This is a genomic window from Streptomyces vulcanius (assembly GCF_042653945.1).
GTDB lineage: Bacteria > Actinomycetota > Actinomycetes > Streptomycetales > Streptomycetaceae > Streptomyces > Streptomyces mangrovi.
Map to the genome: position 1 here is coordinate 1 of NZ_JBHSFK010000010.1, position 227,919 is coordinate 227,919.

Consider the following 227,919-nt stretch of genomic DNA (forward strand, 5'->3'; position numbering starts at 1 on the left):
CAGGAGCGCCGACCTGGAACTGGGCCGGTTCCTGCGCGCGCGCCGCACCCAGACCAGCCCCTCCCCGCCGAGGCCGCGGTGTCGCCCCTGGATCCGAACTCGACCCAGGGCCGGGCGATCAGCGTGCGGACGCTGGGCCAGGGCGTGCCCTTCACCCGGCAGGCCGCGCAGGTGCAGCAGGCGCAGTCCGCGGCGCAGGCCACGGCAACGCCCGTCCCGCACTCACCCGGCGGTTCCGGACGGCGCCGCAAGCTGGGCACCCCGCCGGACCCGGCCGCGCGCGCCGAGCCGACGGCCCGCCCGGAGCAGACGGCGCGTCCGCATCCGCCGGCCGAGCAGCCCGTCGTATCCCCGGTTCCCGCCGTTCCCCAGCCTCAGGCGCAGGTCCCGCAGCCCTCCCTCGCCGGACAGGCGCGGCTGGCGCCCGGGACCACCGACGGCGCCGGGCGGTCGTACGCCATAGGAGCACCGGACGAGAACGCCGCCGAGGGGCCCGAGCCGCTGGACGGTCCCGGTGGGGCCGTCGAGGTGGCGGATCCGCCGCGGCAGGTGCCGATGGACGACGAGCTGCCGCCGGAGCCGCTGGACAATCCGCGTCGGCTGCTGGTGTGGCCGGCGCCGGACGTCTCCACCCAGCAGGCGCTCAGCGATCGCGGCTACCGGCCCGTCATCGTGCATTCGCGCGAGGAGGTCGACGCGCAGATCGCGGCGTTCCCCGCGGCGCTGTTCGTGGATCCGCTGACCGGGCCGATCACGCGTACCGCACTGCAGTCGCTGCGGCAGGCCGCGGTGGCCGCCGAGGTTCCGGTCCTGGTCACGGCCGGGCTCGGGCAGGCGACGCGCGAGGCGGCGTACGGCGCCGACCCCGCCGTACTGCTGAAGGCGCTGGCGCCGCGGGACAGCGAGCAGCATCCGCCGCGGGTGCTTCTCGTCGAGGAGCACGCGGAGATCGCGCTGGCGCTGACGGCGACGCTGGAGCGGCGCGGGATGCAGGTGGCGCGGGCGGCGAGTGACGCGGACGCCGTGACGCTCGCCGGGCAGCTGCGGCCGAACCTGGTGGTGATGGACCTGATGCAGGTGCACCGGCGGCAGACCGGGTACGCCGGGATCATCGACTGGCTGCGGGCGAACGGCCAGCTCAACCGCACCCCGCTGGTCGTCTACACGGCCGCCGTCGACCAGGCGGACCTGCCGCGGCTGGCGTCTGGGGAGACGGTGCTGTTCCTCGCCGAGCGGTCGACCAGCCCCGAGGTGCAGAGCCGGATCGTGGAACTGCTGGCGAGCATCGGCACCAACTGAGCCGACACCAAGGGAGCCGGCACCCACCGAGCCCGCACCCACCGAGCCGCCACCGGCGAACCCACTGCCGGCCGGCTCAGGCCGTGACGATCCTGCGCACCGCCTCCTTGACGGAGTCGCGCAGGCGTTCGCTGTCGTCGGTCGCGGCGCCCACCACGATGCGGCGCAGCTGCGGGACGGCGGCGGCCCAGTTGGCCAGGGAGATGAGCAGGAAGAACAGGTCGCCGGCCGGGATCGCGTCGCTGACGACGCCCCGCTCCTGGCCCTCCCGGATGACCGCGATCTTCTCGCGGTAGTGCTCCTGGCGCTCCGCCTCGTCGGGGAGTTCGGCGGTGCCGTACTCCAGTCCCTCCCAGAAGAGCAGGCGCAGCACCTCGGGGTGGGTGGCGTGGTAGTCCATCACGCTGTCGACCCAGCCCTCGATGTCGTCCGCGTCGACGGGGACGGCGACCGCGAGGTCGAGCATGGTCCGCTCCAGGACCCGGGTGAACAGCTCCGCCTTGTTGCCGAAGTAGGCGTAGATGAGCTGCTTGTTGGCCTTGGCCTCGGCGGCGATGCGGTCGATGCGGGCGCCCGCGACGCCGTGGCGGGCGAACTCGGCGACGGCGGCGTCGAAGATCCGCGCCCTGGTGGCCTCGGGGTCCCGGGTGGTTGCCATGGGGGCATGGTAGTCGGATCCGACTCGTAACCAACTAGTTGGTTGACGGGGAATGGGGCGCCGCCTCAGACTGTTGGTGCCTACCGATCCAACCAACTGGTTGGTTACAGCCACCTCCACCGGAGCCGGCTCAAAGGAGCATCACGCCATGCCGTCCGCAGTCACCGCCCGGGGCACGCAGCGCGCCACGCGGCCCGAACGACCCGCCGCCACGCGCCGGAGCGGGGACCTCCTCCTCGTCCTCATCGCCCTCTGCACGGCCGTCACCGCCGCCAACATCTACCTCGCGGCTCCCCTGCTCCCGCTCATCGCCCGCGACTTCGGGTCCACGGCCTCGGGCGTGGCCTGGATCGCCTCGGTGGCGCAGTTCGGCTACGCGGCCGGTCTGCTCTTCTTCGCCCCGCTCGGCGACCGGGTGAACCGTCGCCCGCTGGTCGCCGCCCTCTCCCTGGTCACCACGGCGGCGCTGGTCGCCGGCGCGGCGGCGCCCGGGATCGTCACGCTCGCCGCCGCCGTACTGGTCGCCTCCGCCGCGACCGTCGTACCGCAACTGCTCGTCCCGCTGGTCGCCGAACGCGCCCCCGCCCACCACCGGGCGCGGCATGTCGCCGCCGTGATCTCCGGGCTGTTCGCCGGCGTCGTCGCGGCCCGTGTCCTCGGCGGACTAGCCGGTCAGGCCTTCGGCTGGCGGCCGGTGTTCGTCGGCGCGGCCGTCCTGACCGCCGTCCTGGGCCTGCTGACCGCCGCCGCGCTCCCCTCCGAACGCCACCGCCCGCGCCCCGAGGGCGGCCTCTTCGCCGGGCTGCGCGCCATGCCCGGGCTGGTCCGCCGCTCCCCCGACCTGTGGCGGGCGTGCGTACGGCAGGCCGGCATGTACGGCGCCTGGAGCGCCCTGTGGACCTCGCTGGCCCTGCTGCTGACGGGCGAGCCGTACCACCTGTCCACCGCGACCGCGGGTCTCTTCGGCCTCTTCGGTCTCACGGCGAGCCTGGTCGCTCCGCTGGCGGGCGGCCTGGTGGACCGTTTCGGCGCCGCGAAGGTCGTACGCGGCGCGTATGCCCTCGCCGCCGTCTCCGTGCCCCTGTTCTGGCTGGGCGGGCAGGCCGTCGTGGCGCTCTTCGTGGCCGCGATCGTGATCCACGCGGCCCTGGTCGCCTCCCAGGTCGCCAACCAGACCCTCGCCCTCACCACCACCTCCGCCCCGGCCACCGCCAACAGCGCCTACATCGTCGCGGGTTTCGCCGGCGGCGCCACCGCCTCCGCCCTGGCGGGCCTCGCCTTCACCCACTTCGGCTGGGGCGGGGTGATCGCGGTGGCGGCCACGTGGCTGGTGGCGGGGTGGAGCGCCACCGCCGTACGGCGGTGAGACGGACGACGATCCAGCCGTACGCGGCCCTTGCCGTACGACGGCTTGGCCGTACGACGATCCAGCCGTACGACGAGGGCCGTACGACGGTGAGAACGCCGCCGTACGGCCAGATCGTCGTACCGGTGCCTGAGTCGACGCCGGTGCCGGAGCCGCAGCCCTGTTTGCTGAGCCTGAGCCGGCGTACGAGCCCGAAGCCGGACCCCTGTTGCCGGACCCGGTGTGTACGTCAGAGCTGTGTGACGTCCAGCTCCCCCTCCGCGTACCGCCTGCGCAGCACCTTCTTGTCGAACTTGCCCACGCTCGTCTTCGGGACGGAGTCGATGATCGTCCAGCGCTCCGGGAGCTGCCACTTGGCGATCCGGCCCTCGCCGGCGAGGAAGGTGCGCAGGGTGGTGAAGTCGGCGGTGGCGCCCTCCCTGAGGACGACCGTGGCCAGCGGGCGCTCGCCCCACCTGTCGTCGGGGACGGCGACCACGGCCGCCTCGGCGACGTCCGGGTGGGACATCAGCGCGTTCTCCAGGTCGACGGACGATATCCACTCGCCGCCGGACTTGATGACGTCCTTGGCGCGGTCGGTGAGGGTGAGGAAGCCGTCGGGGGAGATGGTGCCGACGTCGCCCGTCTTGAGCCAGCCGTCCTCGCTGAACTTGTCGGCGGGGCGGAGGGGGTCGGCGTCGGGGCCGTTGTAGTAGGCGCCGGCGATCCAGGGGCCGCGGACCTCGAGTTCGCCGGCCGACTCGCCGTCCCAGGGGAGGCGTTCGCCGCCGGGACCGGTGAGGCGGGCCTCGACGCCGGCCGGGAAGCGGCCCTGGGTGAGGCGGTAGGCGAGCTCCTCGTCGGTGCCGACGGCCTGCGCCGGCGGGCGGGCGATGGTGCCGAGCGGGGAGGTCTCCGTCATGCCCCAGGCGTGGCAGACCCGCATGCCGAGGTCGTCGAAGGCCTTCATGAGGGAGGGCGGACAGGCCGAGCCGCCGATGGTGACCTGGGTGAGGGAGGAGACGTCACGGGGCTTGGCGGTCAGCTCGGCGAGCAGGCCCTGCCAGATGGTGGGGACGGCCGCGGCGTGGGTGGGCTTCTCGGTCTCGATCATCTCGGCGAGCGGGGCCGGCTGGAGGAAACGGTCCGGCATCAGCAGGTTCACGCCGGTCATGAAGGTGGCGTGCGGCAGGCCCCAGGCATTCACGTGGAACTGGGGTACTACGACCAGCGAGGTGTCCTGGTCGGTCAGGCCCATCGACTGGGCCATGTTGACCTGCATGGAGTGCAGATAGATGGAGCGGTGGCTGTAGACCACGCCCTTGGGATCGCCGGTGGTGCCGGAGGTGTAGCACATCGCGGCGGCCGTGCGTTCGTCCAGCTCCGGCCAGTCGTAGTCGGTGGGCTTCCCGGCGATCAGGTCCTCGTACTCGTGGACCTGCGGGCGGGCGCCGGCCAGGAGGGAGCGGTCGCCCGGGCCGGAGACGACCACGTGTTCGACCGTCGGCAGATGCGGGAGCAGCGGGGCGAGCAGGGGAAGCAGGGAGCCGTTGGCTATGACGACGCGGTCCGCCGCGTGGCCCACGATCCAGACCAGCTGCTCGGCGGGGAGACGGAGGTTGAGGGTGTGGAGCACCGCACCCATGGAGGGAATCGCGAAGTACGCCTCGACGTGGTCCGAGTTGTTCCACATCAGAGTCGCTATTCGCTCGTCGCCCTCGACGGCCAGGTCCTCGCGCAGGGCGTGCGCCAGCTGGGCCGCACGGGCGCCGATCTCGGCGTAGGAGCGGCGCTGCGGCTCGCTCTCACCCGTCCAGGTGGTCACCAGTGACGAGCCATGGATCTTCGCCCCGTGGGTCAGGATCCTCGAGATCAACAGCGGTACGTCCTGCATGGTGCTCAGCACGGCGTCCTCCCAGGGCGGCGACATTGCCTACGCGGTGGTAACGGTTGGCATGATTCTGCGCACATACCGCGCGGTATGTCACTAGGGAGGGACGAACGATCGGGTCACGTTAAAGCCCCGGTCAAAACGTGACGTCACACGTGACGTCACGGGAGATCGCGCCGTCAGCGGGCGAGGCCCAGCTCAGGGTCCTCCCGCAGCTTGCCGAGGGCCCGGGAGACCGCCGACTTCACCGTGCCGACGGAGACGCCGAGCACTTCGGCCGTCTGGGCCTCGCTGAGGTCCTCGTAGTACCTGAGGACGACCATCGCCCGCTGCCGGTCGGGCAGCTTCATGATCGCCCGCCACATCGCGTCGCGCAGCGCCTGCCGCTCGGCCTGGTCGTCCTCGCCGAGTGTGGGCTCCGGTTCCGGCAGTTCGTCGCAGACGTACTCGTCGACCTTGCGCTTGCGCCACTGCGAGGTGCGCGTGTTCACCAGGGCCCGGCGGACATAGCCGTCGAGCGCCCGGTGGTCCTCGATCCGCTCCCACGCGACATACGTCTTGGTGAGCGCGGTCTGCAGCAGGTCCTCCGCGTCGCTCGGGTTCGCGGTCAGCGACCGTGCGGTGCGCAGCAGCACCGGCTGACGGGCTCTGACGTACGACGCGAACGACGGGTACGGAACAGGTCGAACAGGTCGCCTCATGCCGTTCGAAGCGCTCCGCATGCCGTTCGAAGCACTGGTGCAGACGGGTGTGGTCATGGCTCCACGCTAGGTTCGCACCCCGCTCCGGGGGATCGGCCGTAGGTGCCGAAGACGACTCCGCCTCAGGTCGTAGGGGTGGTGCGGGCTGCACCTCCTGTAGGTGGACGAGAAGGGCCGCTGTACTACGGGTTTACCCCTCGGGGCTCATCCCTCAGGGATCAGCCGTCGGGGCTCATCGGGGCTCATCCGTCGGCGGTCAGTACCAGGCCCGACGTCGGCACGCCGGTGCCCGCCGTCACCAGGGTGCGCGCCGCGCCGGGCACCTGGTTCGGGGACGTGCCGCGCAGTTGTCGTACGGCCTCGGCGACGCCGTTCATCCCGTGCAGGTAGGCCTCGCCGAGCTGGCCGCCGTGGGTGTTGAGCGGAAGCCGGTCCTCGGTGACGTAGGCCGCCGCCTCGCCGGGGGCGCAGAAGCCGAACTCCTCCAGCTGCATCAGCACGAACGGCGTGAAGTGGTCGTACACGATGCCCACGTCGATGTCGGCGGGCGCGAGCCCCGAGGTGCGCCAGAGCTGGCGCGCGACCACGGCCATCTCCGGCAGGCCGGTCAGGCCGTCGCGGTAGAAGCTGGTCATCTGCTCCTGTGCCCGCCCGGCGCCCTGCGCGGCGGCGGCGACCACGGCGGGCGGTCGCGGCAGGTCACGGGCCCGCTCCACCGAGGTGACGACCAGCGCCTGGCCGCCGTCCGTCTCCTGGCAGCAGTCCAGCAGCCGCAGCGGCTCGGCGATCCAGCGGGAGGACGCGTGGTCGTCGAGGGTGATCGGCCGGTTGTGGAAGTACGCCGCCGGGTTCGCCGCCGCGTGCCGGCGGGCCGTGACGGCGACCGGCCCGAACGCCTCCTCCGGGGTCAGCCCGTGGACGTGCAGATAGCGCTGCGCCGCCATCGCCACCCAGGAGGCCGGGGTGAGCAGCCCGAAGGGGAGGCTCCAGCCGAGTGCCACGCCCTCCGCCGAGGGTTCGCGGTGCTTCACGCCGGAGCCGAAACGGCGTCCGGAGCGTTCGTTGAAGGCCCGGTAGCAGACCACCACCTCGGCCACCCCCGCGGCGATGGCCAGCGCCGCCTGCTGCACGGTCGCGCAGGCCGCCCCGCCGCCGTAGTGGACGCGGGAGAAGAAGGACAGCTCACCGATCCCGCAGGCCTGCGCGACGGTGATCTCCGGGCTGGTGTCCATCGTGAACGTCACCATGCCGTCCACGTCGGCGGGGGTGAGCCCCGCGTCGTCGAGCGCCGCCCGCACCGCCTCCGCCGCCAGCCGCAGCTCGCTGCGCCCCGAGTCCTTGGAGAACTCCGTCGCCCCGATCCCGACGATCGCCGCGCGCCCGCCGAGGGCGTCCCGCGTCCGTACGCTCATCCCGCACCGCCCTCCTGGAGGGTGACCGTCACACTGCCGATGCCGTGCCGCGGGTTCCCCAGGTCGCCCCCGGGCACGGTCACCGTCACCGTCCCGCTGACGTGTCTGCCGATGCCGTTGTCGCCGACGACGCGGATCACGGCCGTGTCCTCGCCACGGATCTCCTCGACCGTGCCCCGCAACACCAGCGTGTCTCCGGGGTAGTTGGGCACCCCCAGCCGAATGGCCACCTTGCGGAGCACGGCCGTCGGACCGAAGGTGTCGGTGATGTAGCGGCCGACCAGGCCGTTGGTGGTGAGGATGTTCATGAAGACGTCCGGGGAGCCCTTCGCCCGGGCGGCCTCGGGGTCGTGGTGGACGTCCTGGTAGTCCCGCGAGGCGAGCGCGCCGGCGACGATCAGGGTGCGGGTGACCTCGATCTCCAGCGGCGGCAGCACGTCACCCACGTTCACACCGTCACCCCCTTGAACACCGGGAGCGTCAACTCGTCGTCGTAGCGCCGGAATTCGAGCCGCACCGGCATCCCGATCCGCACCTTGTCGTACGGCACCCCGACCACGTTGCTGATCATCCGCACCCCTTCGGCGAGTTCGACGAGCCCGACCGCGTAGGGACCCGCCGCGTCAGCGGCATGAGCGGATTCCGTGAAGGCCGGGAACGGCGGATGGTGCATGACGACGTACGAGTACACGGTCCCCTCGCCGCTCGCCTCGACGGTGTCCCAGTCCGGGCAGCCGCAGGACTGGCAGCCGGGCAGCCACGGGAAGCGCAGGGCCGCGCAGGCGGTACAGCGCTGGAGGAGGAGCCGGTGGTCGCGCACACCCTCCCAGAAACCGGCGTTGTCCCGGTTGACGACGGGGCGCGGCCGTAGCTCGCGCGGTTTCCGTGAACGGCCGTGGGCGGGCGCGTACTTGAGGATGCGGAAGCGGTGCGTGCCGACGAGGTCGGGGCCGACCCTGACGTCGGTCCGGGTCGTGACGAAGTGACCGGTGCCGAGTTTCGTCGTCTTCCGTTCGGACACCGACTCGATCACCGTGTCGAAGGTGACCTCGTCGCCGGGGCGCAGGGGGCGCAGGTACTCCTGCTCGCAGTCGGTGGCGACGACCGAGGTGCAGCCCGCCTCGTCCAGGAGGGCGAGCAGCTCCTCGTAGGGCCGGGAGCGGGCGGCGTGGCCACCGAGGCCGCCCATGATCCACGCCTGGAGCATGGTGGGCGGGGCGACCGCGTCGGGACCGGCGTAGGCGGGGTTGCCGTCGCCCATGGCCTCGCACCAGTGCCGGATCATGGGCGCGTTGACGGGGTCACGGCCGGTGCCGGCCACGGCGGCGGGGCGGCCTTCGTAGGTCCTCAGGCGTACGTGCAGGCCGGCGTCGTCCACCGTTGGGCTCCCTTCGCGACCGCTGCCGAACGGTTTCTGACTGTCCGTCAGATATGACGTGCTGTCAAGAATGCTCAAGGACATTCCGTCCGCCCGGGAACACACCCGCGCGGCGGTGCCGACGGCCCCGCCGGAACACACCGCGTGGCGGCGCCAATGGCTCCGCCGGAACACACCCGCGCGGCGGCGCCATTGGCACCGCCGGAACACACCCCCGCGGCGGTGCCAATGGCACCGCCGCGCAGACGCGTCACACCCCACGGAACTCACCCGGTAGGAACCCTGGGGGCCGGGTCGCCGCCGGCCCCCTCAGATCACCCCCACAGCGGGCCGAAGGCGAGGCCCACGGTGTTGTTGCCCTGGTTGACCGCCGTGAACGCGGAGCCGTCCACCTGCGCAGTGTTGCTCTGGTTCGAGGCGCCCGAACCGACGGCGTTCTGCTGTGTGGTGGACGAGTTGCCGTTGTTGTTGCCGCCGACACCGCTGCCCACGATGCTCGCGACACCCGCGTTCGATCCGTCGCTCGCGAATCCGCCGTTGTCGGCCACCGCGACACCGCCGAACAGGGCGGCGGCCAGCGGAAGGGCGGCGACGGCGGCGATGACGCGGGCGGTACGGATGCTTGCCATGCTGTTCCTCCAGAACATGAAGTACGGGTTTCACCAGGGCAGTTGGCCAACCGCTCCGGTGTGGTGACGACGTCGCGAGACCAGAGTTGCCCACCGAATCCCCGGCGAACCACCCCGGAAGCCGTGATTCGCACGCAAGCGTGATGACAAGTAGATAAACCCCCAGCACCACTTTTCTTGATCACTCTCTCGCAAGCAGTGCCCGTCCGGACCCTCGGACCCCAGCCCCCGCAAGGGGCGAAGCGTTCCGTCACATTCCGCCGCACACCCGACCATTCCCCGCCACCTCGGCGCGTCGCACCCGTCACCCCTTCCTTTTTTCGAACACTAGTACGACTATGGAGGCATGGCCACCATCGACCGGCACCCCGCCCGGCACCCCCGGCAGGCCAGCACGCTGGCCCTCGCCCACGCCCTGTCGGCCGCCGAACGCGGCCTGGCCGTCATCCCCCTGTCCCGGACGAAACTCCCTGCCCTGCGCTCCCCCCACAGCCCCGACGACCCCCCGTGCCACGGCACGTGCGGCCGCTTCGGCCACGGCGTGTACGACGCCTCGGCCGACCCCGCGCGCGTCCGTGCGCTCTTCGCCGCCGCCCCCTGGGCCACCGGCTACGGCATAGCGTGCGGCCTGCCGCCGTACCACCTGATCGGCGTCGACCTGGACACGAAGTCGGGCACGGACTCCACCGCCGCCCTGCGTGAACTGGCCCTGCGCCATCTCTTCACGATCCCGCCGACCGTCGTCGTCCTCACCCCGTCCGGCGGCCGGCACCTCTGGCTCACCGGTCCGCCGGACGTCGTCGTCCCCAACTCGGCCGGCCGGCTCGCCCCCGGCATCGACATCCGGGGCGCCGGCGGCTACCTGGTCGGCCCCGGCTCCCGCACCACCCACGGCACCTACACGGCCGCCCCCGGCACGGCCGGCTTCACCCCGGCGCCCTGCCCGCACGCCCTCCTGCGCCTCCTGCTGCCCCCGCCGCGCACGACGGGACCGTCTGGATCAGCGACGGGATCAGCGGCGGGCACGGCACACGGCAGGGGCCTGGTCCAGTTCGTCCTCGCCGCCCACGAGGGCCAGCGCAACACCCGCCTGTTCTGGGCGGCCTGCCGGGCGTACGAGAACGGCATCGGGCCCGCCCTGACGGACGAACTGACCGCCGCGGCCGTACACACCGGCCTCACGGAACACGAGGCCCGCTCCACGATCGCCTCGGCGGCACGAATGACCCGGCCCCTGGGGTGACGAGGCGCACGGAAGAGGCGCCCCATTCCAGCTACTGAAGTGCGACTTTGCCGAATAAGGCCGAAAAACGCCCTGTTTGAATGATGTACCGGGCACTCACACTCAAAAAATGGCGGTTCTCCACAGTGTCAGCCGACCTGAGTGCCTGTTGTGCTCCTCGAACGGGCCCGATGTTCGTGAGCGTGGACGGATCATTCCCCTGTTGGCCGAATTCTGCGACAGGTGCTGGAACAAGGTCGCCAACGATCTTGCCCTGAAGGAGGGCGCCACGGCGGCACCGGAGCCCGAGTTCGACCCGGACGACGTGGAATGGGTCGAGCCCCGTAACTGCCGGCATTGCGACGCGCCGGTGCGTTGCTACCCGACCAACTACGACCGCTGGGTCGAACTGGCCACGTTCGAGCTGCCGGCGAAGAAGGTCCCTCCGCGCCACCGTTGGCGTCTGATGCGCCCGAGGGCAGCGAACACCCCCATCCCCGTGGCAACCGTGGCCATCAGGATCGGCGCCATCGATCCCACCCCCGGAGAGCCCGTCTTCCCCGCTCACGAGTTCGTGTGCCCGATGCATGAGGCATGACCCTGCCCCAGGCCGGACACCCGAGAGCCCCCGACCGTTTCCGCTGGTCAGGGGCTCTCACACTGCGGTGGGTGTGGGATTTGAACCCACGGTGACATCGCTGCCACGACGGTTTTCAAGACCGTTCCCTTAGGCCGCTCGGGCAACCCACCTACGCCCCGGCCCACCTGGGGTGGAGCGGGTACAGCGTACCGGCACCGCGTGGTGCGCGCGGGCGGGGTGGGCGGTCTGGGGCACGAACGAACCGCTCGGGAGGCGGGCGGCGGGTAGGGCGGGTAACGCGCGAACCCGCGGTGACGCATGGTGTGCGTCGCCGCGGGTTCGGGACGGGACCCCGGCCGGGTCGGGCCGGGCCGGTCTCGGGTCAGCTGTCGCCGTTGCGGGAGCCCAGGGTGAGTTCGACGGTGCTGGACTTGCCGTCGCGCTCGTAGGTGATGGTCACCTTGTCGCCGGGCTTGTGGGTCCAGATCTCGCCGATGAGGGTGGGGCCGGAGTCGATCACCGTGCCGTCGAGCTTGGTGATGACGTCGCCGGGCTTGAGGCCGGCCTTGTCGGCGGGGCCGCCCGACTCGACGGGGGCGGCGCCGCCCGAACCCTGGTCGGTGATCTTCGCGCCGCCCGAGGAGTCCTCCAGGGAGACGGACGCGCCGATCTTGGCGTACACCGGCTCACCGGTCTTGATCAGCTGCTGGGCGACGTACTTGGCCTGGTTGATCGGGATGGCGAAGCCGAGGCCGATCGAGCCGGACTGTGAGGTGCCGCCCAGGCCGCCGCTGCCGGTGGACTGGATCGCGGAGTTGATGCCGATCACATTGCCCTGGGCGTCGAGAAGCGGACCGCCGGAGTTGCCCGGGTTGATCGACGCGTCGGTCTGCAGGGCGCTCATGTAGGACGAGCTGCTGCCGGTGCCGTCCGAGGACGCGACCGGGCGGTTCTTCGCGCTGATGATGCCCGTCGTGACCGTGTTGGACAGTCCGAAGGGCGCGCCGATGGCGATCGTCGAGTCGCCCACCGCGACCTTGTCCGAGTCGCCCAGGGTGAGCGGCTTGAGGTCCGACGGGGCGTTCTTCAGCTTGATGACGGCGACGTCGTAGCCCTGCGCGTGGCCGACGACCTCGGCGTCGTACTTCTTGCCGTCCGGGAAGGTGGCCGTCAGCTTGCCGTTGTCGACCGCGTCCGCGACGACGTGGTTGTTGGTGACGATGTGGCCCTGGGTGTCGAAGACGAAGCCGGTGCCGGTGCCGCCCTCGCCGTTGCTGGACTCGGCCTCGATGGTGACCGTGCTCGGCAGGGCGGTGGCGGCCACGCCCGCGACCGTGCCGGCCGCGCGCTTGACGTCGCCGCCGCTGGTGGAGGCGGAGACGGTGGTCGAGCCGGTGTTGTCGTCGTTCTTGGCGAGGGTGTAGCCGAGGCCGCCGCCCAGGCCGCCCGCGACCAGCGCGGCGACGATGACCGCGGCGATGAGTCCGCCGCGACCGCGGCCCGCCTTCGGCGCGGGCTGCTGGTAGGAGGCACCCCAGGCCCCGCCTGCGGCCCCACCGCCGTAGCCGGCGTCGCCGTACGCGGGCGTGCCCGTGCCGCCGTCGGCGTACAGGGGCGTGGTGGGCGAGTTCTGCCAGCCGTCGGCGGAGGCCGGAGCGGCGGGAGCGGTGTCCGGAGCCGCGTGGGGCGCGGCCGGCGGGGGCCAGTCACCCTCGGCCGCCGGGTGGGACGTCTGCGGCGGGGTCGGCGGGGGCCACTCGCCCTCGGCGGCCGGCGGCGCGGGCTGAGGCGCCTGGGGCAGGCTCGGAGGCGGCCAGTCACCCACCGGGGCGGCCGGGGCCGCCGCCGGTGTCTGCGGAAGCGGGGTGGTGCGCGCGCCGGAGTCGGAGGCCGGTGTGTGCGGGGCGGCCGAGGGAGACTCCACCGGCACGGGGGGTGCGGACGGGGCCGGGGGAACCGCGGTGCCCTCGTTGGTGCCCTCGTTCTCGGTGCTCACAGCTCTTCTCCTCGGTTCACGGCTGTTCTCTCGTCGGTCGCACTGGGTCACGCCCGTTCATGCTTGTTCGCGCTTGTCGTCGACCCGGCGCGCTGCAGCTGTGCGTGTGCTTTTGTATGGCTCAGCTTTTCCCACAGGCCGTCAGAGCACCATAAGCGGTGTCTGTGGGTCTCCGAAGAATCTTTATAAGGGACTTTCAGTGCAATAAGTGCGCATCCTCGAAACATCTCAGACGCTTCTCAGATGGCACCATGTCGCGGTGACCCACGCACGACAGCAGCACACGCGGCACCCCGTTCAAGTAGTCGCCCACCGCGGGGCCTCCGAAGAGGCCCCCGAGCACACTCTGGCCGCGTACAAGAAAGCGATCGAGGACGGTGCGGACGCCCTCGAGTGCGATGTACGGCTGACCGCGGACGGGCATCTCGTCTGTGTGCACGACCGACGTGTCAACCGTACGTCCAACGGCCGCGGCGCGGTCTCCGCACTGGAACTCTCCGATCTGGCGGGGCTGGACTTCGGCTCCTGGAAGACCCGCGAGGCACGCGAGGCATGGCACGCGCGCGACGAGGAGCCCGACTGGGAGTTCCGCCCCGAGGACCGCGAGGAGACCTCCGTACTGACCCTGGAGCGGCTGCTGGAGCTGGTCGCCGACGCCGGGCGCCGGGTGGAGCTGGCGGTCGAGACCAAGCATCCGACGCGCTGGGCGGGGCAGGTCGAGGAGCGGCTGCTGCTGCTCCTGAAGCGGTTCGGGCTGGACGCGCCGGCCTCGGCGGCCGAGTCGCCGGTGCGGATCATGAGCTTCTCGGCGCGTTCGCTGCATCGCGTGCGTGCCGCCTCGCCCCTGCTGCCGACCGTCTATCTGATGCAGTTCGTCTCGCCCCGGCTGCGCGACGGACGGCTGCCCGCGGGGGTACGGATCGCGGGCCCCTCGATGCGGATCGTGCGCAACCACCCGTCGTACGTCGAGCGCCTGAAGCGGGCGGGCCACCAGGTGCACGTGTGGACGGTGAACGAGCCCGAGGACGTGGCCCTCTGCGTCGAGCTGGGCGTCGACGCGATCATCACCAACCGCCCGCGCGCGGTGCTGCGCCAACTGGGCCGCTGAGACGGACGCTCACCAGCACGCTCCAGGCGCACTCCAAGCACACTCCCAAGCACACTCCAAATACCTCCCAATTAATCCCCAATTGCCCCTATAGGAAGTCACAGAAGTAACAGAAGCCCCATCCGCACCTCTTGACCACACAGTTCGGCATGAACCATCCTCCAATCTCAGCCAGACCGCAGAAATCCAGCCATACGCTGACAGGCCCCTCACAGGGAGTGCTCCGGCGCGTTCGGTCCGTATTCGATCGGGGCGAATGCGTCTGAGGACATGGATTGGCCGGTTTCCGGTACAGGCCAATGGGGCATCCACACCGTGGCGTGGGGCGAAGGAGGTCTCGGGGGTGGCGTTGGTGGTGGCACAGGAGGTGCCCACGTCCTCAAGCATGGCCGTACCCCATGGCCCTGCGGGAGTGGGGAAGGCGAGACACCGCATGCGTGATCAGCTGCGCAGCGGCGGGGTGTCGGAATCGGTCATCGAAGATGCCGTACTGATCCTTTCCGAACTTTTGAGCAACGCCTGCAAACACGGCAGGCCCCTGGGCGACGCCCTCGCCGGGGACGGCGACGTACGCGCCGCGTGGCGGATGGAGACCGGCGGCCGGCTGGTCGTCGAGGTGACCGACGGCGGCGGCCCGACCCGTCCGGCACCGGGCACCCCCTCCGTCACCGCGCACGGCGGCCGTGGGCTGAACATCATCACGGCGCTGGCCGACGACTGGGGCGTCCGCGACGACGCCCGCGGCGAGGTCACGGTCTGGGTGCTGGTCCACGCGGACGTCCACGATCCCGACGCCGGCCGTCGGCGCGACGACTTCGCCTCCCGGGTCGCGGCCCCCTCGGTGGCGTCGATGCCGGGCCTGGACTTCACGGACGCGTTCGACGACATGGACTGACGGCACCGTCTGACTGCACGGACTGTCGGCACGGACTGACGGCACGGATTGACGGCACGGACCAGGGCCGGGACCAGGACCGGGAAACCCGAGGCCGGCGGCCGAAGACCGGAGACCAGGACCTGCCCGGCCCCGGCCCCGGACACGCGGGATGCCCCCGGACGCACGGGCCACCTGGCCTCGGCCCGGACCAGCGCCCCCCCAGACGTACGACACACCCGCCCGCGGCCCCGGCAGGCGCTCCCATCCCTGCGGCCACCCGCGGCAAGCGGCCCTCCCGGCCCTGCGGCCAACCGCGGCCAACCGCCCCCGCGCGCCCGGCATCCCGTTTTCCACAGGCGCCCCGTTGTCCACAGGTTCCCGTGGTCGCGCGTATGAGCGGCTAGGCTCCCGCCCGTACCAGACGAGCCGTACCCGGGAGACACCCAGATGGCCAAGAAGCGACCCCAGACGAAGGCCGGCCGGCCGCAGCTCACGGACGGGGAGATCCCGGTCGTCGGCGCCCGGGAACCCTGCCCCTGTGGCAGTGGCCGCCGCTACAAGGCCTGTCACGGCCGGGCCGCCGCGCATGCCGCGACCGAACTGGTGCAGCGCCCCTTCGAGGGTCTGCCGGGCGAGTGCGACTGGGTGGCGCTGCGCGAGCTGGTGCCGGCGGCCACGGTCGAGCTGAATCTGAAGGACGGCCTGCCCGAGGGCGTTCCCTCGGTCACGCTCGCAACGGTCCTGCCGATGGCCTGGCCGGCGCTGCGCCGCGACGACGGCTCCATCCTGCTCGGCCTGCAGAACGACACGCCGTCCGGCGACATCAGCCGTGACCTCGCGGACACCCTGCGGCGGGCCCTGGAGGCGGAGCCGGGTACTCCGGTGCAGGCCAGGCGTGCCCCGGCGGACGGTCCGCGGATGCAGGATCTCCTCGACCCCGCAGGCGTGTTCGAGCCAGTTGTACACAGCGGTTTCGAGTTCTGGGTGCCGGATCCGGAAAACGCCGCTCCGGACGTGGCCGCCTCCCTGGAGCGGGCCAACGCGGCGGCGATCCCGACTGTGAAGCTGTCCGGTGTGGACGCCGCGTACTGGTGCGAGACCCCCGACAAGAACCACCTGCGCTGGGTCATGCCGCACCCGGAGGAGCGGCTTCTGGACGCTCTCGCGCGGCTGCACGCGGCGGGCGGCGCCGGCCTCGGCGAGGGCACCCGTCTGGTGGGTTCCTTCCGGGCCCACGGCCTGACGGTGCCCGTCTGGGACCTGCCGAGCGGGGTCTCGGCGGACGACGTGGAGAAGCCGGCCGCCGAGTTCGCCGAGCGGCTCGCCACCGCGCTGGCCTCGGACGCACCGCTCACCGCGGAGGAGCGTCGCGCGCGCGGCGGACTGACCAACCGACAGGTCACGCTCAGCTGAGGCACAAGGGGTGGAGCGGGGCGCATGTGACGTGACTCCGCTCACAACTCCCGCCTGCACAAGGCGAGTCGGCGCCAGAAACCGCCGATCAACAGGTGTCCGAAAGCCCGATGAAAACAAGAGATCGAATTTGCTTGGAGCCGATCTCTTGTTACCGTTCCAATAGCCCGGTTGCTGGTGCATCCCCCGTCGCCAGCAACCGGGTTTTTTCCTGCGCGGCCCACCTCGACGGATCTCTGTCGGGCGTCAACTGCCGCCGTCGGACGCGGAGTTGCTGCCGGAGCGCAGCAACAGCGGCCCGGTCCCCCCGTCATTCGAGAACTCGGTGACCGCCGTGTACGCGTCCAGCCCGCCCCGGGTGCGCTCACGGGGCGTCTCACAGGCCCCCGGCTCGTCCTCGGCGCCCACGGCGCACCGCATCTGTACCGTGCGCCCCTCGGGCGCCATGAGGCTCAGGACGGCCTCCAGGACGCGGCCGGTGACGTTGCGGTAGTAGGTGCGCGCCCAGGTGTCCTCGCCCTGGGTCAGCACACAGGTCTGCGCCTCGACGCCCTCGGGTGAGGTGAGTTCGGGACCGCAGCGGACGGCGGTGGCCAGGCCGAGGCCGAGCCGCAGCGGAGAGCGCGAAGGCGCGGCCGACGACGCCCTGGGATTCGTAGCGCCGTCGCGGCCGTCACCACCGTCGTCCGCCGTGTCCCTCTCGTCGGAGGACGTGAGGGACCCCACGACGGAGCGCGCGGCGGACCGTACGTCCGACCGCCCCTCGTCCCCGGTCTGCCCCGCGGACGCCATGGCCAGAGGCAGTGCGAGCGCGCAGGCCACGACGCCGCCGAGGGCAACGAGACGAAGGTTCATACGCGGAAGATAAGGGGCGCACCCGGTCGTACCGCCCGGCGCGCGCCCGACACCCCTACAACTCGGGAGCGCTCACACCCGTACGAGTGAGGGCGTCGACGACCGCGTCGACCACGGCCTCGACGTCGGGCACCCAGGGGGAGGACGAGCCGGGCAGCGGCGCGCGCTCCCAGCGGATGTCGCCGCGGCCCGTCTCGGACGGCGGCAGGGCGAGGTAACCGCCCTCACTGTGGAAGCGGAGGGAGCCGGGGACGAAGTCCTTGGCGTACAGGAGTTCGCCCAGCTGCTCCATGGAGTAGGGCCGGACGAGGATCGCCCAGCGGGTGGGCGCGGCGACGACCGGGCCCAGCCGCATGCCCTGCCGGTCCAGCGCCACGAGCGCGCGGGAGGCGGCGAGAGCGGGCAGGCTGACCGCGCAGGGGGCCGTGCCCCCCGTGGCCAGGATGATCGGCGCGGCCGGCCGGTTCTTCCACCACCAGCGCACCATGCGGGCGTCGGTGGTGGCCGCGAGGAGGCCGGGGTCGAAGGGGTGAGCGCCGGGCATCGCGCACTCGGGGTCGGGGCATCCGCAGCGGGAGGTACTCCGCCGGTCCGCCGTCACACCCGGGAGGACGGGCCACTGCCATTCCGTCGCGATGGTCAGGGCCGAGTCGAGCAACTCGAGCTCCTTACCGCTGCGCTGGGACAGGAGCCTGCGTCGCCTTCCGAGGATCTCGCGCATGTGCGCTCGTTCCTTTCCGTTGCACCGCTGGCAACACCGTGGGCCACATCACACCATGTGTCGATCACTTCACTGTGCATACCTGTTGGCGCATCACACCCCTGTCCGCGACCGTCCGCGACAAGGGGACCCCTGCGGGCCGAGTACTGGCTGCTTCCGCGGCCACTCCGCCGACTTGCTTCCGTCAAAAGCCTGGGCATGGCGTGGGGTGGCGAAGTCTGGCGTTTTGCCGTCCGGTGTATTTCTCTTCGCCTCCGCCACGGGAGGATGGGTCACGGTCGTCGGTGGATAGGACGCCCGGGTCGGTCACCAGGTTCCGGGTGGCTCCCAACGACCCCTGGCCCTTACCGAGTACGTACCCATCACGACCGCTGTGACGCTCCGTGGAGCAAACCCAGTCGACCGCAAACACCCGTTACCCGAGTCAGTTTTAAGCCAACTTTGCTTTTACACAAGGGGGCCGGAAGAACTGTGCCGTATTCCCCCCATAGGCCCCACGGACACCAGCGATCCCTACAGGACAATGCTGGACATCCCCTTACGAGTGCGTGTACATGTGGAGACACTGCTAGCGGCGCAGAATGACATGGGGGTTTGCGATGCTTTTGAGCAGAACGCTCCGGTCCGAGAGCCGGACGCCATGAACGCCCCTCACGCTCCGAAAGTGGCCGGAATCGATTCAACGGTTCCCTCGCCCGCACACACTGTCGCGCCCGCGCCCGCAGCCCCGGGCACCTCATCGGTCGCCACAGCCTCCTCCGGCCCGGGCGCCCTGCTGACGGACCGGCTCGCCGGCTGGGTGTCGGACCTCACGACCCTGCACGAACTGACCGAACGCCTGGCCCGGACGGACACCCTGGCCGAGGCCCAGATCGAACTGCTGCGCGCCGGAGCCGCCCTCGTGGGCGCCCGGCGCGGTCTCGTCGTGCTGGAACCCGCGGACGGGCTCGGCCCGGACTCCACGATCGGCCTGGGCCTCGGCCGCGCAGATCTGGGCCACATCGAGACCGTGCCGCGCACCGCCCTGTCCCACGGGCGCATCCTCGACGGGCTGCCCGGCGGCGACGGCGAGATCGCCGAACCCGACCTGTTCGCCGAGGACGGCCTGGACCCCCGCCACCGCGAGGTCGCCGCCCGCCTCGGCTACGCCGCCAGCTACGCCCTGCCCCTGGTCCCGGAAGGCGCCGGGGGACGGCTGGGAGCGGCCGTCTGGCTCTACGACGAGCCCGCCGAACCGGACGAACGCCGACGCCACCTGGTCGGCCTGTACGTCCGCTACGCCGCCGAGCACCTCGCCCGGCTGCTGGAGACCGAGCGCACACGCGCGTGCATGGCGACGATGGCCGAGGAACTGCTGCCGTCCCGGCTGCCCCGGGTGCCCGGCGTCCAGCTCGCGGCCCGGCACCGTACCGGCCCGCGCGGGGGCGGCGACTGGTACGACGCGCTGCCCCTGCCGGACGCGGCCCTGGGCCTCGCGGTCGGCTCGGTCACCGGATCCGGGCCGAGCGCCGTCGCCGCGATGGGCCGGCTGCGCGCCAGCCTGCGGGCGTACGCCGTGATGGAGGGCGAGGACCCGGTCGCCGTCCTGTCCGACCTGGAGCTGCTGCTGCGGCTGACCGAGCCCGCCCGCTCGGCGACCGCCCTGTTCGCCTACTGCGAACCCGCCCTGCGCAAGATCACCCTGGCCGGTGCGGGCCACTGTCCGCCGCTGCTGGTCGGCGAGCGGCGCACCGCGTTCGCGGAGACCTCCGTCTCCGCGCCGCTGGGCATGCTGGCCTGCTGGGAGGCGCCCAGCGTGGAGCTGGAGCCCGAGCCGGGCGAGACGGTTCTGCTTTACACCGACGGTCTGCTGCACCGCACCGGCGACCCCGTCGACCGCGCCTTCGCCCGCCTCCACGCGGCCGCCTCCGGTGTGCCGAAGGCGCTGCGCCACGACCCGGGCGCGATCGCCGACCATGTGCTGCGCACGGTCCTGCCGGACGGGCTCGCCGAGCGGCAGAGCGAGGAGGACGTGGTGCTGCTGGCGGCGCGGTTCGAGTGACCGGCCGGGAACGGTTCCGCTCGGAACGAACCCCCCTGGGCTCCCTTACGTACGACCGTACGATGGAGGGGGTTCAGTGCCGTATCGAGGAGGAAGACCGTGGCCGAAGAGCTCACCCCGGAGACCCCGGAAGAGAGCGCGGAAGAGCCCGTCAAGCAGCGCAAGAACAGCCTGTACCTGGGCGTCTCCGACGAACTGGCCGAGAACATGAAGTCCGGCTGGGCCGACACCGAGCTGCGGGACCTGGAGCCGATCCCCCAGGCCGCCGAGACCGCCGCCCGGCGCGCCGCGCTCTCCGCGCGCTTCCCCGGCGAGCGTCTGGTGGTCCCCGCGGGCAATCTGAAGACCCGTTCGAACGACACGGACTACCCGTTCCGCGCGTCGGTCGAGTACGCCTATCTGACCGGAAACCAGACCGAGGACGGTGTCCTGGTCCTGGAGCCCGTCGCCGACGGCCACAGGGCGACCGTCTACCTCCTGCCGCGCTCCGACCGCGAGAACGGCGAGTTCTGGCTCTCCGGCCAGGGCGAGCTGTGGGTCGGCCGGCGGCACTCGTTGAACGAGGCCGAGAAGCGGTGCGGCATCCCCGCCGCCGACGTCCGCGAGCTGGCCGGCACGCTGCGCGAGGCCACCGGCCCGGTACGCGTCGTACGCGGCTACGACGCCGGCATCGAGGCGGCCCTCACCGACAAGGTCACCGGCGAGCGCGACGAGGAACTGCGCGTCTTCCTCTCCGAGGCCCGTCTGGTCAAGGACGACTTCGAGGTCGGCGAGCTGCAGAAGGCGGTCGACTCCACGGTCCGCGGCTTCGAGGACGTCGTACGCGTGCTCGACAAGGCGGAGGCCACCTCCGAGCGCTACATCGAGGGAACGTTCTTCCTCCGGGCGCGCGTGGAGGGCAACGACATCGGTTACGGCACCATCGCCGCCGCCGGGCCGCACGCCTGCACGCTGCACTGGGTACGCAACGACGGGCCGGTGCGCTCGGGCGACCTGCTCCTGCTGGACGCGGGCGTCGAGACGCACACGTACTACACCGCCGACGTCACCCGCACGCTGCCGGTGAACGGCCGCTACACCGAGGTCCAGAAGAAGGTCTACGACGCGGTGTACGAGGCCCAGGAGGCCGGTATCGCGGCCGTCAAGCCGGGTGGCAAGTACCGCGACTTCCACGACGCGGCGCAGCGCGTGCTGGCCGAGAAGCTGGTCGAGTGGGGGCTGGTCGAGGGCCCGGTGGAGCAGGTGCTGGAGCTCGGCCTCCAGCGCCGCTGGACGCTGCACGGCACCGGGCACATGCTCGGCATGGACGTCCACGACTGCGCCGCCGCGCGCGTGGAGTCGTACGTCGACGGCACGCTGGAGCCGGGGATGGTGCTGACCGTCGAGCCCGGGCTGTACTTCCAGGCCGACGATCTGACCGTGCCCGAGGAGTACCGGGGGATCGGCGTGCGGATCGAGGACGACATCCTCGTCACGGCGGACGGCAACCGGAACCTGTCGGACGGGCTCCCGCGCCGGTCCGACGAGGTCGAGGCGTGGATGGCCGGCCTGAAGGGCTGACATCCGGCATCGCCGGTCGGTGGCTCTGTGTGTGTCACTCCCACCGACCGGCGGCTGTCAGACGACCGGCAGCGCGTCCACGAACAGCGCGCCCGCCAGGAGGCCCGCGCTGCCGCGTGGGCTCCACGCGCGCGTGTGGAGATCGGCGTCGAGGGCGGCGAGCGCGTCGCGGCCCGCCTCCGTCGCCGTACCGCCCGCTTCCAGGACGCCGCGGGCGCCCGCCTGGACATGGCGCAGGCCCAGGGGGCCGGCGGTGTGCAGGAGTTCGGTGTCCTGGAGCGTGGACATCACGGTGAGCAGCGCGTCGAGGCGCGCCTCCGGCTCGCCCGCACCGGCCCGGCGGGCCTTGGCGAGGGCGTCCAGGGCACGCCGTACATGCGGGAATCCGGCGCGCGCCTCGCCCCGGGCGCCCGCGGCGCCGTACTTCGCGGACACCGACGAGCCGCGGGACGGCCGCCGTGGCGCGCCCTTGTCGGGATGGGCGGCGATCCGCTTGGCGGTCGCGGTGATCTCGGCCCCACGCGCGCGTGGGTCGAGCGCGGCGGCCGAGACCAGCAGGCCCAGCGTCCACAGGGCGCCCCGGTGGCCGCCGCCGGCCAGGCCCACCGAATGCTCGGTGCAGCGGCCTATCGCGCCCAGTTCCGCGCGGAGCCGGGGCGTCGCCTCGCCGGTGCGGCGGGCGGCGGCGGCCATCGCCGCGAGGCCGGGTGAGAGCGCCTTGGCCGACCAGCGCAGCCCGCAGTGGTCCCGGCGGGTGACACGGGCGTCCAGGTCACGGGGGTCGGGCAGGCCCGGCTTGGGGGCCAGGGCGAGCTGACCGGTCAGCGCGGCCACGGCGGCCTGCGCGAGCACGTCGTCCTCACGGCGGGTCATGGGGCCCTGCCTCAGGAGGATGCCGAGGCGGAGGGGGCGTCGCTCGGCGGGGTGCCCGTCGGCGCGTCGCTCGGGGGAGTTCCTCCGCCGCCGCCGCTGCCGGCGCCGGTGTTCTCCGCGTCGGGGTCGACGCCGAGGGTGAGGAAGCCCTTGTAGCCCTTGGAGGGGTCCTTCTTGTGGACGGCCTTGAGGGTCAGCAGTCCGCTGGAGGCGCCGCCGCCGTCGTAGACCATGTCGTTGTCGAGGGTGGTGTAGCTGCCGGAGTGCTTCGAGTACGGCTCCAGGGTGAAGATCTCCTCGGCGATGGCGTCGTCGAAGAAGAACTGGCCGGTGTAGTTGACCTTGCCGCCCTCGTAGGTGCCGTCCTCCTTCTCGCCGCCGGTGTGCACCTTGACGTGGATGTGGCAGGTGCGGGGCGTGTACCAGCCGGGGAAGATCGTCTCGAACTTGACGACCCCGTTGGCGTTGGCGACCTGGTAGCCGCGCAGATAGGTGCTGTCGTTGGCGGTGGAGCCGTCCTCGCTCTCGGCGGGGGCCGAGCCGCCGGGGTTGGCGGTGGTGTAGCCCGAGTAGTACCCCCAGGCGTCGCAGTGCCAGATCTCGACCGCGGCGCCCTTGACCGGCGTGCAGCCGTCGGTGGCGTCGACCACGGTGAGGCGCAGGGTGAGCGGTACGCCGCTCTTGCCCTCGGTGATGTCCTTCCGCACCAGGGCGCCGTCGAGGTAGTAGGGCCCTTCCGTGACGCTGCTCATCAGCGTCATGCACGCGCTGCTGGTGGAGGTGGCGTCCGCGGTCGCCTCGGCGCCTGTCCCGGTGTCGGCGAACGCCGACTGGTAGCCCGCGACGGCGAGTCCGCCGGCCGCGACCGTACCGCCCGTCACCACGAGCGCGCGGCGCCGGGTGATGCTGGTGTCCTTGTGGTTTCCCGTCATGACCAGGAAGTTAGGAACGCAGGCAATCAGCGGGCTGAAAGAACGCTGAGAGGAACCTGTGAGTGCTGAGGAAGCTGAAGTCCCCCGTACGTCAGGTGAACTGACGCGCCGTCATACGGCCATCAAGGGTGCGTCCTCGCGCCACTTGAGCAGCTTGTCGAAGCTGACGACGGCTCCGTTGTGCCCGGGCATGTTGCCGATGTGGACGTGATCGGCGAGTTCCTGGATGAGGTGGAGTCCGCGGCCCTGTTCGGCGTACCCGGGCGCGACGGCGGGGCGGACGGCCTTCTCCGCTCTCTCGCCGGTGAAGCCCGGGCCCGAGTCGGCGACCTCGATACGACACTTCTCGCCGTCCAGATAGGCGGTCACCCGGTACGCCTCCGAACGGCCGCCGCGCGCGCCGTCCCCACCGTGCTCGACGGCGTTGGCACAGGCCTCGCTCAGGGCGACGGAGAGGTCGTAACTGACGTCGGGATCCACGCCCGCCGTCTCCATGGTGCCGATCAGCAGCCGGCGGGCGAGCGGGACGCTCGCGGCTTCACGCCGCAGATGGAGTGACCACCAGATGCTCATGCTCCAGCCTCCTGGCCGCGGCTCGACATACCGATACGTATTGCCGCCCACGCGCCTGTATAAGCGCGATTTCCGCGTGACGCCGCCCATACGGCGGATGCGACCAGAGCCGGAATCGGTGTATGTGCACCCCAGAGGGCATCGGTCGTACCAGTCACATCAGAATATGATCTTCCAATTTTTACCATGACGTACCGCACCGTACGGAACCTTGTGGACCTGCCGTATGGCGTCCGTAAGGCCAGTGCGATGATGAGCCCGCCATGAGTGCCCCCCACCCGCGCCCGGTGCGTTCCGGACGCGACGTCGACGTCCGCCTGCTGCGGGCCGCGGTGTTCGCCGCGGTCTGCGTCGTGCTGGCCGCCGCAGGGCACGCACTGGCCTCCTGCGCCACGGTTCCGCTGTGGACGCTGACCGTCGGCTTCCTGGGCGTCCTCGCGGCCGTGGTGCCGCTTGCCGGGCGCGAGCGCTCGCTGCCGGGCATCGCGGCGCTGCTCGCGGTCGGACAGACCGTGCTGCACACGCTGTTCGGGGTCGGGCAACTCGCGCACAGCGGTACGACGACCGTGGCGTCCTCCGCCGCGGCCTCCGACGCGACGCTGGTGGCACGCGCGGCCCGGCTGGTCTGTGGGGCCACGGCGGCGCCGATCAGCCCCGCGCGGGCCCGCAGCATGCTCATCGAGGCCCGGCTCTACACCGGCGATCACGGCACCGGGTCGCAGACGGACCCGATGGCCGGCATGAGCGGCATGGGCGGAATGGGTGGTGCCATGCACCATCCGGCCGACGCCCTGTCCACCGCCGCCGGCTCGTCGATGTCCCTGCTGCCGTCCCTGCCCATGCTGCTCGCCCACGTCCTCGCCGCCCTGGCCACCGGCTGGCTGCTGCGGCGCGGCGACGCGGCACTGCGGCGGCTGATCCAACTGTCGGCGCACGGCATCGCCGAGGGAGCCCTCGTACGGTCCCTGCGCGGGGCGCTCGCGCTGGTGCGCGCCCTGCTCGGGGGACTGCCCGCCACACCCGGTACGGAACCGCACGCCGCGCGTACGGCGTTCCGCGCGCCGCCGAAGCCCCGGACCAGCGCACTCCAGCACACGGTGATCAGACGCGGCCCGCCGGACGTATCCCTTTTCGTCCTCGCTGCCTGACGCGACACGACCAGCACTCCGTGGGAGGGGTGGCCGCTGTCGTACGGCACGCGCGCGTGCGTGTGTTTCGTCCCCGCGCGCCCCCCAACACCGCCGGACCTCACCCAGAGTGGAGTGCTCCTGTCATGCAGGTCTCTCGTAGCGTCTCTCGTACCACCGCTCGTCTCGCCGCCGCGGCGGCCGTCGCCGGTTCCGCCGTACTCGTGCTGTCCTCGCCCGCGTTCGCGCACGTCAGCGTGCAGCCGGACGGCACCGCCGCCAAGGGCGGCTACGCCCTGGTCAACTTCCGTGTCCCCAACGAGCGGGACAACGCCACGACCACCAAGCTCGAGGTCACCTTCCCGGCCGACCACCCGCTCGCCTCGGTGATGCCGGAGCAGATCGACGGCTGGAAGATCGCCGTCACCAAGAGCAAGCTCGCCAAGCCGCTGGAGATGCACGGGCGGCAGATCACCGAGGCCGTCACCAAGGTGACCTGGACCGCCGAGGACAAGGGCATCGCGACCGGCTTCGTCCAGCGCTTCCCGGTCTCCATGGGCGCCCTGCCCGACGACGCCGACGAACTGGTCTTCAAGGCGATCCAGACGTACTCCAACAAGGAAGTCGTCCGCTGGATCGAGGTGCAGGAGAACGGCGCCGAGGAGCCGGAGAACCCGGCGCCCGTGCTCGCCCTCTCCGACGCCGCCGAGGACGAGCACGCCCACGGCGCGACCGCGGAGAAGGCTTCGGACGAGGCCGAAGACGCCGAAGCCGCGGCCGCGACGACCGAGGCCGCCGACTCCTCCGGCGGCACCGACACCACCGCCCGCGTCCTCGGCGTGGTCGGCATCGTCGTCGGCGCCGCGGGAGTGGCGTACGGCGTGCTGGCCGGACGCCGCCGGACGCCCGCGGAGTCCTGAGTCCCGGGCCCGGCCCACCTGCCCGACCCACCCTGCTCGACCGCCTGCGCACCGGGGCACCAGGGCTCGTGCCCAAGACCCCGGTGCGCGACGCAGTACACATATCTGGGACATTTTTCTATGCGTAAGAAGACGCTCGCCGTGGCCGCGCTGCTCGCCGCCGCCACCTTCACCCTCTCCGCCTGCGGCAACGGGGACAGCGACACCGGCTCGGTCGCCTCAGTGGCCTCCGTCGACGAGGAGGGCGGCTCGCAGCAGGCCGCCACGGTGCTCGACCAGCCCTTCGCCAAGCCCGACCTGGTCCTCACCGACACCCAGGGCAAGTCGTACGACCTCCGCAAGGAGACCAAGGGCCACCCCACCCTGATCTACTTCGGCTACACCAACTGCCCGGACGTCTGCCCGCTGACGATGAGCAACATCGCCGTCGCCAAGAAGCAGCTGTCCAAGGCCGACCAGGACGACCTGCGCGTGGTGTTCGTCACCACCGACCCGGACCGGGACACCCCGGCCGCACTCGGCAAGTGGCTCAAGGGCATCGACCCCCAGGACGTCGGCCTGACCGGCAAGTTCGCCACCATCCAGGCCGCCGCGCGCAGCCTGGGCATCTCCGTCGAGCCGCCGCACAAAGACAAGAACGGCAAGATGGTCTCCACCCACGGCACCCAGGTCGTCGCCTTCTCCCCGAAGACGGACGGCGGGTACCTGCTGTACGGCGAGGACGCCACGGTCGACGACTACACCAAGGACCTGCCCAAGATCGTCAAGGGGCAGAACCCGTGAGGTACCTCGCCGGGAGCAGCGCCGTCTTCGCCGCGGCGCTCCTTCTGACGGGCTGCGGTTCGGACTCCGACGGCAAGGCGGAACTGTCCGTCGAGTCCGCCTACATACCGCAGCCGGTCTCCGACACCATGGCCGCCGGTTTCCTCACCGTCGTCAACAAGGGCGGCGCGAAGGACGAGCTGACCTCCGTCACCAGCGCCGTCGCGGGCAGCGTGACCCTCCACGAGACCGTCGGGTCGTCGATGGAGGAGGTCGGCTCCCTGGATGTGCCCGCGCACGGTCAACTCGTGTTCAAGAGCGGTGGAAACCACCTGATGTTCGAGAAGCTGAAGCGCAAGCCGGTGCGGGGCGAGACGGTCGACGTCGAACTGCACTTCGCCGGATCCGGCCCCCTGAAGGTCGAGATCCCGGTGGAGTCAGCCGTGTACAACCCCAAGACCGGCCACTGAGGGAGGGACCACCGTGAGGCAGACCATCGCCCCCCGCGTCCGGATGATCGTGCTGCTGTTCCTGGCGGTCACCGGTGCGCTCCTGGCCGGCGCGGGACCGGCCGCCGCGCACGCCGCGCTGACCGGCAGCGACCCCCAGCAGGGGGTGGTGGTCGACAAGGCTCCCACCCAAGTGACGCTGACCTTCTCCGAGACCGTCTCCCTGAACGACGACTCGCTGCGCGTCCTGGACCCCAAGGGCGCCCGGGTCGACGAGGGCAAGCCGTCCAACGTCAGCGGCACGTCGTACGCCGTCCAGCTGCACTCGGGGCTGCCCGACGGCACGTACACCGTGACCTACCAGGTGGTGTCCGCCGACAGCCACCCGGTCGCCGGCGCCTACACCTTCTCCATCGGCTCCGCCTCCAAGACCAGCGTCTCGGTGTCCGACCAGACCGCGGGCGGCGGGGTCGTCGGCTGGCTCTACGGCTTCGGGCGGTACATGTCGTACGCCGGGTTCATCGTGCTGGCCGGCGGGGCCGCCTTCGTCCTGGCCTGCTGGCAGCGCGGCACCGGAGTGCGGGCGATGCAGCGGTTCGTGGTCTCCGGCTGGCTCGCGATGACCGCCGCCACGCTGTTCCTGCTGCTCCTGCGCGGCTCGTACACCACCTCCGGGAAGTTCGGGGACATCTTCGACCTGGAGCTGCTCGGCCAGGTCCTGCAGACCAAGACGGGCGCGGCGCTCGTCTCCCGGCTGCTGCTGCTCGCCGCGGCGGCGCTCTTCATCGCCGTGCTCTTCGGCGCGTACGACAAGCGGGAGGACGAGGAGAAGCGGGACCTGACCTTCGGGCTCGCGGTCGGCGGAACCGTGGTGGCCGCGGGGCTCGCGGCGAGCTGGGCGATGGCCGAGCACGCCTCGACCGGCCTCCAGCCGGGCATCGCGATGCCGGTCGACGTCCTGCATCTGCTGGCCGTCGCCACCTGGCTGGGCGGACTCACCGCGCTCCTCGTCGCCCTGTACCGGGCGCCCGCGGACCGGCCCGTCGAGGCCACCGCCGTCCACCGCTTCTCCCAGGTCGCCTTCGGCAGCGTGATCACCCTCGTGGCGACCGGCGTCTACCAGTCCTGGCGCCAGCTCGGCTCCTGGTCCGCCTTCACCGACACCCGCTACGGCCAGCTGCTCCTCGTCAAGATCTGCCTGGTGGCCCTGCTCGTCGGCGTCGCGTGGATCTCCCGACGGTGGACCGCGCGACTGGCCGACACGGCTGGTACCGCCGCCGGTACGGCCGGTACGACGGTCAAGGCGGCGGTACGGAAGTCCGCGCCCGAGAAGGAGCACGTCACGGCCCCGGCCGGGGCCGGGGACAGCGCTGTGAAGGCGGGCGCGGGCGCCACGGCAGGCGGGAAGGGGGCTGCCAAGGCCGGCGACAGGACCGGTGGCAAGTCCGGCGGCGGGTCCGGCGGCAAGGCAGCCGGACCCGGTGCCGAGGACACCGAGCGGAGCGCCCAGCTCGCCCGGCAGCAGGCCGCCGTGGACGCGACGCGCGAGAAGCGGCTGCGGGACGCCGACCCGAACCGCTTCGGACTGCGCCGCTCGGTGCTCGCCGAGACCGGTGTCGCCGTCGTCCTCCTCGCCGTCACCACCGTGCTGACCTCCACCGAGCCCGGCCGTACGGAGCTGGACGCGGCCAAGGCGAACGCGACCTCCTCGTCGTCCTCGTCGTCTTCGGACTCCGGGGACTCCACCTCCGCCGCCGTGACCCTGGACATGTCCTTCGACACCGGTGGCACCGACGGCAAGGGGGTCGTCAGCGTCGAACTCAACCCCGCGCGCACCGGTGCCAATGAGATGCATGTCTATGTGACCCGGCCCAACGGCCGCGCTTTCGACATCCCCGAGGTCAAGGTCGCCTTCACCCTGGAGGCCAAGAAGATCGGCCCGCTGCCCGTCACGCCCGACCACATCGCCACCGGTCACTGGGCGGCGACCGGAGTGCAGATCCCCGTGGCGGGCGAGTGGAAGGTCGCCGTGACCGTACGGACCTCCGACATCGACCAGGTGACCGTCTCCAAGAACGCGCAGATCGGCTGAACCGCACCATGTCCGACCAGACCATCCCTCAGGCCGCCGCCCCGGAAGTCGGGCCGGAGGGCCCGCCGGCTCCCGACGGCCCGACCCGGCGCAGGCTGCTCGGCACCGCGGGTGCCACCGGGCTCGTGCTCGGCGCGGCGGGCGCGGCCGTGGGCTATGTGTCCGCGCCCGCGCAGGCGACCCCGCTGTCCTCGATCGGCGCCGGGCAGGTGCCGTTTCACGTGAAACATCAGCCCGGCATCACCGAGGGCCTCCAGGCCCGCGGCCATCTCGTCGCCTTCGACCTCGCGGCCGGCGCCGGCCGCAAGGAGGCCGTCGCGCTGCTGCGCCGCTGGTCGGAGACGGCCCGGCGGCTGATGGCGGGCGAGGCGGCGCCGAACGACGACACGGACGTCGCCCGGGACGCCGGCCCCTCCTCGCTGACGATCACCTTCGGCTTCGGCAACAGCTTCTTCGCCCGCACCGGCCTGGAGAAGCAGCGCCCGGTCGCTCTGGACCCGCTGCCGGACTTCTCCTCCGACCATCTCGACAAGGCCCGCAGCAACGGTGACCTGTGGGTGCAGATCGGCGCGAACGACGCCCTGGTCGCCTTCCACGGCCTGCGCGCGATCCAGAAGGACGCGGGCAGTGCGGCGAAGGTCCGCTGGCAGATGAACGGCTTCAACCGCACCCCGGGGGCGACCGCCCATCCCATGACGGCCCGCAATCTGATGGGCCAGATGGACGGCACCCGCAATCCCAAGCCGACCGAGTCCGACTTCGACCAGCGCATCTTCGTCCCGGCGTCGAGCAAGAAGGACCCGGCGTGGATGGCCAACGGCTCCTACGCCGTCGTACGCCGGATCAGGATGCTCCTCGACGATTGGGAGAAGCTGTCGCTCACGGCGCAGGAGCAGGTCGTCGGGCGCCGCAAGGCCAACGGGGCGCCGCTGTCGGGCGGCGACGAGACGACCGCGATGGACCTGGAGAAGACGGACGCGAACGGCGATCTGGTCGTCCCGCTCAACGCCCATGCCCGCATCACCCGCCCCGACCAGAACGGCGGCGCGGCCATGCTGCGGCGGCCCTTCTCCTACCACGACGGCATCGACGTGGACGGCACCCCGGACGCGGGCCTGCTGTTCGTCTGCTGGCAGGCGGACCCACTGCGCGGCTTCGTCACCGTGCAGCGCAAGCTGGACCGAGGCGACGCCCTGTCGAAGTACATCCGCCACGAGGCGAGCGGCCTGTTCGCGGTCCCGGGCGGGGCGGCGCAGGGCGAGTACGTCGGCCAGGCCTTGCTGGAGGCCTGAGGCTCCGCGGATTCATTCCTGCGAGGGGCGCCGACGAGACACGCCCGTCTGCTTCCACAAGGGCCATTAGGGTGAGGTCATGCCAGCCAGCTATGCGTATCTCGGTCCTGAGGGCACCTTCACGGAGGTCGCCCTCCGCACGCTTCCGGAGACCGCCACCCGGCAGCTGATCCCCTATGTGTCCGTGCAGTCGGCGCTCGACGCCGTGCGCGGCGGGGAGGCCGAGGCCGCCTTCGTGCCGATCGAGAACTCCGTCGAGGGCGGGATCACCACCACGCTCGACGAACTCGTCGCGGGCACACCGCTGATGATCTACCGCGAGGTGCTGCTGTCGATCACCTTCGCGCTGCTGGTCCGGCCCGGCACCGAGTTGTCGGCCATCAAGACGGTCTCGGCGCATCCGGCGGCCCAGCCGCAGGTGCGCAACTGGCTGAAGGCGAACCTCCCGGAGGCCCTGTGGGAGTCGGCGGCCTCGAACGCGGACGCCGCCCGGCTGGTCCAGGAAGGCCGCTACGACGCCGCCTTCGCCGGTGAGTTCGCCGCGGCCCGGTACGGCCTCACGGCCCTGGAGACCGGGATCCACGACGCGGAGAACGCCCAGACCCGGTTCGTGCTGGTGGGCCGACCGGCCCGGCCCGCGGCACCGACCGGCGCGGACAAGACGTCGGTGGTGCTGTGGCAGCGCGACGACCACCCCGGCGGCCTGCGTGACCTGCTGGGTGAGTTCGCGACCCGGGGCATCAACCTCATGCTGCTCCAGTCCCGGCCGACCGGCGCCGGCATCGGCAACTACTGCTTCTGCATCGACGCCGAGGGCCATATCTCCGACCGCCGGGTGGCGGACACGCTGACCGGGCTGAAGCGGATCTGCCGCGATGTCCGTTTCCTCGGCTCGTACCCGAGGGCGGACGTGGTGAGCGCGGCGGACGTACCGGCTCCGCTGCCCGGGACCTCGGACGAGGCGTTCATGTCGGCGGCGGACTGGGTGGCGCGCTGCCAGGACGGCCGTTTCTGACAGTCGTACGTTCGGCTCTGCGTTATCCACAGAAGTTATCCACAGGCCTCCTTCTCGACCTGGGGACAAGTCGACACCGCAGCACTGCACAGTCGACAAATCGCCCTGTGACGCACAGGTGTCGACCGCGCTCGACACCTCACCCTTCGTCCACTTGTTTCCTTTGATCAATCCTTTGGGGCGACCCATTTCCACCCGAAAGTGGGTGCGAGAGGGGTTTGAGCACAGGATTCGCCACCCCTCGGCACGCCCCCGCAATGATCGAATCCAATGTCCACAGACCTTTCGCACACCCTGTGGATAACTCGCTCGGGGTGTGGATTCCTGTGGACAACTCCGCCTCCAAGTACCGCTCCCCACAGGGAAATCGAGTCAACGCGGCGCCCGCCGCATGCCCCGTCCCAGTTAGTGAGACACTTTTTCTTGACACACTCGGCAATTTCCGCATAACAGAACGTAAGGGACAATTCATTACACACTGCACGTGCGCGGCACAGGCCGTCACACGCTCATCACACGCTTCGGAATAGTGAGTCGTGAGCCGCAACCCCGCACCGGTAGCCTTGACCGCGTGATTGACCTTCGCCTGCTCCGTGAGGACCCCGACCGTGTGCGCGCGTCCCAGCGCGCCCGTGGAGAGGACGTCGCGCTCGTCGACTCCCTCCTGTCCGCCGACGAGCGGCGCAGGTCGTCCGGCGTCCGCTTCGACGAGCTGCGCGCCGAGCAGAAGTCGCTCGGCAAGCTCATCCCCAAGGCCGCCGGAGACGAGAAGGCCGAGCTGCTGAAGCAGGCGAGCCAGCTCGCCGCGGACGTCAAGACCGCCGACGCCGAGCGCGACGCGGCCGACGCCGAGACCCATGAGCTTCTGCTCCGGCTCGGCAACCTCGTCCACCCGGACGTGCCCGTGGGCGGCGAGGAGGACTTCGTCACCCTGGAGACGCAGGGCACGATCCGCGACTTCGGCGCCGAGGGCTTCGAGCCCAAGGACCACCTGGAGCTCGGCCAGCTGCTCGGCGCGATCGACGTGGAGCGCGGCGCGAAGGTCTCCGGCTCCCGCTTCTACTTCCTGACCGGCGTCGGCGCCCTGCTGGAGCTGGCCCTGGTCAACGCGGCGATCGCCCAGGCCACGGCGGCCGGCTTCACGCCGATGCTCACCCCGGCGCTGGTCCGCCCGCAGTCCATGGCCGGCACCGGCTTCCTCGGCCAGGCGGCCCAGGACGTCTACCACCTCGACAAGGACGACCTCTACCTGGTCGGCACCTCCGAGGTCCCGCTCGCCGCGTACCACATGGACGAGATCATCGACGCGGACAAGCTCCCGCTGCGCTACGCGGGCTTCTCCCCGTGCTTCCGCCGCGAGGCCGGCTCGCACGGCAAGGACACCAAGGGCATCTTCCGCGTCCACCAGTTCGACAAGGTGGAGATGTTCTCCTACGTCTCCCCCGGCGACTCGGAGGCCGAGCACCAGCGCCTGCTGGAGTGGGAGAAGCAGTGGCTGACCTCGCTGGAGCTGCCGTTCCGCGTGATCGACGTCGCCACCGGAGACCTCGGCGCCTCGGCCGCCCGCAAGTTCGACTGCGAGGCGTGGATCCCGACGCAGGGCAAGTACCGCGAGCTGACCTCGACCTCGGACTGCACCGAGTTCCAGTCCCGCAGGCTGTCGATCCGGGTCCGCGAGGGCAAACAGGTCCGCCCGCTGGCCACGCTCAACGGCACGCTGTGCGCCGTCCCGCGCACCATCGTCGCCATCCTGGAGAACCACCAGCAGGCCGACGGCTCGGTGCGCGTGCCCGAGGTGCTGCGCCCCTACCTCGGCGGCCGTGAGGTCCTGGAACCGGTCACCAAGTGAGCGCCGAGTCTCCCTCCGGAGGGTTCCCGTACCAGCTGATCGCGACCGACCTCGACGGGACGCTCCTGCGCTCCGACGAGTCCATCTCGCAGCGCACCCGTGAGGCACTCGCCGCCACCACCGCGGCGGGTGCCGCGCACATCGTCGTCACGGGCCGCTCGGTCCCGTGGACCCGACACATCCTCGACGACCTCGGCTACCAGGGCCTCGCCGTCTGCGGTCAGGGCGCCCAGGTCTACGACGTCGGCGAGCACCGCCTGCTGACATCCGTCACCCTGGACCGCCAGCTGGGCGGGGTCGCCCTCGCGAAGATCGAGGCGGAGGTCGGCCCGCTGCATCTCGCGGCGAGCCGGGACGGCCTGGACGGCGAGGTACTGGTCAGCCCCGGCTACGCGGTCTCCGGCGTCCTTCCCTCGATCCCCCTCACGGACGCGTCCGACCTCTGGGCCGCCCCGCTGAACAAGATCTACATACAGCACCCGGCTCTCTCCGACGACGAACTCGCCGAGGCGGCCCGCCGTGCCGCGGGCGGCTTCGTCAGCGTCGCCATGGCCGGCGAGGGCATCGTGGAACTGCTCCCCCTGGGGTTGTCGAAGGCCACGGGCCTCTCCCTGGCGGCCCGGCGCCTGGGCCTCAAGGCAGCCGACACGATCGCCTTCGGCGACATGCCCAACGACATCCCGATGTTCGCCTGGTCCTCCCACGGCGTAGCCATGGCCAACGCCCACCAGGAACTGAAGGCGGTCGCCGACGAGGTGACCTCCTCGAACGAGGAGGACGGCATCGCGACGGTCCTGGAACGCCTGCTGGGTTAAGAGCGCCCGTTCGCCACAGACGATCAGGGGCGCGGGGCTGTATGAACATGCGGCTCCGCCGCGTGGGCGCGACCAGCAGTGACAACGTCTGTCCTCCGGGAGGGCGGCCCACGCGAGAGCGACATCGCGTGCTCGAAGCGGCCGCCCCGGGCAGCTCTCCGTGCGAACCGGGCTTTATGGAGGGGTAACTACTCCGAAGCCCGCCGCCGGCTGCCCTGTCGGGAGCTGGACGTACTGCCGTGCATGGACATCGCCCCGCTCCTCTCCCGGCATGTGGTGGACGACAACAACTCTGCCCGGGGGACGAGTTGGGCGCCACCGAATAAATCGGCCGCTACCGGCGACGCCACCTGCGGCGGCGGGACTTGCTGAAGAACCATCCGGCGGGCGGCTCGTCGGAGCGCCACGGCTGCGGCTCGGGTTCCTGCGACTTCCAGCGTGCGGCGAGCATCCGGGCCCGGGCGGACGGCTCGGACGTCCCGGCGGACCGTATGAACTCCTCGTCCAGGACGAGGTCATCCCAGACCTCGTCCCCGGACTGTCCGCGACCGCCGCTGACCGATGTGTCGTCCGCCATCCCCGTCCTCCTGGTCTCATCCGCTCTGTCCAGTGTGCGCGGAGGGGCGTGAAGCCCCCGTCAAGGCGGGCCCGCCCGCCCCGTTGCGTGGCCCCGCGGTCCCGTCAGGGAACCCACGCCCCGTCAGGGACCACGCCGGTCTCCGGACCGCCTCCTACTCCTCGCCCGCCAGCGTCAGCGCCCGCAGCTTCTGTCCCGCGTACCAGGTGGCCAGGACGGTCACGACGACCAGGAACACCGTCGCCGTCGTCAGTCCGACCTCGGAGGTGACCAGGTCCCCGCCGGCCACCTTCTGGGCGACGGCCAGCGACCACTGCTGGACGCTGAGCGTGCGCGCACCCGGCACCAGTGAGCCGAACAGGGCTTCCCAGACGAGGGCGTAGACCAGTCCGAAGACCACCGCGTGCCGGGACACCGTGCCCAGCAGCAGGAAGAGTGCCGCGTAGGCGATCGAGGCGACCAGCGCGGCCACCGTGTAGGCCACGGCGACCTGCTGGCCGTTGCCGTTGAGGATGAAGCCGGCGATCAGCGTCGGCAGGGCCGAGAAGACCATCGTGACGGCTACCGCCACGATCAGCTTGGTGAAGATGATCGTCGGCCGCTTCAACGGCTTGGACAGCAGATACACCACGGAGCCGTCGTCGATCTCCGGGCCGATCGCGCCGGTGCCGGCGATGACGCCGATGATCGGCACCATGGTGGCGAGCGCGAGCCCGCCCAGCAGGTCGGCGGCCGTCTGGTCGTCGGCGCCCGCGAGGCCGCGCACGACCACGGAGATCGCGATCAGCAGCAGGGGCAGGGCGCCCAGGATGAGGGCCCGGCGGCGGCCGAGCAGTGCCCGGTACGTGAGCCGGGCGACTGTGGGGTCGTACATTCTTGGGCCTCCTACGCCGCGACCAGGTACGAGAAGACGGACTCGAGGGACTCGTCGGACGGCGAGACCGTGAGCAGCCTGATGCCGTGGTCCCTGGCGACCTTGGGCAGCAGGGCCGTGAAGCGGCCGAAGTCGACGGCCTGGATACGCAGCGCGCCCTCCGCCAGGTCGACCTCGATGCCGGAGGTCGACGGGTCGGCGATCAGCGCGGCGGCGAGGGCGCGGTCGTCGCTGGAGCGCACCAGGTAGCGGTGCGGCCGGTCGGTCATCAGCCGGCGGATCTTGCGGAAGTCGCCGCTTGCCGCGTGCCGTCCGGCGACCACGACCTCGATGTGCCAGGCGAGCTGCTCGACCTCTTCGAGGATGTGGGAGGAGAACAGCACGGTGCGGCCCTCGTCGCCCATGCGCCGCAGCAGGTCCATCAGCTGCATCCGCTGACGCGGGTCCATGCCGTTGAAGGGCTCGTCGAGCAGGAGCAGCGACGGCTCGTGGACGAGCGCGCTGGCCATCTTCACGCGCTGCCGCATGCCCTTGGAGTAGGTGGAGATCTTGCGGTCCTGCGCGTACTCCATCTCGACCGTGGCCAGCGCCTTCTGTGCGGCCTTGTCCCCCAGGCCGTGCAACTCGGCGTTGGCGACGACGAATTCGCGGCCGGTGAGGAAGTCGTACATCGCCTCGCGCTCGGGGACGATGCCGATGTGCTTGTAGATCGCCTCGTTGCGCCAGACGGGCTGTCCGTCGAGGGTGACCGTGCCGGTGGAGGGGGCGAGGAAGCCGCCCATCATGTTGATCAGGGTGGACTTTCCGGCGCCGTTGGGGCCGAGCAGTCCGGTGACGCCGGGGCCGATGTTCATGGTGATGTCGTTGACGGCGACCACGTTGCCGAACCAGCGGGAGACGTGGTCGATGCTGAGCGTGGTCACAGGCCCACCTTCCGGTAGCGGCGGATCAGGAGGCCGTAGCTGGCGGCGATCAGGCCGAGGACGGCGAGGACGTACACCGCGCCCTCGCCCTTGGAGGGTCCTATGCCGCCCGGGAAGGCCGAGCTGGCGCCCAGGAAGGCGGACTGCACTCCGTCGATGAGCGTGACCGGCGAGAACAGGCCGATCCACGGGACCGCACTGGTGCTGTTCTGGGCGTCGGCGATGGCCTGGAGGGTGGAGACCGCGCCGTAGGAGATGGTCAGGACGGCGATGACGGCCGCGATGCCGAAGCCGCGGCGCGGGGTCACCGAGGCGATGACCAGGCCGATGCCGGCGAAGAGCAGGGAGAGCAGTGCCACGGAGACGAGTCCCTGTGCGAATCCCTCGGTCTGGTCGGCGAAGTCGAGCTTGGCGAGCAGCGCGCCGACGTAGAGCACGAGCAGTGGGGCGGCGGTGAGGACGAAGAGCGCCGAGGCCAGTGCGGCGAACTTGGCGCGCACGTAGTCGGCGGTCTCGATGGGCCGCGAGAAGTACAGCGGCACGGTCTTGAAGCGCAGGTCGCGCGAGACGGACTGGGGTGCCTGCGAGGCGATGTACAGGCTGATGACGGCCTGCATGACGATCGCGTAGCGCGTGTAGTCCACGGGGAGTTCTTTGGCCTTCGTGGCGACCGCGACGGCGACCATGATGGCCGCGGGCACGCACATCACCACGAACAGCAGCATCGGCAGCACCTTGGACTTCACCGAGCGGCCGAGGCCGTAGGAGCCGCGCAGGGACTGCGAGTACAGGGAGCGGCGGGCGTAGGCGCGGCCGAGACGGGGGCCGTCGTAGCTGCGGTAGCCGATGTTGTGGATACGGGTCTGGTCGCCCGGGGGCGCGGTGACCGGGTGCTCAACCGCCATGGCCGACGGCCTCCTTCCGCTGCTCGTCGCTGTCGTTGCCGTCGGTGTTCTTCTCGTCGGCGTCCGTGAAGACCTCGGAGATGTGGTGCCGGCGCTGTTCCATGCGGACCAGGCCGAGGCCGAGGTCGGCCACCACGTCCCGGACGACGTCGTACGTCTCCTCGCCGCGTGCGGTCAGCAGCAGGATGTGGCCGGCGCCCGGCAGGCCGGTGCCGGATTCGAGGACGTCCACCCCACGCGCGTGGAGCGCCTCGCGCACCGCGCGGGTGCCGTCCGGGTGGTCGTCGGTGTCGGTGACCTCGATCGCGAGGGTGGTCGTGGTCTGGGTGAAGTCGGTGGTGGAACTGGAGCGCAGGAGCTTGCCGCCGTCGACGACCACGACGTGGTCGCAGGTGCGCTCCAGTTCGCCCAGCAGGTGGGAGGTGACGAGGACCGAGATGCCGAAGTCGGTGTGGATGCGGCGGATCAGGCCGAGCATCTCGTCGCGTCCGACCGGGTCGAGGCCGTTGGTCGGCTCGTCGAGGAAGACCAGTTGCGGGTCGTGCACCAGCGCCTGGGCCAGCTTGACCCGCTGTTTCATGCCCGTGGAGTAGCCGCCTATCGGGCGGTAGCGCTCCTCGTACAGCCCCACATGGCGCAGGGTGTCGGCGGTGCGCTCGCGGGCGGCGGTGGGCGGCAGGCCGGACATGCGGGCCATGTGCACGACGAACTCGGTGGCCGAGACGTCGGGCGGCAGGCAGTCGTGCTCCGGCATGTAGCCGACGCGCTCGCGGATGGTGGCGCCCTTGGTGGCGACGTCGAGGCCGAGCACCTCGGCGCGGCCCTCCGTGGCGGGGGACAGACCCAGCAGGATCTTGATCAATGTGGACTTGCCGGCTCCGTTGGCGCCGACGAGTCCGGTCACACCGGGGCCGACGTCCACGGAGAGCCGGTCAAGAGCGGTCACCCGGGGGAACCGCTTGCTCAGGCTTTCGGTCGCGATCACAGTCACGTTCTCGAATTTAGTGATGTTCGCCACGGATTTCGTCAGACTTCAGAGCCGTCTTCACGTCAGACCTCAGATGTACGGGCCCGTAGGGGATCCCCTGCTTGAGAGTTACGGCCGCCGGCTCTCAGCCCTTACCCGCCCTATTGACGATTTATCTAGCAAGTGTCAGATTCGGCCGCGGATCCCGAGGAGAGTGCCTTCTTGCTGGACGACGATCTGCCGCACGTGCGGCGCTGGGCGGAGGACGAGTGACGGTGCTGAAGGGCGCGCGGGAGCGCCGGGTGCGGACGGGCGGCATCGAGCTGTGCGTCGCCGAGCTGGGGGATCCCGGGCGGCCGACGGTCGTACTGGTGCACGGCTACCCGGACAGCAAGGAGGTGTGGTCCGAGGTGGCCGCGCGGCTGGCCGAGCGCTTCCATGTCGTCCTGTACGACGTCCGGGGGCACGGCTGTTCGACGGCGCCGCTTCCCCTGCGCGGAGGTTTCACCCTGGAGAAGCTCACGGACGACTTCCTCGCGGTGGTCGACGCGGTGAGCCCGGACCGGCCGGTGCACCTGGTGGGGCACGACTGGGGCTCGGTGCAGTCCTGGGAGTTCGTCACGGTCGAGCGCACCAGGGGCCGCATCGCGTCCTTCACCTCGATGTCCGGGCCGTCCCTCGACCACTTCGGCCACTGGATCAACCAGCGCCTGACCAGGCCGACTCCGCGCCGGGTCGGCCAACTCCTCGGCCAGGGAGCCAAGTCCTGGTACGTGTACCTGCTGCACACCCCCGCCCTGCCCGAACTCGCCTGGCGCGGCCCGCTCGGCAAGCGCTGGCCGGGCCTTCTGCGGCGCCTCGAGAAGGTGTCCGGCGACGACTACCCGACGCCGTCGCTGCCGTCGGACGCCGCCAACGGCGCCTGGCTGTACCGGGACAACGTGCGGACCCGGCTGCGCCGCCCCCGTCCCGACGCGCACGCCCACGCGCCCGTGCAGCTCGTCACACCCTTGGGCGATGTGTTCCTGTCGGAGCGGCTGTACGACGAACTGGAGCGGTGGGTGCCGTCGTTGACCCGGCGCACGCTCCCGGCGAAGCACTGGATTCCGCGCACGCGCCCCGACCAGGTCGCCTCCTGGATCGCAGGGTTCGTCGCGTCCGTCGAGGACGGGCAGCCGGAGCGGCGCGCCACAGGACGCCACGCAGACCGATTCGGCGGGCAGTTGGTGCTGGTCACGGGTGCGGGCAGTGGGATCGGGCGGGCCACGGCGTTCGCGTTCGCCGAGGCCGGCGCGCGCGTGATCGCCGTAGACCGGGACGCCGAGAGCGCGGCCCGTACCGCGGAGCGGTCCCGGCTGATCGGCGCGCCGGAGGCCTGGGCGGAGACCGTGGACGTCTCCGACGAACAGGAGATGGAGAAACTCGCCGACAAGGTCCATACCGAGTACGGGGTGTTGGACGTGCTGGTGAACAACGCCGGGATCGGGCTGTCGGGTTCCTTCTTCGACACGACGCCCGACGACTGGCGCCGGGTTCTCGACGTCAACCTGTGGGGTGTCATCCACGGGTGCCGGCTCTTCGGCCGGCGGATGGCGGAGCGCGGGCAGGGCGGGCATATCGTCAACACCGCCTCCGCGGCGGCCTTTCTGCCGTCCAGGGCGCTGCCCGCCTACAGCACCTCCAAGGCGGCCGTCCTGATGCTGAGCGAGTGTCTGCGAGCCGAACTCGCCGGTCAGGGCATCGGCGTTACGGCGATCTGTCCTGGACTGGTCAACACGGGCATCACGTCCACGGCCACCTTCGTCGGCGTCGACGCGGCCGAGGAGAAGCGCCGCCGGGAACGCTCCACGCGCGCGTACGGGCTGCGCAACTACCCGCCGGAGAAGGTCGCGGACGCGATCCTGCGTGCGGTGGTCCGCAACGAGGCGGTGGTCCCGGTGACGCCGGAGGCACGCGGAGCGCATGCGCTGTCGCGTTTCGCACCCGGGATGTTGAGAGCTGTGGCACGGCTGCGGCCACCCCTGTGAGGGGACTTGGGGTGTCCTGCTCCAAGTCACGGGCCGTCAGTTGAGGTTGGCGAAAGGTCCGAAAACGGCCGCCAGTTGTCCACAGAAACTCCAACTTGCCTGTGGATAACTACTGTTGGTTGTGGATCAAACCTGGAGCGCGAAATTGGATAGGTGATCCACGTCTCTCCCGTCATGCTGGGAGCGTGAACGAAAAGGACATGGACGAGAGACGCACCGTGAAGGTGTCGAAGTACCTCTCGAAGCATCTGCGCCACCAGCCCGAGCGCATCGGCCTCACCCTCGACGAGGCCGGCTGGGTCGAGATCGACGAACTCATCGCGGCCTGCGCCGCGCACGGCTTCCGCTTCACCCGGGCCGAGCTGGACCACGTGGTCGCGGCCAACGACAAGAAGCGCTTCGCCGTCGAGGGCACCCGGATCCGCGCCAGCCAGGGCCACAGCATCGAGGTCGAGCTCGGCCTGCCCCCGGCGACCCCGCCGCCGTACCTGTACCACGGGACCGTGGCCCGCTACCTGGACGCGATCCGGGACGAGGGGCTGCGGCCCATGAACCGGCACGACGTGCATCTCTCGGCGGACCGCGAGACCGCCACCCGCGTCGGTGCCCGCCGGGGCCGCCCCGTCGTCCTCTCGGTGGACGCGGGAGCCATGCACAGCGACGGCCATGTGTTCCACGTCAGCGCCAACGGGGTGTGGCTGACCAAGACCGTACCGCCGCGGTATCTGAGGTTTCCCGAACAGCACTGACGCTGCATTATCACTGGTATGGACCACCTCCCCACCACGGAAGCCGCCGTCACCGCCCTCCGGGAAATCGCCGACGCGTACGCGCTCGAGATCGAGGTCACCCATGACATCGGCGCCGACCAGACCTCCCGCCGCACCACCGCGGGCATCGGCGTCACCACCGACCCGGACGGCTCCCTGCCCCACGAGGCCTACGTCGAGCTCGGCGGCCGGCCGAGCGTGAGCGTGCGGCTCTACCCGGACGGCGACGCCCTGATCACCGTCGATGGGGTGGAGTGTCCCGATGTCGACCGGGACGACGTCCCCGCCTTCGTCCGGGCCGTCCACGAGGGCCATGCCTGGGTCACGTCCCGTCGCTTCCCACCGGGAAGCTTCCTGGTGGTGCCGCTGCCGGGCGACCGCGTGCACAAGGAGTTCATCTCGCTGGGGCTGAGCGGCTGGCTGGCGAGCCGGGTGCGATGACTGTTTCACGTGAAACAGCGCCGAGAGCAGAGAGCGGGGACGCGTAGGGTCGAGGGCATGCAGTTGAGCACGGTGATCCTCCCCATCCACCGGTGGAGCGAGGGACAGAAGAACTGGCGGCTGGCCGAGGACCTCGGATTCCATACCGCGTACACGTACGACCACCTGTCATGGCGGACCTTCCGGGACGGACCGTGGTTCGGGGCGATCCCCACCCTCACGGCCGCAGCGTCGGTGACCCGGACCCTGCGCCTGGGCACCCTCGTGACCTCGCCGAACTTCCGCCACCCGGTGACCCTCGCCAAGGAACTGATCTCCCTGGACGACGTCTCCGACGGCCGGGTGACCCTGGGCATAGGCGCGGGCGGCAACGGATTCGACGCCACCGTGCTCGGCAGGGAGCCGTGGACCCCACGCGAGCGCGCCGACCGGTTCGCCGAGTTCGTGGCGCTGCTCGACCGGCTGCTCACCGAGGACTCGGTGTCCTGCGACGGCACCCACTACTCGGCCCACGAGGCCCGCAACATCCCCGGCTGTGTCCAGCGCCCCCGGCTGCCCTTCGCCGTCGCGGCGACCGGACCGCGCGGGCTGCGGCTCGCCGCCCGCCACGGGCAGGCGTGGGTGACGACCGGGGATCCCAAGCTGTACGAGCACGGCACCCCGGAGCAGTCGCTTCAGGCCATTCGCGGCCAGGTCGAGAAGCTCACCGCCGCGTGTGCCGCAGAGGGCCGGGACGTGGCCGAGCTGGGCCGGATCCTGCTCACCGGGTTCACCCCGGACCGCACCCGTCCGCTGGAGTCCCTGGACGCCTTCGTCGACTTCGCGGGCCGACACAAGGAACTCGGCTTCACGGAACTCGTGATCCACTGGCCGATCCCCGACTCCGACTTCGCCGTGGACGAGAAGGTCTTCGAGCAGATCGCCCTGGAGGCACCGGACCAGCTCCGCTGACCTCCGGCCGTCCACGCCCGGTCCGGATCCTCATGTGGGCGGACTCTCGCACGGTCGTGCGGGCATATGCGCGAGAATGGCCCGGTGACCTCAGCGACTCGACAGCCCGAAACCCCGGCCGCCGCCCTTCCGCCCCGACTGATCGCCACCGATCTCGACGGCACTCTGCTGCGCGACGACAAGTCGGTCTCCCCACGCACGGTCGCCGCCCTCGCCGCCGCCGAGGAGGCGGGCATCGAGGTCTTCTTCGTCACCGGCCGCCCGGCCCGCTGGATGGACGTCGTCAGCGACCACGTCCACGGGCACGGCCTGGCGATCTGCGGCAACGGCGCCGCCGTGGTCGACCTGCACGGCGGCCCCGGCGCGCACCGGTTCGTGAAGGTGCGCGAACTGGCGCTGGAGAACGCGCTGGACGCCGTACGGCTGCTGCGGGACGCGGCGCCCGGCACGCTGTACGCGATCGAGCAGACGTACGGCTTCTACCAGGAGCCGGAGTACCCGAAGATGCACATGGAGACCCCCGACAACCTGGCGGCCGCCGAGGAACTGCTGGCGGAGGGCGGCGCCGCGTCCACCGAGCCGGTCCTCAAGATCCTCGCCTACCACCCCACGATCGACCCGGACGCCTTCCTCACCCTCGCCCGGCTCGCCATCGGCGACCGCGCCAACGTCACCCGCTCCAGCCCCAGCGCCCTGCTGGAGATCAGCGGTCCCGGCGTCTCCAAGGCCAGCACGCTCGCCCTGTGCTGCGCGGAACGCGGTATCTCGCACGAGGAGGTCGTCGCGTTCGGGGACATGCCCAACGACGTGGAGATGCTGACCTGGGCCGGCCGGTCGTACGCGATGGGCAACGCGCACCCGGACGTGCTCGCGGCGGCCTCGGGGCGGACGGTCGCCAACAACGAGGACGGTGTCGCGGTCGTCATCGAGCAGCTCCTCGCGGAACACGCCTGACTACCCCACGGGCGCCCCGCGTTCCGCCAGCCACGGCACCGGGTCCACCGACGATCCCAGTTCCGGCGTGACCCGGACCTCGAAGTGCAGATGCGGGCCCGTGGAGTTGCCGGAGGTGCCCGACTGGCCGATCCACTGCCCGGGACTCACACCGTCGCCCTGGTCGACGGTGACGGCGGCGAGATGGGCGTACTGCGTGTAGTAGCCGTCGGCGTGCCGGAGCACGACCTGGATGCCGAACGCGCCTCCGCACGACACCCGCACCACCCGCCCCGCCCCGGCCGCCCGCACCGGCGTTCCGATCGGCACCGCGAAGTCCTGCCCGGTGTGCCGGTTCACCCAGCGGTCGCCGCCGCTGCCGAAGCCCGCGGACAACGTGTACGTCTCCACGGGAGCGACCCACGCGCGCGTGAAGTGCAGCCGCGGCTGGTCGAGCCGTACGGCACCACGGCACGAGCCCGCGGCGACCGAGACGTCCGCCTGCCCCTGCAACTGCCGGCGCGCCTGTTCGAGCTTGTCCTCGATGCCCTTCTTCAACGCGGCGAGTTCGCCCCTGCGCAGCTCCACCGCCCGCCATGCCTCCGTGGCCCGCGCCTCGTCGGCGGCCAGCTTCGCCTCGGCCCGCCGACTCCTGCCGATCGCGTTGTCGACAGCCAGACTCGCCCGGGCGAACACATGCTGACCGCGCATCAGCTCATCCGGGCTGCCCGCCAGCACCATCTGCGCGGCGATCGGCAGCCCGCCCCCGCTCCGGTACTGGGCCCGCGCGATCCGGCCCAGATCGTCGCGCAGGGCGCCGATCTCCCGACGTTCACGGCCCAGGAGCGCCTCCAGCCGCCGGACCTCGCCCAGTTGTGCCTCCGCCGCGTGCCGTCCCTCCTCGTACCGCCGGGTGGCCGCCGCCGCGTCCTCGTACAGCCGGGCCACCTGGGTGCTGAGCCCGGAGTCCGGTGCGGGGGCGTCACCGGACTCGCTGTCGGCCGCCGTGGGCCGTGCCGCGAGCACGGCGGCAGCGCACAGCAGGACCGGGACGAGAAGAGGGCGACGGCGAGATGAGCGCATGTCAGCGATCTTCACCCGGTTCCGCGGTACCGGTCCTGTTGGAGTCGTACGCCTGGGGGACGGCTCACCCCTGATGGCTCAGTACGCCCCCGCCATGAGCTCGGTGGTCGCCTCCCGCTCAGCCATGTTGCGCAAGGGCCCCGGCACGGCCGCCAGTTCCGCGTAGGTGCCGCGTTGTACGACCCGGCCGGCGTCCAGCACCAGCACCTCGTCCACCGACTCCAGACCGGCCAGCCGGTGGGTGATGAGTACCGTCGTACGGTCCTCGGTGGCGGCCAGCAGGTCGGCGGTGAGGGCGTCGGCGGTCGGCAGGTCGAGGTGCTCGGCAGGTTCGTCGAGCACCAGCACCGGGAAGTCGGCGAGCAGCGCCCGGGCCAGTGCCAGCCGCTGCCGCTGCCCGCCGGAGAGCCGCGCGCCGTGCTCGCCGACGAGCGTGTCGAGTCCGTCGGGCAGACCGTCCGCCCACTCCAGCAGCCGGGCCCGCGCCAGCGCGTCGCGCAGTTCGTCCTCGCTCGCGCCCTTCCTCGCCAGCAGCAGGTTCTCGCGCACCGAGCTGTCGAAGAGATGCGCGTCCTGCGCGCACAGCCCCACCAGCCGCCGTACGTCGTCCCCGTCCAGCTCGTAGGCGTCCACCCCGCCGAGCGTGTACGAACCCGCGCCCGCGTCCAGGAACCGCAGAAGCACCTGCGCGAGGGTCGTCTTTCCGGAGCCGGAAGGCCCTACGACCGCGATCCTGCGCCCCTCGGCCAGGGTGAGGTCGACCTCCGCGAGCGCGTCCCGGCCCTGCCCGGCGTGCCGCGCGGTGAGCCCGTGGACGACGAGCGGGAACGGCGACGCGGGCGCCGTACGCGGCCGTTCCGGCTCGCGCACCGGCTCGGGGGAGTCCAGGACCTCGAACACCCGCTCCGCGCTCCTGCGCACCCGCTGCCGGTACTGGACGGCCAGGGGAAGCCCCAGGACGGCCTCGAAGGCGGCCAGCGGGGTCAGGACGACCACCGCCATGGTCACGCCGTCCAACCGTCCGGCGACGACCGCCTGGGCGCCCACGAGCCCCGCCGCGGCGAAGGTCAGCCCGGACACGAGCGCGGTCAGCCCGGCACCGAGCGCGGTCGCCGTGGCGGCCCGCGAGGCGATCCGGGTGAGCACGCCGTCCGCCGCCCGCACCTCGGCGGTACGGGCGGACAGGGCGCCCGCGACGGTCAGTTCGGCGGTGCCGGTGAGCAGGTCGGCCGTGCGGGTGCCCAGTACGCCCCGAGCGGGGGCCAGCCGCCGCTCGGCGCGACGGGCCACCGCACCGGTGACCAGCGGCACCCCCACCCCCGCCGCCAGCAGCCCGGCCGCCAGCACCGCCCCCGCCTCGGGCAGCAGCCACGCCGTGAACGCGACCGACCCGGCCGACACGACGACGGCGCCGCCGGCGGGCAGCAGCCAGCGCAGCCAGTAGTCCTGGAGCGCGTCCACATCGGCGACCAGCCGCGTCAGCAGATCGCCCCGGCGGGTGCTCCGCAGCCCGGCGGGCGCCAGCCGCTCCAGCCGCCGGAAGACCGCCACCCGGGTGTCGGCGAGCATCCGCAGCACCGCGTCGTGCGACACGAGCCGCTCCGCGTAGCGGAACACCGCCCGGCCGATGCCGAAGGCGCGGGTCGCCGTCACGGCCACCATCAGGTACAGCACCGGCGGCTGCTGCGAGGCCCGCGAGATGAGCCAGCCGGAGGTGGCCATGAGCCCCACGGCACTGCCGAGGGCCAGGCTGCCGAGCAGCAGCGCGAGGGCGAGCCTGCCCCGGCGGGGGCCCGCCATGGCCCGCACTCGCGTGAGGACGCGTGCGCGGGAGGGGGTGCTGGGGGTCTCGGGGTCGTCCGAGGCAAGGGCCGCCGTCTCCAGCGGCGTGGGAGAGACCGCCGCCGTGGCCTCCACCGGCCGGTGCGACTCCACCGCGTCCACACCAGTCACCGCGTCCGCAGCGGCCACCGCGTCCAGCCGCTCCACCCGGTCCGCCACGCCCAGCAGCGCCGGCCGGTGCACGACCAGCAGGACCGTCCGCCCCGCCGCCAGCCGCCGTACCGCCGCCACGACCTCCGCCTCGGTCTCCCCGTCGAGCGCTGCCGTCGGTTCGTCCAGCAGAAGCACGGGCCGGTCCGCGAGGAACGCCCTGGCCAGCGCGAGCCGCTGCCGCTGCCCCGCGGAGAGCCCGGCACCGTCCTCGCCCAGGACGGTGCCGAGCCCGTCCGGGAGCGCGTCCACGAAGTCCAGAGCCCCCGCGTCCGCCAACGCCCGGCGTACGGCCGCCTCGTCGGCGTCGGGACGCGCCAGCCGTACGTTCTCGGCGACCGTCCCGGCGTACAGGTGCGGGCGCTGCGGAACCCAGGCGATCCGCGACCGCCACTGCTCCAGGTCGGCGTCGGCGAGATCGACTCCCCCGACCCGCACCCGGCCCTCGTCAGGCCGTACGAAGCCCAGCAGCGTGTGCAGCAGGGTCGACTTGCCCACGCCGCTCGGGCCCACGAGCGCGACGGTCTCCCCCGGCTCGACGACGAAGGACACGTCCGAGACGGCGTCCGCCGAACGCCCGGGATAACGGACCGTCACGCCCTCGAAGGCCAGCCGGCCCGCCGGGACGACCGTCGTGCCGGACGCCGGCACAGGCGTCTCCAGCACGGCGAAGATCTCCTCGGCCGCCGCGAGCCCCTCGGCCGCCGCGTGGTACTGCGCCCCGACCTGCCGCAGCGGCAGATACGCCTCCGGCGCGAGCACGAGGATGACCAGGCCGATGTACAGGTCCATCTCGCCGTGCACCAGCCGCATACCGATCGTGACGGCGACCAGCGCCACCGAGAGCGTCGACAGCAGCTCCAGCGCGAACGACGAGATGAAGGCGATCCGCAGCGTCCGCATGGTCGCCTGCCGGTACTCGCCGGTGATCCGCCGGATCGACTCGGCCTGTGCCTTGGCCCGTCCGAACACCTTCAGTGTGGGCAGCCCGGCGACGACGTCCAGGAAGTGGCCGGAGAGCCGGGACAGCAGCCGCCACTGACGATCCATCCGGGACTGCGTGGCCCAGCCGATCAGCACCATGAAGACCGGGATGAGGGGGAGGGTGCCGACGATGATGGCCGCGGAGACCCAGTCCTCGGTGACGATCCGCGCCAGCACCGCGACCGGCACGACCACCGCCAGTCCCAATTGCGGGAGATAGCGCGAGAAGTAGTCGTCCAGGGCGTCCACGCCCCGGGTGGCGAGAGCGACCAGAGAGCCGGTGCGCTGCCCGCTCAGCCACCCGGGCCCCAGGGCGGTGGCCCGCTCCAGGAGCCGTCCCCGCAGCTCCGACTTCACCGCGGCGCCCGCGCGGTGCGCGGCGAGTTCGGTGAGCCAGGAGACCAGCGCACGGCCGACCGCCACGGCCACCAACAGCAGCAGGGGGGTGCGGAGTTCGGCGACCGAGAGACCGTGCAGGAAGGCACCGACCACCACTTCGGCGATGAGCATCGCCTGGGCAATCACCAGGAGAGCCCCGACAGCGCCCAGGCCGATCACGGCCATCAGGAAGAACCGGGTGGCGCGGGCGTACCGGAGGAGGCGCGGATCGATTGGTTTCACGTGAAACATGCCCTTCGGCCCAGTGGGGTGTGTTTCATGTGAAACACACCCCTGTCGGACTCAGTGCGCGGCGTCGGCGAGGTGCTGGGTACCGATCCGCTTGCGGAACACCCAGTACGTCCACCCCTGGTAGAGCAGCACGAGCGGCGTGGCGATCACCGCCAGCCAGGTCATGATCTTCAGGGTGTACGGGCTCGACGAGGCGTTGGTCACCGTGAGGCTCCAGTCCTCGTTGAGCGTGGACGGCATGACGTTCGGGAAGAGCGTCAGGAAGAGCATGGCCATGGCGGCCACGATGGTGAGGCCGGAAAGGGCGAACGACCAGCCCTCGCGCCCCGCCTGGTTGGCCACGAGCGCCGTGACCAGGGCGGCGACCGCCACGACGAGCGCGACCAGGCTCTTGGCGTCACCGCTGTCGATCTGGGTCCACAGCAGGAAGACCAGTGCGAGAACGGCGGTCACCAGCCCGACCTTCATGGCCAGCTGCCGCGCCCGCTCCCGGATGTCGCCGACGGTCTTGAGGGCCGTGAACACCGCACCGTGGAAGGTGAACAGGGTCAGGGTCACCAGGCCGCCGAGGAGGGCGTACGGGTGGAGCAGGTCGCCGAGGGTGCCGACGTACTCGAAGTTCCGGTCGATCTTCACGCCGTGCACGATGTTGCCGAAGGCCACGCCCCACAGGAACGCGGGGAGGAGCGAGGTCCAGAAGATCGCGGTCTCCCAGTTGCGCTGCCAGTTCTCCTCGGGCCGCTTCGCCCGGTACTCGAAGGCGACGCCCCGGACGATCAGGCAGACCAGGATGACCAGCAGAGGCAGGTAGAAGCCGGAGAAGAGGGTGGCGTACCACTCGGGGAAGGCGGCGAAGGTCGCACCGCCCGCTGTGAGCAGCCACACCTCGTTGCCGTCCCAGACGGGCCCGATGGTGTTGATCAGCACCCGCTTCTCGGGCCGGTCGCGGGCGAGCAGCTTGGTGAGGATGCCGACCCCGAAGTCGAAGCCCTCCAGGAAGAAGTAGCCGGTCCACAGGACGGCGATGAGGACGAACCAGACGTCGTGCAGTTCCATGACTGTGCAGCTCCCTCGGCCTAGTACGAGAAGGCCATCGGCTTGTCGGCGTCACGGGAGTCGCCGCCGATCTTCGTGGGCGGGTTGAGGTCGGCCTCGGTCAGCTCGGGCGGGCCGGCCTTCACGTACTTCACCAGCAGCTTGACCTCGATGACGGCGAGGACCGCGTACAGGGCCGTGAAGACGATCATCGAGGTGAGGATCTCGGCCTGGGAGACACCGGGGGAGACGGCGTCGCGGGTCTGCAGAACGCCGTAGACGACCCACGGCTGGCGGCCCATCTCGGTGAAGATCCAGCCCCAGGAGTTGGCGATCAGCGGGAAGCCGAGAGTCCAGATCGCCACCAGCCAGTACAGCTTGGAGAGCTTGGGGCTGAGGGCCTTGTTCCGGAAGAGGACCAGGTGGGGCACCTCGTCGTCGCCGACCCTCAGGTGCTGCGGCAGCAGGAACCTCTTGCGGGTGAGCCAGAGTCCGGCCAGCCCGATAGCGAAGGACGACATGCCGAAGCCGATCATCCAGCGAAAGCCCCAGTAGGCGACGGGGATGTTGGGCCGGTAGTCGCCGGGCCCGTACTTCTCCTGCTCGGCCTTGTTGACGTCGTTGATGCCGGGGACGTGCGAGGTGAAGTCGTCGTTCGCGAGGAAGGACAGCAGGCCGGGGATCTCAATGGCGACCTTGTTGTGCCCCTTCTCGACGTCGCCGTAGGCGAAGACCGAGAAGGGCGCGGGCGCCTCGCCGTCCCACAGCGCCTCGGCGGCGGCCATCTTCATCGGCTGCTGCTTGAACATCACCTTGCCGAGGGTGTCGCCGCTGATGGCGGTGAACATGCCGGCGATGACGACGGTGACCAGGCCGAGCCGCAGCGAGGTCTTCATCACGGTGATGTGCTTCTTGCGGAACAGGTGGAAGGCGGCGATGCCCACCATGAACGCGCCGCCGGTGAGGAAGGCCGCCGACATGGTGTGGAAGACCTGGGCGAGCGCGGTGTTCTGGGTCAGCACGGCCCAGAAGTCGGTGAGCTCGGCGCGGCCCTTCTCCTTGTTGATCCGGTAGCCGACCGGGTGCTGCATCCAGGAGTTGGCCGCGAGGATGAAGTAGGCCGACAGGATCGTGCCGATCGAGACCATCCAGATGCAGGCCAGATGGATCTTCTTCGGCAGCTTGTCCCAGCCGAAGATCCACAGGCCGATGAAGGTGGACTCGAAGAAGAAGGCGATCAGGGCCTCGAAGGCCAGCGGGGCGCCGAAGATGTCGCCGACGAAGCGCGAGTAGTCGGACCAGTTCATGCCGAACTGGAACTCCTGCACGATGCCGGTGACGACGCCCATCGCGATGTTGATCAGGAAGAGCTTGCCCCAGAACTTGGTCGCCCTGAGGTACCTCTCGTTCTCCGTCCGCACCCAGGCGGTCTGGAGGCCTGCGGTGAGGGCCGCGAGGGAGATCGTCAGGGGGACGAAGAGGAAGTGGTAGACGGTGGTGATACCGAACTGCCAGCGCGCCAGGGTCTCCGGCGCCAGAGCCAAATCCACGTCGTCTGTCTCCTTACATGCCGTGGTAAAGCGGCAATTTGCCCCTTATGTCACACACATCAGCGGAGCAATCGGGACGCGCTTGTGAACGCGTTCACATTCACAAGCCCATAGTACGCACCGATTTTCGACACGTAAAAGGGGGGTCCCCGCCGTCGGGACCCCCCTCGGCCGCGGTGCGGTCACAGCTCCTTGCGGAACCCTTCCGTCACCTTCAGGAAGATGTCGTTCGCCTCGGTCTCCCCGACCGTCACCCGCACGCCCTCGCCCGGGAACGGCCTGACCACGACCCCGTGCTCCTCGCACGCAGCCGCGAACGGGAGCGTGTGCTCACCCAGCCGCAGCCACACGAAGTTGGCCTGGGTCTCGGGCACCGTCCAGCCCTGGGCGCGCAGCCCCTCGACCACCCGGGTGCGCTCGCCCACCAGGGAGCCGACCCGGCCGAACAGCTCGTCCTCGGCGCGCAGCGAGGCGATCGCGGCCTCCTGTGCGAGTTGGCTCACACCGAAGGGCACGGCCGTCTTGCGCAGCGCCGTCGCGACCGGCTCGTGCGCGATCGCGAAGCCGACCCGCAGACCGGCGAGGCCGTACGCCTTCGAGAAGGTCCGCAGGACGCAGACGTTCGGACGGCTGCGGTACAGCTCGACGCCGTCCGGGACCTCGGCGTCACGGATGAACTCCCGGTAGGCCTCGTCCAGCACGACCAGTACATCGCCCGGCACCCGGTCGAGGAATCGTTCCAGCTCTGTCCTGCGTACGACGGTGCCGGTCGGGTTGTTGGGGTTGCAGACGAAGATCAGCCGGGTCCGGTCGGTGATCGCGTCGGCCATGGCGTCAAGGTCGTGCACGTCCCCCGCCGTCAGCGGCACCTGCACGGACGTGGCACCGCTGATCTGCGTGATGATCGGATAAGCCTCGAAGGACCGCCAGGCGTAGATCACCTCGTCGCCGGGGCCCGCCGTCGACTGCACCAGCTGCTGGGCGACACCGACCGAACCCGTACCGGTGGCCAGGTGCTCGGCGGGCACCCCGAAGCACGCGGAGAGCTCGTTCACCAGGGCCGTGCACGCGAGGTCCGGGTAGCGGTTGAAGGAGCCGGCGGCGGCCGTCACGGCCTCCATCACGCCGGGCAGCGGCGGATAGGGGTTCTCGTTGGAGGACAGCTTGTAGGCCACCGGACCGCCGGCCGCGGCAGGCTTGCCCGGCTTGTAGGTGGGAATCCCCTCCAGCTCGGCGCGCAGTTTGGGGCTCGTCTCGCTCACCGCAGTCCTCCTCGTGACCACATCACCGGCTCCCGGCTTCAATGCTGCTCACCTTATGAGGATTCGGGGCGGGTGCGTAGCGGTGCGGGCGGGCCGCCGTCGGACTCGGGCGGGCCGCCGTCCGGCTCCCGAGGGGCCGCCGAGCGAACTGTCGTGATCTCTCATGATCTCTACGGACGAAGGCGTACGAATCGGGGGGCGCGCCATACATATATCTATGCGCCGGTAGCTCGCGCCGTGGCGCGCATCCCTCGTGCAGGTGAGTTGAGACCTCTTCGAAACATCGGTGCCTTGGCAGGCTCATACGTGCCAACACGCCACGTCTTGCCATGCAAGCGGTTAACTGCCTTGGTTTCTAAGCCAATTGAGCCCTTGTGACCTTGCAGAAACGTGCCTGTCAACGCGTGCATATGCGTCCGCCCTACCCCACCGGATGAGCCCTACTATCGGCTCGCCATGACAGCAGCAGGGAAGCACCAGGTGAGCCGCGCGGAAACCTCACGCCGAGGCAACCGGCCGGGCCGGGCGGGCATCAGGGACGTGGCCGCCGCCGCCGGAGTGTCCATTACGACCGTCTCCGACGCCCTCAACGGCAAGGGCAGGCTCCCCGATGCCACCCGACGCCATGTCCGCGAGGTCGCCGACCGACTGGGCTACCGCCCTTCGGCGGCGGCCCGAACCCTCCGTACCGGCAAGTCGGGCCTCATCGGCCTGACCGTGACGACGTACGGGGATGAACCTTTCACCTTCACCGAGTTCGCGTACTTCGCGGAGATGGCACGTGCCGCCACCTCGGCCGCGCTCGCCCGCGGCTACGCGCTCGTCATCCTCCCCGCGACCTCGCGCCACGACGTGTGGTCGAACGTCGCCCTGGACGGCACGGTCGTCATCGACCCGTCCGACCAGGATCCGGTGGTCAGCGAGCTCGTACGCCAGGGTTTACCCGTCGTCTCCGACGGCCGCCCGGCCGGCACCCTGCCGGTCACGGCGTGGGTCGACAACGACCACGAGGCCGCCGTCCTCGACATCCTCGACCACCTGGCCGACGCCGGCGCCCGCCGCATCGGCCTGCTGACGGGGACGACCACGGACACGTACACCCACCTCTCCACCACCGCCTACCTGCGCTGGTGCGAGCGGGTCGGGCAGGATCCGGTCTACGAGGCCTACCCCGCCCACGACCCGTGCGCGGGCGCCGTCGCCGCGGACCGTCTGCTCGCCCGCCCCGACCGTCCCGACGCGGTCTACGGCCTGTTCGATCCCAACGGCACGGATCTGCTCGCCGCCGCCCGCCGCTACGGGCTGCGGGTGCCGGAGGATCTCCTGCTGGTGTGCTGCAGCGAGTCCACGGTGTACGCCGCCACCGAGCCGCCGATCACCACGCTCTCGCTGAAACCGCGCCGAATCGGTACGGCGGTGGTGCAGCTCCTCATCGACGCGATCGAGGGCGTGGAGTCGGACTCGCCGGTCGAACAGGTGATACCGACCGAACTGATCGTGCGTACCTCTTCTCAGCGACGCCCACCACGCACGACGGTGAGCCCGCCTCGGACGCCGGAGAAGGGGTAGGGGCAGGGGCTCGTCGCCTAGGGGGCCGTCGCCTAGGGGGGCGTCCCCGAGGGGGCGTCCCCGAGGGGGCGTCGCCGCGAGGGGCCGTGGGGCGCGAGGGGCGCGCTCCACGGGAGGGGCAGAGGGTTGCTGGGCGGCGAATCGCCCTGGGGGATGGATGGAAGCCCGTCCAGAAGTGGTTCTCGGAGGCGGACGGCTTTCGGGATGCGGGCTCCTCGACGGTGGTGGAGCGGTGGTGGGCTCCTGTGGGAGGGCGCGGTATCGGCGACGAGGGGTTGTCCTCCCCCGGCTCTCAGGGCTCCCAGGGCTCCCAGCGCGCCTATGGCGGCCACAGGTCCGGCTCCGGTGCTGGGCAGCCCCTAGGGGAGCGAGTTTCCCGCCGTGGCGGGGAGGTCGGTCCTCTCGGCCGGTCCGGCAGTCGGGAGGAGCGCCCCTGGGAGGCCGCCCGAGCCGCCGCAGTCGGCACGGTGGCACCCTGCCGACACCCCGACCCACAGGCGCCGCCCGAGGCGCTCTGACGGCCACTCAGGCGGTTTCACCGGCCGCCCTCAGCCCCGGCGCTCAGCGGTCTCCTCGGGCGCCCTCCTCGCCATCTTCACGCCCCCCAGGCCATCTTCATGACCCCTCCCAGTCCCGCCCTGGAACGGGCGGCTGTCGCGGGCGGCGTGCGCAGGCTCCCCGGTGGGCTTGGCGGTGTGCGCCTCCGTCACCGAGGTCGGCCGCTCCCCCTGCCCCGTCGGCTCGGCCGTCCGCATCCGCCGCCCGTCACCGTCCCTCGCCCGGCCGACCGACCGAGGGGGGCGACAGCTCTTCCCCCGGCCCTCTCGGCCCCTCGGGCACCCGCATGCGCGCCCCGGGGTCGTAGGGTGAGGGTGTGTGCGGGGTGTGCACCAGGTGAGCGCGTGCTGCCGAAGCCCGGCCCAATCGGGGCGAAAGCCGCGACGATCTGAAGCCTTGCTCCGATTCACCACCCCTGGGTCGTCACACGGCGCGATCCGCATTCCTATGATGGGCCCACGGCACCGCGGGCCGCTGCGACCAGGCGGCCCGAAGAGTGCAGATGCGGCGCGATGGTGGAGGGGTCTGATGACTCAGGGGGCCGGTCAGGGACCCGAGGTGGAGCGCACGGCGACGGTGCGCGACTTCCGGGTACCCGCATACGTCCATGAGACCGGTTCGTACGACCACAGCGCGCATCCCGGCAACGTCGCGCCGCCCCTCGACGACCCCCTGGAGCACCCGGAGGGCTACACGCCCACGCAGCGCGACCTGCCCGTCATCAACCGGGGCGACACGCTCCAGGTGGCCGTCGAGCCGGCGCCCGCCACGGACCCGCAGCCCGTGACCGGCCCCGGCCCGCTGTTCGTCGTCGGCGACGTGCACGGCTATCTCGACGAGCTGACGGCCGCGCTGCAGGAGAAGGGCCTGATCGACACGGCCGGGCAGTGGTGCGCGGGCACCTCCCGGCTGTGGTTCCTCGGCGACTTCACCGACCGCGGCCCGGACGGCATCGGTGTCATCGACCTCGTGATGCGGCTGTCCGCCGAAGCCGCCGCGGCCGGCGGCTACTGCAAGGCCCTCATGGGCAACCACGAGCTGCTCCTGCTCGGCGCCAAGCGGTTCGGCGACACCCCCGTCAACTCCGGCGCGGGCACCGCCACCTTCCAGGCGGCCTGGCTGCTCAACGGCGGCCAGAAGCACGACATGGACCGCCTCCAGGACCACCACCTGCAGTGGATGGCACGCCTCGACGCCGTCGAGGAGGTCGACGGTCATCTGCTCGTCCACTCGGACACCACTGCCTACCTCGACTACGGCGACTCGATCGAGGCGGTCAACGACACCGTCCGGGAGACGATCACCCGCAACGACGCGGACGAGGTGTGGGATCTGTTCCGCAAGTTCACCAAGCGCTTCTCCTTCCGGGACGAGGGGGGAGCCGACGCCGTCCGTTCCCTGCTCGATACGTACGGAGGCACCCGCATCGTTCACGGACACAGCCCGATTCCCTATCTGCTGGGCGAAGTCGGCTCCGAGGAGGACGAGGACGAGGGCGGCCCGCACGTCGAAGGACCGCACGTCTACGCCGACGGACTGGCCATCGCGATGGACGGCGGCGTGACCATGGCCGGAAAACTGCTGGTCCAGCAACTGCCGCTGGACGCCTGAGCATTCGCGGCCGCGGAGTCCGGGCGGCTCCGACGGCGTGCCGGGACCGCCCCCGGCCCGGCCCCGGCCCGCTTCCTGCCTCGCCCCGGCCCGCCTCCTGCCCGCCGCTCGACCGGCCGACGACCTGGCAGGCCAGGGGCCAATTTCCGTAAACCCCCTGTCACCGCATGCCGTCGCCGCTCTACCATCGCCTTATCCGTAGCAGGCTCCCCTCCGTTTCTGCCCGACGGCTCGTTGGCATGCGAGCCCCAAGCCCTACGGAGCATCGGGGGATGCACATGAACAGCGTTCCGCAGCACCTGCTCAGTGAGGACCGCCAGGAATACGAGCGGATCCTCGACGAGGCGCTGCGCTCCGCACCACACCACCCGGAGCTCGCCGCTGTCGGACAGCGGCTCAACTCCGAACAACTGCGCACCATGGCGCTCAACGCCTCCGCCCTCATCACGGCGGCTGCGGCGGCCGAGTACCAGCACTACGTGAAGGTCCGCGAGGAACTGCGCCACCCGGCGCCGTCCACCCCGTCGTCCGCGCGCGCAACCGGCTTGAGCGAGCCGGGCGGGGGCACGATGGGGCTCGCCACCACCGTGGGGGAGGCGGCCCAGGTCGCCGAGGCCGCCGGCGCGGGCGCCATCGCCATCGCCGCCGTCCTCACCCCCGTCCTCGCCGGAACCGCCGCGGTGATCTTCCTGCTCGTCGGGTACCTCCTCAGGGCGGTCGAACCCGATCAGGCGGTCGCCCAGGCCATGCTCAACGTCGGATGGGCGTTCGGGGCCATCGCCGCTGCCGCGATCCTGGTCGCCACCGTCGGCCTGCTGCTCACCGCCCTGCGCAACCGTCCCTCCCTGGAGGGCGGACCGTACGGCGAACTGAGCGAGGAGGTGGTCCGGGCCAGGGACACCTGGCGAGAAGCCCTGCTGGAGCGCGGCATACTGCCGTTTCTGCGCGAGGCCCTCGCCGACCACGGTGCCGCGGCGACGCTGCGCCCGGAATCCGTCCCGCCGGCCTCGCCGGCCCCGACCGGCCGCCTTCCGAAGATCGGATACGACCGTCCGGGCTTCACCAGCCCCGACGGCGGCCCCCCTGCGGGCCCCCGCCCGAGCTACAGCAGCCCGGACTACTCCAGCCCGGACTTCGGCGGCCCGGACCACCAGCCGGAATAGGCCCTCGGCTTGCGCCCCCGGCCCCCGGACGCCTCCGGCGGCCCCTGAGCCTCCAGGACGCACCTGGAAGACCCAGGAACACTCCCGGGACACCCCGGGACGAAGGGAGCGCAAGCCGACCGCCGGTGGGACGGCCGAGCTGTGCCGTGCCGCCATGTTTCAGAGGATTCCGGCTCGGCCGGCCGCGGTGATCCAGGCCGGGAACTCCGAGAGCAGCCGGTCGTAGAGCTCCGGGTCCGGGACGGTGGCGATGTCGTCCACGGCGAAGAAGCCGACGTTGTCGACGCGGCGCCCGGGGAGTGTGTCGAACCTTTCCAGGACGCCGTAGTTGGCGCGGCCCAGCCCGACGAACTGCCAGAAGACCGGCTCCTCGACCGCCTCCCGCAGCTCCCGTTCGATCGCCGCGTCGCGGTAGACCCCTCCGTCGGAGAAGAACAGCACCAGAGTGGGCACGGCAGCGGGATTCTCCCGCACGTACGCGCGCACCTCGGCGATCGCCTTCTGCTCCTCGTTCTGGATACCGACCGTCCGCATGTCGACCTGCCCGGGCTCCATTCCCTTCCGTGGCTTCCTGCTCCGCCGGAACAGGCTGATCTCACCCCCGCGCACATGCAGCCGCAGCCACTCGGGGAGTTCACCCAGGCGAAGGTCGGGGAGTCGGGCGGCGTTGCTGGCGAAGGTCCAGGCCTGCATCTCGCCGTCGTCGTCCAACTGCGCCACCACGGCGGCCATACGCTCCACCACGTCCGCCACCACACCGCGCGAGTACAGGAACGCCATGGATCCGGAGGCGTCCAGCACGAGGACGACCCGGGCCCGGAGTCCTACGGCCCCGCGCTTGCTCAGACTGACGGCGACCTGCTCCTTGCGCAGGGAGAGCCGCTTCCGCATGTCCACGGGAAGCCGCTCCTCGCCCTTGGCCAGACGGGGACCGGACGGCGGAGCATCTGCGGACCCGACAGACCGACCGACCGCTTCGGGGCTCAACGGAACCTTCGCCGCACCGGCCGTCCCCACCGCCCCAGTCGTCCCTGCCGCCCCAGTCGTCCCCACCGCCTCCTCCAGATCCGCTGCCGCCGCAGCACCGGCCGTCCCCACCGTCCCCACCGCCTCCGCCGCATCCGTCGGCTCCGTCACCTCCTCGTCGACCGTGATACCGAAGTCCGTCGCCAGCCCGGCGAGACCGGCGGCATACCCCTGCCCGACCGCGCGGAACTTCCACCGCCCCTCGCGCAGGTACAACTCGCCGCCGATCAGCGCCGTCTCCGTCTCCGCCTGCATCTCGAAGCGGGCGATCTCGGAGTGCCCGTCCGCGTCGAGCAGCCTGAGTGTCAGGTCGGCCACCTGCCCGAAGGTGCCGCCGTCGGCCGACGCGCACACCACCACGCGTACGACGGCGCTCTCCAGCGAGCGAAGGTCCACCTGAACGGTGTCGGTCGGTCCGTGGGCGGTCGTCCGCCTGCCGAGGTGGGTCACGGCACCGGAGGCGTGACGCGGCTGGTTGTAGAAGACGAGGTCGCCGTCGTCACGCACCCGTCCCGCGGTGGTCAGCAGCAGCGCCGAGGCATCGACGTCGGGGCCGCCGCCCGCCTCGGACCAGCTGAGTTCGAGGCGGACGACAGGCAAGTCGACCGGCAGATTGGCACCCTTGCTCATGGTTCGCGCTGTCATGGGACCAGTCTGCCGAGTCGCACCGGATGTCGGTCCCCGGATGTCAGTCCCGGATGTCGGTCCCGGATGTCAGTCCGCCAGCGGCAGATACACCCGGTTCCCGCTTGCCGCGAACTCCTTCGACTTCTGGAGCATGCCCTCCGCGATCTCCTCCTGCGACGCTCCTTCGTCCGCCGCACCGCCGAACCGCTCGGTGATGGTCTGGCTGATCTTCATCGAACAGAACTTCGGCCCGCACATCGAGCAGAAGTGAGCCGTCTTGGCGGGCTCGGCCGGCAGCGTCTCGTCGTGGAAACGCCGTGCCGTGTCCGGATCGAGGGCCAGGTTGAACTGGTCCTCCCACCGGAACTCGAAGCGGGCGTCGGACAGCGCGTCGTCCCAGTCCTGCGCGCCGGGGTGCCCCTTGGCGACGTCGGCCGCATGCGCGGCGATCTTGTAGGTGATGACACCGGTCTTGACGTCGTCGCGGTTGGGCAGGCCCAGATGTTCCTTGGGCGTGACGTAGCAGAGCATCGCCGTGCCCCACCAGGCGATCATCGCGGCACCGATGCCGGAGGTGATGTGGTCGTAGGCCGGCGCGACGTCCGTCGTCAGCGGGCCGAGCGTATAGAACGGAGCTTCATCGCAGATCTCCTGCTGAAGGTCGATGTTCTCCTTGATCTTGTGCATCGGGACATGTCCCGGGCCCTCGATCATGGTCTGTACGTTGAAACGCTTGGCGATCGTGTTGAGTTCCCCGAGCGTGCGCAACTCCGCGAACTGCGCCTCGTCGTTGGCGTCGGCGATCGAGCCCGGCCGCAGGCCGTCGCCCAGCGAGTACGTGACGTCGTAGGCGGCGAGGATCTCGCAGAGTTCCTCGAAGTTCTCGTACAGGAACGACTCCTTGTGGTGTGCCAGGCACCAGGCCGCCATGATCGAGCCGCCACGCGAGACGATGCCGGTCTTGCGGTTCGCCGTCAGCGGCACATACGGCAGACGCACACCCGCGTGGACCGTCACGTAGTCCACGCCCTGCTCGGCCTGCTCGATCACCGTGTCCTTGTAGATCTCCCAGGTCAGTTCCTCGGCCTTGCCGTCGACCTTCTCCAGCGCCTGGTACAGCGGCACCGTCCCGATCGGCACGGGGGAGTTGCGCAGCACCCACTCGCGGGTGGTGTGGATATTGCGGCCGGTGGACAGGTCCATGACCGTGTCGGCGCCCCAGCGGGTCGCCCAGGTCATCTTCTCGACCTCCTCCTCGATGGAGGACGTCACCGCCGAGTTGCCGATGTTGGCGTTGACCTTCACCAGGAACCGCTTGCCGATGATCATCGGCTCGATCTCCGGGTGGTTGACGTTCGCCGGCAGCACCGCCCGTCCCGCGGCGATCTCCTCCCGCACGACCTCGGGGGAAACGTTCTCCCTGACGGCCACGTACTCCATCTCGGGTGTGACCTCCCCACGGCGCGCGTACGCGAGCTGTGTGACCGCCTGCCCGTCCCTGCTGCGGCGTGGCTGCCGGGGTCGTCCCGGGAAGACCGCGTCGAGGTTGCGGAGCCCTCCGCGCGGCGAGGTGTGCTTGATGCCGTCGTCCTCGGGACGGACGGGGCGGCCCGCGTACTCCTCGGTGTCACCGCGGGCGATGATCCAGTTCTCGCGCAACGGCGCCAGGCCCCTGCGTACGTCAGTGTCGACGAGCGGATCGGTGTACGGGCCGGAGGTGTCGTACAGCGTGACCGACCGTCCGTTGGTGAGATGCACCTGACGGACCGGCACACGCAGATCGGCGCGGGTGCCCTCGATGTATCCCTTGTGCCAGCCGATGGACTCCCCGGGATCCCCGGACACTCCGACCTCTTGGGACTTTTCGTCCTGAATGGAGGCAGGCGTGCGTGCGTCCTTGTTGGTCATGAGACCTACTCCCTACGCCGGCATTACCCGGTAACAGGTTCGGCGGTCGACGCAGCGGCTACCGCCTGCCGGTGTTTCATGTGAAACATCACTCACTCAATGACGTTCCACGTGAAACATCGCGAAGACGGAGGTCAGCGCCCTCTCAGCCCGGTGCTCCGAGCTCCCGCGTGTGCAAAGGTGGCTCCACGCTAGCGTCAATTCGGGCGCGGTGAACAGAGGGCCCCAAGCGTTCTTGCGATGATCGGGCGGTGACCACGACGAACCGTCCCCCGTACCCACCACCCGAGCCGCCCCGCAGACCGGGCGCCGGAAGCGGCCCCGGCAACCAGCCCGGCAACGGCCTGGGGAGCGCCCCCGGGAACCGACCTGGCCAGGGCCGCGGGGACAACCGCGACTTCGGTGGCGGGCACGACCACGAACAGGGTCCCGGATACGGCCGCGTTCCGTCGGAGCAGGGTTACGGCAGGACGCCGGGTGGTTCAGGGCAGGGCCGGGGTCAAGGACAGCCTCCGGAGCAACAGGGGCAGGGGCAGCGACCCGGGCCGGGGCCAGGCACCGGCCAGCGGCCCGGACAGCAGAGGTATCCCTTCGGGCCCGGTGCCGGCCCCGGTGACAAGCGGGGCCCGCAGACCGGGAGCGGTCATGGCGGCGGCTATGGGGACGGCTTCGGGAACGGCTTCGGTGAAGGCCACGATCACGGTCACGGTCGTGGCGGAGGCCAGGGTCACGGCGAAGGCCACGGTCCCGAGGATGATCAAGGTCGCGGTCACGGTGGCGGTCATGGGCAGGGTCACGGTCATGACAGCGGCGATGGTCACGGTGGAGGCCAGAGTCCGGGCTCCGGCCCCGATGGGGGCCACAACCCGGATGCCGGTGGAGGGCACGACTCCGGTGCCGGCGGAGGGCATGGCCACGGTCACAGCCACAGTCATGGTCCGGCCGCGCCGGTCTCGAAGCACCTGCGCAAGGTCATCGCGGCCATCCTCATCCCGTTCGGCGTTGCCGTGCTGGCCGGACTCGTGGTGCTGTGGCCGGGCGGCGCGCCGGCGCACGAACGCACCGGAGTCGGCTTCGACCGGCAGACCCAGCAGGCCACGGTCACCAAGGTCGTGAGCGTGAGCTGCTCGTCGGTGAACGCCTCGGGCGGCACGCCGACCGGCGACACCTCCACGGCCGAGGGCTCATCAGCCGAGCAGCAGGCGAACGGCACCTGCAAGAAGGCCACGATCCGCGTGGACACCGGCGACGACAAGGGCCGTACGTTCACCGAGATCGTCCAGCCGGACCAGTCACGGCAGTTGTACCAGGGCGAGAAGGTCGTGGTCGCCTACGAGCCCTCGGCGCCGAAGGACCTGCAGTACTCGGTCACCGACGTGAACCGCCGTGTCCCGATGACGGTGCTGGCCCTCATCTTCGCCGTCGCCGTCGTGGTCGTCGGGCGGCTGCGAGGTGTCATGGCCCTGGTGGCGCTGGCCATCAGCTTCATGATCCTGAACTTCTTCATCCTGCCCGCGATCCTGCAGGGCTCCAACCCGCTGCTCGTGGCCGTGGTGGGGGCGAGCGCCATCATGCTGATCGCGCTGTACCTGTGTCACGGCCTCTCGGCCAGAACGTCCGTCGCGGTGCTGGGCACCCTCATCTCTCTGATGCTGATCGGCTTTCTCGGATCCTGGTTCATCGACTGGGCCGCGCTGACCGGCAACACGGACGACAACACCGGCCTGATCCACGGCCTGTACCCGTCGATCGACATGAGCGGTCTGCTGCTGGCCGGCATCATCATCGGCTCGCTCGGTGTCCTCGACGACGTGACGGTCACCCAGACCTCAGCGGTCTGGGAACTGCACGAGGCCAACCCGGCGATGGGCTGGCGCGGGCTGTACCGGGCCGGCATCCGCATCGGCCGCGACCACATCGCGTCCGTCGTGAACACGCTCGTCCTCGCCTACGCCGGTGCCGCGCTGCCGCTGCTGCTGCTCTTCTCGATCGCGCAGAGCAGCGTCGGCGCGGTCGCCAACAGCGAGCTGGTCGCCGAGGAGATCGTGCGCACCCTGGTGGGCTCGATCGGCCTGGTGGCCTCGGTGCCGGTCACCACGGCCCTCGCCGCCCTCGTGGTCGCGGCCGACCGGCCGGACCCCGCGGCGGCGTCGGTGCCGGCCCCCGAGGCAGCTCCGGCGGGAGCCGCGGGAGTGGGCGCCGCTCCCCAGCCCCGGGGCGGCAAGGGCCGACGCCGCAAGCACTGAGGCGTACGGGTGTGCGGGCGCCCGTACGAGTTCCCACGACCGGAGCCCGCCCGTCACCCGCAGCGCCGCACCACCGCGTTGCCGCACCACCGCAGTGCTGACCACCGCAGTGCTGACCACCGCAGTGCTGACCACGGCGCCGTTGCATCAGCGCACCCCGCGCCGTCGCGCCGCAGGTATCACCCGAACCACTCCTTCGCCCGTATCACCCGCATCACATGCACCGCCCCGCCCGAGAAGAAGCGTTCCTGCTCAGGCCCACCCCGCGGCGAAGCCGGCCGCCGCCCTCGCCGCCGTCACCTCAGCCGGCGCTCTGCTCCTCCGCGAGGATCCGGTCCAGCGCCTCATCGAGGTGCGCGTCGAAGTCTGCGAGCGCACCCTCCTGGCCCAGCGGGACCAGCTTGTCGGTCCGGTCGAGGAACGCCACCAACGGGGCCGTCGAGGATCGGAACACCGCCTGGTCGCCGCCCACCTGAAGCCTGATCAGCACTTCCCCGAACGCGTCGGGATCCACGGGCGAGACCCGCACATCCCCCTCACCACACGGCCTGCCCACCCCGTCGATGAGCAGCTCGCGCCCGAAGGCCCAGGTCACCGGGGCATCACCGGGCAGATGAAAGGTGAGCCGTACGGCATAGGGATCGCACGACTCATAGCCCAGCTCCACCGGGATGCGGAACGAGAGCTCCTCGGACACGAGGAAGCTCATCATGACCTCTGCCTGCACTGCCTGCACGGACTCGCGCATCGCCTACCCCGTCACTTGCCGTTGATGGCCGGGAATCAACCCCTGATACTGCAGGCATCTTGCTGAACGTACATGGCAGATCACAAGGAGTAAGTTTTCAGATACTGATAGAGAGTGCGAGGGCCCCCAGCATCCGTCCGATCTCGCTCTGCAGCTCGCGCGCCGCCGGGAGCAGCCGGTCGACCTGATGGGCGGGCAGGGAGATGGCCATCGTCGCGACCGTGGCGCCCACGGTGATCGGGATCGCGGCGCAGACCGTGCCCAGTGCGTATTCCTGCCGCTCCACGAGCGGTTCCATGCGCCGCGTCCGCTCCAGGCGTCGCAGCAGGAGGCTGTCGTCACGCACGGTGTAGGGGGTGATCGCCTCCACCGGGTAGCGGTCCAGGTGGTCGCGGCGGGTCTCCTCGTCCAGCTGGGAGAGCAGGCACTGGCCGATGGCGTGCGCGTGCCCGGTCTCACGGAAGTCCGCCCATTCCTCGACCGCCGGATTGCCCGGGGTGTCGGAGACGCACATGATCTCGATCTCGCCCTCGCGGTACCGGGCGTAGTACACGGGGGCACCGATCGAATCCCGCCATTCGGCGAGGATGTCGGCGACCGTGCTGCGACGTTTCTGCGCCGCGCCGCTGCTCCCCAGCCGCTCGGCCGCCTCACCAAGGAAGAACAGGCCTTTGTCCCGGCGCAGATAGCCCTCGTGTACCAGGGTGCGCAGCAGGTGGTAGGCCGTGGGGAGGGCGAGTCCGGTCTCGCGGGCCAGTTGCTTGGCCGGAGACCCGTTCTCGTGCCCGGCGACGGTCTCCAGCAGACGCATCGCGCGCTGGACGGAGCCGATGAGCGTCGCCGCGGGGTGCGGGGGTTCGGGAGGGGCCGTGCCCGGCGGGCGCTGGAGCGGAGGCGCCGGGGAACGCGGCCGACCGGGCGGTGCTTGGGATTCCAGGGCGGCGGTGTCAACCAGGGGCAAGGGGGCACTCCCGGGGCGCGAGGGGGCGGTCCGTGCGGGGGAACACGGGAGGGGGTGTACGCCGCTCGCGGGATCGTCCCCGCGTCGGGTTCCGGACTCTAACCGTCCGCGACCGCCCGCGACCGGGCGCTCCGGAAAACTTCCCCCGGCCGAGGGAACCGGCGCTTCCTGTTACCGGTCATCGGCCCCCGCACCGCTCACCAGTCGCTGCGCGAGGAGGATCCCGCCATGAACTTCCGTACGACGTAGATCAGTCCGCCGACCAGTGCCACGAAGATCAGCACCTTGAACAGCAGCCAGATCACGAAGCCGACCACACTGGCTATCAGGCTGCCGAACACGACCAGAGCGATGACCGGCACCGCCACCCACTTCACCCACCACGGCAGTCCCGCGAAGATCTCTCGCATCGTTCTCGTCCTTGTCCTCGTCCGTCCGGAACTCCTGAAGGTCCGGATGCTTTTGGTGTCCTGCCGTCGATGCTAGGTCCACAAGGGGTGCCGGCGGGGGCCCCGCACCCCTTGTCCTCCCCTGACCGATCCCCTAGGGAACCCGGGGTGGCGGGGTCACGCCTCGGGTGGAGAGAAGATCACCATCACCCGGAGGTCCTCGCTGATGTGATGGAACTTGTGGGCGACCCCGGCCGGGACGTACACCACGCTGCCGCGCGCCACCTGAGTGGTCTCCATGCCGACGGTGATGGAGGCGCGTCCGCTCACGACGAAGTAGACCTCGTCCTGGTTGTGCGGATTCTGTGGATCATGTTCTCCGGCATCGAGCGCGTACAGTCCGACCGACATGTTCCGCTCCCGTAGGAACTGCAGGTAGGCGCCGTCATTGGCGGCTCGCTCCGCCTCCAGTTCGTCCAACCGGAATGCCTTCATCTTCTTGGTCCGCCTTCGCCCTGTTCTCGTTGCCGATCTCTCTGCCACGATCTGACACATGAAGAATTTCGTAGTCAAGACGATCGCCAACGCAGGTGCCCTGGCGGTCGCCGTCTGGCTGCTCGACAAGATCACTCTGACCGGTGACAGCACGGGCAAGAAGGTCGGCACCCTCATAGTCGTCGCGTTGCTCTTCGGCCTGGTGAACTTCCTGGTCAAGCCGATCGTGAAGGTACTGACCTTCCCGTTGTTCATCCTCACGCTCGGTCTGATCACCCTGGTGGTCAACGCCCTGATGCTCATGCTCACCTCGTGGCTGGCCGACAAGTTCGATGTGAGCTTCCACGTCGAAGGCTTCTGGACCGCGGTCCTGGGCGGCCTGATCATCTCCGTCGTCTCCTGGGCGCTCAACGTCGTCCTGCCCGACGGGGACTGAGTCCGCCATGACCTACCGCGTCTGCTTCGTCTGCACCGGCAACATCTGCCGCTCGCCGATGGCCGAGTCGGTCTTCCGCGCGCGCGTGGAGGAGGCCGGACTCGAGGGACGGGTCGAGGTCGACAGCGCCGGCACGGGCGACTGGCACGCGGGCGAGGGCGCCGATCCGCGCACCCTCTCCGTGCTCGAGGAGAACGGTTACTCCCTCGACCACACGGCCCGGGTGTTCGAGCCGTCGTGGTTCGCCCGGCTCGACCTCGTGATCGCCCTGGACAGCGGGCATCTCAAGGCCCTGCGCCGCCTCGCACCCACCAAGGAGGACGCCCGCAAGGTGCGCCTGCTGCGTTCGTACGCCCACCCTTCGACGAGTGCTTCGCACTCCCCTTCCGATCCGGCCCAGGACGACCTGGACGTCCCGGACCCCTATTACGGGGGCCGCAGCGGCTTCACGGAGTGCCTGGAGATGGTCGAGGAGGCGAGCACCGGCCTGCTCGCCGCGGTCCGCGAGGACCTGGAAGGACGGGTGACATGAGCGACCCCGCGACTGCCGGACGGCCCCATGGCGACTCCGGTGAGGGCACGCGCGCGGTGCGCGCCGGACTGCCCGAGCCGGTGAAGTACGAACCGACCCTCCCGGGCCCGGTGTTCGCCGCCCACTACCACCTGCCGGGCGAGCCCACGGGTCCGTACACCTACGGCCGCGACGACAACCCGACCTGGACCCTCCTGGAGCGCGCCATCGGCGAGCTGGAGGCACCGGGGCAGGACGGCGTCGAGACACTCGCGTTCGCCTCCGGCATGGCCGCGATCTCGTCCGTGCTCTTCTCCCAGCTGCGCAGCGGTGACATCGCCGTCCTGCCCGACGACGGCTATCAGGCGCTGCCCCTGGTCCGTGCGCAGTTGGAGGCGTACGGCATCGAGGTGCGGACCGCGCCGACCGGCGGCGACGCCCAACTCGGCGTCCTGGACGGCGCCCGGCTGCTGTGGATCGAGTCGCCGTCGAACCCCGGGCTCGACGTGTGCGACATCCGGCGGCTCGTCGAGGCGGCACACGCGCGTGGCGCTCTGGTGGCCGTCGACAACACCCTCGCGACCCCGCTGGGACAGCGACCGCTGGAGCTCGGCGCCGACTTCTCGGTGGCCAGCGGTACCAAGCAGCTCACCGGACACGGCGACGTCCTCCTGGGCTACGTCACCGGACGGGCCGGCGAGGCGATGACCGCCGTACGGCGCTGGCGGAAGATCGCCGGGGCGATTCCCGGGCCCATGGAGGCCTGGCTGGCCCATCGCTCGATCGCCACGCTGCACCTGCGCGTCGACCGGCAGGCCGCCAGTGCCCTGGCCGTCGCCCAGGCGCTGCGGGGGAGGCCCGAGGTGACCGGGCTGCGGTATCCGGGGCTGCCCGACGACCCGTCCCACAAGGTCGCCGAGCGGCAGATGCGGCGCTACGGCTGCGTGGTCTCCTTCGTGCTGCCCACGCGTGCGCGTGCCGAGCGTTTCCTCGGCGCCCTGCGGCTCGTGGACGACGCGACGAGCTTCGGCGGGGTGCGCTCCACCGCCGAGCGCCGGGGACGCTGGGGCGGTGACGCCGTCCCCGAGGGCTTCATCCGGCTGTCGGTCGGTGCCGAGGACCCCGAGGACCTGGTGGCCGATGTGCTGCGTGCGCTGCGGGAGTCGGCGCGGTGACCGCCTTACGGACGCCCGGACGGCGTCCCACCACGCATGACGGACGGTCCGAGCCTCCCCCCTCGTGGCTCGGACCGTCCTCGGTTCCGTGCACGAAGAACCGCGCGAACAAGGCTAGTTGACTCTGTGTCAGTGTCCAATCACAGTAGCGACAGGGACCTATCGACATATTTATGGTTGGGCCTGCCCCACAGCCGGGAGAGAGGCCGGGGAAAGGGGAGAACGCTTCATGGATCTGGCCTTGCTGCGCACGTTCGTGACCGTGCACCGGTCCGGCTCCTTCACTCGCGCCGCCGCCCTGCTGGGTCTGTCCCAGCCGGCCGTCACCTCCCAGATCCGCACGCTGGAACGGCAGCTGGGCCGCCCCCTGTTCCTGCGCCAGGCCCGCGGAGTCACCCCGACGACCATCGGGGACGAACTCGCGCACAAGGCCGCACCACATCTCGACGCCCTGGTCGAGATCGCCGAGACCGGTGTCGACGACGAGGCCGCGCTGGGGTCCCTGCACCTCGCCGGTCCCCCCGAGTTCACCGCCGAACGCGCCCTTCCCGCCCTCACCGGGCTGACCGGGGACGAAGGTCAGGGGCTCGCCCTGCGCGTCTCCTTCGGCAACACCGACGAAGTCCTGGAGGGGCTGGCGGCCGGCCACCACGACCTCGCCATCAGCACGGCCCGCCCACGCGGCGCCCTGCTCACGGCCACCCCACTGTGCGACGAGGAGCACGTCCTGGTCGCCGCCCCGCAGTGGGCGGAGCGGATCGACGCCGGGAAGCTGCGCCGCCGGGGCGCATCCGCGCTGGAGAAGCTCCCGGTCGTCGAGGTGCACGAGTCACTGCCCCTCGTCTCCCGCTACTGGGCGTCCGTCTTCGACTCCCGCCCCGCCGCCTCCGGCACGGTCATCGTCCCCGATCTGCGCGCGGTCCTCGCCTGTGCGATAGCGGGTGCCGGGCTCGCGGTCCTGCCCCGCTATCTGTGTGCGGCCGCCCTGGAGCAGGGGGACGTCGTCGCGCCGCACGAGCCGACCGTGCCACCGCTGCGGACATACGTCCTGGTGGTGCGGACCGGCACGCTGGCGATGCCGCATGTCGCGCGCGCCCACGAATGGCTGCTGGGGGCAGCCGCCGAGTGGTGCTGAACGGGCGCGGCGCATTGTTCACGGGGTGGACTCGGCCGGTGACGTTTCGCGATGTTTCACGTGGAACATGCGGGGCCACATTTCTCCCATGACCGTTCGACCCGTGGTCAAGCGCACCGCCCGTGCCGTCCTGCTGGACGGCGACTACCTGATCCTGATCAAACGCACCAAGCCCGGTGTGGATCCCTACTGGGTCACGCCCGGTGGCGGGGTCGAGCCGGATGACGCGACCGTCGTGCACGCCCTGCACCGCGAGGTGCACGAAGAACTCGGCGCGAAGATCACCGACGTGGTCCCCTGCTTCGTCGACACCGTCGAGCACATCGGCGACGACGGCGGTGCGACCGGCGTGAAGGTGCAGCATTTCTTCGTGTGCCAGTTGGAGTCCATGGACCCGGCCCTGCGGCACGGCCCCGAGATCGACGAGCCCGCCGGCGAGTACGAGATCGTCAGAGTGCCCTTCACACGGGTCGGCATCGCCTCGGTCCATCTCGTGCCGCTGTCCCTGCGGCACTACCTCGACGGCAACATCGAGGGCGTACGGGCCCTGCACGCGCCCGATCTGGAATGAGTTCGCCCGATATCAGCCGAGTCCCGCGAGGCCCCGGCCCGGGGTGAGCCGCCGACCGCCGGGGCGGCTTCCGCTCAGCTTCCGGCGGCGACGAGTTCCTCGACCGAGTCATGGCGTATCCGCTCGGCGGGGATGCCTACGCCACGCAGGGCGTCCACTCCCTTGCGGATCATGCCGGGCGGGCCGGAGACATAGGCGTCGTACTCGGTCCAGGGGCCGAAGGTCCGTATGGCATCGGGCAGCTGGAGCAGGCCGTTGCGGTCGACCACCGGGTGGACGTCCAGCCACGCGTGCGCCTGCTTGAGCCGGAGCATGGTGTCGATGTCATACAGGTCCCGGTCGCTGCGGGCGCCGTAGAACACCTCGACCTGGCGGCGCATGCCGTGCTCGGCGACGTCCTCGACCAGAGCCTTGATGGGGGCTATGCCGGTGCCGCCGCCCAGGCACAACAGCCCGCTGTTCCGGGTGTGGTCGACCGTCATCGTGCCGGCGGGCGGTCCGAGCCGTACGACGTCACCGGGACGGGCGCGGTGCACCAGGGCGTTGGAGACCCAGCCCGCCGGAATGGCCTTCACATGGAACGTCAGCAGCCCGTCGGAGCGCGGTGCCGAGGCGAAGGAGTAGTGCCGCCAGATCCTCGGCCACCACGGCGTCTCGAGGCTCGCGTACTGCCCGGCGAGGAACGGGTAGGGCTGGTCGGGGCGGAGCGTGAGGACGGCGACATCCGGAGTGCGCAGGTCGTGGGCGACGACCTCCGCGTGCCACCAGGCGGGGGCACGCAGTTCGTCGGCGGCGGCTGCGTCGATCATGACCTGGGAGATCGTGGTGTACGCCCGGACCCAGGCGGCCTCCGTCTCGCTGTCCCACACGGCGTCGGCGTACTTGCTCAACGCGCCGATGAGGCACTCCCCGACGGCCGGGTAGTGCTCGGCCCGGGTTCCGTACTTGCGGTGCCCGCGGCCGAGGTTCTGCAGGTACTCGACGAGAACCGGGGTGTTGTCGATGTGCTCGGCGGCGGTGAGCAGCGCCTTGAGCAGCCGGTCCCGCTGCGCGTCCATCGCGGGCGGGAAGAGCGGGCGCAGGTGCGGGTGGCGCACGAAGAGCATGGCGTAGAAGTACGACGTGACCTTGTCGGCCACCGACGCCACCTCGGCCATGGTCCGACGGATGAGAACAGCGTCCGGAGAAGCGTCCTGGGCGGGGGCGGGGGCAGGGCGCTGGGCGGGGACGACGGGATCGGCGGGCGGGTGCTGCGGTTCCCGGGCCGTGGGGCGGTCGGCGGGTCCAGGGGTCTGCGCGGACCCGCGCACCGCGGTGGCCGCATGCCGCTGCGCAGGCTGGTGGGCCTCGCCTGCCGTGGGCGGCTGCATGGGCCGTTGGAGTCCGGTGGCCGTGGGCTGCTGCATGGACGCGGCCGAGGCGCTCGTTCCGGAGGCGGGCGGGACGTTCGTCCGAGACATCGCGGGCGCTTGAGCCCGGAGGGGTATTCGGGGCTCGGCGGGGTGCTGGGGCTCGTCCGGCACGGGAGGCTGTCCGGTTGCCGGTTCGGCCGTCGCAGGCGCTGTCATCGGGCTGTACGGGCTCGCAGGGGCCTCTTCCGTGCCCTGTCCCGGCGCCGCGGCACTGCTCGGGCGGGAAGCTCCGCCGGCCGCAGCCGTGCCCCTTCCCACCGGGCGCAACGCGGCCAGGCGGCGGCCGTCCGATGTTCCCTGCTCGCCCCCGGCAGCCGGCTCCGGCTGTTTGCGCGGCGTGAACCAGCCGTCCCCTCCGCCGGACGTGCCGTTGTCGGCCGACTTGGTGGTCGGAGCGTCCATGGTGTGCCTCGCCTCGAACATCTTTCGGTCGGTCTGCGCACTTCCCGGCTCGGAAGGTGCCTGCTACCCCGCAGACGGCTTGCTTTTTGGTTCGGTTCCGCGCCGCCGATCCCCCGGCCACGCAACCGGAAATGCGGGTCTTCGGTCCCTCCGTCCCGTCGGGCTGCGTCGCCCTGTTCCCGGTCCGCACCGATTGTCTACGCCCCGGAGCGAACCGGAGTCGACCATACCGGCCGCCGCTGACCGCACAAGTCCCGGCTTCCCCTATCGCGACGCGGCCGAGGTCCGAAGCGCGGAATAGCCTCAACTACTGCGGTTGGCACACCAATTCGTAGGCATCCCATAGATCCTTCCCCGTGTAGGAATGGGTCGCGACGCTCACCAGCCGATGGTCCGCGTTGACCGCCACGGAGACCGGAACGGCTCCGAACAGGTCTTTGTCGGAGCCCGAATCGCCGTAGGCCACGCAATCGTCCCGGGTCAGACCGAACTCCGCGCACAGCCTGTCGGCGATCACCACCTTCGCCGCGGCATTGAGAACTCCCCCCGGATCCACGGGCTCGGTGAAAGGGATCGCGGGAAAACGGGACCCATGAGCCGCGTGAGCGCCCCAGCCCGTGAGCTTCTCCACGAAGAAGGAGGGTGACAGCGAGACAACCGCGCAGTACTCCCCCCTGCTTCTGATCTCCGCCCAGACCTCACGAATACGTGCCAGCCAGGGAGCGGCCTCGAACGCCGCAGCCACATGCTCCTCGGTGAGCCGGGTCCACAGCGCATGCACCTGTGCCGCGTACTCCGGCGGCCCGATCAGCCCCGAGGAGACCGCCCTCTCGAGCGCCATTGTCTCGGACACCAGGCCGAGTTGGCGTGAGATCTCCAACGGCGCGGTCGTCCCGTGCAGCAGCGTGCCGTCGAGGTCGAAGAGATGAAGTCTCGCCATAGGGCCGAGGCTAACGGGAAGTCCTGTCAGCTCCCTGACGGGACTTCCCGGCGCTCTCCGTGCGCCGCTGTTTCACGTGAAACAGCGGCCCTGTCATTGGTCATGACATGGCCAAAAGCACGCGCGTCCCCTGGGAAACCGGTGGACGTCGAGGACACCGGTCGGTCAGCCTGACCCGCGTGCCGACTCCTTCCCCCGCAGCTCTCCCCATCCGTCGTCTGACGCACCGCGATCTCGTCGCCTGTGCGGACTTGTCCGAGGACCGGGGGTGGCCACGCGAGGAACACAAGTGGAGCCTCCTCCTCTCCGCCGGCAAGGGATACGGCATCGACGCCCCCGAGGGAGGTCTGGTCAGCGCCTGTGTCGCCACCGAATACGGCCCCCACGACCGCCCGGCGCTCGGCGCCATCGGGATGATGCTGGTCGCCGAGCGCTACGCCCGGCAGGGCATCGGCCGTCGGCTGATGCGCCACGTCGTCTCCGTGATGGGCCCGACTCCGCTGACGCTGCACGCGACTCCGAACGGCAGGCCGCTGTACGAGGAGCTCGGCTTCAAGGCGACGGGACGGGCCGAGATGGTCCGCGGACGCTTCGACCCGGGTGCTGTCCGCGCCGGGGGGCTGTCTTCGGGGATCGTCACCCGGGCGGCCACGGCCGAGGACCTCACCGCGATCCTCCGGCTCGACGAGGAGGTGTTCGGCGTCGACCGTACCCATGTCATCACCCGGCTGCCCGCCTTCGCCGACCAGCTGCGGATCGCCGAGGACAACGGCCGGATCGTCGGATTCGCCGCTGCCTGGCCCAACATGGACACCCAGGTCGTGGGCCCGCTGATCGCCCGGGACACGGAGACCGCGAAGGAACTGCTGGCCTCCCTCGCCGCCCGCACCGACCGGCCGCTGCGGACCGACATCGACGTACGGCACGAGGAACTGCTGGCGTGGGTGAAGGAGCGGGGCCTGGCGCCCATCGCCTTCAATACCGTCATGACGTACGGGATCGCGGACCTGCCGGGCGACTGGAGCCGCCGCTTCGCACCGCTGACGGTGGCGGCCGGCTGAACCTGCCGCCGGCCGGCCCGCCTGCACGACCCGGATCACTCAGTGGCGGACCACCGGCATGCGCTCAGCGGGAGTTCCACCCGCGACAGTGGAGCCGGTGACGGTGGAGCCAGTGACAGTGGAGCCGGAGACGGTGGCGACACCGGCACGGCGTTCCATCGCAGCCGAGACGAGCGCGAGGACCAGGGCAGCCGCGGCGAGTGCGGCTCCGACCCAGTTCGGGGCGGTGTAGCCGAAGCCGGCGGCGATGACGAGCCCGCCGAGCCAGGCGGACAGCGCGTTGCCGAGGTTGAAGGCACCGATGTTCACCGCCGAGGCCAGCGTCGGGGCGTCGTGCGCCTGGTCGAGGACGCGCTTCTGGAGCGGCGGGACGGTGGCGAAGCCCAGGGCGCCGATCAGGGCGATCGTGAGGGCCGCGAGGACCTTGTTGTGGGCGGTGAGCGTGAAGAGCGCCAGAACGACCGCCAGGGCACCCAGGGAGACGTACAGCATCGGCATCAGGGCGCGGTCGGCGTACCTGCCGCCGACCAGGTTGCCGCCGACCATGCCGAGCCCGAACAGGACCAGCAGCCAGGTGACGGAGCCGTCCGCGAAGCCGGTGACGTGGGTCGTCATCGGCGCGATGTACGTGATGGCCGCGAAGACCCCGCCGAAGCCGAGGACGGTCATCGCCATGGCGAGCAGGACCTGGGCGTTCTTGAAGGCGGCCAGTTCGTGGCGCAGGTGCACGCCCTCGGGCCGCGGCATCTCGGGTACCAGCCCGGCGATGCCGGCCAGGCCCACGACACCGAGGGCGGCGACGACGGCGAAGGTGACGCGCCAGCCGAGATGTTGTCCGACGAGGGTGCCCAGGGGGACACCTACGACGTTGGCGACGGTCAGTCCGGTGAACATCATGGAGATGGCGCCGGCCTTGCGGTCCGGGGCGACCAGGTCGGCCGCGACGACCGAGCCGATACCGAAGAACGCGCCGTGCGCGAGCGAGGCGACCACGCGGCCGATCAGCATCACGGCGAAGGCCGGGGCGACGGCCGAGAGCAGATTGCCGACAACGAACAGGCACATCAGCAGCATCAGCATTCGCTTGCGGGAGACCTTGGCGCCGAGGACGGTCATCAGCGGGGCGCCGAGCAGCACTCCGAGCGCGTATCCGGTCACCAGGAGGCCGGCCGTCGGGATGGAGACCCCGAAGTCGCCCGCGACCTCGGGCAGCAGGCCCATGATCACGAATTCGGTCGTTCCGATGCCGAAGGCCCCGATCGCGAGGGCCAGAAGCGCGAGAGGCATGAAGTCGTACCTTCCAGAAGATTGCAGATGCGCTTTACGAGCTCACACAATAGTTGCAGACGCGGGTTATATGCAATCGCAGGCAATTGCGATGCTGCTCTATCCTTGGCGCCAACCGCTCCGGGACCGAGGAGAAGGACCATGACCGCGACGGACCCCGCACTCACCGCGCTCTCTCAGAGCTGGTGCGCCCTCTCCCTGCTGCACGGGCGGATCGAGGCCCATATCGAGCGAGCGCTCCAGAGCCGGCACGACCTGAGCGTGCGCGAGTACTCCCTGCTCGACGTGCTCAGCCGGCAGCACGAGGGTGACGGGGGCCATCTGCAGATGAAGCAGGTGGCGGACGCGGTCGTCCTCAGCCAGAGCGCCACCACCCGGCTGGTAACCCGTCTCGAGGACCGCGGCCTCCTCGAGCGCTACCTCTGCCCCACCGACCGACGAGGCATCTACACCAACGTCACCGACGCCGGCCTCAAGCTGCTCGACGAGGCCCGGCCGACCAACGACACTGCTCTGCGCGAGGCCCTCGACGAGGCCGCCAGGAACCCGGAACTGGCCCCTCTGGTACAGGTCGTGGAGTCATTCAAGGCACCCGCCGCCGCTTAGGGTGCCGCCATGGGAGATCTCGAAATCCGGGCCGCCGTCGCCGAGGACGTCCCCGCGATCGTGGCCATGCTCGCGGATGACCCCCTGGGCGCACAGCGCGAGTCGCCGGGCGACCTCACCCCGTATCTGGCCGCACTGGAGCGTCTCCAGGCCGATCCGAACCAGCGTCTCGTCGTCGCCGTCCGGGAGGGCCGCGTCGTGGGCACACTGCAACTGACGATCGTCCACGGACTGTGCCGTCGCGGGGCGACCCGGTCCATCATCGAGGGCGTCCGTGTGCATGCCGACGAGCGCGGCAGCGGCCTGGGCACACGATTCATCGAGTGGGCGATCGAGGAGTCCCGGCGGGCGGACTGCCAACTGGTACAGCTGACGTCCGACAAGGCCCGGACGGACGCCCACCGCTTCTACGAGCGACTGGGCTTCGAGGCCTCGCACGAGGGCTTCAAGCTCCAGCTCTGAACGCGGGTGCGCTCTGTTTCACGTGAAACAGAGCGCACCTCGAAGCCGTCAACCGATCCCGCGCCATCCCTCCGGGTCGATGCCACCGGGCACAGCAGCCCCCTCCTCGTACGGCTGACGCGTGAACACGAAGGACCCGAGGTCCAGGTGGTCCACGGTTCCGTCCGGCCGTCTTACGGCCTTCAGGAGCTCTCCGGCGAAGTACCCCTCCAGCCCCGTCCAGGTGCCGTCCCCGTTCGCGCGGAACCGTGAGTACCGACCGCCGCCGGCGAGGGACCCCAGAGAGACGAACCCGTCGGTCGTCACCCGCAGGACAGAGGCACTGGTCCCCCAGTACCACGGGCCCGCGAGTTCCACCACGGAAGGATCCGCCTCCCGCAGCGGTCGCCAGGGCTCGGGAATCCGTGGCTCGGCCTCCGCGACGATGCGTACGAGATCGGCGGCCACCCGGAAAGTCGGTGGGCCGGAGGTGCAGTTGGCGAGCACCACGGCGGCGACATCGTCCTCAAGGCCGACGAGAAGGGCCGCCACAAAGCCCGGCACCGATCCGGAGTGGCCCACGAGCAGCCGGCCGCCCTGGTGGAGGATCTGCATACCGAGCCCGTACGTGGCGCCGTCCGCGAGGTCGGCGGCCTCGGCCGGGGACGTCGGTGTCCCCATCTCCCGCAGGGTCTCCGCGCTCAGCACCCGGTCATCGCCTCGCATCAGGAAGGCGGCGAACCGCGCGAGGTCCCCGGTGGTGGACCAGAGCTGGCCGGCGGGGGCCAACCGCCCGTACTCCTCGGTGGGTTCGGGCTGCATGACGTCGGCCCAGGGATGCACCGCCCAGCCACCCGCCGCGGGGGCCTGCGGTCGGACGCTCGTGCGATCCAGCCCCAGAGGTTCGAGTACTTCACGTCGGAGTGCCTCCTCCCAGGACACACCGCGCAGCTCTTCGACGAGTGCGCCCAGAAGGGCGTATCCGGGGTTGGAGTAGTGATGACGGCGGCCTGCCGGATGCGGAACCGCCTGGTCACCGAGGACGTCGGCGAGTTCGGGCCGCAGCGAGCCCGGTGTCCGCTCCCACCAGGGACCGGGTGTCTCGGCCGCCAACCCGCCGGTGTGGGCGAGCAGTTGGGCGATGGTGATCTCCCCCGCGCCGGTGCCGGGCAGGTGCTTCTCCAGCGGATCCCCGAGGTCGAGCGCTCCCTCGTCACGCAGCCGCAGTACGAGAACGGCGGTGAAGGTCTTGGTGATCGACCCGATCCGGTACTGGACGTTCTCGTCCGGCGCGTGCCCGTCGACCGAGGTCCGCGCCCCGTGCCAGACGACCCGCCCGTCCCGCACGACGGCGGCGACCAGCGACGGGGCCCGCCCTTCGGACTGGGCCACGGCGATCCGGTGCAGCAGCGTGCGCCGGGTGCCCGGGAGCAGGTCTTCCTGAGGTGATGTCATGCGCCCAGTCCAGCCGACCACGCAGCCGGCGTCGACTTCATTTCACCGAGGACTGTAGGGTCTCGCCGCTCGTGACCTGTCGATCTTGCGTGACCTGGGCGTTCTTGGCTGTCCGGCGAGCCGAGATCGCGCACCGATGAGTTTTCCGCGCCGCGCTGGTCTATACGCCGGACGCCCACGAACGGAAGGCTGAGCCATGCGGAAACTGATCTACGGCATGAACCTGACCCTGGACGGCTACATCGCCGCGCCGGGCGACGACATCGGCTGGAGCGGACCGCCGAGCGACGAGCTGTTCCAGTGGTGGCTCGACCACGAGCAGGCGAGTGGCCTGTCGCTGTATGGGCGCAAGCTGTGGGAGGCGATGAGCTCCTACTGGCCGACCGGCGACCAGCAGCCCGACGTCACCCCGGCGGAGATCGAGTTCGCGCGGAACTGGCGGGACACGCCGAAGGTGGTGTTCTCCTCGACGATCGACAAGGTCGACTGGAACACCCGCCTGGTCACCGGCGACGCGATCGCCGAGATCACCCGGCTCAAGGCCGAGGACGGCGGCCCAATGAACATCGGCGGCGCAACGCTCGCCGGGGCGGCCATGCGCGCCGGGCTGATCGACGAGTACGCGATCGCCGCCCATCCGGTCCTGGTGGGCAGCGGCACGCCGTTCTTCACCGCGCTGGACAGCTGGGTGAACCTGAACCTGGTGGAGACGCGGACGTTTCCGGGCGGCGTGGTCCTGACCAGGTACGAGACGAGGCGCTGAGCAGCAGCACCCACGCGCTGGTCTCACGGTGATGCCGTATACGACGTCGGTACGACACGGCCCGTGAGATTACGGCATCGGCCGCGAGACCCTGCAGGACGCGGGATCAGGTCTGCGCCATGTCCACGAAGCGGGAGTAGTGGCCCTGGAAGGCGACCGTGATCGTGGCCGTCGGGCCGTTACGGTGCTTGCCGACGATGATGTCGGCCTCGCCGGCCCGCGGCGACTCCTTCTCGTACGCGTCCTCACGGTGCAGCAGGATCACCATGTCGGCGTCCTGCTCGATGGAACCGGACTCACGCAGGTCGGACACCATCGGCTTCTTGTCGGTGCGCTGTTCCGGGCCACGGTTGAGCTGGGAGAGCGCGATCACCGGCACCTCCAGCTCCTTGGCGAGCAGCTTGAGGTTTCGGGACATGTCCGACACCTCCTGCTGGCGACTCTCGGAGCGCTTGGAGCCACCGGCCTGCATCAGCTGCAGATAGTCGATGATGACGAGCTTGATGTCGTTGCGCTGCTTCAGCCGGCGGCACTTCGCGCGGATCTCCATCATCGACAGGTTCGGGGAGTCGTCGATGAAGAGGGGTGCCGAGGACACCTCGGGCATCCGGCGGGCCAGGCGAGTCCAGTCCTCGTCGGTCATGGTGCCGGAACGCATGTGGTGCAGGGCCACGCGGGCCTCGGCGGACAGCAGACGCATCGCGATCTCGTTGCGTCCCATTTCGAGGGAGAAGATGACGCTCGGCAGATTGTGCTTGATCGAAGCGGCCCGGGCGAAGTCCAGCGCGAGGGTGGACTTGCCCATGGCGGGACGGGCCGCGATGACGATCATCTGGCCGGGGTGCAGACCGTTGGTGAGCGAGTCGAGGTCCGTGAAGCCGGTGGGTACGCCCGTCATCTCGCCACTGCGCGAGCCGATCGCCTCGATCTCGTCGAGGGCGCCCTCCATGATGTCGCCGAGCGGGAGGTAGTCCTCACTGGTGCGCTGCTCGGTGACCGCGTAGATCTCCGCCTGGGCGCGGTTGACGATCTCGTCGACGTCGTCGTCGCCCGCGTATCCCATCTGCGTGATCCGTGTACCCGCCTCCACCAGGCGGCGCAGCACCGCCCGCTCGTGCACGATCTCCGCGTAGTACTCGGCGTTGGCCGCCGTGGGGACCGTCTGGACGAGGGTGTGCAGATACGATGCGCCGCCGACCTTGTTGATCTCGCCGCGCTTGGTGAGCTCGGCGGCGATCGTGATGGGGTCGGCCGGCTCACCCTTGGCGTAGATGTCGAGGATCGCCTGGTAGATCGTCTCGTGCGCGGGCTTGTAGAAGTCGTGACCCTTGAGGATCTCGACGACGTCGGCGATGGCGTCCTTGGACAGGAGCATGCCACCGAGGACGGACTGCTCGGCGTCGAGATCCTGCGGCGGTACCCGCTCGAAGGCGGTGCCGCCCTCCCACTCACCGCTTTCCCGGCCCCGGTCGTGCTGCTCGTCGCGGCCACGGCCACCCTCACCGCGCCGGCGGGAAGCGGGCAGACGATCACTGGGACCGCTGTCGGCCCACGGGTCGTCCAAGGGCTCGGAAATGCTCAACCGAGCCACCTCCTCCCGTCCGCCGAGCGGACCTCGCCGTGCCCTCAGTTCTACGGCACGACACTGACAATCGAGAGGCCCAACTCCGGTTGTGGCGCGTCGGTTTTGTAAGGGTTTCACCGGCCGACGAACGGAGCGGGCGCCGGACCACGGTAGGCCCGCTGGCACCGTCAGCCAATCTGGTTATCCACAGGCCATGTGGACGACGGCCCGGATGCTGTGGAGAACTCCCCAAAACCTGTGTACGACCCGGTGGACAGCCCTGTGAACAAGCCCTCTTCTTTTCCCATCGAGCGCCTCTGACCTGCGACTTTCCGATCCACGGGCTGTGCAGAAGAAAAACTTTCCCCGTCAGCCCAAGATCTCCTCGAACACAGCGCCAGCCAAGCCTCGACCGAACGAGAGGTAAGGGTCACTTTTGCTTTACATCTCTTACCTGTGGACGATTAGATTGGTGGTCATGACACAGGCTTCCGCGCCCCCCAGGCCCGCCCGGCGACAGCACGACCGAGAGATCGTCACGCTGGCCGTCCCGGCCTTCGGCGCACTCGTCGCCGAGCCCCTCTTCGTCCTGGCCGACAGTGCGATCGTCGGCCATCTCGGCACGGCCCAGCTCGCCGGTCTCGGCATCGCCTCCGCCCTTCTGACCACGGCCGTCAGCGTCTTCGTCTTTCTCGCCTACGCGACCACGGCCGCCGTCGCCCGCAGAGTGGGAGCCGGTGACCTCCCGGCGGCCATCCGGCAGGGCATGGACGGCATCTGGCTCGCCCTGCTGCTCGGCGGCGCCGTCGTCACGGCCGTCGTACCCACCGCTCCGACCCTCGTGGAAGTCTTCGGAGCCTCGGACACCGTCGCCCCGTACGCGACCACCTATCTGCGTATCTCGGTACTCGGTATCCCAGCCATGCTCGTCGTGCTCGCCGCGACGGGCGTGCTGCGAGGTCTCCAGGACACGAGGACGCCCCTGTACGTCGCCGTCGCGGGCTTCGTCGCCAATGGCGCCCTCAACGCCGGTCTCGTCTACGGTGCGGACCTCGGCATCGCCGGCTCCGCCTGGGGCACGGTGATCGCTCAGTGCGGCATGGCCGCGGTCTACCTCGTCGTGGTGGTCCGGGGAGCCCGGCGCCACGGCGCCTCACTGCGCCCCGACACGGCGGGCATCCGGGCCTCCGCCCAAGCCGGCTTGCCCCTGCTGGTCCGTACGCTCTCCCTGAGGGCGATCCTGATGATCGCCACCGCCGTGGCCGCCCGTCTCGGCGACGCCGATATCGCGGCCCATCAGATCGCCCTGTCCCTGTGGAGTCTGCTCGCCTTCGCCCTGGACGCCATCGCCATCGCGGGACAGGCCATCGTCGGCCGCTTTCTCGGTGCGGGTGACACCCAGGGCGCCCGCGAGGTCTGCCGTCGCATGGTGCAGTGGGGGATCGCCGTCGGGCTGGTGCTCGGCCTCCTGGTCATCGTGACCAGATCCGCCTTTCTGCCGCTGTTCACCGACGACGCCGCGGTGAAGAACGCCGCACTGCCCGCCCTGCTCGTGGTGGCGCTGTCCCAGCCGATCGCCGGCATCGTCTTCGTCCTGGACGGAGTGCTGATGGGAGCGGGAGACGGGCCGTACCTGGCCTGGGCCATGGTGATCACCCTCGCGGTCTTCACCCCTGTCGCCCTGCTCGTCACCGCCCTCGACGGAGGTCTCACCGCGCTCTGGGGAGCACTCACGCTGATGATGGCGATACGCCTGCTGACGCTCTGGCTGCGTGCGCGCTCGGGCCGCTGGATCGTCACCGGCGCGACCCGCTGACTGTTTCACGTGAAACAGGCGCCCTGCGGAAGCAGGTGTTTCACGTGAAACATCGCGCGTTCCGCATGGCCTTGCCCGGCGAAGCGCCGTTCCCAGGCATACGAAGGGGGCCGCACCCTCAGGGATGCGGCCCCCTTCGCCGGCTCAAGCGAGCACAGCGATCACGCGGCGATCAGGCCGCGACGACCTCGATGTTGACCTTGGCGGCAACCTCGGGGTGCAGACGCACGAACGTCTCGTGCGCACCCAGGGTCTTGATCGCCGAGCCGAGCTCGATACGGCGCTTGTCGACCTCGGGGCCACCGGCAGCCTTGATCGCGGAAGCGACGTCGGCGGGGGTGACGGAACCGAAGAGCCGACCGGCGTCGCCGGAGCGGACAGCCAGACGGACCCGGACACCCTCGAGCTGGGCCTTCACGGAGTTGGCCTGCTCGATGGTCTGGATCTCGTGGATCTTGCGAGCGCGACGGATCTGCTCGACGTCCTTCTCGCCGCCCTTGGTCCAGCGGATCGCGAACTTCCGCGGGATCAGGTAGTTGCGAGCGTAGCCGTCCTTGACGTCGACGACATCGCCTGCGGCACCGAGGCCGGAGACCTCGTGGGTGAGGATGATCTTCATGTTTCGGTCACCCTCCCTTAGCGCGCGGTGGCGGTGTAGGGCAGCAGCGCCATCTCACGGCTGTTCTTGACGGCCGTGGCGACGTCACGCTGGTGCTGCGTGCAGTTGCCGGTCACGCGGCGGGCACGGATCTTGCCGCGGTCGGAAATGAACTTCCGCAGCATGTTCGTGTCCTTGTAGTCCACGTACGTGACCTTGTCCTTGCAGAAAGCGCAGACCTTCTTCTTAGGCTTGCGCACAGGCGGCTTCGCCATGGTGTTTCTCCTGTGTGATCAAGAAGTTTGGGTACGACCCGCCCTCGACCCCGGTGTCCTGAAGACCCCGGGCTCTAGAAGGGGGGCTCGTCCGAGTAGCCGCCGCCGCTGCCAGCGCCGCCGCCGCCGGAGTTTCCACCCCAACCGCCGCCGCCCGCGTTCTGATTGCCGCCGGCGGGAGCGCCGGTCGCCCAGGGGTCCTCGGCAGGAGCGCTGCCGCCCTGCTGACCGCCACCGGGGCCGCCGCCCCAGCCGCCGCCACCCTGGGCGCCACCGCCACCGCCGCCGTAACCGCCCTGGCCACCGCGTCCGCCGCCGCCGCTGGTCTTGGTGACCTTGGCGGTGGCGCTGCGCAGGCTGGGGCCGACTTCCTCGACGTCCAGTTCGTAGACCGTGCGCTTGACACCCTCACGGTCCTCGTAGGACCGCTGCTTCAGCCGGCCCTGCACCATGACGCGCATGCCTCGCTGAAGCGACTCGGCGACGTTCTCCGCCGCCTGACGCCAGACCGAGCAGGTGAGGAAGAGGCTCTCGCCGTCCTTCCACTCGTTCGTCTGGCGGTCGAAGGTGCGGGGGGTGGACGCGACACGGAACTTCGCGACCGCCGCACCCGAGGGGGTGAAGCGCAGCTCGGGGTCATCGACAAGGTTGCCGACGACCGTGATGACGGTCTCGCCTGCCATTGGGGGAACCTCTCGGCGGGTTTGCTGCTGCTGGCTGCTTGTGCTGCTACTCAGAATCCCGAGATCGGCTGAGCGAGGCTCAGTGGGTCTCGGGACGGAGGACCTTGGTCCGGAGGACCGACTCGTTCAGGTTCATCTGGCGGTCGAGCTCCTTGACGACCGCAGGCTCGGCCTGCAGGTCGATGACCGAGTAGATGCCCTCGGGCTTCTTCTTGATCTCGTACGAGAGACGACGACGGCCCCAGGTGTCGACCTTCTCGACCTTGCCGTTGCCCTCACGGACGACGGAGAGGAAGTTCTCGATCAGGGGGGCGACAGCGCGCTCCTCCAGATCGGGGTCGAGGATGACCATCACCTCGTAGTGACGCATGTGGAACCCACCTCCTTTGGACTCAACGGCCACGGTCGTTCCGTGGCAGGAGGGTTGTGATGCGTGCGCAACGGTATCCGCCGCCACTGACAATCGGGGGTGGCCTTGCGACTTCCCCGTGCTGACCTGGGCGGAGTTCCTGGCTGTGCCTGGGCAGACACCGGTGCAGAGGGTACAGAGTACCCGCACAGCGGCTTCCGGTTGAAATCCGGCCGCGCGGGCAGCCAATCTGTACACATCGGGTGTGTATGGCGCTACGATGCGCCGCCTTCCGCAGGAGGTGCCACATGGCACAGGCATTGCGACCCAACACCGCCGGATCCCTGTTCGCCACCGACGAAAAGACCCATCCCCTCCAGGACACGCTGCTCGCGGTGACCCTGGTGCTGGGGATCACGTCCTTCGTCACGGCGATGTTCGACAGCCTGCATCTGCTCAGCTCCTGGACCGGCCTGGTGGGGATCCTGACCGGCGCGTACGGACAGTGGATCTCCGAGACCACCCGTGAGCGCTTCGGTCTGATCCTGGGCCTCGGTGCCTCGGGCGTCGGCTTCTTCCTCGGCATGGCGCACGGCGGCCTCTTCGGCGGGCTCTGGTAGACGGCTCGCCGCACCAACGGAACCACCCTCACCGAAGGGCGCGTAGAACACCTACGAACCCTGCCGTACCGCCCCGGCCGGCTGCGGGCCGGGGCGTCGGTTCCCTACGCCCAGTCAGGCCGCGCGCAAGGCGCAGTAGGCTTCGGCGCGAGAGCCAGGAGCCCCTGAACCCATGGGGACACACCAGCCCGAGGAGCGCCCCGAATGAGCCTGACCCTGAGGACCATCAGCCGCGAGCAGCATCTGGCGTACATCCAGAGCCTGCCGGCGGCGAGTCACATGCAGGTTCCGGCCTGGGCGAACGTCAAGGCCGAGTGGCGCTCGGAGAGCCTGGGCTGGTTCGACGAGCGCACGGGCGAACTGGTCGGCGCGGGTCTGGTCCTCTACCGGCAGCTGCCCAAGATCAAGCGCTACCTGGCCTATCTGCCCGAGGGTCCGGTGATCAACTGGTACGCGCCGAACCTGACCGAGTGGCTGGAGCCGATGCTCGCCCATCTCAAGCAGCAGGGCGCGTTCTCCGTGAAGATGGGCCCGCCGGTGATCATCCGCCGGTGGGAGGCCACTTCCATCAAGGCGGGCATCCAGAACCCCGACGTGAAGCGGCTGCGTGACATCGAGGCCGACTTCATCGAGCCGCGCGCCTTCGAGGTCGCCGACAAGCTGCGCCGTATGGGCTGGCAGCAGGGCGAGGACGGCGGCGCCGGCTTCGGCGACGTCCAGCCCCGGTACGTGTACCAGGTGCCGCTGGCGAACCGTTCGCTCGAAGAGGTCCACAGGAACTTCAACCAGCTGTGGCGCCGCAACATCAAGAAGGCCGAGAAGGCCGGCGTCGAGGTCGTCCAGGGCGGTTACCACGACCTCGAGGAGTGGCAGCGGCTCTACGAGATCACCGCCGTGCGCGACCACTTCCGGCCGCGCCCGCTGTCGTACTTCCAGCGCATGTGGACGGCCCTCAACACCGAGGACCCCAACCGCATGCGGCTGTACTTCGCCCGCCACAACGGGGTGAACCTGTCGGCGGCGACGATGCTGATCGTGGGCGGTCACGTCTGGTACTCCTACGGCGCCTCCGACAACATCGGCCGTGAGTTCCGGCCGTCGAACGCCATGCAGTGGCGGATGCTGCGCGACGCGTACGCGCTCGGCGCCACCGTCTACGACCTGCGCGGCATCTCCGACTCGCTGGACGAGACCGACCACCTCTTCGGCCTGATCCAGTTCAAGGTCGGCACCGGCGGACAGGCCGCCGAGTACCTCGGCGAGTGGGACTTCCCGCTGAACAAGCTGCTCCACAAGGCGCTCGACATCTACATGTCGCGTCGCTGACGTCACGTTCAGTGATTCCATACCTCTGACACCTCTGACGCGTTTCCCCACACCGCAGCCACGAGAAAGGTCCCGGGTCCGGCCATGGCGCTCACGCTCTACGTCGACACCGCGCGCTGGCGGGCGCACCACAAGCACGTGCAGGAGCAGTTCCCGGGGCTCGTACCGGTCTGCAAGGGCAACGGCTACGGCTTCGGGCACGAGCGGCTGGCGGAGGAGGCCACCCGGCTGGGCTCGGACATCCTCGCCGTCGGCACGACGTACGAGGCCGCACGCATCAAGGACTTCTTCGGCGGCGACCTGCTGGTGCTGACGCCGTACCGGAGGGGCGAGGAGCCCGTTCCGCTGCCCGACCGGGTGGTGCGCTCGGTGTCCTCGGTGGACGGCGTGTACGGCCTCGTGGGGGCCCGGGTGGTCATCGAGGTGATGTCGTCGATGAAGAGGCACGGCATCAGCGAGCAGGACCTGCCGCAGCTGCACTCCGCGATCGAGAACGTCCGGCTGGAGGGCTTCGCCATCCACCTGCCGCTGGACCGCACCGACGGATCCGACGCCGTCGAGGAGGTCATCGGCTGGATGGACCGGCTGCGCGCGGCCCGGCTGCCGCTGCACACGATGTTCGTCAGCCACCTCAAGTCCGACGAACTCATCCGGCTGCAGCAGCAGTTCCCGCAGACCCGGTTCCGCGCCCGCATCGGAACGCGGCTGTGGCTGGGCGACCACGACGCCACCGAGTACCGCGGCGCCGTCCTGGACGTCACGCGCGTCGCCAAGGGCGACCGCTTCGGTTACCGGCAGCAGAAGACGGCTTCCGACGGCTTCCTGGTGGTCGTGGCGGGCGGTACGTCGCACGGCGTGGGCCTGGAGGCCCCCAAGGCCCTCCACGGCGTCATGCCGCGCGCCAAGGGCGTCGCGCGTGCCGGTCTCGCCACGGTGAACCGCAATCTGTCGCCGTTCGTCTGGGGCGGCAAACAGCGCTGGTTCGCCGAGCCTCCGCATATGCAGGTGTGCATCCTGTTCGTGCCGGCCGACGCCCCGGAGCCCAAGGTCGGCGACGAGCTGGTGGCCCATCTGCGGCACACCACCACGCAGTTCGACCGTCTCGTGGACCGCTGACCGGCACGGAAACGGCAGGAGGCCGTACACGGAATCCCCGTGTACGGCCTCTTCTGCGTCCGGTGCCAGGCCCGCCCTACGCGCTGTTCACTCACTGCGAACCGTCGACGGCCTCCCGGCTGCCCCACTCGACCTCGCCCTGCTGACCCCACTCCACCTGCGGCCCCTCGAAAGAGGTGGCGTGCCGGGGAGGATGGGCCGCGGCACCCAGGACGAAGACGTCCTCCGCCCGGTCGAGCACCCCGCCCGAGGGGTCGTCGTCGCCGGCCTGCCGCACCACGTCCCGCTCCGGCATCAGGATGTCCCGCACCACCACGCCACACAGGTAGAACGTGCCCAGCAGGTGCACTCCGATGGCCCAGTGGTAGCCGTCGGTCGGCAGCCCCTTGTGGGCGTCTCCGCTGGTCGTGTACGCGAGGTACATCCAGATCCCCAGGAAGTACGCGACCTCGCACGCCTGCCAGATCAGGAAGTCCCGCCACTTCGGCCGGGCCAGGACCGCCAGCGGCACCAGCCACAGGACGTACTGCGGCGAGTAGACCTTGTTGGTGAGGATGAAGGCGGCCACCACCAGGAAGGCGAGCTGGGCGAAGCGGGGGCGGCGCGGCGCGGTCAGCGCCAGCCAGGCGATGCCCACGAAGCACAGCACCACCAGGGACGTGGCCAGAGTGTTGACGCTGTCGGTGGTGAGGGGATCGCTGGAGTTCTGGGCCAGGATCAGCCAGAACGAGCCGAAGTCGACGCCCCGCTCCTGGCTGAACCGGTAGAACTTCGACCACCCCTCGAAGGCGAACAGCATCACCGGCAGGTTCACCACCGCCCAGGCGACAGCCGCGCCCCCGACCGCCTTGCCGAGATCCCGCCACTTTCCCGCGCGCCAGCACAGCAGGAACAGCGGTCCGAGCAGGAAGACCGGATAGAGCTTGGCGGCCGTGGCGAGCCCCAGGAGGACGCCGAACGCGAGGGTGCGGCCCCGTGACCACATCATCATCGCGGCGGCTGTCAGAGCGACCGCCAGCAGGTCCCAGTTGATGGTGGCGGTCAGCGCGAAGGCGGGCGCCAGGGCGACCAGCAGTCCGTCCCAGGGGCGCCGGGCATGCGTACGGGTCACGCAGACGGCGATGACGGCCGCGCAGATCATCAGCATCCCGGCGTTGACCATCCAGTACCACTGTTCCTGGTGCTGGATGCTGCCGCTGCCCGGGGTCAGCCAGGCCGCCACCTCCATGAACACACCGGTGAGCACCGGGTATTCGAGGTAGTCCATGTCGCCGGGAAGCTTGTCGAAGTACGGCACGAGTCCGTCGGCGAACCCTCGCCCCTGGTACAGGTGCGGGATGTCCGAGTAGCAGGCGTGGGTGTACTGCGTGCTGGCACCGAAGAACCAGCCGCTGTCGTAGCAGGGCACCTTCTGGATCATTCCGAGGGCGAACATCCCGATCGCCACGAGCGCGACGACCCGTACCGGAGTCCACCAGGACGTTCCGAGCAGGGCCCGGCGTCCGAGGGGACCGCCGATCAGCTCACTGCCGGCCGCGGCCACCTTGTCGTACCTGGTGGGCCGTACCAGGTCCGGCTCGTGCACGCGCGTCGGCGTCGATTCTGCACTGGACATGGGCACATCCTGCCGTACGTCGCTGTGCGGTGCCCTTCCCACGGTCCCAAGATGCCGTGAGCACCGGCGGTCACGGAGGAGGCCCTGGCCATAATGGGGCGGTCCGGTCGACGGAGGGACGGGTGAACGGGTCGGGAATCGCTGGAGAGCGTCTGGTCCCGGGTGGAGGAGTGGCTCGCGGTGATGGCACCGGTGAAATACTTGGTCTGTGCCCCGTGGTCGGGCAGGTGGACGAGAACCTTCGCCCGCCCCGTGACCTGCTGTCCCAGCTTCCAGATCCCCGTGATCTTCAGCCGCTGTCCCTTGGTGTCGTCGGCCCGGGTGTGCCCGAAGTAGAAGTGGCTGCCGAACCCGGCGCCGAGCTGGTGCAGGTCGACCTTGGCCGGGTAGACGGTCTCCACCGCGTTGTTGGCGAAGTCGAAGGTGAAGGTGCCGGAGTTCGTCCAGGAGTTGGTGCAGCCCGGACGCACCACGGGCGTTCCCTGGGGTACGTCATCGACGATCAGGGCGCCCGCCGGCAGGCCTGCGGTGGTGCAGACCGGCGGGTAGGCGGTGCCGTCGGGCTCCTCCGGTGTGGACTCGCCGAAGCGGATGAACTCGTAGCCGCAGGTCTCGGCGCAGTCGCTCTTCCAGGTGACCGGCTTGTTCCACCAGCACTGGAAGTCCGCCCGGCCGCACGGACCGCTCGTCGCGCTGTCGTTGGAGGCGCCGTCGGAGATACGGCCCGGGGCGCAGGAGTTGGAGGCGTCACAGAACGCGTCCTCGGGCGCCTTGAGGTGGGCCCGGTTGTAGAAGGCGCTGCCCTTGACGGTAACGGCCTCGGAGGTGCCGTTCCAGGTGGCCGGCCGGAAGGCGGCGACCATGACGCCCGGCGACTCCAGGAAGGACGGCGGGTGCGCGGCGAAGCCGAGGACCTTCTCCTGGTAGGGCCAGTTCTGCGGGCGGGCGGCGGCACTGGCGTCCTCGCCACCGGCCGCGTTCTCCATGAAGGGCAGACACCCGGCGTCCGATTCCGGGTTGGCCGGGTTGTTGGCCCATCCCAGGCCCCAGGGCGAGCCGTCGGAGGTCTTCGGGTGGAACCCCGAGTTGTACGCCCACAGGGCGAAGTACCAGTTCTCCGGCCGGCCGGTCGTGCCGTGGTTGGCGATCATGCCCGCGGCGCGGGTCTCGTTCCACTTGGAGACCAGCGTCTGCAGACCCGCCGCGATGTTGGCCGTGTAGTCCAGCGCCGCGGCCCGCTACTGCTGGTAGGGCCAGGCCGTACCGCCGTGACCGTCTTCGCGGCCGGCCATCCGCATGTGGTCGGTAATCTGCGTGATGCCGTATCCGCAGTCCGCCTTGGCGAAGTCGACGTCCCAGTCGTTGGTGGGGTCGCCGTCGTACAGGTCGATGCCGTAGTAGTTGCCGATCAAGGGGCTGGCCGTGACGCCGGGCACCGCCGACCGGGCCGCCTGCCACATGTTCGACTCCTGCGTGGTCACACCGAGCATGACCTGGGCCATCAAACGGCCGCCGCCCTCGAGCGCCGGAGGCTGGAAGAGGGACTGCGGCTGATGGGCCGGCATCCCCAGGTTCTTCCAGTCGGCCGGGCGTGAACGACATCGGGGCCCGCCGTCCGGCGGGCCCCGATGCTTGTCATCCCGACGATCCTCTGAAGAGGCCTCCGTTCTGGTTTCCGTTGGAGGTCTCCTCCGTCGACGTGTCGGTGGGTGACGGTGACGAGCTGTCACCCGTGCCGCCGTCCGTGGTGCCGGCGTCCGTGCCGCCCGTGTCCTCGTCGTCACACCCGAAGAAGGTGGTGCAGGTCGAGGTGGCCGAGGGCGAGGGTTGCGTCTGGGTCGCCGTGATGGACGGGCTCGGCGACGGCGTCGTCTCGTCCTCCTCGGTCTCTGTGAAGGTGGGGGTCGGAGTCGGGGTGGGCTCCGCGTTGACGACCTCGCCGATGGGCTCGGGCTCCGGGAAGTCCTCCGTCGGCGTGCCCTTGAGGGCGTCCTCCATGTAGTCGTGCCAGATCTGGGCCGGGAACGAGGCGCCGTGGATCTTCTCCTGGCCACCCGTGCCGAACATCTTCAGGAACGTCCGGTTCTTGTTCTTCTCGTTGTCGTCCAGGCGGAACATGGTGACCGCGGTGGACAGCTGCGGTGTGTAGCCCACGAACCAGGCCGACTTGTTGCCGTCGGTGGTACCGGTCTTGCCGGCCACCTCGCGGCCGGTGAGCTGGGCGTTGGTGCCGGTGCCCTTCTCCACCACGGTCTTCAGGACGTCCGTGACGTTGTCGGCGACCTTCGAGGTGAAGGCCTGCTGCGTCTCCGTCTTGTGCGTGAAGATCTGGCCGTCCTCGCTGGTGACCTTCTCCACGGAGTACGGGTCGCGCTGCTTGCCGCTCGCGGCGAAGGTGGCGTAGGCACCGGCCATACGGATCGCGCTCGGGTCGGAGATACCGATCGAGAACGAGGGGAAGGTGGTGCCGGTGAGGCTGCCCTCCCGCAGGCCCGCGCTGATCGCGGCGTCCTTCACCTTGTCCAGGCCGACGTCCATGCCGAGCTGTACGAAGGCGGAGTTCACCGACTCGCGCATCGCCTCACGCAGGTCGATGTTGAACTTGGGCGCAGTGCCGTACGACTCGTTGCCGTCATTGGTCTGGAGCCACTCCTCGCCCTTCTCGTTCTTCCAGACCGTCTGGTTGTAGTCCTCGATCTTGAGCTTGTTCTTGCCGCTGAACAGGCTCTTCGGGGAGACGATCGTGCGCTCGTCCTGCGCCTGCGACGACCCCAGATCCGGATCGCGCACGCCCCAGGTCATCGCCGCCGCCAGCACGAACGGCTTGAACGTCGAACCGACCTGGGCACCGGTCTGGTCGGCGTTGTCGGTGAAGTGCTTGGTGGCGTCCTCACCGCCGTAGATCGCCCGGATGGCACCGGTGTCCGGTTCCACGGAGGCTCCGCCGAACTGGACGTGCGTGTCGGTGCCGGGGCGTTCCTTCGGCTTGATGTTGGCCTTCTGGACCTTCGTGACCGACGCCTCGAGGTCCTTGACCTTGTTCTTGTCGAAGGTCGTGTAGATCGAGAGCCCGCCCTGCGTCAGCCGGTTCTGGGTGACCCCGGTTTCCTTGCTGTTGGTGACCAGGTAGCCGTTGGCGAGATCGACGAGGTAGCCGATCTGCCCCTTCAGGTCGTTGTTCGTCCGGGGGTTCTTCCACTTCGGGAGCGTCGTGTACTGAGCCCGCTTCGCCGCGTCGAGATGGCCGTACTCGACCATCTTGTCCAGGGTGTCCTGCATCTGGAGCAGCGCACGCTTGCTGTTCTTCTCGGGCGTGGCGTTCACCGGGTCGATGGAGGTCGAGCCCGCCGGGTCGTAGTACGTGGCGCCCTTCAGCGTGGCGGCCAGGAACGCGCACTCGCCCGGGTCGAGCTTGATGGCGTCCTTGTCGAAGTACGCGCGTGCGGCGGCCTGGATGCCGTAGGCGCCACGACCGTAGTAGGCGGAGTTGAGGTACCCCTCAATGATCTCGTCCTTGTCGACATCCGCGCCGACCTTGATCGACACGAAGATCTCCTTGAGCTTTCGGGAGATCGTCTGCGACTGGTCGTTGAGCATCGCGTTCTTGACGTACTGCTGGGTGATGGTCGAACCACCCTGCGTCTGTCCGCCGCGGGCCATGTTGAACACCGCGCGGGCGATGCCCTTGGGGTCGATGCCGTTGTCGTCGTAGAACGTCTTGTTCTCCTGCGAGATCACCGCCCAGCGCATCTCCTCGGGGATCTGCGCGAGGCTGACGTTCTGCCGGTTCGTCTCTCCACCGGAGGCCACCATCTGGGAGCCGTCTTTCCAGTAGTAGACGTTGTTCTGGGCGGTCGCGGTCTTGTCGATGTCCGGGATGCCCACCATGGCGTAGCCGATGCCCGCCGCGGCCACCAGACTGCCGACGAAGCCGATGAACAGACCGGTGACAAGTTTCCAGGACGGCATCCAGCGCTGCCAGCCGTATCTGTCGGCGCGCGGATAGTCGATCAGGCGCTTTCGGCCGGGCGCGGAGCGCCCTCTGCCCCGACCGGGTCCGGTCGGGTCGCCACGGCGGGCTCCCATGGGCTCGGCCGCTCTGCGCCGCCCGCCCGTGCTTCTCTGGACTGCGCGTCGGGTCTCGGGGCGGCCGTTGTACGACTGCTCCTCGCTTTCCGACCCGAGGCCCAGCCCATAGTCGGAAGGAGATCCGGTGGCGCCTCGCGGTGCCGCGCGGCGGCCGGAGGACGGACCGGACTGGCCGCGTCGAGCCGCGGCACGTCCGCCTCCCTGCGGCTGCGGCGGTTTGCGACGGTGCTCGCTCATCGAACGATTACTCCTAGGGCAGGCGCATCCGTGCGCGCCTGAAAACGGCGGCTGGTTTCCTGTCCCCCCGAAGTACGGATGCGGTCGGTCGCTCATTCATCCGTACGGCACCGGAGGACACGACGCCCCCCGGCGTCCCTTGGGTCCCGGTGGTGTGCATGGCGGACAGACTACGCACCGCCAAAACCTGCCTAGGCCCGAGGTTCACCCCAAATCCGGCAACTCGCTTACAACGAATCGGTGATGTGATCCCGTTCACCCTCCCCCCTCTTGTCGCATCCGGAAGGCCGTTCTATCGTCTTGATGTATCGAGTCGATACATCGGATCGAGATAAACGGGCCAGGAGCGAGAGGAGGCGACGATGAGCCGACGTTCCGGCATCCTCGAGTTCGCCGTGCTCGGCCTGCTCCGCGAATCCCCGATGCACGGCTATGAGCTGCGCAAACGACTCAATACGTCACTGGGTGTGTTCCGTGCCTTCAGCTACGGAACGCTGTACCCCTGCCTCAAGACGCTGGTCGCCAACGGCTGGTTGATCGAAGAACCGGGAAGCACCCCCGAGGACGCCCTCGCCGCGCCACTCACAGGGCGTCGCGCCAAGATCGTCTATCGGTTGACGGCGGAAGGTAAGGAACACTTCGAGGACCTGCTCTCGCAGACGGGCCCCGACGCGTACGAGGACGAGCACTTCGCGGCCCGTTTCGCCTTCTTCGGGCAGACGTCGCGTGATGTGCGCATGCGCGTGCTGGAGGGCCGCCGCAGCCGGCTGGAGGAGCGGCTGGAGAAGATGCGCGCCTCGCTGGCGCGCACCCGGGAGCGCCTCGACGACTACACGCTTGAGCTCCAGCGCCACGGGATGGAGTCCGTGGAGCGCGAAGTGCGCTGGCTGAACGAGCTCATCGAGAGCGAGCGGGCCGGACGGGACCTGAAGGGTTCCGCTTCCGAGGAGTCCTCTCAGCAGAACACAACTGGAGCGTCGGGCGTCCTGCCCCGTCCCGGGGACACCCCCGGGACGGATACGCCCGACGACACCACCACGTGAGCGCCCATCCAGGGCCTCACACGTACACACAGGGAGCAACCGGAATGGGTTCGGTTCGCGTAGCCATCGTCGGTGTGGGCAACTGCGCCGCATCGCTGGTGCAGGGCGTCGAGTACTACAAGGACGCCGACCCGGCGTCCAGGGTCCCGGGCCTGATGCACGTCCAGTTCGGCGACTACCACGTAGGTGACGTCGAGTTCGTCGCCGCGTTCGACGTGGACGCCAAGAAGGTCGGCCTCGACCTCTCCGACGCCATCGGCGCCAGCGAGAACAACACCATCAAGATCTGCGACGTCCCGAACAAGGGCGTCACGGTCCAGCGCGGCCACACCCTCGACGGTCTCGGCAAGTACTACCGCATGACCATCGAGGAGTCCGCCGAGGAGCCGGTCGACGTCGTCCAGATCCTCAAGGACAAGCAGGTCGATGTCCTCATCTGCTACCTGCCCGTCGGTTCCGAGGACGCGGCGAAGTTCTACGCCCAGGCCGCCATCGACGCCAAGGTCGCGTTCGTCAACGCCCTCCCGGTCTTCATCGCCGGCACCAAGGAGTGGGCGGACAAGTTCACCGAGGCGGGCGTCCCGATCGTCGGTGACGACATCAAGTCGCAGGTCGGCGCCACCATCACGCACCGAGTGATGGCAAAGCTGTTCGAGGACCGCGGTGTCCGTCTCGAGCGCACCATGCAGCTCAACGTCGGCGGCAACATGGACTTCAAGAACATGCTGGAGCGCGACCGCCTCGAGTCCAAGAAGATCTCGAAGACCCAGGCCGTCACCTCGCAGATCCCCGACCGCGACCTGGGCGAGAAGAACGTCCACATCGGCCCGTCGGACTACGTGCAGTGGCTGGACGACCGCAAGTGGGCGTACGTCCGCCTCGAGGGCCGCGCCTTCGGCGACGTCCCGCTGAACCTGGAGTACAAGCTCGAGGTCTGGGACTCCCCGAACTCGGCCGGCGTCATCATCGACGCGCTGCGCGCCGCGAAGATCGCCAAGGACCGTGGCATCGGCGGCCCGATCCTGTCGGCGTCCTCGTACTTCATGAAGTCCCCGCCCGTGCAGTACTTCGACGACGAGGCCTACGCCAACGTCGAGAAGTTCATCCGCGGCGAAGTCGAGCGCTAGCCCGACCCCCGCTGAAAATTCGCTCCTGCCAGGGCTGACGAAGGCCCCCGGGTCATGTGATCCGGGGGCCTACCCGTATGTGAGGCTGTGCCCCATGGCCGTCGTCCGTGATCTGCGCGTCCTGCTGCGCTTCGGCAACTTCCGGCGCCTGCTCGCCGTACGACTGCTCTCCCAGTGCGCCGATGGCGTCTACCAGGTCGCGCTCGCCACCTACGTCGTCTTCTCCCCGGAGAAACAGACCTCGCCCGGCGCGATCGCCTCCGCGATGGCCGTGCTGCTGCTCCCCTACTCCCTGATCGGCCCCTTCGCAGGAGTGCTCCTGGACCGCTGGCGCCGCCGGCAGGTCTTTCTCTACGGCAACCTGCTGCGCGCACTGCTGGCGTCCGCGACGGCCGTCCTGATGATCAGCTCCGTCCCCGACTGGCTCTTCTACGCGTCCGCCCTGTGCGTCACCGCCGTCAACCGCTTCGTCCTCGCGGGCCTGTCGGCCGCCCTGCCGCGAGTGGTCGACGCCGAGCGCCTGGTGCTGGCCAACTCCCTCTCCCCGACTGCCGGGACACTGGCCGCGGTCGCCGGGGGCGGCCTCGCCTTCGTCGTACGGCTGGTGATCGCCGACTCCGACGCCGCTGTGGTGCTGCTGGGCTGTGCGCTGTACCTCTGCGCCGCGCTCGCCTCGCTGACCATGGCCGCGGATCTGCTGGGGCCGGAGCGCGAACTGGTTCCGACGCGGTTGACGGCGGCCCTCAGGGGCACCGCACACGGACTCGCCTCCGGAGTACGCCATCTGGCCGAGCCGAAGCGCAGAGAGGCCGCCTGGGCGCTCGGCTCGATCACCCTGATGCGGTTCTGCTACGGCGCCCTGACCGTCATGGTGCTGATGCTCTGCCGCTACGCCTGGTCGTCCGACACCGACCAGGGGCTGGCGCTGCTGGGCCTGGCAGTCGGCATCTCCGGTGTCGGATTCTTCGTCGCGGCGGTGGTGACGCCACCGATCGCGGGACGACTGGGTCCGGGACGCTGGATCGTGGTCTGCTCGGCGGCGGCCGGCGTCCTGGAGCTCGCTTTGATGCTCCCCTTCGCCCAGACCACCACGTTCGTCGCGGCGTTCGTCCTCGGTCTGGTCACCCAGGGCGCGAAGATCGCCACCGACACCATCGTCCAGTCCTCGGTGGAGGACGGCTTCCGCGGCCGGACCTTCTCCCTCTACGACGTCCTGTTCAATGTCGCCTTCGTCGGAGCGGCCGGTGTCGCCGCACTGATGCTGCCGCCTGACGGCCGCTCAGCGGCGCTGGTGGTCACGGTCGCCGTCGTCTACGGAGCAATTGCTGCGGCTATGGCCCGCTTTGAGCGCCGGTAAGGGTCACATCAAGGACACAGACTTCCGTTCGGTCGCGGGACTGTCAGTGGTGGCCTGTACTTTACGTTCGTCTTATTTCGAGCCATGCGCACACCCGTTTCCGGCCGTGCGCACCCATGTTCCAGGGGGACCCAGAAGTGACCACCCAGCCTCCACCACAGGGCCAGAACCCGTATGCCCAGACGCCCACCGGCCCTGCGGCGCAGCAGCCGTACGCGCCGCTCCCGAACCAGGGCGCTCCGGTTCCGCCTCCGCCCGCCCCGGCTCGGAGCGGCAACAAGAAGGTGCTGCGGATCGTCGGCGCCATCGTGGTCGGCATACTCGTGCTCGGAGTCAAGTTCGGTATCGGCTGGTGGGCCGACCGTACGGATGCAGAGACCACTTCTGTGGGCGCCTGCATGCACAACGACGGCACGGACAGCAACGCGGACCTCAACGAGGTCGACTGCTCGTCGAGCGGCGCCCAGTTCAAGGTTGTCGAGAAGTTCGACGACACCAGCGACGACAGCAAGTGCGAGGCCGTCACCGAGGCGGAGATCTCTTACGTCCAGTACGGCAGCGGCCATGACGTCGTGCTCTGCCTGAAGGAAGTCAAGTAGCAGCACGACTGTCACGTCGAAGGCCGATGTTTCACGTGAAACATCGGCCTTCGGCAGTCCGGGGGTCATTCTTCGGAGTCCGGGGTCATGTTTCACGTGAAACATGACCCCGTTTCGCGGCTCAGCCCTGCTCGGCCCACCACTCCTTCAGGGCGGCAACGGCGGCGTCGTACTCCATCGGACCGTTCTCCAGGCGAAGCTCCAGCAGGTGCTTGTACGCCTTGCCGATCACCGGTCCGGGGCCGACGCCCAGGATCTCCATGATCTGGTTGCCGTCGAGATCGGGGCGGATCGAGTCGAGCTCCTCCCGCTCCTTCAGCTGCGCGATGCGCTCCTCCAGACCGTCGTACGCACGCGACAGCGCGGCGGCCTTGCGCTTGTTGCGCGTTGTGCAGTCCGAGCGGGTCAGTTGGTGGAGGCGTTCCAGCAGCGGGCCGGCGTCGCGGACATAGCGACGGACGGCGGAGTCGGTCCAGTCGCCGGTGCCGTAGCCATGGAAGCGCAGATGGAGTTCGACGAGGCGCGAGACGTCCTTCACCAGTTCGTTGGAGTACTTCAGCGCCGTCATGCGCTTCTTGGTCATCTTGGCCCCGACCACCTCGTGATGGTGGAACGAGACCCTGCCGTCCTGCTCGAACCGGCGGGTACGCGGCTTGCCGATGTCGTGCAGCAGCGCGGCGAGCCGCAGAGTGAGGTCGGGACCGTTCTCCTCCAGCTCGATCGCCTGTTCCAGGACGATCAGCGTGTGCTCGTAGACGTCCTTGTGCCGGTGGTGCTCGTCGCTCTCCAGCCGCAGGGCGGGCAGCTCCGGCAGGACATGGCCGGCGAGCCCCGTGTCGACCAGAAGGCTCAGGCCCTTGCGCGGGTGCGCGGACAGGATCAGCTTGTTCAGCTCGTCCCGTACGCGTTCCGCGGAGACGATCTCCAGGCGGTCGGCCATCTCCTTCATCGCCGTGACGACCTCGGGGGCGACCTCGAAGTCGAGCTGGGCGGCGAACCGGGCGGCACGCATCATCCGCAGCGGATCGTCGGAGAAGGACTCCTCGGGCGTCCCCGGGGTGCGCAGCGCACGCGCCCCCAGGTCACCGAGGCCGCCATGGGGATCGATGAACTCCTTCTCCGGGAGTGCCACAGCCATCGCGTTCACGGTGAAGTCACGCCGGACGAGATCCTGCTCGATGGAGTCGCCGTAGGACACCTCGGGCTTGCGCGAGGTGCGGTCGTAGGCCTCGGAGCGGTAGGTGGTCACCTCGATCTGAAAGCTTCGATCGACGTCTCCGACGCGGGCCGCCTTCTGCACCCCCACCGTGCCGAAGGCGATCCCGACCTCCCACACCGCGTCCGCCCAGGGACGCACGATCTTCAGGATGTCCTCGGGACGGGCGTCCGTGGTGAAGTCCAGATCATTGCCGAGCCGGCCGAGCAACGCGTCCCGGACCGAGCCGCCGACCAGGGCAAGGGAGAACCCGGCCTCCTGGAAACGGCGCGCGAGGTCATCGGCAACAGGCGCGATCCGCAGCAGCTCGCTCACCGCGCGGTGCTGCACCTGGCTCAGGGCACTGAGGTTCTCTTCGTTGGCGTTCGGCACAACAGAAAAGAGTACGTGGCGCGGGGAGCCGCGGGCGCCCCGATTAAGGCCGGTGGACACCTCACCCGATAGCGGCGGAAGATCGGTGATTGAGGAGGTTCACCGGTACTCCCCTTATACCTGCACATAGGGGACGGCGCGGCTGCCTCGCCTGATCTTGTCGAGCAGTCCGCGGCACTTCCCCTCAGCGCGCATCGTTACGATGCGTGGACGCACATTCCGACGACCACTGACGACGACGAGGGACGGGCGAACGCGTGGCCGAGGCGGCAGACTTCCCGGGGATGAGTCCCTCACCTGCCCGCCGGTGGCTGCGGCGCACCGGAGCACTGCTCGCCGGGGCGCCCCTGCTGGCCGGGCTGTTCCAGCTGCCTGCCGCGCAGGCGGCCGTTCCCGTCTCCGCCAAGGAGGCGTCCGACGCGGGCACGGTCGCCGTGGCCGTCGACTCGCTCATCCCCACCATCCCCACCGGCGGCGACACCCTGACCGTCTCCGGCACGGTGACCAACAACGGCAAGAAGAACGTCACCGACGCGCACGTGGATCTGCGGATGGGATCGGCGCTGGCCACCCGGTCGGCGATCGACGACGCCGCGAAGAACGCGGACAGTCTCTCCGCCGGCTACGGCTCGGAGCTGGGCGGCAAGTACGTCGCGGAGTTCTCCAAGCTCACTCCAGGGGTCGCGCAGCAGTTCAGCATCTCCGTGCCGGTCGACAAGCTCGACCTCGGCGACGACGGCGTCTACTCACTCGGTGTCTCCGTCTCGGGTGAGACGTCGTCGCAGCGGTGGGACCAGATGCTGGGCATCCAGCGGACCTTCCTGCCGTGGCAGCCCGACGGAGCGGACACCGAGACGAAGACGACGGTGCTGTGGCCACTGGTCTCCACCGTCCACGTGACGGCGGAGACGGGTTCGAACGCGCAGCAGACGCCGGTCTTCCTCAACGACGACCTCGCCGAGGAGATCGCCCCCGGTGGCCGCCTCGACCAGCTCCTGTCCCTGGGCAAGGAGCTCGATGTCACCTGGGTGATCGACCCGGACCTGCTGGCGTCCGTCGACGCGATGACCGACAGTTACCGGGTCCGTACGGACGACGACACCACCCGGGCCGGCACCCACCAGGCGCTCGCCAAGCGATGGCTCGCCGAGTTGCAGGAAGCGGTGCTGGACAAGGAGGTCGTCGCCCTGCCCTTCGGCGACCCCGACCTGGCCTCCCTCGCTCACAACGGCACCGGAGTCACCGGCTCGCTGAGCCGGCTCAAGGCGGCCACCGACGTCGCCGCCGACACGGTGCAGACGATCCTCCACGTCACGCCGAGCACCGACTTCGCCTGGCCCGTGGACGGCGCCGTGGACCCGTCGATCGTGAAGGTGGCGACCTCCGCCGGCGCCGACAAGGTGATCGCCCGCAGCGACAGCCTCGGGGAGACCGGCGGCCTGCCCTACACGCCCTCCGCCGCCCGTCCCATCGGCGGCGGCACCACCGCTGTCGTCGCGGACGCACGGCTGTCCAAGGTCTTCCAGGGCGACCTGACGAAGGCTTCCGCGGCCACGCTCGCGGTGCAGCGGTTCCTGGCGCAGAGCCTGACGCTGAACCTCCAGACGGACAAGCAGCGCAGCATCGTGGTCGCCCCGCAGCGCATGCCGACCGCGAGCCAGGCCCAGGCGTTGGCGCAGGCCGTGTCCGCCCTCCAGGGCAGCGGCTGGTCGCAGTCCCAGGAGCTCACGGCCACCGCCGCGGCCAAGCCCGACGGAGAGGCCACCACGAAGGTGCCCTCCGCCTCGGCGTACCCCTCCTCGCTGCGCAGGCAGGAACTGCCCCGGTCGTCCTTCGAGCAGATCGCGGCCACACAGGACAAGCTCGACAACTTCAAGATCATCCTCACCGACGAGTCCCGGGTGGTGACCCCCTTCGGGCTGGCCGTGAACCGCGAGATGTCCACGTCCTGGCGGGGCCGGAGCACTGCGGGCAGTGTCTTCCGCCAGAGCGTGCAGACCTACCTCGACACCCTCACCGACCAGGTCAAACTGATCGACAAGTCGGAGACCAAGCTCTCCGGGCGCAGCGCCACGATCCCCGTGACCGTGCAGAACAACCTGGTCCAGGGCGTCGACCGGCTGACCCTTCGGCTCACGTCGACCAACGAGACCCGGCTGGAGATCGGCGGCCACGACTTCGCCCAGCAGCCCATCGACGTCTCCGGCGGCCACAGCACGACCGTGAAGTTCACCACGTCCGCCAACGTGAACGGCCAGACGACGGTGATCGCCCAGCTGTACACCGAGGACGGCCAGGCGTACGGCACCCCTGTCACCTTCGACGTACGGGTCACCGAGATCACGCCCACCGTGATGCTGGTCATCGGCGGCGGCGTACTGCTGCTCGTACTGGCAGGATTCCGCATGTACACCCAGCGCAAGCGGGCGGCGGCCCGGGCCGCCGCGCAGAGCGGCACCCAGGAGCCGGACGACACCGAAGACGGCCCGGCGCAACCCGAGGGCGGCGAGGACCGTCCGAAGGAGGAGTCGGGCGCCCGCTCCGGGGCAGACGCGCCGGAGCAGCAGAGTGATGGGACGGCGGACACCGCAACGGAAAGCACGGACCCTTCGGCGACGGGTGAGAGAGTGGACCGTTGAGGATGTCGTGGCCGGTCGGCCCGGGACGATGAGGTGGGGTAAGCATGAACGCGCCGTACGAGGGTGACCGCGGCGAGGCCGCGGGCAACTCGGGTCACCCCGAGGGCCCGCCGCCCGAGCACGGCCCAGTGCCGCCGCAGCACCCCGCGGACATGTACCTCCAGGACGCCTACGACCAGGACCCCTACCGGTCCCAGGACCTCACCGCCCAGGACCCGGTCGCCGAGGCGCTCTACGACCGCGCCGCGCACCCCCCGCCGCCCCCGGGCCCGTACCAGCCGCAGCAGCCGCTGTACGGCCGCCCGCCGCAGTCCCCGTACGCGCCCGACCCGCGTGTGTGGGCCCAGCCGCCGGCGCCCGAGCCGGAGGGCCCCACCCAGTACCTCCCGTACGGCGACGACCCGCGCACCACCCAGTTCGTGGGCGTGGACGACCTGGTCTCGCACTCCGCCGACGAGCAGCACCGGCCCGACGCCTTCGCGCACCTCTTCAAGGACCAGCAGCAGGCCGCTCCCCGCCCCTACGCCGAGCACCCGCCGGCCCCCGGCCCGGCCCACGCCCAGGGCGACGCGGGCCCGTACCAGGCGCCCGCGTACCAGGTTCCCCAGCACCAGGCCCAGGCTCCGCGGTACGAGGCTTCGCACTACGAGGCCCCGCCCGCCGAGGCCACCGTCGCGGTCCCGACGCCCGAGCCCGAGCCCGATCCTGATTCCGCCCCCGCCGCCGAGAAGAAGGGCGGCCGGGCCTCCGGCCTGCTGAAGTCCAGCGCCGTGATGGCCGCGGGCACGATGGTCTCCCGCCTCACCGGCTTCGTCCGCTCCGCCCTGATCGTCTCGGCGCTCGGTACGGCCGTCCTGGGCGACACGTTCCAGGTCGCCTACCAGCTGCCCACGATGATCTACATCCTCACTGTCGGCGGAGGCCTCAACTCCGTCTTCGTGCCGCAGCTCGTGCGCGCGATGAAGGAGGACGACGACAGAGGCGAGGCCTACGCCAACCGCCTGCTGACCCTGGTCATGGTGGCGCTCGGTCTGCTCACCGCGCTGGCGATGTTCGCCGCGCCACTCCTGGTCCGGGTGCTGTCGAACCCGGTCGCCAACAATCCCGCGGCCAACGACGTGGCCATCACCTTCACCCGCTACTTCCTGCCCTCCATCTTCTTCATGGGCCTCCACGTGGTGATGGGACAGATCCTCAACGCCCGCGGCAAGTTCGGCGCGATGATGTGGACCCCGGTCCTCAACAACATCGTCATCATCGTGACGCTCGCCATGTTCCTGTGGGTCTACGGCACTGCGGCCGACTCCGGCATGGAGGTCACGACGATCCCGCCGGAGGGCCAGAAGCTCCTCGGCATCGGTATCCTCCTCGGCCTCGTCGTCCAGGCCCTGGCGATGATCCCGTATCTGCGCGAGACCGGTTTCAAGCTGCGACTGCGCTTCGACTGGAAGGGCCATGGCCTCGGCAAGGCGGCGATGCTCGCCAAGTGGACGATCCTCTTCGTCCTCGCCAACCAGGCCGGCGCGCTGGTGGTCACGCAGCTGGCGACCTCGGCGGTCACGGACACCAAGATCCCCGGCACCGGTTTCAGCGCCTACGCCAACGCCCAGCTGATCTGGGGCCTGCCGCAGGCCATCATCACCGTCTCCCTGATGGCCGCCCTCCTGCCGCGCATCTCGCGGTCGGCAGCCGAGGGCGACGCGGGCGCGGTCCGGGACGACATCTCCCAGGGGCTGCGCACCACGGCCGTCGCGATCGTGCCGATCTCCTTCGGCTTCCTCGCACTCGGCATCCCGATGTGCACCCTGATCTTCGGCTCATCCGGCACCGGTGCCGCCACCAACATGGGCTACATGCTGATGGCCTTCGGTCTCGGCCTGATCCCCTACTCGGTGCAGTACGTCGTCCTGCGCGCCTTCTACGCCTACGAGGACACCCGGACGCCCTTCTACAACACGGTGATCGTGGCCGCGGTCAACGCGAGCGCCGCGGTGGTCTGTTACGTGGTGCTCCCGCCCCGCTGGGCCGTGGCCGGTATGGCCGCGGCCTACGGACTCGCCTACGCGATCGGGGTCGGCGTCGCCTGGAACCGGCTGCGCAAGCGCCTCGGCGGCGACCTCGACGGCTCCCATGTGCTGCGCACGTACGCCAGACTGTGCATCGCCTCCGTCCCGGCCGCGCTCATCAGCGGCGCGGCCTGCTACGGCATCGCCGACACGCTCGGCCAGGGTGTCGTCGGCTCCTTCGCCGCGCTGCTGGTCGGCGGGGCGCTGCTGCTGGGCATCTTCTTCGTCGCCGCCCGCCGCATGCGCATCGAGGAGCTCAACTCCCTCGTCGGCATGGTCCGCGGACGGCTGGGCCGCTGAGACAGGAGGCAAGCGCACAACCATCGTTCACCGCTGCGTGTCGTGCATAGCGGCGGACTATGGGCACAATTGGATCCGGCGTCGGACGGCGCGCAACGAGGTCGAACGGCGCGCAACGGATGGGGAGGCAGGAACGACGGTGGCGGAACGGAGCACGGCTGCCGTCGACGTGGCAGACAACAGCGGCGACGAGCCGCTGACCGCACAGGCGGACCAGTCCACGGCCGACGGGGTGGCCAAGAACCGGGAGCGGGACACGGACAGCGACGAGGCACAGGGGAGTGGCGGGAGCGAGGGTCCCGGTAAGACCTCGGCGCCTGAACTGCACAGCGGCCACAAACTCGCCAGACGTTACCGTCTGGAGGAGTGCGTCACCCGTCTGGACGGATTCAGCAGTTGGCGTGCGGTGGACGAGAAACTCCGCCGTGCCGTGGGCGTCCATATCCTGCCGGCGGACCATGCGCGTGCGCGATCGGTGCTGGCTGCGGCCCGCTCCTCGGCGCTGCTCGGCGATCCACGCTTCGTCCAGGTCCTGGACGCCGTGGAGGAGAACGACCTCGTCTACGTCGTCCACGAGTGGCTGCCCGACGCCACCGAGCTGACCGCGCTGCTGGCGTCCGTCCCGCTGGAGCCGCACGACGCGTACCAGATGGTCAGTCAGATCGCCTCGGCGATGGCCGCGGCCCACCGCGAGGGTCTGTCGCATCTGCGTCTGAACCCCAACGCCGTCCTGCGTACGTCGTCGGGCCAGTGGCGCATCCGCGGTCTCGCGGTCAACGCCGCCCTGCGCGGCGTCACGTCGGACAGCCCGCAGCGCACCGACACCGAAGCGATCGGCGCCCTGCTGTACGCGGCACTCACCCAGCGCTGGCCGTACGAGAGCGACGCCTACGGCCTCTCCGGGCTGCCGAAGGACGTCGGTCTGATCGCTCCCGACCAGGTCCGCGCCGGCGTCCACCGAGGTCTGTCCGAGCTCGCCATGCGCGCGCTCGCCAACGACGGGGCGACCGCCTCCCGGCACGAGGCCGCCTGCACGACGCCGGAGGAACTGGTGAAGGCGATCGGCGAGATGCCCCGCATCCGTCCGCCGGAGCCCACGTTCACGGCGCCGCCGGAGTACCAGCGCACGACCTACCAACAGGGCACCTACGGCCGCCCCGCACCGCACCCGGGCATCACCCAGCCGGTGTCGGCCCCGCCGCCCCCGCTGCAGAGCCGTACCGGCCGCGCCCTGAAGTGGGCCGTGTCCGCCCTCCTCATCGCCGCGCTCGGCCTCGGCAGCTGGCAGCTCGCGGAAGCCCTGATGGACCAGGGCAAGTCGTCCGACGACACCAACCAGACCCAGACGACGGAGGACGGCGACAAGAACAGCGCCGCCCCGAAGCCGACCAAGACGCTGAAGATCGCGGGCGCCGAGGAGTACGTCGCGAGCGGAGACGCCCAGGCGCCGGGCGACGTGGCGAACACCTACGACGGCGACAGCTCCACGTACTGGCGCACGAAGCGGTACAACGACGGTCCCTCGCTGGCCCCCTACAAGCCGGGGGTAGGCATCGTCTACGACCTCGGCTCGGCCCAGGAGGTCTCCGCCGCGTCCATAGCGCTCCGGTACGGCGGGGACCACACCACGGTCCATCTGTACGCCACGGACTCCCTGAGCCCCTCCACGGGGGTCGAAGGGATGAAGGAGATCGGCAACGCCACCTCCAGCAGCACCTCGCTCACTGTGAAGGCGTCCAAGTCCGTGAAGACCCGCTATGTGCTCCTCTGGATCACAGCGGTCCCGAACGCACCGACCGACGGCTACAGCGGCGCCGGTTACAAGCAGGCCATCACCGACCTCAAGTTCACGGGCTGACGCCTCACCGGAAGGGAAAGGGGTCGGATGGCGGACGGTGGCGGGTACGACGGCGTGAGCGATCAGGACCTCCTCACCCGGCACGTCGAGGGCGACCCCGATGCGTTCGGGGAGCTGGTGCGGCGGCACCGGGACCGGTTGTGGGCCGTGGCGCTGCGGACGCTGGGGGACCGCGAGGAGGCCGCTGACGCCGTTCAGGACGCCCTTGTGTCCGCCTACCGGGCCGCCGGCACCTTCCGGGGCCAGTCGGCTGTCACAACCTGGCTGCACCGGATCACGGTGAACGCCTGCCTGGACCGTGCCCGCAAGGTCGCCTCCCGCAAGACCTCCCCGGTCGACGACACCGAGCGTCTGGAACAACTGCTGGAGCCGCACGAGTCGGCCGCCGCCCCGGCCGAGCGCAACGACCTGCACCGCCAGCTCATCGCAGCGCTCGGCACCCTCCCGCCGGACCAGCGGGCCGCCCTCGTCCTGGTGGACATGCAGGGTTACCCCGTCGCCGAGGCCGCCCGCATGCTCGATGTCCCGACCGGGACGGTGAAGAGCCGCTGCGCCCGGGGCAGAGCCAGACTCCTCCCGCTGCTCACCCATCTCCGGCCCGAAAACGCCGACGACGAGAAGGAATGCGGCGGGAGGCGGAACCGGGCGCACGGGACATCCGTCCCACCGGCAGCGGACCCTCCCGACGAGGGGCCGGACAGCGCCGGGACAGGCGACTCATCTGCTGTGAAGGGCGGAGGTGGGCGAACGTGACACCGACGACGGACACGACCGGGCACCCGGACGTCGCGGAGATCTCCGACCTCACCGAAGGCCTGCTCGCGCCTTCCCGGAGCGCCGACGTACGCCGGCACCTCGAGAGCTGCGACCTCTGCGCCGACGTCCACGCCTCACTCGAAGAGATCCGCGGCCTGCTGGGCACGCTTCCCGGCCCGCCCCGTATGCCGGACGACGTCGCTCAGCGCATCGATGCCGCACTCGCCGCCGAGGCACTCCTCAGCACCATGGCCGACAGCGACGCAACGCATGTTTCACGTGAAACATCCACGGCCGCAGACCGGCCCTCGGGACATGCCCGCCCCGCCACCACCGGCCCGGGCCGCAAGGGCGACGAGAACGGCAAGAGCGGCCCGAGCGGCAAGGGACGCATGCGAGGCAGGCGTCGCAGGGGCGTTGTCCTGGGTGCCCTCTTCGGTGTCGCGGCCCTGGGGCTCGGCGGTGTCCTGGTGTTCTCGTCCACCGGCGACGACCCCGACACCTCCGCACGCACACAGTCCACGGCGGCCGACACCTTCGCCAAGGGCACGCTGGAGAACAAGGTCACGGATCTCCTCGCCGGCACGCAGAACGCCGGCACTTTGAAGAGCAACGGTGTGGACGGCAGCTCGGGGACCCCCCAGCCCCACATCCTCGAGATGCCCTCTGTCCCCGACTGCGTCCAGAAGGGCATCGGCCGCAGCGACACGGCCCTCGCCACCGAGGAAGGCACATACCAAGGCAAGGACGCCCTGCTCGTCGTGCTGCCCGACACATCGAACAGCACCAAGGTCGACGCGTACCTCATGGACAGGACCTGCGCCACGCAGTCCTCGTCGGGTCCGGCCAAGATCTTTCTGCAGGACTCCTACACGCGTCACTGAGGCCCCAAGCTGCGCCTCTCTCCACAACGGCATCCCGCACGGCGTTGTCCCTCCGTGTGCCCGGACACAGCGGGAATGCGCGCCCCTTAGGATCCGTTGGGTGGGGTGAGAGTTCCCAGAGGCTCCCACCGGTCGAACGATGCAGACCAGAGACGAGGAAACAAGCCGTGAGCGACGTCCGAAACGTGATCATCATCGGCTCCGGGCCCGCCGGCTACACCGCCGCGCTCTACACCGCGCGCGCGTCGCTGAAGCCGCTGGTGTTCGAAGGTGCCGTCACCGCGGGCGGTGCGCTGATGAACACCACCGAGGTCGAGAACTTCCCCGGCTTCCAGGACGGCATCATGGGCCCCGAGCTCATGGACAACATGCGCGCCCAGGCCGAGCGCTTCGGCGCCGAACTCGTCCCGGACGACATCGTCTCCGTCGATCTCACCGGTGAGATCAAGACCGTCACGGACACGGCGGGCACCGTCCACCGCGCCAAGGCCGTCATCGTCACCACCGGCTCCCAGCACCGCAAGCTCGGTCTGCCGAATGAGGACGCCCTCTCCGGCCGCGGTGTCTCCTGGTGCGCCACCTGTGACGGCTTCTTCTTCAAGGACCACGACATCGCCGTGATCGGCGGCGGCGACACCGCGATGGAGGAGGCCACCTTCCTCTCCCGCTTCGCCAAGTCCGTCACGATCGTCCACCGCCGGGACACCCTGCGCGCCTCCAAGACGATGCAGGCGCGTGCCTTCGCCGACCCGAAGATCAAGTTCATCTGGGACAGCGAGGTCGCCGAGATCCAGGGCGACCCGAAGCTCTCCGGCCTGAAGCTGCGCAACCTCAAGACCGGCGAGATCTCGGACCTGGCGGTCACGGGCCTGTTCATCGCGATCGGCCACGACCCGCGCACCGAACTCTTCAAGGGCCAGCTCGACCTGGACGGAGAGGGCTACCTCAAGGTCGCCGCCCCCTCCACCCGGACGAACCTGAGCGGTGTCTTCGCCGCCGGTGACGTGGTCGACCACACCTACCGTCAGGCGATCACCGCGGCCGGCACCGGCTGTTCCTCCGCGCTCGACGCCGAGCACTTCCTCGCCGCCCTCGCGGACGAGGAGCAGGCCGAGCCCGAGAAGACCTCTGTCTGATTCCCCCTCCTCCCTCCCCACCGCACAAAGAGTTAAGGAGCCCCCTGTGGCCGGCACCCTGAAGCATGTGACCGACGCCGACTTCGATGAGGTCGTCCTCAAGAGCGACAAGCCCGTTCTGGTGGACTTCTGGGCCGAGTGGTGCGGCCCGTGCCGTCAGATCGCTCCCTCTCTCGAGGCCATCGCCGCCGAGCACGGCGACAAGATCGAGATCGTCAAGCTGAACATCGACGAGAACCCGACCACGGCCGCCAAGTACGGCGTCATGTCGATCCCGACCCTGAACGTCTACCAGGACGGCGAGGTCGCCAAGACCATCGTCGGCGCCAAGCCGAAGGCCGCGCTCGTCCGCGACCTGGAGACCTTCATCGCCGCCAAGTGACGCACTGTTTCACGTGAAACACTCATGGGCCAGCCCGGAAGGGCTGGCCCATTCTGTTCTCGGGTACCGCCTACAGCGGTCGCAGCGCCGGTTCCTTCTGGACAGCCCCCAGGAGCCGGTCCAGCGCCATCTCCACGTCTTCCTTCCAGGAAAGCGTGGTCCTCAGCTCCAGCCTCAGCCGAGGGCGGGTCGGATGGGGACGCACCGTCTTGAAGCCCACCGCCAGCAGATGGTCGACGGGAAGCATGCAGGACGGCTCCGTCCAACGCGCGTCACCGAACGCCTCGATCGCCTTGAAGCCCCGCCGCAGCAGATCCTTGGCCACCGTCTGCACCATCACCCGGCCAAGTCCCTGTCCCCGGTACCCCGGCATGATGAAAGCGGTCATCAACTGCACGGCGTCCGGTGCAACGGGACTGGTGGGAAAGGCCGTCGAGCGGGGCACATAGGCGGGCGGAGCGTAGAGCACGAAGCCCACGGGGACGTCATCGACATAGACGACCCGTCCGCACGACCCCCAGTCCAGCAGGACCGCCGAGATCCAGGACTCCTTCTCCAGAGCCGCCGTGCCGGACCTTACCGCGGCCTCACCGCGGACGGGATCCAACTCCCAGAAGACACACGAGCGACAACGCTGGGGAAGGTCCTGAAGGTTGTCCAGCGTGAGCGGTACGAGCCGACGGCCCATGAAGGCTGTTCCTCGCTTCCTTCGCCCGCGGCGTCGCGAGCGGCTGCCAGAGCGCTGCGTTCCCTGAGCAGCCCGCCGACGAAGCCGCCGACCGCGCCCAGCCCCAGTCCCGCGCTCACCAGTCCGGTCCGGCTCATCGTTCGCATGGCCCCGCCTCCCAGTCCGAGGTGTTGCCCGGTGGATGCGCCATACCTGATCGCATCGTATCCATGATGTGATTCGCTCGATACCGCCTGAAAGCAAAGAGCGAGCCGTGTTCCGGGCACACCGGACACGGCTCGCTCAGTGGGGTCGCGGGGAGCCTCACGGACGATCCGCGGCTCAGTCCTCCGCCTCCTCGGACACGTCCTCGGAAGCGCCCTCGACGAGGCCCTTCTGCAGTACGGAGCCTTCGCCGGGAGCGAGAGTGCCAAGGATCCGCTCAAGGTCCTCCATGGAGGCGAACTCCACGGTGATCTTGCCCTTCTTCTGTCCCAGGTCGACCTTCACCCGCGTCTCGAAGCGATCCGAGAGCCGGGTGGCGAGGTCGGTCAGCGCCGGGGAGACACGGCCACCGGCACGGGGACCCTTGGACCGCTGAGTGGTCTGCGGCCGGGAACCCATGAGGGTGACGATCTCCTCGACGGCCCGCACCGACAGCCCTTCGGCCACGATCCGGTGAGCCAGGCGGTCCTGCTCCTCGGAGTCGTCCACGGACAGCAGCGCCCGGGCGTGACCGGCGGAGAGAACGCCTGCCGCGACCCGGCGCTGTACCGCCGGCGAGAGCTTCAGCAGCCGCAGCGTGTTGGAGACCTGCGGACGGGACCGACCGATACGGTCCGCCAGCTGGTCGTGCGTGCAGTTGAAGTCCTTCAGCAACTGGTCGTAGGCGGCTGCCTCTTCCAGCGGGTTCAGCTGGGCCCGGTGGAGGTTCTCCAACAGGGCGTCCAGCAGAAGCTTCTCGTCGTCCGTGGCCCGCACGATCGCCGGGATCGCCTCCAGGCCCGCCTCACGGCAGGCCCGCCAGCGCCGCTCACCCATGATGAGTTCGTAGCTGCTGGGACCGCTCTGCCGTACGACAACCGGCTGGAGGAGACCGACCTCCTTGATGGAGGTGATCAGCTCGTGCAGCGCGTCCTCGTCGAAGACCTCACGCGGCTGGCGCGGGTTCGGCACGATCGAGTCGAGGGGGAGCTCCGCGAAGTGCGCACCGATGGGCGGCGGAAGCGTCTCCGCGACGCCGATCGCCGACGGCTCCTCTGTTTCACGTGAAACAGGCGGCAGCGTGGCCACCTTCGCCGCGGCCACTCCACGCTCGGTCGTCAGGACCGGGACCACCGCCGGAGACGGGGAACCTCCGCTCCCCATCGCGGTCTGCGCCGGGGTCTTCTCTGTCGGGGCAGCGGGGATCAATGCCCCAAGACCACGGCCCAGCCCCCTCCGTCGCTCACTCACTGAATCCCCTCCACCATGTTCGGACTGTTCTGGGCACCGATATGGGCGTGGGTGGCGTCGTAGCTGATACCCACACCCCTCAGTGCGATTTCTCGTGCTGCCTCAAGATAGGAGAGGGCACCGCTCGATCCCGGATCGTAGGTCAGCACCGTCTGCCCATAGCTCGGCGCCTCGGAGATACGGACCGAGCGGGGAATGCTCGTCCGCAGCACCTCTTCGCCGAAGTGGGTGCGCACCTCCTCCGCGACCTGAGACGCCAGACGCGTCCGGCCGTCGTACATGGTGAGCAGGATGGTCGACACATGCAGGGTGGGGTTGAGGTGCCCCCGGACGAGGTCGACGTTGCGCAGCAGCTGGCCCAGACCCTCCAGGGCGTAGTACTCGCACTGGATCGGGATGAGGACCTCTGCGCCGGCCACGAGCGCGTTGACCGTCAGCAGGCCGAGCGAGGGCGGGCAGTCGATGAGGACGTAGTCCAGCGGCTGCTCGTACGCCTGGATGGCCCGCTGCAGTCTGCTCTCCCGGGCCACCAGGGACACCAGCTCGATCTCCGCACCCGCGAGATCGATCGTGGCGGGCGCGCAGAACAGACCCTCGACGTCAGGGACCGGCTGGACGACTTCGGAGAGCGGGCGGCTCTCGACCAGGACGTCATAGATGGACGGAACCTCGGCATGGTGGTCGATTCCCAGAGCAGTGGAGGCATTGCCCTGCGGGTCGAGGTCGACCACCAGGACGCGGCCTCCGTGAAGGGCCAGGGAAGCGGCAAGGTTGACGGTCGTCGTCGTCTTGCCTACGCCGCCCTTCTGGTTGGCGACCACGATGATCCGGGTCTGCTCAGGTCGTGGCAGGCCCTCTCCGGCGCGGCCCAGTGCCTCCACCGCCAGTTGGGCAGCACGACCGATCGGGGTGTCGTCCATCGGGGGCGGTGTTTCACGTGAAACATCCTCCCTCAATGACTCGGTACGGGGACCGGGGACCGGATCGGCCATCGGTCCCGCGATGTTGGCGTCGGACCGCAAGGATTCACTCTCCTCGACTTCAAGCTCGCAATGAACAGAGCCTGCCATGCCTTCGGGGTCGCGAACCAGTGAGGCCTGGTGTTCTGTGGAGAAATCCACCTCTGTGGACAACTCCCTTGCCTTATCGAGTGAACCGAGAGGCTTACGGTCACGAGGTTCGGCCGCAGCGCGGCCTCGGCTGATGATGCCGTGGAGCAGTGAGCGACGTTTCACGTGAAACACGATGCACAGCGCTCGCGGCCGAACTGTCGCGACACTCCGTCATGCGCAGGTTTGGCAGCTTGTGTGGAGTACGTCTCGTCGTCAGGACGACGGGCTGGATCTCAACGGCGCCGTCGTACCCGCCCCGTGCGGGCTGCCTTCGCCCGCTTGGCCGCGAACCGTACGCCACCCGGGCTCTCCCCGACCTCGACTCGCACCACCGTGGAGAGCGGATCGACGATGCCCTCACCGACATGCAGGATCTCGGTGTCGACCGCGCCGAGCTTGCTGAGGGCGGTGGCTGCGCTCTTCAGCTCCTCCTCCGCGGTGTCGCCCTTGAGGGCGAGCATCTCGCCGTAGGGACGCAGCAGAGGGATGCCCCAGCCCGCCAGACGGTCCAGGGGGGCCACAGCACGGGCGGTGACCACATGGACGGGCGGGATCGTGCCCATGACCTCCTCGGCGCGTCCACGCACGACGGTCACATGGTCCAGGCCGAGCAGCTCGACGACCTCGGTCAGGAAGTTCGTACGCCGAAGGAGTGGCTCCAGAAGGGTGATCTTCAGATCCTCGCGTACCAGCGCCAGGGGGATGCCGGGCAGGCCGGCGCCCGAGCCGACGTCGCAGACCGTCACACCCTCGGGGACGACCTCGGACAGCACCGCACAGTTCAGGATGTGCCTCTCCCACAGGCGGGGTACCTCGCGCGGGCCGATGAGCCCTCGCTGTACTCCCGCCTCGGCCAGGAGCTCGGCGTACCGGACCGCATCCGTGAAGCGATCACCGAACACCTCGCGTGCCACCTCGGGCGCAGGGGGGAGCTCCGCTGCCTCCGTCACGGGGACCGTCCTTCCGTACCGCATCGGCGTCCGGCACCGACCACCAGAACCACCAGGCTGACAAGGACCGGCCCCGCCTGCGCGACAGACGGGGCCGGGGAGTGATGTGTGTACCGATTCAGTTGGGCAGCACGACGACGAAGCGCTGCGGCTCCTCGCCCTCGGATTCGCTGCGCAGCCCCGCGGCCTTGACCGCGTCGTGGACGACCTTGCGCTCGAAGGGCGTCATCGGATTCAGCTTGACCGGCTCGCCGCTGTTCTTCGCGTCGGCCGCGGCCTTGGCGCCCAGCTCGGAGAGCTCGGTGCGCTTCTTGGCGCGGTAGCCCGCGATATCCAGCATCAGCCGGCTGCGGTCGCCGGTCTCCCGGTGTACGGCCAGGCGCGTCAGCTCCTGCAGCGCCTCCAGTACCTCGCCGTCCCGGCCGACCAGCTTCTGCAGGTCACGGGTGCCCGAGTCGCTGATGATCGACACAGCGGCCCGGTCGGCTTCGACGTCCATGTCGATGTCGCCGTCGAGATCGGCGATGTCCAGCAGACCCTCGAGGTAGTCCGCCGCGATCTCGCCCTCCTGCTCCAGGCGGGTCAGGGTGTCTGCACCCTCGGCGGCGGCGGAGGTGGTGCCTTCCGTCACGGGATGGGCTCCTTCTTACTTCTTGGAGGGGGACTTGGGGCGCTGTGGGCCACCCTTGCGCTGCCCGGACTGGGCCTTGCTGCGGCCACCGCCGGCGGGCTTGGGAGGGGCCTTCCGGGCAGCGCCGGAGGTCTTGGTGTCCTCGGGCTCGGCGTCCTCGGGCTCGTCGGACTTGCTCAGCGAGGTGGTGCCCTCGCCGGCCGCCTTCGCGCTGCCCGACTGGCGCTGGGACTTCGACTGGCGCTTGGGCTGCTGCCGCCTTGGATTGGCCGCGGTGGTGGAGGTGCCGTCCTCGTTCTGGACGACGTCCTGCGTCTCGCCCCGCACCACGGTGCCGTCGGCCTGGGCCGCGAAGCCCGCCTTGTTCAGTCCGTTGATGAACTTGCGCTCGGCCTCGTTACGCTCACGGCCCTTGGCGACGATGGCCTTGATGATGGCCTTCTGCCCGCGGTTGCCGATCTTGCCGGCGTGCGTGACGTGCGTGTACAGGCGCTCCAGATACGCGCCCTGGGCCTTCGAACCCGGGGTCGGGTTGTTGCGGATGACGTACATCTGCTGGCCCATGGTCCACACGTTGGTGGTCAGCCAGTAGACGAGGACACCGACCGGGAAGTTGATGCCGAAGACGGCGAACATGACCGGGAAGATGTACATGAGCATCTTCTGCTGCTGCATGAACGGCGTCTTCACCGTGGTGTCGACGTTCTTCGTCATCAGCTGGCGCTGGGTGAAGAACTGCGAGGCCGACATCATGACGATCATGATGGCGGTGACCACCCGCACATCGGTGAGCGAGGCGCCGAGGGACTCCACCTTCGCCGCGCCGTCGGTGAACTTCGCGGCCAGCGGAGCGCCGATGATGTGCGCCTTCTGGGCGCTCTGCAGCAGGCTCTGGTTGATCACACCGATGGTGTCACCGGAGGCGATGCCGTTGAGCACGTGGTACAGGGCGAAGAAGAACGGGGACTGCGCCAGGATGGGAAGGCACGAGGAGAGCGGGTTGGTGCCCGTCTCCTTGTACAGCTTCATCATCTCTTCGGACTGACGCTGCTTGTCGTTCTTGTAGCGCTCCTGGATCTTCTTCATCTCGGGCTGGAGCGTCTGCATCGCCCTGGTCGCCTTGATCTGCTTCACGAAGAGCGGGATCAGGCAGATGCGGATCAGGATCACCAGGGACACGATCGACAGGCCCCAGGCCCATCCGGTGTCAGGGCCGAAGATCTTGCCGTACACCGTGTGGAACTGAACGATGACCCAGGAGACGGGTGTCGTGATGAAGCTGAACAGGCTGGCAATCGTGTCCACTAATCATGCTCCTTGGGCATGGGACGGGGTGGTCTCTGCGGCCGGGCTCGAGGAGGCATTCTCCTCGGTGGCCGTTTCGGCGGCGGAGTGCCCGCCCCTGCGTGCACGCCAGGCGTCGCGCAGCTTTTCGTGCCACCGCGGGCGTTTCCGCGGCGGGACATGGTCCACACCCCCCAGCGACCACGGGTTGCACCGCAGGATGCGCCAAGCGGTGAGCGCCGTTCCCTTGATCGCGCCGTGCCGGTCGATGGCCGTGTAGCCGTAGTGCGAGCACGACGGGTAGTACTTGCACACCGGCCCCAGCAGCGGACTGATCGTCCACTGGTAGAGCTTGATCAGAGCCAGCAGCGGATACTTCATCGCGCGCCCCCTCCCAGCAGACGTTGAAGGGCGGCATCAAGGTCTTGGGCCAGCTGTGCGTGGTCGGCGTCGCCCGCACCGGGCAGCGCCCGTACGACTACCAGGCTACCGGGGGGCAGCAGGACGACTCGTTCCCGCATCAGATGACGAAGTCGGCGCTTCACCTTGTTGCGTACGACCGCTCCACCCACGGCCTTGCTCACGACGAAACCCGCACGCGTCGGGGGAGCGCTCTCCCCAGGCGCGTGCGGGTCCGTGGCACCGCTTCGAAGATGGACCACGAGGGTCGGGCGGCCAGCCCGACGACCTCGTCGTACCGCGGTCGCGAAGTCCTCGCGCCGCCTCAGCCGATGCTCGGTAGGCAGCACGACGTCATGACCTGATCAGGCTCAGGCGGACAGGTTGGCGCGACCCTTGCTGCGGCGGTTCGCGAGAATCGCGCGACCGGCACGGGTACGCATCCGCAGGCGGAAGCCGTGGGTCTTGGCACGACGACGGTTGTTCGGCTGGAAGGTGCGCTTGCTCACTCGGGGGCTCCAGAAATCAATCGGTGTTGGCGGGTGCCGTCCTGGCTGTCACCGTGCGCCCACGAGTAGCTCTCGTTACGCCCGAGTGCACCGCTTCCCGATCACCTGACGCGATCTGTGCCCATCGGAGGCAGGCGGCAGCAGCCATCGACAACTCGACCTGGTTACGGTACGCGCGGCTGCGCCATCCGGTCAAACCAGGGGTCGCCGGGAGGCACTCGGGAGACACTATCCACAGCCTGGGGACAACAACTTGAACCGCACCCGTCGCCCTGACTACCGTGGCTGAACTCCGATTCGTTCCTTTGTCCCCTTGTTCCCGGCTCCCCCGGGGACTCCCCCCGGTTTCAATCCCGACCCGTCCCACCATCACACGAACGTGGGACCCACGAGAGAGCGTGCCCTGTGGCTGACGTACCTGCCGATCTTGCCGCAGTGTGGCCGCGAGTACTGGAGCAGCTCCTCGAGGGCCGTGGTCAGGGGGTCGAGGCGAAGGACGAGCACTGGATCCGGCGCTGCCAGCCGCTCGCGCTGGTCGCCGACACCGCCCTGCTCGCCGTACCGAACGAATTCGCGAAGGGCGTCCTGGAGGGCCGGCTCGCCCCGATCGTCAGCGACACGCTGAGCCGCGAGTGCGGCCGGCCGATCCGTATCGCGATCACCGTCGACGACTCCGCGGGCGAACCCCCGGCCCCGCCGGCGCCCCCCGTCCAGCGCCAGCCGCAGTCACGCTACGAGGAGCCCGAACTCCCGTCCGGCCCGTCCGGCCCGTACGACGAGCAGAAGGGCCGCTACGACAGCGGGTACGACACCTCGTACAACGCTCCGTACGAAAGTTATGGCAGGCACCGCGCGGAACCGCTGCCCCAGCCGCCCGGCGAACAGCAGCTGCCGACCGCGCGCCCCGCGTACCCGTCGGAGTACCAGCGCCCCGAGCCCGGCGGCTGGCCGCGGCCCCAGCAGGACGAGTACAGCTGGCAGCAGCAGCGGCTCGGTTTCCCCGAGCGCGACCCGTACGCCTCGCCGTCGCAGGAGCCGTATCCCCAGGACAGCTACGGCCAGCCGTCCTCCGACTACCGTCCGCAGCCGATGGAACGGCGCCCGTACGACCCCTCGCCGTACGAGCAGAAGCCACAGGACTACAACCAGCACGACCAGCGCGACGGAGGGCGGCGGGAGCTGCCCGAACCGTCGCCCGGTGCCGGTCCGCCGCAGCGGCCCGGTATGCCCGGCACGCAGCCGGCGAAGCCGAGCGGGCCCGGTGAACCGACCGCGCGGCTGAACCCGAAGTACCTCTTCGACACGTTCGTCATCGGCGCGTCCAACCGCTTCGCGCACGCGGCGGCGGTCGCCGTCGCCGAGGCGCCCGCGAAGGCGTACAACCCCCTGTTCATCTACGGGGAGTCGGGCCTCGGCAAGACGCACCTGCTGCACGCGATCGGACACTACGCGCGGAGCCTCTACCCCGGCACGCGCGTGCGGTACGTGAGCTCCGAGGAGTTCACCAACGAGTTCATCAACTCCATCCGCGACGGCAAGGGCGACAGCTTCCGCAAGCGGTACCGCGAGATGGACATCCTCCTGGTCGACGACATCCAGTTCCTGGCGGACAAGGAGTCGACGCAGGAGGAGTTCTTCCACACCTTCAACACGCTCCACAACGCGAACAAGCAGATCGTGCTGTCCAGCGACCGGCCGCCGAAGCAGCTGGTGACGCTGGAGGACCGGCTGCGGAACCGTTTCGAGTGGGGTCTCATCACCGACGTCCAGCCGCCCGAGCTGGAGACGAGGATCGCGATCCTCCGCAAGAAGGCGGTGCAGGAGCAGCTGAACGCCCCGCCGGAGGTGCTGGAGTTCATCGCGTCCCGGATCTCGCGCAACATCCGCGAGCTGGAGGGCGCGCTGATCCGGGTGACGGCGTTCGCGTCGCTCAACCGGCAGCCGGTGGACCTGGGCCTCACGGAGATCGTCCTCAAGGACCTCATCCCCGGCGGCGAGGACTCGGCCCCCGAGATCACCTCGACGGCCATCATGAGCGCCACCGCCGACTACTTCGGCCTCACCGTCGAGGACCTGTGCGGCACCTCGCGCGGGCGCGCCCTGGTGACGGCCCGGCAGATCGCCATGTACCTGTGCCGTGAGCTGACCGACCTGTCCCTGCCGAAGATCGGCGCGCTGTTCGGCGGCCGTGACCATACGACGGTCATGCACGCCGACCGCAAGATCCGCAATCTCATGGCCGAGCGCCGCTCCATCTACAACCAGGTCACCGAACTCACCAACCGGATCAAGGCCGGCTGAGAAGGCCCTCCATACGCCGTCCAGGGCGCCCCGGGAGCAGTTCCCGGGGCGCCTTCTTCGTGCCACGGCGGCGTGGAGGAGCCGAGCGGGCGCAGGAGCGGGGGAGCCGACTGGTGCTGTGTCTGTCATCCGCTGTTCGATTACTCGCCGGGTTACGGCCACTCTCCACAGATTCGGTGACTTTTTGCCGTCCACACCCTGGGGACCGCGAAGTTGTCCAGACTGTATCCACAGGCAGTCCGGCCGAAGAACCGTCAGGGCAGGTCAACAGGTTGTGGATTCGTGGACAAACTTTATCCACAGGCTGTGGACGGCGAGACGATCCACAAGCTGTGCACAAAGTTGTCCACCGACAACCCACAGGCTGTGGGCGGTTGTCCCCAGCGAACCCCGGCTTCTCCACACCTCTGTCCACTGTTCGGCAACGCGACGCGCCTTCTCACCGGGTCGAGTGAAAGGCGTCACACGAAGTTGCCCGGTTGGCCTGTGGGAAACGTGGGTAAACCTGGGGACGCATCTGGGGAGAACTCCCCTCTGCCTGTGCATGGAGTGTGCAGAACTTTCTGTTCTCCACAGCGGGCCCTGGTTATCCACCGGCTCCGCCCACAGGACCAGTGGATAAAATTTCGCCTCTGAGCTGCGAAAACACAGTTATCCACCGTTTCCACAGGCCCTACTACTACTAACAACTAGAGAGAGCCAGGAAACCGTTTCGAAGTGGGTCCTGTGCACAACTCGCCCTTCGGCGTCCGGCTGCCCCGGATCACGACTTGACCCCGACAGGCACCTACTGTCAGTGCGGTGCGTCAGACTGGTCCCGGTGGTCCTTCCCCTCCCAGGGACCGACCACACACCGAGACAGACGACGAAGGCCAGGCAGAGCGACAAGCGCCGGCAACAGCAGGAGGCGGCAAGAGTGAAGATCCGGGTGGAACGCGACGTACTCGCGGAGGCAGTGGCCTGGGCGGCGCGCAGCCTCCCGGCCCGTCCGCCGGCGCCTGTCCTCGCCGGCCTGCTGCTGAAGGCCGAGGACGGCGCGCTGAGCCTCTCCAGCTTCGACTACGAGGTCTCGGCGCGGGTGTCCGTGGAGGCGGAGATCGAGGAGGAGGGCACGGTCCTCGTCTCCGGCCGTCTGCTGGCCGACATCTGCCGCGCCCTGCCCAACCGCCCGGTGGAGATTTCCACAGACGGTGTACGGGCGACCGTGGTCTGCGGCTCCTCCCGCTTCACCCTCCACACCCTGCCGGTGGAGGAGTACCCCTCGCTGCCCCAGATGCCGAACGCGACGGGCACGGTCCCCGGCGAGGTCTTCGCCTCCGCCGCCGCCCAGGTCGCCATCGCCGCCGGCCGCGACGACACACTGCCCGTCCTCACCGGTGTGCGCATCGAGATCGAGGGCGACACCGTCACGCTGGCCTCCACCGACCGCTACCGCTTCGCGGTCCGCGAGTTCCTGTGGAAGCCGGAGAACCCGGACGCCTCCGCGGTCGCCCTGGTGCCCGCCAAGACGCTCCTGGACACCGCCAAGGCGCTCACCAGCGGCGACAGCGTCATCCTGGCGCTCTCCGGCTCGGGCGCGGGCGAGGGCCTGATCGGCTTCGAGGGCGCCGGCCGGCGCACGACCACCCGCCTCCTCGAAGGCGACCTGCCGAAGTACCGCACGCTGTTCCCGACCGAGTTCAACTCGGTCGCCGTGATCGAGACCGCCCCCTTCGTGGAGGCCGTCAAGCGCGTGGCCCTGGTCGCCGAGCGCAACACCCCGGTGCGGCTGAGCTTCGAGCAGGGCGTGCTCATCCTGGAGGCCGGTTCCAGCGACGACGCACAGGCTGTGGAGAGGGTCGACTCCCAGCTGGAGGGCGACGACATCTCGATCGCCTTCAACCCGACCTTCCTGCTGGACGGCCTGAGCGCGATCGACTCCCCCGTCGCCCAGCTGTCGTTCACCACGTCCACCAAGCCCGCGCTGCTCAGCGGCAAGCCCGCGCTGGACGCCGAGGCGGACGAGGCCTACAAGTACCTGATCATGCCGGTGCGCCTGAGCGGCTGAGGCTGAGGCTCACCCAGGCTTGTCCACAGGCCGTGGAGAAACACCTCCCGGCCTGTGGGTGAAACCGCAGGTGAACGCGTATGTGACGCGTATGTGGGGCGCTACGTCTGAGCGCGTATCCCCACAGGTGTGCGTGAGGGCCCGGGTCTAGGCTCGGACATGGGTACGAAGGTGCCCCACACGCCACACAGCGACCTAAGGAACAACTGATGGAGCTCGGTCTCGTCGGCCTCGGCAAGATGGGCGGCAACATGCGCGAGCGGATCCGCCGCGCGGGCCACACCGTCGTCGGATACGACCGCAACCCGGACCTCGCCGACGTCCACAGCCTGGAAGAGCTTGTGGGCAAGCTCTCGGGCCCGCGCGTGGTCTGGGTGATGGTCCCGGCCGGCGCTGCCACCCAGTCGACGATCGACGAGCTCGCCGAGCTCCTGGAGCCGGGCGATGTCGTCGTGGACGGCGGCAACTCCCGCTGGACGGACGACGAGAAGCACGCCGAGGAGCTGGCGGCCAAGAGCATCGGCTTCGTCGACTGCGGAGTCTCCGGCGGCGTCTGGGGCCTGGCGAACGGCTACGCGCTGATGTACGGCGGTGCCGCCGAGAACATAGCCAAGGTCCAGCCGGTCTTCGACGCCCTCAAGCCCGAGGGCGAGTTCGGCGCCGTGCACGCGGGCAAGGTCGGCGCGGGCCACTTCTCGAAGATGGTCCACAACGGCATCGAGTACGCCATGATGCAGGCCTACGCCGAGGGCTGGGAGCTCCTGGAGAAGGTCGACTCGGTCACGGACGTGCGCGAGGTCTTCCGCTCCTGGCAGGAGGGCACCGTCATCCGTTCCTGGCTCCTCGACCTCGCGGTCAACGCCCTCAGCGAGGACGAGCACCTCGACAAGCTGAAGGGGTACGCCCAGGACTCCGGCGAGGGCCGCTGGACCGTCGAGGCCGCGATAGACCACGCCGTGCCGCTGCCCGCGATCACCGCGTCGCTGTTCGCGCGGTTCTCCTCCCGCCAGGAGGACTCGCCGCAGATGAAGATGATCTCGGCGCTGCGCAACCAGTTCGGCGGCCACGCGGTCGAGACGAAGTAACCAGTCAACGAAGTAACCAGTCACCTACTGAACCCCGGGGGAGGTCGGCGGACCACCATGCACGTCACGCATCTGTCGCTGGCCGACTTCCGCTCGTACGCCCGGGTCGAGGTCCCCCTCGACCCGGGCGTCACCGCCTTCGTGGGCCCCAACGGCCAGGGCAAGACGAACCTCGTCGAGGCCGTGGGCTACCTCGCCACCCTCGGCAGCCACCGGGTCGCCTCCGACGCCCCCCTGGTCCGCATGGGCGCCGACCGCGCGATCGTCCGGGCGCAGGTGCGGCAGGGCGAGCGGCAGCAGCTGGTCGAGCTGGAGATCAACCCCGGCAGGGCCAACCGCGCCCGCGTCAACCGGTCCTCGCAGGTCAGGCCCCGGGATGTGCTGGGCATCGTACGGACTGTGCTGTTCGCGCCCGAGGACCTCGCGCTGGTCAAGGGGGATCCCGGGGAGCGGCGGCGGTTCCTCGACGAGCTGATCACCGCGCGTTCCCCGCGGATGGCCGGCGTACGGTCCGACTACGAGCGGGTGCTGAAGCAGCGCAACACGCTGCTGAAGTCGGCGGCGATGGCGCGGCGGCACGGCGGGCGGTCCATGGATCTGTCCACGCTCGATGTGTGGGACCAGCATCTCGCGCGCGTGGGCGCCGAGTTGCTCGCGCAGCGCCTCGACCTGGTCGCCGCGGTCCAGCCGCTCGCCGACAAGGCGTACGAGCAGCTGGCCCCGGGCGGCGGTCCGCTCGCCCTGGAGTACAAGCCGTCCGCGCCCGGTGAGGCGCACACGCGCGAGGATCTCTACGCGCAGCTGATGGACGCGCTCGCGGACGCCCGTAAGCAGGAGATCGAGCGGGGCGTCACGCTCGTGGGTCCCCATCGGGACGATGTGATTCTCAAACTCGGCTCGCTGCCCGCCAAGGGGTACGCCTCCCACGGCGAGTCCTGGTCCTACGCGCTGGCGTTGCGTCTTGCCTCCTACGACCTGCTGCGCGCCGAGGGGAACGAGCCGGTGCTGGTGCTCGACGACGTCTTCGCCGAGCTGGACGCGCGCCGGCGGGACCGGCTGGCGGAGCTGGTCGCGCCCGGCGAACAGGTGCTGGTGACGGCCGCGGTCGACGACGACGTACCGGAGCTCCTCGCCGGAGCGAGGTACCGCGTGGCGGACGGGACGGTGGAGCGCGTATGAGCGAGCAGCAGCCGGAGAATCCGCCCGCGGAGCCCTCGGGGGTCGACCTCGCGCGCGTGGCGCTCAGGGCCGCGCGTGAGCAGGCACGCGCGCGTGGGGACGCGGCGCAGCAGAAGAAGCAGGCGCGGCGCGGGGGCGGGCTGCGCTCCGGCGCGCGCGCGGACGGCCGTGACCCCATGGCGCTCGGCTCGGCGATCAACCGGCTGCTCAACGAGCGCGGCTGGGAGGCGCCGGCAGCGGTGGGCGGGGTGATGGGCCGCTGGCCGCAGATCGTCGGCGAGGACGTGGCCAAGCACTGCGAGCCGGAGCGCTACGACGAGGACGAGCGGGTGCTGATGGTGCGCTGCGACTCCACGGCCTGGGCGACGAATCTGCGGCTGCTCGCGCCGACCCTGGTGGCCCGGCTGAACGAGGATCTCGGGCATGGCCGGGTGCGGCACATCAAGGTGCAGGGCCCGAGCGGTCCGGTCCGCCGCTACGGTCCGCTGAGGGCCCCGGGGAGCACCGGGCCCGGCGATACGTACGGGTGATCTGCGTCACGTGCGCGACGGTGGGGCCGGTACGTCCGTACCGGCCCCACCGTCTTTTCACGCGCCCGCGCGCGCGTTGCCCACAGGCTGTGGACGGCCTGCCAACGGCCCGCTCGCGGGGGTGAATTCCGACGTGACCCGTCGGTAGCCAAGGGTTGACACCCGGAAGCGCTGAGTGCCTCCGTGAGCCTCTTGTAGCCCCCATCCGCATATCGGGACCCGTCTGGGACCGGTTGAGGGCGGCACATCCGGACTCAGGTACCGGCAAACCCCCATCACTGTCAGTGCTACCGGTAGACTGGAAGCCAATCCCGCCCCGACCGTGGGGACCGCCCGGGAAAAGCTGAGCAACGCTGATCAAGGCTTACCAACGCAACATGCCGCAGCCGCTCCGGCAACCTGCCGAGGAGCCTGGCTCGTGCTGTGCCAGAAAGGGCGCTTCGTGGCCGATTCCGGCAACCCCAACGAGAACAACCCGTCCACAGACGCCGGCCCGCGCGGCGCGGTCGGCACCTCGAACGCCGAGGTCACCGCGTCGTACGACGCCAGCGCCATCACCGTCCTCGAAGGCCTGGACGCGGTCCGCAAGCGCCCTGGTATGTACATCGGCTCCACGGGCGAGCGCGGTCTGCACCACCTCGTGTACGAGGTCGTCGACAACTCCGTCGACGAGGCACTGGCGGGCCACGCGGACACGATCGACGTGACGATCCTGCCCGACGGCGGTGTGCGCGTCGTGGACAACGGCCGCGGCATCCCGGTGGGCATCGTCGCCTCCGAGGGCAAGCCGGCCCTGGAGGTCGTGCTGACCGTGCTGCACGCGGGCGGCAAGTTCGGCGGCGGCGGCTACGCGGTCTCCGGAGGTCTGCACGGCGTGGGTGTCTCCGTCGTGAACGCCCTGTCGTCCAAGGTCGCCGTGGAGGTGCGGACCGACGGCCACCGCTGGACGCAGGACTACAAGATGGGCGTCCCCACGGCGCCGCTGGTCAAGCACGAGGCCATTCGGGAGACCGGTACCTCGGTCACCTTCTGGGCCGACGCCGACATCTTCGAGACCACGGAGTACTCCTTCGAGACGCTCTCGCGGCGCTTCCAGGAGATGGCGTTCCTCAACAAGGGTTTGACGATCAAACTCACCGACGAGCGCGAGTCGGCGAAGGCCACCGCCGGGGCGGACGAGGCGGGTGCGGACGAGAAGGACGAGGTCAAGACCGTCACGTACCACTACGAGGGCGGCATCGTCGACTTCGTGAAGTACCTCAACTCCCGCAAGGGAGACGCGGTGCACCCCACCGTCATCGACCTGGAGGCGGAGGACAAGGACAAGAGCCTGTCCCTCGAGGTCGCCATGCAGTGGAACAGCGGTTACAGCGAGGGCGTGTACTCCTTCGCCAACATCATCCACACGCACGAGGGCGGTACGCACGAGGAGGGCTTCCGCGCGGCGCTGACCAACCTGGTCAACAAGTACGCGCGCGACAAGAAGCATCTGCGCGAGAAGGACGACAACCTCACGGGCGACGACATCCGCGAGGGTCTGACCGCGATCATCTCGGTCAAGCTGAGCGAGCCGCAGTTCGAGGGCCAGACCAAGACCAAGCTGGGCAACACGGAGGCGAAGACCTTCGTCCAGAAGGCGGTCTACGAGCACCTCAACGACTGGCTGGACCGCAACCCGGTCGAGGCGGCGGACATCGTCCGCAAGGGCATCCAGGCGGCCACCGCGCGCGTGGCGGCCCGCAAGGCCCGCGACCTGACCCGCCGTAAGGGCCTGCTGGAGTCGGCGTCCCTGCCGGGCAAGCTCTCCGACTGCCAGTCGAACGACCCCACCAAGTGCGAGATCTTCATCGTCGAGGGTGACTCCGCCGGCGGCTCGGCCAAGTCCGGCCGCAATCCGCAGTACCAGGCGATCCTCCCGATCCGCGGCAAGATCCTCAACGTGGAGAAGGCCAGGATCGACAAGATCCTGCAGAACCAGGAGATCCAGGCGCTGATCTCGGCCTTCGGCACCGGGGTCCACGAGGACTTCGACATCGAGAAGCTCCGCTATCACAAGATCATCCTGATGGCGGACGCCGACGTCGACGGCCAGCACATCAGCACCCTGCTGCTGACCTTCCTGTTCCGCTTCATGCGGCCGCTGGTCGAGGCCGGGCACGTGTACCTCTCCCGTCCCCCGCTCTACAAGATCAAGTGGGGCCGGGACGACATCGAGTACGCGTACTCCGACCGCGAGCGCGACGCGCTGATCGAGATGGGCCGACAGCGCGGCAAGCGGGTGCGCGAGGACTCCATCCAGCGCTTCAAGGGCCTCGGCGAGATGAACGCCGAGGAGCTGCGCGTGACCACCATGGACCAGGAGCACCGCGTCCTCGGCCAGGTCACCCTCGACGACGCCGCCCAGGCCGACGACCTGTTCTCGGTCCTCATGGGCGAGGACGTCGAAGCGCGCCGCGCCTTCATCCAGCGCAACGCCAAGGACGTCCGTTTCCTCGACATCTGAGTCGGTCTCAGCTGACCGCACCAGGAAGGATCCCCACCAGCAATGGCCGACGAGAACACTCCCAGCACACCTGAAGAGGGCGCCATCATCGCCCAGCGCGTCGAGCCCGTCGGGCTCGAGACGGAGATGCAGCGCTCGTATCTCGACTACGCGATGTCCGTCATCGTGTCGCGCGCCCTGCCCGACGTCCGTGACGGCCTCAAGCCCGTCCACCGCCGCGTCCTGTACGCCATGTACGACGGCGGCTACCGCCCCGAGCGCGGCTTCTACAAGTGCGCCCGCGTGGTCGGCGACGTCATGGGCAACTACCACCCGCACGGCGACTCCTCGATCTACGACGCGCTGGTCCGCCTCGCGCAGCCGTGGTCGATGCGTATGCCGCTCGTCGACTCCAACGGCAACTTCGGCTCCCCGGGCAACGACCCGGCGGCCGCCATGCGGTACACCGAGTGCAAGATGGCGCCGCTGTCGATGGAGATGGTCCGTGACATCGACGAGGAGACCGTCGACTTCACGGACAACTACGACGGCCGCTCCCAGGAGCCGACCGTCCTGCCGGCCCGCTTCCCGAACCTGCTGATCAACGGCTCGGCCGGGATCGCGGTCGGCATGGCGACCAACATCCCCTCGCACAACCTGCGCGAGGTCGCGTCCGGCGCCCAGTGGTACCTGGAGAACCCGGAGGCGTCCCACGAGGAGCTGCTCGACGCCCTCATCGAGCGCATCAAGGGCCCCGACTTCCCGACCGGCGCCCTGGTGGTGGGCCGCAAGGGCATCGAGGAGGCGTACCGGACGGGCCGCGGCTCGATCACCATGCGGGCAGTCGTCGAGGTCGAGGAGATCCAGAACCGCCAGTGCCTGGTGGTCACGGAGCTGCCCTACCAGGTCAACCCCGACAACCTCGCGCAGAAGATCGCCGACCTGGTGAAGGACGGCAAGGTCGGCGGCATCGCGGACGTCCGCGACGAGACGTCGTCCCGCACGGGTCAGCGCCTGGTGATCGTCCTCAAGCGTGACGCGGTCGCCAAGGTCGTACTGAACAACCTGTACAAGCACACGGACCTGCAGTCGAACTTCGGCGCCAACATGCTGGCCCTGGTCGACGGCGTCCCGCGCACGCTCTCCCTCGACGCGTTCATCCGCCACTGGGTGACGCACCAGATCGAGGTCATCGTCCGCCGTACGCGCTTCCGGCTGCGCAAGGCCGAGGAGCGCGCCCACATCCTGCGCGGCCTCCTCAAGGCCCTGGACGCCATCGACGACGTCATCGCGCTCATCCGGGGCAGCGACACCGTCGACATCGCGCGCACGGGCCTGATGCGCCTCCTGGAGATCGACGAGATCCAGGCCAACGCCATCCTCGAGATGCAGCTGCGCCGACTGGCCGCCCTGGAGCGCCAGAAGATCATCCAGGAGCACGACGAACTCCAGGCGAAGATCACCGAGTACAACGCGATCCTTGCCTCGGAGGTCCGCCAGCGCGGCATCGTCAGCGCGGAGCTGGCCGCGATCGTCGAGAAGTACGGCGACGACCGCAAGACCATGCTGGTGCCCTACGACGGTGACATGTCCATCGAGGACCTGATCGCCGAAGAGGACATCGTCGTCACCATCTCGCGCGGGGGCTACGTCAAGCGCACGAAGACGGACGACTACCGCTCCCAGAAGCGCGGCGGCAAGGGCGTACGCGGGGCGAAGCTGAAGGAGGACGACATCGTCGACCACTTCTTCGTCTCCACCACGCACCACTGGCTGCTGTTCTTCACCAACAAGGGCCGGGTGTACCGGGCGAAGGCGTACGAGCTTCCCGACGCCGGCCGGGACGCGCGCGGCCAGCACGTCGCCAACCTGCTGGCCTTCCAGCCGGACGAGGCGATCGCCGAGATCCTCGCCATCCGCGACTACGAGGCGGCGCCGTACCTGGTGCTCGCCACGAAGGGCGGATTGGTCAAGAAGACGCCGCTTAAAGATTACGATTCGCCCCGCTCCGGCGGTGTCATCGCCATCAACCTCCGGGAGACGGAGGACGGTTCCGACGACGAGCTGATCGGCGCCGAGCTCGTCTCGGCCGATGACGATCTGCTGCTGATCAGCAAGAAGGCACAGTCGATCCGCTTCACGGCCACGGACGAAACGCTCCGTCCCATGGGGCGCGCCACCTCGGGTGTCAAGGGCATGAGCTTCCGCGAGACGGACCAGCTCCTCTCGATGAATGTTGTTCGACCCGGTACGTTCGTGTTCACTGCCACAGACGGCGGGTACGCGAAGCGGACCGCAGTCGACGAGTACCGCGTCCAGGGTCGCGGTGGCCTCGGCATCAAGGCCGCCAAGATCGTCGAGGACCGCGGTTCGCTGGTCGGCGCGCTGGTGGTCGAGGAGACGGACGAGATCCTCGCCATCACGCTGTCGGGCGGTGTGATTCGTACGCGAGTCAATGAGGTCAGGGAGACGGGCCGTGACACCATGGGCGTCCAACTGATCAACTTGGGCAAGCGCGATGCCGTCGTCGGTATCGCACGTAACGCCGAAGCGGGGCGTGAGGCGGAGGAGGTCGACGGCGAGGACGCCGTGGACGAGACCGCCGAGGGCACCGTGACGACCGGCACGGACGAGGGCGAGTCGCCCTCTTCCGAGTAGCACGAGGAGAGAGACATCGTGAGCGGAGCCACGGGCGCCGGGACGTCTTCCGGGACGGAGAAGGACGGCGGCGGCCGTGGCTCCGCCGCATCGGGGGACGATGCGGGGGCGGGTGGGGGCAGTGCGCGTTCGACCGACGCGCAGCAGCCTGCCGATGGGCGTGCCATGGACACGCACACCACGCAGCTGAAGGCGATCAAGCCGTCCGCGGCCGACGCGTCCTCCTCGCCCGACACGCAAGGATCCAAGGGGTCCCAGGGGGGAACCGTGACGGACACCAGGGCCGCTCAGGCCCAACAGCCGGCCGCTCAGCCGGCCTCTGCCTCACCGCTGCCCGGCGAACGGCAGCCGCAGCCGCAGCAGCCCGCCGGGCCGTACCACCCGCCGCAGGCCTACCCCTCGCAGCCGGCGGCACCGGCCGCGGCGGGGACCGCGGCGGGAACCGCCCAGGGGGCTGCGGTACGGCGGCCCCGGACCGGTGCCGGTACGCGCACCGTGCCGCGGGTGCGCAAGGCGCGGCTGCGGGTGGCGAAGGCCGACCCGTGGTCGGTGATGAAGGTCAGCTTCCTGCTGTCGATAGCGCTGGGTATCTGCACGATCGTCGCGGCGGCGGTGCTGTGGATGGTCATGGACGCGATGGGCGTCTTCTCGTCGGTCGGCGGCACCATCTCCGAGGCCACCGGCTCGAACGAGTCCAACGGCTTCGACCTGCAGGCCTTCCTGTCCCTCCCCCACGTCCTGACGTTCACGGCGATCATCGCGGTCATCGACGTCGTCCTGGCGACGGCGCTGGCCACCCTCGGCGCGTTCATCTACAACCTCAGCGCGGGCTTCGTCGGCGGCATCGAGCTGACGCTGGCCGAGGACGAGTGAACTGCGGCTAAACCTCTGGTGGGCGGTCCCCCTGTTATCGATTTTGGGACTGCCCACGTCGTGCGCTAATCTTCAGGAGTCAGCGCGCGGGACACACCGCAGAGCGCGGCGGGGCTATAGCTCAGTTGGTTAGAGCGCATCCCTGATAAGGATGAGGCCACAGGTTCAAATCCTGTTAGCCCCACCAGCGAGAAGACCCCCGGACCATCGGTCCGGGGGTCTTTTGACACCCATGGTTGACACCAACGAGGGCGAACGACTGCGGTCAGCCGATCAGCGGGTCCTCCAGCAGCTCTGCGAGCATCGTCACAGCTTCCCTCTCACTGTCGCCCACCACGTGCGTGTAGACGTCCATGGTCATGCTGATCTGGCTGTGGCGGAGGATCGCCTGAGCGACCTTGGGGTGCACCTTCAGGAAGGCCAGGAGGGTGCCGCAGGTGTGGCGGGCGAGCCGGACCGTGATCCGGCGGACGCCAGCCCGCTTCACGAGCCGATCGAAGGTCCGGGAGAAGCCGGTGGGGTCGATCATGCCGCCGTGTTCGGAGGAGAAGATCAGGTCGTGGTCTTCGGGCTGTTCCCAGTGGGGCCCGGCGATCTTCTTTTCCAGTTCCTGGAGCTCCCGGCGCTCGTCCAGGGCGCGGGCACAAAACTCCGGGAGCGGGAGCACGGCCTGTGAGGACTCCGTCTTGAGGTCCTTGAGGACCAAGCCCGCGCCCTTCTCCCGCTGCACCTGCTTGACCGGCGTGAAACGGCCGGCCTCGAAGTCGATGTCCTGCCAGCGCAGGCCGAGGACCTCACTTCGGCGGAGGCCGAGGACGAGCACCAGGACGCAGGCCGCGTAGAGGCGGTGCGCGCGGGTCGAGCGGAGGAACGTGATCGCTTCCCGTGCGCTCCACGCGGTGCCCTTGTCCTTGTTGACCTTGGGCATGTCGACCAGGAGCGCGACATTGCGCGTGAGCAGCTCTTCGCGCATGGCCCGGTTGAGAGCGTTCCGGAGGACGCGCAGCACCTCGAAGCGGGTGGCCGCGCCTACTTCCTCCCGCCTCAGCGTGGCCATGAGGGCGCGGAGCTGGGCGGGTGTCAGCTTGGTGAGCGGCTTCTTGCCGAGGTGGGGGAGCAGGTAGAGCCGGACCTTGGACTCGTACTTGGCGTAGGTGTTGTGCTCCCGTTCCGGCTTGACGATGTGCTCCAGCCAGTAGGGCAACCACTCGCCGAGCGTCCACGTGCGCGAGGGCACCGGGATGCCGTTGCGCTCCTGGTCCTGGAGCTTGCCGAGCTTCTCGTTCGTCTCGTCCCACGTGGCGCCGTAGACGGTCTTACGGACGCGGTTGCCGTCGGTGTCGGTCACGTACGCGCGGCCCATATAGCGGCCGTCCTTGCGCTTGGTGATGGTTCCCCCGCCGTTGGGGCGCCTCTTGGCCATCAGGCGGCCTCTCCCATCTCTCGGAGGACGAAGTCGCGTACGGCGTCGTCCGGGATACGGCGGCATCCGTCGACCTTGATGGAGACCAGGCGGCGGGTGCGGATGAGGTCGTACACCTTGGTCCGGCCGACCTTGAGCCGGGTCATGACCTCCGGCACGGTGAGCAGCTCCGGGGCAACGGTGGTCATGCGGCGGCTCCGTTCAGGTCAGGTTCGTCTCTCAGGGCTTCGCGTGCGGTCTCTCGGTTGAGTTGGATGTCTCGTCGGATCGTGGCGGCGAGCCAGGATTCACCGGAGGTGTGGCCGTGGCCGGCGTAGGACCAGTGGGCGAGGGTGAGCGTCGTTGCCTCCGGGGCATCGAGGTCAGGCAGGCCGAGGGCTTCGCGCTGTTGCTGCGCGCGGTAGTCGGCGCGGACCTGGCGGAGGGCGCCGAGGGTGGTGGAGTAGCGGCGGGACTTGGTGGAGAAGTGGCCGCGGAAGCCGAGCATGTGAGCCCAGTCCCGCAACTTGCGCTCCGGGTAGAGCGGGTGCAGGTCGAGGCAGGCCGAGATGAGCCGACGGGGATGCTCGGGCACGTCGAGCAGGACGAGTACTTCCTTGTTGCCGACGCGGCGGTCAACGGTGCCGGTGGTCTCAGCGGCTTTGGTGGCGTACTTGGCCACGTACGAGGCCACCGCTTGTTCGGTGATCTCCTCACCATCGCCAAAGGCACCGATCGGCTGTACGTCGAGTTGGGCGCCCCATCGCAGGACGCGGGCGGGCTGCTCACCGGCCGGAGGCACGTCGACCGCGACGCGAGCGGCAGCAGCCTTGATCGCCTCTGTGAGGAGGTCGAGCGTGGCCCAGGCCGGGGGCGGCGAGTCGGGCCCGTCCGGTCCGTCGAAGCGAATCACAGCGTGGAAGTGCACGGCACCGCGCTTCTGGTACTCGGCGACCTTGCCGAAGGCGACGCGGGACTGTGCGTGGGCTTCCCTCTGCGTGAGACCGGCGCGGCGGGCGATCTCGCGGCGCAGGTAGATCGTGAAGTACCGCCACAGCTCGGAGGCGTGATTGTTCCACAGCACAGCGCCCGCGTAGTCGTAGGTGTCCGGGGCGAGCGGGGTGCCGAGTTCTGGCGCGTCCTCGTCGTGGCGGGTGCCGCAGCGGCAGGGACGGTTGCCGGGGCGGTTGTGGACCGGCCCGAAGGACGGGGCGGTCAGGGTCGCGAACACGCGGGGGTGGTCCCGGATCGTGTCCGGGGTGCCCTTTGCTGGATCGCCGACCAGGCCCGCGCGGATCAGGTGGTACGTGTCGCCCGCGTACGTCCAGGCGCAGGCGGGGCAGCGAGAGGCGCGACGGTTGCCGCACGCGACGCGGAGACGGCCGCCAGGTTCGCTGTCAGTGCTGTAGCTGTGGAGGACCTGACCGGTAGCCCGGTCACGGGTGACGGTGGCGCCCTGGAGGTGGATCGGGTCAGAGCAACCGCCCGTACGGCGAATCTGGTCCTGGATACGGTCGAAGCTGGAGGACCCGGCCAGCCTCAGCACGTCGGCGAGGACGGCCGGGTCCAGGCCCGCCATGGCGGCGGAGTCGGTCACGCCTTGTTCTCCTTGAGGATCGAGCGGACGACGACCGCGCACACGGCGACGGAGGCGGCGGTAATCGCGACGGCGAGGAGCATGGAGACCAGGACCGCGCCCACGACCAGGACCACGGCGCTGCCCCCGGCGACCAGGGCGAGCGTGCTGCCAGCGGTGAGCTGAACGGCCGGCCGATTGCCGGACGGGGCGGGCGGAACCGGGGTGTGGGCAGGGACGTAGGGCACCGGGCTGTAGACGGTCGGAGCCGTCGGAGCGGGAGCCGGGGCGGTGTCCTGCGGCGGGTACTTCGGGGTGAACACGTGAGTGGTCCCTTCGGGCGCGATCAGTCGAGGAGAGTGGCGACGGCGGGGGCGAGGACGCTGTTCGCGACGAGGTAGCCGCCCAGGAGGAGCAGGGCGACCAGCCACCATGGCGGGCGGGCGAGCTGGATGCCGAGGACGGCGACGACGAGCACGGCGAACCAGAGGGGGACGTCCATGGCGGATCTCCTGTCAGGCCTTGCAGCGGTGGGTGCGGGCGGCGAGTTCGGCGGCGGAACGGCTGTCGTACTCGGCGGAGAAGTCGCAGCGCGGAGCCGTGCAGGCGGCGAGGTGGCGGTTACGGCCACGGGCGAGGAACGAGGCGACCTGTACGGGACCGATGCGGCGGACGTTGCGGAACCTGGGGCTGGACATCAGTGGGCGTCCTCTCCGGTGAAGTCGTGGACGTGGTCGGTGAGCCACTGACGGATTTCGGGCTGTTCGTCGTCGGTGGCCTGGTTGATCGCGGCCTCACCGACGGCGAGGGCATCGACGAGCCGGTTACGGCGGGTCAGTTCTGCGGCGTACTCCAGGGCCGAGCGGATGGCGGGGCGCATGGCGTGCGTCTCCCTTCTCACAGGTGGGCGGCGACGGCGGGCGTCATGGACGGAGGCAGACCGAGCCGGACGCGCACGGCGTCGGGGTCGGCGGGGTGGCCGGTGGTGGCTTGGTGCTCTTCTGCGAGGGCGCGGACACGGTCGACAAGGGCGGGCGGAAGGGCGGCCACGGGAGCAGGCGCCGGGACAGTGACCACCTCGGGGACGGTTTCCGGTGGCGACGCAGGGAGGGCGTCACGGCGGGGCTCGTCGACCACAGGCGGGACCGAGGGCCGTTCGGCATCCGGATCCGGCGCCACCGAGGTCGAAGACGTCTCGGAGGTGTGCGGTCCGTGCGCGAGGAGCGTTCCGCCGAAGAAGGCGACGGCAGGCCATCCGGCAACCACGACCCGGAGCGACGCGGGGACGTGGTCCAGGTCGAGAAGGCCGGCCGTGGCGACGTTGGCGCCGAGGGACGCGGCCAGGGCGACCAGGAACCACAGCCGCGCTCCCCCGGCTGGTTGTCCGGCACGCTGCTGGGCACGCATCCGGCGCCAGGCGGCGACCAGCAGCAGGTCAACGCTGACCGGGTAGGCCCACGCCTTCCAGCCGCCCTGTCCGGCCGCTTCCGCAATGTCGTGCAGGTGGGCGAAGGACAGGGCGCCCGCGATGACGGCCTGCACGATCACGGCGTCCACGCGGGCGAGGTGGGCACGCATCGGCTCGTCTCCTTCCGGTTTCGGGCATGGGAGGGGTAGGGACTTGGCGCGAGGCGGTCACGCCGACCGTGGGGAGAGGAGTGCGGCTACTCGGTCACCGGGCGCACGGTCGGCGCGGGGGTGACAGACGGCGTCGATCCGTCGGTGTTGGCAGTGACGACGGGCCGGAAGGCGTCGAGGCGGGGCAGTTCCGGCACGAGGGCGGAGGTGGCGCGGCAGACTGCCGCCGCTTCGTCGAGGGTGAGATGCGGGGAACGGGCGCGGGACCAGCCGCCGGAGGAGTCACCGACGATGGCGACGCCGGGACGCTCGGCGGGAATGGCGGTTGCGGCGAGGGCCGCTTCCGGGGAGATGTCGGCGAGCGCCATGTTCGCCGACGACTCGTCGTTGACACGGTGGCAGATACGGCCGGTGAGCTGGGCGCGGAGCATGGTCGCGCCCTTGCCGAGTTCGGAGCCGAAGCGCTGCCCGCACACTTCGAGGAAGATGCCGGCCGCGCGACCGAGCTGGGCGACGCGGATCAGCTTGGTGACCATGGCATCGCGCCGCTTCTCGTCGTCCCGGCTTGCGGCGAGGAAGAGTTCCGCCACCTCGTCGACGACGACCACGACCGGTACCGGGCGTACCTTCTCCGGCAGCCCCCACAGGTCCGAGGTGAGGACGGCATCCGGCCCGGTGGCGGAGCTGAGACCGATGAGCCGGTAACGGGCCTCCATCTCTTCCAGGAGGACGTCAAGGAGGTCGTTCGCCCGGTCCGGGGTGTCGGCGAGGGCCGACAGGCGGGGCGCGAACGGGGCGAGTTCGACGCCCCATTTGCAGTCGATGCCGACGAGCACGACCGGTTGCCGTGCCAGGCCACAGACCAGGTTGCGCAGGTAGACGGACTTCCCGGACTGCGTGGCGCCGAGGATGAGTTCATGCGGCACGGTACGGAAGTCCCGTACGTGCCAGTGCCCGTCATCCCGAAGCGCCAGCGGCAGGGACAGCGGACCGCCACCCTTACGCCACCGCACGGGAGGCCGTACGTCCGCCAGCACATCCCAGCCGATCAGCCGCAGTTCGAGCCACCCCGGCTTGGTCGGTCGGATGTGGACGGCATGAGCCGCCCAGGCGTGCCGCAACCGGTCGGCCGAGGCGATGAAGTCCTCCGGCGCCTGCCCGGTCGCCATCCGCAGCCGCATCACCAGGCCGGCCCCGGTGGGCCGCGGGAATGTCCGACGAGGCGGTACGGGAGCCGCTTCCCTCCCGACCAGGCGAGCCGTGGCCCGACGGACGGCCGAAGCCGGGACCGTCAGACCACAGGCGTCCATCGTGGCCCGGTACGTGGTGAGCACGCGCAGCGCGACGAGCGGATACCCGACGAGCCACCAGAAGGCGAGCGGGAACCGGCGCCGCAGCACGAGCAGCCCGGCGAGGGTGAGCAAGCAGAGCGTCAGCGTCCAGATGGTGTTGGTCATGGCCGCTCAGCCCTGTACCGGAGCCGGGGCGTTGACCATGACAGCGTCGGCCCGGTACGCGATGCCGTGCCGCATGCGCCCGCCGAACTCGCTTTCCCACGGCCGCGCGACGAGCCCGGACAGGACGACCGGGGCGCCCATGACCAGGCCCTCACCGATGCCCGGCTCCGGCACGGTCACCTTGATCATGTCCGAACCGCCCGCCGCGATGAACACCAGCTCCAGCACCATGAGCCGCTGGTTCGTCGCGGGGTCCACGGCGACCTCACCGGTCTGACGGTCCTTCACCTTGACCTCCGGCAGCTTGGTGACGAGCAGGGTCGCGGCGGAGACGTCTACGGGGATGACACGCATTTCTTGAACCTCACTGTTTCGATCTGGATACCCCCCTAGACAGCAAGGGAGGCGACCCGCCCTAACTGTCTAGGGGGGTTGACGGAAACAGTAAACCGAAGACCCATCAACTGTCTAGGGGGGTATACGTGCGAGTCTCGGCGGGCGGCAGGACCTACGGCAATGTCCAGTGGAGGGCCGTTGCGTCATCGTGTGTTTTGCCTCGCGGCCAGCGTCGCCCCTCCGAGTCGTCGGCCTCTGCATCCCGGACGCGACGGATCAGTTCGGCAGGCCCTGAGGTGCCGAGAACGGCCAACGCCTCTTGCCACGTGGCGAGTTCAAAGCGGTCGACGAGACGAGTCGCGCCGTCGCTCAGCAGCGTCACGGAGGTCAGCGAGTCCAGAGGCGCCGCCCCGTTGAGAGCGTGTTCGGCCGCCCGCGGTTCGGGCCCGGCGATCCAGAAGCCACCCGGCCGGTTCCGGAATCCCGTCAGAGCATCCCGGTACTCGGCCAGCGCGGCGGCATGCTCGGGCGAACCGGTGGGCAACGCGTCGACCGGCCCGCGCAGCCGCTTGCCCACCTCGTTCAGCCGCTGATCGGTAACGACAGTCGGCCCCCTGTCTTTGTCGCCCAGGAGGAGGGACGAGTCACCGAGAACGAGGTGTTCCAGGACGCCGGCGCGGGCACGTACGGCAATCACAGTGCTGGTGGGACTGGCCCGATGGACCAGGTCGCATCGCCCCTCATGCAGGGACCGAACAGCGCGGATCGAGTCGGCCAGGCACACGGCCAGAGGCCGAGCGGGATACGCCGTGATGGCGCTCAGCAGCAGCCCGCCCAGCGTCGACGAGAACCAGGCGACGCCATGCGTACAGCCGGTTTCCGCGTCGGCCACGCCCGCGCCGTCCAGGAGGACAGCCGCTCCGGGAGCGGCGGCGGCGAAGTCCTCGTTCTCCCGGCCCGGTTCGGCGGGCTGTGAGTCGAGGGCGACCCTCACGCCGTCGGCTCCTCGTCGTGCCGGTAGAGGGGGGTGAGCAGTTCGACGGACCGCGGTTCGCTGGTCTCAGGGTCGTACTCGACACCGACGAGGGTGGAGAAGCGATGGTCACCCACCTGGCCCCACAGCGTGTTGAGGTCGGAGGCGAGCAGCTGCACGACGCCGAGGGAACCTTGGGTGTGGATACCGGCGATCGCGAGTACCGAGCCGTTGCCATCGGGCCGGGGCAACCTGCCGACGTATCCCACGTCGTACGGCCGGCCCGGATCGCTGTCCTGTCCGGACCGGTAGACGGTTCCGGTCCGCCGGTCGACGACGGTCCACGGGCCGTCTTCCGCCTGCTCCCAGCTCAGCACCGGATCCTGGGCGTACGTGTCCCACATCTGCTGAGACATGCGCGGACCGCAGACGACGACCAGGCCGTTACGGTCAAGGTCGATCTCACCGCTCACCGGAACGTGCTCGGAGGTGACATCGAGACCGTACGACCGCGCGAGGTCTTCGAGCCGCTTGCCGGAACTGACGTCGTCCACGGCGACGACCGTGCGCCCGCGTTCATCGTCCCGCCGGAGCGGAGTCGCGATGACGACCGCCCCGCGGCCGAGGAAGGCCCCTTCCGGCGCTGGTCCGGTATGCCGGATCTGGTGAATGCGCCCACGGCTCAGACCGGCTTTCGTGGCGATCTGGGCGTACGACAGCCCTTGCGCGTGGAGATCCTGAACCACGCGTCGACGGAGCCGAGCGAGTTCGGTCACCTCTTGCTGTGCGTCGGCCAAACGGGTCGTGACCTCCCGCAGGAGCCGGTAGGGATCATCGATAGCCATGATGCGCTGCAACTCGTCCGACATGACTTCACCTCCTAGCAGTACCCAGGAGTCTAGGGCCCTAGACAGAACGGGCGCGATACGCCGTCCCGATTGAACCCCGATCACGTAGAACGCGGCCCGGCGCCGAGGCACACCTTTGGGGCTCACCTCCCACGGCCCACGAGGCACCAAGCGACCACCGACGCACGCCGCACCATCACGTGCCCACCCGCGCCAGGTCGGCCCAGATGCAGCGCCCACCGGCGGGCCGGTCCTTCACTCCCCAGTTCTTGGAGCAGGCCGAGACGATCATCAGCCCGCGGCCGCCCTGGTCCGCAGGACTGCGCACGCTCCGCACCTGGGGCTCATCGTCGCCGCCCTGGTCGACGACCTGAATGCGGACGATGTCGTCGGTGAAGCCGACGACCACGAGGAACCATCCTCGATACCAGCCGCTCCGGGTGTGACGGACAGCGTTGGCCGCCAGTTCGCCGACGACCAGGACGGCGTCATCCACAAGGCCTGAGGCTTCATCCTCGAGCAAGCCAGCGACGAAGTGGCGGGCTTCGGCCACCTGCCACGCTTGTCCGGGAAAGATGCGGGACCACTCTTTGGGCATGGGAACGCTCCTCTCCGTCTAGGGGGCTAGACGATGCAAGGAGCAGAGTATTCCGACGCTCAACTGATGAGCCAGGCATTCAGAGGAATTATTCCTCTATCGAGTGGTGGAGTCGCCCAGGTCCCGGAAGTCCTTCATCACCTGAAGCAGGAGCTCCCGTACGTCGGCCCCGAAGGTCGCGGCAGCTTCGAAGCGGCTGAACTCGTCCTCGTACGCGGCGAGTTCGGCGGAGCCGTCCAAGATCCGCTCCCCTCGGAAGGTCTCTACGACGACCGCCGAGCGATCACACAACGTGAAACCGTGACGTGGCATGGCGGGTACAGGTTGACGCCACGGGATGACGCCGAGGCGGACCGTACTGAGACTCTCGACAGCCAGCAGCCGGTCAAGCTGGGCGAGCATCAGCGCAGGAGTCCCAGGCCAGGTGCGCAACACGCCCTCCGTCAGCACGAACACCGATTCCCGCCCCGGCTCGTACAAGAGACTCTGCCGCTCGACACGGGCAGCGACCGCACGGCCGACAGCTTCAGGGGTGACGTTCGGCGCGCTGTCGAACACGTACCGGGCGTACTCCGCACTCTGGAGCATGGCCGGCAGGACGACGCATTGGAAGGAACGGATCAGCCGGGCGGACCGCGCCACCTCGTCGAGGGAGGACGCAGCGGGTACGGCTTCACCAGAGGCTTCGATGGCGTTCGGCGCAGCTTCGACGGCGACCAGGAGGTCACGCACCTCCCGAGCGGTCGACTCGTCGAGGTCGAGAGCTCGAGACAAGCGGCCCAACACGTCGACACTGGGGACCATCCGGCCGTTCTCCACCTTGGACACCGTCGGCTGCCCCACACCGGCCAGGTTGGCCAGCACGGCACCAGTCAGGCCAGCCTCAGTGCGAAGCACGCGAAGACGCGCCCCGAGCGCCTTCATCAGCTCTTGCCGCTCACTCCCCATAACCAGGGTTCTACACCACGAGGCAGCAGCACCCAGACGCCAGAACGGCGCTGATCACCAGTTCCCAAGTCCCACCATGATCACCTGTTACAGGTTTCCCTACATCATCAAGTGCGGCTCGCTCCGCTCCCCGCGCGCGGCCCGGCCCCCGGCCGGGCCTGCGCTCCAGTCTCCGCCCCGCTCCAGCCCGGCCGGCGCCCGTGCCGCGCTTATGGCAATCAGTCGCCTGATGCCGGAGAAAGGGCGCGTCGTAGGGCTGAAGATCAGCGCAATACGATCGCATTAGCCCGCGCCCACTGAACAACCGTGACTGCCAGGTGGACAGCAGCTTGCGCCTCTTCCAAACTCGGCTTCCTCTGGCCGCTATTTGCATGCCTGTCGGGATTGGGCCATAGAGCTTCCAAAACACTGAGAACGGGGTCGATGGAATGATCCATCTTCATTCCCGGGAGAACAAACCTCCAGCGCTGCCCCTGGCTCTTCAGCGAGCCCACGACATGCCCCAGCTGCGCTTTATCCTGCTTGGGGACGACGATAGGAATCAGTACCGCCTCAACGGCCTTGATCGCATGGTCCCAGGCATCCGAAGCATCGGAGTCCCGAGAGAAGGCGCGGTCCCAAGCCTGCTTCAGCTCCTCACTGGCGAGGTCGGCAGGAGTTACGGCGACATCAAAGCTCTCTTGAGCCACGGCATCAACTCGCCGCCGCAGACCCTCCCCCTTGACTGCCATCCATGCCGAGCCCCCAAGAGAAAGGGAGTGCTCAAGGTTGTTACAGCGAGAGTTGCCGCTGCTTGTGCTGAGTAGGTAATCGATCAGATCCAGGAAGGTATCCTCATTCCGCTTACAGTGAGAAATGAGGTCACGCATCATGTCAGCAGCCCTCTTGTTACTGAGGGGGGCGCGCACAGCAAGAGCCGCAGAATGTACGAGTCCTCTATTTGTTTGCGGCGCGTTTCGATATCCGAAGACTTCCTCAGCCCAAAACTCCAAGGATGGCGCGAGATGCTGCGGTACACCTTCCGCCATTCCGGCCGGCGGACGTACCCCGCGACGGACGGACAGGGGAACCCAATTCGACATGGCGCAAAGGCTACCGTCTGCCAGTAACGCGCGCGCCTGGTTATCACGATCGAAGATCTACGAGCTAGCTTTCCTGGCTCAAGGCTCGCGCATGATCGTCACCGGCCGGCCGTCGTGGGTTGCTCTGGGCGACACCCCGATAGCGTGGCTGAGGCCGGTGGGGGTACAGCGAGACACACGCGTGCGTAGTCGGTCGGCGCACCCGCCGCCGTGGCTGACTTTCGTCGGCTGAGGTACAGACGCGGCCCCGGATCGACTCTGGGGTGATGACCGTGTCGCAGCCTGAGAGGGCGGGTGGTGAAGCTGTCAAGTCCGTTCATGGCGGTTGACACCACCACCTGACACCAACAGCCCCGGACAGCGGCGGTCAGCGCCGAACCTCGGCGGACGGTCCACCTAGGACCACGGCCGGTTGACCGGGGTACCCGGCCATCCGTCACCGACCTGATAAGGATGAGGCCACAGGTTCAAATCCTGTTAGCCCCACCAGCACGAAGGCCCCCAACCGGTCATGGTTGGGGGCCTTTGACGTGTGTGGCCGGCCTCGGCGGGGCGAGGGTGGGCGGCTCGCAAAAGGCCCGGTCGCTGGCGACGGGGGATGCACCAGCGACCGGGCTTGGGCCAAGGCTAACAAGGGTGGTTGGGCGGTGGGGGCCGACTGGTCGGGGCTGATGGGCTGTTGTGATCGGGATCACTTCGAGGTCAGGGGGTGCACGGGGGGTCGTAGGAGAGGCGGGGGAGGTATTCGTGCCACTTCTGGGAGGGCAGGACGTACTGGGTGCTGGCGCAGATGCGGGTGATGGCCTGGTCGACGTCGGGGTTCCAGAGGCGGACGGTGCCGGCGCCGCTGGAGACGCCCAGCATGCGGCTGTTGGGGCTGAAGGACAGGTAGTTGCCGGTCTTGGCGTTGGGGCTCATCGACTGGCCGATGCGGGAGGCGTCGGAGGGGACGCGGACGTTCCACAGCCGGACGGTGTTGTCGTTGCCACCGCTGACCAGGGTGGCGCCGTCCCGGCTGTAGGTGAGGGAGACGACGGCCTCGGTGTGGCCGGTGAGGGGGCTGCCGAGGGGCGTGGGGCCGGCCGGGTCCGCGATGTCCCACAGGCGGACCGTGTCGTCGTCGCTGCCGCCGGCCAGGGTGTGGCCGTCGGGCGCGCCAAGGCGAGGACGTTGACGGGGCCGAGGTGGCCCTTGAGGGGTGTGCCCACAGGGGTGGGGTGGTCGGGGTCGGTCACATTCCACAGGCGGATCGTGCCGTCCGCGCTGCCGTCGGCCAGAGTGTGCCCGTCGGGGCTGTAGGCGAGGGCGTTGACGCAGCCCCGGTGGCCGGTGAGGGAGCTCCCGAGGGGCTTGGGGCGGGGCCGGGTCCGTCACGTTCCAGAGGCGGATCGTGCGGTCGGCGTAGGCCGTCGCCAGGGCGTGGCCGTCCGGGGAGAAGGCCAGGGCGTCCGGGCCCATGAAACGCGTCCGCAGGGCGAGGGGCGGGCCGTAGGAGAGAGGCTGGGCCGGGTCGGAGACGTTCCCATAGGTAGACCGTGCGGTCGGCCGTCAGGACGGCGAGGGTGCGGCCGTCCGGGGAGAAGGCGAGTAAGCGGTCGCCGCCGTCCGCGGGCATGAAGAGCGTGCTCAGGGGGGCGGGGCGGTCGGGGGTCTGCACGTTCCACAGGCGGACGCGGCCGTCCCCCGCGGCCGTGGCGAGGACCTTGCCGTCCGGATGGAACGCCCCGGTGCGGCCGACCGATCATGTCCGAGTCGGGATCGACCCCAGGCGCACCTTGTTGTCGCCGCTGCCCGTGGCGAGAGTGGTGCCGTCGGGGCTGAAGCCCAGGGCGTACATCTCGCCGCTGCTGCCCGCCAGGGGCTCGCCGACCTGTGACGGGTACGCCGCACGTTCCACAGGATCGCCGTGCTGTCCGCGCTGGCCGCGGCGAGCATCGAGCCGTCCGGGGTGAAGGCGACCGATCGGACCGGGCCGGTGTGGCCGGTGAGGGGGACGCCGAGGGCGCTCGCGCGCGGGGCCCGACACGTTCCACAGCCGGACGGTGTCGTCCGAGCTGCCGCTGGCGAGGGTCTTGCCGTCAAGGCTGAAGACCGCGCTGCTCACCCAGCTGCGGTAGCCGGTGAGCGGCTTGCCCAGGGGCTTGGGGTGGGAGGGGGCCGCCAGGTTCCGCAGGCGGACCGTGCGGTCGTAGCCGGCGGTGGGCAGCACCTTGCCGTCGGGGCTGAAGCTCGTGAGGTAGACGGCGCCGGTGTGGCCCAGCAGCGGGGTGGCGAGCGGGGCGTTGACGATGGATATCAGGCGGTTACGGGCGCCCGCGTCGTCCGGGCGCAGACGGTGTGCCACCAGGTCCAGCTGGGCGGACAGCGAGGGGTCGGTGTACTGGACGCGGCCCGCCTCCGCGACCACCTGCTCGAACACGGCGTCGTTGCGCTGCTGCCATGCCACCACCGCCGCGCCGACGGCCAGCATCGCCAGCACCACCAGGGCCGACACTGCGGCGCGTCCGAGCCGCACGGTCCGCCTGCGCAGCCGTACCGAGGCGGCCAGGGAGTCCACCGCGCTGCGGGTCAGGAAGGTGTCGCCGGCCGACTTCGCCCAGGCGTGGGCCTGTTCGAGCCGGGAGCCCCGGTAGAAGAGGGAGGAGTCGCGGTGGGAGGTCTCCCAGGCCCGGCCGTCCTCCTCCAGGCGCTGGCGCAGCAGATGGTCGCCGCGGTCCTCGTCGATGCACTCGCGCAGCCGCGGCCACGCGGTCAGCAGCGCCTCGTGGGTGATCTCGACGAACTCCGCGTCGAGGGTCACCAGCCGGGCGCGGACCAGCGCTTCGAGGGACTCCTCCGCCTTGTCGGGGTCCGTGGACTCCTCCGACAGCCGACGGCGGATGCCCCGCCTGCGTGTGGCCCGGGTGTCCTCGCCGAGCCGGACCAGCCGCAGGAGGAGCAGCCGCGCGGCCGAGCGGGCGGCCGGGTCAGGTCGGACCAGGCCTGCTCTACGGTCGGGGCCACGGCACCCTGGATGCCACCGGCGGACCGTCGCGTCGGTGCAGAGGGTGAAGGCCTCTTCGAACTGGTCCACGATGATGACGGGCGAGGGGCGTCCCCATCGACCCGATCGACCCGATCGACCCGATCGACCCGATCGACCCGATCGACCCGATCGAGCCCAGCAGTCGTATCGGCGGGTGTTTCACGTGAAACACCCGCCGTGGCCGATGTTTCACGTGAAACATCGGCCACGGCGGTGCCGCCCGGTCCTTGCCGGGCACCTCACGGCGGGTCCAGACTGCCACCGCCTCCCGTGCGGTGCGGGCGAATTCCCGGTTGCCGGGGCGTCGGGAGACCTCGGTGAGGGGGGCGAGTCCGGGGATCCGGCGGGCCAGTTCCGCGAATGGGTCGGCTCCCGGCACCAGTCGCAGTACGTCCAGGTTCGCGCCGCTTGGGTGACCAGGGCGTCGGTGCTGCACTCCCGGCCGAAGAACCAGCGGGCGTCCTGCTGTCGGTAGGAGGCCAGACCCCGGTACGGGCACACCCCGCCGGTGACGGACGGCCTCTCGACCGCCGGCTCCTTCTCCGGTTCCTCGGCAGTCGTGGCGCCACTCGCCCACCGGGTCGGCCAGCGCCCGTTCCCACAGGCGCTGCCACTGGGTCATGTCGTACAGGCCGGGGGAGACCGGGACGGGCCGCGCGTGGCGGGCGTCGGGTATCAGGACGTGCAGTACGGCGGCGAGTGCGGCGAACTGTGCGGGTACGTTCCTGGCTCGGCGCCAGTGTCCGCACGAGGGGAGGGACCGCTGCCGAACGGTGCGGCGCGTGATGTGTGCGCGGGCCTTGGATGCCCGCTGCCCGTGACGATCTTTGGCCGGTGCTGAACCGGGCGGTCTGGGGGGCAGACCTGAGAACCGCACCTGAGAACCGGTACCCACAAGGCGTCGTCCGGATGCTTGATTCGCTCATAGTGAGAATGTAGTTTTCAAAAAACGAGAGTGCGGATCCAGCAGGGCGCGCGGGAGGACCGACATGCAACGGGACGAACTGATCCTGATCAGCGTGGACGACCACATCATCGAGCCGCCGGACATCTTCGTGAACCACCTGCCGAAGCGGTACCGGGACGACGCCCCACGTCTCGTGCACCGCGAGGACGGCAGCGATGTCTGGCAGTTCCGCGACAGCACCGTGGGCAACGCCGCGCTCAACGCGGTCGCCGGGCGGCCCAAGGAGGAGTACGGCCTCGATCCCCAGGGCATGGACGAGATCCGGCCCGGCTGCTACGACGTCCACGAGCGCGTCAAGGACATGAACGCCGGCGGGATCCTCGCCCAGATGAACTTCCCGTCCTTCCCCGGTTTCTCGGCTCGGATGTTCGCCACCGAGGACTCCGAGTTCTCCCTCGCTCTCGTGCGCGCCTACAACGACTGGCACATAGACGAGTGGTGCGGGGCGTATCCGGGGCGCTTCATCCCGATGGCGCTGCCCGCGATCTGGGACGCCGAACTGTGCGCGGCCGAGCTGCGGCGGGTGGCCGCCAAGGGCTGCCACTCGATGACGTTCCCGGAGAACCCGGCGGTGCTGGGCTACCCGAGCTTCCACGACCCCTACTGGAACCCCCTGTGGCAGGCGGCCTGCGACACCGGCACCGTCCTGTCCATCCACATCGGTTCCTCGGGCCGGCTGGCCATCCCTTCCGTCGACTCGCCGCCCGACGTGATGATCACGCTCCAGCCGATCAACCTGGTCTCGGCCGCGTCCGACCTGCTGTGGTCCCGCGTGCTGAAGGAGTACCCCGACCTGAGGATCGCCCTGTCGGAGGGCGGCACCGGCTGGATCCCGTACTTCCTGGAGCGGGTGGACCGCACCTTCGAGATGCACGCGGCGTGGACCCTCCAGGACTTCGGCGGCAAGCTGCCCTCGGAGGTGTTCCGCGAGCACTTCCTGACCTGCTTCATCACCGACAAGCTGGGCATCCGGCTGCGGCACGACATCGGCATCGACAACATCGCGTGGGAGGGCGACTACCCGCACAGCGACTCGCTCTGGCCGGACGCGCCGGAGCAACTGCACGAGGTGCTCGCGGACTGTGCCGTTCCGGACGCCGACATCGTGAAGATGACCCACGAGAACGCGATGCGCTGGTACTCCTTCGACCCCTTCAGCCACGTTCCGCGCGAGCAGGCCACGGTGGGCGCGCTGCGGGCCGCCGCTGCGGGCCACGACGTGAGCATCCGCTCGCGCAGCCGCCAGCTGACGGAGCCGGTGGACAAGCTGGAGGCGTTCCGGGCCCGGGCGCGGGCGGCGGTGGCGGCTGCGTCGCAGTAGGCCGCGGACCTGGTTACCTGACGACCCGTCAGTTATTGTCGCTCCAGCCGTGCCGGTACGGAAACGGAAGGGGTGACCGCCCATGGAGACCCATGACGCTCACAGGGCTCATGAGGTCCGTCCGCAGAGCCCGCAGCCGCCGGGGGAGCCGCGCTGGGTCGCGATGTTCCACGACCCGTCCTCGGCTTCCTGGCGGCTCGCCGCCGAATCGTCCGACCGCCCGCCCGTGCTGTACGCGATGGGCGAGATGACCCAGGTCAAACGGGCGCGGGGCGACGAGGTGACCGTCGCCCTGTGGGGCCCGAGGGACGGGGAGTGGCACCGCTACGACGCGGCCCCGATGCCCACCCCGGAGACCCCGGCCCAGGACTCGGCCCCGTCCACCCCCACCCCGGGCCCGACCAGGCTCGCCGAACGCATGGAGGACCGCAGGCACCAGGTCCTCATGGCGGGCCTGAGCAAGGCCGGCCTCCACGACCTCACGCCCGAGGACGTCACCGCCGTACGCACCCTGGTGGACCAGGTCGACGAGACGACCCTCCGCCGGATCGCCCACTGGATGACGGTCGCCGGGGGGCAGTGAGCCAAGGGGGTGAGCCAAGGGGTGAGCTTGGGCCGAGGGCCGAGGGCCGGGGGCTGAGGGCCGGGGGCTGAGGGCCGGGGACCGGGGACCGGGGGCTGAGGGCTGAGGGCCGGGTGCCAGTGATCAGGTCGGCCGGGGACCCATGAGCCGAGGGTCCGGTGGGTCCGGTCAGTCAGGGAACCGTGAGCAGTGGGAGCGGTCCGCCGGGTACCAGCCAGCCGGGTCAGTCCGTCGGCGGGTAGCCAGCCGGAGGGACGCCACTCGGCGGGTGGTCAGCCTCGGTGTGGTCGATGTGCGAGGCCTGGCCTGTGGCGGGGAGCGCCATCCAGCCGCCGAGGGCGGTCAGCAGACCGCGTCGGACGGAGAGGGACGCCGGGTGCACCGGAGCGCGGAAGTCGTCGGCCTTCCAACGGTCGGGTAACACGCCGCGCTCCACCACCCCGCCCGCCGGGCCGCCGGGTCGCAGGGCCGCCGGGGAAGCCCACCGTGGAGCCGTCCGACAGCAGGTCGAGGACGCGGGAGGTCGCCCACCCGAGGCCCTGGTCGGCCTCCAGGACCTTCACGTACGTGCCCTCCACGTGCGCCAGCGCGAGGGGGCGGGCGAACGCCAGGCCCTCCGGGGCGCCCCTGGCGGAAGGTCACTCTGAAGTCGTCGGGGACGTACGGGAGGACGTCCTCCGTCGTGCCGTCCTCCTGTATCACCCAGTGCCACTCCCAGCCCCCGGGCAGTTCCTGCTCGCGCAGCGACCTCCAGGCATCCGGGAGATGCCGGGCCGCCTGGGCGTGTACCGCGGTGACTGTGACGATGCGCCGGGACAAGGACTCGTCCGGGGCGCGGTGTGGCGTGGGTAAGGCTGAGTCCGCGGGGTGAGGGCGCCGGCGGTCCTGGGGCACGGCCTCAGGGTATGCGGTGACCGTCTCCTACGGCGCAGGGCCCCTGGGTGAAGTCCCTTACGGGAGTGGCCCCTTGTGGCGAAGGCCCGGTCCGCTCCGAAGAGCCGCCGGGCCTGCATCGCGCGCTGATCCGTCGTACTTGATCCGTCGTGCTGGTTCCGTCGTGCTGGTTCCGTCTTACTCGCTGGGTCGTGCTCCCTGCGCGGCGCTCTCAGCGCTGGAGCGGAATGGAGGGCTCCGCGTTTTCCGCGAGGTCCGTGGAGCTGCCGCAGGTGGACGTGGTGTGCTCGGCGGCCTGGTCCGCGTCGTCGAGGGGACGGTGGCGGCAGCTGGGGGACTTGCCGTGGGCCTCGGCGCGGATGCGCTGTTTCATCGTGGGGGGCAGGGACCGGGTGTGGGCCCAGTCCCAGAGCGGCGCCACCGGCGTCGCCGGCACGGTCGTCGACGATGACGATGACGATGACGACGCGGCGGCGGTGTGCTCGCTGCCCGAGCTCTCGCTGCCGGTGTGCGTCGGTCCGCTCTGCGCCGCCGCGGCCGTGCCGGACGAGGCGACGAAACCGAGCGTCGTGCACAGCGCCAGGAAGGCGGTGACGATGGCGGTCCACAGCTTCATGACCCGGTTCTCGGGCATGGGGCCCCTCACTTTCAGGTTGGGCGATTTGCGTACTTTCCTCATGATGTGTATGGGGAACGCGAAGTGGTGGACCGACCCACGCGGCGTGGCGATGTTCGGATGAACACCACTCATATGGGTGCATGGGCGAAGCCGGGTTACGAAGCTGCTGAGGGCGGGAGTTGAGAGGCCGACGCAGGTCACCGATCGATATCGGTCGGTGTGTATAGTCGGGCGCCAGAGGTCCCCTACGTCAAGGAAAGACGAGGTCGCGCGGTGAAGAAGCTTCTCCTGGTCGCACTGGCCGCCATCGGCGGGCTCCTCGTGTACCGCCAGATCCAGGCGGATCGCGCCGAGCAGGATCTGTGGACGGAGGCGACTGACTCCGTGCCCACGGGTTCGTGAGTACCGACACCAGAGACTGAGATCGAAATCAGACCCCGGCCGCCTGAGCGGTCGGGGTTTTGTGTTGCGGTCCGGGTTGCGCGCCGGCCGGCCCAGGGTTAGAGGCGGGACAGAGGCGGGCGTTTCGGACCGCCGTACGGAATGGGCGGGTGCCGGTCGGGGCGGCGGGGCAGGATGGCCCACGTTCGGACGAAGGCGAGGGGGCGGGTTCGATGACCCGGCGGGGGCGTACAGGACGCGCGGGGCGCGCGGGACGCGTGGCGGCGGTGCTCTGCGCCTCGGCCATGGCGGTGGTCACGGTCGTCCGGGCGCCCGTCGCCGTGGCGGCGCCGGACGTCCCGTCGTACGCCTTCGCCGACGGCGTACGGGACGCCCCGGCGGCCACGAGCACCGCCGCCGCCGTACGCCTGCAGCCCGGCGCGACGTACCGGAGCACGCTTCCGGCCGACGGGAAGGCCTACTACCGCCTCGAACTCGACGGTCTGTCGAACGCGTATGTCGCCGTCACCGCGATACCCGGCTCAGACGTCACACCGACCGCCGGCGACGGCATCAGCGTCTCCGTCCAGGACGCCGACGGCATCAGCTGTTTCCATGACTCCGTGACGATCGGGGCCGCGGTGAGCCCGCAGCCGGTGACGGCGTGGGGCGCGCGCGAGATCGAGCCCGGGAAGGGGCTGTGCCAGGAGGGCGGCACGTACTACGTCGTCGTCCAGCGCTCGGACCCGGCGGGAACCGGTGGCTCGGCGGCCGGCTCCTGGCAACTGGAGCTCGCTCCCGTCTCCGAGCCGCCCGTGGCCAAGGCCCCCGCCACCAACGTGCCCGGGACCTGGGACTCCGCCACGCCCGCACCGCCCTCCGGCGAGCCGGTGGCCCGCCCCGGCGGCGCGGGCTTCGGCCGGGCGGTCTCCGTGACGGCCGGCGTCTGGCGCGACGAGGTCGTCCCCGGCGAGACCGTCTTCTACAAGGTGCCCGTCGACTGGGGCGAGCAGATCTACGCCGAGGCGGACCTGGGCAGTGCCGACACCGCCCCGGACAAGAACACGGAGTACGTGTTCGACGCGCTGGAGCTGTCCCTCTACAACCCGGTGCGCGCCAGGGTCGAGGCCCGGGGCACCGGCTACAGCGGTGCGCAGAAGTCGGCCGCGCTGGATCCTGTGCCTCCCGTCCGGTACGCCAACCGGTACGCCCCCACCGATCCGGTGACGAGCCTGCGCTTCGCCGGCTCGTACTACCTGGTCGTACACCTCGCCGCCGAGGTGGCCGAACGGTTCGGCGACGGCCCCTACGAGGTGACGCTCCGTGTCCGGCTCGACGGCAGCGCGCAGTCGGGACCCGGGTACGCGGGATGGTCGTCGCCACGAGGGATCTTCGACGTCGGCACGCAGGACGATCCGGTCGGGGGAAGCGGTACGGCGGGCTCGGCCGGCGGCGATCCCGTGATGACGGCGGTCGCCGCAGGCGGCCTCGGCACCGGGACGGCACTGGTGCTCGTCCTCGGCGTCTGGACTCTGGTGGCCCGGCGCAGGGCCTCCGCCCCGTCGCGTCAGATGCGCGCCAGCGCCCAGAACCCCACGGCGTAGCAGGCCAGCGCGAGCAGCAGCAGCGGTACCGCGACCCGCGCGGGCGGCCCGGCCCGCCGTCGGCTCCTGCGCAGGGCCCGTCGTCCCGGACGCGGGGCACTCTCGGGCTCGGGCTCGGGCTCTGACTCGGGGGAGACCCTCAGCGGGAAGGTGGGGTCGTAGGGGGCCTGGACGGTGGAGGTGACCGTCGGCTGAGGAGGCGGCAGATGGAAACTGCCGGTGTCCGACATCGAGGGCGTGGGGGTGGGCGTCGGGGTCGGGTGGGGGTCGCCCGGCACCGAGTAGGGGTCCGGGTGCGGTCCGGCGGTGCGTTCTCGTACGACTCCCGCACCCGGGTGCGCGGACAGGTGACCGCCACCCGCCGCGGCCGGCGGTACGGAGTGGGTGCCGAGCCCGGTCGGGTAGGGAACCGGGGGCGGTGGAACGACCGGGTGGGCCGGGGCGGTTGCCGGCCGAGCGGGCAGAGAAGGTGTGCCCGAAGGGACCGGGCCGGGCGGCACGTCCGGACGGCCGGGCAGCGGCCGTTCGACCGGGAGGGATGCACTGGGTGGCATGGCCGGAGGCGCGGGCAGGAACGGTTCGCCCGTCGGGGTGGGGGTGGGGGTGTGCGTAGGGGTGGGCGTGGGCGTCGAGTCGGGGGGCGAGGCCGGGCGGGCCGGCACGGAACCCATGGTCCCCATGGCCCCCATGGCCCCCATGGCCCCCATGACCCCCGTGGCCCCCATGGACCCTGTAGGCCCCGCGAGCCCACCGGGACCTATCGTCCCAGCAGTTCCTGTGACCCCTGCGACCCCCGTGGTTCCTGTGCCGCCCGTGGCCCTCGCCGGCCGCAGTGGGCCCTCAGGACCGAACCCCTTCGGCAGGGGCCCGAGTTGGTCGAAGATCTCGATCAGCTCGTCGTCGGGACCGGGCTCGGGGAGCAGCTCGACGGCCGAGGCCAGCGCCTTGCGCGCACCCGTGGCCGTACGGAACCGGGCCTGCGGATCGGGCTGCAGCAGATTGGCCACAACCTGCCACAACGGCTCGGGAATCCCCTTGGGAGCACTGGGAGTTCCGTGCTCGGCGAAGTGCTGGACGAGCGCCTTGGCGTCCGGTTTGGCGCCTTCCAGCAGGTAGAGCGCGACCAGTCCTACGGCGAACAGGTCGGCGGTGAAGTCGGGTTCGGCGCCCATCATCTGTTCGGGGGCGAGGTAACCGGGCGTCCCGACCACGAGGTTGGTCTCGGTCAGCCGCGGCTCGCCCAGCCGCATCGCGATGCCGAAGTCGGACAGCCGCAGCCGGGGACGGGCGGTCCCGGTGGCTTCCAGGAGCAGGTTCGCCGGTTTGATGTCCCGGTGCACCACGCCCTCGGCGTGCACGGCGGAGAGCCCGGACAGCAGTTGGTCGAGCAGGGTGCAGACGAACACCGGCGGCAAGGGGCCGTAGTCGCCGATCAGGTGGACCAGCGAGCCGCCGCCCACCAGGTCCATGGTGAACAGGACCTTGTCGTCGTCGGCGGCCCAGCTGGCCGGTGCGAGCACATGGGGATGGTCGATGCGCAGCGCCTGCTCGCGGACGAACCGCAACAGAGAGTGCGCGTCACGCTGCTGGAGCACCTTGGCGGCCACGTACCGGCGCCGGCGGTGGTCCCAGGCGCGCCAGACGGCACCGACCCCTCCGCGTCCGATCGGGTCGGCCAGTTCGTACCGTCCGGCGAAGACCTCACCCATGGCAGTGCGTCGCTCCTCCCCCTTCGGAGTTCCCCCGTACTACCCGCTGGGTACCCCCGTACCCCCGTTGTCCCCCGTGGATTTCCCCCGTAGAACCCGCGGAACTCCCCCGTAGGTATTCCTCATCGCTTTCCCCACCGGGTCCCCACCCGGTTCCCCGCCCGACCCCGAACCCCCTTCGGCGACCGGACCGAGGGAAGGGTTCAGCTCTGGTGGGACTGGTAGTGCGTGACCGCGTCCGAGGTACGGCCGGCGCCGTACACCCGGAGGAACTCTGCCAGTTCCGGGTGGGTCGGGGCGAGAGTGTCGGCGGCGTCGATGATGTCACCGGCGGCGGCCACCGAGCGCAGCAGCGACTGGATCTCGCGGACCACCCGCTTCACCGTGGGCGCCCCTGAACTGCTCGTCGTCGTGGTGGTGTTGCTGAGCACGGAGCCCCCCTGCGACTGCTTGATCTCGTCCATCCGCTCGGTCGCCTCGGCGGCGCTGACGCTGCCGTCCGCGACCTGCCCCGCCAACTCCTGCAGCAGCTGCACCCGCTGCACCACGGCCGGGTTGCCGATCTTCGCCCGCTGACCGCTCATCAACTGGGACAGCATCGGCGCGGACAGTCCCAGTACCCCCGCGAGACGAGCCTGGTTGAGGCCAAGATCGTCGATGAGCTTACGGAAGAGCGCCCCCAGTGGCTCTCCGTACCAGTTCCGCTGAAGTTCCCGCGCTCTCGCGGTCGCTTCCTGTTGTGCGGCGTCCATTGCGTCTCCCCATCGCTTCCCCAAAATATCCCCGGTTCGCTGTAGCGAACCACGTCGAGCATCTTACGGAGAGTGGTCATCTGCGGGGACCCCCAATCTTTTTGCGAGATACCCCGGGTGACCCGGTACTCTGGTCTGCGATGGCAGCCGGACCTGGTCCGGCCGGACATTCTTTCCGGGGCCTTAGCTCAGTTGGTAGAGCGCTGTCTTTGCATGGCAGATGTCAGGGGTTCGACTCCCCTAGGCTCCACGCGCACAAGCGCCCTCCACCCGCGAGAACACGCGGGTGGAGGGCGCTTTTTGTGTGCGGTGCGCGCCGTGCGTTGTGCTCAGCGGTCCTCGTCGCGGCGTGCGGCCTCCTCCTCGGCCTGCTTGGCCTGTACCTCGGGGTCCAGGACGGAGGTGTCGGGGGAGCTGTCGACGGAGGTCAGACCGTCCGAGGTGGGCATCTCCGTGGCGGCGGGGGGTTCGACCAGCCAGTCGGGGTTGGCCTGCTTGTCCCACCACTTCCAGGCGGCGAAGGCGCCGCCGGCGACCACGCCCACCACCAGCACGGCCTTGCCGAACTTCCCGGCCCGGGCCTGCCGCCGGTGCTTGCGGGCGAGCTTCTCGATCTCCCTGGGCGTCACCTGGCCGCGCAGGGCGGCCAGTGCGGCGGCGCCCCGGGCGGCGGCCTCGTCCTTCATGGGGCCGGCCACGGCCACCGCGTGTTCGATCCTCGGCCGGGAGTACTCGGCGGCCTGCCGGGAGTACTCCGCCGCCTGCCGGGCGGCGACGCGGGTACGGACGGCCGCTTCCTGCGCGGCCAGGTCGACCTTCGGCGGGACATGCGTGCGTGCGTGTTCCAGCCGGGGCACGACATGGGTGCCGTACTGTGCGCGGGCCTGCTCGGCGGCCAGCGACACCTTGGGCGCCAGCCGTACCCGGGCCTCCTGCGCGTACTGCGAGGCCCTCTCCTTGGCGGTGTCGGCGTAGGGCGCCACCACTTCCGCGGCGTGCAGCACGCTGCCCTTGGCCGAGCCGGTCGCGGCGCGCACGCTGTCGATGCGGGTCACGGGTTCCTCCTCCTCGGTGGCGTACGTTATTTCGACTTTCCACCCTTTTAGGGATCATGCCTGCCGACGGCCGTCGTGGCATGTGCGGGCGGGCATACGGGTGCCCGCGAATGCCCGTCGGATGCCGTACAGGGAAGAATCAGTGGTCGTATAGGGGACGAATGAGGGGTAACAGGACCTTGCCGTCGACAATGCCACGGATCCGCGCCGCCCGCCCCTGTCCCGGACGACCCTGATGCTTTTCGGCACGGCCGGTCCGGGGCGTGCGAGCATCTGGGGATCACGCACGACAACGGAAGGCGGGATCGTGGCCGAGCAGCTCTACGCCACCCTGAAGACCAGCCGCGGCGACATCGAGATCCGGCTGTTCCCGGACCATGCCCCGAAGACGGTCAGGAACTTCGTCGACCTCGCGACGGGCGCGCGCGAGTGGGTCCACCCCGCCACCGGCGAGAAGTCCACCGCCCACCTCTACGACGGCACGGTCTTCCACCGCGTGATGAGCGGGTTCATGATCCAGGGCGGCGACCCGCTGGGCAACGGCACCGGCGACCCCGGGTACCAGTTCCCGGACGAGTTCCATCCCGACCTGCGCTTCGACCGGCCGTACCTGCTGGCCATGGCCAACGCGGGGCCGGGCACCAACGGCTCGCAGTTCTTCATCACCGTCTCCCCGACGGCCTGGCTGAACCGCAAGCACACCATCTTCGGCGAGGTCGTCGACAAGGCGGGCCAGAAGGTCGTGGACACGATCGCCGCCACCCCGACCAACCCGCGCACCAACCGCCCGATCGAGGACGTCTTCATCGAGTCGGTGGTCGTGGAGCAGCGCTAGGGCAGGCCCTGGGCCCGAGGGGAACCAAATGCCCCGCTCGTCCGTAAGAATGAGCGGGACATCGTTCCTGCCAGACCACGACCCGGGGGAGCACATGGACCAGGCGCCAGGAAGCCGGCCGGAGGGCATCCACGACGGCCTGCCCACCTGCTACCGGCACCCGGGCGTGGAGACCGGCGTCCGCTGCACCCGCTGCGAGCGGCCGATCTGCCCCGAGTGCATGGTCAACGCCTCCGTGGGCTTCCACTGCCCGGAGTGCGCGCGCGGCGACTCGGGCACCGGGCACCCCCCGGCGGCCTCCCGGCCCCGCACGCTGGCAGGGGGCGCCATCGCGCAGGACCCGCGCCTGGTCACCAAGGTCCTGATCGGCCTCTGTGTCGCCGCCTACCTGGTACAGATGTCGGTCGGCAACAACTTCACCGACAGCTTCGAACTGATCGGCAGGGCCTACTACCCCGACGGACAGCTCGAGGGCATCGCCGAGGGGCAGTGGTACCGGCTGCTGACCCCGATGTTCCTGCACGGCAGCATCATCCACATCCTGTTCAACATGCTCAGCCTCTGGTGGCTCGGCGGCCCCCTCGAACAGGCCCTCGGCCGCGCCCGCTATCTGGCGCTCTACTTCGCCTCCGGCCTGGCGGGCAGCGCGCTGACCTATCTCCTCGCCGAGCCGAACCAGCCCTCCCTCGGCGCCTCCGGCGCGATCTTCGGCCTTTTTGGCGCCACCGCCGTGCTGATGCGCCGGATGCGCTATGACATGCGCCCGATCATCGCCCTGCTGGTGATCAACCTGATCTTCACCTTCGGGTGGAGCAACATCGCCTGGCAGGCCCATATCGGCGGCCTCGTCGCGGGTGTGGTCATCGGGTACGGCATGGTCCACGCCCCGCGCAAGCACCGCGCCCTGATCCAGTACGGGACCTGTGCCCTGGTGCTGGTGGCGGTCGTCGTGCTGACCCTCCTGAGGACCTCCCAGCTCACCTGAGCGGCCTGTTGTCCACAGCGAGTGGCGAATGTTGTGCACAAAGTGCGGGGACGACCGCGCCCCCTGTCACCGATCTGCGTTTCCGCAGGTCAGGCAGGGGGCGAACGGGCTTTCGAGGGGCGGTCACAGCCGGTAGTTAGGTCATACCGGCGTCAACCTCCGATGAGTTATCCACAGATCGTCGTTTCTTTTCCCCATCTGTGGAAAGAAGCCTCAGGCCTGTGGATAACTCAGTGAACAGCCCTGGGCAGAGCTGCCGGGGAACTGCCGGGTACGGCTACTTCCACTGGGTGGAGACGCCGAACCCCGCCGCGATGAACCCGAAGCCGACGACGATGTTCCAGTTGTCCAGGGCGTCGATGGGCAGCGAACCGTCGGTCACATAGAAGACGACGATCCAGGCCAGTCCGATCAGGAACATGGCCAGCATCACCGGTGCGACCCAGGCGCGGCTGTTCAGCTTGATGGCGGTCGCCTGCTTCGCCGGAGGCGGCGTGTAGTCGGCCTTCTTGCGGATACGTGACTTCGGCACGAGGGTCTCTCCTGTCGATGCGCTGCGTGGCCGCGCAGGTGCTGGATCGGGCTCGGGGGCTGTGTAGAGGGGACTGAAGGGCTTCCCCCGGGCGTCCGTTAGCGTAGTGCTTCTACGGCGCCGAAGGAGATAAGGGTACGTTGAGCAATTCTGCCGACTCCCCCGGGACAGGATCAACGCCTCGTTTCCGTCCCGTCCGCGTACTCACCGCGGGAGTCTTCGCCCTGGCCGGTCTCCTCTTCATCACCAGCTTCAACACGGCCAAGGGCACCAACATTCGCACGGACGCCTCCCTGCTGAAGCTCTCCGACCTCATCCAGGAACGCAGCCACAAGAACGGCGAGCTCGACGAGACGAACGCCACCCTCCGGGATGACGTCGAATCGCTCGCCGAGGCCGACGACGGCAGCACGAGCGCCGAGGACGAGAAGCTCGCCGCCCTGGAGAAGAACGCCGGCACCCAGAAGCTCAAGGGCGACGCCCTCACCGTCACCCTCGACGACGCCCCGCCCAACGCCACCGCCAAGCTCCCCGGCTATCCCGAGCCCCAGCCCGACTACCTGGTCATCCACCAGCAGGACCTCCAGGCCGTGGTGAACGCCCTGTGGAAGGGCGGCGCCCAGGGGATCAAGGTCATGGACCAGCGGCTGATCTCCACCAGCGCCGTGCGCTGCGTCGGCAACACCCTGATCCTCCAGGGCCGCGTCTACTCACCGCCGTACAAGATCCAGGCGGTCGGCGACCCGGAGAAGCTCCAGAAGGCGCTCGCGGACTCCCCGTCGATCCAGAACTACATGGTGTACGTCAACGTGTACGGCCTCGGCTGGAAAGTCACCGAGGACGGGACGGTGACTCTGCCGGGCTACTCGGGCACAGTGGATCTGCACTACGCGAAGCCTGTGGAGTAGCCAGCCTTTTCGGAGCCGCCGGTGCGGGTGATCGTCAGGACGTTCAGCGAGCTGTGCATCACCGTCGGCGCCCTTATCGTGCTCTTCGTCGCCTATGTGCTGTTCTGGACCGGCATCCAGGCCGACCGGGTCATGGGCGCCCAGATCGACGACCTGCACGACCAGTGGGCGCGTCAGCAGACCCCGCCGGCGAGTACCCCCGCGCCGCCGGCGCCGTACAAGAGCGGCAGACCGTTCGCCGTGATGTACATCCCGCGTCTTGGTTTCACGTGGAACAAGCCCGTCCTGGAGGGGACCGGCACCGGCACCCTGAAGAAGGGGCTCGGCCACTACTCCGGGACCACGCGGCTCGGGCAGGTCGGCAACTTCTCCGTGGCCGGCCACCGGCGTACGTACGGTGACCCCTTCAAGGACTTTCCCGAGCTCAGAAGGGGGGACGCGGTGGTGCTGACGGACGGGACGACCTGGTTCACGTATCGGATCGACAAAGGGCCTTACAAAACCGTGCCCTCGGACGTCGAGGTGATCGACGCTGTGCCACGTAGATCGGGGTACACACGACCGGGCCGGTATCTGACCCTCACCACGTGCGATCCCGAGTGGGGGCACAGTCACCGGCTGATCGTCTGGGCGCACCTGGACTCCACCCAGCCCGTGGAGGCAGGCCAACCCCGGGCCCTGCGCCGTTAGTCTGGTGGCGTACGGCGTGAGTCAGGTGCCGTGGTGCGACGGAAGGGACAGCATGTACGGCTGGATCTGGCGGCATCTGCCAGGAAACGCCTGGGTGAAGGCGCTGCTCTCGATCATGCTGACCCTGGCTGTCGTCTATGTCCTGTTCCAGTACGTCTTTCCGTGGGCCGAACCGCTGCTTCCCTTCAACGATGTGACGGTGGACAACCAGTGAGCGCGCGCATTCTCGTCGTGGACAACTACGACAGCTTCGTCTTCAACCTGGTCCAGTACCTGTACCAACTGGGCGCCGAGTGCGAGGTCCTGCGCAACGACGAGGTCTCCACCTCCCACGCCCAGGACGGCTTCGACGGCGTCCTGCTCTCCCCCGGCCCGGGGACACCCGAGGAGGCCGGGGTCTGCGTCGACATGGTCCGCCACTGCGCCACGACCGGTGTCCCCGTCTTCGGCGTCTGCCTGGGCATGCAGTCGATGCAGGTGGCGTACGGCGGTGTCGTCGACCGCGCGCCCGAGCTGCTGCACGGCAAGACCTCGCCGGTCGAGCACGAGGGCAGGGGCGTCTTCGCCGGGCTCCCCTCGCCCTTCACGGCGACCCGCTACCACTCCCTCGCCGCCGAGCCGGCCACCGTCCCGGCCGAGCTGGAGGTCACCGCCCGGACCCACGACGGGATCATCATGGGCCTGCGCCACCGCGAACTGCCCGTCGAGGGCGTTCAGTTCCACCCGGAGTCGGTGCTGACCGAGCACGGGCACCGGATGCTGGCCAACTGGCTGGTGGAGTGCGGCGACCAGGGCGCGGTGGCGAGGTCGGCGGGGCTCGCCCCGGTGGTGGGCAGGGCCACGGCGTGACCGCGCTGCGCCCCGAGCGCGAGGACTCGTACGGCACGGCGCCGTACGAGTCCTTCGGCATGGATCCGTACGCCGGGGAGCTCCCGTACGCGGGGGAGCCGTACGGAGGAGAGTCTCGCGCGGACGATGCCCCGCGCGCGGGTGACACTCGCGGAGACGGACCGCGCGGGGAGGGACCGCGGGGAGACGGACTCCGTGGAGGCGGTGCGCACGCGGGCGGGGCACACGGGTCCCACGGGTCACACGCGGCGCATGGATCACACGGATCACATGGAGGCGGATCGCGCGGGAGGGGGCGGCGCGGCAAGGAGCCCCGCGAGGCCACCGCGGCGATGCCCGGTACCCCGGGTGGGGATGTCCCGCGCGGGGGCGAGGTGTATCTGCCGCCCATCGACGAGGAGACGGTCGCGCTGCGGATACCGGATCCGCCGTCCGGGGGGTTCACGGGCGAGGCCATATCCGCCTCTGGCGCCGCAGCAGCCCCACCGGTACCCGGAACTCCGGCGGGCGGCCGCGCGGCCCGCAGAAAGGCGGCCAAGGGCCGTCGTGGGCGTCACGGCGGTACCGCGGCGGAGGCGCTGGACGCCGTCGACCCGTCCATCCCGCCCTCCCAGGACGAACGGCCGCTGTCACGGATGGAGGCCCGCCGCCGGGCGAAGGCCAACAAGCCGGGTGCGGCGGTGGTCGTGAGCCGGGCGGTCGGCGAGGTGTTCATCACCACCGGCGTGCTGATGCTCCTGTTCGTCAGCTACCAGCTGTGGTGGACGAACGTCCGGGCGCACGCGGCGGCCAGCAAGGAGGCGAACAGCCTCCAGGACGACTGGGCCAGCGGCAAGCGCAACCCCGGCACCTTCTCCCCCGGGCAGGGCTTCGCGCTCCTGCACATCCCCAAGCTGGACGTGGTGGTGCCGATCGCCGAGGGCGTCAGCAACAAGAAGGTCCTCGACAAGGGCATGGTCGGCCACTACGGCGAAGGCAGCCTGACGACCGCCATGCCCGAGGCGAAGACCGGCAACTTCGGGCTCGCGGGGCACCGCAACACGCACGGCGAGCCGTTCCGGTACATCAACAGGCTTCAGCCGGGCGACGACATCGTCGTGGAGACGCAGGACGAGTACTTCGTGTACAAGATGGCGTCCTCGCTGCCGGTGACCGCGCCGAGCAACACCAGTGTCCTGGACGCCGTCCCGCCGCAGTCCGGGTTCACCGGGCCGGGCCGCTACATCACGCTGACCACCTGCACGCCGGAGTTCACCAGCAAGTACCGGTTGATCGTCTGGGGCAAGATGGTCGAGGAACGGCCGCGCAGCAAGGGCAAGCCGGATGCGCTCGTCCAGTAGGCCTTGTACGAGGGCGACAAGGGCGACAAGGGCTTCGAGTAGGGACAGATGAACGTGGCAGCGACCACCGGCGACGCCGAGCAGGTACAGGACACCGAGACGGGCGCGCCTTCCGGGCCGCCGCGGCGGGGGCGGATCGCCTTCGCCGTCAGCGTCTTCGGCGAACTCCTCATCACGGCCGGGCTGGTGCTCGGCCTGTTCGTCGTCTACTCGCTCTGGTGGACGAACGTCATCGCCGACCGGCACGCGGACCAGCAGGGCGACAAGGTGCGCCAGCACTGGGCCAAGGAGGACACCGGGCCCGGCGCGCTCGACACCAAGGACGGCATCGGCTTCCTGCGTGTGCCGGCGATGAGGAACGGCGACGTCCTGGTCGAGAAGGGCACCTCCACGGACGTCCTCAACGAGGGCGTCGCCGGCTACTACACCGACCCCGCCAAGGCCACGCTGCCCACCAGCGGCAAGAGCGGCAACTTCACGCTCGCGGCGCACCGGGACGGCCACGGGGCGAAGTTCCACAACATCGACAAGCTGAAGAAGGGCGACCCGATCGTCTTCGAGACGCGGGACGACTGGTACGTCTACAAGGTCTACGCCATCCTCCCGGAGACCTCGAAGTACAACGTCGAGGTCCTGGGCACGGTCCCCAAGGAGTCCGGCAAGAAGAAGGCCGGCCACTACATCACCCTGACCACCTGCACCCCGGTGTACACCTCGCGCTACCGGTACGTGGTCTGGGGCGAGCTGGTCCGCGTGGACAAGGTCGACGCGGACCGGACTCCGCCGAAGGAACTCGGCTGACTGAGTTGCTTGAAGCAACTCAGTCAGCTCTTCAGCCTTCGCAGTCGTGCTCGGTGCTGACGGAGCCTGTTCTCGACGCTCTGTACGTCCGTCCGCAGGGCAATGAGCTCCCTGCGGTGCTCGCCCGACGTCTCGATGAGCGCGTTGAACATCGGGACGACCGTCTTCCCCAGGATGTGGACAAGGCGCTCGTCGATGCGGTTGTCCACAAGCTGGTCGAGCGACTCGATTCCCCTGTGGGCCGAGTTATCCACAGGCTGTGAACGAACCAGATACTCCATGTCGAGCAGGTACTCACGCACCTGACGTGCGGTTTCGCTGTCCTGGAGCAGCATGGCGACGTTGAGGACGGCTCGGCGGGGGAAGAGGGCGAGGGAGCGGGTGTGGGATGCGATCCCGCTGAGTTCCTTGAAGGAACTCAGTTCTGTACCTGCCAAAACCCGATAGCCGCTCGCTTCGAGTTCGGCTCGGTGGTCGAGGACGAGTGAACGGATGGCTGTGATTCCCACCCCGAAGTACGCCGCCACCATCGCCGTAGTCACATGCACCCCGTCCGGCAGCAGCGACAGCGCCTTCACCCGGTCGAGGACCTCTGTCCGGTCCCGCACGCTCTCGCGCAGGGACTTGGATTCCAGCAGCACGGTTTCGTTGATCATGTACTGCAAACGAGTGAGGGGCCCCGCCGGAAACGTCCGGTGGGGCCCCTCAGCGCGTGTCTCCACGGTCGGCTAGCCGCCGTTGCCGCCGTTCAGGAAGCCGCCGTTGTTGCCGCCATTGTTGTTGTTGTTCTGGACGGCGATGAGGTTGACCGTCGTCCCGCTGGCGACCGTGCTGCCGGGGCTGGGGTCGGAGCTGACGACCGTGGCGTCGTCGTCCTGGGAGCCGGCGATGTTGCCGACGTTCAGGCCCGCGTCCTGCAGCGCGTCCTTGGCGTCCTCCAGGCTCAGACCCTGGAGGTTGGACGGCACCTGGACCTGGCTGCTCTTGCCGATCTGGATGGTGACCGTGGAGCCCTTGTCGACCTGGGAGCCGATGGACGGGCTGGTCGAGATGACCTTGCCGACCTGGTTCTGGTCCTGGGTGTCGACCTCGACGCAGTTGCCGGTGAGGTTGTTCTGCTGCATCTGGGCCTTGGCGGCGTCACAGCCCTGGCCGGAGACGTCGGGGACGGTCGCCTTCTCCTCGGCCTTGGCGATGGTCAGGGTGATGGTGGTGCCCTTCTCCACCTCCGCGCCGAGCTTCGGGTCCTGGGCCAGGACGGTGCCGGCCTCCTCCGTGGAGACCTCTTCCTTCGTCTCGACCGTGAACTGGTACTTGTCGTCCTCGAGGATCTTCTTGGCCTCGTCCAGGGTCTTGCCGAGGACACTCTCGACGACCACCTTCGGCGCGCCCGTCGACACCACCAGGTTGACCGTGGAGTCCTTCTTGGCGTCGGTCTTGGCAACGGGGTCCTGGCTGCAGATCTGGCCCTTGGGCTGGGCCTCGCAGGCCTTCTGCGTGACCGTCCCGACCTTGAGGTCGATGTTGGTCAGCTGCTGTCTGGCGTCGGCCTCGGCCAGGCCGACCAGGCTGGGCACGGTCACGGTCTCGTTGTTCACGCCGTCGCCGCCGAACGCCCACTTGCCGATCAGGATCGCTCCGACCAGCACCAGGACCGCGGCCACCACCAGCAGGATCGTCGAGGTGTTCGACTTCTTCTGGCGGCGCCGGTCGGGACGGTCGTCGTAACCGCCGTAGCCGTATCCGCCGTCGTCGGGGTTCATGGGCGGCAGCATCGAGGTCGCACCGGCGCCCGCGGAGCGCATCGCGGTGGTGGCCTGGTCGTCGCCGTAACCGCCGTAGCCGACGGAGCCCATCGCCGCCGTCGCCGCGACCGGCTGGCCGTCGAGGCAGGCCTCGATGTCGATGCGCATCTCGTCGGCGGACTGGTAGCGGTAGTTCGGGTCCTTGACCAGCGCCTTGAGGACGATGGCGTCCATCTCCGGCGTGATCTCGGGGTCGAAGACGCTCGGCGGCTGCGGCTCCTCGCGCACATGCTGGTAGGCGACCGCGACCGGGGAGTCGCCCACGAAGGGCGGCCGTACCGTCAGCAGCTCGTAGAGCAGACATCCCGTCGAGTAGAGGTCCGAGCGCGCGTCGACCTGCTCGCCCTTCGCCTGCTCCGGCGAGAGGTACTGAGCGGTGCCGATGACCGCGGACGTCTGCGTCATCGTCATGCCGGAGTCACCCATGGCGCGGGCGATGCCGAAGTCCATGACCTTGACCTGGCCGTTGCGCGTGAGCATGACGTTGGCCGGCTTGATGTCGCGGTGGACGATGCCGGCTCTGTGCGAGTACTCCAGCGCCTGGAGGATGCCGATGGTCATCTCCAGCGTCCGCTCCGGCAGCAGCTTGCGGCCGGAGTGGAGCAGCTCACGGAGCGTGGAGCCGTCGACGTACTCCATCACGATGTACGGGATCGAGACCCCGTCGATGTAGTCCTCGCCCGTGTCGTAGACCGCGACGATCGCGGGGTGGTTGAGCGAGGCGGCCGACTGGGCCTCCCGGCGGAACCGGGCCTGGAAGGAAGGGTCGCGCGCGAGGTCCACGCGCAGCGTCTTCACCGCCACGGTGCGGCCGAGTCGGGTGTCATGCGCGAGGTAGACCTCCGCCATGCCACCACGACCGAGCACATGGCCCAGCTCGTACCGGCCGCCGAGGCGACGCGGCTCTTCCATTTCTCCTACCAGCCCTCTCCGTCGGTCCCGACCGGCACACACGTGCGGCCGGAGGCTGCCGTCCGGGCATACCGTACCCGGACCGCGCTTCGTGACCTGGCCAAGCCCGTCACCCGATGCAGGACCGGTATCGCAACGTGCACCGATGTGCAGGCAACGTGATGGGGGTCACTTCTTGCTGTCGATGACTGCCTTCATCACGTCCCTTGCGATCGGACCGGCGAGACCACCACCGGTGATGTCGCCGCGGTTGGCCGAGCCGTCCTCGACGACCACGGCGACGGCCACCGGCGCGCTGCCGTCGGACAGCTTCGCGTACGAGATGAACCAGGCGTACGGCTTCTCGCTGTTGTTGAGGCCGTGCTGGGCGGTACCGGTCTTGCCGCCCACCTTGACGCCGGAGATCTTCGCCTTGCCGCCGGTGCCCTGCGGGTCTTCGACGACCGTCTGCATCATCTTCTGCAGCTCCTGCGCGGTGTCGGACGAGACGGCCTGCGACAGCTCCTGCGGCTCGGTCGTCTCGATGGTGTCCAGGTTCGCGGCCTTGAGCTGGTCGACCATGTACGGCTTCATCAGCTTGCCGTCGTTGGCGACCGCCGAGGCGATCATGGCCATCTGCAGCGGGGTGGCGCGGTTGGAGCCCTGGCCGATGCCGTCCAGGGCGTTCTGCGGCGGGTTGTCCTTGGGGTAGACGCTCTCGGCGGCGCGCACCGGGGTGTCCAGCTCGGTCTCGTTGAAGCCGAACTTCTTCGCCTGCTCGATCATCTTCTCGTTGCCGACGTTGTCGGACATCTTCGCGAAGACGGTGTTGCAGGAGACCATCAGCGCGTAGCGCAGGGTGGCGTTCTCGCAGGCGCCGTGCTCGTTGGTGAGCTTGGTGCTGGACTGCGGGAGCTTGAACGGGTCCGGGGTGTCGGTCTTGGAGTCGATGCCGTCGACCTTGCCGTTCTCCAGCGCCGCGGCGGCCGTGACGACCTTGAACGTGGAGCCCGGCGGGTAGGTCTCGCGCAGCGCGCGGTTGAGCATCGGATCGTCCTTGTCCTTGCTCTTCTGGACCTTCGTCCACTCCTCCGAGTCCTTGTCGGAGGCCCCGGCGAACTTCGACGGGTCGTAGGACGGCGTGGAGACCAGCGCGAGGATCTTGCCGGTGGACGGCTCGATCGCGGCGACGGCGCCCTTCTTGTCGCCCAGGCCCTGGTAGGCGGCCTTCTGCGCGGCGGCGTTGAGGGTGGTGACGACGCTGCCGCCCTCCTTCTGCTTGCCCGTGATCATGTCCAGGGTGTTGCGGAAGAAGAGCCGGTCGTCGTTGCCGGTCAGGATGCCGTCCTCGAGCTTCTCCAGCTGGTTGGCGCCGAACGCCTGCGAGGAGTAGCCGGTGACCGGCGCCCACATGGCGCCGTTGGTCCAGGTGCGCTTGTACTTGTAGTCGCCGCTGGTGGTCTCGACGGAACCGGTGATCGCCTTGCCGTCGACGATGATGTCGCCGCGCGGCGTGGAGTAGCGCGTGATGTTGACGCGTCGGTTCTTGGTGTCACCCGCGAGGGTGTCCGCCTTGACGTACTGGAGGTAGTTGTCGCGCAGCAGCAGCGTCAGGACGAGGAGGCCGCAGAAGATCGCGATCCGGCGCAGGGGCTTGTTCATGACGGGCGGACCACCTGGGTCATCTCGGCGTCGGGGTTGGAGGCGGGCGCGGGCGCCGGGCGGCGCGCGGTGTCGCTGATTCTGATCAGGATGCCGATCAGGGCCCAGTTGGCGATGACGGAGGAACCGCCGTACGCGAGGAAGGGCATCGTCATACCGGTGAGCGGGATGAGGCCCATCACACCGCCGGCGACGACGAACACCTGGAGCGCGAAGGCGCCCGAGAGGCCGATGGCGAGCAGCTTGCCGAAGGGGTCGCGGGCGGCGAGGGCCGTGCGCACACCGCGCTCCACGATCAGCCCGTACAGCAGCAGCAGCGCCATGATGCCGGCCAGGCCCAGCTCCTCGCCGAAGGTGGCGAGGATGAAGTCGGAGTTGGCGGCGAACTTGATCAGCTCGGAGTGGCCCTGGCCCCAGCCGGTGCCGAGGGTGCCGCCGGAGCCGAACGCCCACAGGGCCTGCATGGCCTGCTCGGAGTGGCCGTACTGGCCTGCCTGGGAGAGCTTGTACTCCTTCATCGGGTCGAGCCAGGCCTGGACACGCTGCTGTACGTGGCTCTCGAACTGGGCCACGCCGACCGCGCCGGCCGCGGACATCAGCATGCCGAAGACGATCCAGCTGGTCCGCTCGGTGGCGACGTACAGCATGATGACGAACATTCCGAAGAACAGCAGCGAGGTGCCGAGGTCCGTCTCGAAGACCAGGATCAGGATCGAGATGATCCAGACGACGATGATCGGGCCGAGGTCGCGGCCACGCGGCAGGTACAGGCCCAGGACGCGGCGGCTGGCCAGGGCGAGCGCGTCGCGCTTCACCATCAGATAGCCGGCGAAGAAGATCGCCAGCACGATCTTGGCGAACTCACCGGGCTGGATGGAGAAGCCGGCGACCGAGATCCAGATCTTGGCGCCGTAGATGTTCTGGCCGAGGCCCGGGACGAGCGGGAGCAGCAGCAGGAAGAGCGCGCCGACCATGGAGATGTAGGTGTAGCGCTGCAGCACGCGGTGGTCCTTGAGGAAGACCAGCACCACGATGAACAGGGCGATGCCCATCGCCGTGTACAGCAGCTGCCGGGGCGCGGCCGTGCCGGCCTGCTGGGCCTGCTGCAGGTACTTCGACTGGTCGAGTCTCCAGATGGCGACCAGACCGAGTCCGTTCAGCAGCGTGGCCACCGGCAGCAGCAGCGGGTCGGCGTACGGCGCGAACTTGCGTACGACGAGGTGCGCGACGCCGGCCAGCAGGCCGAGGCCGAGGCCGTAGCTCAGCAGCCCGGCCGGCACCTGTTCGTTGATCGCGAGGCCCACGTTGGCGTAGGCGAACACCGGGATCAGGACGGCGAACACCAGGAGTGCGAGCTCGGTGTTGCGCCGGCTCGGGGTGCCGATCGAGCCGATCGTGGACGTGTGGTGCGTCGGCGTGTTGGTAGTACTGCTCATGGCGTGACAGGGCCTCTCACGGCTTGCCTACTGCTCACCGCACCGCGAGACGACCTTCTGCTCTTCCTCCGAGAGAGTGGGGCCGGGGCTGGGAGTGGCGGTCGCGGACGGGGACGGGGACTGTGATCCCGGCGGCTGGCTTCCGCTCGGGTTCGGGCTCGGTGATGCCTTGGACGTGAGCGATACGGGAGTGGTTCCCGTGGCGCCGGTGGACTGGCCCGAGGTGGTCTTCTTCGAGCTCGCCGTGGTCTTGGTCGCGTCGGCCTGCGTCTGCTTCTTGCACGCGGACGCCTGCACGGACAGTTCGTCGATCTTCTGCTGTGCGTCGTTCCGGCTGCCCTCGGGGATGGTCGCCTCGACCTGCTTCTGCTGGTACTGCGGGAGGTACTTGAGTTCGATCTCGGGGTGGTCCTTCTCCACCTTCGAGAGCGAGACCCAGGCCAGGTCCTGGCTGATGCCCCGGTACAGCGCGAGGTGCTCGCCGTTGGTGCCGACGTAGTACTGAGTCTGCGTCCAGCGGTAGCCGCCGTACAGACCGCCGCCGATGACGGCCAGGGCGAGGACGCTGTAGAGGGATCTCTTCAGCCACCTGCGGCCCTTGCGCGGCTTGACGAAGTCGTCGTCCGTGTAGTCCAGCGAGCTGTTGAAGCCGTCGGTGGGGATGAAGCCGGTGACGTCGCCGCCGGAGCCGGGCGGGCCGAACTCGCCGCCCCCGCCGCCCGCGTGGCGCCTGCGGCCGAGGCCCGCGGCGCGGCCGGCCGGGGTCTGCATGATGCCGTTGTCGTGCAGCTGGTGCTGGTTCTCGGCTACGGCGCCGACCACGACCGGGACGTCGGAGAGCTGTCCGGCGAGGGTGTCGCCGGTGTCCAGGTCGAGCACGTCCGCGACGATCACGGTGATGTTGTCGGGCCCGCCGCCGCGCAGCGCGAGCTCGATCAGGTTCTGGACGGTCTCCTGCGGGCCCTGGTAGCTGGCGAGGGTGTCCTCGAGGGTCTGGTGGGACACCACCCCGGACAGCCCGTCGGAGCAGATCAGATAGCGGTCGCCGGCCCGCACCTCACGGATGGACAGGTCGGGCTCGACATGTTCGCCGCTGCCCAACGCGCGCATCAGCAGCGAGCGTTGCGGGTGGGTGGTGGCCTCTTCCTCGGTGATACGGCCCTCGTCGACGAGGCGCTGCACCCAGGTGTGGTCCTGGGTGATCTGGGTCAGCACACCGTCGCGGAGCAGATAGGCGCGCGAGTCGCCGACATGCACGAGCCCCAGCCGCTGGCCGGTCCACAGCAGCGCGGTGAGCGTGGTGCCCATGCCCTCCAGCTGCGGGTCCTCCTCGACCAGGGAGCGCAGCTGGTCGTTGGCGCGCTGGACGGCGGTGCCGAGCGAGGTGAGCACGTCGGAGCCGGGGACGTCGTCGTCGAGGGCGACGATGGTGGAGATGGCCTCGGAGGAGGCGACCTCACCGGCGGCGGCGCCGCCCATGCCGTCGGCGATCGCGAGCAGGCGCGGACCGGCGTAACCGGAGTCCTCGTTGCCCTCGCGGATCATGCCCTTGTGCGATCCGGCGGCGAAACGCAGTGACAGACTCATGCCCACCTCGCCCGTCGGCCCCGGGTACAGCCGGTCGTGTCGAGCCACACTGCCCACCCTCCGGTCGGGAGCGCGCCGGGGCCCGGGGTGCCGGCCGTCGTGGCGTGCTCGCTCCGCTCGCGCTCACTCATGATGTAGCACTACTTCCGCAGCTCGATGACGGTCTTGCCGATACGGATCGGCGCGCCCAGCGGGATCGGAGTGGGAGTCGTCAGCCGCGTCCGGTCGAGGTACGTGCCGTTGGTGGAGCCCAGGTCCTCGACGATCCACTGGCCGTCGCGGTCCGGATAGATCCTGGCATGGCGGCTGGAGGCGTAGTCGTCGTCCAGCACGATCGTGCTGTCGTGCGCGCGGCCGAGGGTGATGGTCTGCCCCTGGAGCGCGACGGTCGTGCCCGTGAGGATGCCCTCGGACACGACGAGTTTGGTCGGGGCGTTACGGCCCCGGCGCCCGCCCGCTGCGGGCTGCTGGCGCTGCTGCGGGGGCGCCTGCTGGCGCCGGTCCTGCTGCTGAGGTCGGGCGGTTTCCCGGCGGGCACCGCGCTGGGTGACGCGCGTACCGAACAGGTCGCTGCGGATGACCTGCACGGCCACGATCACGAACAGCCACAGTACGGCCAGGAAACCCAGCCGCATGACCGTGAGGGTCAGCTCTGACATTGCCCCCGCTTCACCCTTCGGCTTGCCTATAGATAACGGTGGTGCTGCCCACGACGATCCGCGAGCCGTCGCGGAGCGTAGCGCGGGTGGTGTGCTGCCCGTCCACCACGATGCCGTTGGTGGAGCCGAGATCCTGGACAGTCGAAGGCGAACCGGTCCGGATCTCACAGTGCCGGCGGGAGACGCCGGGGTCGTCGATCCGTACGTCGGCCTCGGTGGAGCGGCCCAGGACGAGGCTGCCGCGGGAGATCTGGTGGCGGGCGCCGTTGATCTCCACCCAGTGCCGGGTGCGAGCCCCGGGTGCCGGGGCACCCGCGAGACCGCCGCCCGCCGCGCCGGGGCGCTGGCCGCCGGCCGGGGGCGGGTAGCCGTAGCCACCCGCGCCGGGAGGCGGGGCGGCCGGCATGGGGGGTGCGGCGGGGGCACCGGCCGGCGGGTAGCCGTAGCCGGGGCGCTGGCCGCCTGCCGCGGGCTGACCTGCGGACTGGCCCGCGGGTGCCTGCTGGTTGCTGGAGGAGGCGAGCGTACGGCTGCGCACCCGGTACAGACCGGTGTCGAGGTCGTCCGCCTTCTCCAGGTTGACCTTGATCGGCCCCATGAAGGTGTAGCGCTGCTGCTTGGCGTAGTCGCGCACCATGCCGGCGAGTTCGTCGCCGAGCTGGCCGGAGTAGGGGCTGAGGCGCTCGTAGTCCGGCGCGCTCAGCTCCACGATGAAGTCGTTGGGTACGACGGTCCGGTCCCGGTTCCAGATCGTCGCGTTGTTGTCGCACTCCCGCTGGAGCGCGCCGGCGATCTCAACGGGCTGGACCTCGGACTTGAAGACCTTGGCGAAGGTGCCGTTGACCAGACCCTCGAGACGCTGCTCGAACTTCTTCAGGACTCCCATGGGGCACCTCCTCCGTCGTGACCTTCGTCCCGTGTGCTGCTGCTTGTGTTGCCTGCGCTGCTTGCTCTGCCTGCCTGGTACTGCTTACTGATCGTATCCACGCGCCGCTGAATCGGCTGGTTCCCCCTGTCGGCCCCGTCGACGCGGTGTCGACGCCTCTTCGGTGCGTTCTTCCGTATCCGCTTCCGTACCTGTTTTCTGCCCAGGATCGTAGAGGCGCCCGACGACCAGTGTCCCGCACCCGACTGTGCACCTTGCCCTGCTCCTGGGGAGACGGACGCCATAGGTACGAGGTTGATACGTGAACCGGTCGCCGCCGAGACGTATCGGGGTTGCCGTCGGCTTCTGGCCCCGCTGACGTCCTGCTGCCGCCTTCTCCCGCCCTGCTTCTGCCCAGGCAACGCCTGGATAAGTGATGTGAACCCATCCTGCCCACCGTGCTAATGTTCTGCGTGTCGGAAGGCGCCAGGCCCAGAGCCCAGAAGCCCGAGGACACACCCAATGCGCGGGTGGCGGAATAGGCAGACGCGCTGGATTCAGGTTCCAGTGCCCGCAAGGGCGTGGGGGTTCAACTCCCCCCTCGCGCACCAGGGAGCATCGACGTCAGGTGCTTCAGAGCAGTGACGGAACGGCCCTCATCGTGATCACGATGAGGGCCTTTTTGGTGTGGTGCTGTGGTTCGGAGGTGCGAGCGCGCGTCTGGTTGGCCCGGAGCCGAGGGGGCAGCAGGGCTGTTGGCGGTGTGATTTTCCTGTCGGTGTGAGGTCTCTCTCACTTGCTGGTGAGATGGCCTGTGGGGGTCCAGCTGCCGATGGGTCTGGTCGGTCGGTCGGCGGCGGGTGGGTCGTCGACGGGGCGGGTGCCCGTCGGGTGGGATGGTGGCGAGCCAGCGGTCGATCTTGCGGCGGTTGGCGTGGGCGAGTTGGAAGGCCAGGACCACCGCCCGTCGCCTCCAGGCCGCCGCCGACCCCGCCGCGATCTTGCTCGGGCAACAGAACGTTTGTGAGAATCCTGAATCCTGCTGGGGTTCGGACGAGCAGCCCGATTGTCCCGTCTCACGTGACCCTGTTTTCTTTCTCACGGCGTCTTGTCGCATTCGCTGCTGGTCTCACCCGGGCGGTGCGAGGGACTGGAGATACAAGATCGGCTACACCGCTCTGCGGGACACGACCGTCGATGCGGGTCAGCGTTCCACGGCGCCGATGAGTCGGCCTCGGGCGAGGACGGGTGCGGCGATGGAAGACAGGAGGGCGCTGGGCCTTGCCTTGTCCGGTCCGGTTTTGCCGGGGGTGGTGGCCAGAGGGGTCGCGAGGGCGAAGAGCTGGAAGGTGTAGTGGTGCGGTCCGTGGCCCTTGATGGGTGCGGGTCCCTGGTACCCGCGTCCGATGGTGGAGCGCAGCACTGTGACGCCGGGGGCGGGCTGCTGTGCGGCTAGTGCGCCGGGGGCGAGGACACGCACCGCCGGGTCGATGAGGGCGACGCAGTGGACGGCGGGCTTGGGGATGGGCACGTCGGTGTCCTCGACGACCAGCAGTAGTTGGGCGGTGCCCGCCGGCGGCGGGCTCCAGGCCAAGCCGGGGGAAAGGTTCTGGCCGCCCGCGTTCTTGGCACGGTGCTCCGGCGGGATCGTGCCGCCGTGGTAGAAGCTCCGGCTACTGAGGTCCAGCAGTTCGGGGCCGTGCAGGTTCGGGCGATTCCACGCGGCGCGAGTCTCGCCCGACCTGCGGTTCTTCAGCAGTCGGCCCAGCATGTTCATCGTGTTGCTCCCAGCATGTGTCGAGGGTTTCATCGGGAGTGGCAGCTTCGCCGGGATTGGGCGAATCTGTCCGATGTCTCGGCGATACGCCTCGGTGTCCGGGCCGGTGTCCAGTGGTGGTGAGGTTGGCCTGCGTGGCGCGGTGGTGGACGGCTCTCAGGCGCTCAGACGGTCTCAGGCGATGTGATGGCTTCTGGCTGCTTGACGGCTTCCGTCGGGGTGCGGCCGGGCAGCAGCAGGCTCAGTAGGAGGGAGAGGGCGGCGAAGCCGGCTGCCCACCAGAATGCCTGGTCGAAGGCGCGCGCGGCCTGGGTTGCCGATCCCGGGTGGTGGTGCAGGGCCGCGTCAAGGATGACGGCGAGTACTGCGACGCCGAAGGACCCGCCGATCTGCTGCGTGATGCGGGTGATGATGCCGGCGTGCGGTATCTGCTCACGCCGGAGCCCGACGAACGCGGCCACCTGCAGGGGAATCGACACGGCGGCGAGTCCGAAGCCGCGGACCACGAGTACCCCCATCAGGAACCACTTGTTGGTCGTGGTGGAGGCCAGTGCGAAGGGCACGGTGGAGAGTCCAACGATCGCGAAGCCGGTGAAGGCGACCCACTTGGCCCCGATTCTGTCGCTGAGTCCGCCGGCCAGCGGGCGGCTCAGGAGCGCGCCGATGCCCAGGGGGGCGACCAGCAGTCCGGCCTGGAGCGCGTCGGCTCCGCGCACCTGCTGCCAGTACAGCGGCAGTAGTGCCATGCCACCGTAGAGCGCGGCTCCGGACAGGAACAACGATGCGGATGCGGACGCGAGCGGGCGGTGCGCGAGCAGCTTGATGTTGACCAGGGCGTTGCCGGAGCGACGGGCTGAGTACAGGGCGAATATCAGCAGCAGGAGCGCGCCGACCAGTAGTGGGGCGAACGAGTCGGTACGGCCGAAGCCGCCTGCCTGCGAGGAGTTGGTGAGACCGAGCAGGATCGCGACCAGGCTGGGTGAGAGCAGCAGCCAGCCGAGGGTGTCGAAGCGCGGACGCGCGTCGGTGGCGTCCGGGTCCAACATCCGCCAGGCGAGTATGAAGCCGATCACACAGAACGGGACGTTCACCCAGAACAGCCACCGCCAGTCGAGCCAGTTCAAAAGGACGCCGCCGATCACCGGGCCCACGATCGGTCCTACCACGAGCGGCAGGGTGACGATCGACATCGTGCGCCCCAGCGCTTTGCCTGCCGCCGCCTGCATGATCATTGTCGAGAACAGCGGGAGCATGAGCCCCCCGCCGAACCCCTCGACGATCCGGGAGACGATGAGGCTTTCGGCATTCCAGGCCAGGCTGCACAGAATCGAGCCGACCAGGAACACGGTCAGCGCGAACATCCACACCCGCCTGCCGCCGAAGCGGGACTGGGCCCAGCCTGCGAGCGGAATCGACACACCCAGCGCCAGCAGGTACCCGGTACTCACCCACTGAATCGTGGAGATCGGCACGTGCAACTGCTGCGAAAGGGTCTGCAGCGCAACACTGACGATCGTCGTGTCGAAGACCACGGCCAGCGAGCCGACAACGAGCGTGACAGCGATCTTCATGACTTTTGGATCGATGCGGTCCTCTGCGGTTGCCTTGGCCATGGTGACCCCTGCCTGCCTCTACTTTTGCGGGTTGGGACTGGATGCCGAGGGCTCTGGACGGGCGCAGCGGGCGGCCCCGCTTCCAGTTCGGTCGGGATCAGATTCTCTGAGCCAGTCGATCGAGCAGCGGCGCCGCCGCCGCGAGCTGTTTCAGCTCCTGCGGTGTGAAGCTGTCCGCCAGTGCCTGCGCGACCTGCTCCGTGCGGGTGCCGCGCTTGTCAGCCAGCGCTTGCCGACCCGTGTCGGTCAACGCCAGGAGTACACGCCTGCCGTCCCGCGGGTCGGTACTGCGCTCGACCAGGCCGCGGGCCTGGAGGCCGCGGAGCGTGGCCCCCATCGCCTGCGCGGTGATCTGCTCCTGCCGGGCCAGCGCCGACGACGTCGTCGGGCCCGTGTGGTCCATCTGGGACAAGGCGGCGCGCTCGGGCATCGTGAGCTCGCCCTCGACCCGCGATTGACGCACTCGCCTCAGCAGCGCACCGATGCTGGTCAGCAGGGCGGTGGCGATCTCGCTGGTGTTCAGCTCGTCACTCATATAGTAAAGCTACCTTATCAACCTGCCTTAGTAAATCCGGAGTACGCTCGTCCGCCGTCCGGACACTGCATGCCGAACTCCGGGCGGGGCAGGCCCGGCCGCAGGAATCCCTCGTCCGTGATCGCGGTCGATACACCTGGCGGCGGCCTTGACTCGCTGCGCGATGATGCTGCCGCAGAGGGCCCTCAGATGCCCGGGCGCCCGCTTGCCCACCCCTGCCCCGTACTCCCGGCTGGAATGCCCGCCTGTCCCGATCGGTTCACATCACAGCGGCCCCGGCGCTGCCCTTCCTTCGTGGGGCGGAGCCGGGGCCGGACTGCTGTCTCAGGTGCCGCCGGCGTCCTCACCGGCCGGTTCCGCCGCGGCGGCTTCGGTGCGTGGGCCGGGCACTGTGGGCGGGTTGAGTCCGAGCCTGTTGCTCATATCCAGCTCGAACCCGCCGTACGGATTCACATGAGTCCAGAACAGCGGGGACAGCGCCCGGCGGTCGGCGTCGGTGAGCTTCTCGGCCCACTTCGGTTCGGCCAGGATCTCCTGGAGAAGGCAGGTGTCGTCCTCGCCGGTGGTCGGCCGGTACAGACGGGCGGAGCCGACGTTCTTCAGCCGGGGCAGCAGGTTGAAGCCGAGCATGTGGGCGAAGACGAACCCCACGATCGAGGCGCTGTGGGTGGCAGCAGAGAGGTCTTGTCGGGGCGTGGGGCCGTCTGGCGTGGGCGGACCACCAGGACCTTCAGTCAACCGCCCCCAGGCAAAGGAGATTTGGACCCCGCCGCCATCCAGCGATCGGTTCCCCACGGCTCCATCCGGAGGCAGCCGAACTGCGAAGCCGCGTCTTCAATCGGACCGCAGAACGTTCCGACAGGCCGAGCATCCTTCAGGATTCCCGAACTTCCATCACCGGGCTCCGCACTCCAGAACGAGATGAAGTCTGCTGGCCAGGGGCGCAGGGTCTCATCGAGACCCAGGGGAACTCAGGGGATGTCGCACACGAGGAAGCCCATCTTGGCCCGGTTCTCGTACAGCTACGGCCAGATGGTGAGTAACGGAAAGTGATTATATGGCCACGATTGAGCATGCTCTATGGGTGAGCAATAGTCGCTGGGTTCCCTGCCTCGTCCATGGCTGACCGGTCTCCCGAGCGTGCCTGGATCAGGGCCTGTTACCGGCTCTTCACAGATGAGGGTGTAGCTGCGGGCCTGGCTTGCGGGTCTTGGGCCCCCCTCTTGCTGTCGTTGGGAGTTTGCACCCCGAGAGCGCAGCCTTGCACGTTTGGGCCCGCTGCTGAGACCTCTTGTAGGGCCGTGCTGATGCCAGGCTGATCGAGGTGGGTCAACACATCGAGACTCCCTCCTTCGGTGTCCGCCCCGGGATGCCCCGCGAACGCCCTTGGTGCCGACGGCCTCGATTGCGTAGGCATCAGCGCCTTTGGTGGCGGCGGGACTCAGTCGTTGGTGGACGCCACTGGTCCAGTCGCGGCGTACCGGGCGGCGATGGTGCGGACGGCCTCGTCGACCACCTGAGCGACGCGTTCGGCGCTCACCTCCCAGCCCGGCACCAGGAGTGTCGGCCAGAAGACGTAGTTGGAGATCATGCCCAGGAACTGGGTGGCTGCGAGGTCCACGTCCTCGACCCGCACCGTTCCCGCCTCGTGCTCAGCCAGGAGGTAGCTGCGTACGGACTCGAAGTAGGGCATCTTCCCGTGCGAGAACTGCGCATGGGCCAGCTCAGGGAACCGCGGCAGCTCGGCGATGACGATCCGGAACAGGTCGGTCATCTGGGCACGGCCCAGCAGCTCGGCGTAACGGCGACCGATGATGCTGAGCCCGTCAACGACGTTGCCTGCCGGCGGAGGATCCTCCTCGTCAGCGGTCGACCAGGACTCGGTCACGATGGCGTCGAACAGGGCGGCTTTGCTCGGAAACTGCTTGAACAAGGTGGCCCGCGAAACGCCCGAGCGCTCTGCGATCCGCGCCAGCGACGTCCGGTCGTAGCCCAACTCGAGAAACAGCGCGGTCGCGGCCGTCACGATCAGGGCGCGCTTCTCCTGGGCGACGCGCTGGTGATACGTCGTCACGACTCTGCTCATGGGCCGAGCATACGAGGTGAGTGGCTTGACTCGCCACTGCCGCCGACCTAGTGTCAGGGATGGCGAGTCGCCCGGCTCACCACTGGCCGCCGTTCATCACTGGTGATCCCGGTCATTCACCGACGTACCGAAGGAACATCTGATGCCCCGCTTCGACAACCAGACCGTGCTCGTGACCGGTGGGACCGGCGGCCAGGGCTCGAGCCACGTGCGCGCCTTTCATGCGGAGGGAGCGAACGTGGTGATCGGCGACATCGACGCGGAACGCGGCGCCGCTCTTGCCGACGAGCTCGGGACCCGCGCTCGCTTCGCCCGCCTTGACGTTACCGACGAGAGCTCGTGGTCCGCCGCTGTGCTGGCCGCCGAGAGCGCCTTCGGCGCCCTGAACGTGCTCGTCAACAACGCGGGCGTGCAGAATCCGCCTGCAACAATCGAAAACACGGAGCAGGCCACGTGGTCGCGCATCCTCGACATCAACCTCACAGGGACCTTCCTCGGCATCAAGACCGCAGCCCCCGCTCTGCGCCGCGCAGCAGGGGGAGCCATCGTCAACGTCGCCTCGACCATGGGCCTGGGCGGCACGGCTCACTACGCGCCGTACGTCGCCAGCAAGTGGGCCGTGCGAGGCCTCACCCAAACGGCAGCACTCGAGCTCGGCCGCGACCACATCCGGGTGAACACCATCCACCCCGGCGTGATCGCGACCTCCTTCATCCTCGAACCAGCAGCTGGCGCAGTCGCGGCAATCGCCGACTTCTACTCACCCGAGCCGTTCGCCATCCCCCGGCTCGGGGAGCCGACCGACGTCAGCCGTCTTCTCCTGTTCCTCACGTCATCGGACGCGTCGTTCATCACGGGGTCGGAGTACGTCATCGACGGTGGACTCCTCCTCGGCCCCGCCCTTCAGGCCGAGACCGTATGAGCACTCCAGACACGACCGGGTCGAACGACTCCGCACGGGACGCGTCTTTGTCCCACCTGCCCAACCACATCCGACGAGCCATCGAGATCACCCCCGCCGCGGGCACCAGGGAACGGATCATCGACATCACGACGCTGGGGCGCCGCACCGGCCGAGCACGCCGCATCGAGATCTTCTTCTACCGAGCTGCGGGCACCACTTACCTGTGTAGCGGCGCCGGCGGTGCCGCGACCGACTGGCATGCGAACCTTCTCGCCAATCACAACTTCACCTTCCACCTCAAGAACGGGATCCGTGCAGATCTGCCTGCACGGGCCACGCCTGTCACCGACCCAGCTGAACGTCAGGCCGTGCTGGCGGAGATCGTGGCGGATCTCAATCAGCCCCACGACCCCGGCACCATCCGGCCGACTCGGCTCGAAGACTGGGCTGGCAGTCGGCTGATGCGCATCAGCTTCCGACATCGGCCGTGATCGCGGATCCCTCGACAGATGACCTGCTCCCAGGGACTGGGGTGTAGTCGCGGCCAGAGCGGCTCTTCGCCAGATGAGGGTGTAGCCGGCGCGGCGGTCCCAGATGGATGTCGAAGTTTCCAGAGGGAAAGTCTCCTACACGCTCACCCTGAAAGAACCGCCACGTGCCCGACGAGGAACGTCTCAGGCTGTAACTGGGGTGTAGTGGGCTACACCACCAGTGCGGTGGCCTGCTGTCCCGCGTTCGCGAGGGGGGCCGCCTAGCGTGGGGGCATGGGCAGGACACTTCGGCAAGCGGGACGGGCCACGCTTCGGCTTGCCCTCGCCGCGGTGATGACCTTCGGTACGTATCTCTTCGTCACCGTGCTGCTCATCACGGCCGTCGGCACGCTCGCTGTCGTCGGGGCGTGGCTGCTGCCCGAAACCGTGCTGCTGGTCCGCCGGATCGCCGGTGCCAAGCGCCGGCAGACGGCGGCCTGGACCGGGCAGGAGATCCCCGAGGCGTACGAGCCGCTCACCGGGCCGACGCGGCAGCGCATCCGTACGGCCGTCCGTGACTCCGGCACCCTCGCCGACCTGCGCTGGATGGCCGCCCACTACGTGTACGGCTGGCTGCTGCTGCTCGCGCTGCCCCTGTGGCCGGTCGCGCTGGTCGTGGACGGGGTGTGGGCGGGGCTGTTGCGCCGTGAGGCCGTGGTCCTGCCGTGGATCGTGCGGCTGGCCGATGTCGAGGCGCGCTGGTCGGGTGCGCTGCTGAAGCCGTCCCCCAAGGCTCGGCTCGCCGCCCGGGTGCGGGCGCTGACCGAGACCCGTGCCGACGCGATCGCCGCGCACGGGGCAGAACTGCGCCGGATCGAGCGCGATCTGCACGACGGGGCCCAGGCCCGGCTGGTCGCCCTGTCCATGCGGATCGGGCTGGCCAAGCGGGCCTTCGACCGGGACCCCGAGGCCGCACGCCGGCTGATGTCGGACGCCCAGAACCAGGCCGAGGAGGCGCTGACCGAGCTGCGGCACGTGGTGCGCGGCATCCATCCGCCGATCCTCACCGACCGGGGGCTCGTGGGGGCGGTGCGGGCCCTGGCGGCCGGCACGGGGCTGGAGGTGACGGTGCGGGCGGACTCGGTCGAGGAGGGGCCCCGGGCACCGGCCGCCGTGGAGGCCGCCGCCTACTTCGCGGTGGCCGAGGCGCTCACCAATGTCGCCAAGCACAGCGGCTCACAACGGGCGACCGTCGAACTGGAGCGGCTGCGCAAGGGGGTACGGGCCGTCGTACGGGACGAGGGGGACGGTGGGGCCGAGGAGGGCGAGGGGTCCGGGCTGCTGGGGATCCGGCGGCGGGTGGCCGCGCTGGACGGGGTGGTGAGCGTGAGCAGTCCGGCCGGAGGGCCGACAGTGATCACCGTGGAGCTGCCCTGCGTGTGGTGATGGCTGGTTTCACGTGAAACATGGCGCTGTGATCCGAAGTCGTCCATGTCTGTCGAAGCCTCTCGAAATCCCTCGGACTGCCTGCATCCTGCGAGTTATCCACATCTTCCGAGTTGTCCACAGGGTCTGACGGGTTTTGGCGCCGGCCTGTACGGTCAGGCTCGAATTGATCGATCGTGGATGGATGCGTGCGGGGGAGGCGGTCGTCGTGACCGAGGCCGAAGCTGTGGTGAGTGGGGCGCGCAGGCTCCCCCGGGTGCGGGGATTCGCCGAGCGGTCCGTGGCGGAGCCGGTCTCCCCCAAGGAGCAGGGCAAGGTACTGCGTGCCGTGGTGACGCGGTCCTCGCACGCGTCGTTCGACCTGGACCCCTCGCGTCCGGACGCGGTGGCCGCGGTCGAGGATTCCAACCAGGGCCGTATCCCCGGGCTGATGCCGATAAGGGTGGGGCGGATGGCGGCGACGCCCTTCGCGTTCATGCGCGGCTCGGCGGGCCTCATGGCCCATGATCTTGCGCGTACCCCCATGACCCGGGTCCGCGCCCAGATCTGCGGTGACGCCCACGCGGCCAACTTCGGCCTGTACGGGGACGCCCGCGGTGGGCTGGTCATCGACCTGAACGACTTCGACGAGACGGTCGACGGCCCCTGGGAGTGGGACCTCAAGCGGCTCGCCGCTTCCCTGGTGCTCGCCGGCCGGGTGGCCGGCGCCGACGAGGACACCTGCCGCAAGGCGGCCCACGGCGCGGCCGGCTCCTACCGCCGCACGATGCGACTGCTGGCGCGGCTCCCGGTGCTGGACGCGTGGAACGCGATCGCGGACGAGGAGCTCGTCTCGCACACCGACGCCCACGATCTCCTGGGCACCCTGGAGCGGGTCTCGGAGAAGGCGCGGGCCAACACCAGCGGCCGGTTCGCGGCGAAGTCGACCGAGCCGACCGGGGACGGCGGCCGCCGCTTCGTCGAAGCCCAGCCGGTGCTGCGCCGGATCCCGGACGCGGAGGCCGCGTCGGTGGCGGTGTCCCTGGAGTCGTATCTGACGACCCTCTCCGAGGACCGCCATCCGCTGCTCGCCCGGCACTCGGTGCACGACGTCGCCTTCCGGATCGTCGGCACGGGCAGCGTGGGGACGCGTTCGTACGTGGTCCTGCTCCTGGACCACCGCGGTGAACCGCTGATCCTCCAGGTGAAGGAGGCGCGCGCCTCGGCCCTGGTGCCGCATCTGCTGACCGCGGGCTTCGAGACGCCGTCCGCCGGCCACGAGGGCCGCCGGGTGGTGATCGGCCAGAAGCGGATGCAGGTCGTCAGCGACATACTGCTGGGCTGGACGACGGTCGACGGGCGCCCCTTCCAGGTACGGCAGTTCCGCAACCGCAAGGGCAGCGTCGACCCGGCCGCCCTCGCCCCCGACCAGGTCGACGACTACGGCCGGATGACCGGCGCCCTGCTGGCCCGCGCCCACTCGCACAGCGCCGACCCGCGGCTGATCGCCAGTTACTGCGGCAAGAGCGAGGAGCTCGACGAGGCGATCGCCACCTTCGCCGTCGCCTACGCCGACCGCACCGAGGCCGACCACGCCGACCTGGTGGCGGCGGTACGCGCGGGGCGGATCGCGGCGGAGACGGGGGTGTGAGGCCGGCCACCGGGGTCGGCGGGCGGGGCGCCGGGTGAGGGCTGGCGGAGTGCTGGCCGGAGGGCTGGGCAGACGGCCGTCGGCGGGGGCCTGATGGAGGGCCGGGCAGACGGCCGGCCGGGGGCCTGGCGGAGGGTCGGGCCGAGGCCGGGTGGAGGGCCGGGCAGGGGCAGGTCGGGAGGCAGGCCTGTCTTCTGTGGGGTTGGTCCAGGGATGAGGGCAGCCCTGTCGGCCCCGGGCTTGGCCTAGGCTGGTCGGGTGACGACCCCCGAAGCGACCCCCGAAGCTGGGCAGCCGCGGCCCGAGGAGCGGCTGGAGCAGGCCGTGCGGGCCGCCGAGCAGGCGTTGATCGAGTTCGAGATCGCGGTGGAGACCTTCCGCGTCGAGGTCGAGAACTTCTCCCGGCTCCACCATCAGAAGCTCGGCCCGATGTACGCCCGGCTCGACGAGCTGGACGCGCAGATAGCGGAGGCCAGGGCCGCGCGCACCGGTGACCCCGAGGATCTGCGCCGGGCCGAGGAGGCGCGGGCCCGGGTGCTGCCGATGCCCGGGGTCGAGGAGCTGTTCCACGGCTGGATGGACGGGAACGGGCTGTTCCCGGAGGCCGTCGCGATGCTCACCGACCAGCAGGTGCGCCCCCCGGAGCGGGTACGGCCGAGCGACGAGGCCCGCAAGCTCTATCGCGAGCTCGCCCGCCAGGCCCACCCCGATCTGGCCCAGGAGGACGACGAGCGGGCCCGGCGTGAGGAGTTCATCACCCGGGTCAACGCGGCCTACGCCCGCGGCGACGAGGTCCTGCTGCGGGAGCTGGCCGAGGAGTGGGCGGCCGGTCCGGCGCCCGCCGAGCGGCGCCCGAGCCCCAGCGAGGAGCTGTACGCCCGCCTGGAGTGGCTCGCCGCCCGCAAGGAGATGCTCACATCCCTCGCGGGGGAGCTGGAGAACGGCGCGATCGGCTCCATGCTGCGGATGGCCCCGGACGACCCCGACCGACTGCTGGACGAGATCGCCGACCAGCTCCTGGCCGAGGTCGCCCAGAAGGAAGCGGAGCTGGCCCAGCTGGTCGGCTAGCGGCGGGAGCCGTCGGGTAGCGTCGTGGCATGAGTTTCGGTTCCGGTGTGCCCACGGTCGAGGTCGGCGACCTCAAGGACGGCGACTTCCTGCTGGACGTCCGTGAGGACGACGAATGGCAGGCGGGTCACGCCGAGGGCGCCCTGCACATTCCCCTCAGCGAGTTCGTCGGCCGCTACGGCGAGCTGACCGAGGCGGCCCCGCAGGACGGGCGGGTCCATGTGATCTGCCGTTCCGGGGGCCGCTCGGCCCAGGTCACCATGTACCTCGTGCAGCAGGGCGTGGACGCGGTGAACGTCGACGGCGGCATGCAGATCTGGGCGGCCGTGGGCCGTCCCGTCGTCCAGGACGACGGCCGGCCCGGCTTCGTCGCGTAGGCGCACAGGCGCACAGGCGCGGAGAAGGGCAGGTCAGCTCAGGGCGTGGGCGGCCAGCAGGTCGCCCAGTGCCTCCTCGTGCGCCGCCGCGGGGCCGAGCGACAGCTCCAGGTGCTTGGCCCAGGCGTGGTACCGGTGCAGCGGGTAGTCGACGTCGGCGCCGAAGCCGCCGTGCAGGTGCTGCGCGGTCTGCACGATCCGCCGTACGCCCTCGGAGGCCCAGATCTTGGCCACGGCGACGTCTCCGGCGGCGGGCAGCGCGCCCGGCGCCCCGGAGGAGATCCGCCACGCGGCCTGCCACAGGGTGACCTCCATCGCGCGCAGGTCGATGTAACGGTCGGCGGCCTGGACGGCGACGGCCTGGAACGTGGCGATCGGATACCCGAACTGCTCCCGCTTGCTCGCGTAGTCGCTCGTCATGCTCAGCACCCGCTCCCCCAGGCCCAGCGCCAGCGCGCACGTCCCGGTGGTCAGCAGCGCCCGCAGCCACTCCACGGCGCCGTCCGCGGTGATGACGTCCCGGGCGGCGATCCGCGCCGACTCCAGGCGCAGCTCGCCGAGCCGCTCACCGGTGGTGGAGATCTGCTCGGCGAGTACGGCGCCCTCCTGGCCCCGGGCGACCACGGCGAGAACGCTCACGTCCTGCCCGGTGCCGTCTCCGGCCCGCGCCGGTACGAGCACGAAGTCGGCCTCGTACGCCCACGGCACCGCCGTCTGCACCCCGTCCAGCACCCAGCCGTCGCCGTCCTGCCGGGCGGTGACCGCGAGTTCGGCCGCGTCGTGCCCGGTGCGGCCGTTGGCGGCGACGGTCAGCACGACCTCGCCCCGGCCGGCCCGCGCGAGCAGCGCCGACCTCAGCTCGGGGCTGCCGTAGGCCTGTACGGTCGCGGCGGCGGCGCTGCTCTCCAGCAGCGGCACCCGGGCGAGCGACTTCCCCGCCTCGCGCAGCAGCAGGCACAGGGCGACGGCGTCGAGGCCTGCTCCGCCGTACTCCTCGTCGAGGAGCAGGCTCAGCAGGTCCGCGTCGGCGAGCCTGCCCCACAGCGCCCGGTCGAGGTCGTCGGCGACGGGGCGGCCCTGGGTGAGCGCGGGGCTCGGCACGCCGTCGGGGGCGACCCCGGCGAGCACCCCGCGCGCCGCCTCGGCCGCAGCCTGCTGCTCCTCGCTGAACGTGAAGTCCACGGCCTGTCCCCTCCGACGGGTCTGATCCGGGCGAGATCTGACGGGTCGTCAAGATAGAACAGGTTCTAGAAAAAGAGAACAGGTGGGGGATTCACCGGTCGAAGTCCACCTGCACCGCCTCCGTAAGCGGATGCGACTGGCACGCCAGCACATACCCCGCCTCGGTCTCCTCCGGCTCCAGCGCGAAGTTGCGGTCCATCCGCACCTCGCCGGAGACCAGGAAGGCCCGGCAGGTCCCGCACACCCCGCCCTTGCAGGCATAGGGCGCGTCGGGCCGGTTGCGCAGCACGGTCTCCAGGACCGACTCCCCGTCCCGGACGGGCCAGCTGCCGCCCCGGCCGTCGAGCCGGGCGGTCACGGTGCTGTGCGCGGGTGCCGCCGTGGCCGCGCGCGGTGCCACGTCGTCCACGTGGAAGATCTCCTCGTGGATCCGGGACCGGCCGACCCCGAGCGCCCGGAGCGTCCGTTCCGCGCCCTGCACCAGCCCGAACGGCCCGCACAGGAACCACCCCGCCACGTCCGCAACCGGCAGCAGCGCCGGAAGCAGCGAGGTCAGCCGCTCCCGGTCCAGCCGCCCGGGCGGCAGCCCCGCCTGCTGCTCCTCCCGTGAGAGCACGGTGACGAGCTGAAGCCGCTGCGGATACCGGTCCTTCAGGTCGGCGACCTCGTCCAGGAACATCGTGGAGGCGGCCGTGCGGTCGCCTCGGATCAGACAGAAGCGGGCGCCGGGTTCGCGCGCCAGCAGCGTGGAGACGATCGACAGCACCGGGGTGATCCCGCTGCCGCCCACGATCGCCGCGTACAGTCCGGGCGCCGGGGCGAGGGTGAAGCGCCCCGCCGGGGTCATCACCTCCAGCTCGTCGCCGACCCCGATCTCCTTCAGCGCGTACGTCGAGAAGGCCCCGCCGTCGACCAGCCGCACCCCCACCCGCAGCGTGCGCGGGCCCTCGCCGCCGGGGTCGGGCGCGGGCGAGCAGATCGAGTACGTCCGCCGCATCTCGGCGCCGTCGGCCACGCGCCGCACGGCGAGGTGCTGGCCGGGCGCGTGCCGGAACTCATCGCGCAGCCCTTCGGGGACGGCGAAGGTGAGGGCGACGGAGTCGTCGGTGAGCCGGTCCACCGCGGCCACCTGGAGCGGGTGGAAGCGGGCCATCACAACTCCTTGAAGTGGTCGAAGGGTTCACGGCAGGCCAGACAGCGGCGCAGCGCCTTGCAGGCGGTGGAGGAGAACCGGCTGAGCAGCTCGGTGTCGGCGGACCCGCAGTTCGGGCAGCGCACCGGGTCAGGGTCGACGCTCCTGGTGGGGCCCAGGGCGAGGGCGACCGGGCCGGACTCCCGTACCGCCCGGGGCGGCGCGATCCCGAACTCCCGCAGTTTGCGGCGGCCTTCGTCCGTGATGTCGTCCGTCGACCAGGCGGGGGCCAGCACCGTGCGCACGGTCACGTCCGGTACGCCGTGCTCGTGCAGGACGCGCTCGATGTCCGCCGACATCGCCTCGATCGCCGGACAGCCGGTGTACGTCGGGGTCAGCTCGACCTCCACCGCTTCGGCGCCGTGCAGACGCACCGCGCGCACCACGCCCAGTTCGCGCAGGGTCAGCACGGGCAGCTCGGGGTCGGGCACCGAACCGGCGAGCGCGAGCAGCTCCGCCTCCAGGGGCGTGGTCGTCACCATGACGCCCCCGGGTGGCTGCGGTGCAGATGCTGCATCTCGGCGAGCATCCGGCCGAAGGACTCGGTGTGCAGGCCCTGCCGGCCCGCGCCCGCCCTCCAGGCGCCCGACCGCGGTCCCTCGGGAACCGCCAGGCCGGCCCGGCGCAGCACCGCGCCGACCGACTCCAGCCAGCCGGCCCGCAGCGCCTCCCCGTCCACGTCGAGCCCCTCCACCGGCTGGAAAAGCTCGCCGGTGAACCGCCACAGCGCCTCGCAGGCCGTCCGCATGCGCGCGTGGCTGTCCTCGGTGCCGTCGCCGAGCCGCAGTGTCCACTGCTCGGCGTGGTCGCGGTGGTAGGCGACCTCCTTGACGGCCTTCGCCGCGAGCCCCGCGAACGGGCCGTCGGCGGAGGCCAGTTGGCCGTACAGGAGGTGCTGGTAGGTCGAGAAGTACAGCTGGCGGGCGATGGTGTGGGCGAAGTCGCCGTTCGGCTGCTCGACCAACTGGACGTTGCGGAAGGCGCGTTCCTCGCGCAGATAGGCCAGTTCGTCCTCGTCGCCGGTCATCGACAGCAGGACGCGGGCCTGGCCCAGCAGGTCCAGCGCGATGTTGGCGAGGGCGACTTCCTCCTCGAGCACGGGCGCGTGGCCCATCCACTCGCCGAGGCGGTGGGAGAGCACCAGGGCGTCGTCGCCGAGGGCGAGGGCGGCCGTCGTGGGAGCGGCGGTCGTCACAGGTGCTGCACCCCCTCCGGGATCTCGTAGAACGTCGGGTGCCGGTAGGGCTTGTCGGCGGACGGTTCGAAGAACGGGTCCTTCTCGTCCGGCGAGGAGGCGGTGACCGCGGCGGACGGCACGACCCAGATGGAGACGCCCTCGCCGCGCCGGGTGTACAGGTCGCGGGCGTTGCGCAGGGCGAACTCCGCGTCCGGCGCGTGCAGGCTGCCGGCGTGGGTGTGGGCCAGGCCGCGCCGGGAGCGCACGAAGACCTCCCACAGCGGCCAGTCGGAGTTCGTCATGCCTGCCCGGCTCCCGTCGTGTCGGTGCTGTGCTTGGCCGCGTAGGCCGAGGCGGCCTCGCGGACCCAGGCGCCCTCGTCGTGCGCCTGCCGGCGCTGGGTGATGCGCTGCTCGTTGCACGGGCCGTTGCCCTTGAGGACCTCCTTGAACTCCGTCCAGTCGATCGGGCCGAAGTCGTGGTGCCCCCGCTCCTCGTTCCATTCGAGGTCCGGGTCGGGCAGGGTGAGGCCGAGGGAGGCGGCCTGCGGGACGCAGATGTCGACGAAGCGCTGGCGCAGTTCGTCGTTGGAGTGCCGCTTGATCTTCCAGGCCGTGGACTGCGCGGAGTGCGCGGACTCGTCGTCGGGCGGGCCGAACATCATCAGTGACGGCCACCACCAGCGGTCCACCGCGTCCTGCGCCATCGCGTGCTGTTCGGGTGTGCCCCTGCTGAGGGCGAGCAGCAGTTCGTACCCCTGGCGCTGGTGGAAGGACTCCTCCTTGCAGACGCGCACCATCGCGCGCGCGTACGGCCCGTAGGAGCAGCGGCACAGGGGGACCTGGTTGGTGATCGCGGCGCCGTCCACCAGCCAGCCGATCGCGCCGACGTCCGCCCAGGTCAGCGTGGGGTAGTTGAAGATCGAGGAGTACTTCTGGCGGCCGGTGTGCAGCTTGTCCAGGAGTTCGTCGCGGCCGGTGCCGAGGGTTTCGGCCGCGCTGTACAGATAGAGCCCGTGGCCGGCCTCGTCCTGGACCTTCGCCATCAGGATGGCCTTGCGCCGCAGGGACGGCGCGCGGGTGATCCAGTTGGCCTCCGGCTGCATGCCGATGATCTCGGAGTGGGCGTGCTGGGCGATCTGCCGCACCAGCGTGGCGCGGTAGGCGTCGGGCATCCAGTCGCGGGGCTCGATGCGCTCGTCGGCGGCCACGGCGGCGTCGAACGCGGCCTGGTACGTCTCCTCGTCCGCCGTGCGGTGCGCGGTTGCTGTCGCCATGCCGGTCCCCTTGATCTCCGACCACCCCCGACCGATCGTTCGGTCTGCTGGATTCCATGGTGGGACGGTCGTCGTAAGGTGTCAACCGTTGTGGATAACCGGGGGAGGGGCTGCGCCCGGCGGGTGGGCCTGAGTACCGTTCGCGATTGCGCGACGCAGCGCGGACGGGAAGACGACCGGGATCGGGGAACGGGGCGGAATGGACGCGTACGACGGAGGCTCTGACGCCCCCCAGGGGCGCTCTGACGCCCTTCGGGGGCCGAGGACATCGGACGAACCCGAAGGGGCGCCGGTGCCCACGACGCCCCCGGACGGCGATCCCGCCGCCCGGGAACCCCGCACCGGTGTGGCCGCCCTCTCCCCCCGCTACCAGGTCGGTGCCGCCCTCGCGCTCGCCGTCGTCGCGGTCGCCGTCTGTGTCCACATAGGCATGGTGTTCCTGCACGTCGCGCCCTCGAACACGGTCACCAAGGCGCACGGCGAGGCGATAGACGACTGGATATACCCGGAGTTCGAACAGAACTGGAAACTGTTCGCGCCGAACCCGCTGCAGCAGAACATCGCCGTCCAGGTCCGCGCCGAGGTCCGCGCCGAGGACGGTGTCACGCGGACCACCGGCTGGTACGACCTGTCGGCGCAGGACGGCCGGGAGATCGACGGCAATCTGGTGCCCAGCCACACGCAGCAGAACGAACTGCGCCGCGCCTGGGACTTCTTCACCTCCACGCACGGCAGCGACAACCGCTCCACCGGCCTGCGCGGCGCGCTCTCCGAGACCTATCTGCGCCGGATCGTGGTGCTGCGCCTGGAGCGCGGCGGCGCGGCCGGCCCGGACGGCGTCGTCGAGCGGGTCCAGGTCCGTTCCCGCTCCACCAACGTGATCCCGCCGAAGTGGAGCAACGAGAAGGTGTCGCTGAAACCGATGTACCGGACGCTCTCCTGGTGGTCGGTGCCGGACGAGGCCGAGGGAGGCGCGCGGTGAACCGATTCGCCGAGACCGTGTCCGCCGCGATCGCCCGGGTCACCGGGGCGGCGCTCGGGCCGTACCAGAGCGCGATCGTCCGCATCGGATTCGGCGCGACCTGGCTGATGTTCCTGCTGCGCGAGATCCCGCACCGCACCGAGCTCTACGGCCCCGACGGCCCCTGGAGCTGGACGCTGGCCCGGCAGCTGATCGACACCAATGGCGCGTTCACCGCCCTGATGTGGTCGGACGGCCGGCTCTGGTTCGAGGCCGTGTACGTCCTCGCCGTGCTCGCGAGCGCCCTGCTGCTGGCGGGCTGGCGCACCCGCACGATGTCGGTGCTGTTCATGGTCGGCGTCCTGTCGCTGCAGAACCGCAGTGTCTTCGTCGGGGACGGCGGCGACAACGTCCTGCACCTGATGTCGATCTACCTGGTGTTCACCCGCTGCGGCCAGGTGTGGTCGCTGGACGCCCGCCGGGCGCGCCGCGAGCGGGAGGCACACGCGCGTGGGGAGCGGGTCACCGACCGGGTCGGACCCGCTCTGTGGGCCGTTTCCGGGCTCGCGCTGATCACGGTGACGGCCGCGGGCCGCTTCCACAGCGCGTGGACGATTCCGGTGCTGCTGTGGACGGTGTGGGCCGCGCAGGCCCTGTGGTGGGTGGTGCGGCGCCGCACGCGGTCCGCGGAGCCCCGGATCCTGCTCGACGTGATCGCGAACATCCTGCACAACGGCGCCCTCGTCGTGATCATGGCCGAGGCCTGTCTGATCTACGCGACGGCCGGCTGGTACAAGATCCAGGGCTCGCGCTGGCAGGACGGCACCGCCGTGTACTACCCGCTGCACCTGGACTACTTCTCGCCCTGGCCCGCGCTCGGCGATCTGCTCTCCAGCAGCGGCACGATGGTCATGCTGGTGACGTACGGCACGGTCGCCGTGCAGGTCGCGTTCCCGTTCACGCTGTTCAACCGGCGGGTCAAGAACGTGCTGCTGGCGGTGATGATGACCGAGCACCTGGCGATCGCCCTCGTGCTCGGGCTGCCGTTCTTCTCCCTGGCGATGATCACGGCGGACGCGGTCTTCCTGCCGACGTCCTTCCTGCGCCGGCTGGGCGGCTGGACGGCACGCGCGCGTGTGCTGGTGTTCTCGCGCGACCCCCGACCCGAGGTGCCCGAGCAGCGGACGCCGGAGAACCCCGAACCCAGCCACGTAGGCTCGACTCCATGACCGACGCCATGACCGACCCCGAGGGCGTCTGGCACCGGCTCGCCGGCTCCCGTGAGCTGCCCGACGGCCGTGAGCGGCCTGACGGTCATGTGCTGCTGGACGGCTTCCACGCCCTCAAGCACGCCCTGCGTTTCGGAGCCGAGGTCCCGGTGGCGGTCACCGCCGACCGGGCGGCGGCGCTCGCCCTCGCCGACGAGCTGGCCCCTGATGTGCGTCCCGCGCTGGACGCGCTCCTGGCGGAGGTCCCGCAGTCGGTGTACGCCGCGCTCGTGCCGCGCCCGCACCCCACCGCCGTCGCCGCCCTCGCCGTACGGCCCTCCCGTGAGGCCCGGCTGGCGCGGCTCGCGCACCTGCCGCGCACCGCGCCGGTCGTCGTCCTCGACAACCCGCGCAACCTGGGCAACGCGGGGGCCGTGATCCGGCTCGCCGCCGGTTTCGGGGCGACCGGGGTGGTCACCACCGGCACCCTCGACCCCTGGCATCCGACGGTGGTGCGCGGCGGGGCGGGACTGCACTTCGCGACCGCCGTGGAGCGGCTGGCCGTGGCCGAGCTGCCCGCCGGGCCGGTGTTCGCGCTCGACCCGGAGGGCGACGACATCCGGGGCGTCAAGCTCCCCGACGACGCCCTCCTGGCCTTCGGCTCGGAACGCAGCGGACTCTCCCCGGAGCTCCGCGCCCGTGCCGACCATCTGCTGTCGCTGCCGATGCGCCCCCAGGTGTCCAGCTACAACCTCGCGACGACGGTGGCGATGACGCTGTACCACTGGAGCGCACAGACGTCGTCCTAGGACCTGTCCTAGGCGTCCCTGCGTACTTCCACCACCCGGAAGCGGTTGGCGACGAACGCGCCGTCCGTGAGGGCCGCGTTGGCCGCCGGGTTGCCGCCGGAGCCGTGGAAGTCGGAGAAGGCGGCCGTCTGGTTGACGTACACCCCGCCGGTGAGGTTGAGGGACAGCTGGGCGGACTCCTCCAGGCAGACCTCCTCGACCTCCCGCTCGACCTCGGAGTCGGTCGTGTACGCGCCGACCGTCATCGCGCCCTTCTCGCGCACCGTGCGCCGCAGCAGGGCGAGAGCGTCGGCCGCCGAGTCCACGGCGACGGCGAAGGAGACCGGGCCGAAGCACTCGCTCAGGTAGGCGGCCCCGTCGTCGGGCTTGGTGCCGTCCAGCTTCACGATCACCGGGGTGCGCACGACCGCGCCCGGGAACTCCGGGTTGGTGACCTCGCGGGAGGCGAGGGCGACCTCGCCGAGGCCCGCGGCGGCCTCCAGGCGCGCCTTGACGTCCGGGTTGACGATGGCGCCCAGCAGGGCGTTCGCGCGCGTGTCGTCGCCGAGCAGGCCGTCCACCGAGCGGGCGAGGTCGGAGACCACCTCGTCGTAGGTCTTCGGGCCCTCGTCGGTGCGGATGCCGTCGCGCGGGATCAGCAGGTTCTGCGGGGTGGTGCACATCTGGCCGCTGTAGAGGGAGAGCGAGAACGCCAGGTTGGCGAGCATGCCCTTGTAGTTCGCGGTGGACTCCACGAGGACCGTGTTGACGCCGGCCTTCTCCGTGTGGACCTGCGCCTGGCGGGCGTTGTTCTCCAGCCAGTCGCCGAAGGCGGTCGAGCCGGTGTAGTCGATGATCCGGATCTCGGGGCGGGTCGCCAGGGTCTTGGCGATGCCCTCACCGGGGCGCTCGGCGGCGAGCGCGACCAGGTTGGGGTCGAAGCCCGCCCAGGCGAGCACCTCGCGCGCGACCCGCACGGTCAGCGCGAGCGGCAGCACCGCGCGGGGGTGCGGCTTGACCAGGACCGCGTTGCCGGTGGCCAGGGAGGCGAACAGGCCCGGGTAGCCGTTCCACGTCGGGAAGGTGTTGCAGCCGATGAGCAGGGCGATCCCGCGCGGGACCGGCGTGAAGGTCTTGGTCATGGTGAGCGGGTCGCGCTTGCCCTGCGGCTTGGACCACTCCGCCGTGGCGGGCGTGCGGACCTGCTCCGCGTACGCGTACGCCACCGCCTCCAGGCCGCGGTCCTGCGCGTGCGGGCCGCCCGCCTGGAACGCCATCATGAACGCCTGTCCGGAGGTGTGCATGACCGCGTGCGCGAACTCGTGGGTCCGGTCGGAGATCCGCTTGAGGATCTCCAGGCAGACCACCGCGCGGACCTCCGCGCCCGCGTCCCGCCAGGCGGCCTGTCCGGCCTTCATGGCGGGCAGCAGCACGTCCGCGTCCGGGTGCGGGTACGTCACGCCGAGCTCGACGCCGTACGGGGAGACCTCGCCGCCCACCCAGCCGTCCGTGCCGGGCTGGCCGAGGTCGATCCGGGTGTTCAGGACGGCGTCGAAGGCGGCCTTGCCCGCCGCCGCGTCGAGGCTGCCGCTCTCCCCGTAGGCCTTGGGGTGCTCGGGGTGCGGGGACCAGTACGCGCGGGTGCGGATCGCTTCCAGGGCCTCGTCGAGGGTGGGCCGGTGCTGGGCGATCAGATCGTGCGCGGACAGTTCGGCGGTGGCCATGCGGGACCAACTCCTCGTCGTGAGAACTCTTCTTCGAGCCCATGACCTGGCGGAGACCTGGGCAGGAACCACCGGTCACGGCTAGAGTAACCGAACGATCGGTCGGGACAAGGGGGCCTGCCGCATCTGTGGAAAACTCCGTGCGGGAGGATCGCGGACATGACAGCACTCGACCTCAGCAGCCCCATGGCCGTCGTCGGGACCGGCACCATGGGCCAGGGCATCGCCCAGGTCGCGCTGGTCGCGGGCCACCATGTACGGCTGTACGACTCCGTCCCCGGCCGGGCCCGGGAAGCGGCCGACGCGATCCGCGCCCGCCTGGACCGGCTCGTGGCGAAGAACCGTCTCGCCGCCGCCGACCGGGACGCCGCCCGCGCCCGGCTGCTGCCCGCCGAGGCCCTCGCCGGGCTCGCCGACTGCACCCTGGTCGTCGAGGCCGTACAGGAGCGGCTGGAGGCCAAGCAGGACCTCTTCCGCGAGCTGGAGGACATCGTCGGTGAGGACTGTCTGCTCGCCACCAACACCTCTTCCCTGTCGGTGACGGCCATCGGCGGCGCCCTGCGCAACCCCGGCCGCCTGGTGGGCCTGCACTTCTTCAACCCCGCGCCGCTGCTGCCGCTGGTCGAGGTCGTCTCCGGGTACGCCACCGACGTCACGTCGGCCACGCGCGCGTACGAGATGGCCCGCGCCTGGGGCAAGACACCGGTCGCCTGCGCCGACACCCCCGGCTTCATCGTCAACCGCATCGCGCGGCCCTTCTACGCCGAGGCGCTCGCCGTCTACGAGGCACAGGGCGCCGACCCGGCCACCATCGACGCCGTCCTGCGCGAGTCCGGCGGCTTCCGGATGGGCGCCTTCGAGCTGACCGACCTCATCGGGCAGGACGTCAACGAGTCGGTCACGCACTCCGTGTGGCAGGCCTTCTTCCAGGACGTCCGCTTCACCCCCTCGCTCGCCCAGCGCCGCCTGGTCGAGTCCGGCCGCCTCGGCCGCAAGACCGGCCAGGGCTGGTACGACTACCGCGACGGCGACGACGGGGCCGCCGAGCGCACCGAGCCGCACACCGCCGAGAAGCAGCAGGCGCCCGCCTACGTCGTCGCCGAGGGCGACCTGGGCCCCGCGTCCGAGGTGCTCGCGCTGATCCGCGAGGCGGGCATCCAGGTCCGCGAGGACGAGGAGGACCACGGCACCCGGCTGGTGCTGCCCGGCGGCGGCCAGCTGGCGCTCGCCGACGGCCAGACCTCCGTGGAGTTCCGGGACGTCGTCTACTTCGATCTCGCCCTGGACTACCGCAAGGCCACCCGCATCGCCCTGTCCGCCTCCCAGGACACCTCGCAGCAGACCCTGGCCGAGGCGATCGGCCTGTTCCAGGCGCTCGGCAAGGACGTCAGCGTCATCGGGGACGTCCCCGGCATGATCGTCGCCCGCACGGTCGCCCGGATCGTCGACTTCGCGCACGACGCCGTTGCCAAGGGCGTCGCCACCGAGGAGGACATCGACACCGCGATGCGCCTCGGCGTGAACTACCCCCTCGGCCCCTTCGAGTGGAGCCGCCGGCTCGGCCGCATGTGGGCCTTCTCGCTCCTGGACGACCTGCACGAGCGCGACCCCTCCGGCCGCTACGCGCCGTCCCTCGCCCTCTACCGGCACTCCTTCGCCACCGAGAAGCGGGAGGGCGCCGCGTGACCACCGCCAAGCGCGACACGTACACCCCGGAGAGCCTGCTCTCCGTCGCCGTCCAGGTCTTCAACGAGCGCGGCTACGACGGCACCTCCATGGAGCACCTCTCCAAGGCGGCCGGCATCTCCAAGTCGTCGATCTACCACCACGTCAGCGGCAAGGAGGAACTGCTGCGCCGGGCCGTCAGCCGCGCACTGGACGGCCTCTTCGCCATCCTCGAGGAGGAGCACGCGCGCGTGGGGCGCTCCGTCGAGCGACTGGAGTACGTCGTGCGGCGCATGGTCGAGGTGCTCATCGGCGATCTGCAGTACGTGACGCTGCTGCTGCGGGTGCGCGGCAACACCGACACCGAGCGGTGGGCCCTGGAGCGCCGCCGCGACTTCGACCACCGGGTCGCCGCACTGCTCAAGGCCGCCGCCGACGACGGGGACGTGCGCGGCGACGTGGAGGTGCGGCTCGCCACCCGGCTGGTCTTCGGCATGATCAACTCGATCGTCGAGTGGTACCGCCCGGGCGGCCGGGGAATGGCCGAGGGCGACGTGGCCGACGCGGTGGCGCGCATGGTCTTCGGGGGGCTGCGCACCGACCGCTAGGGCGGCCGGGAAGGACGTCTCAGCCCTGCGGCTCCAGGTCCTCCTCCTCGAACACCAGCAGCGTGCGCGTGCTGAGCACCTGGGGGATCTCCTGGAGGCGGGTCAGCACCACCTCGCGCAGCGCCCTGTTGTCGGGCGTGTGCACCAGGAGCAGAACGTCGAAATCGCCCCCGACCAGGGCGATGTGGGAGGCGCCAGGCAGCTGTCTGAGCTGCTCGCGCACGGTCCGCCAGGAGTTCTGCACGATCTTCAGCGTGATGTAGGCGCTGGTCCCCTGCCCCGCCCGCTCATGGTTCACGCGGGCCCCGAAGCCCCGGATGACCCCGTCCTCGACCAGCCGGTTGATCCGCGCGTAGGCGTTGGCGCGCGAGACGTGCACCCGTTCGGCGACGGACCGTATCGAGGCGCGGCCGTCCGCCTGGAGCATCTGCAGGATGTCCCGGTCGATCGCGTCGAGCGGGCGGGCAGGCGGCAACTCGGCACCCGCCTCCGGACCTTCGGCCATTTGTTCAGGTGCCATGTGCCCCCGCCTCTCCGCCATGGACGTACTGCGTCCATCTCAGGCTGTGGAGAACCGTTTGTCCACAGCCTGAGGGGGCCTGTAGCCAAAATGTGCCGACGACCGAACAATCGGTAGGTGAGACGGGTCACAGAACGCCCCGCCTCCCACAGCCGCCCTCACGAGGAGGTGCCGTCATGACGGTCATGGAGCAGCGGGGCGCGTACCGGCCGACCCCGCCGCCCGCCTGGCAGCCCCGCACCGACCCCGGTCCGCTGCTGCCCGACACCGAGCCGTACCGCGTCCTCGGCACCGAGGCGGCCCACGGGGCCGACCCGGAGCTGCTGCGCCGGCTCCACGCCCAGCTGGTGCTCGGCCGCCGCTACAACGCGCAGGCGACCGCCCTCACCAAACAGGGCCGGCTCGCCGTGTACCCCTCCAGCACCGGCCAGGAGGCCTGCGAGGTCGCCGCCGCGCTGGTCCTTCAGGACCGCGACTGGCTCTTCCCCAGCTACCGCGACACCCTCGCGGTGGTCGCCCGCGGCGTGGACCCGGTCGCCGCCCTCACCCTGCTGCGCGGCGACTGGCACACCGGCTACGACCCGTACGAGCACCGCGTGGCCCCCCTGTCCACGCCGCTCGCCACCCAGCTCCCGCACGCCGTGGGCCTCGCGCACGCCGCCCGTCTCAAGGGTGACGACGTGGTGGCGCTCGCCATGGTCGGCGACGGCGGCACCAGCGAGGGCGACTTCCACGAGGCGCTGAACTTCGCCGCCGTCTGGCAGGCCCCGGTCGTCTTCCTGGTCCAGAACAACGGCTTCGCGATCTCCGTCCCGCTCGCCAAGCAGACCGCCGCCCCCTCCCTCGCCCACAAGGCCGTCGGCTACGGCATGCCGGGCCGCCTGGTCGACGGCAACGACGCCCTCGCCGTGCACAAGGTCCTGGGCGACGCCGTACGGCACGCGCGCGAGGGCGGCGGCCCGACCCTCGTCGAGGCCGTCACGTACCGTGTCGAGGCACACACCAACGCCGACGACGCGACCCGCTACCGCGGCGACGCCGAGGTCGAGACCTGGCGCGCACACGACCCGATCCTGCTCCTCGAACACGAACTCACCGCCCGCGGCCTGCTCGACGAGGACACCCAGCGGGCCGCCCGGGACGCCGCCGAGACGATGGCCGCCGACCTGCGCGCCCGGATGAACGAGGACCCGGTCCTCGACCCGATGGACCTCTTCGCCCACGTGTACGCCGAGGACACCCCGCAGCTGCGCGAACAGCGGGCCCAGCTGCGGGCCGAGCTCGACGCCGAGCGCGACGGGCAGGAGGGCGGGCACCGATGACGACCGTCGCCCTCAAACCCGCCACCATGGCGCAGGCCCTCACGCGCGCGCTCCGCGACGCGATGGCCGCCGACCCGTCCGTGCACGTCCTGGGCGAGGACGTGGGCACCCTCGGCGGCGTCTTCCGGGTCACCGACGGCCTCGCGAAGGAGTTCGGCGAGGACCGCTGCACCGACACCCCGCTCGCCGAGGCCGGCATCCTCGGCACCGCCGTAGGCATGGCCATGTACGGCCTGCGCCCGGTCGTGGAGATGCAGTTCGACGCCTTCGCCTACCCGGCGTTCGAACAACTCGTCAGCCATGTCTCCCGGATGCGCAACCGCACCCGCGGCCGGATGCCCCTGCCGGTCACCATCCGGGTCCCCTACGGCGGCGGCATCGGCGGCGTCGAACACCACAGCGACTCCTCCGAGGCCTACTACATGGCGACCCCGGGGCTCCACGTCGTCACGCCCGCCACGGTCGCCGACGCCTACGGCCTGCTGCGCGCCGCCATCGCCTCCGACGACCCGGTCGTCGTCCTCGAACCCAAGCGCCTGTACTGGTCCAAGGACTCCTGGAACCCGGAGGAGCCGGCAACCGTTGAACCCATCGGACGCGCCGTGGTCCGCCGCCCGGGCCGCAGCGCCACGCTGATCACCTACGGACCGTCCGTGCCGGTCTGCCTCGAAGCCGCCGAGGCGGCCCGCGCCGAGGGCTGGGACCTCGAAGTCGTCGACCTGCGCTCCCTGGTGCCGTTCGACGACGACACGGTCGCCGCCTCGGTACGGCGCACCGGCCGCGCGGTCGTCGTCCACGAGTCGGGCTCCTTCGGCGGCCCCGGCGGGGAGATCGCGGCCCGTGTCACGGAGCGCTGCTTCCACCACCTGGAGGCACCGGTGCTGCGCGTCGCCGGTTTCGACATCCCCTATCCGCCGCCGATGCTGGAGCGCCACCATCTGCCCGGCGTCGACCGCATCCTGGACGCCGTGGCACGGCTGCAGTGGGAGGCCGGGAACTGATGGCACAGGTACTGGAGTTCAAGCTCCCCGACCTCGGGGAGGGCCTCACCGAGGCGGAGATCGTGCGCTGGCTGATCCAGGTCGGCGACGTCGTCGCCGTGGACCAGCCGGTCGTCGAGGTCGAGACGGCCAAGGCGGTGGTCGAGGTGCCCTGCCCCTACGGCGGTGTCGTCACCGCCCGCTTCGGCGAGGAGGGCACCGAACTGCCCGTCGGAGCCCCGCTGATCACGGTCGCCGTCGGAACACCCGCCTCCGGCGGCGAGGCCGGGGGCGGCTCGGGCAACGTGCTGGTGGGGTACGGCACCTCGGAGGCACCGGCGCGGCGCAGGCGGGTACAGCGGGTCCAGTCGGAGCCCGCCGTTCACGTCAAGGTGGCGGACGGACCCGTGCCCGTCATCTCGCCCCTGGTGCGCCGCCTCGCCCGCGAGAACGGACTGGACCTGCGGGAGCTCAAGGGCTCCGGTCCCGAGGGCCTCATCCTGCGGGCGGACGTCGAGAACGCGCTGCACACCCCCGCCCCTGAAACGGCGGTCCCCGCCGACGGCCGTCGCACCCCCCTCAAGGGCGTCCGGGGCGCCGTCGCCGACAAGCTGTCCCGCAGCCGCCGTGAGATCCCCGACGCGACCTGCTGGGTGGACGCCGACGCGACCGAGCTGATGCGCGCCCGCACCGCCATGAACGCGGCAGGGGGCCCGAAGATCGCCCTCCTCGCCCTCCTCGCCCGCATCTGCACCGCCGCCCTGACCCGGTACCCGGAGCTCAACTCCACGGTCGACATGGAGGCCAGGGAGGTCGTCCGGCTCGACCAGGTGCACCTGGGCTTCGCCGCGCAGACCGAGCGCGGGCTCGTCGTACCCGTCGTCCGCGACGCGCACACCCTGGGCGCCGAGGCGCTCACCGCGGAGATCGCCCGGCTCACCGAGACGGCCCGCGCCGGACGCCTCACCCCCGGCGAGCTCACCGGCGGGACCTTCACACTCAACAACTACGGCGTGTTCGGCGTCGACGGCTCCACGCCGATCATCAATTACCCCGAGGCGGCCATGCTCGGCGTCGGCCGTATCGTCCCCAAGCCATGGGTGCACGAGGGCGAGCTGGCCGTGCGCCAGGTCGTCCAGCTCTCGCTCACCTTCGACCACCGGGTCTGCGACGGCGGCACGGCGGGCGGCTTCCTGCGCCATGTGGCGGACTGCGTGGAACAGCCGGCGGTACTGCTGCGTACCCTGTGATCGCTGCGCCACCCCTGCGTTCCCCGTGAAGCTGGGTGCACGCGGCGGCGGCGCGGGCCCGCATACTCGGGGGGTGACGTCGTACGCGCCCCCCACAGCCCACGACGCCGTCGTGCTGGCCGGCGGCGGCGCCCGTCGCCTCGGCGGGGCCGACAAGCCGGGCGTGCGGGTCGGCGGACGCGCGCTGCTCGACCGGGTGCTCGCGGCCTGCGCCGACGCGCACACCACCGTCGTCGTGGCCGCTCCCCGGCCCACGTCACGGCCGGTGCGCTGGACACGCGAGGAGCCGCCCGGCGCGGGCCCCGTCGCCGCGCTCGACGCCGGTCTGCGCAGGACCACCGCCGACGACGTCCTCGTCCTCTCCGCCGACCTGCCCTTCCTCGCGGCGGACACCGTACGGCGGCTGCTGGCCGCCCTGCGGGCCGGCCGGGCGGAGGGCGCGCTGCTCACCGACGCCGACGGCCGCGACCAGCCGCTGGTCGCCGCGTACCGCACGGCCGCCCTGCGCCGCGAACTGGCGCTGCTCACCACCGCCCACGGCGGCCTCGCCGGGCTGCCCCTGCGCCGGCTGACCGCAGGGCTCGATCTCACCCGCGTCCCCGACCCCGTCGCGTCCTTCGACTGCGACACCTGGGACGACATCGCCACCGCCAGGGCACGCATCAGGGAGCATGACCACGTGTTGGATGAATGGATCTCCGCAGTCAAGGACGAGCTGGGCATCGACCTGGACGTCGACACCGGCGTCCTCCTCGACCTCGCCCGTGACGCCGCGCACGGCGTCGCCCGGCCCGCCGCCCCGCTGACCACGTTCCTCGTCGGCTACGCGGCGGCGCGGGCAGGGGGCGGCTCCGAGGCGGTCGCCGAAGCCGCCCGCAAGGCCGCCGCCCTGGCGCTGCGCTGGGCGGAGGAGGCTGAGAAGGGGGCCGACAAGGACACCGTGGCCACGTCCGGCGACGCCGGACCGGACGCCGGATGACGGCCCGCGGGATCCGCGAGGGCCAGAACACCGAGGCGCCCGAGGCCGGGGATTCCGGCGCCGGGGAAGCCGAGTACTTCGACGCCGAGGATCTCGACGTCGAGGAGGTGCTCGCCTTGGCGAACGACGGCAGGGGGCCCACCCGGGACGGCAGCGGTGCCGTGCCCGCCCCGTCCGGCCACGGTCACCGCCACCGCGCCACCCCCTGGCCCGAAGCCCGGACGGCCGCCGCCCGCGCGGCCCGCGCCGGTGCCGCCCGGCGAGCCCCCGTATCCGTGACCCTGGCCGACGCCCTCGGGCTCGTCCTCGCCGCTCCCCTGACCGCCCTCACCGACCTGCCCTCCTTCGACACCTCCGCGATGGACGGCTGGGCGGTCGCGGGCCCAGGCCCCTGGCGGATCCGGGACGAGGGCGTCCTCGCCGGAAGCGCCGCGCCCGCCCCCCTCGCCGACGGCGAGGCCGTCCGGATCGCCACCGGTGCCCGGATCCCCCCGGACACCACGGCGGTGCTGCGCAGCGAACACGGCCGCACCGACGAGACAGGCCGGCTGCACCCCACCCGGGGTATGAGCCACGGCCAGGACATCCGCCCACGCGGTCAGGAGTGCCGTAGCGGAGACCAGTTGCTGCCCGCCGCAGCGGTGGTGACCCCGGCCGTCCTCGGCCTCGCCTCAGCCGCCGGCTACGACACGCTGGCCGCCGTACCGCGGCCCCGGGTCGAGGTACTGGTCCTGGGCGACGAACTGCTCACCGAGGGCCGTCCCCACGACGGTCTCATCCGGGACGCGCTCGGCCCGATGCTGCCCCCATGGCTGCGGGCCCTGGGCGCCGAGGTCCTGGCGGTGCGCGCGCTCGGCGACGACGCGGACGCCCTGCACCGGGCCGTCACCACATCCACCGCCGACCTGATCGTCAGCACCGGGGGCACCGCCTCGGGGCCCGTCGACCACGTCCACCCGATACTGCGCCGCGTCGGGGCCGAGCTCCTCGTCGACGGCGTCAAGGTGCGCCCGGGCCACCCCATGCTGCTGGCCCGCATCAAGGACGGCCAGCACCTCGTCGGCCTGCCCGGCAACCCCCTCGCGGCCGTCTCCGCGCTACTGACGCTCGCGGAGCCCCTGCTGCGCACCCTGGCCGGGCGCCCGGCCAGGGTGCGGTACGCGCTGCCGGTGCGGGAAGCGGTGCACGGGCACCCGTACGACACCCGGCTCGTACCGGTGGTGCTGCGGGGCGACCGTGCCGTGCCGCTGCACTACAACGGCCCGGCGATGCTGCGGGGCATCGCGGTGGCCGACGCCCTCGCGGTCGTACCGCCGGGTGGTGCCGGGGCGGGTCAGGAGACGGAGCTGCTCGACCTGCCGTGGGCGACGGCGGGGATGGCCGCGTGTTTCACGTGAAACCAGCCGCCTGTTCAATAAGCCGCCGGTTTCAACAAGCCGCCTGTTTCACGTGAAACGTCATCGACGTCGTCAGGGCTGTTCGGGCACCGGGACGGCTCGGCGGACCGTGATCACGCGGTCTCCCCGCTGGAGCATGGCGAGCCGGGGGTCGGTGTAGTCGAGGAGTTCCCGGCCCCGGACGACGGCCACCACCAGGTCGGCGGACTCGCGGGGCGTCTTCCCCGTCTCCTTCTCGGTCACCGGGCGTTCGACCAGGTCCAGACCGCTGCCGAGCGTCATCAGGTTCTCCAGGGTCTTCGCCACGGTCGGGCTGACCATGGAGACACCGAGCAGCCGGCCGGCGGAGGAGGAACTGGTCACCACGGTGTCCGCGCCGGACTGCTTGAGCAGGGGCACGTTCTCGTCCTCCCGGGCGGCGACGACGATCGTGGCGCGCCGGTTCATCTGCCGCGCGGTGAGGGTGACCAGGGCGGCGGTGTCGTCCCGCTGCGGGGCGACGATCACCCGGGTGGCGTTCTGGACCTCGGCCTTCAGCAGGGTCTCCGACCGGGTGGCGTCACCGGTGACCGTCACCAGTCCGTCGTCGCCCGCCGCGTCGGAGGCCTTGCGCTGTGCGTCCACGACCACGATCCGGTCCTTGGCGATGCCCTGCCCGACCAGTGTCCGCACCGCGTGGCGGCCCTTCGTGCCGTATCCGACGACCACGATGTGGTCGCGGATGCGGACCCGCCAGCGGTGGATGCGGACCTGCTGGCGGGTGCGCTCGGTCAGCACCTCCAGAGTCGTGCCGACCAGGATGATCAGGAACACCACCCGCAGGGGGGTGATGACGAGGATGTTGACCAGCCGCGCGGTGTCGCTCACCGGGGTGATGTCGCCGTAGCCGGTGGTGGAGAGGGTGACGGTGGCGTAGTAGGCCGAGTCCAGGAAGTCGACGGAGCCGTCGGAGTTGTCGTTGTAGCCGTCGTGGTCGAAGTAGACGATCAGGGTGGTCAGGGCCAGTACGAACAGGGCCAGGGCGAGGCGGCGCAGCACCTGCTGGAGCGGCGGTACGCCGACCCGTACGGGCATCGTGATGGAGCGTCCGGCCTCGGCGTCGTCCCGTGCCTCCTTGCGGGAGCGGTACCAGAGGGACCTGACGAGGGAGAGCCTGGCCGGGCCGCCGGGCTGTCGTTCCTGGTCCTTCAAAGCGTGCCCCCTGTGGCCGTGATCGGTTCCTTGGGCACCATGGTTCCCGGCGGGTTCGTGCCCGTCACGAAGCAACACCCGTTCCCGAGCCTGGAGGTTCCCTTTGCGCGACCACATTGTCGTCGTCGGCTTCGGCACGAAGGGCCGGTCCGCGATCCGGACAGCCTGTGCGGCGGGGGTGCGCAAGGACCAGGTCGTGGTGATCGACCCCAGCGCGAAGGTGATCGACGCGGCGACCGCGGAGGGCTACGAGGGCGTGCTCGGCGACGCCACCCGCAGTGATGTGCTGCGGCAGGCCGAGGTGCAGCGGGCCGGCCGGATCATCATCGCCACCCAGCGCGACGACACGGCCGTCCTGGTGGCGCTGACGGCCCGCCAGCTCAACCCGGCCGCGAAGATCGTGGCCGCGGTGCGGGAGGAGGAGAACGCGCCGCTGCTCAAGCAGTCCGGCGCGGACCAGGTCATCACCAGCGCCGGAGCGGCCGGCCGGCTGCTGGGGCTGTCCGTGCTCAGCCCGTCGGCCGGCCTCGTCATGGAGGATCTGATACAGCAGGGCAGCGGTCTTGACCTGGTCGAACGAACGGTCACCAAGGCGGAGGTGGGCCGCGGCCCGCGCGACACGGCCGACCTGGTGGTCACCGTCGTACGCGGCCATCGGCTTCTCGCCTACGACGACCCCGCCATCGGGGTGCTGGAGCCGATGGACCGGCTGATCACGATCGTCCGCGTGGACTGAGCCGCCGCTCCGTGCGGTCGTACAGCCGCGTCCTAGTTACTTGCGGTTGTAGAGCCGCATCGTGATCGGTCCGAAGACCAGCACGAACAGGGCCGCCCACCCCAGCGACCAGGCGATCTCGGCGCCCGGCCAGTCCCCGGCCATCAGCCCTCGTACCGCCGACGCCACATGGGTGACCGGGCTGTTGTTGACGAAGGCCTGCAGCCAGCCCGGCATGGTGTGGGGGTCGACGAACACGTTGGACAGGAAGGTGAGGGGGAAGATCACCATCATGCTGACGCCCATCACCGACTTCTCGCTGCGCAGCATCAGCCCGAACATCGTCCAGATCCACGAGAACGAGAAGGAGAAGACGATCAGCAGGGCGATCCCGGCGACGACGCCCGCGACCCCGCCGTCCGGCCGATAGCCGAGCAGAAGCCCCACGGCGAGCATCACGACGGAGGCGATGGTGTAGCGCAGCGCGTCGCCGAGCAGATAGCCGACCATCGTCGACGGCCGCCAGATCGGCAGTGAGCGGAACCGTCGAAGACGCCCTTCTCGATGTCGGTGTTCACCGAGACGCCCGTGTACATGGTGATCATCACGACCGACATCACCAGGATGCCCGGCAGCAGGAACTGGATGTACTCCTTCGGGGACCCGGCCAGGGCGCCCCCGAACAGGTACGTGTACATCAGCACCATCATGATCGGGAACGCGGTGACGTCGAAGAGCTGCTCCGGCACGTGCTTGATCTTGAGGACGGCCCGCCAGCCGAAGGTGAGGGAGGTGGACCAGGCGCTGGGGCGGGCCGGCCGTTCGCCCGCCACGAGCAGCGCGGCCAGCGATTCGGCGCTGACGGGGGCGAGGTCCTGGCTGTCCGTGGTCGTCGCGGTGCTCATGCAGCCACCTCGTCCTTGTTCGAGTCCTTGTCCGAGTCGTTGTCGGAGTGCTTGCCGGAGTCCTTGTTTGCGTCCTTGTCGGAGTCCGCGGTCGTGTCGTGTCCGGTGAGGGCCAGGAACACCTCGTCCAGGCTGGGCTGGCCGAGGGAGAAGTTGTCGACGGTGATCCCGGAGCGGGCCAGTTCGCCGAGAGCGCGGGCTGCCTGTCCGGCGGCCGAGTCACCGGTCGCCGCCGCGAGGCGGGCGGTCAGCGCCACCGGGTCCGGCTCCTGCTGCACCTCGGCGTCCAGGGCCAGCCGCAGCACCTGCTCCGCCTCCGGACGCTGCCTGGGGTCCCGCAGCCGCAGGTGTACGGAGCCGGCGCCGACGGACGCCTTCAGCTCGCCCTTGGTGCCCTCGGCGATCACCCGGCCGCGGTCGATGACCGCGATCCGGGACGCCAGCTGGTCGGCCTCGTCCAGGTACTGCGTGGTCAGCAGCACGGTCGTGCCCTGGGCGACCACCGCCCGCACGATGTCCCACACCTGGTTGCGGCTGCGCGGGTCGAGGCCGGTCGTCGGCTCGTCGAGGAAGAGCAGCCGGGGTGTGCTGAGGATGGACGCGGAGATGTCTATGCGCCGCCGCATGCCGCCCGAATAGTGCTTGACCTGCTTTCCGGCCGCGTCCGACAGCCCGAACGCGGCCAGCAGCTGTTCGGCCCGCTCCCGCGCCGCCTTCTTGCCGTGCCCGAGGAGGCGGCCGAGCAGCACCAGGTTCTCGGTACCGGTGAGGTCCTCGTCCACGGACGCGTACTGCCCGGTGAGGCTCACCAGGCCACGCACCTCGTCGGCCTCCCGTACGACGTCGTGGCCGAAGACATGGGCTTCGCCGCCGTCGGGCCGCAGCAGGGTGGCGAGCATCTTCACGGTGGTCGTCTTGCCCGCGCCGTTGGGGCCGAGGACGCCGTAGACCGTGCCCGTGGGCACGGCGAGGTCGACGCCGTCCACGGCCCTGGTCGCGCCGAATGTCTTCACCAGACCGGCGGTCTCTATCGCCAGGTCTGCGGTGTGCGGGGTCATGAGGAGTCCTTCCGCGGGCTTGAGCCGAGCAGTACTTGGGCCACGCATGGGGAGACCTTTACCGTCTCCCGAACTCATCGGTGATCGCACGCCGATTTCCCGGTGGCCGGCGGACAGGGGCCGAGCGGTAGCGTCGGGCGCATGCATGCGATCACGATTTCCGAACCTGGTGGTCCCGAGGCGCTTGTGTGGGACGAGGTCCCCGATCCCGTACCCGGCGAGGGCGAGGTCCTGGTCGAGGTGGTGGCCGGGGCCGTCAACCGTGCCGACATCCTGCAGCGGCAGGGCTTCTACGACCCGCCGCCCGGCGCGTCCCGGTACCCCGGCCTGGAGTGCTCCGGGCGGATCGCCGCGCTCGGGCCCGGGGTCTCCGGCTGGGCCGTCGGCGACGAGGTGTGCGCGCTGCTCGCGGGCGGCGGATACGCCGAGAAGGTCGCCGTACCGGCCGGGCAGCTGCTGCCGCTGCCGGACGGGATCGATCTGAAGCGGGCCGCCGCGCTCCCCGAGGTGACCTGCACGGTCTGGTCGAACGTCTTCATGATCTCCCGTCTGCTCCCCGGCGAGACGCTCCTCGTGCACGGCGGCTCCAGCGGCATCGGGACCATGGCGATCCAGCTGGCCAAGGCGGTCGGAGCGCGGGTCGCGGTCACCGCGGGCACCAAGGAGAAGCTGGACCGCTGCGCCGAACTGGGCGCCGACATCCTGGTCAACTACCGCGAGCAGGACTTCGTCGCCGAGCTGAAGGAGGCGACGGGGGGTGCGGGCGCTGATGTCATCCTCGACAACATGGGTGCGCAGTACCTGGAGCGCAACGTCCGCGCTCTCGCCGTCAACGGCCGGCTCGCGATCATCGGCATGCAGGGCGGGGTCAAGGGCGAGCTGAACATCGGCGCCCTGCTGGGCAAGCGGGCGACGATCAGCGCGACCTCGCTGCGGGCGCGCCCGCTGGGGGAGAAGACGGCGATCGTCGCCGCCGTACGCGAGCATGTGTGGCCGCTGATCGCCGCGGGCCAGGTCCGCCCGGTCGTCGACCGCGAACTGCCGATGTCCGACGCGGCCGGCGCGCACCGGCTGGTCGAGGACAGCGGTCACGTCGGCAAGGTGCTGCTGGTCGTGCCGTAGCCCGCGCGGGTCACTCAGCTCCGCCGCAGGCGCAGCGCGGCCAGGCCGAGGGCCAGCCCGAGTCCGATGAGCACGAGCCCGCTCCCGAGCGGCAGGATCCGCAGCACGGGCCCGTCGGCCTCCCCCGGCGCGGCCCGCGGTACGGCGTCCCGCGACGGCACGGGCGTCTGTGGCGGGACGGCGCCCTCCGGGGTCGTCTCCCCGGACTCCTCACCGCCACCGTCCGCCTCGTCCGCCTCGTCGTCGTCCTCCGGTACGCCCTCCTCCGCACCGGTGTCCGCGTCGTCGGCGTCGTCGGCGTCCTCTGCGTCCTCTGCGTCCTCTGCGTCCTCTGCGTCCTCTGCGTCCTCCCGCCCGGGCCGGACCCGGCCCTCCCCGGCCCGGCTACCGGCCCGATCGGGTTCACGGGAGGAGGAAGAGGGCCGCGGGCTACCGGTCGCGCGCGCGAGCGCCGCCTCCTGCGTGGGCTCTCGCCCCGTGGCTTCGTGTGCGGGGGGGAGCCAGGGGAGCAGGAGGGTCGCTCCGATTGCTGTTGTGTACAGGCCCCGGTGCCATCGAGTCACGGGATCAGGCTCACATCCATCGCAGATGAGCGCATTCCGGACTGGGCCGTGTGGAAAGTTGGATCATCTTTCCAGGGGGGCGCCCCCGTGGTGAGGTGTACGGGTGCGAGAGAATGACGGCATGGAGATGCCGAGGAACGAAAGGTCGCCGGAGAACGCCCAGCGGATCCTGGTCGTGGGCCAGGACGGCATGGCGCTCGGTGGTGTCGACGCAGACGACGACTCCCGTGAGATCCCGGTGACGGAGCAGGTCGAGCAGCCTGCGAAGGTCATGCGGATCGGCAGCATGATCAAGCAGCTGCTGGAGGAGGTGCGCGCGGCCCCCCTGGACGAGGCGAGCCGGGTGCGGCTCAAGGAGATCCACGCCAGCTCGGTGAAGGAACTGGAGGACGGCCTGGCGCCGGAGCTCGTCGAGGAACTCGAGCGACTCTCCCTGCCGTTCAACGAGGAGTCGACACCCAGCGACTCGGAACTGCGGATCGCGCAGGCCCAGTTGGTGGGCTGGCTGGAGGGCCTCTTCCACGGCATCCAGACCACGCTCTTCGCCCAGCAGATGGCCGCGCGCGCCCAGTTGGAGCAGATGCGCCGCGCGCTGCCGCCGGGAGTGGGTCACGAGGGCGGCGACGACCCGCGCACGGGCGGCCGTTCCGGCGGACCGTACCTGTAGAAACCACCGAGAGCGCTACACACCACAGGGCCCGGCCGATGTGCCGGGCCCTTCTAGTACTGCAACGGTGCTCGCCCTCAGGACGCCGGGTTCCCCGTCGACACCTTGACCTCGATCTCCGGCATGTCCTCGGGGTCGACGTCCGTCCCGGCGGACGGGAACTGGTCCATGACCGCGCCGTCGCCGTACGTGTTCTCGTCGACGTGGGTGATCTTGTAGTTCCAGCCGGCTTCCTGGAAGCACGCCTTGACCGAGTCGATGTCCTTGTACCTGAAGTTCGGCATCTCGATCTTGTCGGGGTCGTTGTACGACTCCTCGGGCTCGGAGCACTCCGTCGGATCGATCGTCCTGGACGCGTCCGGACCGCGGTAGCCCGCCGCCTTGGTCGCCGATGCCGAGGCGCTGGAGCCGCCGTCGCCGTCCTCGGAATCGCCGCTGCCGTTGAGCGCCAGGCTCAGCAGCAGCGCGCCGACCGCCACCACCGCGACCAGGACCGAGCCGACGACGACCTGCTTGCTGCCCCGGCCCCCGCCGCCCGGGGCGGCGGGCTGCGGGGAGAGGCCGTACCCGGGCGGGGTGTGCGGCCCCTGCGGGTGCCCGTACCCCGGAGCGGGCGTCTGGGGTGTCTGGTAGCCGCCCTGCTGCGGATAGCCGTATGCCGCAGCAGGCGGTGTCGGCGGCGCGGGCGTGCCGTACGGGTTGGGGGGCGGTGTCCGGTGCGGCTGGTACGGGGTCTGGACCGCACCCACCGGCGGCGCGGTGCCCGGGCCGACCGGCGGGAACACCGCGGAGCCGACGCCCGAGCCGCTCTGCGCCGGGGCGCCCGGGACGATGCTCGGCGGGGCCGCCTGGACGGAGGCGGCGATGCGCAGGCACTCGTCGCGCATGGCGACGGCGGTCGGAAAACGCTCGTTCGGGTTCTTCTTCAGCGCGCGGGCGACGAGCGCGTCCACGGCCGGCGGCAGCGAACGGTTGATGGAGGAGGGCGCCACCGGCTCCTCCTGCACATGCGCGTACGCGATGGCCAGCGCCGAGTCCGCGTCGAACGGGATCCGCCCGGTGACCAGTTGGAACAGCATGATGCCGACCGAGTAGAGGTCGGAGCGCGCGTCCACGCCGCGGCCCAGGGCCTGCTCCGGGGAGAGGTACTGCGGGGTGCCGACGACCATGCCGGTCTGGGTCATCGAGGTGACCCCGGACTGCATGGCGCGCGCGATGCCGAAGTCCATCACCTTGACGACCCCGCGCTTGGTCATCATCACGTTGCCGGGCTTGATGTCGCGGTGGACCAGCCCCATCTCGTGACTGATCTCCAGCGCGGCCAGCACATCCGCGGTGATCTTCAGCGCCTTGTCGGCGGGCATCGCGCCCTGCCGCCGTACGTCCTCGTCGAGCACCGAGCCGAGCGGGCGGCCCTCGACGTACTCCATGACGATGTACGGCGTGGTCAGACCGCCCACGTCGTCCTCGCCGGTGTCGAACACCGAGACGATGTTGGTGTGCGTGAGCTTGGCCACTGCCTGGGCCTCGCGGCGGAAGCGCTCCCGGAATGCCTGCTCGCGGCCGAGCTCGGTGTGCAGTGTCTTGATCGCGACCTGCCGGTCGAGCACGGAGTCGTAGGCGAGGTGCACCGAGGCCATGCCGCCCTGGCCGAGCAGGTCGCGCAGTTGATAGCGGCCACCGGCGATCGCCCGCCCCGCGTAAGGGCTTTGTGCGCCGTCCTGGCTCATGTTCCGCTTCCCCCGTGGGCCTTCAGGCGCCGTCGACTGTCGTTGATCGAGGACTCTCGGTGATCGAAAGTGCTATTCCCGGCCAAGTCTGCCGCAGGCCACTGACACGTCAAGCGCGGTGCCCGTTCCGTGACCCTACGAGAAACAAGCGTCGCGGAAGCGTTACAGGTGCCGTACGGGCGGTACACGGAATTTGCACGCTGTACCGCCGTACGGGTTTGATGGCCGATCCGGCTCGGACCCGGTTGCGGGGCTCGTCAGGGGCTCATCCCGGACCGGAGGCTTGCGCGGAGGCTGTAGCGTGGCCGACGGAGACCGTGACAACACCGCGCGCACCGCGGGCAGAAACGACGGCGAGGACTGATGGCACAGCAGCGCGCTCAGGGCCCGTCCGACCCCGAGGCGGCTGGCGGCGGTATGTCAGACGCGCCGGAGAACTGGGGCAACGGCGGGCTGGTCGGTGACGGCCGGTACCGGCTGACCCGGAGACTCGGCCGGGGCGGCATGGCCGAGGTGTTCGCGGCCGAGGACGTACGGCTCGGACGTACCGTCGCGGTCAAACTGCTGCGCGCCGACCTCGCCGAGGACCCCACCTCCAAGGCCCGCTTCACGCGCGAGGCGCAGTCGGTGGCCGGCCTCAACCACCACTCGATCGTCGCCGTGTACGACTCCGGCGAGGACTTCGTGGGCGGCCAGAGCGTGCCGTACATCGTCATGGAGATCGTCGAGGGGCGGACGATCCGCGACCTGCTGCTCAACGCGGAGGCGCCCGGGCCAGAGCAGGCCCTGATCATCGTCTCCGGCGTTCTGGAGGCGCTCGCCTACTCGCACCAGCACGGCATCGTGCACCGCGACATCAAGCCGGCGAACGTGATCATCACGCACAACGGCGCGGTCAAGGTGATGGACTTCGGCATCGCGCGCGCCCTGCACGGCGCGTCGACGACGATGACGCAGACCGGCATGGTCATGGGCACGCCCCAGTACCTCTCCCCGGAGCAGGCGCTCGGCAAGGCCGTCGACCACCGCTCGGACCTGTACGCGACGGGCTGCCTCCTCTACGAACTCCTCGCGCTGCGTCCGCCGTTCATCGGCGAGACCCCGCTGTCGGTGGTCTACCAGCATGTCCAGGACATCCCGGTGCCGCCCTCGCAGACCTCGGGCGGCGAGGCCCCGCCGGAACTCGACGGGCTCGTCATGCGTTCTCTCGCCAAGGAGCCGGACGACCGGTTCCAGACGGCCGAGGAGATGCGCGGACTCATCCAGTACGGGCTGCAGATGCTGTACGACCAGGGCGCCCACACCGGCACCTGGAACACGGGCCCGGTCACGCCGGCCTCCGGCGGTGCGGCCGTCGGCGGTTACGCCGGGACCGCGGTGCTGCCGCAGCACGACGGCTCCAGCACCTCGCAGATCCCGCAGCCGATCCTGCCCACGGGCTACGGCGGCGGCGACGAGGGCGGCTTCGAGGGCCACGGCAACCGGGGCAGCGGTCGCGGCAAGCTGTGGATCCTGGCCGTCCTCGCGGTGATCGCCATCGCCGCGGGCGTCGCGCTGGCACTGAACCACCAGGGCTCGACCGGCGGCGACACCGACACCACGAAGTCGCCGAGCGCAACGCCGTCCGCGACCGACGAGTCGGCCAGCGAGACGCCGAGTGACGAGCCGAGCGACGAACCGTCGGACAACAACTCGGACACCGGCACGGGTTCGAACGACGGTTCGAACTACTCGCCGTCGTACTCGCCGTCGTACTCGCCGTCCAATCCGAGCAACAACACCAGCCCCTCCAGCTCGCCGAGCGAGGAGCAGTCGTCGCCGGAGGTCTCGGACGAGCCGACCGACACGCAGAGCAGTGACGCCGGCACGGACGACGGCGGCACCAGCGAGGGCACCGACCAGGGCACCACGGACGGCGGCACGACCCAGGGCAACACCACCCTGGGCGGTCTCGGCAACGCGACCTGACCGTCCCCCGGCAGTCGCACCCGACCGCATGGATCCGGCCACGACACGCCGAACGCCTCCACAACCGCAAACGTGACACATCCGCCCCCGGCAGCCTTCTGGCAGCCGGGGGCGGACTCTTCCCGTGGCGTGGGTCACCGGGATAACGTGCCGTTGTTCCGGCCCCCTGCAAGGCTGTGACCAGGAAAACTTCCCGATTTCGCGCATTTACTTGGAAATCCAAGCAAAAACGCAGGTCAGGAGGGGTTTCACAGAATTGTGGCCTACTGGGTAACGTGCCTGTTTGCAGGGCGCTCGCCGGGGCACCTGTCACGCCCGCGCCCGACGACGCCGCACCCACCCTGTGTGGCGGCGGGGGTGCGGGTGAGCCGCACTGGCGCCCGGCGAACCCGGGTGGCCGGACCGACGGAGGAGCACACGTGACCGTGGAGAGCACTGCCCCGCGCAAGCCGCGACGCAGCGCCGGTACCAAGAGCACGGCCGGCAAGCGAACGACCGCAAAGAATTCGCCAAATGCCGAGCCCGAACTCGTACAACTGCTGACGCCCGAGGGCGAGCGCGTCAAGAACGCCACATACGACAAGTACGTCAACGGCGTCACCCCCGAAGAGCTGCGCGGTCTGTACCGCGACATGGTGCTCACCCGCCGCTTCGACGCCGAGGCCACCTCCCTGCAACGCCAGGGCGAGCTGGGCCTGTGGGCGTCGCTGCTCGGCCAGGAGGCCGCCCAGATCGGCTCGGGCCGGGCGCTGCGCGACGACGACTACGTCTTCCCGACCTACCGCGAGCACGGTGTCGCCTGGTGCCGCGGGGTCGACCCCACCAATCTGCTCGGCATGTTCCGCGGCGTGAACAACGGCGGCTGGGACCCGAACGGCAACAACTTCCACCTCTACACGATCGTCATCGGCGCCCAGACCCTGCACGCCACCGGCTACGCCATGGGCGTCGCCAAGGACGGCGCGGACAGCGCGGTGATCGCCTACTTCGGCGACGGCGCCAGCAGCCAGGGTGACGTGGCCGAATCCTTCACCTTCTCCGCGGTCTACAACGCGCCCGTGGTGTTCTTCTGCCAGAACAACCAGTGGGCGATCTCCGAGCCGACCGAGAAGCAGACCCGCGTGCCGCTCTACCAGCGCGCCCAGGGCTACGGCTTCCCGGGCGTCCGGGTGGACGGCAACGACGTCCTGGCCTGCCTCGCGGTCACCCGCTGGGCCCTGGAGCGGGCCCGCAACGGCGAGGGCCCCACCCTCGTCGAGGCGTACACCTATCGCATGGGCGCCCACACCACCTCCGACGACCCGACGAAGTACCGGGCCGACGAGGAGCGCGAGGCCTGGGAGGCGAAGGACCCGATCCTGCGGCTGCGCCGCCACCTGGAAGCCGCAAACCACTCGGACGAGGGATTCTTCGCGGAACTGGAGACGGAGAGCGAGGCGTTGGGCAGGCGAGTGCGCGAAGCGGTCCGTGCCATGCCGGACCCGGACCACTTCGCCATCTTCGAGAACGTGTACGCCGACGGGCACGCGCTCGTCGACGAGGAGCGTGCCCAGTTCGCCGCCTACCAGGCGTCGTTCGCAGACGAGGGGGGTCACTGAGATGGCCGAGACGATGGCATTGGCGAAGGCGATCAACGAGTCGCTGCGCCGCGCCCTGGACACCGACCCCAAGGTCCTCGTCATGGGCGAGGACGTCGGCAAGCTCGGCGGCGTCTTCCGGGTGACGGACGGCCTGCAGAAGGACTTCGGCGAGAGCCGCGTCATCGACACCCCGCTCGCCGAGTCCGGCATCGTCGGCACCGCGATCGGCCTCGCGCTGCGCGGCTACCGCCCGGTGGTGGAGATCCAGTTCGACGGCTTCGTCTTCCCGGCCTACGACCAGATCGTCACCCAGCTCGCCAAGATGCACGCCCGCTCCCTGGGTAAGATCAAGCTCCCGGTCGTCGTCCGCATCCCCTACGGCGGCGGCATCGGCGCGGTCGAGCACCACTCGGAGTCCCCCGAGGCGCTCTTCGCGCACGTGGCGGGCCTGAAGATCGTGTCGCCGTCCAACGCGTCCGACGCGTACTGGATGATGCAGCAGGCCATCCAGTGCGACGACCCGGTGATCTTCTTCGAGCCCAAGCGCCGCTACTGGGACAAGGGCGAGGTCGGCACCGAAGCCATCCCCGGCCCGCTCCACAAGGCCAGCGTGGTCCGCGAGGGCACCGACCTCACCCTCGCCGCCTACGGCCCGATGGTGAAGCTGTGCCAGGAGGCGGCGAACGCGGCGGCCGAGGAGGGCAAGTCCCTGGAGGTCCTCGACCTGCGCTCGGTGTCCCCGCTGGACTTCGACTCCATCCAGGCGTCGGTCGAGAAGACCCGCCGTCTGGTCGTGGTCCACGAGGCCCCGGTGTTCTTCGGCTCGGGCGCGGAGATCGCCGCCCGCATCACCGAGCGCTGCTTCTACCACCTGGAGGCCCCGGTACTCCGGGTCGGCGGCTACCACGCCCCGTACCCGCCGGCCCGCCTGGAGGAGGAGTACCTGCCGGGCCTGGACCGGGTGCTCGACGCCGTCGACCGTGCCCTGGCGTACTGAGGAGAGGGTCGTGACGACGATGACGGAAGCATCCGTACGAGAGTTCCGGATGCCGGACGTGGGCGAGGGCCTCACCGAGGCCGAGATCCTCAAGTGGTACGTCCAGCCCGGCGACACCGTGACCGACGGCCAGGTGGTCTGCGAGGTCGAGACGGCCAAGGCCGCCGTGGAACTCCCCATCCCCTACGACGGTGTGGTCCGCGCCCTCCACTTCCCCGAGGGCACCACGGTCGACGTGGGCACGTCGATCATCGCGGTGGATGTGTCCGGCGGGGCCGCTCCCGAGGAGGCACCGGCGTCGGCACCCGCGCCGGTCTCCGCCCCGGAGGAGAAGAAGCCCGCGGGTTCCGGCCGCCAGCCGGTCCTCGTCGGCTACGGCGTGGCCGCCTCCTCCACCAAGCGCCGCCCCCGCAAGACCCCGGGCATCCCGGCCCAGGAGCCGACGCCTACGCCGGCGCCTACCCCGACTCCGGCCCCCGCAGCGACTCCGCCCCTCGCTGCGGCCGCTGCCGCTGCCGCGGTCCAGGCCGAGCTGAACGGCCACGGTCACAGCCATCCGGCGGAGGCGCCCGACATCCGGGAGCGCCCGCTGGCGAAGCCGCCGGTACGCAAGCTGGCCAGGGACCTGGGCGTGGACCTCACCACGGTCGTGCCCACCGGCCCGGACGGCGTCATCACCCGCGAGGACGTCCACGCGGCGGCGACACCGGCCCCGGCACCCGCACCGGAGGCCCCGGCCCAGGCCCCGGTCACCGCTCCGGTACCGGCCATGGCGCCGACGTACGACGCGGCACGCGAGACCCGTGTCCCGGTCAAGGGTGTCCGCAAGGCGACGGCCGCGGCCATGGTCGGCTCGGCGTTCACCGCGCCGCATGTCACCGAGTTCGTGACGGTCGACGTGACGCGCACGCTGAAGCTGGTCGAGGAGTTGAAGGCGGACAAGGAGTTGGCGGGACTGCGGGTCAACCCGCTCCTGCTGATCGCCAAGGCGCTGCTGGTCGCGATCCGGCGGCACCCGGAGATCAACGCGTCCTGGGACGAGGCCGCCCAGGAGATCGTGGTCAAGCACTACGTCAACCTGGGCATCGCCGCCGCGACCCCCAGGGGGCTGCTGGTCCCGAACATCAAGGACGCGCACGCGAAGACGCTGCCGGAGCTGGCGGAGTCGCTCGCCGAGCTGGTCTCCACGGCCCGCGAGGGCAGGACGTCCCCCGCGGCCATGCAGGGCGGCACGGTGACGATCACCAACGTGGGCGTCTTCGGCGTCGACACCGGCACGCCGATCCTCAACCCCGGGGAGTCCGCGATCCTCGCGGTCGGTGCGATCAAGCTCCAGCCGTGGGTCCACAAGGGCAAGGTGAAGCCCCGCCAGGTCACCACCCTGGCGCTCTCCTTCGACCACCGCCTGGTCGACGGCGAACTGGGCTCCAAGGTCCTCGCGGACGTGGGGGCGATCCTGGAACAGCCGAAGCGACTGATCACCTGGACGTGAGGTGAGTCCGGCCCCCGCTCACGAGTGGGGGCCGCGACCGCAGAGCCTCAGAGGGCCGTACTTCCCACCATGAGGACCTTGACTGCCACGGTGCCGCCGTCGATTTCGTACGTGGCTCTGTACACGCCGACGCGCAACCGCCGCAGGCTGGTGCCGCCGAGCTTGCTGCTTGCGGCCGGCTCTGGGTTCTGGGCGAGGGCATTGACTGCTTTGACCAGGGACTTCACCGCGTCGCCGTCGCGGGCGCGGAGGCGCTTGAGCCCTTCGGAGGCTGCCCTCTCCCAGATGATCGTGTAGCTCAAGAGGCTTCTGCTCCGGTGACGATGGCGTTGATTTCCGCCGGGGTGGACGTCGGACCGCCAGTGGCCCGCGCGTACAAGGACACGGCCACATCGGCGAAGTCGATCGCCTGCTCGCGCGCTTCCTCATCGGGAGCCGTGTCTGCCAGTGCCTGCGTCCACCAGTGGTTGAGGAACGCCTCGAAGCCGCCGGAGTCAGCCAAGGCGCCCAGTTCGGTGTAGAAGTCGGCGCGGTGATCCAGCCGCAGGGCCGCCCCGACGCCGTCGACCGTGCGCGGCACGACCTCGCTCGTGAATCCGGTGGCCTCCCGAGCCTCGGTCAGCGTGTTCTGCCACTCGGCTGCCATCTGCGTCTCCTTTCGCCGTCGGGCCAAGGTACCGCCATGGCACCCTCGCAGACGGCGCAGCAGGCTACGCATGGGCGCCCCGCGGAATGTCCAGTTCAGCCCAGATCGTCTTGCCGACGGTGAGTCTCTCCGTGGCCCAGCGGGCGGCGAGGGTGTCGACGATGAGCAGGCCTCGGCCGAACTGGTCGTCGCGGTCGGCGGGGCGGGGGTCGGGGAGGCGCTCGCCCCTCGGGTCGGTGACGGCGATGCGCAGGGCCGTGCCAGAGAGGGACGTCTCCACGCGGAACAGGCGGTTCCGCAGGCAGCCGTGCAGCAGGGCGTTCGTGCACAACTCGCTTGCGATCAGGGCGGCGTCGCCCGCGGCGTGGGGGTGTCCCCAGTCGGCGGCGAGCTGGGCGACCCGTCTGCGGGCGAGGGTGACGCTGCGGGGGTAGGGCGTGTAGCTGACGGCGTCGAAACGGTCGTAGGTCTTGGGATGCCCCGGGGGCGGGCAGGAACCGTTCAGGGGAACGCACCTCCTTGTGCGTCGTCGACGCCAGGGGGTGGCTTCGCCGCGCCCCGGGTCCGGGCAGCGCGGTGCTCTTCCGCCGACTGGTGCCGCTAGGTGGTCGATTGAGTACTTACGGTAGCCTCGAAAGGAGTTGGGCAGCAATCGAACATGGACAGAAATTTCGCTGTCCTAGGGAGGGAGTGCGATATGGCGGGTACGGACCCCAATAGGGGAAGGACGATCACCACGGTTCTGGGGCGTCGGCTGGGCGGAGAACTGCTGCGCATGCGAGAGGCGCGAGAGCTGCGCCAGTCGCATGCGGCCGAGGCGCTGACCGCGTCCGTCACCAAGGTCACCAAGATCGAACGTGGCCAGGTCCCGATGCGGGACCCGGACGTCAGGGCGCTGTGCCATCTGTACGGCGAGAGCGACGAAGCCGTGATCGGCAAGTTGCTGGCCCTGGCGAAGGCGGACCGCGACCGGCGCAAGGCCAAGGGCTGGTGGAATCAGTACCCGCAGCTGAAGGCGCAGATCGAGTACGTTGCGCTGGAGGACATCGCCACGGAACTGCGTACCTGGCAACTGACCTTCGTCCCAGGGCTTTTGCAGACGGCCGATTACGCCCGTGCCCTCGCGGTGGGCAATGGCGCCTGGGAGGACCTGGACGAGATCGAGACCTTCGTCGAAGCGAGGATGGCCCGTCAGACAAGGCTGGTCGGCGAACGTCCGCTACAGCTCTGGGCCTTGTTGCATGAGGGGGTGCTGCGCCAGCTCGTCGGGGGGAGGGACGTCATGCGGGCCCAGTTGGAGCATCTGTTGGAGGCGGCCCGCCTGCCCCAGGTGCGCGTGCAGGTCGTTCCCTATATCGCGGGTGCCCACCCCGGTATGACCTGTGCCTTCACGGTGGTGTCCTTCGCGGAGCCCGGCGCTGTGGATGTCGTACAGGTGGATACCTCGTCGACGAAGGTCTGGTTGGAGAGCGAGACTGATGCGGCGCACCACAACGCGGCCTTCGATCGCATCGCGCGACTCGGGTTGGCGCACAGCAACTCCGTCAGACTCATCGACAGCATCCGCAAGGAGATGTAGCCACCGTGTCCGACTACGACTTCCGTAAGTCCACGTACAGCAGCGGCGACCCCCACGGCGAGTGCGTCGAAGTCGCCCGAAACCGCCCCCACACCGTCGCCGTCCGGGACTCCAAGGAACCCGGCGGGCCCATACTCCGGCTCACCCCCGCAGCATGGGCCGCGTTCACCCGGGAGCTCTGACTACACCGGATCCGCCGCCAGCCAGTGCCTCTCGGTGGTCCAGCCGAGGAGCAGTCGGCCCTCGCCCTCGTCCGCCGTACCGCCCTCCGCGACCTGGCGGAGGCCGGTCAGGGCGGGGGCGAGGCGGGCGGTGACGTGGGTGGCGTGGCGGTCGGCCTCCTCCGTGAGGCGGGCCAGGGTGCGGGCCTGTTCCCGAGGGGTGCACAGGGACAGGTGGAACAGCAGCTGCCGCCAGGCGTAGGCCACGTCCTTGATCGTGGCGAGGGGGCGCGGATTGCCGTGCACCCGGGCGGTCAGCCGGCACACCGTGCCGAAGGTGCGGACGGCCAGGTCCGCCCAGCCCGGCGCCGGGGCGATGCCGACCCGGTGGACCAGGGTGGCCAGATTGTGCGTGGTGAGGATCTGCGCCTGTTCGATCACCATGCCGCTTCCGGCGACGGAGCCGAAGTCGTATCCCCGGCGGTTCGAGGAGAACCCGGCCCGTTCGGCGCACAGTTTCGCGAACCCCGGCGAGGTCCGCTGCGGTGTCCTCGCCGCGGGGTTCGCCAGCTCCCGGACCGCCCCGTAGTCGATGCCGTAGTAGCTCTCGTAGAGCGAGCCCCCGCCGAGGAGTTCCGCCGCGACCCGGGCCGCGTCGAGGAACTTCGGGGTGAACGTGCCCACGAAGATGTCCGCGGCGAGTTCCTCGACCAGGGGCGCGCTGAGTCCGGACTGCCGGGCGAGCATGGACAGCTGGCTGACCAGCCGGTTCGGCAGGATCGTCCCGGGGAAGGCCTGCACGGCCAGTTCGCCCAGCTGCCGCAGCGCGGCGGCCGACGCCTCGCCCGCGCCGCCCTCGGCGCGCTGTCCGGCCACGGCCTTCACCCACGGCAGTTCCTCCATCCGCACCTGCCGCTCCAGGCTGAGCAGCAGCAGCGAACGGCGGCCGGCGAACGCGCGGTGGTTGGCGGTGGCCAGCGTGCGCAGGGCGGGGTCCCGGTAGGCCTGGGCGGTGGTGACGGCGACGAGCTGCGGAACCAGCTCGGCCAGCACCTCGGCCGAGGGCACCACCCCGCGTGCGACGAGCGTGCCGACGGGCGCGCTCAGCGCCGCCTCCACGGGGCGGCGTACGGCGGCCGGGACCCCCGCGCCTACCGGCAGCCCGGTCTCGTGAGCCTCCGGGCCGGTCACCGGGACGAGCAGCGGGTCGACCTCGGCCACGCCCGTCTCCTGTTCCAGCTCCGACAGCCGGCGCAGCACCAGTTGGGCCAGCGCGTGGTGCGAGGGCAGCGCGGCCTGGGCGGCCTGCGCCCGGCGCAGCGCCGTGTGCGACGTGGAACCGGGCAGTCCGCGCCGCCGCACCATCGAGGCCACGGCGTGCCGCAGCAGCCCGAGCCGCCGCGCGTCCAGCGCCCGCCCGGCGACGGTCTCCTCCAGCGCGCCCCGCAGGATCCCCAGGTTCCCCTTGGGGCTGAGGTGCTTGGTGCAGTAGGTGTGCCGGCGCGCGAGGTCGCGGTGCCGGCGGAGCAGTTCGGCGCCTCTGATATGCCAGGCGTCGTCGGTGGCCGGGACCTGGACCGCTCCGGTGGCGTCGGCCGTCTCCAGCCAGTGGGCGAGGAGTTCGTCGCCGAAGGGCTGCCAGACGGTCAGTGCCTCGCGCTGGGTCTCCACCGCCCGGTTCGGCCGGCGCCGGATCAGGGTGTCGGTGGCCTCGCCGACGGTCGCCCGGTGCACCGCGCCGGGGTCGGGCGCGGGGCGGTCGGCCGGGCGCGGGGTGAACCGCAGGCGTCCGGCGAAGGGGGCCAGTTCCCCGACGAGGGCGACCGCCGCGTCCAGCTCACCTGCGCGGGCCAGCCACGCCACGGTGAGCAGGGCGGCCTCCTCGGGCACGGTCACCTCGTACCGGCCGCTGTCCAGCAGCTCGTGCAGCCGCCCGAGGCCGTCCTCCGACAGCCAGTGCGCGAACAGCGCCTGCCGCTGCGCGGGCACCCCGGCGACGCGTGCCGCCTCCACCTCGTACTCCGTCAGCGGCCCCCCGGCGCCGGCCTCGCCGGTGGCGAAGCCGCCGCGCAGGACCTCGGGCGTCACCCACGCCGGAAACCCGGTGACGGGTGTGCGGGAGCCGATCGTGAGGTGCCCGCTCGCCATCCCGGCGAGGACGGCCCGCCAGGACCGCCCGCGGTCCTCGGCCCGGCGGCGGGTGTCGGGGTCGTGGTGGGTGAGCGCGGTCCTGAGCGCCTTGGCGAGCTCGCCGGAGGCGTACCCCGGGTTGGCGGCCGGTGCGAGGTGCTGCTGGTCAGCGTCTTCGTTCATAAGCCGACGTGGCAGGTGCCGCCCCCGCCCCCTCCGGGTTTACAGCCCGGTGCTCTGCTGCTGAGCTACACGCCGTAGCCGACGTGGCGGGTTCCGCCCCCGCGCCCTCCGGGTCTGGAGCCCGGTGCTCTGGCTACTGAGCTACACGTCGATGACACCGACGCTAAACGCCGAACGGACGTACGGACAAGCGGGTTATGCCCGAAGGCCACCCCGCGGGGCCGTTCAGACCGACTTCGCCGGTACGTGCACCGTCTCCACCCGGCTCGCGACCAGCCGTTCCCGCTCCCGCCGTGCCGCGCGCCTGCGCAGTCGCAGGATCTGGCTGACGCCGACCGCCTGGAGCAGGAACACCACGGAGAACGCGACCGAGTAGTTGCCACCGGTGGCGTCCAGCAGCACGCCGATCGCGAACAGGGTCGTCATGGACGCCACGAAACCACCCATGTTGGTGATTCCGGAGGCGGTGCCCTGACGCTCGGGCGGATTCGCGGGGCGGGCGAAGTCGAAGCCGAGCATGGAGGCCGGTCCGCAGGCGCCGAGGACCGAGCAGAGGGTGATCAGGAGCCACATCGGGGCGTGGTCGCCGGGGTACGACAGCGTCACCGCCCACATGACCGCCGTGGCGCCCACCGTGCTCAGTGCCAGCGGCAGCCGCGCCTCGTGGTGCCGGGCGACGATCTGGCCGTACACCAGGCCCACGACCATGTTGGAGAGCACGACCAGGGTGAGGAGTTCGCCGGCCGTGGCCCGGGACAGGCCCTGGGCCTCCACCAGGAACGGCATGCCCCACAGCAGCAGGAAGACCATCGCCGGGAACTGGGTGGTGAAGTGCACCCACAGCCCCAGCCGGGTGCCCGGCTCCCGCCAGGACGCGGCGATCTGCCGGCGGACGTAGGCGGCGCCGTGGTGCGGGAACGGCTCGGGCTCGTGGCCCTCGGGGTGGTCCTTCAGGAAGAGCAGCAGCAGAACGAGGACGACGACGCCCGCGAACGCGCTGCCCGCGAACGCGGCGGTCCAGCCGACGCCGTGCAGCAGCCGGGCCAGGACGAGGGTGGAGACCAGGTTGCCCGCCATGCCGGCCAGCCCCGCCAGCTGCGCCACCAGCGGGCCGCGCCGCGCCGGGAACCACCGGCTGCCCAGCCGCAGCACGCTGATGAACGTCATCGCGTCGCCGCAGCCGAGCAGCGCGCGGGAGGCGAGGGCGGTGCCGTACGACGGGGAGAACGCGAAGCCGAGCTGGCCCGCGGTGAACAGGACCACGCCGATCGCCAGCACCTTCTTGGTGCCGAGCCGGTCGACGAGCAGGCCCACCGGTATCTGCATACCGGCGTAGACCAGGAGCTGGAGGATGGAGAAGGTCGACAGCGCGGAGGCGTTCACATGGAAGCGGTCCGCCGCGTCGAGGCCGGCGACTCCCAGGGACGTACGGAAGATGACGGCGACGAAGTACACGGAGACGCCGATCCCCCAGACGGCGAGTGCACGGCGTCCGCCGGGCGGGTCACCCGGAAGGGTGGAGTTGGCGGTGGGGCGGGAGGCGCTCACCGCACCTCCCCGCGGGCGAGGTGGGAGAACCAGCTGATGTGCCGGTGGACGACGCCTACGGCCTGCTCGGCGTCGCCGGAGCGCAGCGCCTGGAGGATCTCCTCGTGCTCGGTGAGGGTCTTGGCGATCCGGTCGGGGTGGGAGTGCAGCACGGCGACGCCCATCCGCAGCTGCCGGTCGCGGAGTTGGTCGTAGAGCTTCGACAGGATGTCGTTGCCGCCGCTGCGGACGATCTCCGCGTGGAAGCAGCGGTCGGTGACGGCCGCCGCCGCCAGGTCGCCCGCCGCGGCCTGTTCCTTCTGCCGCGCCAGCAGCTCCTCCAGGCGCTCGACGAGCCCGGGGGGCGCGGGTACGGCCTTGCGCGCCGCGTGCTCCTCGACGAGCAGCCGGGTCTCGACCACGTCCTTGATCTCCTGTGCGGAGACCGGCAGGACCAGGGCGCCCTTCTTCGGGTAGAGCTTGATCAGCCCCTCCACCTCGAGGCGCAGCAGCGCCTCGCGGACGGGAGTGCGGGAGACCCCGACGGCCTCGGCGAGCTCGCCCTCGGTGAGGAGCGTGCCCCCCTCGTAACGGCGGTCCAGGACACCCTGCTTGACGTGGGCGTAGACACGGTCGGCGGCGGGCGGCTGCCTGACGTTCGGGGGGTGGTTCTCCAGGGCGGCGGGCGGGGCTGCGGACGACATGCCCACAGGATAGATACAACACGTACCCATCGCGAGGAACGTCCATCATGCGGGACCCGCGCCGGGCGGGAACCAGGGGTAATCAGAAATTCGTCCCAGCGGACGCACAACCTTCTGTGCTACTTACGTGTCACACACATGCGGCCCCATCAACTTTGCTTTCCAACTCGGCCGCACATCAGGTGCATTCGACGTAATCGGGGTATTTCAGTTGATAACCGCCACAAAGGGCATCCGCGTTCGAGCCGCCGCCGTCCTCGCCACGGCCAGTGCAGTGCTCGCCGGAGGAGTCCTCACCGCGGCACCCGCGCAGGCTGTCACGACGCCCACGATCACCGCCAAGGCCGGCTACGTGATGAACAACGCCAACAGCAAGCAGCTGTACGCGAAGGGCGCCACCACCAAGCTTTCCACCGGTTCCACCACGAAGATCATGACCGCGGCCGTCGTGCTGTCGCAGTCGAACCTCAACCTGAACACCAAGGTCACCATCCAGAAGGCGTACAGCGACTACATCGTCGCGAACAACGCGTCGTCCGCCCGCCTCATCGTGGGTGACAAGGTGACCGTCCGCCAGCTGCTCTACGGGCTGATGCTGCCGTCCGGCTGCGACGCCGCGTACGCGCTGGCCGACAAGTTCGGCACGGGTTCGACGCGGGCCGCCCGTGTGAAGAACTTCATCGCCAAGATGAACAACAAGGCGAAGTCGTTCGGCATGACGAACACCAAGTTCGACTCGTTCGACGGCATCGGCAACGGCTCCAACTACTCCACCGCCAAGGACCTTTCGATCCTCGCCAAGAACGCGCTGAAGAACGCGAACTTCCGCGCGGTCGTCAAGACCAAGTCCTACCAGGCCAAGACGGTCACCAAGACGGGCACCACCCGCACCATGGCCGCATGGGCCAACACCAACACGCTGCTCGGCTACAAGGGTACCTTCGGTGTGAAGACCGGCTCCGGCCCCGAGGCGAAGTACTGCCTCGTCTTCGCCTCGACCCTGAACGGCAAGACCATCGTGGGCACGGTGCTGGCGTCCACCAACGCCACCACCCGCACCGCGGACGTGAAGAAGCTCATCACGTACGGCTTCGCCAAGGCGTAACGCCCGCACCGCTCGTCATCCGGAACGGGCCCGCCGTGATCCACACGGCGGGCCCGTTCCGTCGTCTCCGCCCACCGGGCTACTTCGTGACCGCGAAGTTCCGCAGGATCGCCGCCGTCAGCCGCGGTTCGCCCTCCGCCTTCACCCGGTCCGCGACCGCCTCCGGCGTCACCCGGCCGCAGGCCAGCCGGACGTACGTCTCCCAGTCCAGGGTGAAGGAGGCCGCCGGGCCGAGCGCGGGGACCGTCTCCAGGGTGCCGCGGCCCTGGATGTCGACGCGGATGGTGCGCAGGAACTCGATCGGGCCGTTCACGTCGAACACCACCGCGGAGCTGCGCGGGGCCTCCGACCGGTCGGCGACGACGGACGGCAGCTCGTCGAGCAGCACGTCACGGGCGATGTGCGCGCCGGGGGAGTCGAGGTTGCCGGGGCGGCCCACGGCGGTGCGCAGGTCCTGCTCGTGCACCCACACGTTGAACGCGTGGCCCCGCATGGACTCCTCCAGCGTGAGCTCCGTGCCGAGCGGGCCGCGGACGACGGTCGTCGGCTGACGGGTCTCGTTGCGCAGCTGGCGGTTGCGCCGGATGATCATCAGCTCCAGCTCGGACGTCATCTCCGGCGCGGTGTGGTGCCGGCGGACGTCGACCTGCCCCTCCATGTACCGCTGGATGTCGGTGGTGACGTGGTAGAGATCGCGCGGGAGTGAGTGGATCGGGCGGGGATCGCCGTACATCTCGCTGTCCAGGCCGATCACATGGGAGACCACATCGCGGACCGACCAGCCGGGGCACGGTGTCCGCCAGTTCCACTCGCCCTCCACGAGCGGCTTCACCAGCTCGGATATCGATTCGATGGAGTGGGTCCAGGCGTCGGCGTAGGGCTGGAGGGTGGGATGCAGACTCACGGAACGGGACCCCTCGGCGGTCGGTACACGGGCGGATGGTGACGGCGGACGTCGGCGGGTTCTGAGACTCCCCCGATTCTCGGCTGCGCTCGAATCGGGGGGACCCCCAAGTTACGCTGCTGCGAAGCACCCCGGCAGTGCTTTCGTGTGACGATCGTAGGCCGTGTGGACGGCTCGAATGCCAGGACGGTGGTAATGTGCGCGCCTCTCTGATCCAACTCGCCGTGGACGAGGGCGAATCGGTCGAATCGCGGCGTGCGCGGGTCGCCTCGCTGGTGCGGGAGCAGGCCGGTGCCGCCGAGCTCGTGGTGCTGCCCGAGCTGTGGACGACCGGGGCCTTCGCCTACGAGGCGTTCGCCGCCGAGGCCGAGCCGCTGGAGGGGCCGACGTACGAGGCGATGGCCAAGGCCGCGAGCGACGCGGGCGTGTGGCTGCACGCGGGCTCGATCCCGGAACGGGACCCTGACGGCCCCCTCTACAACACGTCTCTCGTCTTCTCCCCCTCCGGTGAGCTAGCCGCCGCCTACCGCAAGATCCACCGCTTCGGCTTCGACAAGGGCGAGGCGGTGCTGATGGGCGCGGGCGAGGAACTGGTGACGGTCCGGCTGCCGGACACGACCCTCGGTCTGGGCACCTGCTACGACCTCCGTTTCCCCGAACTGTTCCGCGGTCTCGTCGACGCCGGCGCCGAGACCTTCGTCCTCCCCGCGGGCTGGCCGGAGCGCCGCCGGGCGCACTGGACGCTGCTGGCCCGGGCGCGGGCGGTCGAGAACCAGGCGTTCGTGCTCGCCTGTGGAACGGCCGGGACGCATGCCGGGGTTCCGCAGGCGGGTCACTCGATCGTGGTGGATCCATGGGGCGAGGTACTGGCCGAGGCGGGCCACGGCGAGGAGATCCTCAGGGTCGACTTCGACCCGGCGAAGGTGGCGACGACCAGGGAGCAGTTCCCGGCCCTCAAGGACCGGGTACTCGGCAAACGGACCCCCTAGTCCCTACCGGTCTCTACTGGTCCCTACCGGTCTCTACTGGTCGACGAGGCCCGACCGCCAGGCCCAGGCCGCGATCTCGACGCGGTTGCGGGCGGAGAGCTTGGTCTGCACATTGCCCAGGTGGGTTTTCACCGTGCCGACGGAGATCGACAGCTCGGCGGCGATCTCCGCGTTGGTGAGCCCGCCCGCCACGAGCCGCACGACATCCGTCTCACGCGCCGACAGCCCGGTCGGCGCGGCCTGACGCGGGCCGGACGCGGCCCTGCCCGGCAGCCCCCGCAGCAGCCGCAGCGTGATGGACGGGCTGACCAGGGCCTCCCCGGACGCCGCGGCTCTGATCGCCTCGACCAGCAGCGCGGGCCCGGAGTCCTTGAGGAGGAAGCCGCAGGCGCCGTCGCGCAGGGCGCGGTGGACGTACTCGTCGTCGTCGAACGTGGTGGCCACGACGACCTTCGGCGGGTCGACCAGGCCCGGTCGGGTCAGCCGGCGCAGCGCCTCCAGGCCGTCGAGCCGGGGCATGCGGATGTCCATGAGCACCACGTCGGGCCGGTGCCGTTCGGCCAGTTCCACCGCCTGCAGGCCGTCCGCCGCGTGTCCGACGACCTCGATGTCGTCCTCGGCGGACAGGATCATCTCGAAGCCGGTGCGGACCATGGCCTGGTCGTCGGCGAGCAGTACCCGGATGGTCACGCGGCCCTCCCCACCCTTGCGTCGAGCGGCTCACCCACGGGCAGTGCCGCCTCGACGCGCCAGCCCCCGCCCGACGCGGGACCGGCCTCGACCCGGCCGCCGATCAAGCCGACCCGCTCGGCCAGCCCCTTCAGCCCGAAGCCCCCGCCCAGCGACTGAAGGGCGTGCAGGGCCTGGTGGCCCGCGCGCGGCCGTCCGTCGTCGCCGACCGTCACGGTGACCCGGGGCCCGGTCCGCACCAGGCTCACCTCCACCTCGGTGAAGTCGCGGGCGTGCTTGCGTATGTTGGTCAGCGCCTCCATCACCACCCGGTGCACGGTGGTGACCACCTCCATCGGCAGATCCGCGAACTCACCCTCCGTCCGCAGCGTCGCCCGGCCGCCGCCGACCGGGGCGAACTCCTCCACGAGGGACCGCACCTCGGCCATACCGGCCAGCGGCGCGAGGTCCGCGTCCGGTGACTTCCCGGTCTCCTGCGGGCCGGAGTCGCGCAGCATCCCCACCATCGCGCGCATCGACTTCAGCGCCTCCGCCCCCGCGTGCTCGATCCGTTCCAGCGCGGGCGGCACCAGGTCCGGCCGCCGGGCGGCGACCGAGCGCGCGCCCTGCGCCTGGATGACGATGCCCGTCACATGGTGCGCGACGAAGTCGTGCAGATCCCGGGCGAACTCCGCGCGCTGCTCCAGCCGTACGGCGCTGTCCCGCCGCGCCCGGTCCGCGACGACCAGCCGCACGGTCAGACCGATGGCCACGGCCGCCGTCGCCGCCAGGGTGAGGAAGAACGCGAGGACCATGCCGCCCAGGTCGATCTCGGCGGCCAGCGGGCGCGTCACGATCGCCGCCACGGCCAACGGCGCGGCCACCGCCGACCACACCGGCGCCCCGCGCCAGGTCACGAGGACCAACAGGCCCGACAGCGCCGCCGGTTCGGTGAATCCGATCGGCCCCTCCACCGCGGTGAACTCGTCCAGGCCGGGGGCCGTCCCCGCGATGACATGGACGGCGACCGTGATGCCGAGCGAGGCCACCGCCGCGAGCCCGGCAGCGAGCGGCAGGCCCCGTGCGCCGAGCCGGGGCCAGAGCAGGAGGGCGGCGACCGTCAGCAGGGCGGATCCCAGCGTCAAGGGGCCGGTGGTGGTGGCGTCGAGCCTGGTGAACGCGTTGTGGGCGTATCCGAACACGCCCATCGCGTAGTCGAACAGACCGAGACCGAGCAGCAGGACGACCACCAGGGGCCATACCACTTCGCTTCGCCTCGCCCATCGCCAGGAGCTCATGCCGGGAGCGTAGCCGGGACATCTGCCGAAAGTCGTAGCGGTCGGCCCGAAGATCCGACTTTCGCAAGATCCGCCGCCCCGGTGCGGCGGGCGAGAGTGGCCCTCGCCGCCGGACGTCACCGGCACCCGTCCCTCCCCACCGAGGAGCACTCCCCCATGGGCAACGTCAACTTCGAGATCGGTGCCTTGACCGTACTGGGGCCCCTGATGGCCGCGTTCACCCTCTTCCTGGCCTGGCGCGCACGGCAGGGCAGGCCCGGCTGGACCGGGCAGCACACGCTGACCCGTCTGCTGGCCGCCGCGTACGCCGCCGGCGTGCTCAGCCTCACGGTCTTCCCGATCGTCGTGACCTACGGCGAGTACGCCAACCAGATGCCCTGGACCAGCCAGGTCAGCTACATCCCCGTGCCCAGCCCCGACCCCAGCATCGTCGCCAATGTGGCCCTGATGGTCCCGCTCGGCATGCTGCTGCCGCTGATGTCCGCCAAGGCCACCTCCCTCGGGCGGGTCACCGGCTTCACCGCACTGGTCAGCCTGTCGATCGAGCTGACCCAGCTGCTCAGTTACATCGTGTGCAACAACGCCCGCTCGGTGGACGTCAACGACCTCATCGCCAACACGCTGGGCGGACTGGCCGGTTACCTGATCCTGCGCCGGGCGATGCGCGTCCCGGCCCTGGGCCGCCGGCTGAACGCCCTCGCCCTGCCGGGCTCGGCGCTCGCCACGGGCGGGATCGACGCCCGCCGCGGCACGCCTCGCGTCGTGGAAGCCACCGTGACCAAGTAGCCCGTGCCCCCGCGCCGGTGTCCGCGATTCAATGCGGGCATTCAAGTGGCTGACAACACGGCGACAACAACCGAGCAACGAACCGTTGGTTGACTGCGGTGACGCCGACGGGCGGCCTTCGTACCAGCCCCGCTCAGGAGGGCCCACCCGGTGAACTCACCTCACGGACAGGAGATGCGCTTCGGGCTGCTCGGCCCCGTCGAAGTGCTGAGGGGTGACGAACTCCTCGAACTGGGCCCCCGGCAGCGCCGACTGCTGCTGGTCCGCCTGCTCATCGAGGACGGCCGGCCCGTCTCGCAGGAGACCCTCTGCCGCGATCTGTGGCCGACGGACCGGCCGACGGGCGCCGCCTCCTCCGTACGCGCCCACATCAGCCGGCTGCGCGCGGTCCTCGACCCTGCCCTGCAGGGCAGGTCCGCGATGCTGGTCAGCGGTCCGGCCGGGTACGCCCTGAAAGTGCCGGACGACGCACGGGACACGGCACTCTTCGAGGAGTCCGTGAGCAGGGCCCGAGACGCCCTCAGGAACCGCCGGCTGCCGTCCGCCCGGGAGGAGATCGAGGCGGCGCTCGGACTGTGGCGCGGCGAGGCCCTGGCCGAGGCCGCCGAGCACGACTTCGCGATACGCGAGCGCACCCGGCTCGACGGCGCCCTCCACGACGCCAAGGAGCTGCGGGCCGCGATCCTCGTGCAGCAGGGGGAGACGGAACTGGCGATCGACGTCGCCGGGGGCCTCGTCCTCAGGGCGCCGCTGCGTGAGACGTCCTGGGCGCTGCTGATGCGCGCGCTGTACGTGGCAGGACGGCCGGTCGAGGCGCTGCGGCAGTACGAGCGGTTCCGCGACATGCTGGCCACGGAGCTGGGCCTGGACCCCAGCCCCCGGCTGAGGGACCTGCACACCGCGATCCTGCGGCACGACGTCGTCGCCCTCGGCGCCCCGCGCCCGTCTGACAAGAGCGGCCCGCGCCCGTCCGGCACGGGCGGTCCGCACCCCTCCGACACCGGAGCCTCGCCCTGGTCAGGCACGGGCAGTACGCGCCCGTCCGGCACCGGGGCCCCGCCCTCGTCCGGCACGGGCAGTACGCGCCCGTCCGGCACCGGGGCCCCGCCCTGGTCCGGCACGGGCGGTACGCCCTGGTCCGGCACCGGGGCCCAACGCCCGTCCGGTACGGGCGGTACGCCCTCGTCCGGCACCGGTGGCCCCGCCGGGGTCGGCGCGTCGCTGTCCACGGGGACAGCGGGCCTCGCGGGCCCCGGGTTCGTCACCGCGTGCGTGCACCCGTACCCCGCGACGACCGCCGCGACCGCTCCCTTCGTGGGCCGGAGCGAGGAGATGGCCCGGCTGGCCGTCCTGCTGTCGGCCGCGACCGCCGGCCGCCCCCAGTGGGCCGTCGTCAACGGGGAGCAGGGGGCGGGCAAGACCCGGCTCGTCGAGGAGCTCTCGGCGTGGGCCCAGGCCGCCGGGTTCACCGTCGCCCGCACCAGGGCGGGCCAGGCGCTCAGCGGCAACCGCGGGATCTTCCAGACCTGCCCCACCGTCCAGCTCCTGGACGCGCTGCGGCAGGACGGCACCGACTCCGCTCAGGACGACGTCGCGCAGAAGGACCCGCTCGGCACCGTCGTCCATGAACTCACCCTGGCCCCCACCCTCTGTGTCGTCGACGACCTCGACCAGGCACCGCAGGGCTTCCACCGCCTCCTGAAGCGGCTCGCCAAGGTGCTGCGGGAGGCTCCGGTCGTCTTCGTGTGCACCCTGCGCAACCCCGACGCCCCGGTGTCCAGCATGCTGCTCGCCGAGCTGGCCCTGATCGGCGCGACCTGGCTGACCCTGGAGCCGCTGACCGTCGACGACGTGGCCGAACTCCTCGAGGCGAACGGCGAGGACGCCCCGCCGGAGACCGCGGCGGCGCTGCACCGGCGTGCCGAGGGCCACCCGTTCGCCCTGGCCCAGCTGCTCGGACTGCCGCCCGACCGGCGCACCGGCCCGGCGGCGCAGGTGCCGGCGGCGGTACGCAACATCCTCCACGCGCGGCTGGTCGAGTTGTCCGACCCGGCCCGCACGATGCTCTCCTACGCCGCAGCAGACGGCGAATGGCTGGACGTCGGTCTGCTCGCCGCCGTCCAGGGCATGGCGCCGGAGCCGTTGCTGCCGTTGATCGACGCTGCCGTGAGAGCCCGGATCCTGGTCTGGGAGCCGGACCCCGGCGCGGGCGGCGCCGGCCGCTACCGGTTGCCCGAGCTGGCCCGCGACGTGGTGCTGAGCACCCAGACCCCGTCCTCCCGCCAGCTGCGGCACGCCGCGCTCGCCCGCGAACTGGCGGCCCGCGACGACACCGCCGACACCGGAGGAGACACCGACACCGACGCCGCGCGCCTGGCCCGGCATCTGCACGCGGCGGGCCCGATGGCACCGGCCGGACGAGGCAACTGACTGCTTCGCCCCTTCTCCCCGTACTCCCTATCGACACACTCAACCCAGGAGTCTGTGATGAGCACCAAGACGGGACCCCAGCGTTACCCCGGCGCGAGCCGGGCCAACTGGTACCAGGACGACTTCGGCGGTGACCCGATGCAGGTCAACGTCGTCGTCCTGCACACCACGGAGGGTCCCACCCTCCCCGGATACGACGGCGGCTCCTCCGCGCCGAACCTGACGGCGGTGCCCGACCTCGCCGCCAAGAAGCTGAAGTGGTACCAGCACTTCGACATCGAGACGTCCTCCAGGGCGCTGGTCAATCTGCGCGGCGGCGTCGAGACCAACACCATGAACGTCTGTCAGGTCGAACTGGTCGGCACCTGCGACCCGAAGACCCACGCGAAGTGGAAGACCGCGGGCCGGGAGCACGTCTACTGGCCGGACGCGCCCGACTGGGCCCTGCACGGCATCGCCCGCTTCCTGACCTGGATGCACGAGGAGCACGGCGTACCGCTGTCCGGCCCGAAGTCGTGGCCCGCGTACCCCACGTCGTACGGGAACGGCGGCGGCCAGCGGATGACGGCCGCGAAGTGGACGGACTTCAAGGGGGTCTGCGGGCACATGCACGTGCCCGAGAACGTCCACGGCGACCCCGGCGCGATCGACTTCGCCAGGATCCTCAAGTACGCGAAGGCCGACCTGGACCTCGGTGACGACATCCCGCAGGCGACCACCCCCGCCAAGCCGAGTGTCCCCGCCTTCCCGGGGCGCAAGTACTTCGTGGCCGGGGCCTCGAACGCGCACGTCCTCCAGCTCGGAAAGCAGCTGGTCAAGCGCGGCTTCGGCGACCACTACAAGGTCGGCCCGAGCAAGACCTGGGGCGAGTCCGACCGGCTGAACGTACGGGACTTCCAGAAGTCACGGAAGGAACTGCGCGGCGACGCCGACGGCACCCCCGGCCCGCTGACCTGGCGTCTGCTGTTCTCCTAGCCGGCCCTCAGTCGTCGTCCCGCTCCTTCTCGGCCAGGTGGATGACGCACACCGTCACCGCGATCAGCAGCGCCGGGTCCGCGTCGTCACGGACGACGTCGACGCCGTAGGTCTCCCGCACGTGCAGCCGGCGTCGGGAGACCACGGCGAGCAGCTCACCGTCGTACTCGACGGCGAACTCACGGTC

The 227,919-nt window shown here is 70.1% G+C and carries 207 protein-coding genes, 6 tRNA genes and 5 pseudogenes (1 of these 218 only partly in view); 105 read left to right on the forward strand and 113 right to left on the reverse strand.

The genetic code is table 11. The features are described 5' to 3' along the window. The coding region (locus ACFPIH_RS16740) for a response regulator (protein WP_385877026.1) at positions 1-1,299 on the forward strand (1,299 nt) is incomplete at its 5' end. 76 nt (positions 1,300-1,375) lie between these two features. Here the strand turns inward: ACFPIH_RS16740 and ACFPIH_RS16745 are convergent. Then, positions 1,376-1,957: a TetR family transcriptional regulator gene (locus ACFPIH_RS16745; RefSeq protein WP_381171286.1), complete on the reverse strand. Its 582-nt coding sequence runs from the start codon at positions 1,955-1,957 to the stop codon at positions 1,376-1,378. Positions 1,958-2,105: 148 nt separating this feature from the next. Here ACFPIH_RS16745 and ACFPIH_RS16750 point away from each other — a divergent pair, with 148 nt between their 5' ends. Beyond that, on the forward strand, positions 2,106-3,323 hold the full coding sequence (locus ACFPIH_RS16750; protein ID WP_381171284.1) for an MFS transporter: 1,218 nt from the start codon (positions 2,106-2,108) through the stop codon (positions 3,321-3,323). A 229-nt stretch (positions 3,324-3,552) separates the two neighbouring features. On the opposite strand, the gene ACFPIH_RS16755 is transcribed toward ACFPIH_RS16750, so the two are convergent. The 6 genes from ACFPIH_RS16755 to ACFPIH_RS16780 all read right to left on the reverse strand — a co-directional run bounded on the left by ACFPIH_RS16755 (position 3,553) and on the right by ACFPIH_RS16780 (position 9,313). Beyond that, positions 3,553-5,232, reverse strand: coding sequence for a long-chain fatty acid--CoA ligase (locus ACFPIH_RS16755; protein ID WP_381171282.1), 1,680 nt, complete (start codon positions 5,230-5,232; stop codon positions 3,553-3,555). 140 nt (positions 5,233-5,372) lie between these two features. Continuing rightward, positions 5,373-5,951 (reverse strand): SigE family RNA polymerase sigma factor, encoded by a 579-nt coding sequence (locus ACFPIH_RS16760; protein ID WP_381171280.1) that lies wholly within the window; start codon positions 5,949-5,951, stop codon positions 5,373-5,375. 185 nt (positions 5,952-6,136) lie between these two features. Continuing rightward, the gene (locus tag ACFPIH_RS16765) at positions 6,137-7,306 is read right to left on the reverse strand and encodes a lipid-transfer protein (RefSeq protein WP_381171278.1); all 1,170 of its coding nucleotides are present in this window, start codon (positions 7,304-7,306) and stop codon (positions 6,137-6,139) included. Continuing rightward, positions 7,303-7,758 carry a MaoC family dehydratase gene (locus tag ACFPIH_RS16770; RefSeq protein WP_381171276.1) on the reverse strand — a complete coding sequence of 152 codons (456 nt, stop codon included), beginning with the start codon at positions 7,756-7,758 and terminating at the stop codon, positions 7,303-7,305. Before ACFPIH_RS16770 ends, ACFPIH_RS16765 begins: the two co-directional genes overlap by 4 nt. Further along, positions 7,755-8,684, reverse strand: a complete 930-nt coding sequence (locus ACFPIH_RS16775) for a bifunctional MaoC family dehydratase N-terminal/OB-fold nucleic acid binding domain-containing protein (RefSeq protein ID WP_381171274.1) — start codon at positions 8,682-8,684, stop codon at positions 7,755-7,757. Before ACFPIH_RS16775 ends, ACFPIH_RS16770 begins: the two co-directional genes overlap by 4 nt. Before the next feature lie 314 nt (positions 8,685-8,998). Then, a complete protein-coding gene (locus ACFPIH_RS16780; protein ID WP_381171272.1) occupies positions 8,999-9,313 on the reverse strand; it encodes a hypothetical protein in 315 nt (104 codons plus the stop codon). 346 nt (positions 9,314-9,659) lie between these two features. Between ACFPIH_RS16780 and ACFPIH_RS16785 the strand changes: the two genes are divergently transcribed. Next, a complete protein-coding gene (locus tag ACFPIH_RS16785) occupies positions 9,660-10,556 on the forward strand; it encodes a bifunctional DNA primase/polymerase (RefSeq protein WP_381171270.1) in 897 nt (298 codons plus the stop codon). 109 nt (positions 10,557-10,665) lie between these two features. After that, positions 10,666-11,133, forward strand: coding sequence for a DUF6083 domain-containing protein (locus tag ACFPIH_RS16790; RefSeq protein ID WP_381171268.1), 468 nt, complete (start codon positions 10,666-10,668; stop codon positions 11,131-11,133). A 65-nt stretch (positions 11,134-11,198) separates the two neighbouring features. Here the strand turns inward: ACFPIH_RS16790 and ACFPIH_RS16795 are convergent. Together ACFPIH_RS16795 and ACFPIH_RS16800 are read right to left on the reverse strand one after the other, a co-directional pair. Then, positions 11,199-11,285: transfer RNA gene (locus ACFPIH_RS16795), tRNA-Ser, on the reverse strand. A gap of 212 nt (positions 11,286-11,497) precedes the next feature. Beyond that, positions 11,498-13,111, reverse strand: a complete 1,614-nt coding sequence (locus tag ACFPIH_RS16800; RefSeq protein WP_381171266.1) for a S1C family serine protease — start codon at positions 13,109-13,111, stop codon at positions 11,498-11,500. A gap of 259 nt (positions 13,112-13,370) precedes the next feature. Between ACFPIH_RS16800 and ACFPIH_RS16805 the strand changes: the two genes are divergently transcribed. From ACFPIH_RS16805 to ACFPIH_RS16815, 3 genes are all read left to right on the forward strand, one after another. Further along, complete coding sequence (locus ACFPIH_RS16805; protein WP_381171264.1) at positions 13,371-14,219, forward strand: glycerophosphodiester phosphodiesterase; 849 nt, start codon at positions 13,371-13,373, stop codon at positions 14,217-14,219. A gap of 256 nt (positions 14,220-14,475) precedes the next feature. Further along, positions 14,476-15,114, forward strand: coding sequence for an ATP-binding protein (locus ACFPIH_RS16810; RefSeq protein WP_381171262.1), 639 nt, complete (start codon positions 14,476-14,478; stop codon positions 15,112-15,114). A gap of 429 nt (positions 15,115-15,543) precedes the next feature. Then, positions 15,544-16,509 (forward strand): DUF5926 family protein, encoded by a 966-nt coding sequence (locus ACFPIH_RS16815; protein ID WP_381171260.1) that lies wholly within the window; start codon positions 15,544-15,546, stop codon positions 16,507-16,509. Between the two features lie 246 nt (positions 16,510-16,755). Here the strand turns inward: ACFPIH_RS16815 and ACFPIH_RS16820 are convergent, their stop codons facing one another. Together ACFPIH_RS16820 and ACFPIH_RS16825 are read right to left on the reverse strand one after the other, a co-directional pair. Next, entirely contained in the window at positions 16,756-17,364 is a 609-nt protein-coding gene (locus tag ACFPIH_RS16820; protein WP_381171258.1) for a hypothetical protein, read from the reverse strand. 55 nt (positions 17,365-17,419) lie between these two features. Further along, complete coding sequence (locus ACFPIH_RS16825; RefSeq protein ID WP_381171256.1) at positions 17,420-18,085, reverse strand: bifunctional DNA primase/polymerase; 666 nt, start codon at positions 18,083-18,085, stop codon at positions 17,420-17,422. A gap of 523 nt (positions 18,086-18,608) precedes the next feature. Here ACFPIH_RS16825 and ACFPIH_RS16830 point away from each other — a divergent pair. After that, positions 18,609-20,126 carry a PP2C family protein-serine/threonine phosphatase gene (locus tag ACFPIH_RS16830; protein ID WP_381171254.1) on the forward strand — a complete coding sequence of 506 codons (1,518 nt, stop codon included), beginning with the start codon at positions 18,609-18,611 and terminating at the stop codon, positions 20,124-20,126. 99 nt (positions 20,127-20,225) lie between these two features. Further along, on the forward strand, positions 20,226-21,686 hold the full coding sequence (locus ACFPIH_RS16835) for an aminopeptidase P family protein (RefSeq protein WP_381171252.1): 1,461 nt from the start codon (positions 20,226-20,228) through the stop codon (positions 21,684-21,686). Between the two features lie 57 nt (positions 21,687-21,743). Here the strand turns inward: ACFPIH_RS16835 and ACFPIH_RS16840 are convergent, their stop codons facing one another. The 3 genes from ACFPIH_RS16840 to ACFPIH_RS16850 all read right to left on the reverse strand — a co-directional run bounded on the left by ACFPIH_RS16840 (position 21,744) and on the right by ACFPIH_RS16850 (position 24,064). Next, positions 21,744-22,559: a triphosphoribosyl-dephospho-CoA synthase gene (locus ACFPIH_RS16840; RefSeq protein ID WP_381171250.1), complete on the reverse strand. Its 816-nt coding sequence runs from the start codon at positions 22,557-22,559 to the stop codon at positions 21,744-21,746. A gap of 11 nt (positions 22,560-22,570) precedes the next feature. Beyond that, a complete protein-coding gene (locus tag ACFPIH_RS16845) occupies positions 22,571-23,491 on the reverse strand; it encodes an intradiol ring-cleavage dioxygenase (RefSeq protein ID WP_381171248.1) in 921 nt (306 codons plus the stop codon). Between the two features lie 111 nt (positions 23,492-23,602). Further along, positions 23,603-24,064, reverse strand: coding sequence for an ATP-binding protein (locus ACFPIH_RS16850; protein WP_381171246.1), 462 nt, complete (start codon positions 24,062-24,064; stop codon positions 23,603-23,605). 263 nt (positions 24,065-24,327) lie between these two features. Here ACFPIH_RS16850 and ACFPIH_RS16855 point away from each other — a divergent pair, with 263 nt between their 5' ends. The 9 genes from ACFPIH_RS16855 (at position 24,328) to ACFPIH_RS16895 (ending at position 34,385) form a co-directional block, all read left to right on the forward strand. Further along, complete coding sequence (locus tag ACFPIH_RS16855) at positions 24,328-25,212, forward strand: hypothetical protein (protein WP_381171244.1); 885 nt, start codon at positions 24,328-24,330, stop codon at positions 25,210-25,212. Positions 25,213-25,337: 125 nt separating this feature from the next. Next, positions 25,338-26,111: a YcnI family copper-binding membrane protein gene (locus tag ACFPIH_RS16860; RefSeq protein WP_381171242.1), complete on the forward strand. Its 774-nt coding sequence runs from the start codon at positions 25,338-25,340 to the stop codon at positions 26,109-26,111. A 120-nt stretch (positions 26,112-26,231) separates the two neighbouring features. Beyond that, on the forward strand, positions 26,232-26,894 hold the full coding sequence (locus tag ACFPIH_RS16865; protein WP_381171240.1) for an SCO family protein: 663 nt from the start codon (positions 26,232-26,234) through the stop codon (positions 26,892-26,894). Then, positions 26,891-27,343, forward strand: a complete 453-nt coding sequence (locus ACFPIH_RS16870; RefSeq protein WP_381171238.1) for a copper chaperone PCu(A)C — start codon at positions 26,891-26,893, stop codon at positions 27,341-27,343. The genes ACFPIH_RS16865 and ACFPIH_RS16870 overlap by 4 nt, the downstream gene beginning before the upstream one ends. Positions 27,344-27,356: 13 nt before the next feature. Then, entirely contained in the window at positions 27,357-29,414 is a 2,058-nt protein-coding gene (locus ACFPIH_RS16875) for a copper resistance CopC/CopD family protein (protein WP_381171236.1), read from the forward strand. Between the two features lie 8 nt (positions 29,415-29,422). Beyond that, positions 29,423-30,706: an iron uptake transporter deferrochelatase/peroxidase subunit gene (gene efeB, locus ACFPIH_RS16880; protein WP_381171234.1), complete on the forward strand. Its 1,284-nt coding sequence runs from the start codon at positions 29,423-29,425 to the stop codon at positions 30,704-30,706. A 79-nt stretch (positions 30,707-30,785) separates the two neighbouring features. Beyond that, positions 30,786-31,721, forward strand: a complete 936-nt coding sequence (pheA, locus tag ACFPIH_RS16885; RefSeq protein ID WP_381171232.1) for a prephenate dehydratase — start codon at positions 30,786-30,788, stop codon at positions 31,719-31,721. Positions 31,722-32,292: 571 nt separating this feature from the next. Continuing rightward, on the forward strand, positions 32,293-33,570 hold the full coding sequence (gene serS / locus ACFPIH_RS16890; protein WP_381171230.1) for a serine--tRNA ligase: 1,278 nt from the start codon (positions 32,293-32,295) through the stop codon (positions 33,568-33,570). After that, on the forward strand, positions 33,567-34,385 hold the full coding sequence (locus ACFPIH_RS16895) for an HAD family hydrolase (RefSeq protein ID WP_381171228.1): 819 nt from the start codon (positions 33,567-33,569) through the stop codon (positions 34,383-34,385). The genes serS and ACFPIH_RS16895 overlap by 4 nt, the downstream gene beginning before the upstream one ends. Positions 34,386-34,719: 334 nt before the next feature. Here ACFPIH_RS16895 and ACFPIH_RS16900 read toward each other — a convergent pair whose 3' ends face one another. The 5 genes from ACFPIH_RS16900 to ACFPIH_RS16920 form a co-directional block, all read right to left on the reverse strand. After that, entirely contained in the window at positions 34,720-34,962 is a 243-nt protein-coding gene (locus tag ACFPIH_RS16900) for an SGM_3592 family protein (protein WP_381171226.1), read from the reverse strand. A gap of 154 nt (positions 34,963-35,116) precedes the next feature. Then, entirely contained in the window at positions 35,117-35,836 is a 720-nt protein-coding gene (locus ACFPIH_RS16905) for an ABC transporter permease subunit (protein WP_381171224.1), read from the reverse strand. Positions 35,837-35,847: 11 nt separating this feature from the next. Beyond that, entirely contained in the window at positions 35,848-36,759 is a 912-nt protein-coding gene (locus tag ACFPIH_RS16910; RefSeq protein ID WP_381171222.1) for an ABC transporter ATP-binding protein, read from the reverse strand. Further along, positions 36,756-37,664: an ABC transporter permease subunit gene (locus tag ACFPIH_RS16915; protein ID WP_381171219.1), complete on the reverse strand. Its 909-nt coding sequence runs from the start codon at positions 37,662-37,664 to the stop codon at positions 36,756-36,758. The genes ACFPIH_RS16910 and ACFPIH_RS16915 overlap by 4 nt, the downstream gene beginning before the upstream one ends. Continuing rightward, the gene (locus ACFPIH_RS16920) at positions 37,654-38,649 is read right to left on the reverse strand and encodes an ABC transporter ATP-binding protein (RefSeq protein WP_381171482.1); all 996 of its coding nucleotides are present in this window, start codon (positions 38,647-38,649) and stop codon (positions 37,654-37,656) included. Before ACFPIH_RS16920 ends, ACFPIH_RS16915 begins: the two co-directional genes overlap by 11 nt. 165 nt (positions 38,650-38,814) lie before the next feature. On the opposite strand from ACFPIH_RS16920, the pseudogene ACFPIH_RS16925 reads away from it, so the two are divergent. From ACFPIH_RS16925 to ACFPIH_RS16950, 6 genes and pseudogenes are all read left to right on the forward strand, one after another. Beyond that, positions 38,815-38,904, forward strand: a pseudogene (locus tag ACFPIH_RS16925) (M24 family metallopeptidase); the annotation flags it as partial. Beyond that, complete coding sequence (locus ACFPIH_RS16930) at positions 38,901-40,658, forward strand: SDR family oxidoreductase (RefSeq protein WP_381171217.1); 1,758 nt, start codon at positions 38,901-38,903, stop codon at positions 40,656-40,658. The pseudogene ACFPIH_RS16925 and the gene ACFPIH_RS16930, both read left to right, overlap by 4 nt. A gap of 200 nt (positions 40,659-40,858) precedes the next feature. Beyond that, complete coding sequence (locus ACFPIH_RS16935; RefSeq protein WP_381171480.1) at positions 40,859-41,407, forward strand: RNA 2'-phosphotransferase; 549 nt, start codon at positions 40,859-40,861, stop codon at positions 41,405-41,407. Between the two features lie 18 nt (positions 41,408-41,425). Further along, positions 41,426-41,869, forward strand: coding sequence for a hypothetical protein (locus ACFPIH_RS16940; RefSeq protein WP_381171215.1), 444 nt, complete (start codon positions 41,426-41,428; stop codon positions 41,867-41,869). Positions 41,870-41,926: 57 nt separating this feature from the next. Further along, entirely contained in the window at positions 41,927-42,820 is an 894-nt protein-coding gene (locus ACFPIH_RS16945) for an LLM class flavin-dependent oxidoreductase (RefSeq protein ID WP_381171212.1), read from the forward strand. 66 nt (positions 42,821-42,886) lie between these two features. Next, positions 42,887-43,774, forward strand: coding sequence for a Cof-type HAD-IIB family hydrolase (locus ACFPIH_RS16950; RefSeq protein WP_381171210.1), 888 nt, complete (start codon positions 42,887-42,889; stop codon positions 43,772-43,774). Here the strand turns inward: ACFPIH_RS16950 and ACFPIH_RS16955 are convergent, their stop codons facing one another. The 5 genes from ACFPIH_RS16955 to hisC all read right to left on the reverse strand — a co-directional run bounded on the left by ACFPIH_RS16955 (position 43,775) and on the right by hisC (position 52,289). Continuing rightward, on the reverse strand, positions 43,775-44,836 hold the full coding sequence (locus ACFPIH_RS16955) for a M23 family metallopeptidase (RefSeq protein WP_381171208.1): 1,062 nt from the start codon (positions 44,834-44,836) through the stop codon (positions 43,775-43,777). It lies immediately after the preceding gene. A gap of 78 nt (positions 44,837-44,914) precedes the next feature. Next, positions 44,915-48,433 (reverse strand): thiol reductant ABC exporter subunit CydD, encoded by a 3,519-nt coding sequence (gene cydD / locus ACFPIH_RS16960; protein WP_381171206.1) that lies wholly within the window; start codon positions 48,431-48,433, stop codon positions 44,915-44,917. Positions 48,434-48,493: 60 nt separating this feature from the next. Next, positions 48,494-49,498 (reverse strand): cytochrome d ubiquinol oxidase subunit II, encoded by a 1,005-nt coding sequence (gene cydB / locus ACFPIH_RS16965; RefSeq protein ID WP_381171204.1) that lies wholly within the window; start codon positions 49,496-49,498, stop codon positions 48,494-48,496. A gap of 20 nt (positions 49,499-49,518) precedes the next feature. Next, positions 49,519-51,027 carry a cytochrome ubiquinol oxidase subunit I gene (locus ACFPIH_RS16970; RefSeq protein ID WP_381171202.1) on the reverse strand — a complete coding sequence of 503 codons (1,509 nt, stop codon included), beginning with the start codon at positions 51,025-51,027 and terminating at the stop codon, positions 49,519-49,521. Between the two features lie 182 nt (positions 51,028-51,209). Beyond that, positions 51,210-52,289 (reverse strand): histidinol-phosphate transaminase, encoded by a 1,080-nt coding sequence (gene hisC / locus ACFPIH_RS16975; RefSeq protein ID WP_381171199.1) that lies wholly within the window; start codon positions 52,287-52,289, stop codon positions 51,210-51,212. A gap of 456 nt (positions 52,290-52,745) precedes the next feature. On the opposite strand from hisC, the gene ACFPIH_RS16980 reads away from it, so the two are divergent. The 3 genes from ACFPIH_RS16980 to ACFPIH_RS16990 all read left to right on the forward strand — a co-directional run bounded on the left by ACFPIH_RS16980 (position 52,746) and on the right by ACFPIH_RS16990 (position 57,190). Next, on the forward strand, positions 52,746-53,858 hold the full coding sequence (locus tag ACFPIH_RS16980) for a LacI family DNA-binding transcriptional regulator (protein WP_381171197.1): 1,113 nt from the start codon (positions 52,746-52,748) through the stop codon (positions 53,856-53,858). Between the two features lie 1,086 nt (positions 53,859-54,944). Continuing rightward, positions 54,945-56,027 carry a metallophosphoesterase gene (locus tag ACFPIH_RS16985; RefSeq protein WP_381171195.1) on the forward strand — a complete coding sequence of 361 codons (1,083 nt, stop codon included), beginning with the start codon at positions 54,945-54,947 and terminating at the stop codon, positions 56,025-56,027. A 272-nt stretch (positions 56,028-56,299) separates the two neighbouring features. Then, complete coding sequence (locus tag ACFPIH_RS16990) at positions 56,300-57,190, forward strand: hypothetical protein (protein ID WP_381171193.1); 891 nt, start codon at positions 56,300-56,302, stop codon at positions 57,188-57,190. 159 nt (positions 57,191-57,349) lie between these two features. On the opposite strand, the gene ACFPIH_RS16995 is transcribed toward ACFPIH_RS16990, so the two are convergent. The 3 genes from ACFPIH_RS16995 to ACFPIH_RS17005 form a co-directional block, all read right to left on the reverse strand. After that, entirely contained in the window at positions 57,350-58,861 is a 1,512-nt protein-coding gene (locus tag ACFPIH_RS16995; protein WP_381171191.1) for a VWA domain-containing protein, read from the reverse strand. 69 nt (positions 58,862-58,930) lie between these two features. Next, on the reverse strand, positions 58,931-60,751 hold the full coding sequence (gene thiC, locus ACFPIH_RS17000; RefSeq protein WP_381171189.1) for a phosphomethylpyrimidine synthase ThiC: 1,821 nt from the start codon (positions 60,749-60,751) through the stop codon (positions 58,931-58,933). Between the two features lie 482 nt (positions 60,752-61,233). Beyond that, a complete protein-coding gene (locus tag ACFPIH_RS17005; RefSeq protein ID WP_385877043.1) occupies positions 61,234-61,686 on the reverse strand; it encodes a hypothetical protein in 453 nt (150 codons plus the stop codon). A 72-nt stretch (positions 61,687-61,758) separates the two neighbouring features. On the opposite strand from ACFPIH_RS17005, the gene ACFPIH_RS17010 reads away from it, so the two are divergent. Further along, entirely contained in the window at positions 61,759-62,997 is a 1,239-nt protein-coding gene (locus tag ACFPIH_RS17010; protein WP_381171185.1) for a YibE/F family protein, read from the forward strand. A gap of 301 nt (positions 62,998-63,298) precedes the next feature. Here the strand turns inward: ACFPIH_RS17010 and ACFPIH_RS17015 are convergent, their stop codons facing one another. From ACFPIH_RS17015 to ACFPIH_RS17030, 4 genes are all read right to left on the reverse strand, one after another. Then, positions 63,299-63,745, reverse strand: a complete 447-nt coding sequence (locus ACFPIH_RS17015) for an SsgA family sporulation/cell division regulator (protein WP_381171183.1) — start codon at positions 63,743-63,745, stop codon at positions 63,299-63,301. A gap of 97 nt (positions 63,746-63,842) precedes the next feature. Beyond that, the gene (locus ACFPIH_RS17020; protein ID WP_381171181.1) at positions 63,843-64,706 is read right to left on the reverse strand and encodes an IclR family transcriptional regulator; all 864 of its coding nucleotides are present in this window, start codon (positions 64,704-64,706) and stop codon (positions 63,843-63,845) included. Between the two features lie 197 nt (positions 64,707-64,903). Then, positions 64,904-65,116, reverse strand: a complete 213-nt coding sequence (locus ACFPIH_RS17025) for a DUF5326 family protein (RefSeq protein ID WP_381171179.1) — start codon at positions 65,114-65,116, stop codon at positions 64,904-64,906. A gap of 156 nt (positions 65,117-65,272) precedes the next feature. Further along, entirely contained in the window at positions 65,273-65,590 is a 318-nt protein-coding gene (locus ACFPIH_RS17030; RefSeq protein WP_381171177.1) for a cupin domain-containing protein, read from the reverse strand. A 58-nt stretch (positions 65,591-65,648) separates the two neighbouring features. Between ACFPIH_RS17030 and ACFPIH_RS17035 the strand changes: the two genes are divergently transcribed. The 5 genes from ACFPIH_RS17035 to ACFPIH_RS17055 all read left to right on the forward strand — a co-directional run bounded on the left by ACFPIH_RS17035 (position 65,649) and on the right by ACFPIH_RS17055 (position 69,418). Continuing rightward, positions 65,649-66,026 carry a phage holin family protein gene (locus ACFPIH_RS17035; RefSeq protein WP_381171175.1) on the forward strand — a complete coding sequence of 126 codons (378 nt, stop codon included), beginning with the start codon at positions 65,649-65,651 and terminating at the stop codon, positions 66,024-66,026. Between the two features lie 7 nt (positions 66,027-66,033). Further along, positions 66,034-66,558 carry a low molecular weight protein-tyrosine-phosphatase gene (locus ACFPIH_RS17040; RefSeq protein ID WP_381171173.1) on the forward strand — a complete coding sequence of 175 codons (525 nt, stop codon included), beginning with the start codon at positions 66,034-66,036 and terminating at the stop codon, positions 66,556-66,558. Beyond that, complete coding sequence (locus ACFPIH_RS17045) at positions 66,555-67,712, forward strand: cystathionine gamma-lyase (protein ID WP_381171171.1); 1,158 nt, start codon at positions 66,555-66,557, stop codon at positions 67,710-67,712. The genes ACFPIH_RS17040 and ACFPIH_RS17045 overlap by 4 nt, the downstream gene beginning before the upstream one ends. Before the next feature lie 229 nt (positions 67,713-67,941). Beyond that, positions 67,942-68,847 (forward strand): LysR family transcriptional regulator, encoded by a 906-nt coding sequence (locus tag ACFPIH_RS17050; protein ID WP_381171169.1) that lies wholly within the window; start codon positions 67,942-67,944, stop codon positions 68,845-68,847. An 88-nt stretch (positions 68,848-68,935) separates the two neighbouring features. Next, positions 68,936-69,418, forward strand: coding sequence for an NUDIX domain-containing protein (locus ACFPIH_RS17055; protein ID WP_381171167.1), 483 nt, complete (start codon positions 68,936-68,938; stop codon positions 69,416-69,418). Between the two features lie 74 nt (positions 69,419-69,492). Here ACFPIH_RS17055 and ACFPIH_RS17060 read toward each other — a convergent pair whose 3' ends face one another. Next, positions 69,493-71,253: a globin domain-containing protein gene (locus ACFPIH_RS17060; protein ID WP_381171165.1), complete on the reverse strand. Its 1,761-nt coding sequence runs from the start codon at positions 71,251-71,253 to the stop codon at positions 69,493-69,495. A 286-nt stretch (positions 71,254-71,539) separates the two neighbouring features. Next, positions 71,540-72,172: an HAD family hydrolase gene (locus ACFPIH_RS17065; protein ID WP_381171163.1), complete on the reverse strand. Its 633-nt coding sequence runs from the start codon at positions 72,170-72,172 to the stop codon at positions 71,540-71,542. A 179-nt stretch (positions 72,173-72,351) separates the two neighbouring features. Between ACFPIH_RS17065 and ACFPIH_RS17070 the strand changes: the two genes are divergently transcribed. Then, positions 72,352-73,233 carry a GNAT family N-acetyltransferase gene (locus ACFPIH_RS17070; RefSeq protein ID WP_381171161.1) on the forward strand — a complete coding sequence of 294 codons (882 nt, stop codon included), beginning with the start codon at positions 72,352-72,354 and terminating at the stop codon, positions 73,231-73,233. A 39-nt stretch (positions 73,234-73,272) separates the two neighbouring features. Here ACFPIH_RS17070 and ACFPIH_RS17075 read toward each other — a convergent pair whose 3' ends face one another. After that, on the reverse strand, positions 73,273-74,520 hold the full coding sequence (locus tag ACFPIH_RS17075; protein ID WP_381171158.1) for an MFS transporter: 1,248 nt from the start codon (positions 74,518-74,520) through the stop codon (positions 73,273-73,275). A gap of 141 nt (positions 74,521-74,661) precedes the next feature. Between ACFPIH_RS17075 and ACFPIH_RS17080 the strand changes: the two genes are divergently transcribed. Both ACFPIH_RS17080 and ACFPIH_RS17085 read left to right on the forward strand, forming a co-directional pair. Continuing rightward, positions 74,662-75,126: a MarR family winged helix-turn-helix transcriptional regulator gene (locus ACFPIH_RS17080; protein WP_381171156.1), complete on the forward strand. Its 465-nt coding sequence runs from the start codon at positions 74,662-74,664 to the stop codon at positions 75,124-75,126. Positions 75,127-75,135: 9 nt separating this feature from the next. After that, on the forward strand, positions 75,136-75,588 hold the full coding sequence (locus ACFPIH_RS17085; protein WP_381171154.1) for a GNAT family N-acetyltransferase: 453 nt from the start codon (positions 75,136-75,138) through the stop codon (positions 75,586-75,588). 48 nt (positions 75,589-75,636) lie between these two features. Here the strand turns inward: ACFPIH_RS17085 and ACFPIH_RS17090 are convergent, their stop codons facing one another. Beyond that, positions 75,637-77,022, reverse strand: coding sequence for a serine hydrolase domain-containing protein (locus ACFPIH_RS17090; RefSeq protein WP_381171152.1), 1,386 nt, complete (start codon positions 77,020-77,022; stop codon positions 75,637-75,639). Between the two features lie 196 nt (positions 77,023-77,218). Between ACFPIH_RS17090 and ACFPIH_RS17095 the strand changes: the two genes are divergently transcribed. After that, the gene (locus ACFPIH_RS17095; protein WP_381171150.1) at positions 77,219-77,785 is read left to right on the forward strand and encodes a dihydrofolate reductase family protein; all 567 of its coding nucleotides are present in this window, start codon (positions 77,219-77,221) and stop codon (positions 77,783-77,785) included. A 106-nt stretch (positions 77,786-77,891) separates the two neighbouring features. Here the strand turns inward: ACFPIH_RS17095 and dnaB are convergent, their stop codons facing one another. Continuing rightward, a complete protein-coding gene (gene dnaB / locus ACFPIH_RS17100; protein WP_381171148.1) occupies positions 77,892-79,367 on the reverse strand; it encodes a replicative DNA helicase in 1,476 nt (491 codons plus the stop codon). 460 nt (positions 79,368-79,827) lie between these two features. Between dnaB and ACFPIH_RS17105 the strand changes: the two genes are divergently transcribed. Next, a complete protein-coding gene (locus ACFPIH_RS17105) occupies positions 79,828-81,165 on the forward strand; it encodes an MATE family efflux transporter (protein ID WP_381171146.1) in 1,338 nt (445 codons plus the stop codon). A 172-nt stretch (positions 81,166-81,337) separates the two neighbouring features. On the opposite strand, the gene rplI is transcribed toward ACFPIH_RS17105, so the two are convergent. The 4 genes from rplI to rpsF all read right to left on the reverse strand — a co-directional run bounded on the left by rplI (position 81,338) and on the right by rpsF (position 83,091). Beyond that, positions 81,338-81,784, reverse strand: coding sequence for a 50S ribosomal protein L9 (rplI, locus tag ACFPIH_RS17110; RefSeq protein ID WP_381171145.1), 447 nt, complete (start codon positions 81,782-81,784; stop codon positions 81,338-81,340). A gap of 17 nt (positions 81,785-81,801) precedes the next feature. Continuing rightward, a complete protein-coding gene (rpsR, locus tag ACFPIH_RS17115; RefSeq protein WP_130439187.1) occupies positions 81,802-82,038 on the reverse strand; it encodes a 30S ribosomal protein S18 in 237 nt (78 codons plus the stop codon). A 74-nt stretch (positions 82,039-82,112) separates the two neighbouring features. After that, positions 82,113-82,721, reverse strand: a complete 609-nt coding sequence (locus tag ACFPIH_RS17120) for a single-stranded DNA-binding protein (RefSeq protein ID WP_381171143.1) — start codon at positions 82,719-82,721, stop codon at positions 82,113-82,115. 79 nt (positions 82,722-82,800) lie between these two features. After that, the gene (gene rpsF, locus ACFPIH_RS17125) at positions 82,801-83,091 is read right to left on the reverse strand and encodes a 30S ribosomal protein S6 (protein ID WP_005482942.1); all 291 of its coding nucleotides are present in this window, start codon (positions 83,089-83,091) and stop codon (positions 82,801-82,803) included. Between the two features lie 287 nt (positions 83,092-83,378). Between rpsF and ACFPIH_RS17130 the strand changes: the two genes are divergently transcribed. The 3 genes from ACFPIH_RS17130 to ACFPIH_RS17140 all read left to right on the forward strand — a co-directional run bounded on the left by ACFPIH_RS17130 (position 83,379) and on the right by ACFPIH_RS17140 (position 86,132). Continuing rightward, the gene (locus ACFPIH_RS17130; protein WP_381171140.1) at positions 83,379-83,690 is read left to right on the forward strand and encodes a hypothetical protein; all 312 of its coding nucleotides are present in this window, start codon (positions 83,379-83,381) and stop codon (positions 83,688-83,690) included. A 204-nt stretch (positions 83,691-83,894) separates the two neighbouring features. Next, a complete protein-coding gene (gene femX / locus ACFPIH_RS17135; protein WP_381171138.1) occupies positions 83,895-85,016 on the forward strand; it encodes a peptidoglycan bridge formation glycyltransferase FemX in 1,122 nt (373 codons plus the stop codon). Positions 85,017-85,100: 84 nt separating this feature from the next. Then, positions 85,101-86,132 carry an alanine racemase gene (locus ACFPIH_RS17140; RefSeq protein WP_381171136.1) on the forward strand — a complete coding sequence of 344 codons (1,032 nt, stop codon included), beginning with the start codon at positions 85,101-85,103 and terminating at the stop codon, positions 86,130-86,132. Between the two features lie 91 nt (positions 86,133-86,223). Here the strand turns inward: ACFPIH_RS17140 and ACFPIH_RS17145 are convergent, their stop codons facing one another. The 4 genes from ACFPIH_RS17145 to ACFPIH_RS17160 all read right to left on the reverse strand — a co-directional run bounded on the left by ACFPIH_RS17145 (position 86,224) and on the right by ACFPIH_RS17160 (position 92,073). Beyond that, a complete protein-coding gene (locus ACFPIH_RS17145; RefSeq protein ID WP_381171134.1) occupies positions 86,224-87,747 on the reverse strand; it encodes a glycosyltransferase family 87 protein in 1,524 nt (507 codons plus the stop codon). Beyond that, positions 87,651-88,898: a hypothetical protein gene (locus ACFPIH_RS17150; RefSeq protein WP_381171132.1), complete on the reverse strand. Its 1,248-nt coding sequence runs from the start codon at positions 88,896-88,898 to the stop codon at positions 87,651-87,653. The genes ACFPIH_RS17145 and ACFPIH_RS17150 overlap by 97 nt, the downstream gene beginning before the upstream one ends. 87 nt (positions 88,899-88,985) lie before the next feature. Then, positions 88,986-89,312, reverse strand: a complete 327-nt coding sequence (locus tag ACFPIH_RS17155) for a hypothetical protein (RefSeq protein WP_381171130.1) — start codon at positions 89,310-89,312, stop codon at positions 88,986-88,988. 70 nt (positions 89,313-89,382) lie between these two features. Continuing rightward, a complete protein-coding gene (locus ACFPIH_RS17160; protein ID WP_381171128.1) occupies positions 89,383-92,073 on the reverse strand; it encodes a transglycosylase domain-containing protein in 2,691 nt (896 codons plus the stop codon). Positions 92,074-92,435: 362 nt separating this feature from the next. Here ACFPIH_RS17160 and ACFPIH_RS17165 point away from each other — a divergent pair, with 362 nt between their 5' ends. The 4 genes from ACFPIH_RS17165 (at position 92,436) to ACFPIH_RS17180 (ending at position 96,199) form a co-directional block, all read left to right on the forward strand. Further along, on the forward strand, positions 92,436-93,116 hold the full coding sequence (locus ACFPIH_RS17165) for a PadR family transcriptional regulator (protein ID WP_381171126.1): 681 nt from the start codon (positions 92,436-92,438) through the stop codon (positions 93,114-93,116). A gap of 44 nt (positions 93,117-93,160) precedes the next feature. After that, complete coding sequence (locus ACFPIH_RS17170; protein WP_381171124.1) at positions 93,161-94,243, forward strand: inositol-3-phosphate synthase; 1,083 nt, start codon at positions 93,161-93,163, stop codon at positions 94,241-94,243. Positions 94,244-94,337: 94 nt separating this feature from the next. Then, positions 94,338-95,600 carry an MFS transporter gene (locus tag ACFPIH_RS17175; RefSeq protein ID WP_381171122.1) on the forward strand — a complete coding sequence of 421 codons (1,263 nt, stop codon included), beginning with the start codon at positions 94,338-94,340 and terminating at the stop codon, positions 95,598-95,600. Positions 95,601-95,737: 137 nt separating this feature from the next. Further along, the gene (locus ACFPIH_RS17180) at positions 95,738-96,199 is read left to right on the forward strand and encodes an LppU/SCO3897 family protein (protein ID WP_381171120.1); all 462 of its coding nucleotides are present in this window, start codon (positions 95,738-95,740) and stop codon (positions 96,197-96,199) included. Positions 96,200-96,320: 121 nt separating this feature from the next. On the opposite strand, the gene ACFPIH_RS17185 is transcribed toward ACFPIH_RS17180, so the two are convergent. Beyond that, complete coding sequence (locus tag ACFPIH_RS17185) at positions 96,321-97,787, reverse strand: CCA tRNA nucleotidyltransferase (RefSeq protein WP_381171118.1); 1,467 nt, start codon at positions 97,785-97,787, stop codon at positions 96,321-96,323. A gap of 257 nt (positions 97,788-98,044) precedes the next feature. Between ACFPIH_RS17185 and ACFPIH_RS17190 the strand changes: the two genes are divergently transcribed. From ACFPIH_RS17190 to trxA, 7 genes are all read left to right on the forward strand, one after another. Further along, positions 98,045-100,426: a DUF6049 family protein gene (locus tag ACFPIH_RS17190; protein WP_381171115.1), complete on the forward strand. Its 2,382-nt coding sequence runs from the start codon at positions 98,045-98,047 to the stop codon at positions 100,424-100,426. Between the two features lie 44 nt (positions 100,427-100,470). After that, positions 100,471-102,792 carry a murein biosynthesis integral membrane protein MurJ gene (gene murJ, locus ACFPIH_RS17195; protein ID WP_381171112.1) on the forward strand — a complete coding sequence of 774 codons (2,322 nt, stop codon included), beginning with the start codon at positions 100,471-100,473 and terminating at the stop codon, positions 102,790-102,792. 139 nt (positions 102,793-102,931) lie between these two features. After that, positions 102,932-104,650, forward strand: a complete 1,719-nt coding sequence (locus ACFPIH_RS17200; protein WP_381171110.1) for a protein kinase family protein — start codon at positions 102,932-102,934, stop codon at positions 104,648-104,650. A gap of 27 nt (positions 104,651-104,677) precedes the next feature. Continuing rightward, a complete protein-coding gene (sigM, locus tag ACFPIH_RS17205; protein ID WP_381171108.1) occupies positions 104,678-105,403 on the forward strand; it encodes an RNA polymerase sigma factor SigM in 726 nt (241 codons plus the stop codon). Then, complete coding sequence (locus ACFPIH_RS17210) at positions 105,400-106,290, forward strand: anti-sigma factor family protein (protein WP_381171106.1); 891 nt, start codon at positions 105,400-105,402, stop codon at positions 106,288-106,290. The genes sigM and ACFPIH_RS17210 overlap by 4 nt, the downstream gene beginning before the upstream one ends. Positions 106,291-106,457: 167 nt before the next feature. Then, positions 106,458-107,426, forward strand: coding sequence for a thioredoxin-disulfide reductase (trxB, locus tag ACFPIH_RS17215; protein WP_381171104.1), 969 nt, complete (start codon positions 106,458-106,460; stop codon positions 107,424-107,426). Between the two features lie 46 nt (positions 107,427-107,472). Next, positions 107,473-107,808, forward strand: a complete 336-nt coding sequence (trxA, locus tag ACFPIH_RS17220) for a thioredoxin (protein ID WP_381171102.1) — start codon at positions 107,473-107,475, stop codon at positions 107,806-107,808. Between the two features lie 70 nt (positions 107,809-107,878). Here the strand turns inward: trxA and ACFPIH_RS17225 are convergent, their stop codons facing one another. From ACFPIH_RS17225 to rpmH, 9 genes are all read right to left on the reverse strand, one after another. After that, complete coding sequence (locus ACFPIH_RS17225) at positions 107,879-108,496, reverse strand: GNAT family N-acetyltransferase (RefSeq protein ID WP_381171100.1); 618 nt, start codon at positions 108,494-108,496, stop codon at positions 107,879-107,881. A gap of 321 nt (positions 108,497-108,817) precedes the next feature. Further along, positions 108,818-109,930: a ParB/RepB/Spo0J family partition protein gene (locus ACFPIH_RS17230; RefSeq protein WP_381171098.1), complete on the reverse strand. Its 1,113-nt coding sequence runs from the start codon at positions 109,928-109,930 to the stop codon at positions 108,818-108,820. After that, positions 109,927-111,000 carry an AAA family ATPase gene (locus ACFPIH_RS17235; RefSeq protein ID WP_381171478.1) on the reverse strand — a complete coding sequence of 358 codons (1,074 nt, stop codon included), beginning with the start codon at positions 110,998-111,000 and terminating at the stop codon, positions 109,927-109,929. The genes ACFPIH_RS17230 and ACFPIH_RS17235 overlap by 4 nt, the downstream gene beginning before the upstream one ends. A 275-nt stretch (positions 111,001-111,275) precedes the next feature. Then, a complete protein-coding gene (rsmG, locus tag ACFPIH_RS17240; protein WP_381171096.1) occupies positions 111,276-111,992 on the reverse strand; it encodes a 16S rRNA (guanine(527)-N(7))-methyltransferase RsmG in 717 nt (238 codons plus the stop codon). 118 nt (positions 111,993-112,110) lie between these two features. Further along, on the reverse strand, positions 112,111-112,623 hold the full coding sequence (locus tag ACFPIH_RS17245; RefSeq protein ID WP_381171094.1) for a Jag family protein: 513 nt from the start codon (positions 112,621-112,623) through the stop codon (positions 112,111-112,113). A 15-nt stretch (positions 112,624-112,638) separates the two neighbouring features. After that, positions 112,639-113,928 (reverse strand): membrane protein insertase YidC, encoded by a 1,290-nt coding sequence (gene yidC / locus ACFPIH_RS17250; protein WP_381171092.1) that lies wholly within the window; start codon positions 113,926-113,928, stop codon positions 112,639-112,641. Between the two features lie 3 nt (positions 113,929-113,931). Then, positions 113,932-114,288: a membrane protein insertion efficiency factor YidD gene (yidD, locus tag ACFPIH_RS17255; RefSeq protein WP_381171090.1), complete on the reverse strand. Its 357-nt coding sequence runs from the start codon at positions 114,286-114,288 to the stop codon at positions 113,932-113,934. After that, entirely contained in the window at positions 114,285-114,656 is a 372-nt protein-coding gene (rnpA, locus tag ACFPIH_RS17260; protein ID WP_381171088.1) for a ribonuclease P protein component, read from the reverse strand. The genes yidD and rnpA overlap by 4 nt, the downstream gene beginning before the upstream one ends. A 21-nt stretch (positions 114,657-114,677) precedes the next feature. Continuing rightward, positions 114,678-114,815, reverse strand: coding sequence for a 50S ribosomal protein L34 (gene rpmH / locus ACFPIH_RS17265; RefSeq protein WP_018846094.1), 138 nt, complete (start codon positions 114,813-114,815; stop codon positions 114,678-114,680). A 405-nt stretch (positions 114,816-115,220) separates the two neighbouring features. Between rpmH and dnaA the strand changes: the two genes are divergently transcribed. The 9 genes from dnaA to ACFPIH_RS17310 all read left to right on the forward strand — a co-directional run bounded on the left by dnaA (position 115,221) and on the right by ACFPIH_RS17310 (position 128,157). Then, on the forward strand, positions 115,221-117,116 hold the full coding sequence (gene dnaA, locus ACFPIH_RS17270) for a chromosomal replication initiator protein DnaA (protein WP_381171085.1): 1,896 nt from the start codon (positions 115,221-115,223) through the stop codon (positions 117,114-117,116). 916 nt (positions 117,117-118,032) lie between these two features. Next, on the forward strand, positions 118,033-119,163 hold the full coding sequence (dnaN, locus tag ACFPIH_RS17275) for a DNA polymerase III subunit beta (protein ID WP_381171082.1): 1,131 nt from the start codon (positions 118,033-118,035) through the stop codon (positions 119,161-119,163). Between the two features lie 209 nt (positions 119,164-119,372). Continuing rightward, complete coding sequence (gene gnd, locus ACFPIH_RS17280) at positions 119,373-120,248, forward strand: phosphogluconate dehydrogenase (NAD(+)-dependent, decarboxylating) (protein ID WP_381171080.1); 876 nt, start codon at positions 119,373-119,375, stop codon at positions 120,246-120,248. A gap of 57 nt (positions 120,249-120,305) precedes the next feature. Further along, entirely contained in the window at positions 120,306-121,427 is a 1,122-nt protein-coding gene (gene recF / locus ACFPIH_RS17285; RefSeq protein WP_381171078.1) for a DNA replication/repair protein RecF, read from the forward strand. Next, the gene (locus ACFPIH_RS17290; RefSeq protein WP_381171076.1) at positions 121,424-121,957 is read left to right on the forward strand and encodes a DciA family protein; all 534 of its coding nucleotides are present in this window, start codon (positions 121,424-121,426) and stop codon (positions 121,955-121,957) included. Before recF ends, ACFPIH_RS17290 begins: the two co-directional genes overlap by 4 nt. Positions 121,958-122,399: 442 nt before the next feature. Continuing rightward, positions 122,400-124,460 carry a DNA topoisomerase (ATP-hydrolyzing) subunit B gene (gene gyrB, locus ACFPIH_RS17295; RefSeq protein WP_381171476.1) on the forward strand — a complete coding sequence of 687 codons (2,061 nt, stop codon included), beginning with the start codon at positions 122,400-122,402 and terminating at the stop codon, positions 124,458-124,460. A 42-nt stretch (positions 124,461-124,502) separates the two neighbouring features. Further along, positions 124,503-127,097 carry a DNA gyrase subunit A gene (gene gyrA / locus ACFPIH_RS17300; protein ID WP_381171074.1) on the forward strand — a complete coding sequence of 865 codons (2,595 nt, stop codon included), beginning with the start codon at positions 124,503-124,505 and terminating at the stop codon, positions 127,095-127,097. A gap of 18 nt (positions 127,098-127,115) precedes the next feature. After that, positions 127,116-127,970, forward strand: a complete 855-nt coding sequence (locus ACFPIH_RS17305; protein ID WP_381171072.1) for a DUF3566 domain-containing protein — start codon at positions 127,116-127,118, stop codon at positions 127,968-127,970. A gap of 110 nt (positions 127,971-128,080) precedes the next feature. After that, positions 128,081-128,157, forward strand: a tRNA-Ile gene (locus ACFPIH_RS17310). 78 nt (positions 128,158-128,235) lie between these two features. Here ACFPIH_RS17310 and ACFPIH_RS17315 read toward each other — a convergent pair. The 16 genes and pseudogenes from ACFPIH_RS17315 to ACFPIH_RS56455 form a co-directional block, all read right to left on the reverse strand. Continuing rightward, entirely contained in the window at positions 128,236-129,393 is a 1,158-nt protein-coding gene (locus ACFPIH_RS17315) for a tyrosine-type recombinase/integrase (protein WP_381171070.1), read from the reverse strand. Further along, entirely contained in the window at positions 129,393-129,581 is a 189-nt protein-coding gene (locus ACFPIH_RS17320) for a helix-turn-helix domain-containing protein (RefSeq protein ID WP_381171068.1), read from the reverse strand. Before ACFPIH_RS17320 ends, ACFPIH_RS17315 begins: the two co-directional genes overlap by 1 nt. Continuing rightward, positions 129,578-130,969, reverse strand: a complete 1,392-nt coding sequence (repSA, locus tag ACFPIH_RS17325; RefSeq protein WP_381171066.1) for a replication initiator protein RepSA — start codon at positions 130,967-130,969, stop codon at positions 129,578-129,580. Before repSA ends, ACFPIH_RS17320 begins: the two co-directional genes overlap by 4 nt. After that, a complete protein-coding gene (locus ACFPIH_RS17330; RefSeq protein ID WP_381171064.1) occupies positions 130,966-131,271 on the reverse strand; it encodes a SpdD protein in 306 nt (101 codons plus the stop codon). The genes repSA and ACFPIH_RS17330 overlap by 4 nt, the downstream gene beginning before the upstream one ends. Before the next feature lie 23 nt (positions 131,272-131,294). After that, positions 131,295-131,450, reverse strand: coding sequence for a hypothetical protein (locus ACFPIH_RS17335; protein ID WP_167795700.1), 156 nt, complete (start codon positions 131,448-131,450; stop codon positions 131,295-131,297). A 13-nt stretch (positions 131,451-131,463) separates the two neighbouring features. Continuing rightward, complete coding sequence (locus tag ACFPIH_RS17340) at positions 131,464-131,646, reverse strand: mobile element transfer protein (RefSeq protein ID WP_381171062.1); 183 nt, start codon at positions 131,644-131,646, stop codon at positions 131,464-131,466. After that, a complete protein-coding gene (locus ACFPIH_RS17345) occupies positions 131,646-131,828 on the reverse strand; it encodes a hypothetical protein (RefSeq protein WP_381171060.1) in 183 nt (60 codons plus the stop codon). Before ACFPIH_RS17345 ends, ACFPIH_RS17340 begins: the two co-directional genes overlap by 1 nt. Positions 131,829-131,845: 17 nt before the next feature. Next, entirely contained in the window at positions 131,846-132,526 is a 681-nt protein-coding gene (locus tag ACFPIH_RS17350) for a DUF2637 domain-containing protein (RefSeq protein WP_381171058.1), read from the reverse strand. A gap of 86 nt (positions 132,527-132,612) precedes the next feature. Beyond that, the gene (locus tag ACFPIH_RS17355) at positions 132,613-133,983 is read right to left on the reverse strand and encodes an FtsK/SpoIIIE domain-containing protein (protein ID WP_381171056.1); all 1,371 of its coding nucleotides are present in this window, start codon (positions 133,981-133,983) and stop codon (positions 132,613-132,615) included. Positions 133,984-133,989: 6 nt separating this feature from the next. Next, entirely contained in the window at positions 133,990-134,337 is a 348-nt protein-coding gene (locus ACFPIH_RS17360; RefSeq protein ID WP_381171054.1) for an SCO3933 family regulatory protein, read from the reverse strand. Positions 134,338-134,491: 154 nt separating this feature from the next. Then, positions 134,492-135,313: an integrase gene (locus ACFPIH_RS17365; RefSeq protein WP_381171052.1), complete on the reverse strand. Its 822-nt coding sequence runs from the start codon at positions 135,311-135,313 to the stop codon at positions 134,492-134,494. After that, entirely contained in the window at positions 135,310-136,161 is an 852-nt protein-coding gene (locus tag ACFPIH_RS17370; protein WP_381171050.1) for a sigma-70 family RNA polymerase sigma factor, read from the reverse strand. The genes ACFPIH_RS17365 and ACFPIH_RS17370 overlap by 4 nt, the downstream gene beginning before the upstream one ends. Positions 136,162-136,336: 175 nt before the next feature. Beyond that, positions 136,337-136,738, reverse strand: coding sequence for an ATP-binding protein (locus ACFPIH_RS17375; protein ID WP_352346410.1), 402 nt, complete (start codon positions 136,736-136,738; stop codon positions 136,337-136,339). Positions 136,739-136,834: 96 nt separating this feature from the next. Beyond that, on the reverse strand, positions 136,835-137,662 hold the full coding sequence (locus ACFPIH_RS17380) for a helix-turn-helix domain-containing protein (RefSeq protein ID WP_381171047.1): 828 nt from the start codon (positions 137,660-137,662) through the stop codon (positions 136,835-136,837). A 287-nt stretch (positions 137,663-137,949) separates the two neighbouring features. Next, entirely contained in the window at positions 137,950-138,558 is a 609-nt protein-coding gene (locus ACFPIH_RS17385) for a hypothetical protein (protein ID WP_381171045.1), read from the reverse strand. Between the two features lie 912 nt (positions 138,559-139,470). After that, a pseudogene (locus tag ACFPIH_RS56455) lies at positions 139,471-142,291 on the reverse strand (WD40 repeat domain-containing protein); the annotation flags it as partial. 491 nt (positions 142,292-142,782) lie between these two features. Here ACFPIH_RS56455 and ACFPIH_RS17425 point away from each other — a divergent pair. Further along, positions 142,783-144,081 carry an amidohydrolase family protein gene (locus ACFPIH_RS17425; protein WP_381171040.1) on the forward strand — a complete coding sequence of 433 codons (1,299 nt, stop codon included), beginning with the start codon at positions 142,783-142,785 and terminating at the stop codon, positions 144,079-144,081. Between the two features lie 82 nt (positions 144,082-144,163). Further along, on the forward strand, positions 144,164-144,664 hold the full coding sequence (locus tag ACFPIH_RS17430; RefSeq protein ID WP_381171038.1) for a hypothetical protein: 501 nt from the start codon (positions 144,164-144,166) through the stop codon (positions 144,662-144,664). A 307-nt stretch (positions 144,665-144,971) separates the two neighbouring features. Here the strand turns inward: ACFPIH_RS17430 and ACFPIH_RS17435 are convergent. Then, positions 144,972-145,483 (reverse strand): annotated as a pseudogene (locus ACFPIH_RS17435) (glycosyltransferase family 2 protein); the annotation flags it as partial. Between the two features lie 286 nt (positions 145,484-145,769). Further along, on the reverse strand, positions 145,770-146,192 hold the full coding sequence (locus ACFPIH_RS17440) for a DUF6344 domain-containing protein (protein ID WP_381171036.1): 423 nt from the start codon (positions 146,190-146,192) through the stop codon (positions 145,770-145,772). A 258-nt stretch (positions 146,193-146,450) separates the two neighbouring features. Between ACFPIH_RS17440 and ACFPIH_RS17445 the strand changes: the two genes are divergently transcribed. Then, entirely contained in the window at positions 146,451-146,579 is a 129-nt protein-coding gene (locus ACFPIH_RS17445; protein WP_003999697.1) for a DLW-39 family protein, read from the forward strand. A gap of 212 nt (positions 146,580-146,791) precedes the next feature. Beyond that, a complete protein-coding gene (locus ACFPIH_RS17450) occupies positions 146,792-148,162 on the forward strand; it encodes a hypothetical protein (protein WP_381171034.1) in 1,371 nt (456 codons plus the stop codon). Here the strand turns inward: ACFPIH_RS17450 and ACFPIH_RS17455 are convergent. Together ACFPIH_RS17455 and ACFPIH_RS17460 are read right to left on the reverse strand one after the other, a co-directional pair. Beyond that, positions 148,126-149,871: a serine/threonine-protein kinase gene (locus ACFPIH_RS17455; RefSeq protein ID WP_381171030.1), complete on the reverse strand. Its 1,746-nt coding sequence runs from the start codon at positions 149,869-149,871 to the stop codon at positions 148,126-148,128. The two genes, ACFPIH_RS17450 and ACFPIH_RS17455, sit on opposite strands and share 37 nt — an antisense overlap. Before the next feature lie 203 nt (positions 149,872-150,074). Next, the gene (locus ACFPIH_RS17460) at positions 150,075-150,623 is read right to left on the reverse strand and encodes a helix-turn-helix domain-containing protein (RefSeq protein WP_381171028.1); all 549 of its coding nucleotides are present in this window, start codon (positions 150,621-150,623) and stop codon (positions 150,075-150,077) included. 177 nt (positions 150,624-150,800) lie between these two features. On the opposite strand from ACFPIH_RS17460, the gene ACFPIH_RS17465 reads away from it, so the two are divergent. Then, positions 150,801-150,873, forward strand: a tRNA-Ala gene (locus ACFPIH_RS17465). 79 nt (positions 150,874-150,952) lie between these two features. Here ACFPIH_RS17465 and ACFPIH_RS17470 read toward each other — a convergent pair. Further along, positions 150,953-151,678: a DUF5324 family protein gene (locus ACFPIH_RS17470; RefSeq protein WP_381171026.1), complete on the reverse strand. Its 726-nt coding sequence runs from the start codon at positions 151,676-151,678 to the stop codon at positions 150,953-150,955. A gap of 307 nt (positions 151,679-151,985) precedes the next feature. Between ACFPIH_RS17470 and ACFPIH_RS17475 the strand changes: the two genes are divergently transcribed. After that, complete coding sequence (locus ACFPIH_RS17475; protein ID WP_381171023.1) at positions 151,986-152,513, forward strand: peptidylprolyl isomerase; 528 nt, start codon at positions 151,986-151,988, stop codon at positions 152,511-152,513. A gap of 94 nt (positions 152,514-152,607) precedes the next feature. Then, positions 152,608-153,498, forward strand: coding sequence for a rhomboid family intramembrane serine protease (locus ACFPIH_RS17480; RefSeq protein WP_381171021.1), 891 nt, complete (start codon positions 152,608-152,610; stop codon positions 153,496-153,498). 277 nt (positions 153,499-153,775) lie between these two features. Here ACFPIH_RS17480 and crgA read toward each other — a convergent pair whose 3' ends face one another. Further along, positions 153,776-154,030, reverse strand: coding sequence for a cell division protein CrgA (crgA, locus tag ACFPIH_RS17485; RefSeq protein WP_020119474.1), 255 nt, complete (start codon positions 154,028-154,030; stop codon positions 153,776-153,778). Positions 154,031-154,170: 140 nt separating this feature from the next. Here crgA and ACFPIH_RS17490 point away from each other — a divergent pair, with 140 nt between their 5' ends. The 6 genes from ACFPIH_RS17490 to ACFPIH_RS17515 are packed head-to-tail and all read left to right on the forward strand — an operon-like array spanning position 154,171 to position 158,618. Continuing rightward, entirely contained in the window at positions 154,171-154,938 is a 768-nt protein-coding gene (locus ACFPIH_RS17490) for a DUF881 domain-containing protein (RefSeq protein ID WP_381171018.1), read from the forward strand. A gap of 21 nt (positions 154,939-154,959) precedes the next feature. Then, complete coding sequence (locus ACFPIH_RS17495; protein ID WP_381171016.1) at positions 154,960-155,628, forward strand: class E sortase; 669 nt, start codon at positions 154,960-154,962, stop codon at positions 155,626-155,628. Between the two features lie 52 nt (positions 155,629-155,680). Continuing rightward, on the forward strand, positions 155,681-155,842 hold the full coding sequence (locus ACFPIH_RS17500; protein WP_381171014.1) for a hypothetical protein: 162 nt from the start codon (positions 155,681-155,683) through the stop codon (positions 155,840-155,842). Next, positions 155,839-156,477 (forward strand): aminodeoxychorismate/anthranilate synthase component II, encoded by a 639-nt coding sequence (locus ACFPIH_RS17505; protein WP_381171012.1) that lies wholly within the window; start codon positions 155,839-155,841, stop codon positions 156,475-156,477. The genes ACFPIH_RS17500 and ACFPIH_RS17505 overlap by 4 nt, the downstream gene beginning before the upstream one ends. Continuing rightward, a complete protein-coding gene (locus ACFPIH_RS17510) occupies positions 156,474-157,817 on the forward strand; it encodes a class E sortase (RefSeq protein ID WP_381171010.1) in 1,344 nt (447 codons plus the stop codon). The genes ACFPIH_RS17505 and ACFPIH_RS17510 overlap by 4 nt, the downstream gene beginning before the upstream one ends. Positions 157,818-157,865: 48 nt before the next feature. Further along, positions 157,866-158,618 (forward strand): class E sortase, encoded by a 753-nt coding sequence (locus ACFPIH_RS17515; RefSeq protein WP_381171008.1) that lies wholly within the window; start codon positions 157,866-157,868, stop codon positions 158,616-158,618. Positions 158,619-158,641: 23 nt separating this feature from the next. On the opposite strand, the gene ACFPIH_RS17520 is transcribed toward ACFPIH_RS17515, so the two are convergent. The 7 genes from ACFPIH_RS17520 to ACFPIH_RS17550 form a co-directional block, all read right to left on the reverse strand. Beyond that, positions 158,642-159,274, reverse strand: a complete 633-nt coding sequence (locus ACFPIH_RS17520) for a restriction endonuclease (protein WP_381171006.1) — start codon at positions 159,272-159,274, stop codon at positions 158,642-158,644. A gap of 72 nt (positions 159,275-159,346) precedes the next feature. After that, positions 159,347-161,335 (reverse strand): Stk1 family PASTA domain-containing Ser/Thr kinase, encoded by a 1,989-nt coding sequence (gene pknB, locus ACFPIH_RS17525; RefSeq protein WP_381171004.1) that lies wholly within the window; start codon positions 161,333-161,335, stop codon positions 159,347-159,349. Positions 161,336-161,503: 168 nt separating this feature from the next. After that, positions 161,504-162,976, reverse strand: coding sequence for a peptidoglycan D,D-transpeptidase FtsI family protein (locus ACFPIH_RS17530; protein WP_381171002.1), 1,473 nt, complete (start codon positions 162,974-162,976; stop codon positions 161,504-161,506). Next, the gene (locus tag ACFPIH_RS17535; RefSeq protein ID WP_381171000.1) at positions 162,973-164,412 is read right to left on the reverse strand and encodes an FtsW/RodA/SpoVE family cell cycle protein; all 1,440 of its coding nucleotides are present in this window, start codon (positions 164,410-164,412) and stop codon (positions 162,973-162,975) included. The genes ACFPIH_RS17530 and ACFPIH_RS17535 overlap by 4 nt, the downstream gene beginning before the upstream one ends. Before the next feature lie 27 nt (positions 164,413-164,439). Continuing rightward, positions 164,440-166,047 (reverse strand): Stp1/IreP family PP2C-type Ser/Thr phosphatase, encoded by a 1,608-nt coding sequence (locus ACFPIH_RS17540; protein WP_381170998.1) that lies wholly within the window; start codon positions 166,045-166,047, stop codon positions 164,440-164,442. Positions 166,048-166,139: 92 nt separating this feature from the next. Then, positions 166,140-166,658 carry an FHA domain-containing protein FhaB/FipA gene (locus ACFPIH_RS17545; RefSeq protein WP_381170996.1) on the reverse strand — a complete coding sequence of 173 codons (519 nt, stop codon included), beginning with the start codon at positions 166,656-166,658 and terminating at the stop codon, positions 166,140-166,142. A gap of 10 nt (positions 166,659-166,668) precedes the next feature. Then, complete coding sequence (locus tag ACFPIH_RS17550) at positions 166,669-167,544, reverse strand: FhaA domain-containing protein (RefSeq protein WP_381170994.1); 876 nt, start codon at positions 167,542-167,544, stop codon at positions 166,669-166,671. Between the two features lie 503 nt (positions 167,545-168,047). Here ACFPIH_RS17550 and ACFPIH_RS17555 point away from each other — a divergent pair. Beyond that, positions 168,048-168,134 (forward strand) — tRNA-Leu (locus ACFPIH_RS17555). Positions 168,135-168,727: 593 nt separating this feature from the next. Here the strand turns inward: ACFPIH_RS17555 and ACFPIH_RS17560 are convergent. The 5 genes from ACFPIH_RS17560 to ACFPIH_RS17580 form a co-directional block, all read right to left on the reverse strand. After that, positions 168,728-169,300: a YbhB/YbcL family Raf kinase inhibitor-like protein gene (locus tag ACFPIH_RS17560; RefSeq protein WP_381170992.1), complete on the reverse strand. Its 573-nt coding sequence runs from the start codon at positions 169,298-169,300 to the stop codon at positions 168,728-168,730. Between the two features lie 164 nt (positions 169,301-169,464). Further along, a complete protein-coding gene (locus tag ACFPIH_RS17565) occupies positions 169,465-170,871 on the reverse strand; it encodes an MDR family MFS transporter (RefSeq protein WP_381170990.1) in 1,407 nt (468 codons plus the stop codon). Positions 170,872-171,010: 139 nt separating this feature from the next. After that, positions 171,011-171,448, reverse strand: a complete 438-nt coding sequence (locus ACFPIH_RS17570) for a MarR family winged helix-turn-helix transcriptional regulator (RefSeq protein WP_381170988.1) — start codon at positions 171,446-171,448, stop codon at positions 171,011-171,013. Positions 171,449-171,772: 324 nt separating this feature from the next. Beyond that, the gene (locus ACFPIH_RS17575) at positions 171,773-172,243 is read right to left on the reverse strand and encodes a Tn3 family transposase (protein WP_381170986.1); all 471 of its coding nucleotides are present in this window, start codon (positions 172,241-172,243) and stop codon (positions 171,773-171,775) included. A gap of 646 nt (positions 172,244-172,889) precedes the next feature. After that, a complete protein-coding gene (locus ACFPIH_RS17580) occupies positions 172,890-173,534 on the reverse strand; it encodes a TetR/AcrR family transcriptional regulator (RefSeq protein ID WP_381170983.1) in 645 nt (214 codons plus the stop codon). Positions 173,535-173,676: 142 nt separating this feature from the next. Here ACFPIH_RS17580 and ACFPIH_RS17585 point away from each other — a divergent pair, with 142 nt between their 5' ends. From ACFPIH_RS17585 to ACFPIH_RS17610, 6 genes are all read left to right on the forward strand, one after another. Continuing rightward, entirely contained in the window at positions 173,677-174,456 is a 780-nt protein-coding gene (locus ACFPIH_RS17585) for a glucose 1-dehydrogenase (protein WP_381170981.1), read from the forward strand. Positions 174,457-174,503: 47 nt separating this feature from the next. Beyond that, the gene (locus ACFPIH_RS17590) at positions 174,504-174,929 is read left to right on the forward strand and encodes a nitroreductase/quinone reductase family protein (protein WP_381170979.1); all 426 of its coding nucleotides are present in this window, start codon (positions 174,504-174,506) and stop codon (positions 174,927-174,929) included. Between the two features lie 273 nt (positions 174,930-175,202). After that, the gene (locus tag ACFPIH_RS17595) at positions 175,203-176,354 is read left to right on the forward strand and encodes a sensor histidine kinase (protein WP_381170977.1); all 1,152 of its coding nucleotides are present in this window, start codon (positions 175,203-175,205) and stop codon (positions 176,352-176,354) included. A gap of 184 nt (positions 176,355-176,538) precedes the next feature. Beyond that, complete coding sequence (locus ACFPIH_RS17600; RefSeq protein WP_381170975.1) at positions 176,539-177,984, forward strand: DUF2252 domain-containing protein; 1,446 nt, start codon at positions 176,539-176,541, stop codon at positions 177,982-177,984. A gap of 258 nt (positions 177,985-178,242) precedes the next feature. Continuing rightward, positions 178,243-179,052: a J domain-containing protein gene (locus tag ACFPIH_RS17605; RefSeq protein WP_381170973.1), complete on the forward strand. Its 810-nt coding sequence runs from the start codon at positions 178,243-178,245 to the stop codon at positions 179,050-179,052. Positions 179,053-179,099: 47 nt separating this feature from the next. Next, complete coding sequence (locus ACFPIH_RS17610) at positions 179,100-179,429, forward strand: rhodanese-like domain-containing protein (RefSeq protein WP_381171473.1); 330 nt, start codon at positions 179,100-179,102, stop codon at positions 179,427-179,429. A 33-nt stretch (positions 179,430-179,462) separates the two neighbouring features. Here the strand turns inward: ACFPIH_RS17610 and ACFPIH_RS17615 are convergent, their stop codons facing one another. From ACFPIH_RS17615 to paaA, 6 genes are all read right to left on the reverse strand, one after another. Further along, entirely contained in the window at positions 179,463-180,611 is a 1,149-nt protein-coding gene (locus tag ACFPIH_RS17615; RefSeq protein WP_381170971.1) for an acyl-CoA dehydrogenase family protein, read from the reverse strand. A gap of 91 nt (positions 180,612-180,702) precedes the next feature. Beyond that, positions 180,703-181,764, reverse strand: a complete 1,062-nt coding sequence (locus ACFPIH_RS17620; protein WP_381170969.1) for a 2Fe-2S iron-sulfur cluster-binding protein — start codon at positions 181,762-181,764, stop codon at positions 180,703-180,705. Continuing rightward, positions 181,764-182,285, reverse strand: a complete 522-nt coding sequence (gene paaD, locus ACFPIH_RS17625; RefSeq protein ID WP_381170967.1) for a 1,2-phenylacetyl-CoA epoxidase subunit PaaD — start codon at positions 182,283-182,285, stop codon at positions 181,764-181,766. The genes ACFPIH_RS17620 and paaD overlap by 1 nt, the downstream gene beginning before the upstream one ends. After that, a complete protein-coding gene (gene paaC, locus ACFPIH_RS17630; protein WP_381170965.1) occupies positions 182,279-182,998 on the reverse strand; it encodes a 1,2-phenylacetyl-CoA epoxidase subunit PaaC in 720 nt (239 codons plus the stop codon). The genes paaD and paaC overlap by 7 nt, the downstream gene beginning before the upstream one ends. After that, positions 182,995-183,282: a 1,2-phenylacetyl-CoA epoxidase subunit PaaB gene (gene paaB / locus ACFPIH_RS17635; protein WP_381170963.1), complete on the reverse strand. Its 288-nt coding sequence runs from the start codon at positions 183,280-183,282 to the stop codon at positions 182,995-182,997. Before paaB ends, paaC begins: the two co-directional genes overlap by 4 nt. Further along, positions 183,279-184,256: a 1,2-phenylacetyl-CoA epoxidase subunit PaaA gene (gene paaA, locus ACFPIH_RS17640; protein ID WP_381170961.1), complete on the reverse strand. Its 978-nt coding sequence runs from the start codon at positions 184,254-184,256 to the stop codon at positions 183,279-183,281. Before paaA ends, paaB begins: the two co-directional genes overlap by 4 nt. Positions 184,257-184,455: 199 nt before the next feature. On the opposite strand from paaA, the gene ACFPIH_RS17645 reads away from it, so the two are divergent. From ACFPIH_RS17645 to ACFPIH_RS17655, 3 genes are read left to right on the forward strand one after another with little or no spacing between them, the layout of a single operon-like run. Next, a complete protein-coding gene (locus ACFPIH_RS17645) occupies positions 184,456-185,238 on the forward strand; it encodes a DUF5819 family protein (RefSeq protein ID WP_381170959.1) in 783 nt (260 codons plus the stop codon). Then, entirely contained in the window at positions 185,235-186,446 is a 1,212-nt protein-coding gene (locus ACFPIH_RS17650) for an HTTM domain-containing protein (protein WP_381170957.1), read from the forward strand. The genes ACFPIH_RS17645 and ACFPIH_RS17650 overlap by 4 nt, the downstream gene beginning before the upstream one ends. After that, the gene (locus ACFPIH_RS17655; RefSeq protein WP_381170954.1) at positions 186,443-187,234 is read left to right on the forward strand and encodes a TrmH family RNA methyltransferase; all 792 of its coding nucleotides are present in this window, start codon (positions 186,443-186,445) and stop codon (positions 187,232-187,234) included. Before ACFPIH_RS17650 ends, ACFPIH_RS17655 begins: the two co-directional genes overlap by 4 nt. 8 nt (positions 187,235-187,242) lie before the next feature. Here the strand turns inward: ACFPIH_RS17655 and paaN are convergent, their stop codons facing one another. Further along, positions 187,243-188,937 (reverse strand): phenylacetic acid degradation protein PaaN, encoded by a 1,695-nt coding sequence (gene paaN / locus ACFPIH_RS17660; RefSeq protein ID WP_381170952.1) that lies wholly within the window; start codon positions 188,935-188,937, stop codon positions 187,243-187,245. A 159-nt stretch (positions 188,938-189,096) separates the two neighbouring features. On the opposite strand from paaN, the gene ACFPIH_RS17665 reads away from it, so the two are divergent. Together ACFPIH_RS17665 and ACFPIH_RS17670 are read left to right on the forward strand one after the other, a co-directional pair. Beyond that, positions 189,097-190,623 carry a 3-hydroxyacyl-CoA dehydrogenase gene (locus ACFPIH_RS17665; RefSeq protein WP_381170950.1) on the forward strand — a complete coding sequence of 509 codons (1,527 nt, stop codon included), beginning with the start codon at positions 189,097-189,099 and terminating at the stop codon, positions 190,621-190,623. After that, on the forward strand, positions 190,620-191,210 hold the full coding sequence (locus ACFPIH_RS17670) for a TetR/AcrR family transcriptional regulator (protein WP_381170948.1): 591 nt from the start codon (positions 190,620-190,622) through the stop codon (positions 191,208-191,210). Before ACFPIH_RS17665 ends, ACFPIH_RS17670 begins: the two co-directional genes overlap by 4 nt. 19 nt (positions 191,211-191,229) lie before the next feature. Here ACFPIH_RS17670 and ACFPIH_RS17675 read toward each other — a convergent pair whose 3' ends face one another. Then, positions 191,230-191,730 carry an Lrp/AsnC family transcriptional regulator gene (locus ACFPIH_RS17675; RefSeq protein ID WP_381170946.1) on the reverse strand — a complete coding sequence of 167 codons (501 nt, stop codon included), beginning with the start codon at positions 191,728-191,730 and terminating at the stop codon, positions 191,230-191,232. Positions 191,731-191,906: 176 nt separating this feature from the next. Between ACFPIH_RS17675 and pdhA (ACFPIH_RS17680) the strand changes: the two genes are divergently transcribed. The 5 genes from pdhA (ACFPIH_RS17680) to ACFPIH_RS17700 all read left to right on the forward strand — a co-directional run bounded on the left by pdhA (ACFPIH_RS17680) (position 191,907) and on the right by ACFPIH_RS17700 (position 197,658). Next, entirely contained in the window at positions 191,907-193,052 is a 1,146-nt protein-coding gene (pdhA, locus tag ACFPIH_RS17680; RefSeq protein ID WP_381170944.1) for a pyruvate dehydrogenase (acetyl-transferring) E1 component subunit alpha, read from the forward strand. Continuing rightward, complete coding sequence (locus ACFPIH_RS17685) at positions 193,049-194,053, forward strand: alpha-ketoacid dehydrogenase subunit beta (RefSeq protein WP_381170942.1); 1,005 nt, start codon at positions 193,049-193,051, stop codon at positions 194,051-194,053. The genes pdhA (ACFPIH_RS17680) and ACFPIH_RS17685 overlap by 4 nt, the downstream gene beginning before the upstream one ends. After that, the gene (locus ACFPIH_RS17690) at positions 194,053-195,282 is read left to right on the forward strand and encodes a dihydrolipoamide acetyltransferase family protein (protein WP_381170940.1); all 1,230 of its coding nucleotides are present in this window, start codon (positions 194,053-194,055) and stop codon (positions 195,280-195,282) included. Before ACFPIH_RS17685 ends, ACFPIH_RS17690 begins: the two co-directional genes overlap by 1 nt. A gap of 73 nt (positions 195,283-195,355) precedes the next feature. Further along, entirely contained in the window at positions 195,356-196,261 is a 906-nt protein-coding gene (locus ACFPIH_RS17695) for an NTP transferase domain-containing protein (protein ID WP_381170938.1), read from the forward strand. Beyond that, positions 196,258-197,658 carry a molybdopterin molybdotransferase MoeA gene (locus tag ACFPIH_RS17700; protein ID WP_381170937.1) on the forward strand — a complete coding sequence of 467 codons (1,401 nt, stop codon included), beginning with the start codon at positions 196,258-196,260 and terminating at the stop codon, positions 197,656-197,658. The genes ACFPIH_RS17695 and ACFPIH_RS17700 overlap by 4 nt, the downstream gene beginning before the upstream one ends. 72 nt (positions 197,659-197,730) lie before the next feature. Here the strand turns inward: ACFPIH_RS17700 and ACFPIH_RS17705 are convergent, their stop codons facing one another. Further along, entirely contained in the window at positions 197,731-198,849 is a 1,119-nt protein-coding gene (locus ACFPIH_RS17705; protein ID WP_381170935.1) for a potassium channel family protein, read from the reverse strand. Between the two features lie 91 nt (positions 198,850-198,940). On the opposite strand from ACFPIH_RS17705, the pseudogene ACFPIH_RS17710 reads away from it, so the two are divergent. After that, positions 198,941-199,585 (forward strand): annotated as a pseudogene (locus ACFPIH_RS17710) (potassium channel family protein); the annotation flags it as partial. Positions 199,586-199,621: 36 nt separating this feature from the next. On the opposite strand, the pseudogene ACFPIH_RS17715 reads toward ACFPIH_RS17710, so the two are convergent. Together ACFPIH_RS17715 and ACFPIH_RS17720 are read right to left on the reverse strand one after the other, a co-directional pair. Further along, a pseudogene (locus ACFPIH_RS17715) lies at positions 199,622-200,469 on the reverse strand (ABC transporter permease). After that, on the reverse strand, positions 200,466-201,527 hold the full coding sequence (locus tag ACFPIH_RS17720) for an ATP-binding cassette domain-containing protein (RefSeq protein WP_381170933.1): 1,062 nt from the start codon (positions 201,525-201,527) through the stop codon (positions 200,466-200,468). Before ACFPIH_RS17720 ends, ACFPIH_RS17715 begins: the two are co-directional and overlap by 4 nt. A 141-nt stretch (positions 201,528-201,668) precedes the next feature. Between ACFPIH_RS17720 and ACFPIH_RS17725 the strand changes: the two genes are divergently transcribed. After that, on the forward strand, positions 201,669-202,649 hold the full coding sequence (locus ACFPIH_RS17725) for an NAD(P)H-quinone oxidoreductase (RefSeq protein ID WP_381170931.1): 981 nt from the start codon (positions 201,669-201,671) through the stop codon (positions 202,647-202,649). 14 nt (positions 202,650-202,663) lie between these two features. Here the strand turns inward: ACFPIH_RS17725 and ACFPIH_RS17730 are convergent, their stop codons facing one another. Then, positions 202,664-203,212, reverse strand: coding sequence for a hypothetical protein (locus ACFPIH_RS17730; protein WP_381170929.1), 549 nt, complete (start codon positions 203,210-203,212; stop codon positions 202,664-202,666). A gap of 121 nt (positions 203,213-203,333) precedes the next feature. Between ACFPIH_RS17730 and ACFPIH_RS17735 the strand changes: the two genes are divergently transcribed. Continuing rightward, a complete protein-coding gene (locus ACFPIH_RS17735; protein ID WP_381170927.1) occupies positions 203,334-203,879 on the forward strand; it encodes a bacterial proteasome activator family protein in 546 nt (181 codons plus the stop codon). Positions 203,880-203,956: 77 nt separating this feature from the next. Here the strand turns inward: ACFPIH_RS17735 and ACFPIH_RS17740 are convergent, their stop codons facing one another. Continuing rightward, entirely contained in the window at positions 203,957-205,609 is a 1,653-nt protein-coding gene (locus tag ACFPIH_RS17740) for a Stk1 family PASTA domain-containing Ser/Thr kinase (RefSeq protein WP_381170925.1), read from the reverse strand. Between the two features lie 360 nt (positions 205,610-205,969). On the opposite strand from ACFPIH_RS17740, the gene ACFPIH_RS17745 reads away from it, so the two are divergent. The 4 genes from ACFPIH_RS17745 to ACFPIH_RS17760 all read left to right on the forward strand — a co-directional run bounded on the left by ACFPIH_RS17745 (position 205,970) and on the right by ACFPIH_RS17760 (position 211,646). Then, positions 205,970-207,577, forward strand: a complete 1,608-nt coding sequence (locus ACFPIH_RS17745) for a protein kinase domain-containing protein (protein WP_465270373.1) — start codon at positions 205,970-205,972, stop codon at positions 207,575-207,577. A 419-nt stretch (positions 207,578-207,996) separates the two neighbouring features. Next, positions 207,997-209,175, forward strand: a complete 1,179-nt coding sequence (gene pdhA / locus ACFPIH_RS17750) for a pyruvate dehydrogenase (acetyl-transferring) E1 component subunit alpha (RefSeq protein WP_381170921.1) — start codon at positions 207,997-207,999, stop codon at positions 209,173-209,175. A 1-nt stretch (position 209,176) separates the two neighbouring features. Then, positions 209,177-210,154 (forward strand): alpha-ketoacid dehydrogenase subunit beta, encoded by a 978-nt coding sequence (locus ACFPIH_RS17755; protein ID WP_381170919.1) that lies wholly within the window; start codon positions 209,177-209,179, stop codon positions 210,152-210,154. Positions 210,155-210,164: 10 nt separating this feature from the next. Next, on the forward strand, positions 210,165-211,646 hold the full coding sequence (locus ACFPIH_RS17760; RefSeq protein WP_381170917.1) for a dihydrolipoamide acetyltransferase family protein: 1,482 nt from the start codon (positions 210,165-210,167) through the stop codon (positions 211,644-211,646). 47 nt (positions 211,647-211,693) lie between these two features. Here ACFPIH_RS17760 and ACFPIH_RS17765 read toward each other — a convergent pair whose 3' ends face one another. The 3 genes from ACFPIH_RS17765 to ACFPIH_RS17775 form a co-directional block, all read right to left on the reverse strand. Beyond that, a complete protein-coding gene (locus tag ACFPIH_RS17765; RefSeq protein WP_381170915.1) occupies positions 211,694-211,948 on the reverse strand; it encodes a type II toxin-antitoxin system RelE family toxin in 255 nt (84 codons plus the stop codon). Then, positions 211,945-212,292, reverse strand: a complete 348-nt coding sequence (locus ACFPIH_RS17770) for a hypothetical protein (protein ID WP_381170913.1) — start codon at positions 212,290-212,292, stop codon at positions 211,945-211,947. The genes ACFPIH_RS17765 and ACFPIH_RS17770 overlap by 4 nt, the downstream gene beginning before the upstream one ends. Before the next feature lie 64 nt (positions 212,293-212,356). Further along, the gene (locus tag ACFPIH_RS17775; protein ID WP_381170911.1) at positions 212,357-212,944 is read right to left on the reverse strand and encodes an ATP-binding protein; all 588 of its coding nucleotides are present in this window, start codon (positions 212,942-212,944) and stop codon (positions 212,357-212,359) included. Positions 212,945-212,989: 45 nt separating this feature from the next. On the opposite strand from ACFPIH_RS17775, the gene ACFPIH_RS17780 reads away from it, so the two are divergent. Continuing rightward, positions 212,990-213,871, forward strand: coding sequence for a helix-turn-helix domain-containing protein (locus ACFPIH_RS17780; RefSeq protein ID WP_381170909.1), 882 nt, complete (start codon positions 212,990-212,992; stop codon positions 213,869-213,871). A gap of 5 nt (positions 213,872-213,876) precedes the next feature. Next, positions 213,877-214,053: a DUF397 domain-containing protein gene (locus tag ACFPIH_RS17785; RefSeq protein WP_381170907.1), complete on the forward strand. Its 177-nt coding sequence runs from the start codon at positions 213,877-213,879 to the stop codon at positions 214,051-214,053. Here the strand turns inward: ACFPIH_RS17785 and ACFPIH_RS17790 are convergent, their stop codons facing one another. From ACFPIH_RS17790 to ACFPIH_RS17810, 5 genes are all read right to left on the reverse strand, one after another. Continuing rightward, positions 214,054-216,345, reverse strand: coding sequence for a coiled-coil domain-containing protein (locus ACFPIH_RS17790; RefSeq protein WP_381170905.1), 2,292 nt, complete (start codon positions 216,343-216,345; stop codon positions 214,054-214,056). A gap of 3 nt (positions 216,346-216,348) precedes the next feature. Further along, positions 216,349-216,420: transfer RNA gene (locus ACFPIH_RS17795), tRNA-Tyr, on the reverse strand. Positions 216,421-216,423: 3 nt separating this feature from the next. Beyond that, positions 216,424-216,496 (reverse strand) — tRNA-Trp (locus ACFPIH_RS17800). Between the two features lie 74 nt (positions 216,497-216,570). After that, complete coding sequence (locus ACFPIH_RS17805; RefSeq protein ID WP_381170903.1) at positions 216,571-217,893, reverse strand: MFS transporter; 1,323 nt, start codon at positions 217,891-217,893, stop codon at positions 216,571-216,573. Then, on the reverse strand, positions 217,890-218,576 hold the full coding sequence (locus ACFPIH_RS17810) for a GntR family transcriptional regulator (protein WP_381170901.1): 687 nt from the start codon (positions 218,574-218,576) through the stop codon (positions 217,890-217,892). Before ACFPIH_RS17810 ends, ACFPIH_RS17805 begins: the two co-directional genes overlap by 4 nt. 211 nt (positions 218,577-218,787) lie before the next feature. Here ACFPIH_RS17810 and ACFPIH_RS17815 point away from each other — a divergent pair, with 211 nt between their 5' ends. Beyond that, a complete protein-coding gene (locus ACFPIH_RS17815) occupies positions 218,788-219,681 on the forward strand; it encodes a D-alanyl-D-alanine carboxypeptidase family protein (protein WP_381170899.1) in 894 nt (297 codons plus the stop codon). A 79-nt stretch (positions 219,682-219,760) separates the two neighbouring features. Here the strand turns inward: ACFPIH_RS17815 and ACFPIH_RS17820 are convergent, their stop codons facing one another. Then, positions 219,761-220,585, reverse strand: a complete 825-nt coding sequence (locus tag ACFPIH_RS17820) for a maleylpyruvate isomerase family mycothiol-dependent enzyme (RefSeq protein WP_381170897.1) — start codon at positions 220,583-220,585, stop codon at positions 219,761-219,763. Between the two features lie 197 nt (positions 220,586-220,782). On the opposite strand from ACFPIH_RS17820, the gene ACFPIH_RS17825 reads away from it, so the two are divergent. Next, positions 220,783-221,574 (forward strand): carbon-nitrogen family hydrolase, encoded by a 792-nt coding sequence (locus ACFPIH_RS17825; RefSeq protein WP_381170895.1) that lies wholly within the window; start codon positions 220,783-220,785, stop codon positions 221,572-221,574. Positions 221,575-221,607: 33 nt separating this feature from the next. On the opposite strand, the gene ACFPIH_RS17830 is transcribed toward ACFPIH_RS17825, so the two are convergent. Both ACFPIH_RS17830 and ACFPIH_RS17835 read right to left on the reverse strand, forming a co-directional pair. Continuing rightward, positions 221,608-222,264, reverse strand: a complete 657-nt coding sequence (locus ACFPIH_RS17830; protein ID WP_381170893.1) for a response regulator — start codon at positions 222,262-222,264, stop codon at positions 221,608-221,610. Continuing rightward, on the reverse strand, positions 222,261-223,541 hold the full coding sequence (locus ACFPIH_RS17835; protein ID WP_381170891.1) for a sensor histidine kinase: 1,281 nt from the start codon (positions 223,539-223,541) through the stop codon (positions 222,261-222,263). The genes ACFPIH_RS17830 and ACFPIH_RS17835 overlap by 4 nt, the downstream gene beginning before the upstream one ends. Before the next feature lie 156 nt (positions 223,542-223,697). Between ACFPIH_RS17835 and ACFPIH_RS17840 the strand changes: the two genes are divergently transcribed. The 3 genes from ACFPIH_RS17840 to ACFPIH_RS17850 all read left to right on the forward strand — a co-directional run bounded on the left by ACFPIH_RS17840 (position 223,698) and on the right by ACFPIH_RS17850 (position 227,732). Beyond that, positions 223,698-224,327, forward strand: coding sequence for a VanZ family protein (locus ACFPIH_RS17840; protein WP_381170889.1), 630 nt, complete (start codon positions 223,698-223,700; stop codon positions 224,325-224,327). 150 nt (positions 224,328-224,477) lie between these two features. Beyond that, the gene (locus ACFPIH_RS17845) at positions 224,478-226,757 is read left to right on the forward strand and encodes a BTAD domain-containing putative transcriptional regulator (protein ID WP_381170887.1); all 2,280 of its coding nucleotides are present in this window, start codon (positions 224,478-224,480) and stop codon (positions 226,755-226,757) included. Positions 226,758-226,814: 57 nt separating this feature from the next. Further along, on the forward strand, positions 226,815-227,732 hold the full coding sequence (locus tag ACFPIH_RS17850) for a peptidoglycan-binding protein (RefSeq protein WP_381170885.1): 918 nt from the start codon (positions 226,815-226,817) through the stop codon (positions 227,730-227,732). Positions 227,733-227,739: 7 nt separating this feature from the next. On the opposite strand, the gene ACFPIH_RS17855 is transcribed toward ACFPIH_RS17850, so the two are convergent. After that, positions 227,740-227,919: the 3' portion of an LURP-one-related/scramblase family protein gene (locus ACFPIH_RS17855; protein ID WP_381170883.1), read on the reverse strand. Its footprint extends 318 nt past the window's final position; only the last 180 of its 498 coding nucleotides appear in the window; the start codon falls outside the window, past its right edge; it ends in the stop codon at positions 227,740-227,742.

Bases quoted from the DNA above. Each gene is read 5' to 3' on its own strand.
- ACFPIH_RS16745 (WP_381171286.1), bottom strand. From the start codon at position 1,957: ATGGCAACCACCCGGGACCCCGAGGCCACCAGGGCGCGGATCTTCGAC.
- ACFPIH_RS16750 (WP_381171284.1), top strand. From the start codon at position 2,106: ATGCCGTCCGCAGTCACCGCCCGGGGCACGCAGCGCGCCACGCGGCCC.
- ACFPIH_RS16755 (WP_381171282.1), bottom strand. From the start codon at position 5,232: ATGTCGCCGCCCTGGGAGGACGCCGTGCTGAGCACCATGCAGGACGTA.
- ACFPIH_RS16760 (WP_381171280.1), bottom strand. From the start codon at position 5,951: ATGACCACACCCGTCTGCACCAGTGCTTCGAACGGCATGCGGAGCGCT.
- ACFPIH_RS16765 (WP_381171278.1), bottom strand. From the start codon at position 7,306: ATGAGCGTACGGACGCGGGACGCCCTCGGCGGGCGCGCGGCGATCGTC.
- ACFPIH_RS16780 (WP_381171272.1), bottom strand. From the start codon at position 9,313: ATGGCAAGCATCCGTACCGCCCGCGTCATCGCCGCCGTCGCCGCCCTT.
- ACFPIH_RS16785 (WP_381171270.1), top strand. From the start codon at position 9,660: ATGGCCACCATCGACCGGCACCCCGCCCGGCACCCCCGGCAGGCCAGC.
- ACFPIH_RS16790 (WP_381171268.1), top strand. From the start codon at position 10,666: ATGGCGGTTCTCCACAGTGTCAGCCGACCTGAGTGCCTGTTGTGCTCC.
- ACFPIH_RS16810 (WP_381171262.1), top strand. From the start codon at position 14,476: ATGCGTCTGAGGACATGGATTGGCCGGTTTCCGGTACAGGCCAATGGG.
- ACFPIH_RS16815 (WP_381171260.1), top strand. From the start codon at position 15,544: ATGGCCAAGAAGCGACCCCAGACGAAGGCCGGCCGGCCGCAGCTCACG.
- ACFPIH_RS16820 (WP_381171258.1), bottom strand. From the start codon at position 17,364: ATGAACCTTCGTCTCGTTGCCCTCGGCGGCGTCGTGGCCTGCGCGCTC.
- ACFPIH_RS16825 (WP_381171256.1), bottom strand. From the start codon at position 18,085: ATGCGCGAGATCCTCGGAAGGCGACGCAGGCTCCTGTCCCAGCGCAGC.
- ACFPIH_RS16830 (WP_381171254.1), top strand. From the start codon at position 18,609: ATGCTGGACATCCCCTTACGAGTGCGTGTACATGTGGAGACACTGCTA.
- ACFPIH_RS16840 (WP_381171250.1), bottom strand. From the start codon at position 22,559: ATGACCCGCCGTGAGGACGACGTGCTCGCGCAGGCCGCCGTGGCCGCG.
- ACFPIH_RS16845 (WP_381171248.1), bottom strand. From the start codon at position 23,491: ATGACGGGAAACCACAAGGACACCAGCATCACCCGGCGCCGCGCGCTC.
- ACFPIH_RS16850 (WP_381171246.1), bottom strand. From the start codon at position 24,064: ATGAGCATCTGGTGGTCACTCCATCTGCGGCGTGAAGCCGCGAGCGTC.
- ACFPIH_RS16855 (WP_381171244.1), top strand. From the start codon at position 24,328: ATGAGTGCCCCCCACCCGCGCCCGGTGCGTTCCGGACGCGACGTCGAC.
- ACFPIH_RS16860 (WP_381171242.1), top strand. From the start codon at position 25,338: ATGCAGGTCTCTCGTAGCGTCTCTCGTACCACCGCTCGTCTCGCCGCC.
- ACFPIH_RS16865 (WP_381171240.1), top strand. From the start codon at position 26,232: ATGCGTAAGAAGACGCTCGCCGTGGCCGCGCTGCTCGCCGCCGCCACC.
- efeB (WP_381171234.1), top strand. From the start codon at position 29,423: ATGTCCGACCAGACCATCCCTCAGGCCGCCGCCCCGGAAGTCGGGCCG.
- pheA (WP_381171232.1), top strand. From the start codon at position 30,786: ATGCCAGCCAGCTATGCGTATCTCGGTCCTGAGGGCACCTTCACGGAG.
- ACFPIH_RS16900 (WP_381171226.1), bottom strand. From the start codon at position 34,962: ATGGCGGACGACACATCGGTCAGCGGCGGTCGCGGACAGTCCGGGGAC.
- ACFPIH_RS16905 (WP_381171224.1), bottom strand. From the start codon at position 35,836: ATGTACGACCCCACAGTCGCCCGGCTCACGTACCGGGCACTGCTCGGC.
- ACFPIH_RS16915 (WP_381171219.1), bottom strand. From the start codon at position 37,664: ATGGCGGTTGAGCACCCGGTCACCGCGCCCCCGGGCGACCAGACCCGT.
- ACFPIH_RS16935 (WP_381171480.1), top strand. From the start codon at position 40,859: ATGGACGAGAGACGCACCGTGAAGGTGTCGAAGTACCTCTCGAAGCAT.
- ACFPIH_RS16940 (WP_381171215.1), top strand. From the start codon at position 41,426: ATGGACCACCTCCCCACCACGGAAGCCGCCGTCACCGCCCTCCGGGAA.
- ACFPIH_RS16945 (WP_381171212.1), top strand. From the start codon at position 41,927: ATGCAGTTGAGCACGGTGATCCTCCCCATCCACCGGTGGAGCGAGGGA.
- ACFPIH_RS16950 (WP_381171210.1), top strand. From the start codon at position 42,887: ATGCGCGAGAATGGCCCGGTGACCTCAGCGACTCGACAGCCCGAAACC.
- ACFPIH_RS16955 (WP_381171208.1), bottom strand. From the start codon at position 44,836: ATGCGCTCATCTCGCCGTCGCCCTCTTCTCGTCCCGGTCCTGCTGTGC.
- cydB (WP_381171204.1), bottom strand. From the start codon at position 49,498: ATGGAACTGCACGACGTCTGGTTCGTCCTCATCGCCGTCCTGTGGACC.
- ACFPIH_RS16980 (WP_381171197.1), top strand. From the start codon at position 52,746: ATGACAGCAGCAGGGAAGCACCAGGTGAGCCGCGCGGAAACCTCACGC.
- ACFPIH_RS16985 (WP_381171195.1), top strand. From the start codon at position 54,945: ATGACTCAGGGGGCCGGTCAGGGACCCGAGGTGGAGCGCACGGCGACG.
- ACFPIH_RS16990 (WP_381171193.1), top strand. From the start codon at position 56,300: ATGCACATGAACAGCGTTCCGCAGCACCTGCTCAGTGAGGACCGCCAG.
- ACFPIH_RS16995 (WP_381171191.1), bottom strand. From the start codon at position 58,861: ATGACAGCGCGAACCATGAGCAAGGGTGCCAATCTGCCGGTCGACTTG.
- thiC (WP_381171189.1), bottom strand. From the start codon at position 60,751: ATGACCAACAAGGACGCACGCACGCCTGCCTCCATTCAGGACGAAAAG.
- ACFPIH_RS17005 (WP_385877043.1), bottom strand. From the start codon at position 61,686: ATGACTGTGGCTGTGACCGTGGCCATGCCCTCCGCCGGCACCGGAGTC.
- ACFPIH_RS17015 (WP_381171183.1), bottom strand. From the start codon at position 63,745: ATGCGCGAGTCCGTGCAGGCAGTGCAGGCAGAGGTCATGATGAGCTTC.
- ACFPIH_RS17025 (WP_381171179.1), bottom strand. From the start codon at position 65,116: ATGCGAGAGATCTTCGCGGGACTGCCGTGGTGGGTGAAGTGGGTGGCG.
- ACFPIH_RS17030 (WP_381171177.1), bottom strand. From the start codon at position 65,590: ATGAAGGCATTCCGGTTGGACGAACTGGAGGCGGAGCGAGCCGCCAAT.
- ACFPIH_RS17035 (WP_381171175.1), top strand. From the start codon at position 65,649: ATGAAGAATTTCGTAGTCAAGACGATCGCCAACGCAGGTGCCCTGGCG.
- ACFPIH_RS17040 (WP_381171173.1), top strand. From the start codon at position 66,034: ATGACCTACCGCGTCTGCTTCGTCTGCACCGGCAACATCTGCCGCTCG.
- ACFPIH_RS17045 (WP_381171171.1), top strand. From the start codon at position 66,555: ATGAGCGACCCCGCGACTGCCGGACGGCCCCATGGCGACTCCGGTGAG.
- ACFPIH_RS17050 (WP_381171169.1), top strand. From the start codon at position 67,942: ATGGATCTGGCCTTGCTGCGCACGTTCGTGACCGTGCACCGGTCCGGC.
- ACFPIH_RS17055 (WP_381171167.1), top strand. From the start codon at position 68,936: ATGACCGTTCGACCCGTGGTCAAGCGCACCGCCCGTGCCGTCCTGCTG.
- ACFPIH_RS17060 (WP_381171165.1), bottom strand. From the start codon at position 71,253: ATGTTCGAGGCGAGGCACACCATGGACGCTCCGACCACCAAGTCGGCC.
- ACFPIH_RS17065 (WP_381171163.1), bottom strand. From the start codon at position 72,172: ATGGCGAGACTTCATCTCTTCGACCTCGACGGCACGCTGCTGCACGGG.
- ACFPIH_RS17075 (WP_381171158.1), bottom strand. From the start codon at position 74,520: ATGCCTCTCGCGCTTCTGGCCCTCGCGATCGGGGCCTTCGGCATCGGA.
- ACFPIH_RS17080 (WP_381171156.1), top strand. From the start codon at position 74,662: ATGACCGCGACGGACCCCGCACTCACCGCGCTCTCTCAGAGCTGGTGC.
- ACFPIH_RS17085 (WP_381171154.1), top strand. From the start codon at position 75,136: ATGGGAGATCTCGAAATCCGGGCCGCCGTCGCCGAGGACGTCCCCGCG.
- ACFPIH_RS17090 (WP_381171152.1), bottom strand. From the start codon at position 77,022: ATGACATCACCTCAGGAAGACCTGCTCCCGGGCACCCGGCGCACGCTG.
- ACFPIH_RS17095 (WP_381171150.1), top strand. From the start codon at position 77,219: ATGCGGAAACTGATCTACGGCATGAACCTGACCCTGGACGGCTACATC.
- ACFPIH_RS17105 (WP_381171146.1), top strand. From the start codon at position 79,828: ATGACACAGGCTTCCGCGCCCCCCAGGCCCGCCCGGCGACAGCACGAC.
- rplI (WP_381171145.1), bottom strand. From the start codon at position 81,784: ATGAAGATCATCCTCACCCACGAGGTCTCCGGCCTCGGTGCCGCAGGC.
- rpsR (WP_130439187.1), bottom strand. From the start codon at position 82,038: ATGGCGAAGCCGCCTGTGCGCAAGCCTAAGAAGAAGGTCTGCGCTTTC.
- ACFPIH_RS17120 (WP_381171143.1), bottom strand. From the start codon at position 82,721: ATGGCAGGCGAGACCGTCATCACGGTCGTCGGCAACCTTGTCGATGAC.
- rpsF (WP_005482942.1), bottom strand. From the start codon at position 83,091: ATGCGTCACTACGAGGTGATGGTCATCCTCGACCCCGATCTGGAGGAG.
- ACFPIH_RS17130 (WP_381171140.1), top strand. From the start codon at position 83,379: ATGGCACAGGCATTGCGACCCAACACCGCCGGATCCCTGTTCGCCACC.
- femX (WP_381171138.1), top strand. From the start codon at position 83,895: ATGAGCCTGACCCTGAGGACCATCAGCCGCGAGCAGCATCTGGCGTAC.
- ACFPIH_RS17140 (WP_381171136.1), top strand. From the start codon at position 85,101: ATGGCGCTCACGCTCTACGTCGACACCGCGCGCTGGCGGGCGCACCAC.
- ACFPIH_RS17145 (WP_381171134.1), bottom strand. From the start codon at position 87,747: ATGTCCAGTGCAGAATCGACGCCGACGCGCGTGCACGAGCCGGACCTG.
- ACFPIH_RS17150 (WP_381171132.1), bottom strand. From the start codon at position 88,898: ATGATCGCCAACCACGGCACGACCGGCCGGCCGGAGAACTGGTACTTC.
- ACFPIH_RS17155 (WP_381171130.1), bottom strand. From the start codon at position 89,312: ATGCCGGCCCATCAGCCGCAGTCCCTCTTCCAGCCTCCGGCGCTCGAG.
- ACFPIH_RS17160 (WP_381171128.1), bottom strand. From the start codon at position 92,073: ATGAGCGAGCACCGTCGCAAACCGCCGCAGCCGCAGGGAGGCGGACGT.
- ACFPIH_RS17165 (WP_381171126.1), top strand. From the start codon at position 92,436: ATGAGCCGACGTTCCGGCATCCTCGAGTTCGCCGTGCTCGGCCTGCTC.
- ACFPIH_RS17170 (WP_381171124.1), top strand. From the start codon at position 93,161: ATGGGTTCGGTTCGCGTAGCCATCGTCGGTGTGGGCAACTGCGCCGCA.
- ACFPIH_RS17175 (WP_381171122.1), top strand. From the start codon at position 94,338: ATGGCCGTCGTCCGTGATCTGCGCGTCCTGCTGCGCTTCGGCAACTTC.
- murJ (WP_381171112.1), top strand. From the start codon at position 100,471: ATGAACGCGCCGTACGAGGGTGACCGCGGCGAGGCCGCGGGCAACTCG.
- sigM (WP_381171108.1), top strand. From the start codon at position 104,678: ATGGCGGACGGTGGCGGGTACGACGGCGTGAGCGATCAGGACCTCCTC.
- ACFPIH_RS17225 (WP_381171100.1), bottom strand. From the start codon at position 108,496: ATGGGCCGTCGGCTCGTACCGCTCACGCTGGACAACCTTCAGGACCTT.
- ACFPIH_RS17235 (WP_381171478.1), bottom strand. From the start codon at position 111,000: ATGGCAGGCTCTGTTCATTGCGAGCTTGAAGTCGAGGAGAGTGAATCC.
- yidD (WP_381171090.1), bottom strand. From the start codon at position 114,288: ATGAAGTATCCGCTGCTGGCTCTGATCAAGCTCTACCAGTGGACGATC.
- gnd (WP_381171080.1), top strand. From the start codon at position 119,373: ATGGAGCTCGGTCTCGTCGGCCTCGGCAAGATGGGCGGCAACATGCGC.
- recF (WP_381171078.1), top strand. From the start codon at position 120,306: ATGCACGTCACGCATCTGTCGCTGGCCGACTTCCGCTCGTACGCCCGG.
- ACFPIH_RS17290 (WP_381171076.1), top strand. From the start codon at position 121,424: ATGAGCGAGCAGCAGCCGGAGAATCCGCCCGCGGAGCCCTCGGGGGTC.
- gyrA (WP_381171074.1), top strand. From the start codon at position 124,503: ATGGCCGACGAGAACACTCCCAGCACACCTGAAGAGGGCGCCATCATC.
- ACFPIH_RS17315 (WP_381171070.1), bottom strand. From the start codon at position 129,393: ATGGCCAAGAGGCGCCCCAACGGCGGGGGAACCATCACCAAGCGCAAG.
- ACFPIH_RS17320 (WP_381171068.1), bottom strand. From the start codon at position 129,581: ATGACCACCGTTGCCCCGGAGCTGCTCACCGTGCCGGAGGTCATGACC.
- ACFPIH_RS17335 (WP_167795700.1), bottom strand. From the start codon at position 131,450: ATGGACGTCCCCCTCTGGTTCGCCGTGCTCGTCGTCGCCGTCCTCGGC.
- ACFPIH_RS17340 (WP_381171062.1), bottom strand. From the start codon at position 131,646: ATGTCCAGCCCCAGGTTCCGCAACGTCCGCCGCATCGGTCCCGTACAG.
- ACFPIH_RS17345 (WP_381171060.1), bottom strand. From the start codon at position 131,828: ATGCGCCCCGCCATCCGCTCGGCCCTGGAGTACGCCGCAGAACTGACC.
- ACFPIH_RS17350 (WP_381171058.1), bottom strand. From the start codon at position 132,526: ATGCGTGCCCACCTCGCCCGCGTGGACGCCGTGATCGTGCAGGCCGTC.
- ACFPIH_RS17355 (WP_381171056.1), bottom strand. From the start codon at position 133,983: ATGACCAACACCATCTGGACGCTGACGCTCTGCTTGCTCACCCTCGCC.
- ACFPIH_RS17360 (WP_381171054.1), bottom strand. From the start codon at position 134,337: ATGCGTGTCATCCCCGTAGACGTCTCCGCCGCGACCCTGCTCGTCACC.
- ACFPIH_RS17370 (WP_381171050.1), bottom strand. From the start codon at position 136,161: ATGTCGGACGAGTTGCAGCGCATCATGGCTATCGATGATCCCTACCGG.
- ACFPIH_RS17375 (WP_352346410.1), bottom strand. From the start codon at position 136,738: ATGCCCAAAGAGTGGTCCCGCATCTTTCCCGGACAAGCGTGGCAGGTG.
- ACFPIH_RS17380 (WP_381171047.1), bottom strand. From the start codon at position 137,662: ATGAAGGCGCTCGGGGCGCGTCTTCGCGTGCTTCGCACTGAGGCTGGC.
- ACFPIH_RS17385 (WP_381171045.1), bottom strand. From the start codon at position 138,558: ATGATGCGTGACCTCATTTCTCACTGTAAGCGGAATGAGGATACCTTC.
- ACFPIH_RS17425 (WP_381171040.1), top strand. From the start codon at position 142,783: ATGCAACGGGACGAACTGATCCTGATCAGCGTGGACGACCACATCATC.
- ACFPIH_RS17430 (WP_381171038.1), top strand. From the start codon at position 144,164: ATGGAGACCCATGACGCTCACAGGGCTCATGAGGTCCGTCCGCAGAGC.
- ACFPIH_RS17440 (WP_381171036.1), bottom strand. From the start codon at position 146,192: ATGCCCGAGAACCGGGTCATGAAGCTGTGGACCGCCATCGTCACCGCC.
- ACFPIH_RS17450 (WP_381171034.1), top strand. From the start codon at position 146,792: ATGACCCGGCGGGGGCGTACAGGACGCGCGGGGCGCGCGGGACGCGTG.
- ACFPIH_RS17455 (WP_381171030.1), bottom strand. From the start codon at position 149,871: ATGGGTGAGGTCTTCGCCGGACGGTACGAACTGGCCGACCCGATCGGA.
- ACFPIH_RS17460 (WP_381171028.1), bottom strand. From the start codon at position 150,623: ATGGACGCCGCACAACAGGAAGCGACCGCGAGAGCGCGGGAACTTCAG.
- ACFPIH_RS17480 (WP_381171021.1), top strand. From the start codon at position 152,608: ATGGACCAGGCGCCAGGAAGCCGGCCGGAGGGCATCCACGACGGCCTG.
- ACFPIH_RS17500 (WP_381171014.1), top strand. From the start codon at position 155,681: ATGTACGGCTGGATCTGGCGGCATCTGCCAGGAAACGCCTGGGTGAAG.
- ACFPIH_RS17515 (WP_381171008.1), top strand. From the start codon at position 157,866: ATGAACGTGGCAGCGACCACCGGCGACGCCGAGCAGGTACAGGACACC.
- ACFPIH_RS17520 (WP_381171006.1), bottom strand. From the start codon at position 159,274: ATGATCAACGAAACCGTGCTGCTGGAATCCAAGTCCCTGCGCGAGAGC.
- pknB (WP_381171004.1), bottom strand. From the start codon at position 161,335: ATGGAAGAGCCGCGTCGCCTCGGCGGCCGGTACGAGCTGGGCCATGTG.
- ACFPIH_RS17530 (WP_381171002.1), bottom strand. From the start codon at position 162,976: ATGAACAAGCCCCTGCGCCGGATCGCGATCTTCTGCGGCCTCCTCGTC.
- ACFPIH_RS17535 (WP_381171000.1), bottom strand. From the start codon at position 164,412: ATGAGCAGTACTACCAACACGCCGACGCACCACACGTCCACGATCGGC.
- ACFPIH_RS17545 (WP_381170996.1), bottom strand. From the start codon at position 166,658: ATGTCAGAGCTGACCCTCACGGTCATGCGGCTGGGTTTCCTGGCCGTA.
- ACFPIH_RS17550 (WP_381170994.1), bottom strand. From the start codon at position 167,544: ATGGGAGTCCTGAAGAAGTTCGAGCAGCGTCTCGAGGGTCTGGTCAAC.
- ACFPIH_RS17560 (WP_381170992.1), bottom strand. From the start codon at position 169,300: ATGAACATGCTGGGCCGACTGCTGAAGAACCGCAGGTCGGGCGAGACT.
- ACFPIH_RS17565 (WP_381170990.1), bottom strand. From the start codon at position 170,871: ATGAAGATCGCTGTCACGCTCGTTGTCGGCTCGCTGGCCGTGGTCTTC.
- ACFPIH_RS17570 (WP_381170988.1), bottom strand. From the start codon at position 171,448: ATGAGTGACGAGCTGAACACCAGCGAGATCGCCACCGCCCTGCTGACC.
- ACFPIH_RS17580 (WP_381170983.1), bottom strand. From the start codon at position 173,534: ATGAGCAGAGTCGTGACGACGTATCACCAGCGCGTCGCCCAGGAGAAG.
- ACFPIH_RS17585 (WP_381170981.1), top strand. From the start codon at position 173,677: ATGCCCCGCTTCGACAACCAGACCGTGCTCGTGACCGGTGGGACCGGC.
- ACFPIH_RS17595 (WP_381170977.1), top strand. From the start codon at position 175,203: ATGGGCAGGACACTTCGGCAAGCGGGACGGGCCACGCTTCGGCTTGCC.
- ACFPIH_RS17600 (WP_381170975.1), top strand. From the start codon at position 176,539: ATGCGTGCGGGGGAGGCGGTCGTCGTGACCGAGGCCGAAGCTGTGGTG.
- ACFPIH_RS17620 (WP_381170969.1), bottom strand. From the start codon at position 181,764: ATGGCCCGCTTCCACCCGCTCCAGGTGGCCGCGGTGGACCGGCTCACC.
- paaD (WP_381170967.1), bottom strand. From the start codon at position 182,285: ATGGTGACGACCACGCCCCTGGAGGCGGAGCTGCTCGCGCTCGCCGGT.
- paaB (WP_381170963.1), bottom strand. From the start codon at position 183,282: ATGACGAACTCCGACTGGCCGCTGTGGGAGGTCTTCGTGCGCTCCCGG.
- paaA (WP_381170961.1), bottom strand. From the start codon at position 184,256: ATGGCGACAGCAACCGCGCACCGCACGGCGGACGAGGAGACGTACCAG.
- ACFPIH_RS17645 (WP_381170959.1), top strand. From the start codon at position 184,456: ATGGACGCGTACGACGGAGGCTCTGACGCCCCCCAGGGGCGCTCTGAC.
- ACFPIH_RS17655 (WP_381170954.1), top strand. From the start codon at position 186,443: ATGACCGACGCCATGACCGACCCCGAGGGCGTCTGGCACCGGCTCGCC.
- paaN (WP_381170952.1), bottom strand. From the start codon at position 188,937: ATGGCCACCGCCGAACTGTCCGCGCACGATCTGATCGCCCAGCACCGG.
- ACFPIH_RS17665 (WP_381170950.1), top strand. From the start codon at position 189,097: ATGACAGCACTCGACCTCAGCAGCCCCATGGCCGTCGTCGGGACCGGC.
- ACFPIH_RS17675 (WP_381170946.1), bottom strand. From the start codon at position 191,730: ATGGCACCTGAACAAATGGCCGAAGGTCCGGAGGCGGGTGCCGAGTTG.
- pdhA (WP_381170944.1), top strand. From the start codon at position 191,907: ATGACGGTCATGGAGCAGCGGGGCGCGTACCGGCCGACCCCGCCGCCC.
- ACFPIH_RS17685 (WP_381170942.1), top strand. From the start codon at position 193,049: ATGACGACCGTCGCCCTCAAACCCGCCACCATGGCGCAGGCCCTCACG.
- ACFPIH_RS17690 (WP_381170940.1), top strand. From the start codon at position 194,053: ATGGCACAGGTACTGGAGTTCAAGCTCCCCGACCTCGGGGAGGGCCTC.
- ACFPIH_RS17700 (WP_381170937.1), top strand. From the start codon at position 196,258: ATGACGGCCCGCGGGATCCGCGAGGGCCAGAACACCGAGGCGCCCGAG.
- ACFPIH_RS17720 (WP_381170933.1), bottom strand. From the start codon at position 201,527: ATGACCCCGCACACCGCAGACCTGGCGATAGAGACCGCCGGTCTGGTG.
- ACFPIH_RS17725 (WP_381170931.1), top strand. From the start codon at position 201,669: ATGCATGCGATCACGATTTCCGAACCTGGTGGTCCCGAGGCGCTTGTG.
- ACFPIH_RS17735 (WP_381170927.1), top strand. From the start codon at position 203,334: ATGGAGATGCCGAGGAACGAAAGGTCGCCGGAGAACGCCCAGCGGATC.
- ACFPIH_RS17740 (WP_381170925.1), bottom strand. From the start codon at position 205,609: ATGAGCCAGGACGGCGCACAAAGCCCTTACGCGGGGCGGGCGATCGCC.
- ACFPIH_RS17755 (WP_381170919.1), top strand. From the start codon at position 209,177: ATGGCCGAGACGATGGCATTGGCGAAGGCGATCAACGAGTCGCTGCGC.
- ACFPIH_RS17770 (WP_381170913.1), bottom strand. From the start codon at position 212,292: ATGGCAGCCGAGTGGCAGAACACGCTGACCGAGGCTCGGGAGGCCACC.
- ACFPIH_RS17780 (WP_381170909.1), top strand. From the start codon at position 212,990: ATGGCGGGTACGGACCCCAATAGGGGAAGGACGATCACCACGGTTCTG.
- ACFPIH_RS17790 (WP_381170905.1), bottom strand. From the start codon at position 216,345: ATGAACGAAGACGCTGACCAGCAGCACCTCGCACCGGCCGCCAACCCG.
- ACFPIH_RS17810 (WP_381170901.1), bottom strand. From the start codon at position 218,576: ATGTCGTCCGCAGCCCCGCCCGCCGCCCTGGAGAACCACCCCCCGAAC.
- ACFPIH_RS17835 (WP_381170891.1), bottom strand. From the start codon at position 223,541: ATGAGCTCCTGGCGATGGGCGAGGCGAAGCGAAGTGGTATGGCCCCTG.
- ACFPIH_RS17840 (WP_381170889.1), top strand. From the start codon at position 223,698: ATGGGCAACGTCAACTTCGAGATCGGTGCCTTGACCGTACTGGGGCCC.
- ACFPIH_RS17850 (WP_381170885.1), top strand. From the start codon at position 226,815: ATGAGCACCAAGACGGGACCCCAGCGTTACCCCGGCGCGAGCCGGGCC.